The sequence below is a fragment of the Geminicoccaceae bacterium genome, assembly GCA_020638465.1.
Lineage (GTDB): Bacteria > Pseudomonadota > Alphaproteobacteria > Geminicoccales > Geminicoccaceae > JAGREO01.
Map to the genome: position 1 here is coordinate 514,269 of JACKIM010000001.1, position 230,686 is coordinate 744,954.

Below are 230,686 nucleotides of genomic sequence, written 5' to 3' on the forward strand. Positions count from 1 at the left end.
GGGAAGCGCTGGAAACCCCGAGCAGGATCGACGGCCTCTATGTCGATCGTACAATGGTCAAGTACTCCGACACATTCTACGTTCTGAGCGCCGAAGAGAACATCGACGAAACTTGCAATATCGACCCCCATTCGATCGAATTGCTTGTCCAGGAACTGCGCAGCAAGTTCCACTACGTGCTGGTCGACCTCCCACGTCGGGATGCCGGCGTCACTCGCAAGGTACTCGAAGAAGCCTCGAACCTGGTGCTGGTTTCGGATCTTTCTCTGAGTGGAATGCGCGATACCTTGCGCATTCTGCAGCTGATTCCGTCGACCAATGCCAGTTGCAACATCAGTCTGGTGCTCAATCGCGTCGGCGAGCATCGCTCGGGCGAAATCCCGATATCCGAATTCGAGAAGGGTGTCGGCCGAAAAGCGGATATCATCATTCCCTTCGACCCGAAGAATGTCGCATCGGCCACCAATGTGGGCCAACCGGTCGTTGCCCGTCATTCACTCGTGGGGCCGGGTATCGACCAGTTGTCCGAGGTGCTTTGTGGCGGTGGTTCGAAGCGCAAGCGCGGTCTCATCGGCCGCTTGATGGGAAAGAGAGCGAAATAGCATGTTCGGACGCCGGAATCTAAACGATGCCCCTGAAGCAGGCACGCCCAAGTCCAGAGGCACCGAGAACAAGGAACTTGTCCCTGCGTCCGCGAACAAGGTGCCACAAAAGACGGCAGCGGTCCCGCAACCGGCAGCACCGGCAAAGCAGGAGACCGCCTCGGCCGAAAAATCGAGCGTCAATGCCCGCAAGCAGGACGTGAACAAGGAGACCCAGCGCCGCGTCCAGGCGGTCTTGTACGACCGTATCGACGCCGGGAACGCCGCCAAGCTTCCCCGGCAGGAATTGCATCGCCAGCTCGTCGAAGTTATTGCTGAAATCGTTGTCGAGCAGAGACTTTCGCTGACATCGAAGGAACAGGACCAGCTCGCGACTTCGGTGGTCGATGACATGATCGGCCTCGGCCCGCTTGAGCCGCTGCTCAATGACGAGGCAGTGACCGACATCATGGTCAACGGCCCTTTCCAGATCTACGTCGAACGCAAGGGCAAGCTGGAGCTGACGGACATCAAGTTCCGCAATGGTGCTCACGTGATGAATATTGCCCAGCGGATCGTGACGCGGATCGGCAGGCGCGTCGATGAAACGTCACCGATCTGCGACGCACGTCTCGCCGATGGCAGTCGTGTGAATGTCATCGCTCCGCCGCTCGCCATCGATGGATGCTCGATCTCCATCCGCAAGTTTTCGAAGAAGTCGATTACCATCGACAGCATGGCAAAACAGAAGAACATCAGCGACGCCCTGGGCAAGGTCCTCAAGATCGCAGCCGCCTGCCGGCTCAACATCGTGATCTCCGGAGGTACGGGTTCCGGCAAGACGACGATGCTCAACGCCATGTCGCAACTGATTGATCCCGGCGAGCGCGTGGTCACCATCGAAGATGCGGCCGAACTCCAGTTGCAGCAGCCACACGTGGTTCGACTGGAGACCCGCCCCCCCAATCTCGAGGGGCAGGGAGAAATCTCCATGCGGGATCTCGTCAAGAACGCCCTCCGCATGCGTCCCGATCGCATCATCTGCGGCGAGGTACGCGGTCCGGAAGCCATGGATATGCTGCAGGCCATGAATACGGGTCATGATGGCTCGATGTGTACGCTGCACTCGAACAACCCGCGCGAAGCCATCACGAGAATGGAAAACATGATCATGATGGCTTCGGGCAACCTTCCGCCGAAGGCCATTCGAACGCAGATCAGCGGTGCCGTAAACCTGATCATCCAGGTCTCGCGCATGCGCGACGGTGTCCGACGCACGACCTATGTTTCCGAGGTGGTCGGCATGGAAGGCGATGTGATCGTCATCCAGGACCTGTTCAAATACGAATACCAGGGCGAAAGCCGGGACGGCACACTGCTCGGCGATTTCATCGCTGCACCGGTCCGTCCCCACTTCATGAAGCGGGCCGCCTACTTCGGTCTCGACCGCGCACTGGCTGCGGCCATGACTTCAAACTAGGGCGTCGGGAGCTCAGGGCGTTGAATCAGGACCTTGTTTTCTACATAGCAATCAGCATCGGCAGCTTTTCGCTGGCCTGGATCGCTCTTTCGCTTGTCACCGGCGCAGGCGGGAAGAGCAGCGGGCAGTTGAACAAGCGCATCGTCCGGGTCAGCGAGAGATCGACCGCTTCCGATCCGTCATCGCAGAATGTCCAGACTGCCCAAGCCTTCGTGCGCAATCATACGGATGGCATTCTGGCCCTTCGTATCCTGCAGTCGATGATTCCCCGTGCCGATCAGCTGCAAAAGAAGTTCCAGAGAGCCGGCCTGAGCTGGTCGGTTCAGAATGGCATCACGATCTGGGCCATCCTGGCTGTTGTCATCAGCGTCGCATTGTTCGTTTTCCTGAGGCTTGAGCTCATCCTCTGCCTGCTCGGAGGGATGACGGGTGCACTTATCCTGTTGTCGATGTACGTCAAGAGGCGGGCACAAAAGCGGGTGACGGCTTTCGTTTCCCTGTTTCCCAATGCGATCGAACTCATCGTTCGCAGCGTGAAATCCGGGCTGCCCGTCGCCGAAGCCATGGCGGCGATCGGCAAGGAGATCCAGGAGCCGGTTGGCAGTGTTTTCACAGAGATTTCGAGCAATATCCAGATCGGCATGGAATTGTCCGAGGCCCTGTGGACGGCATCGGGGAAACTCGACATCCAGGAATTCAAGTTCTTTGCCATCAGCCTGTCGATCCAGCAGGAAACGGGTGGCAATATATCTGAGATTCTACAAAATCTTTCGACGATGATACGACGTCGAGAACAGGTAAAACTCAAGATAAAAGCAATGTCTTCCGAAGCAAGAGCATCAGCCATGATCATAGGTTCATTACCTTTTGTCATGTCTCTTCTGATCTATGTTGTCAATCGTGACTATATCATGATCCTGTTTACCGATTCCCGCGGCTGGATTGCGCTGGGCATTGCCGGAACCATGATGTCGATGGGCATTCTCATCATCGCAAAAATGATCAGGTTCGAGATATGAACGCCATGAGCCAGCTGTTCAGCGGAAACTTCGGATTCAATGAAATCCTGGTTGCCATCATCGGAATTCTTACCGGCGTCAGCTTTCTGTTCTTGTGGATGGCGCTCGTCGAACGCGATCACAGCAAGAAGCGCTCGAAGATTCTGGAACGCCGCCGGTCCGAGATCCGCAACCAGCGCCAGGAAAACCGGCAGCGTCGTGCGGCGGGATCGTCGATCCGGCTGGTCCACAAGGTTCTCGCATTCGCCAATCTGAAGAACATCAACGAACATACGGCACTTCGCCTGCGCATGCAGCAAAGCGGCATCAAGGGCAACAATGCCGTCGCGATCTACCTTTTCGCAAAACTTACAGCGCCCATGGCGCTGGGTTTCGTCTCATTCATCGTCATCACTGCAAGCCACATGTTCGAACAGCAGATGGTACGCGTCAGCATAACCATGATGATGGTGATCCTGGGGTTCTACGGCCCCGATCTCGTTCTCAACCAGAAGCGCAAGAAGCGCACCCTCGCACTGCAGAAATCGCTGCCTGACGGTCTCGATCTTCTGGTGATCTGCGCCGAATCCGGCCTGAGCCTTGACAGCTCCCTCAACCGCGTCGCGAATGAACTGGGCGATTCGGCACCCGAGCTCAGCGAGGAATTGTCACTGGCCTCGATCGAACTCAACTTTCTCCCCGATCGCAAGCAGGCGTTGACCAACCTGGCGGAACGAGTCAACCTTCCGGCAATACGGGGCGTCGTCAACACATTGATTCAAACGGAAAAATATGGCACACCCCTATCCCAGTCGCTCCGCGTCCTATCCGCCGAGTTCCGCGAAGAACGCATGCTCAAGGCGGAGGAGAAGGCTGCTCGCCTGCCGGCGACGCTGACCGTTCCCATGATCGTCTTCATCCTTCCGACACTGTTCATCGTATTGGCAGGACCGGCAGTGATCGATATCTCCGACACGATCATGAAATAGACCGGGAGTTGCCGGCAAGGTCGATGCGGGACACCCCGCACCGGCCTTGGAGGTCGCAAGCCCACCCGATGCCTTGCCGATCATACCACCTTGTGGGAAATCTCGCCTAGGGCATCAATACCGGCATGCATGGTCTGCCCGCGCTCAACGGCCGACACTCCCGATGGCGTTCCGGTCATGATGAGGTCGCCGGGCATCAGCTCGAACAGTCCGGAAAGGTAGGAAATCATCTCGGGCACCTTCCAGATCATCTGTCCGAGATCGCCGTTTTGCCGGGTTTCGCCATCGACCTTGACCCAGATGGAGCCCTGCTTGAGGTGACCGACAGCGCTTGCAGGCGAAATCGGACCGCAGGGTGCGGAATGGTCGAAGGCCTTGGAAATTTCCCAGGGCTGACGACGGTCCTTGCAGCCGTCCTGCAGGTCACGGCGGGTCATGTCGATGCCAACAGCATAGCCGAACACATGGTCAAGTGCACGGTCAACCGGGATGTCCCTGCCCCCTTCTTGCAATGCGACAACCATCTCCACCTCGTGATGGACATTGGAGGTCCGTGACGGATAGGGGAAATCCGCGTTGTCCAGCAGAAGGTTGTCCGGGTTCTTCTGGAAGAAGAACGGTTCGGAGCGATCCGGATCACCGCCCATCTCGACAACGTGCGCCGCATAGTTGCGCCCCACGCAATAGATCCGATGCACCGGAAAGCGGGCGTCGCTGCCCTTGATGGCGATGGTGATTTGCGGCGCGGCGGCAAAGGCAAGCTGCATCAGTCATACTCCCCACAATGGTTCGCCTCTTGTTATCGAATATCGGCGTCATCACTCAAGCACTCTCCTCCCGCCATCGTTCATCTCCCGGACTGCCTTACCCCTCGGACAGCTCCGAAATTTCATCCGGTGACGGCGAACCGCAAGAAATGCCTTGAGTGACAGGCAGGATGCGTTCAGCTATGGAGCGACTCCGCAATCAAACAAATATTCCAAGGCAGGAAACCATGCGCCGCGAACGGAGTGCGAAAATCGTTGCCACATTGGGCCCGGCCAGTTCCACCAGGGAGCGCATTGCCGAACTCGCCGCGGCCGGCGTCGATGTCTTCCGGCTGAATTTCAGCCATGGCAGCCACGACGACCACAAGGCCCGCTTCGATGCCGTCCGATCCGTGGAGGCAGAGCGCAATCGCCCCATCGGCATTCTGATGGATCTGCAAGGCCCCAAGCTGCGGGTCGGACAGTTCGAGCAGGGCAGGGTCGTCCTCGCCAGGGGAGCTCCCTTCCGTCTCGACCTCGATCCCGCCACAGGCAATCACGAGCGGGCCTGCCTTCCCCATCCGGAGATCTTTGCAGCGATCGAACCCGGAGTGGAACTGCTGCTGGATGACGGCAAGATCCGCCTCAAGATCATGGACTGCGGCGAGGATTTCGCCGAAACCGAAGTTCTGGCCGGTGGCGGACTTTCCAACAACAAGGGCGTGAATGTTCCCAATGTGGTGCTGCCGATCGGAGCCCTGACGGACAAGGACATCCGCGATCTGATGTTCGGCCTTGAGCTCGGAGCTGACTGGGTGGCACTGTCGTTCGTCCAGCGACCGGAGGATATGGCCGACGCACGACGGCTTGTCGCCGGCCGCGCGGCGCTGATGGCCAAGATCGAAAAGCCCGCGGCCATCGACCGGCTCAACGAGATCATCGACCTTTCCGACGGCATCATGGTGGCGCGTGGCGATCTCGGGGTGGAAATGCCCCCCGAAGTCGTACCGGGCCTGCAAAAGCGCATGATCCGTGCCTGCCGCGATGCCGGCAAGCCGGTGATCGTCGCCACCCAGATGCTTGAAAGCATGATCTCCTCACCGGCCCCGACGCGAGCGGAGGCCTCCGATGTCGCCACCGCGATCTACGATGGCGCCGATGCCGTGATGCTTTCGGCGGAAAGCGCCGCCGGCGAGTATCCCGTCGAGGCGGTGTCGATGATGTCGCGCATCATCCAAAGCGTCGAACGGGACAGCCTCTATCGATCTCACCTGGAGGCCTATCATACGGAGGCCGAGCGAACGCCGGCGGATGCCATCACCCTGGCCGCGGGGCAGGTCGCCCATACCATGCAGGCCGGCTGCATCGTCACTTATACGACCTCGGGTGCGACAGCGATCCGCGCTTCGCGCGAGCGGCCCGACCGCCCGATCCTCGGGCTCATCACACGGATGCCGACGGCCCGCAAACTGGCGCTGGCCTGGGGAGTGCATGCGGTTTTCACCGAAGATGCGCACGATCTCGACGAGATGGTCGCCCTGGCGCGCAAGTACGCCCGCGATGAGGGTTTTGCCGCGCCCGGCAATTGCATCGTCATCACTGCCGGCCTGCCCTTCGGGACACCGGGGGCAACGAACCTCTTGCGCATTGCCTGGGTGACCTGATCCGGCCTCCCGCGTGTCATGCGCCGTGAGAATGGAATTTGCTCCCCCTTCGCGATGAAGTCGATGTGGTAACACCACCAGCATCCTCGCAAGGAATCTTCGCGAGGATGCGCAGTCATGTCGCGGTTCATCCACCTGCAGGCGACCAATGTGACAGAATTGGTCGATGTCATTTGCTTGCCATCAACCGTTACGCATCGACACATCCCTTCCGCTCGACAACCTGGCGAACCGATTTTCATATTCCAGAATGGACAATCTCGCGTGGCATGACCGGCGATGACACGGAAATGACACTCGATAGTCACATTTCCACTGTTGAATACAAAAAAATATTTTCAACCTACAGGTAATGAGAGGCGAACGTCCATTCGCGAATTGGCGCTATTCTGGATGCTTTCTCCCACCATACTGCGCGAACAGGAACACCGGCCGAAACTCTTCGGAATAACAAATAAACATACTTTCACTTAAAGTATACATCCCGGCCATTCGACAACGTCAACCACACACAAAATGTCACAGATTGTCATCTTCTGAATAATTAATGTTTGACTTGACGATTTTCGATGATGACGGTTAATAATCGACAAATCACAATTCCAATTCCGAGAAAATCAACCAGTGCGAGTGATCCGTACATGCTGACCATTTACCTGCCCTCGGCTCCTGGGTCGTTTCGCAGTTTCGAAGGCGTTCCGTCCATGAGATGACTTCACTCCGGCTTTCCCGACAATCCGCCCTCCCGACATGCCCATGACGAATGGGGACGGATCTTTCCCTTCAATTGGCGAGGAATTCATCGATGCTACGACCCAGCAAAAAGCTCGCTCTTGTCATTGAGGCTGTTGTCGACATTGCCTTGCGCTCCAGCGATAGACTGGTTCAAAGCCAGCATGTCAGCGAACGGATGGGGTTGCCCAAGCGCTATCTCGAAGACGTGATCCAGCAGCTTGTGCGAGCCGGCATCCTCAAAGGCGTTCGCGGGCCTCACGGTGGGTATCGTCTCGCCGATGACCGCCGCAACATCACGGTCGGCCGGGTCGTGGCGGTGGTCGAGGGTCTGGAAGTCGAGGAACTCGACGTTGCCGTTTCGCAATCTCCACTTGGAGCCAATCTGATCGGCCCGTTCTGGATGGAGATGAAGGCGGAACTCATGGATATCCTTGAATCGATCACCATCGAAGATCTTTGTCGTCGGGCAGAAGCAATGGAATCGAAAGAACACAAGCGCCCCGAACGGGTCATCGAAGCGGTAGCCTGACCTTCAGGCAACAAGTTCCCTGGCCGAACGATCAACGGAATTTGCTGATCGTTCGGCCTTGCCAGCCCGTTGGCTTTATCCGGCAACACCGGCATGTCGACCAGTTTGCCGGTCTTCCGCTGGTGAATCCGGAAGCTCGTTCCATCATATTCAACCGGCCCATGTTTACCGGAGGCGAACCACCGGTTTCGTCATTCTTCGCAACGAGATATCAATCTCGTCATCGCGCCATTCCCTTCCCCGGCTGCAATCCCGCCTTGTGCCAGGCATCGGGCGTTCATGACCGCCCGCCGAAACCGCACGGCTTGTGATGGTCGACGTGATGGTGTCATGTTCGGTGAGCTGAACATCTTCACCCGTGCATGAATCCGGCGACCGGCCCTCGCCGGCGCGGTCGTGTCCAACAGGAGGGATTCCCATGTCAAGAGAAGTGCTGGAGCGGGCGATCGATATCGGGCGCGGGCTCTCGCCGGCCGATATCGTTCTCAAGGGTGGACAATTCCTCGATATGGTAACGGGCGACCTGCTGCATGGCGATATCGCCATCGCCGGGGACCGGATCGCCGGCACCATGGGAGACTATGACGGATACCGGGAAATCGACATTGCCGGGCGTGTCGTCGTGCCCGGCTTCATCGATACCCACCTGCATGTCGAATCCTCGCTGGTCACTCCCCTCGAATTCGACCGATGCGTCGTTCCGCGCGGGGTCACCACCGCCATCTGCGACCCGCACGAGATCGCCAACGTCGCCGGAGCCGAGGGCATCCGGTATTTCCTCGACTGCGCACTGGAAACTGTCCTCGACCTGCGCGTGCAGCTTTCGAGTTGCGTGCCTTCGACCGACATGGAGACCTCAGGCGCACAGCTGGATTTCGCCGATCTGGAGTCCTTCCGCAACCACCCGAAGGTGATCGGACTGGCCGAATTCATGAACTACCCCGGCGTGCTGGCAAAACGGCCGGATGTGATGGACAAGCTTGCCGGCTTCGAAGGTTGGCACATCGACGGGCACGCACCGCTGCTGTCGGGCAAGGACCTCAACGGCTACATCGCCGCCGGCATCCGCACCGAACACGAAGCGACTTCCGCCGACGAGGGACTGGAGAAGCTGCGCAAGGGCATGCACCTGCTCATCCGGGAAGGTTCGGTCTCCAAGGACCTGCACGCGTTGCTGCCCCTGATCACCATCGTCCATTCCCCATTTCTCGCATTCTGCACCGACGACCGAAATCCGCTCGATATCGGCGAGGCGGGACATATCGACTACATGATCCGCGAGGCCCAGGCCCATGGCGCACCTGCCCTCGCGGTCTACCGGGCCGCCAGCATCTCGGCGGCCCGTGCCTTCGGACTGCGTGACCGCGGCATGGTGGCACCGGGCTGGAGAGCGGATCTGGCCGTCATCGACAGCCTCGACGGCTGCCACGCCGAGCTGGTCGTCAGCGCGGGCCGCGTGGTCGACGACGACCTGTTCGCCCGGCGCCGAATCGTGGAACCGGTTGCGCGCAACAGCGTGAGGGCGAAGCCTGTCGAGGCGCATGATCTCGAACATCGCTCGAACGTGCTCGAAACCCACATCATCGACATTCAGCCTGGACGAATCATCACCGGGCATCTGGTCGAGCAGATCAGCTGCGAAAACGGTGTGAAACATCCTGATCCACAGCGCGACATCGCCAAGATCTCGATCATCGAACGTCATGGACGCAATGGCAACGTCGCTTCAGGGTTTGTCCGCGGCTTCGGGATCGGGCGGGGTGCCATAGCATCGACCGTCTGTCACGATCATCACAACATCGCGGTTGTCGGAGTTGACGATGCCGACATGGCCATGGCGGCCAACCGCCTGATGGCCATTGAGGGCGGCTTTGTCGTGGTCGAGGGAGGCAAGGTGATGGCCGAGGTCGCACTGCCTATCGCCGGCCTGATGAGCCTGAAACGCTTCGAGGAGGTCCATGCCGAACTGGTCGAATTGCGCGGTGCGGCGCGGGCCCTGGGCGTGACGCTTGAAGAACCGTTCCTCCAGCTCGCATTCCTCGCACTGCCCGTCATTCCCCACCTCAAGATCACCGACCGCGGCATGGTCGATGTCGACCGGTTCGATTTCATCCTGTCCGACGAGGGCTGATTTGGCGAAACATCGACGCGCGCTTCCGCGTCATGCGCGAGACGTCGCTATCGTTTAGCCCCTTGAGCGAATCGGACATGGATGGCAAGTCTACCCGAAGTTCCGTGTGAAGCGAGGCACGACGGCAATGTCTGGACGACGGATCGGCCATCTCGTGGTGGCGGCTGTCATCGTCGCAAGCTTGAGCGGCAGCGCTCATGCCCTTGAACGTTATCGGGCGATGTGGGCACTGGGTGACGGCCTGAGCGATGATGGCAATCTTTGGAACGACTGCACGGGCCGGACCGAACCGCCGGTTGCGCTCGGCTACGACAGGGGGCGATATTCGGACGGGCCCGTATGGGTCGAACGTCTGGCCGAAATTATCGGGCTGGACCCGGACGACGACAACGACTTCACCGATCTCGCCTTCGGCGGTGCCTACACGAATCTCTACAATCGCAACATTTCCCCTTTCGATCAGGAACCTGCGACCTGTCGTGGCGAAACCGGCATGCTGGCCCAGGCCGCGGAAGCATCGGTGAGCAGTCTCGAAAGCCGCGATCTCGTAACGCTGCTTGCCGGCGCCAACGACTATTTCGCCTGGCTTCAGGCGGACGAACCATCGGTGCAGGCCGACATGAGCTGTGTTGGGCAGGGGCTGGGCCCGCTGGACGGCAATGGCGCCCCATCATCCGCCAACATTGCCCGGTGTGCAGCCCTTGTCGTGGGTGACATCGCCAAAGGTATCGCCGAGCTCCATGATGGCGGCGCACGAAACTTCATCATCGGCAACCTCCCTCATCTCGGGAATACGCCTGAAGGCAGGAAACAAGGCCCCCAAGCCGCGGAACTGCTCAACGAGATTGTGGAGGCCCACAACCGGACCCTTGCGGCCGCGATCGGCATTCTGGGCGAAACCTACAGGGACGCGCGTTTTACCCTCCTCGACCTCTCCGCCTTGTTCGATGCCTTCCTTGCGAAGCCGGGTCGGTTCGGCCTGACCAATATCACGGTCCCGTGCCTCACTCCCGGCATCACCGGGCAACGCATCCCGACGAAGGTCTGCGCCGACGGCCAGTCAGGCAGAACACTGTTCTGGGATCCTATTCATCCGACGCGGCGAATACACGATCTGACCGCGGTATATGCCGCGACGACCATGGCTGCCGACAGGATCCTGCCCAAAGGACTGAATCATCGACAAGCGAGGATCAATGCCAGGGCGCTATGGGTAACGGGAATTTATGCGACCTACGGACGGATCTTCCTGCGCATGGCACCGCACCAGCTGATTTCGCTGCTTGCGATGCGCGGCCGCTGAATCACTTCAAACGCATCGGGTGTCGGCGCCCAAACGCGTGCCTCATGCTCATGCCCCTTCACAACTTCGTTGTCGATTGGTGCGGACCAGGCCATGATCGGTCGGCGTGATCGGGTCCGGTCATGCGTAACCGGAGCCCATCTCGACCATGCCTTCGACCGATACGCTGCTCGCCTTCGCGATGGCTACCCTGACCATGGCCTTTTTCCCGGGTCCGGCCATGCTCTACACGGCCGCGCAGACGGCCGCACATGGACGCCGGGCAGGTCTGCTGGCTGTTCTCGGCATCCATCTGGGGGGATATGCCCATGTGATTGCAGCCGCCCTGGGATTGTCTGTACTGTTCAGGCACGTGCCCATGGCCTTTGTTGCGGTCAAGTTCGCGGGTGCTGCCTATCTCGTCTGGATGGGGGTGGGCATGTTTCGCCAGGGCCGCGACACCGTTGCCGGCGAGAGGCCGCAACGCAACCGCCGTCGCGCCTTTATACAAAGTGTCATCGTGCAATTGCTGAACCCCAAGGTCGCGCTGTTCTATCTGGCGTTCCTGCCCCTGTTCGCCGATCCGGCCGCCGCTCTGCATCTGCCACTGCAACTCCTGATCCTCGGTATCATCGTCAATCTCACTTTCGCAATGGCCGATACGACGGCCGTGTTCCTGACCGACCGCATCCTTCGCATGACCCGCCACCGGGTCGGCGGCATGCAACTCTTGCGGAAGGCCGGCGGCGCCATCCTTGTCGGCCTTGGCATCCGCATTGCATTCATGCGCCCCTGAACGTTCCCTTCCCGGCGATACCGGCTGACTGCCGGCCGCTGTCACATTTGCCCCCTTGGGTTGTCGCTATCATGGGGCTATGAAACGACTATCTTGAATTCTCGGGGTGGGAGGGAACATGGCCTCGGTCACAGTCTTCGACAAATCACGGCTGCCCAGCCGTTACAGTACGGTCGGTCCCGACAGGGCACCGCATCGGTCCTACTACTATGCCATGGGCCTTTCCAAGGACGATATCGACCGGCCGTTCGTCGGTGTGGTGACGACCTGGAACGAAGCCGCCCCCTGCAATATCGCCCTTGCCCGTCAGGCCCAGGTGGTCAAGCACGGTGTCGCGCGCGCTGGAGGCACTCCCCGCGAATTCACGACGATCACCGTGACCGATGGCATTGCCATGGGCCACCAGGGCATGAAGAGCTCGCTCATCAGCCGCGAAATCATTGCAGACTCCACCGAGCTTACCGTCCGCGGCCATGCCTACGATGCGCTCGTCGGTCTCGCCGGCTGCGACAAGTCCCTGCCGGGCCTGATGATGGCGATGGTACGGCTCAACGTACCCGCGGTATTCATGTATGGCGGGTCGATCCTGCCGGGCCGGTTCAAGGGTCGTGACGTCACCGTGCAGGACGTGTTCGAGGCCGTCGGGCAGCATGCCGTCGGCAACATGTCCGATGAGGACCTGGAAGAACTTGAGCGCGTCGCCTGTCCGTCGGCGGGGTCCTGTGGCGGCCAGTTCACCGCCAACACCATGGCCTGCGTTTCCGAAGCCATCGGCCTCGCCCTGCCCTATTCGGCCGGCACGCCGGCACCGCTGGAGGCCCGCGACAAGTGGGCGGAACAATCCGGCGAGGCCGTCATGGAGCTGCTCTCCCGCAATATCCGCCCACGCGACATCGTCACCCGCAAGAGTCTCGAAAATGCTGCGCGCGTCGTCGCCTGTTCCGGCGGTTCGACCAACGGTGCCTTGCATCTGCCGGCCATCGCCCATGAGGCCGGCATCGATTTCGACCTGCACGAGGTCGCGCGGATCTTCCGCGAGACGCCCTATATTGCCGACCTGAAGCCGGCCGGCCAGTACGTGATGAAGGACCTCGCCGAAGCTGGAGGCGTGCCGCTCATCATGAAGGCGCTGTTCGATGGCGGCCTGCTGCATGGCGACTGCATCACCGTCACTGGCAAGACGATCGCTGAAAACCTCGAAAGCGTGAAATGGGATCCCGAACAGAAGGTGGTCCGTCCGGTATCGAATCCGATTACCACTTGGGGCGGCGTCGTGGGCCTCAGGGGCACGCTGGCACCGGAAGGAGCCATGGTGAAGGTCGCGGGCCTCAAGAGTCTCCAGTTCTCCGGTCCCGCTCGCGTGTTCGAATGCGAGGAAGACGCGATGGAGGCCGTGCAGGCTGGCAAGTACGAGGATGGCGAGGTCCTGGTGATCCGCAACGAAGGCCCGAAGGGCGGTCCGGGCATGCGCGAGATGCTGGGCGTGACGTCGGCCATCTATGGCCAGGGCAAGGGCGACAAGGTGGCGTTGATCACAGACGGCCGCTTCTCCGGTGCCACGCGTGGTTTCTGCATCGGCCATGTGGGTCCCGAAGCCGCCGTCGCGGGCCCGATTGGTCTCCTGCGCAACGGTGACATCATCGAGATCGACGCCGCGGCAGGTACGATCGATGTCAAATTGAGCGAAAGCGAGCTTGCCGAACGCGCCAAAGCCTGGAAACCGCGGGAGACCGGGTATCCCTCGGGTACCTTGTGGAAATATGCCCAGACCGTCGGTTCGGCGGAAAAGGGAGCTGTCACCCATCCGGGGGGTGCGGTCGAGACGAGGACCTACGCCGACATCTGACCCTGCCCGGCAGGCAATGGTTAAGGTTCGTTCATAAGGATGTGCGCAGGACGGCCCGGAGCGATTGTTCCGGGCCGTCGCCTTTTGTCTACTGACGATACATTCCTCCTTTCATCCTTCCTTGTGGAGCACATCCCTTGTGGAGCCTGTCCGACTACCTGCCTGAACGCGCGCAGTGGGGCGATGTCATCGACATGATTGCCGCCGGCCTCGCCTTTCCCATTGCCGTCCATGCCCTTGCCGCCATCGGCATCACGGTATCCCCCGATTTCGACTGGGTTGTCGACCGCCTGCCCTATGGCGCAGTTGCCGTCGCTTTGGCCCTCAAGCTTTTCCAGGACATATCGGAGAGCGACATCGACAGTTCGCGCCGGTTGCACCAGGTCTTCTGGAGCTGCTGCGTCCTGCCTCTCGCACTGTTCTGGGTCCTCTTCTTTCAAGGTCATGCGGATGCCATGTCGCCCGTTCTCCTGTTTTCGGGCTGGCTGGTCCTGATGCCATTGACCTTCATCCCGCGCTTTCTCGTCATGGTGTGGATGAATTCGGAAACTCCTGTCGGAGGAAAATGACCGGCCGCAAGGGTTGTACAGACGCGGCTACGAAACTATACCGCTTGGCGCTAACTCAACGGGAGCGTCAGGACCATGGAGTGGTTTACCGAGACCTTGTATCCAAGCTGGCAGCAGCGCCTCGGGATCGAGGCGGTCCTCTATCAGGAGCGCACCGAACATCAGGATCTCGTTGTCTTTCGCAGTTCGGCCTGGGGCACGGTGCTGGCTCTCGACGGAGTGGTGCAGACGACCACCGGCGACGAGTGGGCCTATCACGAGATGCTGGTGCATCCCTCGTTGATCGCCCATGGCCGTGCGCGCAGCGTGTGTATCGTTGGTGGCGGAGATGGCGGAACCCTGCGCGAAGTGGTCAAGCACGAATCGATCAATCGCGTCGTCATGGCGGAACTCGATCCCGGTGTCATCGAGTTCTGCAAGAAGCATCTTCCCGGCCTTTCCAATGGTTCATTCGACGACCCGAGGCTCGAACTGCGTTTCGGCGACGCCGCGGTCTACATGGCGATGGACGACGAGAAGTTCGATACCATCATAGTCGATTCCACCGATCCGCACGGTCCGGGCGCAGCGCTGTTCACCCAGTCATTCTACGAGGATTGCCGACGCAAGCTGAACGATGGCGGCATCCTCATCACGCAATGCGGCGTGCCGTCGGTGCAGCCGGATGAACTCGGCATGACCCAACACCGCCAGCGCGCCGCCGGCTTCGGTGATGTCTCTTTCTATCTGACCTGCGTACCTACCTATGTGGGCGGCATGATGGCTCTGGGGTGGGCCTCGGACGATACGACCCGCCGCAAGGTGCGAGTCGACACGCTGATGGGCCGCCCGATCCCCAAGGGCCTGCGGTATTACAGTCCCGAGGTCCACGTGGCAGCTTTCGCGCATCCACTCTGGATGGAAGCCCTCGCGAACAAGACCTGACCCGACGGCGGCGGCAATGCCCCGCCCGGTAACTAACGGTTCACAGCCGTGCTATCGGCGCTGACTTCCGGCATCCGCGATATCGCTCAGCCTGATTCGGCTTCGCTCCAGTTCAGACTACCCCGTTCCTCAATGAATCGGCGGATCTTCGCCACTCCCTCGCCGGTCCTGATATTGGTGAACACGAACGGACGTTCACCGCGCATCTTCGAGCTGTCCCGCTTCATGACTTCAAGCGAGGCACCGACCATGTGGGCGAGATCTATCTTGTTGATGACGAGCAGGTCGGAGGCGGTGATACCGGGACCACCTTTTCTAGGGATTTTATCTCCCGCCGAGACGTCGATGACATAGATGGTCAGATCGGCGAGTTCGGGTGAAAAGGTCGCCGCAAGATTGTCACCACCGGATTCGACAATGACAAGGTCGAGATTCGGGAAACGTTCGTTGAGTTCATCAATCGCAGCGAGATTCATCGATGCATCCTCGCGGATGGCGGTGTGCGGGCATCCGCCGGTCTCGACGCCGATGATGCGATCCGGGGAAAGTGCGCCGGAGCGGGTGAGGAACTGCGCATCTTCCCGCGTATAGATGTCGTTGGTGACGACGGCGATCTCATAATCCGCGCGCATCGATTTGCAGAGCGCATCCGCGAGTGCCGTCTTGCCGGTGCCGACAGGACCTCCGATGCCGACACGCAACGGGCCGTTGGGGCTCTTCGTCATGATCTGAATAACCTGGTGTGCTGGGTTTCATGGAGCATGGAGGCAAGGTCGCTCATCATCACGCAACTGCCAAGATCGTCGAGGCTGCATGACATGAAGGCTTGGGCAAGTTCCAGAATGCGGCTTTCGAAGGCAGCGCAAACGATCAGACCGTCCGTTTGCCCCAGGGGAATCATGCGCACGCCCGCGGAGACAAGGTTGGCGACAAAGGCATGGAGATAGGCCTGAACGGTATGGAGAAGACCTATGCGGGCCTGGCGGGCGGCAAGGCCGACGGCGACGGGATAAACGAGTTCGGGATGCGGGTCGAACACGGGATCGGGCCAGACCTGCCGGACCGCACGCATGAACGCCTTGCCCTGGCCGAGGCTTTCCGCCCGGAGTTCCGCAGTGGTCTGGAAAGCACGGGCCAGTTCGTCAAGTCCGGCGATGTCATGACCATCGAAGACCGTCTTGATGAAGATGGCGTCATTGCGCGGCGTTCCATGCTCCAGAAGATCGGTCAGCCAGGCATGCAAGCTGACACGGTCACTGACCCAGCCCTGATCGATCGCAGCTTCGAGTCCGTGACTGTAGGTATAGGCGCCCACCGGGAACGCTGGAGAAAGCCACATCATGAGGCGCAAGAGCGCGACGTCAGTCATGCCGATGGTGGTGTGCGTAGGCGCCGCCTTCCGGTTCGAAGGGAGCGGTCACATTTCGGAGCTCGCACCCCAGGCCCCGAAGCATGCGCTCGATGACATGATCCGCGCGAATGCGCATTCTTTCGCCGAGGATCTGGGTAGGCACGTGCCGGTTTCCCAGGTGCCAGGCGATACGCAACGGATCCCCGCTTGCAATCTCCACAAGCTCCTCAGGCACGGCCCTCACCTCGACAAGACGCCCGTCCTCCAGTTGCAGGCCATTGCCGTCCCTGAGGTTCGGTGCCTCGGACAAATCGATGAGGATACACTCGCCCATCACGGTCTCGACAACGTGCCTGCGCTTGCGGCGGGCTTCGAGGTCAAGGATGACCGTGTCCGCGGCACCAATGGCATCAGGAAGAATGACCGCAACACGAATCATGTCGCGGATCTCAGAACCGTCGCCCCGGTTTCTCTGGTTATCCATGTTTTCATGAGCACATGTCCGCAGGCTATATCACGCTATTGTGAAACAGGGATACACTGGGAAAGAAAAAGTGAAGAAGTGACGAGCAGGCTTCGGACCTTCGCATTTCAACTGTTCCGGTCCCGTCAGAACAGGAAGTACCTTTGGGCCATGGGCAGCACATCCGCCGGCTCGCAGGTGAGAAGTTCCCCATCGGCTCGAACTTCGTAGGTTTCGGGATGAACCTCGATTTCCGGTGTCCTGGCATTGTGTACCATCGAAGCCTTGGAGATCCCGCCGCGGGTATTCTCGACCGGCAGGAGCATGCGTTCGAGACCCAGACGCTTTCCGACGCCGTCCTGCAGGCTGGCCATTGAGACGAAGTGGACGGCGCTGGCATTCATGGCCTTGCCGAAAGCACCGAACATCGGCCGGTAGTGAGCCGGTTGAGGGGTGGGAATGGAAGCGTTGGGATCGCCCATGGGCGCCGCAACGATAGTGCCCATCTTGATGACAAGGTCGGGCTTGACGCCGAAGAAGGCAGGCGACCACAGAACGAGGTCGGCGAGCTTGCCCTTTTCAACCGAACCGACGTGGGTGGACATGCCATGTGCAATGGCGGGATTGATGGTATACTTGGCGATATACCTCTTGATACGAACGTTGTCGTTCGCCCCGGTTTCTTCCGGCAGCATGCCACGCTGACGTTTCATCTTGTCGGCAGTCTGCCAGGTGCGGATGAGGACCTCTCCGACACGGCCCATGGCCTGACTATCCGATGCAATGATCGAGAAGGCCCCCATGTCGTGAAGGATGTCTTCGGCCGCAATGGTTTCCTTGCGGATGCGGCTTTCGGCGAAGGCAACGTCTTCGGGAATGTTCGAATCGAGATGATGGCAGACCATGAGCATGTCGAGATGCTCATCAATGGTGTTCTTCGTGTAGGGTCTCGTCGGGTTGGTCGATGAAGGAAGCACATTGGCTTCGCCACAGACCCTGATGATGTCGGGAGCATGGCCGCCGCCGGCGCCTTCGGTATGGAAAGCGTGAATGGTGCGCCCCTTGAAGGCGGCCGTGGTGTTTTCGACGAAGCCCGATTCGTTGAGCGTGTCGGTATGGATCATGACCTGTATGTCGTAGTCGTCGGCAACGGCCAGACAGCAGTCGATGGCAGCGGGAGTGGTCCCCCAGTCCTCGTGCAGCTTGAGCGCACACGCGCCGGCCAGAATTTGCTCTTCGAGCGCCCTCGGCGTCGAGGCGTTGCCCTTTCCCGAAAAGGCCAGATTCATCGGGAAGCTCTCGGCGGCCTGGAGCATGCGACCGATATGCCATGAGCCGGGCGTACAGGTTGTGGCATTGGTACCGGTGGCAGGGCCGGTGCCTCCACCGAGCATGGTGGTGACGCCCGAGTAAAGGGCTTCATCGATCTGTTGCGGACAGATGAAGTGGAGATGGGCATCAAAGCCACCGGCGGTGAGGATCTTGCCTTCGCCGGCGATCACTTCGGTCGAGGGACCGACAATGATATCGACGCCGGGCTGGATATCCGGATTCCCGCCCTTGCCGATCCCGGCGATGCGGCCGTCCCTGATGCCGACATCGGCCTTGACGATGCCCCAATGGTCGATGATGAGCGCATTGGTAATGACAGTGTCGACGGCACCGTCGGCACGGGTGATCTGACTTTGGCCCATGCCATCGCGGATCACCTTGCCGCCACCGAACTTGATTTCCTCGCCATAGATCGTGCGATCCTCTTCGACTTCGGCGAAGAGTTCGGTATCGGCAAGGCGGATCTTGTCGCCGACTGTCGGACCGTACATGTCAGCATAGGCTGCGCGACTGATCGAATAGGCCATCAGTCCAGTTTCCCCATGACTTTCCCGTTGAATCCAAAGACTTTGCGCTCACCGCGAAGAGGTACGAGCGTAACTTCCCGGCTCTGGCCCGGTTCGAAGCGCACCGCCGTGCCGGCGGGAATGTCGAGTCTGCGGCCGCGAGCGGCATCACGATCGAAGGCAAGCGCCGGATTGGCCTCAAAGAAATGGTAGTGCGAGCCAACCTGTATCGGGCGATCGCCGGAATTGGCGACCTTGATGATGATAATGGGCTGTCTCTCGTTGAGAACGATGTTGCCCTTGGCCGTAACGACTTCGCCGGGGATCACGTGGCACCTCCCAGTTGCTTGTAATAGAACGTGGTGTCACCGAGGCCGCCATGCGGCTGGTAGGCATGGCCGGGAACTATGCCGACCAGTTGCCAGCCCATAGTTTCGTAGGGTGCGCAGGCCGCGGAGCCGGTCTCGGTATCGAGCAGCAGCAGCGTCCTGTTCATGTCGAGCACCTTGCACTCCAGCAGGGTCATCAGTGCCCGGGCCATTCCGCGCCTGCGGGCGGACGTCTTCACAAGGAGTTTTTGTACCTCGCCGCGATGAACAGCGTTTGGCTTCCATGAAAATGCAGGGAGGAGTGAAGCATGCTTCTTCATGGCATTGCGGGCTTTCTAGCGGATCGGTTCGTGGACAGTGACAAGCTTGGTGCCATCCGGGAAAGTGGCTTCGACCTGGACGTCATGGATCATCTCCGCCACGCCCTCCATCACCTGCGCGCGGGTAAGGACATGCGCTCCGGTTGCCATGAGCTCGGCAACCGTTCGACCATCGCGCGCACCCTCGACAACGAAATCGGTGATGAGGGCGATGGCCTCAGGGTGGTTAAGTTTGACACCGCGCTCCAGCCGCCGGCGCGCGACCATTGCCGCCATGGCGACCAGAAGCTTGTCTTTCTCACGCGGTGTAAGGTTCAAGGCTGTCCTCCTTCATTCCTTGCGAGATCAGCGAGCAGCGAGGCGGCGATAGCGGGCATGAAAGAACCGCAAAGCCTGTTCCGGCCATGTTCAGCATGCCCATACCCTCGGCACGCGCAGCTCCAGCAACATCATGAATTCCTGCAGTCGCCTGCGCAAATCGGCGATATCCATGGCCAGAAGACGTCCGACCAGCATGTCGCCAAGAACGCTGCACGACGCATGGGGACGAACAACGTCCGACAGTTTTGCAGCGCCGCGACATGCGACCAGAACCGTCGCGAAACAGGTTCGCCCCTGTGCCACCGCCGGCCGCTCCAGCAATGCCTGCAGATTGCCATCCAGCCTGAATGTATCGGCGAAGACCAGCTTGCCTTCCCGTCGGATCCGCCAATGTTCGCGGATGCGGGCGCTCCGTACTGTCTCGCCCATGGCATGACGGCCAATCATCCAGCTCTCGACCGCGACGAGGCGGGCATCGGCGGCAAGATCGGCCTCGAACTGCCGCTCGATCGCCCCGCCATCGAAGAGAATGGTCTCCTGAGGCAACCAGTGCGCGCTGGCAGCCTCTGCAATGGTCAGGCGATTGGCGACATGCGCAGTACCACCCGACGACCTGTAGATGCGCTCGGCCGCCTGCGTGGCGACCGTAGCCGCAGTCCCTTCGCCCCAATGGCAGGAGAATTCGAAGCGATCGCCGCCGGTAAGACCGCCAGCGGTATTGAGCAACACGGCTTCGGGACAGCCCGGATTATGCACGTCCGGCAGGCGGATCCTGGCGCATCCCTGCTGCTGCAGACGGTCGAGAACAGTCGCAGGTCCGCGGCGCTTGAAGGCGAGTTCCGCCCGCCCCTGCGAACGCTGAAGCCTAGACGGTGAGATGCTGGCGGACATCGGCTTCATTCATCTCCGCACGCGTTCCCTTCGCCACCACCTCTCCACGGTCGAGAACAATGAAACGGTCAGCGAGGTCGCGGGCAAATTCGAAATACTGCTCGACCAGCACGATCGTCATGTCACCCCGATCACGCAGGCCCGCGATAACCATGCCGATGTCCTTGATGATCGACGGCTGGATGCCCTCGGTGGGCTCGTCGAGAATCAGGACCCTGGGGCGGGTGATCAGGGCGCGGGCAATGGCGAGCTGCTGTTGCTGGCCACCCGAAAGGTCGCCGCCACGCCGGGCCAGCATGTCCTTGAGCACCGGAAAGAGCCCGAAGATCTCATCGGGAATGGTCTGCTCCGAGCGCGCGAGCGGCGCATAGCCGGTTTCGAGATTTTCCTTGACGGTCAGCAGTGGAAAGATCTCGCGCCCCTGAGGCACGAACCCTATTCCGCGACGCGCCCGTTCGGCCGGGCGCAGCTTCCGGATCGGCTCGTCGGCCAGCATGATCTCGCCGTTGCGGATCGATTCCAGGCCGACGATGGCACGCATCAGGCTGGTCTTGCCGACCCCGTTACGTCCCATCACGCAGGTCACCTGACCGGGATCAGCGGTAAATGACACCTTCCTGAGGACCTGGGCGGCACCGTAAAACAGGTCGACGGCTTCGACTTCCAGCATCTTTCAGCGCCCCAGATAGACTTCTATGACGCGCCGGTTCGCGCTGACGCTGTCGATGGAGCCTTCGGCGATGGCCGCCCCCTCGTGCAGGACGGTCACCCGGCAGTCCAGGGCGCGCACGAAAGCCATGTCGTGCTCGACCACGACCACGGCATGCTTTCCGGCAAGGGATCTCAAAAGCTCGGCCGTGTGCTCCGTCTCCGCATCGGTCATTCCGGCGGCCGGCTCGTCGACCAGCATGAGCTTGGGCGCCTGGCACAGCAGCATGCCGATCTCCAGCCATTGCTTCTGGCCATGGCTGAGGCTGCCGGCCGGGTCGAAAGCGCGGGCTTCAAGACCGATGATCGCCAAGGTTTCCTCCAGCATGTCGCGGTCAGTGCGACTCAGGCGTTGCCAAAGACCGAGGAAAGGCCGCCTGTCGCCAGCCATGGCCAAGTCGAGATTATCCCAGACGGTATGGTTCTCGAACACTGTCGGTTTCTGAAACTTGCGGCCGATGCCGAGTTCGGCAATCTGCGCCTCGTCGTGCCGTGTCAGGTCGACGCGGCCGTCATATTCGACCCGGCCGGTATCAGGGCGGACCTTGCCGGTAATCACATCCATCATCGTGGTCTTGCCGGCTCCATTGGGGCCGATGACCGCGCGCAACTCACCCCGCTCAATGTAGAAGTTGAGGTCGTTCAGGGCTTTGAAGCCATCGAAGCTCTTGGTCACACCCTCGATATAGAGGATATGGAGGGAATTTCTGCCATTGCCGTTCATCGGTTCAGCGCCGCCTCGCGCATGCGGGCCTTCTCCTCTTCCTCGTAACCGGGTCGTGTCTCCCGCATCCACGCGAGCAGGGAAGCAAAACCACCGGCGATACCTCTGGGGAAGAAAAGGGTCACGGCAATGAACAGGAAACCCAGGGCATACAGCCACATTTCGGGATACTGGATGGTGAACCAGCTCTTGGCGGCGTTGACCACCCCCGCACCGATCACCGGGCCGATCAAGGTGCCACGACCGCCGACCGCCGCCCAGATGACAATCTCGATCGAATTGGCGGGCGAGAACTCCCCGGGATTTATGATCCCCACCTGTGGAACGTAAAGGGCGCCGGCAACGCTTGCCATCAGGGCCGAGACCGTGAAGACGAACACCTTGTAACGATCTGCATGATAGCCGAGGAACCGGGTACGACTCTCACCATCGCGGATGGCGATCAGGACCCGGCCCAGCTTGGAGCCGACGATAGCCCGCGCTGCCATGTATCCCAGCGCCAGCGCAATCGCCGAGGCGGCGAAAAGTGCTGCGCGGGTTTGCGGCGCCTGGATCGAATAGCCCAGAATATCCTTGAAATCGGTCAGGCCGTTATTCCCGCCAAAACCCATGTCATTGCGGAAGAAGGCGAGCAGCAGGGCAAAGGTCATGGCTTGGGTGATGATCGAAAAATAGACGCCTGTCACCCGGCTCTTGAAGGCGAAATAGGCGAAGACGTAGGCCAGCAGTCCCGGCACCAGCAACACCATCAGGGCGGCAAAGGCGAACTGGTCGAATCCATGCCAGTACCAGGGCAGTTCCTGCCAGTTGAGGAAAACCATGAAATCCGGGAGATCCGTATTGCCATAGACGCCACGGTCGCCGATCTGGCGCATCAGATACATGCCCATCATGTATCCTCCCAGCGCGAAGAAGGCACCATGGCCCAGCGATAGTATGCCTGCATATCCCCAGATGAGATCGATCGATAATGCGAGAAGGCCATAGGTGAGATATTTCCCCCAAAGTGTGACCTGATAGCTTTCGAGATGCCAGGGGTGCGATGCCGGCAGTTCAAGGCTCGCGTAGGGCACCGCAAGGGCGATCGCGGCAAGCGCGAAAACAAAGATCCAGCCGCCGGTATTGAGATGACGGGTCAGCAGCATGTCATGCCTCCACCGCGCGGCCACGCTGGGCGAACAGACCCCGGGGGCGCTTCTGGATGAACAGGATGATCAGGACCAGCACCAGGATCTTGCCAAGCACGGCGCCGGCATAGGGTTCGAGGAACTTGTTCAGGATACCGATGCTCATCGCACCCGTGAGCGCGCCCCACAGATTGCCGACCCCACCGAACACGACGACGAGAAAGCTGTCGATGATGTAGCCCTGGCCGAGATTGGGACTGACATTGTCGATCTGGGACAGCGCCACCCCGGCAAGACCGGCGATGCCGGAACCCAGACCGAACGTGAGAGCGTCGATCCAGCCGGTGCGGATACCCATAGCCGATGCCATGTCGCGGTTCTGGGTAACGGCGCGCGAGAACAGGCCGAAACGGGTCTTCTTGAGCAGAAACATGAGCCCGGCGAAGACCAGGAGAGCAAATACGAAGATCCAGATGCGATTCCATGTGAGCATGATCTGGCCGAGTTCGATCGAACCGCTCATCCAGGACGGATTGCCGACCTCGCGATTGGTTGGACCGAAGATCGAGCGTACCGCCTGCTGGAGAATGATCGAGATGCCCCAGGTGGCAAGCAATGTCTCCAGCGGTCGGCCGTAGAGCCAGCGGATGATGCAGCGTTCGATGGCGATACCGGTGAGACCGGCGACAAGGAAGGCCAGCGGAATGGCGATGAAGAGCGACCAGTCGAACAGGCCGGGAAACGTACTGCGAATGAATTCCTGAACAACAAAGGTGGTATAGGCACCAAGCATCACCATCTCGCCATGGGCGAGGTTGATGACGCCCATCACGCCGAAGGTAATGGCAAGACCGATGGCGGCAAGCAACAGCACGGAACCGAGCGACAGCCCGAAGGCAATGTTCTGCCCGGCATCCCACAGGGCGATCTCGCGCTGGACTGAGGCCACGGCTTCGGCAGCGGCAGCGGCAACCGGCCCCTCGCCATTGCCGACGCCTGAAAAGAGCGCATTGGCATCCAGTGTGCCCATGCCGGCCACGGTAGCGACCGCTTCCATTCGCGCATCTTCCGGCGCCTGAGGATCGCGCAGCAGGGCTGCAGCACGCGCGGCCTCGAATGCAGTCTTGATGTCAGGATTGCGCTCGGCGGCGATGGCCTGCTCCAGCGCAGGCAATTCCCCGGAGCCGGCGCTGCCAAAGAGGTTCCTCGCGGCCGCCATGCGCACGACCGGGTCGGGGCTTTGCAGGGTCAATGCGCTCATCGCCTCGTCAATGGCGCGACGCAATCGGTTGTTGACCTTGATCTTTTCGAGTTCTCCCGATCCGGTATTGCCCAGATCGGCCCCGCTGATGACATCCTCGATGGCGTAGCCGTCATCCTTTCCCGAAGCGAAGACGATGCGGTCATGAGCCGGCTGCAGATAGAGTTCGCCCGAGCGCATCCGACGAAGGATTTCGGCCACACCCCGATGGCCGGTTGCGGCAAGCGCTTTTACGGCCCCGACCTTGTCGCTGTAGCTGCCTTCTGCAAGGGCCCTGACCTTGACCGTGATATCGGGTTCCTGGGCCATGGCCGGCAACGCCACAAGGGCGAACAGCAGGGATATCATTCGTAAGATCATCGTGTTTCCGTAAAAGGGGGAGCGGCCCGAACGAAGGGGTATCCTGGGAGGGTGGGACGCCGCCTCCCTTCGGGCCGCAAGCCGTTCAACCAGTGGCGATCGTGACCGATCGAGCCTACTGGTAGGTCGGGGTTTCGCAGCCACCGCAGACCCACGGCCATGTCCAGTCCGCAGTGAGCTTTGCACTCTCGGGGATGAAGTCCGACCATGCATCGCCCTTGACGACGCCTTCGGTCTCCCAGACGGTCTCGAACTGACCGTCATCCTGGATCTCTCCGATCAGCACGGGCTTGGAAAGGTGGTGATTGGTGTTCATCACGGCGATGCCACCGGTCAGATTGGGTACCTGCTGGCCATACATGGCCTGGCGTACGGCATCGACATCAACGGTCCCGGCCTGCTCGACTGCATGGACCCACATGTTGAAGCCGATGTAGTGTGCTTCCATCGGATCGTTGGTGACACGATCGTTACTGCCGATGAACTTGTGCCAGTACTCGATGAATTCGGCATTTTCGGGCGTATCGACCGACATGAAGTAGTTCCACGCGGCAAGATGTCCGACCAGTGGGGCAGTATCGATGCCGGCGAGTTCCTCTTCGCCGACCGAAAAGGCGACGACCGGGATATCCTCGGCCCGGATGCCCTGATTGCCCAGTTCCTTGTAGAAGGGAACGTTGGCATCGCCATTGATGGTCGAGACCACAGCCGTCTTCTTGCCGGCCGAGCCGAAGGTCTTGATGTCGGAGACGATGGTCTGCCAGTCGGAATGACCGAAGGGTGTGTAATTGATCATGATGTCGTCTTCGGCCACCCCCTTGTCCTTGAGGTACTGCTCCAGAATCTTGTTGGTGGTGCGCGGATAGACATAGTCGGTACCGGCCAGGATCCAGCGCTCGACCCCTTCCTCATTCATGAGATAGTCGACGGCCGGTATGGCCTGCTGGTTGGGCGCCGCACCCGTGTAGAAGACATTGCGGCTGCTCTCTTCGCCTTCGTACTGGACGGGATAGAACAACATTCCGTCAAGTTCCTCGAAAACCGGCAGGACCGACTTGCGGGATACCGACGTCCAGCAACCGAACACCGCGGCAACCTTCTCCACTTCAAGCAGTTCGCGTGCCTTTTCGGCAAAGAGCGGCCAGTCCGATGCCGGATCGACGACCACGGCTTCGATCTGCTTGCCGAGCAACCCGCCCTTGGCATTCTGCTCCTCGATCAGCATCAGCATCACGTCCTTGAGCGTCGTCTCGCTGATGGCCATGGTGCCGGAAAGTGAATGCAGGATACCGACCTTGATCGTATCCTCCTGCGCCCCAGCGATCGCGGAAGTGCCGAGCAGCATGCCCACACTTGCGGCGAAGATCCTCTTCAGAGCCATGTTTCTTTCCTTCGGTGACCGGAAGTCCTCGATCACCGGGAAGCAATTGCCGTGCCATCCCGCTTCAGTTCGATGTTTTCGGACAGAATGGGAACATGACTGCCTAATTTTTAATCTATCTTGAAACATATGCGCGTAAAGTAGGCATATATTCGAACCATGTTCGACGTCATGCCGCCGCTGATGGAACGTACCGGGCCGATGCGGCCGCCGTTGGATGCGGTCGGGTCTTGCCAATCATCCATTAATTCTATAAATCATGAAATATGGAAAAGAATTGCGCAATCGCCTCTCTGTCCGCCCTCGCCCATGATATCCGGCTGGATGTCTTTCGGCTGTTGATCCGGGCCGGTCCCGAAGGAATGGCCGCCGGTGAAATTGCGGCGACGCTGGATATCAGGGCCAACACGCTGTCGAACAATCTCACCGTTCTCAGCACGGCGGGTCTGCTGCGCGCGGTGCGTGAGGGCCGCTCGATACGCTATTTTGCCGAGATGGAGACGATGCGCGGACTGCTTGCCTTCCTGATGCAGGATTGCTGCGGCGGCCGCCCCGAATTGTGTCAACCGGTTCTCGACCAGATTGCCTGCAATTGCTGAGAACTGCCATGGCACACCCCATCCATGATGTTTCCCATCTGTGCACCGGGAACTCGCCCCGATCGATCCCGGCTGACGCAGTCCCGAATACACGCGTTACGGACCGACACCGCGCTTTTCGGGAACGAACAGTCTTTCAGCCGGAGCGAAGAGAGAGACCATGCTCCCGAACCCCGCTTCAGAGGATCGACGATGACCGATGCAATCGATGTTGAGACGAGTGTCATGGGCATGTTCGAGCGCTGGCTGACTCTGTGGGTCGCGCTGGCGATGGTCGCCGGACTGGCGATCGGCCGGGTTGCGCCGGGTCTGGTCGCAGCGGTGGCAGAGGCCGAGATCGCCTCGATCAACCTTGTCGTGGCGGTCCTGATATGGGCCATGGTCTATCCGATGATGGTCAATGTCGATTTCGGCGCCGTGGCCGGAGTTGCACGCCAGCCGCGGGGTCTGCTGATCACGCTGGCAGTCAACTGGCTGATCAAGCCGTTTACCATGGCACTGCTGGCGGTTCTGTTCTTCGATCATGTCTTTGCCTGGTGGATCGCTCCCGAAGATGCGCAGCAATACATTGCCGGCCTGATTTTGCTGGGAGCCGCCCCCTGCACCGCCATGGTGTTTGTCTGGTCGCAACTGACGCGCGGGGATGCGGTCTACACGCTTGTTCAGGTTTCGGTGAACGACCTGATCATGGTGGGGGCCTTCGCGCCCATCGTTGCGTTGCTGCTGGGCGTGACAGAGATCGAAGTGCCGTGGCAGACGCTGGTCCTCGCGACCGTGCTGTACGTCGTGCTGCCGCTTGCGGCAGGGCTGCTGACACGGCGCCTGTTGGGAACTCAGCCTGCAATCGACATGTTCTCGGCACGTGTCAAGCCATGGTCTGTCATCGGCCTGATCGCCACGGTGGCCATCCTGTTCGCGCTGCAGGGCGATGTGATCCTCGGCCGGCCGTTCGTCATCGCGCTGATCGCCATTCCGATCCTGATCCAGAGCTATGCGATCTTCGCGATCGCCTATGGTGCGGCCTATGCCCTCGGCGTTCCGCACCGTATCGCCGCTCCGTGTGCCATGATCGGCACGTCGAACTTCTTCGAACTGGCCGTGGCGGTGGCAATAAGCCTCTTCGGCCTGAACTCCGGCGCGGCACTGGCAACCGTCGTCGGTGTGCTGGTCGAAGTGCCGGTGATGCTTTCACTGGTGGCCTTTGCCAACCGCACGCGCAGCCGCTTTCCGGAAGTCCAGTCATGATCGTCATTCACCACAACCCCGACTGCGGCACATCACGCAATGTGCTTGCCATCATCCGCGCGTCCGGTGCCGAACCCGTCGTGATCGACTATCTGTCGGAAGGCTGGACCCGACCGCAACTTCTGGCGCTCTTTGCCGCTGCGGGCCTGAGCCCCCGGCAGGCGCTGCGCGAGACGAAATCGCCAGCGGCAGATCTGGGCCTGATGGAACCAGGCGTGAGCGATGACATTCTCCTTGATGCAATGGTCGCTCACCCGGTCCTGGTCAATCGCCCCATTGTCGCCTCGCCCAGGGGCGTACGCCTGTGCCGTCCGTCCGAATCCGTTCTGCCGCTGCTCGATAGCCCGCCCATCGGGCCGCTTTTCAAGGAGGACGGCCAGATGATCCTGAATGAAAAGGGCGAAGTTGTTGCCTGACCCGTAGAATGTCAACGCCGGTCAGTTTTCCCCCTGCCGCTCCTGACGCATCGCTCCCGGAGATGACAGCGATGCCGGTCAGGTCAGCCTTCCACCTGCAACAGGGTCTTGATGGCGCGGCGTTCATCCATGGCCTTGTAGCCCTCGGCGACCTCGGCGATGGGCAGGGTCAGATCGAAGACCTTGCCGGGCTGGATCCTGCCCTGCAACACGCGGTCCATCAGATCGGGCAGGAAGCGTCGGACGGGAGCCGGGCCTCCGAGCATGCGCTGCTGGTTGAAGAACAGTTGCTGGCCGTCGAAACCGACACCATGCGGCACGCCGACAAAGCCGATGCTCCCCCCTGGTCGGCACACGCCCGTCGCCTGTTGCATGGATTGCTCCATGCCGACGGCCTCGATCACCGATTCCGCGCCGACGCCATTCGTCAGTTCCATGATCCTGGCGATACCGTCCTCGCCGCGTTCCTCGACGATATCGGTGGCGCCGAATTCGCGGGCAAGTTTCTGGCGGCTGTCGTGACGGCTCATGGCCATGATGCGACCGGCACCCATTTGACTGGCGGCCAGCACGCCCATGAGGCCCACCGCACCGTCGCCAACGACGACCACCGTGCCGCCCTCACGCACATTGGCAGCGACAGCACCATACCAGCCGGTGCCCAGCACATCCGAGACCGCGAGCATATGCGGGACCATCTCCGGGTCAGGCATCTCTTCGGTGGGCACAAGGGTGCCGTCGGCCAGCGGCACGCGGGCGTAAGGTGCCTGTGCGCCGGTCATGAACTCACGCTGCATGCAGGAGGACTGGAAGCCGAACTCGCAATGCGGACAGGTATTGTCCGACAGGCAGAAGGAGCCGACGACGAACTGGCCCGGCCTGACAGTGCGAACCTCGGATCCCACCTCGACGACAACGCCGCAATATTCGTGCCCCATATGGGCTGGACCGTCCTGCGGCTGCAACCCGCGCCAGGGCCAGAGGTCGGAGCCGCAGATGCAGGTTGCCGACAGCCTGATGACGGCATCGGTGGGCTTGAGGATCTTCGGGTCCGCGACCTCTTCATAACGCACATCGCCGGGGCCGTGCATCACGGTAGCATACATGGCAGGTTTCCTCCTGGTTAGCGATTGACACGCGCCTGGGCGAAAGCGTTGTAGCGAGCGCCGACGATCTCGATCTCATCCAGAGCAGTCCGGATGCGGGCAAGGTCGGCAGGCGACAGCGCAACTTTTGCCGCACCGAGATTTTCTTCCAGCCGGTGCAACCTGGTCGTGCCGGGAATCGGCACGATCCACGGGCGTTGCGCCAATAGCCAGGCCAGCGCGATCTGCGCGCGCGTGACACCCTTCGCCTCGGCGATCCGACCGATCTCATCGACCAGCGCGCGGTTGGCAACGCGGTTTTCCTCCGAGAAGCGGGGAATGGTGGAGCGGTAATCCTTGTCGCCGAAATCCGTCGATGCATCGATGGCGCCGGTCAGGAATCCCTTCCCGAGCGGGCTGAACGGCACGAAGCCGATGCCGAGTTCCTCCAGCAGGGGCAGGATCTCGCCCTCGGGCTCGCGCCACCACAGCGAATATTCGCTTTGCAGCGCGGCAACCGGCTGGACGGCGTGGGCGCGGCGGATCGTATCGGGGCCGGCCTCGGACAGGCCGAAATGCAGCACCTTGCCTTCGGAGATCAGGTCGCGGACGGCGCCGGCGACATCCTCGATCGGAACGTTCGCATCCACCCGGTGCTGATAGAAGAGATCGATGCGGTCCGTGCGCAACCGCCCGAGCGCCGCCTCGCAGACCTCGCGAATGCGTTCGGGTCGCGAATCCTGTCCCTTCATGGCGTCGCCATCCTGGAAGCCGAACTTGGTGGCGATGACGACGCGATCCCGGATCGGTGCCAGCGCCTCGCCGACCAGTTCCTCGTTGACAAAGGGACCATAGGCTTCGGCCGTGTCGAAGAAGGTCACGCCTTGCTCATGGGCGGCACGAATCATGCTGATACCATGAGCGATGTCCACCGCTGGACCGTAGCCGTAGCTCAAGCCCATGCAGCCATAGCCGATGGCTGATACCTCGGGGCCATCCCGGCCCAGTCTGCGGGTTTGCATCTGCGTTCCTCTCTCGGACTCAGGCGCCGTATTCGGCGTCGGTGACGTGCTCCATCCAGGTAACAACCTTGCCCTCCTGGACTTCCTGGACGGCGTAGTGACTCATGCCCGTGTCCGGCGAGGCGCCATGCCAGTGTTTCTCGTCCGGCGCGAACCAGACGACGTCGCCTGGCCGGATCTCCTCGATCGGTCCACCCTCCCGCTGCACACGGCCACGACCGAAGGTGACGATCAGGGTCTGGCCCAGCGGATGCGTGTGCCAGGCGGTGCGCGCACCGGGATCGAAGGTGACATGGGCGCCCTGCACCCGATCGGGCGCGGAGGGATTGAATTGCGGATCGACCCGGACCTTGCCCGTGAACCAGTCGGCTGGTCCTGCTGCCGAGGGCCTGGTTCCTGCACGAAAGATCTCCATCTCCACTCTCCTTCATTCCGCATTGTGCGTGGGTAGAGCCGCAAACCACACCCACACTCCCTTCGACCGCTTCAAGATAGGCCGTGCCGCCCGGCACTCGAAATGCTAGATCAAGAATGAGCCTATCTTCAGGAGATATGAATGCGACGGGAGGAAATGGGCGACCTGATGGCGTTTCTGGCCGTCGCCGAGGAGCGCAACTTCACCCGTGCCGCCGCCCGGCTGCAAACCTCGCAGAGCGCGGTGAGCGCCGTGGTACGCAGGCTGGAGGAACGCTTGGGCGTTCGACTCCTCACCCGCACGACCCGTGCCGTCTCCCCCACCGAAGCCGGTCAACGGCTGGCCGATACCCTGCGCCCCGCCCTCGACGGCATCGAGGCGCAACTTGTCATGCTGGACGAAATGCGCAGTCATCCGGCGGGAACGATCCGGCTGTCGGCGAGTCGTACGGCTGCGAGGCAGATCGTCCTGCCGACGGTCAATCGCCTTCTGGCAGAGTATCCGGACGTGAATATCGAGATCGCCGTCGATTCACGCTTCGTCGATATTGCCAGGGAAGGTTTCGACGCGGGTATCCGACTTGGGGAAAGTCTCGACAGGGACATGATCGGCGTCCGCATCGGGCCTGAACTGAGAATGGTTGTCGCCGCCGCGCCGGATTATTTCCGCGATCGCCCCGCACCGAGGACACCCCATGACCTGACCCGCCACAACTGCATCAACCTGCGCATGCAGTCCGCCGGCGGACTTTATGTCTGGGAGTTCGAAAGGGCCGGTCGGCCGCTGAATGTCCGTGTCGACGGCCAGTTCACCTGCTCGGATTCCGATCTGGTAGTCGAGGCGGCGCTGGCTGGACGCGGGCTGGCCTGCCTGCCTTCCGATCACCTCGGTGCCCTTGTCGATTCCGGCCGGCTCGTGCGCGTGCTTGCCGACTGGTGCCCGCCATTTGCCGGCTACCACCTCTACTACCCGAGCCGGCGCCAGATCACACCGGCCTTCCGCCTGCTGGTCGATGCGCTGCGCTGGAGGGAATAGGCGATCCATCCCACCTCTGTGTAAATCCCGGGGAGAAATTGGCCCACCTCGCTGATCCGAACGACACGGACACGGCCCTCATCACGAGGTCTCGCACCGCATCCATCATCTCCGCCGAGCGAAAACGACCTCATTCGTGCGGTGTTCGACGCTTTCAGGTTCCTGCAGGTCCGTCAGATCAGATCCGGATACGGGCGCTGAGGTCTGCCCCGTGAGCGGAACGCCGACCATCCGCATCTCTCGGCCACCGGATAGCGATCCCGAACCCGATACCCGCTCCATGACGTTACGATATATGGGGCCATAGAGGCTGAGGCTGGCCAGACGGAAATGCACGGCGTCGCCATCGTCGTTTCGTCTTGAGCGCGAGATCTGTTCGAGGTCGGCGATCTCCATGGCCTCGACAGGATCGAGCACCCCCGCACGGTCGGCAAAGATGCTCGCGAGATCGAGGCGGCCCTGCATGGCATAGCCGAGAGCCAGACCATTCAGCGCGTCGAGGGATTCACGATCCCTGCGCAGGACCTGCCTGAGCTGTTCCATGCCGCGATCGACATTGCCGGCATCGAGATCGGCCCGTCCGCTCCGGGCGAGCTCGCTCAAGGTCGTTCGCTCCTGTTCGGACAAGCCATTCCTTTCGCTGAGGAATCCACAGCCGGAAAGGGCCAGAAATGCCCAGACCAGACCGAGCAGGCGCAGGTTCATCGTCTTCCATCCTTTCAGGGCTGGGGGGCAACTCGCCTTCCATGCCGGAAACGCGGCATGGCTTTCTGTTTGCCTGAAAGGTATCGGATCATGACATGGTGCGGACGTTCTCCATCCCGAGGTACGAAACTATCGTCCCGAACCTTAACCAATGCCTATGGAATGCGAGGAAACTGAATGATTTGACCATCGGTACACGATCCCGAACGGTATCATTTCCTCTCGTGGAGCTGATCAAAGGCCATGGCGATCCGGCTTGCCGTCGTTACCCAGCACAACCCGCCGAATGTCCACGCAAGCCATGGGAATGCCCCCGGCCAGAGGCACAGGGCGACGAGGAAACCGATCGTTTCCGTCCCTTCCGTCAACCCTCCCAGATAGTAGATCGACTTGTGGCCGCGCCGGTCGGTCGAAAGCTGCCGCCTGGCCGCCATGATCGCAAAGGCGAGGAACGATGTCCCGGTCCCGATGAATGAAAAGATGAGAAAGCTCGCCGCGAGCCCGTTCGACGATGGATCGTACAGGGCAAAGGCGAACACCAGACCGGAATAGAAGATGAAGTCGAGCGTGATATCGAGATACCCCCCCAGATCCGTGGCGCCCTGGATACGCGCGATAGCCCCATCAAGGCCATCCGCAAGCCTTCCCGCAAGCATCAGTCCCAACGCAATCCCGAATGCGCCGAAAGCCACCGCGATCATGCTACCAAGACCAAGCGCAAAGCCCGCCCAGGTGATCGTATCGGCGGCGATGCGACGCTTGTGGAGCTGCCGGGCCATGCCTTCCAACGGCGCATCAATGAGGCGACGCATCCACGGATCGAGCATGATGAGCCGGCCCGAACGTCAGCTGTTGGAGGATTTGTCGATACGAATCACGCGCGGATCACATGCGGGAGGCTCGCCCGGGTCACCGCCATCCGTGCGGTGATTGTCGGCAGTATCGTCATCGCCGCCGCCATCCTCGCCATCGGCCATGCCGACGGCCGAAGGTGCGGCCGCATAACGACGTGAATGCAGATAGGCCACGGGCAGGAAGAACGCATAGCCGCAGCCGATGAGCAGCAATGTCGCCCACGGCTCCGTGACGAGGAACACGAGCAGCATGCCGGCTGCGAGCAGTGTCGGGATGACGAAGGCCTGCGATACTCGCAGCTTCTTGATCGAGTAGGTAGGAACGCGGCTCACCATCATCACCGCCACGAACGTCAACACAACGGCATTGAGATACCAGTTGCGCGCGATCTCATCGCCATGGACGAACGATCCGACCATGGGAGTCAGGGCAAGGCCGGCAGCAGCCGGAGCCGGTATGCCGGTGAAGAAATGGTGCATCCAGGCAGGCTTGTCGGGGTCGTCGAGTTCGGCGTTGAAACGCGCGAGGCGCAGCGCACAGCAGGTGGCAAACAGCATGCCGAGCGCCCAGCCGATGGCGCGCACGTCATGCAGGACCCAGAGATAGATGACGAAGGCGGGCGCAACACCGAAGCTCAGGAAGTCGGCAAGGCTGTCGAGCTGCTCGCCAAGCTTGCTCTCCAGCTTCAGCAACCGGGCGGAACGGCCATCGAGACCATCGAACACGATTGCCGCGACGATCAGGCCGACAGCCAGCTGCCAGCGGCCGTCAAGCGCATAGCGCATACCGGTAAGACCTGCGCAAAGCCCCAGCACGGTGAACATGTTCGGCACCAGCGTGATCAACGGCTTGGGCCGAAGACGGCGGCGGCGAATACGATTGGCGAGTGACTTGTCCATCAGCTGGTGCGTCCCCGGCGCTGGGTCTGGCTGCCGTCCAGCAATGCAATCACCGTTTCGCCGGCAACCGCACGCTGGCCAGGCAACACGAGCGGAATGGTTCCCTTCGGCATGTAGATATCACATTTGCTGCCAAAGCGTATCAACCCGACACGTTCGCCGGCCCGAACATCGTCGCCCTCTTTGCTGAACGCGATGATGCGGCGGGCGACGAGACCCGCGATCTGCACCAGGCCGACGTCGCGGCCGTCCCGTGTCGCGATGCGGAAGGACTGCCGTTCATTCTCGTCGGAAGCCTTGTCGAGCGACGCATTGAGGAACTTGCCCTTGTGATAGGCAACCTTCGCAATCCGCCCGATGACCGGCGTACGGTTCACATGAACATCGAACACGTTCATGAACACGCCGACGCAGGGCAGCGGAACACTGCCCATTTCGAGCTCGGGCGGGGGTACGCGCGGCTCGACATGCTGGACGACACCGTCCGCCGGACTTGTGACGACAGCCGGATCGTCAACCGTGGTTCGATGAGGATCGCGGAAGAAATAGGCGCACCAGGCGGTGAGCAGCAGGCCGACCCAGAACAGCGGCGTCCACAGGTAGCCAAGGACGACGGTCACCAGAAAGAAGATGGCAATGAACGGCCAACCCGCCGGATGAATGGGCACCAGAAGCGAGCTGGGCGATCCCGGATCTTTCATTGTTCCTCGTTTCTCTTCGGGCTCAGGGACGGACGAAAACGCCATCCACCTGCAATTGCCGGGCGAGCTTGCGCTCGAAATACCCCGGAATGATCATATGGAGTTCGAAACCGAGCGACTCCATGCGGGCAATGGCCGACCGCCACGCCTGTTCGCCTTCATAAACGGGCACAAGGGCCATTTCCAGCTGGACGGACTTCATCCGGTCGATGACACCGCGAGCACCATCGAGCACCTGGGGTTCGAAGCCCTGAACGTCGATCTTGAGGTGGCCACGGGAAAAGGCCGGCAGATCGATGCTGTCGAGTCTGTTCACGACCACGTCGAGACGTTCGAGGACCATGGAGCTCGGTGAAATATCGGCAAGCAGCCGCGATTGCGGGAGAATCGAACTCATGTCGCTCTCGCTCGAATGCTCGATGACGATCATTCCTCCCTCGTCACCCAGTGCCATGGGTGGAGCGACATCCCAGCGATCGTCACCGGAAGCGGCCCGCGACAATTGCGCATGGGCCATGGGCAGCGGCTCGAACGAAAGGATGCGTCCCGGATAGCCGAACCGGCGCAACATCGAGCCATATTGGCCGACATTCGCCCCCACATCGATGACCAGGTCAATGGCATGGAATTTCAGGATGGCGGCAAGCTGGGCCAGAGGGTCCCGGGGCTTGCGCCGGGCAGCCAGATCGAAGCCCCCCACCCCGGCGACCCACTGCAACCAGTTCATGATGCAGCACTGGCCAGTTCCCCCCGCCGCAACGGCATGTCGTCGGGGAGACCGTAGACCTCGACCTCGCGATCGACGCCACGCAGATGATAGGAACCGATGCGCGGCAGGAACATGCGCATACCCTCGCACATGGCGACAAATTCCCCCGATAGCAATAGTTCGCGGCGGAGATCCTTCGTCAGTCCATCGAGTCTCGCAGCGACGTTGACCGCCGGACCGATCACGGTGAAGTCCAGACGGCTGACCGCACCGATATTGCCATACATGACGTCGCCCACATGAAGGACAAGACCGAAGCCGACCTCGTTCCTGCCCTCGTCGCGGCGACGCGCATTGAGTGCCTTCATGCCCTCTATGGCCTTGATCGCCGCCGAAAAGGCGCGCTGGCAGGCTGCCCGGTTCTCCAGCGGAAAAATCGCCAGCATCGCATCGCCCATGAACTTGAGAACCTCGCCGCCTGCTTCGAGGACGGGACTGGCCATCGTATCGAAGTAATCGTTCAGGCACTCGATCAGTTCATCCCGGGCCAGCGATTCGGACAGATGGGTAAAGCCCCGCAGGTCGCAATGCCAGATCGCCGCCGTGATGGTTTCGCCGCTGCCACGCTGGATATCGCCGGCGAGAATGCGTTCTCCCGCTCGCGTCCCGACATAGGTATTGAGCAGGTTCCTGGTGATGCGTCGGTTGAGCCGTACCTCAAGGACCATGCCGAGGACCGGCATCAGATCGTTGATGATCTGCAACTGGTCGGTGGTGAAACCACCGTCTTGCCGGGTTGCCCAGCTGGCCGCATGGATGGTGCCGCTGACGAATTCCATGGGCATGACCACATAGTCGACCATCCCTCGTTCTCGAAGTTCATCATAGATATCGTATCTGGCCGCACCGTCGGGCAGCGGAATATCGAGGCGTTGTCGGATCGCCCCCACTTCGCCTGCGAAAATGGGGCGCAGCGGACTGTTGAGGAACGCATCCGACGACAGACCGCCATGCACATACATGGTCAGTTGCGCCATCTCGAACCCGGGCTCCCACTGCACCGATCCTGCCTGGAACTGCGGATGCAGGGTGCGCATGTGAACGCTCGCCCGGTCGACAGGCACGCCATCCTCGACCATCCTTTCGCACAGCTCGCCAAACAGGTTGTCGAAGAACGGCTGGGTGCGGGTTTCGAAAACGAGCCATTCGAGCGACCGGCTCCGGGATCTCGGCCACAGGTTCCGGGTACCGGTCATCCGTTGCGCTGCTCCAGTTGTTCGATGCGCAACCGGGCATCGGTCAGGTCCTGAGTGGTGTGATGCAATCGCGAAGCAAGCTCATGCATGATTTCCATTCCCACTTGCGGGAACTGTGTCACCAGATTGAAGAACCCGTCCTTGGAAACACGCATGGTGACAAGCCGGCTGCGGGCGATGACCGTCGCCGTTCGCGGAACATCGCACAGGATGGCAATTTCGCCGACGAGTTCGTTCTGCCCGAGGCTGGCCACCTTGATGCGCTGATCCGGTGGCACGTCCACCATGATGTCGGCATCGCCTTCGAGGAGGATGTAGGCGGCATCGCCGACATCTCCCTGATGGAACAGGACGTCGCCGGAGTCGTATTCGAGGTGTTCACTGGTGAATGCCAGAAGCTTCAGTTTGGCCGGATCGATCTTGCTGAACAGGGGAATGTTGCGAAGAATTTCAACCTCACGCTGCAAGCTCACGGTGACACCTCCCTGTTCGCGGACTCACTGGCCGACCAATGCATGATAGGCACTCCCGTCATGATCCAGACTGGCGACCGTTCCCTTTTCGGCGATGGACCCATGATCCATGACGATCACGTTCTTGAAGTTCTTTGCGATCTGCGGTTCCTGTAGTGCCCAGATGACCGTTCGGTTGTCGAATGAAGACAGCACATTTTCAAGGACGACGCGAGCTTCCGACCGGTCGAGCGGACCCGTTGCGTCAACAAGTATGAGGACATCCGGCTCTTTCATCAGGGCTCGCGCAAGCCCGAGCTTCTGCCGCTGCGGTGCCGACAGCAACCCACCACTGACCCCGCATTCGAAACGGATGCCCACCGCGATGATGCGATCGCGCGTATCCGCCTTTTCGAGAATATCCCCGATCAGCGTCAGAATCTTCTCGCGTGCCTGCGCCTGCCCGTAGGCAACACGGCCGAACAGGATATTGTCCTGAATCGTCGTCGCGCGATTGTACTGATCTGGATCGAAAAATTCGATCACACCCTTCAGCTCTTCGGGCAGGTTCTTGCGGAAAGCCGCACGGGCCTTGAGAACTTTGCCCTGCAACTCTTCTCCGATCAGTTCGAGCCGGTGTCTGGCGACGATGAACTTGAACGGCAGGGAAAGGAGCTTCGCACGATCGTCCTCATTCAAATGGTCAAGATGATTGACGTCGGCCCTGCTTACAAGCGCGCGATATTCCGGCAGGTCTTCGGCATTGATGAAGCTGAACTCCCGGTAATATTCATGATCCGGTGACAGGTCAGCGAACAGTTCGACCATTGTCGAGGCCAGATGATAGCCGGCCTCAATCAGGTCATCGGTCAGGTTTTGCCCGTCGAGCACACTTCGCACATACCGGTTCCCCGCAAGGTGCTCGATGTCGAAGGCATCGCTGGTTGTCGTTCCGAAAATGAGATTTTCACCCAGGGTCGCATTGGTGTTGTAGCGTGCGAGATCAAAGGGCTCGACCAGTCGCGACAACCGCGGATCTTTTTCAAGGCGCTGCCGCATCTCCCTGCGCGCGTCCAGCAGCAGGGCTTCCAGATCGTTGTCGTCGGGTTGCCGCAGGCTCGACCTCAGGCCGATCGAGTAGGCATCATGATCGAGCCCGACCAGCTTGAGTATCTCGATGATGCGCGGCAGCTTCTCGTCATCGGACCGGATGCCGATCGAGGCGAAGTCCGTCCAGTCGTCGAATGGAAACAGCGGCGAGTTGCCGGCCCGCGCCGACTCGAGCAAGTAGGCCCCACGTTCCGGATCGTCCGATTTTGCGACCGGCCGATTGCACAGACCATAGAGCATGTTGTCGCGAATCGAACCACGGAAGATCTGGGTTGGATTGCCTACAAACGCGATCTTTCTGCCTGCCTGGAATTCCGGCAGTTCGGTAACATCGACACCGCCATACAGGACCCGGCCGCTCGATGGATCGAGCAACCCGGCCATGCACAGGGCAAGCTCCTCCTTGCCGGATCCCGACGAACCCACGATGGCGATCGTTGTCGGCAGGGTAAAGTTAGCCGAGCAGGAATCGAGGATGACGCCTCCGTCCTCGTCCTGCAACCCCAGGCCGTTGATCCGTACATCCTTCCTGAAATCCGGCCCGGGTGCCGCCGGAACGGCTTCGGCGCTCTCCGGCTCGCGCAAGCCCTGCGGCATGAACTGGGTAACGACCTGATCGTATTTGATCCGGACATCGTAGACCATCTGATAGAAGGACAAGAGCTCTTTCCACGGAGAAGTTATGTCCTTCTGCGCGCCAATGACCGCGACCAGCGCACCAACGGTAAGCTGCCCCTGAATGACAAGGTATCCACCGATAGAATAAAAGAAAAACGGACCAATCTGCGAAAGGAAATTATTGAGAAATTTTATGAGAAATTTCTTCTTGTATATTTCGAAACGAAGATTGAATACTTTCGATAATTCACTTGAAAAGCGCGCGCGTTCGAAATTCGATGCGCTATTGCCACGAATATCCCTGACACCAGCGGCCGACTCGCTGATCTTTTCCGCATTGCGGCGGACCTGGTTGACCCTCTGCTTGCCCAGCTGGTTCACCTTGGCCTGCAACTTGGGAATGATCCAGATCTGCAACGGATAGAGAGCCGTGGCGGCGAGCCCCAGTACCGGATCCTGAACGAACATGAACGTCAGACTGATCAGCAACGTACCGCCCTGCAGGCCCGGTGTCGTCACCGCCTCGCCCACAAAACCACCCAGCGGCTCGACCTCTGCATTGATCATCTGCACCAGCTCGCCCTGGCTGACGCGCTTGAGATGCGGTAGGGGAAACCGCAGGACATGGTCGTACAACTGGTAGCGCAACCGTCGCAGCATCCGCTCGGACACGACGCCGGCATAGACATTGACAACATATTTGAGCCCGCCACTGGCGAGCACGGTCGCAAGGAAAAGCCCGCACAGGGTCCACAGCAGTTCCATCCGATCCCACTGATAACCGAAAAACTCAGGAGACGGATCGGTGCCCAGAGCCCGGTTGATGATGAGCTTGGGCAGCTCCAGAGCGGCATACCCCAGCGGGAGGGTGAATGCGGTCAGCGCCAGGATCACGACCTGCTGCTTCCAGGCATAACGCCGCAGGAATGCGAAAATGGTCGGTTCCATCCTACCTCACCCCTGTGTGCGGGCGATGAACGGCCCGCACGACGATGTCGGGTCGATTGTAGAGGTATCGCCCGGGCTAACCAAGGCGGCGGTACATCACATACGCGTCGACCAGACCAAGCCGGGGATGCCGGAACGCATCGGGAATGGTGCCGATGACGATGAAACCGAGACCGCGCCAGAGCCGCACCGCGACGGCGTTACTGGCAATGACAAAGTTGAACTGCATGGCCGCATATCCCAACGCCGTCGCTTCCTCGATGGCGCGCCCGCCCATCCAGCGACCGATGCCGAGACCACGCGCCCGTGGCGACGTCACGAAACCGGCATTGCAGATATGGTTGCCGCCACCTTGCTGGTTTGGCTTGACATAGAATGTCCCCAATGCGGTTCCTTCGTCATTTGTGGCGATCCATGACACGCGCGGCGATTCGATCCATGCGGCGAGCGCCGCCTCGCGGCTCATATCGCGATCGAGCGCATAGGTCTCACCGTCACGGATCACCGGTTCGAGCATATCCCACAACGCATCGCTGTCGGCCGCCGTCGCGCGCCTGAGATGAAACGACATTATCGAGGTGCCATGCGCAAGGCGCCGTCGAGGCGGATGACCTCCCCGTTGAGCATGACGTTTTCGGCGATATGCTCCACAAGTGCAGCATATTCTCCGGGATCGCCAAACCGACCGGGAAACGGAATCGATGCCGCGAGGCCCTGTTGTACATTCTCGGGCATGCCCAACAGCAGCGGCGTGGCAAAGAGCCCCGGCGCAATGGCCATGACCCGGATGCCGCGACCGGCCAGCTCGCGTGCCGCCGGAAGCGTCAGGCCGACGATGCCGCCTTTCGACGATGCATAGGCAGCCTGCCCGATCTGGCCATCATAGGCCGCTACTGACGCCGTATTGACGATGACACCGCGCTCGCCCGTTGCCAAAGGTTCGAGATCGTTCATGGCGGCTGCCGCAACGCGCAACATGTTGAATGTGCCGATGAGGTTGACCTCGATCACCTGCCGATAGGCGTCAAGCGGCATCGCACCATCACGGCCGACGATACGCCTGGCCGGACCGATACCCGCACAATTGACCAGCAATCGCGGTGCTCCGACGTCGGCGACAATCTCCGCCATCATCGCCTCGGCAGCCAGTCCGTCCGACACATCCAGCTCTTTGGCAATTATCCCCAGACGTGTCGCTTCGACGCCCGACTTCTCGCGGTCACAATCCACCAGAACGACACGAGCCCCTCTGCCGACCAGCATCTCCGTCGTTGCGAGACCGAGACCGGAAGCGCCGCCAGTCACGACTGCAACCACACCATCAAGCTTCATTTCTCCTCCCCGCCAACGTGAAAAGCCGCCCGGCACGCCGGACGGCTTTTCACATTTCACCAAGACGCGGTATCAGGCAAGCTTCTGCTTCACCTCCGAGATCGCGCTTTTCATGACAGCCTGCGCACCGTCACCACCAAGATGCTCCGTGAGGATCTGGCGTGTCGTCTGGACGGCGAGATGCGCCGCACGGGTGCGCACATCACGCAAGGCCCGCGTTTCCTCCTGGGAAATCCGTTCGAGGGCAAGCTCCTCGCGACGCTTGAGTGCATGCTCCATCTCCGCCTTGAGCCGCTCCTCAAGACGCTTGGCCTCGCTCTGCGCATGCGCGACGATCTCCGCCGCGGCATTCTCGCCTTCGACCAGCTTTGCCCTGTGCTTGTCCAGCAGCGCACGGGCTTCCTCATGGAGCCGGTTGGCCTCGTCGAGTTCGGCGCGTATGCGCTCCCCACGCCTGTCCAACCCTCCGATGACCATCGAGCCCAGAGGCTTGCGGATCAGGAAAAGCAGGCAAAGCAATGCGACCATCAGGACAATTATGGGCATCATGCTGCGTTCTCCCGAACGACGGCCAGCGCACGCCTGGCCTCATCCACGCCGACCTTGACGCCGATCAGCCGTTCAGTTGCGGCCTGAGCTGACTCGACGGCGACATTTTCGACCTCGGCCATCGCCCGCGCACGTGCTTCCGCGATGCGTTTTTCCGCATCGGCGACCTTCCTGGCCATGGCTGCATCGACCTCGGCCAGCCTTGCGGCCTGCTCTTCGGCTATGCGATCACGGATTTCCTTGACCTGCTTCTGCGCCGCGGCATGAGCCTTCGCGAGACTGGCTTCATACTGCTCGTAGGCGGCTTCGGCCTCGGCACGCAGTTCCGCCGCTTGGTTAAGATCGCCGGCTATACGTTCCTCGCGCTGACGGATGATGTCCGACAGCTGCGGCACCGCCTTCCTCGAAACGATCCGGTACAGGACCACGAAAAAGACGACCAGCCAGAAGACCTGCGGGAGGTAGGTGCTGACGTCGAGCTGCGGCATGCCACCCGAATGCTCGGCACCGTTATGAGCCTCGGCAGCGGCGGACACTTCCTGGGCCGTTTCGGCAGCAGCGACCAGCCAAGGCACGAGAGCCACGAAGGCTCCCATGACCATGGCACCCGCTGTACGAAGATAGCGAGCCATCATCTTCATCCCTTCGCTTCGATCATCGGGCAACGCCTCCGATCAGACACAGACGCTGCGATGGTGATCGAGCGCCGATCAGCCGAAGAGCAGGATGAAGGCGACGACGAGCGCGAACAGGCCAATGGCCTCGACGAGCGCAAAGCCGAGGAACATGATCGGCTGAAGCTTGTCCTGGGCGGCCGGATTGCGACCGAAAGTGGCAATACTGGTGGCGATAACGTTGCCGATACCGATGCCAACACCCGCAAGGCCGATACAAGCCAGGCCAGCGCCGATCATCTTGGCTGCTTCAATCTCCATCTTGTCACTCCTTTTGCGACGTCGAAGTTGGGATATCCGGTTGGAAGGAACTCTGAAGTCAGAGTACAGCGATGACTCAGTGCAGATGCACCGCGTCGTTCAGGTAAATGCACGACAGGACAGTGAAGACATAGGCCTGCAGGAACGCGATCACGATCTCAAGACCGGTGAGACCGACGGCGACAAGGAACGGCAGGATGCCGAATACGCCCATCGCAAGCACGAATCCGGCGAACGTCTTCATCATGATGTGGCCGGCGGTCATGTTCACCGCAAGACGCATCGAGAGACTGAACGGACGGATCAGATAGGACAGGATCTCGATGGGAATGAGCAGCGGATAGATGAACATCGGCACGCCGGCAGGTGCGAACAGGCTCAGGAAATGCGTTCCGTGCCGTGCAAAGCCTATCACCGTGACACCGCCGACGATGCACACGGCCATGACGAGAGTGACGATGATGTGACTGGTGTAGGTGAACGTACCCGGAATCATGCCGATGAGATTGCCGAGCAGAATGAAAAGGAAAACGGACATGACAATCGGCATGTAGCGCATGCCTTCCTTGCCGACATTGTCCATGATCATGCCCTTGACGAAGTCATATATGACTTCGCACAGCGATTGCATCCGGCCGGGGACGATACTCGCTCCATCGAGACCGCGCTTGAACAACCATGCTGCCACACCGACGGCAATGGCCATGAACAGCGCCGAATTGGTGAATGAGATGTTAAGGCCAAGCGGTTCGAAGACCATCGTCATGATCGGCTTGACTTCGAATTGCTGAAGTGGACCTGCCAACTTACCCTTGCCCCATCATCAGTCCGACATGCCGACACAACTGCATCTCGGACGTTCATCCTTCACCGGAGCAGATTTCGATCCATCGCGATCGGCATCATGCCCTGCCTCTCCGGACCGCCCCCCCTGGTGCACACGGGTAAACCACCCATATGCGCCGGGCTTCAGCGCTCGTTGCCGGCCTCCGCCTGCTCCGCGCGCTCGCGATCCAGCCGCTTCATGTAGCGATACGCATTCAGCGTGCCTGCTGCCGTGCCAAGAACAAGCATGATGATGAGGAACACCGGTCGTGTGTCGAGCCACCCATCAAGGAAGTAGCCCAGGACCACGCCGAACAAGACACCTGCAATCAGCTCGATACCGACATGCAAGCCTGCATGAGCCGACGACGCATTCCTGCGCCTGGATTGGGCGTCCTCATCCCTGCTGCCCGGCTGGCTCGCCTTCAGGCGCTCCAAACGTGCATCGAAGTCGACAAAATCGGGCTTGCGATCATCCTCGCTCATCGAGCCTCACCGCGATACCGGCGCCAGACACATCGCCCGCCCCTCGACCCGGCGCGAAACTAGGTGCGGCTCTTACCCCTGTCAAGAATGCGCGGCACGATCGTGGACGAGTAAAACAGCGGGTTGTTCGGGAATGACAGGTTATGCGGCACTATGCCCTAGATCCGATCTCCACCGCCTCGTCGAGGGCAACGGATACGAGACGCGATACCCCGCGCTCGATCATGGTCACCCCGAACAGCCGGTCCATGCGCGCCATGGTAAACGGATGGTGGGTAACAACAACGAAGCGCGTCCTTGTCTCCCGGGCGATTTCCTCCATCAATAGAACGAAGCGCTCGACATTGGCATCGTCGAGGGCGGCATCGACCTCGTCCAGCACGCAAAGCGGGCTCGGCTCGCTCAGGAAAAACGCGAAGATCAGCGCCAGTGCAGTCAGGCTCTTTTCTCCACCCGACAACAGTGAAATGTTCTGCAGTTTCTTGCCCGGCGGCATGGCTTCGAGTTCGAGGCCGCAATTGAGCGGATCGTCGAGATGGGTAAGGCGCAGATGTGCCTTGCCACCCTGGAACAGCTTGCCGAACAACCGGCGGAAATGATCATCGACCTTGACGAAGACCTCGTTCAGCCGCTCGCGTGCCTCCCGGTTGAGAGTCGAGATGCCACTCTTGAGGCGATCCACCGCATGCCGCAGATCCTCTTCCTCGCGGCGAAGCCCGGCCAGTTCCGCCTCGCGTTCATCGGCCTCGATGGCGGCCCGCAGGTTGACCGGCCCCGCCCGTTCGCGTGAGGTGACGAGTCGTTGCAGCCGCTCCTCCATGGCCGGAACATCGGCATCGGCAAGCATTTCGGAGATGGTTTCCTGTCCGAGAAGATCGTCGACCGGCTTGTTCAACCGGGCACGCGCATGGGCAAGTGCGGCATCGACACCGTCCTGCAGGCGCTGGCGTTCGGCACCTGCCAATGCCATGGCCTCATGGCAGGCTGCCAGCCGCGCCTCCGCCTGCCGGCTGGCTTCGGTACATCGGGCCAGCAGTCCCTCGGCAGCCGCCAGGGCCTCCTGTTCCCCGGCCAGCGCAGCGGTCAATCGCTGAAGTTCGGCCACGATCTCCGCATGACGGGCTGCCGGGCCGCTTTCGGCCCGATGCCGTTCGAGCTTGTCCCGCGCCTGGCTCAGGCGCGCAACGAGCGGCTCACGGGACCGGACCGCATTCTCGCGGGATTCGATCAGCCTTGCGTGCTCCGCCTTCAGGGATGCGATGCGCTGTTCCAGCGCCGACAGGCGGGCGGCATGGCGGGCGGCTTCCTGGCGAACTGTCTCCAGCTCGTTGCGGCGGGCATCAAGCCTCGCGGCATGAGCGTCCCGATCCTCACGGAGCCCGGTCAGTTGCATCTCGATGGCCGAAAGTTCTCCACCGACAGCATCGATCTCCGCATCGAGTTTTTCCGCGTCCCGGGTCAGTGTCGTCGATGCGGTGCTGCGATGCGCCTTTCTCACCTCGGCTTCGCCACGACGGCGTTCGAAGGTGATCTCGGCCCGGGTGACGGCTTCGAGCAGTTCCGTCTCTCGCCCCCCCTCCTTGTCGGCTTCCTTGCGGGCAGTTTCGAGGCGGCCTTCGACCGAGGCCAGCCGATCGCGCTGCGATGCAAAATCCCGCTCGAAATGGCGAACGGTATCCGCAGCCCCCTGATACCGGGCCTCGATGGTCTTCAATAGCTGAGGATCTTCCTCGCCCAGCTTCTGCCGTTCGTCATCGAGCACGGCCTGCTCGCGTTGCAAGGCATCACGTTCCTCCACCAGGCGGGCGCGACTGGCACCCCCAACCTCGATCTCACGGGTGAGCTGGTCGCGCTTCACCGTCTGCGTGCGGAACTCCATCTCCAGCCGGCGGTGCTCGGCACGAACCTCGGCAAGCTCGCCTTCCAGCCGGTGCAGGGTTGCGCGACTTTCGGCACCGTGCGCCTGCGCCTCCATGAGCGCCTGCCGCAACGCCGGCATTCCGGCCGCGAGCACGGCGAGACGACGACGCTGCATCACCCGCAGCTCCCCGGGGTCCTCCTCGCCGGGCAGGCGCACCAGACCATCCCACCGCCACAGCCCCCCGTCCTGCGTGACCAGCCGCTGCCCCTGGGCGAGTCCCGGTTGCAGTCGCGATGCGGTCTCCGAATCGGGACATACGCCCACCGACTGGAGTCGCCGACGGAGGATTTCCGGCACGTCGAGATGACCGGAAAGCGGTTCGACTCCCGCGGGCAGGGCAAGAGTGGGCAGTTCCGGGTCGAGATGCCTCCAGAACCCGCCGGACGAATCGCCATTCTCGACCCGCAGCAGCAGGTCATCGCCCAGCGCTGCCGCAAGAGCTCTGCCCCAGGCTTCGGGCACATCGAAACTGTCGATGACCGGATGGCCATCGTCGTCACTTTGCAGCGACCTGAGGGCGGCGTCCTCGGCCAGCGAGCGTTCGAGTTGCCTTTCGGCCTCGCCGACCCTGGCTACAGCGATCTCCCGCCCCTCCACGGCAGCCTCGCAGGCTGCGGTAAGGCGTCGCTCGGCCTCTTCCCTGTCGTCGAGTTGCGCCTTCAGGGTCGCGCACTGGGCCGACAGCCGCTTGTGGGTCTCGCCCCTCGCCTCCAGCGCCAGCGCCGAGAATTCCCGCTCGATGGCCTCGATCCGCCGGCCAACCCTCTGGCCTTCACGGTCGAGGCGGGCCAGCTGGTCACTGCGCGCCTCGTGCCTCTGACGGGCCTGCCGCAGCTCCACATCGACTTCCTGTCGTGCCGATACGGCAGAGGCAAGCTGCTCGCGCCCGCTCTCCACCCTCGAACCCAGTTCCTTCTGCTGGACAGCCAGCGCCTCGGCCCGTTCCATCGCCTGACGCCGCGTCCGGCTCGCCGCCTCATGCTCCGCTCGCGCCTCGGCAAGCCTGCGGCCGGCAACCTCCACCAGCGCATCATCGTCCACGGCAACCAGCCGTTCGAGCTCCTGAGCGACGTCGGCACGGCGGGCCCTGAGCCCGGCCAACTGGCGCGCGAGGCTTTCATGGCGGGCCTCGGCCGTGGCCAGTTCCCGTTCCATCTCCTGCAAACGAAGACTGTCTTCACCCGATTGCCGTGTCAGTGCGGGTTCGATGTCACGCAGTTCGGCGAGCCGGGCACCAACCTGTGTCATTTCTTCACCGGCCGCCGTGGCTTCGAGGTCACGCTCGGTCAGCATCGTTTCGGCGCGCTCCGCATCCCTCCGGTAGGAATCGAGCCTTTGGCGAAGTTCCTCGACCTGCTCGGCCAGCATGGCAGTTTCGCGTTCATGCTGCTGCCGGCCTGCCTCGACGGACGAGAGGCGCTCCTCGGCCCGCACCGCGAGGGCCGACGCCAGCGATACGGCCTCGCGCCGGGCAGGAAGCGCCTTTTCGGCGACACCCCGGGCCTTCTCCGCCTCACTGGCGGCATGTTGTCCCCGCGCATGCTCGCGGGTCAGTTCCTCGTGGCGCACACGCGTCGTCTCCAGCGCCTCACGGGCCTCCTTCAGCCGCGCCAGCGTAACCATCGCCTCAAGTTCGCGGATCTGTTCCTGCAGCTTGCGATAGCGCTCCGCCTGCTTGGCCTGACGGCGCAGCTCGACCAGCCGCTCATCCTGACCGGCAATGCGGTCCGTCACCCGTTCGAGATTGCGCTCGGTGGCGGCGAGCTTGAGTTCCGCCTCGCGCCTGCGACTGTGCAGACCGCCGATACCGGCCGCATCCTCCAGCAGGCGGCGACGCTCCTCCGGTTTCGCCTCGACGACGAACCCCACCTGCCCCTGACTGATGATCGCCGGGGAACGGGCACCCGCGCCGACATCGGCGAACACCAGATGCACGTCGCGCGCCCGGACCTCACGGCCATTGATCCGGTAGGCGGAACCGGCACTGCGGCTGATCCGCCGGGCGATCTCCAGTTCCTGCAATTCGAAGGGGGCACCGGCCTCCGCCAGCCCCGGCGCTCCTTCGACGGTTGTGTCTTCACCACCCGCAACAGCCTGCTTGCCGGCCGTTGGCGACGGGACGCTCACCGGCTTTTTGACGAGAAGCGAAACCTCGGCAATGTCGTAGGCGCTGCGCAGGGCCGAACCGGCGAAGATGACATCGTTCATCTCCGACCCGCGCAGGCCCCGTGCGGAGCTTTCTCCCATCACCCAGCGCAGTGCCTCGACGATATTCGATTTGCCGCAGCCATTGGGACCGACGATGCCCGTCAGCCCCGAACCGATCTCCAGCTCAACCGGATCGCAAAACGACTTGAAGCCGCTCACACGCAGTCGCGAGAATTCCAACAGGCACCGTCACAAGATCTTGGGAAGATGTCGCGACGCTATCACCATATGCGAGAAAGGCAATGGGCTCTTTCACTTCAACCGAAAGCTTAACAGGACATCGGCCATCCCCGCCGAATTCGCACGGAAATCATGGTTCAGTCGAGGAGGTCGTCGAAAATTTCAGCGAACTCGTCAATCGGCCGGTCGCCGGAATAGGTCTCGCCATTGATGATGAAGGTCGGGGTCGAATTGACATCGAATTCCTTCACGCCGTCGACACGCATCTGCAGGACCGCATCGCCCATGGCCTTGTCGTCGAGGCACGCTCTCGACTGGTCCGGCGAAAGGCCACCCAGTTGCGCCAGCTGGATGAGTGCCGCGATGGGATCGTCAGCCCGCGCCCATTGTTCCTGGCTGGAGAACATCGCATCGATGAAGGAAAAATAGCGCTCGTCGCCCGCGCACTGCGCAATGACCGATGCGGCCAGGGCGATCTGGTCGAGCGGAAACTCGCGTACCACCAGCTTCACCTTGCCGGTGTCGATGTACTGTTCCTTGATGGCCGGCAGGGTTCCGGTGTTGAAGGCCGCGCAGTGGGGACAGGTCAGGGATGCATATTCAATCATGGTGATCGGTGCATTCTCGTCACCCATGACATGCTCCCCAACCTCGGCGGCCGATGTCATGGACCCCGTCGCCAGCACGATGATGGCAGCAAACCAGCTCAGGCCTTTTCGCATATCGTCTCTCCGATCATGAACTATCCCTCGACCTTGTCCTCATATGAGGGCTGGAATCTCATCGTCCAAGGGAAGCGCGCTGCAAATCGCCCTTGAGCGCACGCGCGCGTGCCTGCTCGTTCGCCGACAGGCGTCCCCGGACACGATCGGCACGCTCCTGCCCGCGGTCGTAGCCCCCCTCGGCCGAAAGCTCGTAGAGGGCCAGTGCCAGCGCCGGGTCGGATGACCTCAGCCTTCCGCGCTCATGCAGTTCCGCGAGCCGGAAATATCCCTTGGGATTGCCGGCCAGACCCGACCGGCGATAATACGCGGCAGCGTCGTCGAAGTCCTGCAACTCCGACTTGTCACTGTAGATGTCTCCCAGATAGAGCAGCGCGCGGTCGTCGCCGAGTCGCAGGGCCTGTTCGAAGCGGGTGATGGCCCGACGCATGTCCTTCGGCACGCCTTCGCCGCGATAGTAGATCTTGCCGAGATCGTATGCACTTGCCGCATGTCCCCGGTCGGCAGCCTCCGCGAAATAGCGGGCGGACTTGACCGGATCGGGTTTCAGATTGCCGGCACCGTCGCGATACAGTCGCGCAAGGTCGACAATCGCCATGTCGCGGCCGGCTTCGACCAGCTCGCCATACATGCGTGCTGCCCGTTCGCCATCCTGCGGCACCCCCTTGCCGTCGCGATACATATCGGCGAGACGGTTCCTTGCGCCCTGATCGCCATTCCGGGCTTCCTGTTCGAGCGTGGCAGCAACGATGGAATACCAGCGACGCGCGGCTCCGGGATCGCGGGGCAGCGCATCCCCCTTGTCATAGCGCTCCGCCAGTTCGATCTGGGCCGGCAGGTAACCGCTATTCGCGCTGGCTTCCAGTGCGGCGATCGCCTCCTCCTCGCTGCCGCTGCGTTCGCTAAGAGCGAGTGTCGCCAGTTCGAAGCGGGCCGGTTCGTCCCCCTTTTCGGCGGCACGGCCGAACCATCGTGCCGCGTTGGGAATGTCGCGCGACAGGCCGTCCCCCGACCTGTAGGCCCGCCCGACCTCGCGCATGGCCACGGGCGAGCCAGCATTGGCCGCCGCCAGATACCATGCCACCGCCTCCTCGCGATCCTCGGGACCGCCCCTTCCGTCTTGCAACATCCTGGCCAGCGATATCTGGGCGTCGACAATCCCCGCCTGCGCAAGACGACGGTACTCCGTTCGGGCCGACGCGAAGTCATGGCGGCTTTCCGCATCGCGCGGTACCCGCAACAGGTCACGCTGGATGGCCGTGGGTTCATAGGCGGGCCTGCACGCGACAAGCGACAATGCGAGAGCCAGAACCGTGGCGGCTGCCGAACCCCTCATGCCGTCGCCCCGCCACGCCCCTTCAGGGTCCGCCCCAGGCCGGAGAGGGCACGATGGAGGGCTTCGGACTCGATACCCTTGAGATTGTCGGCAAGTTCGGTTTCCTGCTCAGCGGTGAGGATGGCACGCGGCGCATCGGCTGCCTGCTGCGGCGGGCGCGGCAGGGTGCCCTGGAGGATGCGGATGTGACGTATCGCATCGAAGCCGAAATAGTCGTTCACCCGCTCCACGAGCTGGCGGGCATGGTGCTGCAGTTCGAGCGCGGCCCCTCCGGATGCGCGCAGGAAGAGCACGCCCTGTCGACGGGTTCCCTTGCGGAAGTCGATGGCCAGCGGCTGGCACCGCGTGGCCAGCGCCCGACCGACGATCACCGGCCAGTCGTTGAGAATGGAGGCCTGCGCGAAACCCCGGCGCCGTGCTGCCGGCGACAGGAGGTTGGCGACGAGGTGCGACATCGGGGTGGTGACGTGGGTTCGCGGTCCGCCCGATGGCCGCACGTGCTTCTGGTCGTTTTCATCCATCACAACTATCGTCCCTTTCGTCCGGGAGTCCTTGCATGTCCTGGCCCGCCTTTCACACCACGGACCATGTTCATGCCGGAATTCGTCGCCCTGCCCGCAGCCACGACCACACTGAAGGCTGCCCTGCTCGCCTGGTATGACCGCCACAAACGCGAACTTCCATGGCGTGGATCATCGACAAAGAGAGTTGATCCATACCACGTTATGGTCAGTGAGTTGATGTTGCAACAGACTACCGTCAAGACCGTAAAGACTCGGTTTACGGGATTCATTGAGCGATTTCCGACAGTTGCCATTCTGGCATCGGCGCCTGAAGATGATGTTCTCCATGCGTGGCAGGGGCTGGGCTACTATCGCCGTGCGCGTGCGTTGCGCAACGCCGCCAGGGTGATCGTCGACCGGCACGATGGCGAAGTGCCGGCGTCGGTGGAAGCGCTCCAGGCGCTGCCCGGTATCGGCAACTATACCGCCAGAGCCATCGCCGCGATGGCATTCGACATCCCGGTCATTCCGGTGGACGGAAATGTTCGACGAGTGTTGACCAGACTGGCGGCCGTCGACCTGCCGGCGGCAAGGTTGGCAAGGCCCGTGGAACGACTGGCTGATGCCCTTGCCTCCGACCTGCGCCCGGGCGATTCGGCGCAAGCGCTCATCGAGCTGGGCGCCTTGTGCTGTCGACCGCGAAGCCCCGAATGCGGCACCTGCCCGTGGAAGGACCATTGCATCGCTCATGTCCGGGGCCTGGCCGGCCTGCTGCCCCGGCCTCCGATACGCAAGGACAAGCGTCACCTTTTTGCCACAGCGTGGCTTTTTCGTCGCGACGATGGTGCGATCCTCCTGCGCAGGCGACCGAAGGACGGACTCCTTGGCGGCCTGATCGAACTGCCGACCTCGCCATGGATCGAGGAAAACACCATGGCGGGGCCAGGATGGGGCGGCGATCTCGCCCTTGTCCCCGGAACGGTGACACACGTCTTCACCCACATCCGCCTTGAACTGCACCTGATGCGCGGACATTGCGAGGTGGCGGCAGACGGTTTCTTCCACTCCGCAGACCATCTCGATGAACTGGCCTTACCGACATTGACGAAAAAGCTGCTGCGTCACGGTGGCATCGACTGCTGAGCTGCCCCGCCATCAGGAATCCGGCCGGAAGGCATCCTCGACATGAACGATGCGCCATTCGCCGACCGCAATCAGGTCGAAACGCAGGTCGAGCCGCTCGACGGATGGAAAGCGCTGCATGAACACCTGCGCGGCGCGCATGATCCTGCGGCACTGACGCCGGTCCAGCGCCTCCAGCGCCCGATCCAGATGCCGGCGACGCTTCACCTCGACGAAGGCGACAAGCCGTCCCCGGCGGGCGATGATGTCGATCTCCCCCTGCCCGGTGGCATAGCGCCGGGCGAGAATCCGGTAGCCCTTGAGCCTCAGGAACCAGACTGCAACGGTCTCCGCCCTCCGCCCTGCCCGTTCGCTGCGGTGCCGTTCGAGAGATGTGGGCGCCATCCTGTCCTCACGTCTTGAGCAGAAGGGCACGATCATACAGCAGATCGCGCGAAATGCCGGTGGCCCGCGCCACAATCGCGGCGGCGCGGCCGGGCTTGTTATCGATCAGCGCCCGGCGCAGGGCCTCGTCTATCTCTTCGTCGCCCGGCATCGGCCGCGCCTCGTCGCCGGCAGCGATCAGCAGGACGATTTCGCCGCGAAGCGCCGGTCCCGCGGCGATTTCCGCCGCCAGCGCGTCGAGCCTGCCGGTACGCACCTCCTCGTGAAGCTTGGTCAGTTCTCGCCCGATGGCAGCCTGTCGCGGACCCAGGATCCCGGCACAATCGGCAAGCGAAGCGCTGATCCGCGCCGGCGATTCCAGGAAGACCAGCGTCGCATCGAGGGATCGCAATGCTTGCAGCGCACTCCGGCGCTCGGTCGCACGTGACGGCAGGAAGCCCGAAAAGAGGAAGCGGTCGGTGGGCAGGCCGGCGATGGACAAGGCCGACACGACGGAACAGGCACCGGGAACCGAACGTACTGGAATACCTACTTCGCGTACCGCCCGCACGAGCTTGAACCCCGGATCGGCGATGCATGGCGTTCCGGCGTCGGATACCAGCACCATGCTCTCGCCCGCCAGCAGACGCTCGATGATCTGTGGCCGCATCCGTTCGCCATTGTGGTCGTGATAGGGCAGGAGCGGTCGTTTCAGCCCCAGCAGATGCAGCAATCGTCCGGTCACCCGCGTATCCTCGCACAGGACCAGATCCGCTGCGGCCATGACCTCGCGCGCCCTTGAGCTGATGTCGCCGAGATTGCCGATCGGCGTGGCCGTCACATACAGCCCCGGCGCGAGTTTACTTGTCGAAGTGTCTGCATTAGCTTGATGAACACTCGCAGCGCCGGTTTCGGCGACGTTTGTCGTGTCATCACGCCTCTTGCTCCGGACGAGGTCTCGCGTGTCATTCCGCTTCCCAGCCAATGTTCTGCCCATCCTGCCGCTATTCCTTCTGGTGACGGCTTGTGCCCCATCGCAGAGGACTGCGCCACCCATCCAGCCCCAGTTGACGCCGCCTCCATCGGTCGCCAGCGCCGAACCCGCCAGGCCCGTGCGCACCGGACCGGTCACCGTTGCCCTGCTGCTGCCGCTTTCGGGCCAGACCGCGGCATTGGGACAGGAGATGCTCAACGCTTCGATGATGGCCATCTTCGATGTCGGCGAGACCGACATGCAGGTCCTGCCGTTCGATACCGGGGGAACGCCCGAGGGTGCGACCGAAGCCGCCCACCAGGCAGTCGAGCGTGATGTCGAACTGGTCCTCGGTCCGCTTTTCGGCGCATCGACCGCGGCAGCCGCCCCGATCGTCCGCGAGGCCGGCCTCTCGATGATCTCCTTTTCCAATGATGCGCGGGTCGCCGGGAACGGTGTCTATGTGCTCGGTTTCCGGCCTGAGGAGCAGGTCGAGCGCGTGGTCGCCTATGCCCGCCGGCAGGGCCTGTCGCGGATCGCCGCAATCGCCCCGGATGACGCTTATGGCGCCCGCGCCATTGCCGCCTGGCGCGCGAATGTCGACCCCGCCGAAAGTGGTTCTCTCTATGCGTTCTACCCCCCCGACGAGAATGAGCAGGCGCGGGTGATCCGCGAATTCACCCGCTACGATGCGCGCAAGGCGGCCCTCGAAAGCCAGGTTTCGCGGCTGTCGGGCAGGAGCGACGCCGCCTCGCGCGGCGAACTGGCGCGGCTGCAGCAGCTCGACACGCTGGGCGATCCGCCCTTCGACGCGATCATGATCGCCGATCACGGCAGCCGGCTCAGAAGTGCAGCCGCCCTGCTCGCCTATTACGATGTCACCGCCCGGAACACCCGGTTCCTGGGCACGATGCTATGGCAGGCCGATCCGCGCCTCCTGATGGAACCCGAATTCCAGGGCGGCTGGATCGCCAATGTCGCTCCGCGCGACGACGAGATCTTCTCCGGCCGCTACGAGCGCCTCTACAGCGCGAAGCCCAATGCATTGGCGGGGCTGGCCTACGATGCCACGGCGCTCGCTGCCGTGGTCGCGCGCACCGACCGGACGTTTTCCGCCGACTATCTGACCGATCCGGCAGGCTTCATCGGCCGTGCGGGCATCTTCCGCCTCGATCCGGACGGGCTGGCCGAACATGGGCTGGCCGTGCTTCAGGTCAATCAGGGAACGACCACCGTTCTTGAGGATGCGCCGCGCAGCTTCAATGAGACACAGCTAACGCAATAGGCGACAAATTTATAAAACATCTCATCGCAGGTGTTTATTTTTTCAAGATTTTCCTATATGACATATGGAGAATTCAACCAAAAGTTATCGAGATACGAGTGCAAACCAAAGACGGATCAGGCAGCTCTGCGGACACGACAACGGTTGCGACCCGTGGCTACGGCCTGCAGGAAGGCGAGCAACCCTATCTGCGGCTGGTCGAGGTCGAGCCGGAGCTCGCTGATCCTCTCCTGCTGTTGATGTCGCGCCGGCAGCCGGTGACTGTCCGTATCCTGATCGTCGACCACGACGAGGCCGATTTTTATCTGGTCCGCCAGCTTCTCGAACGGGCCGTCGACACCCGGTTCGAGATCGAATGGGCGCGCAATGGCGATGCGGCCTTGCGCAAGTTCAAGAACACCGTGTTCGACGTCTGCCTCGTCGAATACCGCCTGCCCGGCATCGACGGCCTCATGCTGGCGCGCCAGACCCACGCGCTGGGTCACCGGCTGCCCATCATCCTCATGAGCGGTGAGCCGGACGAGAACACGGGATACGCAGCGCTCGAACTGGGCCTGGCCGACTACCTGGACAAGGAGGAGCTTGAGGTGGACCGGCTGGAGCGGCGCATCCGCTTCGCCCTCGCGCGCGAAAGCGGACTGGGACGGCTCGGCTATCTCTGCCACTTCGACGAGCTCACAGGCCTCGCCAACCGCACGCTGCTCAACGACCGCTTCGCCCGTGCACTGGCCGCATCGCGCCGGCACCACACGCGTACCGCCGTCATCGTCGTCGACCTCAACGGATTCAAGACGATCAACGATACCCACGGGCACGCGGCCGGTGACCGTGTACTCAAGGCCATTGCCGAACGGCTGGGGCGGTGCCTGCGCGAAACCGATACCGTTTCACGCATCGGGGGCGATGAATTCGTGCTCCTCGTCGAGAACCTGCGGCAGACCGATGATGTCGTGGTCGTCGCCGTGAAGGCGCTCGAGATGATCAGGCAGCCCGTCTACTATCGCGGCTGCTCCATCGACGTTTCGGCGGCCCTCGGCGTCTCCATCTATCCCGACGACGCCGGCGATCCGCCAGAGCTCCTGCGACTGGCCGATACGGCGATGTATCGGGCAAAACGGCAGGCGATCCCATGCTGCCGCTTTCACGATCGCGCCCTCGATCGCAAGGCCAATGACGACAGCCTGCTGGAGTGCGACCTGCAGGAAGCCATCCGTTCGGGATCCCTGTCCATCGAATACACTCTTCAACGGCGGCTCGACAATGCCGGTGAAATGGACATGGACGCGGTGATCACATGGCCGCATCCGGAATTCGGGCTCCTGCCCTGCAGCCGTTTCTCCCGGCTTGCCGAACAAGGCGGCCTCGTTGAAATGCTCACCGAGTGGATGATCGACACCGCGATTACCCAGATGGACCAGTGGTGCAGGCAGGGCAACCGCCATCGGCGCATCACCCTGCCCCTGCTGTCGCGCCGGCAGCTGGCATGGAATGCCATCGTCGACCGCATCACGGCCCGTCTGGATGCCCACGGTATCGCCCGCGACCGCATCGAACTCGCCATCGATGAACATCTCCTGCTGGACGAAATGCGGGCCGGCGGTGAGACATTCGGGAAATTCGCCCAATCGGGCCTGCGCATCGCCGTGGCGGAGTTCGGTTCGCATACGGGTTCGCTGACCCTGCTTCGCGACGCGCCGTTGCAGACCATCCGCCTAGCCCGCGAACTTCTCGAACATGCGGCCGGAGACAGACATCGGCGGATGTTCGTCGACGCGACCATCGGCCTGGCCCGCAGGCTCGGCTATGCGATCGTGGCGCCCGATGTCGACGAGCCTGCCGTGCTCGACATGCTCGCCTGCTACACCGGTTGACGGGCACCGCCCTTGCGCTGCGGCCTGTCACGTTCAGGCTGGAAGGCCCGCCATCATGTGCCGGCCACTGTCGATCGCGATGCACTGCCCCGTCATGCTCGGCGTTTCCATGATGAAGCGAACGGCCCTCGCGATCTCGCCGGCATCGCTGCGAATGCGCAACGGCGTGCGTTCCACCCGGTCGTCAAACCCGGGATCGCGACCGTCGTCGGGAGGCATCACCAGACCGGGTGCCACGGCGTTGACGCGAACGGCCGGGGCAAGGTCGCGGGCGAGGATCATGGTCGCCGCATGGAGCCCCGCCTTGCTCAGGTCATAGGAAAGATATTGTCCCGTCGGGGAAAGTACCCGCTGGTCGATGATATTCACGATCTGCCCCGCCCGTCCCGGCGGAAGGGCATCGTGAAACATCGAGCAGAGCAGGAGCGGCGCTTCGAGATTGACCGCCATGTGCTCGCGCAGGTTCGACAGGTCGAAGCCGGCCAGCCGGTCGTTGCGAAAGATCGCGGCATTGTTCACCAGCATGTCGATGCCGCCGGCCTTTTCGCAGGCGCGCCCGAAGGCCGCGCGCAGGGCATCCGGGTCCGCCAGATCGGCGGGCATGGCGATCACCTCGCGCCCGAAACCGGCGACCTCATCCATGACCTGCAACGCCGCCTCGTCGACCTGACGTGAATGGAGAACGATGTCGAGCCCGGCACGCGCCAGTTCGAGCGCAATGGCCCGGCCGATGCGTTTCGAAGCTCCCGTCACCAGCGCTGTCCGCGGATGCGGTGAAATCGTGTCCGGACGTTTCATGTGAACCTTCCTGCCATTGCCGTGTCATCATTCCCCATGTCCCGATCGACTTCATCCGGCTATGGAAAACGGAGCGGAACATTTCCATCGTCGTTTGCAGTGCGTTGACCGGTCGGAGGAAACTCGGGATGAATTTCGTGGTTGGCGCGGCCGCCGTCTGGGCTGCGGCGGCGGGCGGCCTCTATCTGCTTCAGGACCGGCTGATCTTTCCGCGCGATGCGACCCCCGCTCCCGTCCACCCGCTGCCGGACGGTACCCGGAAACTGGAACTGCGCACCACTGACGGTCATGCGATCCACGGTTACCTGCATCGGCGGCCCTCCCGCAATCGCGATCTCCTTCTCGTGTTTTCCGGCAATGCATGGAATGCGGCGGACTGCTTTACCTTCACCACACAACGCCTGAACGATATCGATATCGCGGCTTTCCACTATCGGGGTTATCACCCGAGTGAGGGGAAACCCGGTCAGCAGGCCCTCTTCGACGATGCCCTGCTGATTTACGATACATTGGTGAAAAGTCTTCAGCCGGCCAGGGTCTACACGATCGGGTTCAGTCTCGGCTCCGGCGTCGCCGCCTGGCTGGCCTCGCGCCGCCCGGTTGCCGGCCAGATTCTCGTGACTCCGTTCGACTCCATCGAGGAGATTGCGCGACGGCGATATCGTGTCATTCCGGTGAGCATGTTGTTGCGCCACCCGTTCCGCAGTATCGAACATCTCCGTTCGGTCGATATCCCCACAGCCGTCATCGCTGCCGGAGATGATCGCGTCGTGCCACCGGAACGCACCCGGAGACTGATGACGGCATTGAGAAATATCGTCATGTACGAGACCATATCGGACGCCAGCCACAGCGGTATCTACGATATGGAGATCATCGACAGACTGCTCGCAAACGCGCTCGCTGCAATCTCCGGTCGTCCATTGGGGAATTTCGCCAAACCGTGAATTTCTCAATCATTGGTGGGTGCGACGAGACGATCGAAAACCGGGCGTTGCCACAATCCAGCCAAACTGTAGGATCCAGCCCTCAGGATCGTCGAGGTGTGGGAATTGTCGGCTTCGTTGAAAGTATTCAGTCAGGGAAACGTTCGGGTCATATTGCCTGCGGGTGACTGGAACCTGTCGGCGGTTGCCGCGATCGACCGCGAATTGCGCAATTTGGTCGATCCGCTCGTCAAGGGCGGCAACGGGGCGACCGGCCAGGTCCGCATGGCCATGGAGAGTCTCGGCAGGCTGGACACGGCCGGGGCTTGGCTGATCGCCCGTACCATCAAGGAACTCGAAGCCGCGAACATTCCGGTCGAACTCATTGATGCCGATGACGAGCAGAAGGCGCTCATCGACCTGGTGCGCAATGGCGTCGCCTGCGAGCCGTCACGGGATCGTGAAGTGCACGCGATCAAGCGCGGCATCGAACATCTCGGACAGGCGACCGTCCGCGCCATACAGGAAGGTTACACCCTGATCGCGTTCTTTGGCGCGGTGGTATGGACACTGTTTGTCAATTTTTTCAAACCGTCGACATGGCGCATTACGGCGATATTCCACCACCTCGAACATACCGGCGTGAACGCCATCCCGATCGTCACGCTGATGTCGTTCCTCATCGGCATCGTCCTGGCGTATCAGGGCAGCAGCCAGCTGACCCAGTTCGGGGCCGAGATCTTCACGGTCAACCTGCTGGCCGTTTCGGTATTGCGGGAACTGGGCATCCTGATGACCGCGATTGTCGTCGCCGGCCGCTCGGGCAGTGCCTTCGCCGCGCAGATCGGCATGATGAAGGTCAACCAGGAGATCGACGCGATGCGGGTCATCGGTCTCGACCCCCTCGACGTGCTGGTAATGCCACGTCTCATCGCCCTGATGATCGCCCTGCCGCTGCTATTCTTCCTGGCGATCGTGTCGGCTCTCGTCGGCGGCGCCCTGGTCGTGGTCTTCGGCCTCGACATTCCCATGGTCCAGTTCATCCGGCAATTGCAGAGTGCTGTCGGAGCCGAGGCGCTGTTCGTCGGTCTCGTCAAGGCGCCGGTCTTCGCGTTCCTGATCGCCCTCGTGGGCTGCTTCGAGGGATTGCAGGTCGAGAACAATGCCGACAGCGTCGGCGTGCAGACGACCAAGGCCGTCGTGGTGACGATCTTCCTCGTCATCGTCGTCGATGCCATCTTCTCCATCCTCTTTTCGGTCCTGGGTATCTGAACGCATGTCTTCGCAACCCGTCATCCGGATTCGGGGCCTGCGCACCCGCTTCGGTACCAAGGTCATTCATGACGATCTCGATCTCGATGTCAGGCGCGGCGAGGTTCTGGCCATTGTCGGTGGATCGGGCACGGGCAAGTCGGTCCTGCTGCGTCACATCATCGACCTCACCCGGCCCGATGCCGGCGAAATCACCATCTTCGGCCAGCAGATGATCAAGCTGAACCGTGAGGACCGGCGCCAGTTGAGGGCACGGCTCGGCGTCCTGTTCCAGGATGGCGCGCTGTTCAGTTCGATGACCGTGGCCCAGAACATCCAGATACCGCTGAAGAACCACCTGAAGCTCCCGGAACACCTGCTGCACGAGATCGCCGGCCTCAAGCTCGAACTTTCCGGGCTGCCGGCCGACGCAGGTGGCAAGTATCCGAGCGAACTCTCGGGCGGAATGCGCAAGCGCGCCGGGCTGGCGCGCGCGCTGGCGCTCGACCCCGAACTGCTGTTCCTCGACGAACCCACGGCCGGCCTCGATCCGGTCGGTGCCGCCGAGTTCGACGCGCTCATCCGCTCCCTGCAGGAAAATCTCGGTCTCACGGTCGTGATGATCACCCACGACATGGACAGTCTTGCCGCAATCTCGGACCGGATTGCAGCACTCATCGACAAGAAAGCCACAGTCGGCACGATGGAAGAGCTCCGCGACATGCCCGATCCCTGGTTAAAAGAGTATTTTGGCGGACCCCGCGGACGCGCCGCGGCCATCAGTCACGAAAGGGGGAGTCACTGAACCCATGGAAAACCGTTCGAGTTTCTTCCTTGTCGGTGTCTTCGTGCTGGTCAGCATGATCGGCCTGATCGGTCTCGCCTCATGGCTGGCCAAGCGCAACATCGACAAGTCCTACGATCTGTACGAAGTCGCGTTCTCCGGTTCCGTCAATGGCCTGCAACAGGGCAGCACCGTGTACTACCGGGGCGTTCCGGTCGGGCATGTGCGCGATATCCGCATCGACCCGGAGAATATCACCAAGGTGCTGGCACTGATCGAGGTCGAATCCGAGACGCCGGTCAAGAGCGACACCACCGCCGAGCTGACGATGCAGGGCGTCACCGGTCTTGCCAGCATCGAATTGCGTGGCGGGTCCAACGAGAGCGCCAACCTCGAACCCGGCCCGGATGGCAAACCACCGAGGATGAACGCCGCGCCATCGGCCATCGAGAAGTTCGTCGAATCGACGCCGCAACTCCTCGCACGGGCTTCCGACCTGGCCGAGCGCCTCGGCAGTCTCGCATCCGACGACAATTTGAAGGTGATCTCGGCGATCTTCCGGAACGCGGAGAAGACGATGGCCAATCTGAGCGAGAACAGCGGCAAGTTCGACAAGGTCATCGACAACACCATCACCGCCACCGAAGACCTGTCCGAAGCAGCCGAGAGTGCCCGGCAGCTCATGCCGCAGTTCGCGGCGCTGGCGACGACCCTGAATGCGCAAACCGAGTCCATCGGCACGGATGCCAGCGGAGCGCTCGCCGAATTCAACGAGGCGGCCAAGGCGATGAAGAACCTGGCCTGGAGACTCGACCGGACTGTGGAAGGTATTCAGAGACCACTTGATGACTTTGGTCAGTCAGGTCTCTATGATTTCTCCGAGATGGTGAGAGAAATGCGCCAACTGGTTGCATCCCTGACCCGTATAACAAAGGAATTCGAACGTGATCCTGCCGGCTTCCTGATCGGCGGCAGCCAGAGGGGGTTCGTGCCGAAATGATGATGCAGCGACGACAGGCTCTGGCAGTCTTCGGCACCGCGATGCTCGGCGGCTGCAATGCGCTCCAGTATGTCACCAACCGCGAACCGCCGACACTGTTCGAACTCACGCCGAAGACGACCTTCGACGAATCCCTGCCCAGGACCGGCAGTGCCATCGTGATCGATGCTCCGACGGCAACGGCAGGGCTCAACACCGCGCGCATCGCCCTTCGTCCGGACGCGACCCGGCTCGAATACTATGCCAATGCGATCTGGGTCGATGTCGTTCCGGTCATGGTGCAGAATCTGCTGACCGAATCGCTCGACTCGACCGACCGGGTCGATGCGCTGTCGCCGATGGAAGCGTCGGGCATCCGCGCAAACTACTCGTTGCGCATGTATATTCGCGAATTCCAGGCGGAATACGACGAGGGTACCGACAAGCCGCCGATGGTCCACGTGAACACCGAGGTCCGGCTTCTGGACATGCCGAGACGGGATTCGCTGGCGACCGTATCGTTCGAGCAATTCGAACGCTCGAAGGGCACGAGCATCTCCGAAGTCGTCCTTGCCTATGACGAGGCGCTGGGCAAGGTGCTCAAACGTCTGGTCGACTGGACCATCAAGAGCATCATCACCGCGAACGAGGCCGGCAGTACGGACTGAGCCCGGCGGGCCGACCTGGCGTCATGCCATCGGGGATTTCCCCTGTCCCTTAACAGCGTGTTAACATCGGCCGGGGACAGGGAGAACGGCAGGCATGGAGGCTCACAGGGCCCGGTAGTCCTCCCATGTCGGATCGGGGATCGAACGGTAGGCGTTACGCAGCGCTTCCGACCAAAGCTCGCGGATGTTCTGGAAATACAGGTCATCGAAATCGATCCGCCGGCGTAACGCGACGCGCAGGGTGTCACGGCGGTAGACCAGAAGGTCGATCGGAAGGCCGACGGTCATGTTGCTGCGCAGCGTGCTGTCCATGGAGATCAGTGCCAGCTTGACACCATCGCCCAGCGTGGTCTCGTACTTGGCCGCCCGGTCGAGAATGGGCTTGCCGTATTTGTGTTCGCCGATCTGCAGGAACGGGGTGTCCTCGGTCGTTTCGATGAAATTGCCGGCGGAGTAGACCAGGAACATGCGCATGCGGCGATCGGCAATCTGGCCGCCCAGCAGGATGGAGACGTCGAACGGCACGCCCTGGGCCTTCAGCGCTTCGCCATCGCGCTTGAAGACCTTGCGGATGGCCGCTCCGACGAGTTCCGCCGCCTTGAACATGCTCGGCACGGTGTAGAGAGTCACGTCATCGGGATCTTCGCCTTCCGCCAGAAGGCTCATGACGGACTGCGAAACGGCAAGATTTCCGGCCGTCATGGCAACGATCAGCCGTTCGCCCTCGTTCTCGAAGACATGCAGCTTCGAGACTGTCGACACATTGTCGACGCCGGCGTTCGTACGGGTATCGGCCAGCATCACGAATCCCTCGGCGAGATCCAGCCCGATGCAGTAGGTCATTCGAGTTCTGCTCCGTTATTCGCGTCTTTACCGAAGTCTGGCAACTCGGCTTTTGGACAACATCTTATTGTTGGGACTGTGCCATCTGGACTTGCACCCGCACTTCGAGGCTTTCCTCACCGGCGCCACCCCAGATACCGCGAACGGGCGCCGCCGACCAGTAGTCAAGGCCGACCGCCGTGCGTACGTAGAACTCGCCCGGGCAGACATTGTTGGCGGGGTCGAACCCGACCCACCCCAGTTCGTCGACAAAGGCCTCGGCCCAGGCGTGACTGGCATCCTCGTCGTGGTCCGTGCCGGTATACAGGTAACCGCTCACGTAGCGCGCGGGAATGCCCATGATGCGTGCGCAGGTGATGAAGACATGGGCATGGTCCTGACAGACCCCCGCCCCCAGGGCCAGTGCCTGGTCCGCCGTCGTGCGAACCTGAGTGGCACCGATCCTGTAGTCGATGCGCTCCCGCACGAGGTTCATGAGCTCGTGCAATCGATCCAGCGTGGGCGCCCTCGATACCCTGCCGGCAAGGTCTTCGAGCGCCTCGGTGGGGTGGGTGAGGTCCGTCGAGCGCAGGAAAAAAACCGGCGGCAGCGTGCCATGGCTGACACCGACGATGCCGTGGGTATTGCGCGTCTCGACTTCGCCCTCGACGAAAATCGCCGTGCGCTCGCGGGCCTTGCGCATGGTATGGACATGGATGACGTTGCCGAAGCCGTCGGACGTGACCATGAGCGGACGCCTGTCCTCGCCCTTGATTCGCCAGTTGACGATGTCAAGGCCATCGAAAGGCCGTGGTGTCATGCGCACAAGCTGCATGGCGTGAATTACTACACCCGTATAACTGTAGACTGTCCGGTGGCGAATGTGCAGTTTCATGCCCGTCTCAAGTCAGGTGAGATAAAACGTGGTGATTTCTTCGCCCAATACGGCAATTCGATCAATATGATCGGTCAGAAATTCGTGCAACCCCGTCTTGAGGATATCATCGATCCGGCCATAGCGCAGCCCGGCATGCTGCACGCCCGCCAGCCGGTGACATTCGCCGCTGCGACCGCCATGGGCATTCTGCAGGCGGTCGAGCGTGCTCGTGACCTGTTCGCTGCATGCGCGCATCGACCGGGGCATCTCCGGCCGCAGGATCATCATCTCGGCGATGTTCCAGGGACGGATACGATCCTTGTAGAGGACGTGATAGGCCCGCCGGGCGGAAACGGCGCGCAGCACCGAGACCCACTGGTAGAAATCGACCACACCGCCGACCTTCTCGTAGCTGGGAAGGAGAATATGATATTTCACATCGAGGATGCGAGCAGTGTTGTCGCTGCGTTCGAGGAAGCAGCCCAGCCGCAGGAAATCGTAGGCCTGGCTGCGTAGCATGGTATTGTTATATGCGCCGTTGATGAGTAGCGCGCGCATCTTGATCCAATCCAGCGTCGGCCCGAGACGATCGCTGCCGAAATGCCCGCCTTCGAGACGCCGGGCCTCCAGATAGGTGCTGTTGATGGCATCCCAGGTATCGCTGCTGAGGGCGCTGCGCACGGCGCGGGCATTGGCGCGCGCGGTTGCCAGGCTCGCCAGGATGCTCGACGGGTTGTCGCGGTCGACCGACAGGTAGTCGATCACCGCATGGGCGGTTACCTCGCCATGCTTGGCGAAGAACTCGTCCTCGCAGCCGGCGGCGATGATCGCGGATTTCCACTCGCCCGCCCCCTCGGAGGTCGGCAGCATGCTCATGTGCTGGGCGACTTCGATCAGCCTGGCGACGTAATCCATGCGCTCGATGTAGCGGCCCACCCAGAACAGGCTGCTTGCGGTACGACTAAGCATCAGCGACGAGCCTCTTTGCCGGTATCGGTGAGAACCCAGGTATCCTTGGTGCCGCCACCCTGCGAACTGTTGACCACCAGCGATCCTTCCTTGAGCGCCACCCGCGTCAACCCTCCCGGCACGATACGGATTTCGGAACCCATGACGATGAACGGGCGCAGGTCGACATGACGCGGTGCAATACCGTTCTCGACAAACGATGGACAGGTGGAAAGCGCAAGCGTCGGCTGGGCGATGTAGTTGCCGGGATCGGCCTTCAGCTTGAGCCGGAAATCCTCGATCTCGGCCCTGCTCGCATGAGGGCCCACCAGCATGCCGTATCCTCCCGAACCGTGCACCGCCTTGACCACCAGCTCGTCGAGGTGCTCGTGCACATAGGCCAGACTGTCGGCCTCGCTGCACCGCCAGGTCGGCACATTCTTGAGAATGGGAGCTTCCCCCAGATAAAAACGTACCATTTCGGGAACATAGGTGTAGATGGCCTTGTCATCGGCAATCCCCGCGCCGACGGCATTGGCGAGGGTCACGTTGCCCGCCTTGTAGGCGTGGAACAGCCCCGGAACACCCAGCATCGAATCGGGGCGGAACACCAGCGGGTCGAGGAAGTCGTCGTCGACCCGCTTGTAGATGATGTCGACCCGCTTGCGGCCCTCGGTGGTGCGCATGTAGACGACCAGGTCGTCGACCATCAGGTCGGCTGCCTCGACCAGCTCGATGCCCATCTCGTCGGCCAGGAAGGTATGTTCGAAATAGGCGCTGTTGTAGGGCCCCGGGGTCAGCAGCACGACGGTCGGATCGTTATCGCAGTTGTTCGGCGCCACGGAAGAGAGCATTTCCAGCAATTCTTCCGGATAATGCGACACCGGCGCAATGGCGTGGCGCGAGAACAGTTCCGGGAACAGCCGTATCATCACCTCGCGGTCCTCAAGCATGTAGGACACACCCGACGGCGTACGGCAATTGTCTTCGAGAACGTAGAAATCCTCGGGCCCGACCCGGACCATGTCGATGCCGGCGATATGGGTGTAGACATCGTCCGGGACGGTGACCTGCTCCATCTCCGCGCAGAAACTCGCATTGTGCAGCACGAGGTTCTCGGGCACCACGCCGGCCCGGATGATCTCGCGCCCGTGGTAGATATCCTTGATGAAGGCATTGAGCGCCCGGACGCGCTGCTCGAGCCCGCGTTCGAGGAATCCCCACTCGTTCGCATCGAGCACCCGTGGAATGATGTCGAAAGGAATCAGCCGTTCCGGATCCCCCCCTTCGAAGTAGACCGCGAAGGTGATGCCGATGCGCCGGAACAGGGCTTCCGCATCGAGGCGCTTGCTTTCGAGGATCTCGGGCGAGGTGGTTTGAAGCCAGGTACTCAGGGCCTCGTAGGCAGGACGACATTCCCCGTCACCGGCCATTCCGCGCATTTCATCGAAAACCACAGGACATTTCCTCCCGTTCGGGGCCATTTGCCACCTTGCTGGCAATGATGATCAAGCAAAAGCCATGCCTGTCAACGGACAAACACGGCGCGCGCCCCCACAACCCGCTTGCGGCCCTTGCCGCTCGACTTCAGGAGTGCAAATGTCACAGCATGAACCGTATCGCCGCTGCCGTCGGGTTGATCATGCTGCCGCTTTCACAGGCAATGGCAGCCTCGGTCATGCCGGTGACGGATCTCGCGATCGTGCTGGCCATCGACGGTTCGTACAGCGTCGATGACCGCGAGCATGCCCAGCAGATCATGGGCACCGCGAGCGCGTTCGCGTCGAAGGACGTCCGCGACGCCATCGACGCCCTGCCGCACCGGCGAATCGCCATCACGCTGATCCAGTGGTCGGATCAGGACAGCCAGGTGACGTCGCTGCCATGGTCGGTCATCGAGGGCGGCACGGGCGCGCTGCAGCTTGCCGACCGGATCGCCGGGATCGAGCGCGAGACCCGCGACGGCGGAACCGCCATCTCGGCTGCGGTGAGCTATGCACTGCTGGCGCTGGAACGCTGCCCATGCATCACCGACCGCCGCATCATCGATCTGAGCGGCGACGGCCGGCAGAACGCGGGACCGCCGCTCGACCTGGTACGGCAACGGGCCGCCGGTCTCGGCGTGACCATCAACGGGCTCGCCATCGCCAATGAGGTGAGCACGCTGGACTATTATTTCGAGCGCCGGCTCATCACCGGATCGGGAGCCTTTGTCGAAAAGGCCCGCGACTACGGCGACTATGCCCGCGCCATAAAGCGCAAGCTGTTGCGCGAACTCTCCGCGGGAACCGTCATGAACGCTCCACGGCCCGGCGATCCCGCAACGGCGCCGCGGAGGTCCTGAACGATACGGCCGTCAGCCTTCGCCGCCCGCCTTCTTCTGCAACAGCTCTCGGGTGGCGATCGAAAGCTGGATACCCAGTTCCTTGAGCTGGTGTTCGGTTACCGCCGAGGGGGCGCCCAGCAACAGCTCCTGTGCCTGCTGATTCATGGGGAACGCCGTCACCTCGCGGATGTTCTCCGTGTCCGCCAGCAGCATGACGATGCGGTCGAGCCCCGGGGCGATGCCGCCATGCGGCGGGGCACCGAACTGCAGCGCCCGGTACATGCCGCCGAACTTCTCCTCGACGACCGCGAAATCGTAGCCGGCGATCTCGAAGGCGCGCTTCATGATGTCCGGGCGATGGTTGCGGATGGCTCCTGACGACAGCTCCACGCCGTTGCAGACGATGTCGTACTGATAGGCGAGGATGTCGAGCGGATCCTTCTGCGCGAGCGCCTCCATGCCCCCTTGCGGCATCGAGAAGGGGTTGTGCGAGAAAATGACCGCCTTGGCCTCCTCGTCCCACTCGTACATGGGAAAGTCGACAATCCAGCAAAACCGGAAGATGTCCTTCTCGCACAGGTCGAGTTCGCGCCCGACCCGGTCGCGGGCAGATCCCGCGAACTTGTAGAACTTCCTCGGATCGCCCGCGACGAAGAACGCGGCGTCACCGTCACCCAGGCCGAGTTGTTCCCGGATGGCCGCCGTTCGCTCCTCGCCGATATTCTTGGCAACGGGACCGGCCCCCTCGCCGCCATCGCGCCAGAAGATGTAGCCGAGGCCCGGCTGCCCCTCCCCCTGTGCCCAGCCATTCATGCGGTCGCAGAACGCGCGGCTGCCGCCGGTACGGGCCGGGATCGCCCAGACCCGGTTCTTCGCGTCCCTGTCCAGCAGGCCGGCGAACACCTTGAAGCCCGACCCGCGGAAGGGCTCGGAAACGTCCTGCATCTCGATCGGATTGCGCAGGTCGGGCTTGTCGGTCCCGTACTTGCTGATCGCGTCGCGATAGGCGATCCGCGGAAATGGCCCGGGTACGCTCCAGCTGGAGAATTCCTCGAACAGGCCATGCATCACCGGCTCGACCGCGGCGAACACGTCGTCCTGGGTGACGAACGCCATTTCCAGATCAAGCTGGTAGAATTCGCCGGGACTGCGGTCGGCCCGTGCATCCTCGTCGCGAAAGCACGGAGCGATCTGGAAATAGCGGTCGAAGCCCGACATCATCAGCAGCTGCTTGTACTGCTGCGGTGCCTGCGGCAGGGCGTAGAAGCGACCCGGATGGACACGCGAGGGGACGAGATAGTCGCGCGCGCCCTCGGGGCTGGACGCCGTCAGGATCGGGGTCTGGATCTCGGTGAAGCCGATCTCGACCATGCGACGGCGGATGCTGGAGGTCACCGCCGACCGCAGGCGGATCTGCCGTTGCATCTTGTCGCGGCGCAGGTCGAGGAAACGGTACTTCAACCGCGTCTCCTCGGGGTAATCCTGCTCGGAGTTGACCTGCAACGGCAGCGTTTCGGCCTCGCTCTCGATGATCAGCTCGTCGGCAACCAGCTCGATCTCGCCCGTGGGAAGATCGGCATTGACGGTATCGTCGCTACGCGCCACGACATGCCCCGTGATCGTCAGGACGCTCTCGTTGCGTGCCCGCTCCGCCTGCTCGAAGAACGGCTTTTCGGGCTGGAAGACGATCTGGGTGAGTCCGGTGTGATCCCGCAGGTCGATAAAGAGCAACTGGCCGTGATCGCGTTTTCGGTGTACCCAGCCGCTGAGTCGGGCCGTCGAACCAACGTCGTCCTTACGCAGTTCGCCGCAGCGATGTGTTCGATAGCGGTGCATGGAAGCTTCTCTGCTCGAAGAGGTCCAAGGGAACGGATGAACATCCCGTCGAAATCCGCCGGTAAAGGTCACGAAGCCCCTGCTCGTGTCAAGCATCGCAGCGAGGGGTGGCGCCCATGACCCTCATCCAGGACAGCCCGTCCGTGGCCGATGTCTGCAACCGGCTGCGCAAGGAGCCCTTTGTCACGGTCGACACGGAATTCATGCGCGACCGGACCTATTGGCCGCAACTGTGCCTTGTGCAGCTTGGCGGCGAGAAGGAAGCCGTGGCCATAGACCCGCTCGTGCCGGGAATCGACCTTTCCCCACTGGTCGATTTTCTCCTGGATCGGACGGTCATCAAGGTCCTCCACGCCTGCCGCCAGGACATGGAAATCTTCTATCACCTGTGCGGTCGCGAACTGCCGCGACCGATCTTCGATTCGCAGGTGGCGGCCATGGTCTGCGGTTTCGGCGAGGAAGTGGGTTACGAGACGCTGGTCAACAAGCTCGCCGGCGCCCGCCTCGACAAGACCTCCCGCTTCACCGACTGGTCCAAGCGGCCACTGAGTGCCAGGCAGCTGGCTTATGCGCTGGGCGACGTTACCCATCTGAGACTGATCTTCGAAAAGCTGGCCAAGCGCATCGAGCGGGATGGCCGGGCCGGCTGGGTGGAGGAGGAGCTTGATGCCTTCCTTGACCCGTCGCTCTACGAACTGGCGCCTGCCGACGCATGGAAGCGCTTGAAGTTCCGCTCGCGCGAGCCCCGGTTCATCGGACTGGTGCAGGCGATCGCCGAGTGGCGCGAACGCAAGGCACAGACAAGGAATGTGCCGCGCAATCGCATCCTGCGCGACGATCTCATCATGGAACTGGCTGCCAACCGCCCGAAGAGTGCCGAACAGCTACGTGACCTGCCGCGCATCAATCTCGACCGCGAGAGTGTCGCCGAAATCGTCGCAGCCGTGGAGGAGGTCATGGCCAGGCCGGCGGACCGGCTCCCCTCCCCCCCGGTGTCCGAACCGACGCCGCGCGGCGTGGGGCCATTGACCGACCTGCTCAAGGTGCTGCTCAAGCTGTGCGCCGAGGAGAGCGACGTGGCCCAGCGCCTCATTGCCACCAGCTCCGACCTTGAGGCCCTTGCCCAGGACGACAATGCCGACATCGGTGCCCTGAAAGGCTGGCGGCGCGAGATCTTCGGCAACAAGGCGCTGGCGCTCAAGCATGGCCGATTGGCATTGGCGGCCAATGGCAACCGGATTCGAATCCTTGAACTGGATGATTCGAACGGCTCCTGATCCTTGATGCAGTCCTTCAGGTTGCAATACTTCGGCGATACGCTATCTTGACGCGCATGGTCAGGAATGACGTCACTGCGCTCGTCATCGGCTCGAAGGGGATGATCGGCCAGGCCCTGGTGGCAACCGGACTGGCGGGCTGCAGTCATGCCGCCCTCCGCGACGGGATGGACATTCCCTCTTCACTGCGCACTCTCGTTCACGCCGGGCGCGACCCCAGGCTGGGAACGTCCGACTACGACATCGACAATGATATCGAGAATGTCGCCGCACGGATCGCAGTGGAGCGCGACCTCCACTACATCATGCTTTCCAGCCGCAAGGTCTATGGCGACGCCCGCTCGCCCATCACCGAGGAAACTCCTCTGCGGCCGACAGATCTCTACGGTCGACAGAAACTGGCGATGGAAGAACGCCTGCGGGAGCGCCTCGGCTCGCGCCTGACCATTTTACGCATTTCCAACGTGTTTTCCCTGGAACCCGGCCGCCGCAGCTTCTTCGGCATGATGCTCGACCGGCTGGCGGGCGAGGGGGAAATCCGCTTCGACATGTCGCCCCTCACCGCCCGCGACTTCATCCCCCTTGAACTGGCCGCCGACATCATCGCCGCCATCGCCGTCGCACCACCCGGCGGCGTCGTCAACATCGGCTCCGGCGTACCGCTGCCCACCGGCGATCTCGCCCGCGCGGTCATCGACGGCTTCGGCTCCGGCCGGCTCGTCAGCACCGACCTGACCATCCGCGATGCCTTCGTGCTCGACGTCGCCAGCATGTATGCGCTGACCGGCCTGCGGGTGACCCGCCAGCAGATCCTCAACCATGCCCGCCGTATCGGCGAAAGACTGCGCGCAGACCGCCTGCCGGCGGATTGACCGTCAGTCCGGCCGTCGTGCCGCCAACCGCCCGGACGGCCGTACCAGGAAGTCCTGTGCTTCGACCAGCAGCAGTTCCCCCGACCCCGCCTCGCTGGTGATCCGCACCAGATCGACCATCGCCGACACCGCCAGTTCCAGCGCCTCGCACAGCGAACCGGAGCGCAGGAAATGCCCGAGGAACAACGCCGCGAAACTGTCGCCCGTGCCGCTCAGCGCGACCGGGACCCTGTCCTGCCAGACGATCCGGCACTCGTCCGCCGCCACCACGAGCGTACCCAGCTTGCCCGGCCGTTCCCCGACCTCGACACTGGTGACGACCACGGCCTTCGGCCCCATCCGGCGCACCTCGTGCGCGGCGGCCACCATGTCTTCCAGACCTTCCGGCTCCCGTCCCGTCAGCACGCCGAGCTCGAAACGGTTGGGCGTGACAATGTCGGCCCGCGGCACGACCTCGTCGCGGAAGAACGCGGGAATGGCCGCATCGACGAAGAACCCGCAATCACTGTCGCCCATCACCGGATCGCAAAGATAGAGGGCCTGCGGTACCTGCCCGCGCAGGCGATCCAGCGCATGCAGCACCGAACGCCCCATGCCCGGATCGCCGAGATAGCCGCTCAGCAGCGCGCGGCAATCCGCGAACGCCCCGACATCGGCCATGCCGTCGATGATGCCGCTGACGTCGGCGGGCGACAGTTCGATGCCTCGCCAGCGGCCATATCCCTTGTGGTTGCTGAGCGTGACGGTATGCACCGGCCAGACCTCGAAGCCGAGCCGCTGCAATGCGAACACCGCAGCCGAATTGCCGACATGGCCGAAGGCCACATGCGACTGGATGGAAAGAACAGCTTCGCTCATCGGCACCTCGGGATCCGCGTCACCCGCAGGCAACCGCGATTGGCTCTTGCATGTCGTCCTCATTCGGCGATCGTGGGGCAAGCTGCAACGGAGATCCTGTCATGCTGCTCGACCCCAGCGAAATGCGCCAGAACTACGATCGCGACAAACTGCTCGAAGACATGGTCGATCCCGACCCCATCCGTCAATTCGCGGCATGGTTCGAGGATGCCCGCAAGGGCGAACTGATGGAACCCAATGCCATGAGTCTTTCCACCTGCACCAGCACCGGCAGCCTTTCCTCGCGCATGGTGCTGATGAAGGGCTTCGACGAGCACGGCTTCACCTTCTTCACCAATTACGACAGCCGCAAGGGCCGCGAGCTCGCCGACAATGCCCGCGCCGCCCTGCTGTTCTGGTGGGACCGGCTGCATCGCCAGGTGCGCATCGAGGGCCGGGTCGAGCGGGTCGACACGGACGAATCCGACAGCTATTTCTCCAGCCGTCCGCATGGAAGCCGCATCGGGGCGACGGTCTCGCCGCAGAGCAGGGTGATCGATGGCCGCAAGTGGCTGGAGGATGAATTCGCCCGGACGGAAAAGGAATATCCCGACGATGTTCCCCGACCGGAGCATTGGGGCGGCTACCGGGTCGTTCCCGAAATGATGGAATTCTGGCAGGGGCGAATTTCCCGCTTGCATGACCGCCTCGCCTACAAGCGGGTCGGCGGCGGCTGGACCATCGAGCGCCTCGCACCCTGATCCGCCGCCGCCTTGCTCAGGCCGACCGGCTCGCCTCGATCGCGGCTGCGAACTCGGTCGTGAGCTGGTCGATGTTCTCGACTCCCACCGACACCCGGATGAAGCCCTCGCCGATGCCGAGCGCCTCGCGCCCTTCCGGCGTCAGCACCCGGTGCGACGAACTCGCCGGATGGCTCAGCGTCGTGCCGATGTCGCCCAGCGTCGGCGCGAAGGCGATATGCTCGGCCCGGCGCAGGAAGGCGTTGACCGCCGCCCGGCCACCCGCCAGCGTGAAGCTCACCATGTTGCCGAAATGCCCGGCATTGCCGCCCAGCAACGCCACCGCACGGGCATGGTCGGGATGGCTCTCCAGCCCGGGATAGAGCACGCTTTCCACGCCGTCCTGCGTGGAAAGGAATTCTGCCAGCCGCTTCGCATTGGCCAGTGCCCGCTCGAATCGCAGCTCGAAACTGTACAATCCCCGTTCGGCCAGCCAGCAGTCGAACGGGCTGCCGGTCAGCCCCCAGGTCACCGCCGCGTCGCGAAAGGCGGTGTTCCTCTGCTCGTTGTCCCCGACGATATAGCCCAGCGTGACATCGGCATGCCCGGCCAGCAGCTTGGTCACCGAATGAATGACCACATGGGCACCATGCTCCAGCGGGCGAAAGGCCAATGGCGTGGTGAAGGTGTTGTCCACCGCCAGCACCAGCCCGTATCGCTCGGCGATCCGCGCCAGCCCCTCGATATCGGCGATCCGCAGCGTCGGGTTGGACACCAGTTCCACCAGCAGCAGTCTCGTCTCCGGCCGGATCGCCGCCTCCACCTGCCCGGGCCGCGTCGCATCGGCCAGCGTCGCCGCGAAGCCCATGCGCGGCAGGTCCCGGGTCAGCAGCCGCTGGGAACGACCGTAGAGCTGGTCGCCGGCGACGACATGGTCGCCCGCCTCCAGCAGGCCCAGGAACAGCGCGGATACCGCCGCCATCCCCGATCCGGTGATGACCCCGCCCCTTGCTCCCTCCAGCCAGTCGATCTTCTCCGCCAGCATGGCGGCATTGGGATGCCCCTCGCGGGCATAGGTGAAGCCCTGTTCGCGCCCTTCATATTGCGCGTCCAGTTCGTCGGCATCGGTGGAACGGTAGACCACCGACGGCCAGATCGGCGTGACCACCGGCCGCGACACCGAGACCGGCACCGCCTGCCGCCGCACGAGGGAACGGGGATCATGCGTCACCTGGGTTGTCCTCTCTCACATCGGGATATTTCATCATTCCAGACCTTCTGCCACCGGCGATACGTCCCGCTCCATGGCCATCGCCCGTTCGGCAAGACGCGGGGCTTCCGGCGGACAAATTTCCAGAAGTGGGTCGAAACGTAAATATGCTGACTGCTGAAGGCCAGTTCCGGCATGGCCGGCAAATTCCGGAACTGCAAGCGCGGAGAGGGGTACAAGATTGCGAAAATAAGTTTTTATTCCTTGACTCTTGTGCTGTCTTTCCATCATAACCTCCCCCCATGTCCCACACCCCCACCACACCCCCCATATTGCCGCGCAAACTCGCCGGCCGGGTCTTTCGCTGGGGCGCGCCTCGCTTCCTGAAGGTGTGCTGGCTGGTGGCGACCGGGCGGCGCGGCGTGCTGTCGGGGCCGGCGGTCCGGCTCGATGTGGCGGAGGTCGACGGGCTGGAACATCTGCCGCATGTGGCGGGTGTCCTGTCGGCGATGCGGGCGGGACTATCCCCACATGGCGGACATGGCCTTCGGGCGATCCTCCACCGCCTGCTGCTGTTCCACTCCCGCGACTGGTTCCGCCAGTTGCAGGACAACTCCCTAGCGCAATCCGTCGCATCGGCGGATGGTGCCGAAAGGGCATGGCTGGATCGTGCCGGACGCAGGGGAATGGGGAATGTCATCACCTCGCTGCTGAAGTCGGTGGCCAGAGGGATCGATGTGCCGGATGTCTGCCCGGTGCCATGGTCGCTCACGGAGGACACTCCCGGGGCGGCGAAACCCGCAAGGGCGAGGAAATCCCGCAGCGAGGAGGAAAGGCTCCGCGCAAGGGGACGGTCCCGCCTGTTGAAAAGTCTCCACGAGCATATCCTCGACGCGATGATGACGACCCCGCAGGCGGGAGCGTTCGCCATCTTCGCGCCGGACGAGTTGCGCCTCATCCGTGCGCTTCCGCCCGGCGATTTCCCCGACCTGCCGCCGCCACCCGTGCGGCCCGTGTCGGCGACGCGGCCGCTGCCGGTCTGCAAACCCCATCCGGTATTCGGAAAATCGCTCTCCGGCATCCCCTGACGCCTTCGTGCGAGTCGATTCTACAGTGGAAATGATGGAATTGAGCTGCACGGACCCACTGTTGTTCTGGCCAAATGCCGCGACAAGGGCTAGCAGCATGGGACCTGCGTAACTTCGAAGGGATTTCCTTCGTGATGAAACCGGCAATCGCGGCCCTTGCCGCTTGTGGACTCCTGCTGGCTCCGACCCTGCACGCGGCTCCGTCGCTGCCGGGCATTTTCGGCAAGGATGACCGGCGGGTGGTCAAGGAGGACGAGCAGAAGACATGGAATGCGGTGGGCCGTCTCAACCGCCAGGGTGGCGGCTTCTGCACGGCCGTCCTGATCGCGCCCCGCGAGGTGCTCACCGCGGCGCACTGCCTCTGGGATGCACAGCGCAAGCGGTGGCTGCCGCCGGAGGCCATCCATTTCGTACCCGGATACCGGCGGGGACAGTATCTCGGCCATGCCCAGGGGACGAGCTTCCGCCTGTCGGACACCATCGAGATGACCGATGACGGCAGGCCGGCCGATCCGGTCGATGACTGGGCGGTGGTCAGGCTCGACCTCAACCTCGAAGACGGTGCCGGCATCCATCCGCTCCAGTTGGCCGGCCCCAGCGCCCGCGCGGAGCTTCGCGAAAACACCGACCTGACGCGGATCGGTTACAGCCGCGATCGCCCCTACCTGCCCGCGATCGTCGATCATTGCCGGGCGCTCGGCTCGATGGAACATGGCCGGCTGCTGCTTCATGACTGCGACGCGACCATGGGCGATTCCGGTTCGCCGCTGCTGGCCAGGCGCAACGGCACGATGGTGGTGATGGGCGTGCATTCGGCGGTGGTCCGCTTCGGCAATGACGAGGCGGGCGTGGCGGTCTTCGTCGAGCGGCAACTGCCGGCCGGGGTGCTGATGCCGAAGCCTTGACCCGCTTCGACCGGACATGTTCATATCCGGCGATTGCGCCGGCAACGCTGGCCTCGACCTTGTCGGCGAAGTCATTGATTCTCGACTACAGGCAGGAATATCAACCCGGAAAGGCAGGATGTCATGATTACCCGACGCAAGGTCCTGGCCGGAACGGCTGCAACCGCGGCCACCGCCACCACGTCCGCGGCCCTGTCGGCGCTGCCGTCCGGCGTCGCCCGCGCATCGGCACCGCTCCTCGGTCCGTCACGGCCGACGGTCTACCGCTTCCGGCTCGGCGATTTCGAGGTGACGACGCTTCTCGACGGCGCGATCCGGCTCGGCGGACCGTTCCCGATCTTCGGCGCCGACCAGACGGCCGAGACGGTGGCCTCGTTCGCCGCCGAGAACCACCTGCCCGCGGACCGCATGGAGATCGCCTTCACCCCGGTGATCGTCAATACCGGCAGCCAGATCATCCTGTTCGACACCGGCAATGGTGCCGCCGGCCGGCCCGACGCCGGCAATCTCCACGACGCGATGGCCCTGGCGGGCTACGGCGCGGACCAGGTCGACACGGTGGTCATCACCCACATGCACCCCGACCATATCGGCGGGCTCATGGATGGCGAGCAGCCCGCCTTTGCCAGGGCGCGCTACGTCACTGCCGCCGCCGAGTACGATTTCTGGTCGAACGGTGACCGGCTGGCCGACGAGGCCACCCGGGACAATGCCCAGCTCGTGCGCCGCAATGTCATGCCGCTGGCCGAAAAGACCACCTTCATTGCCGACGGCGACAGCGTCGCTTCGGGGATCACCGCCATCGATGCCGGCGGCCATACGCCCGGGCACATGGCCTACCACCTCGAAAGCGAGGGGCGCCGGCTCCTCCTGTGGGCCGACACGGCCAATCACTATGTCATGTCAGTGCAGCGTCCCGAATGGGAGGTACAGTTCGACATGGACAAGGAGGCCGCGGCAGCGACGCGCAGGACGCTGTTCGAGATGGCCGCATCCGACAACATTCCGGTGACCGGCTATCACATGCCGTTCCCGGCAGTGGGTTATATCGACAAGATGGCCGAAGACTTCCGCTGGGTGCAGGCCAGCTACCAGATGAACCTGTGACAATGACAGTGGAAACACGGGGAATGGGAACGCGCGATGAACGGTCTTCGCGCTGCCTGCCCCGGCCTGCCCGTCCGTGACGTCGGAACATCATTATCCCAACATCGGGAAATTACCTATTTTAGTAATGCCAAGGCATCATCGGAGCATTTCACGCGCAATATGTGGTTTACAAAACGCGCGCTCATGGCCATCCCTCCTCGCAGGTCCCGACAAGCCATCGGGCGATGCGGGTGGCTGGCCCACACGCAACAAGCTGGAACCATCAGGAGAGGAATGGCATGGCCATGAAAACCTTTACATCAGCACTTGCAGGCACGGCGCTGGCCGTCCTGTTCGCCACCGGCGCGCTCGCCGAGACCACGACCCTGCGCATCCAGTCGCATTATGCGCCCGAGACCCCATCGGGCAAGCTGGCGGCCGAATACGTCGACAACGTGCAGACCATGTCGAACGGCGAGATCCAGATCGAGATGTTCTACTCGTCGTCCGTGGTGAAGACGGTGGAGACCTTCGACGCCGCCGCCACCGGCATCCTCGACTGCGACATGACCGGCGGTGCCTACCAGACCGGCAAGGACCCGGCCTTCCAGTTCGTCGGCGATATCATGGGCGGCTACGACACCCCCTACCAGCAGCTGTCGTGGCTGTACTACGGCGGCGGTCTCGAAGCGGCCGAGGAACTGTACAACCGCTTCGGCATGGAACTGGTCGGCTGGTGGATCTATGGCCAGGAAAGCCTCGCCTCGGCCAAGCCGCTGCACACCGTCGAAGACCTGAAGAACTGGAAGTTCCGTTCGCCCCCCGGCATGGAGACCAAGATCTTCGAGAACCTCGGCGCGAAGCCGGTCGTGATGGACTTCACCGAGGTGTTCACGGCACTCGAGTCGGGCATCATCGACGGCGCGGATGCTTCCGGCCTCGCCAACAACATGGGGCTGGGCCTCTACGACCTCGTCAATAATGCCACCTATCCCGGCTTCCACTCGATGCCCGCCGACCACCTTGCCTGCAACAAGGCCAAGTGGGACGCCATGCCCGAGAGCCATCGCCGCATCATGAAGGTGGCCATGGAATCCCTGGCACTTCGCACCGCCCTGACGTTCGACAAGAAGAACGCCGAGGCTGCCGAAAAGCTGACCGCCCAGGGTGTGGCGCTCGACAACTGGTCGACCGAGGAGCGGCAGAAGTTCCGCGAAGCCGCGCAGGCTGCATGGACGGACTTCGCCACCACAGATGCCGCCAAGGCCCTGCTGGCAAGCCACATTGCCTACATGAAGCAGCTTGGTCTCGTGAAGGAATAATCTGACACAAGGAGCGATTCGACAGTTGTCGAATCGCTCCTGCCGTCAAGGGCCACCGATAACAAAGGGGAGGATTGGCGCATGGTCGAACATGAACGTACCGGGTGGGTCGACCTGATCACCTGGAGTTTCAGCCGCATCGCCATGTGGGCGACAGCCTTCATCGTCGCGATCATCTTCTACGAAGTGGTGATGCGCTACATCTTTCAGGCGCCCACCCTCTGGGTGAACGAGATGTCGTTGTGGGTGGCCGGCGGAATCTACCTGACGGCCGGGCTCTATGCCCTGCAGCAGCGCAGTCACATCCGCATCTTCATCCTCTATGACCTGGCACCGCGCTGGATGCGCAAGCTGTTCGACGTGCTCTCGGTGTTCTGCGTCTGCGTCTTCGCCTTCGCGGTCATCTGGGGAGGTTTCGGCGAGGCCCGGGACAAGTTCATGCGCTGGGAGACCTTCGGAACGGCCTTCGATCCGCCGATCCCGGCGACCATCAAGCCGCTGATCCTCATCACCCTGTTCCTGCTCGCCCTCCAGTCGATCTCCAATCTGATCCACGACTGGCACAAGGACCCGGAAAGCCACGATCCAGCAGACGATATCGAACTGAGTGCCGACGAGATCGCCGCCCTTCGACGCGTCGGCGAGGGGAAATAAGCAATGCTCGATATCGGAACCATCTCGGCCATCCTGCTCTGCGGCATGCTGTTCCTGCTGGCGATCGGCATGCCCCTCGGCTTCGCCTCCGGCTTCCTTGCCGTCGTCGTCATGGTCCTCAAGTTCGGACCGGACCTGCTGTTCAGCAATTTCGGCACCGGGCCGCTCAACATCCTGGCCCAGCGGCTCTACGGCATCACCACCGACTACGTGCTGGTGTCGGTTCCGCTGTTCATCTTCATGGCGACGTTGCTGGAGCGCTCGGGAATCGCGCGCGACATGTACACCTCGCTCAACATGTGGATGTCGCGCACCCGTGGCGGCATTGCCGTGGTCACGGCCGTGATGGCCATCGTCATGGCCGCGATGTCGGGCATCATCGGCGGCGAGGTCGTGCTGCTCGGGCTCATCGCCCTGCCCCAGATGCTGCGCCTCGGCTACAACCAGAACCTGGCCATCGGCACGATCTGCGCCTCGGGTTCACTCGGCACCATGATTCCTCCCTCGATCGTGCTGATCTTCTATGGCCTGATCACCGAAACCTCGATCAACGCGTTGTTTCAGGCGGCGTTCCTGCCAGGCTTCATGCTGGCAGCCTGCTACATCATCTACATTCTCATCCGCACCCGGCTGCGGCCGGAAGAAGCCCCGCTGCCCGAGCCCAGCGACTCCGACATGACCGGTGCGCTGAAGGCCCGCTATGGCATCGCACTGATCGCTCTGGTCCTTGGCGGCGGTGCGGCGGTGATCTGCCTTCGCTGGTTCTTCCTGCACAATTTCGGCACCATCACCGACGAGAGCGTGCTGGTCGACCAGCAGACACTCTACCTCTATGGTGGCATCGTCATAGTCTCCGCGCTGGTGATCCTTGCCGGCATCGGCCTTCGCACGACGCTGGACGCATGGGAGATGGGCAAGGGTCTGGTCGCGCCGCTGCTCATCGTGTTCGTCGTCCTGGGCTCGATCTACGGCGGCATCACGGGCATTACCGAGGCGGCCGGCATCGGCTCGATCGCGGTGCTGGCACTGATCGTCCTGCGCGGCGAGTTCAGCTTCAACCTTCTGCGCGAGGCGTCGATGCGGACCTTCAAGTCCGTCGGCACCATCATCTGGGTGACATTCGGTGCCACGGCCCTCGCCGGCGCCTACACCATTGCCGGCGGTCCGACCTACGTGGCCAATCTCATCATCGGCTACGACCTGCCGACGATGGGCGTCCTGCTCGTGATGATGACGGTCTTCCTTTTCCTCGGGGCCTTCATGGACTGGACGGGCATCGTGCTGCTGGTCATGCCGGTGTTCCTGCCGATCGTGCTCAAGCTCCCGATCAACGAGCTCGGACTGACCGGCGGCCTCGCCAGCGAGAGCTTCGTGCGAGTGTGGTTCGGCATCCTCTTCTGCGTCAACATGCAGGTGAGCTTCCTGTCGCCTCCCTTCGGCCCGGCGGCGTTCTATCTCAAGTCGGTGGCGCCGCCGCAGATCACCCTGCCCGACATCTTCAAGGGCTTCCTGCCGTTCATCGGCATGCAGATCCTGATCCTCATGATCATCCTGTGCGTGCCGCAAATCACAACGGTATTCCTGTAGTACAGGCAGCGGAATACGGAGCTGGACGGGCCGGGGCATTTCCCGGCCCGTTTTCTTTTTCAACGTTGAGAATTTTGCCAGTTGGGGTGAATCCACGGTTCGTCATTGGCTGCCGGAAGGGGATCCTTGCCAAGGATATGATCGGCCGCCTTCTCGCCAGTCATGATCGACGGGCCATTGAGATTGCCGTTGGTGATACGCGGGAAGATGGAGCTGTCCGCCAATCGAAGACCTTCCACACCGATCACCCGACATTGCGGGTCGACTACGGCCAGCGCGTCGCCGGCGTCACCCATGCGGCAGGTTCCACAGGGATGGTACGCACTTTCGACATGCTCCCGGATGAACGCGTCGAGTTCATCGTCCGACTGCACCGCCTCGCCGGGCTGGATCTCGTGGCCGCGGAAGGGCTCGAATGACTTCTGGGCGAAAATCTCCCGAGTGAGATGGATACAAGTACGAAAATCCTGCCAATCCTCGACTGTCGACATGTAGTTGAACAGAATCGAAGGTGGATCAGCGGGATCGCCGGATCGCAGCTTCACACGACCGCGACTGTTGCTTCGCATCGGCCCCACATGCGCCTGAAATCCGTGCCCCTCCGCCGGTGCGGTCCCGTCGTAGCGGATCGCCGCCGGCAGGAAATGGTACTGGATATCCGGCCAGGCCACCCCGGCTTTCGAGCGGATGAACGCGCAGCTCTCGAAGTGATTGGTCGCTCCGTGCCCGCTTTTCAGCGCCAGCCAGCGAAGGCCGATGAGCGCTTTCGACAAGGGGTTGAGTTCGCTGTAGAGGGTGATCGGGCGTGTACAGGCCATCTGGATGTAGAGTTCGAGATGGTCCTGCAGATTCTGCCCCACGCCCGGCCGGTCGGCGACCACCTCGATGCCGTGTTCGCGCAGGTGCGCTGCGTCGCCGATGCCGGAGAGCATCAGCAGCTTGGGTGAATTGATCGAGCCTGCCGCCACCACCACCTCGCGGTTCACCCGGACCGTCTTCGGTATCGTTCCCTGCACGAGCTCGACACCGACGGCCCGCCTGCCCTCGAACAGGATGCGACGACACAGGGTGCGGCTCATCAACGCGACGCGGGGACGTTCGAGCGCCGGACGCAGATAGGCGTTGGCCGTGGACCAGCGGCGCCCGCCATGAACCGTCATCTCCATGGCCCCGAAGCCTTCCTGCTTCGAACCGTTGTAGTCGCCGGTCAATTGATAGCCGGCATCGCGACCGGCATCGACGAACGCCTGATAGAGCGGGTTCGCCCGCTGCCCGCGCCGGACGTGCAACGGGCCGTCCGTGCCCCGCCACCCCTCCTCGCCGCCATGACTGGTCTCCATCCGGCGGAAGTAGGGCAGCACATGGCGGAAGCCCCAGCCCTGCGCGCCCATCGCCTCCCAGCCGTCGAAGTCCATGGCATGGCCGCGCACATAGACCATGCCGTTGATCGAGGACGAACCGCCGATGACCTTGCCGCGCGGACACTGCAACCGTCGCCCGCCCAGATGCGGCTCGGGGTCCGACCGATATCCCCAGTCATAGGTGGACATGCCCATGGGATAGGAGAGCGCGGCGGGCATCTGCACGAACGGCCCTGCATCGCTGCCGCCATATTCCACAACGAGAACACTGTTTTTCCCGTCCTCGGACAGCCGGCAGGCCAGGGCGGAGCCGGCACTGCCGGAGCCGATGATGACATAGTCGACACGATCGAGCGCCATGCGGCAATCTCCAGATGGCAAATATCCAGCCCGGGACAGGAGCTTCCGCCCCCGGCCCCCTCCTTCCTGCGGCGCGACCGGGTTCAAGGTCAACCGGCTGCCGGGAACTGCCACGCGACGAGCCTGGAAGTTTATCAAAAATTTACCGTGGATTGCTACCATCGGCCCGATCCAAGATGACCGGAGATCGCCGTGTTGCGCCTGGAACCCGCCTGGAACGATCCCCTGTGGCAAGCGCTCGACGCGATGCCGCTGGAGGTGGACGACCGGCCGCTGAGTTTCATCCGCCGGCTCGCACACGAGAACAACTGGTCGCAGAACCATGCGAAGGCCGTCATCGGCGAGTACAAGAGGTTCATCTATCTGGCCATGCGCGCACCGCATCCGGTCACGCCTTCCCAGGACGTCGATCAGGCATGGCACCTGCATCTCACCTATTCGCGAAACTACTGGGAGGAGATGTGCGCAGCGATCCTCGGGCGGCCGCTGCATCATGAACCGACCCGGGGCGGCGACAACGAGAAACGTCGTTTCGACGAACAGTACAAGCGCACGCTCGCCAGCTACGAGAGGGCTTTCGAGGAAGAACCGCCGCGGGCCCTCTGGCCCCTGCCCGAAGACCGTTTCCGCCATGGTGGCGACCTCGTCCAGGTGCACCGCTCGCGCTACTGGCTGATCCCCCGCCCCGGCCGCGCACTGGCCGCCGGCATCGGACTGGGACTGTTCGGCGTCATGGCGACGATAAGTACCGTCCATGCGGAGAATATCAGCGAGTCGGGAGAAAGCTGGCTGTCGACGAAAACCATGCTCATCATCGCATTGGGCGCTGCCGGACTGCGGCTGCTCTGGCAGGCGGTCGTCGGCCGGAGCGGCGACGGTTCGGGCGGTTGCGGCGCCGGCGCCGGTTTCTTCGGTTCCGATGACGATGGCTGCGGCAGCGGCTGCGGCGGCGAGTGACCGGAGGGCCGCGGTTGCGTCAGGCTGGCTGAGTCGCCATAGAAGCCTCTGACCTGATCAGTGGCGGAAAGGGCCGATCATGACCTCGACTACCGGCGGACCGAATCTCAAGGCAGCGATCATTCCGGTCACGCCCTTGCAGCAGAACTGTTCGCTGCTGTTCGACGAAGCCACGAAAGAAGGCATCATCGTCGATCCCGGTGGCGATGTCGACCGGATCCGGAACGTCCTCGACCGGACCGGCGTGACGGTCTCGACCATCCTCCTGACCCACGGGCACATCGACCATGCGGGCGGAGCCATGGAACTGAAGGAAGCGCTGGGCGGCGAAGCGCCGATCCTCGGTCCCGGCGAGGAGGATCGCTTCCTGCTGGAAGGACTCGCCCTGCAGGGACGGCAATATGGCATTGCCGGAGCACGCGATTGCGAACCCGACCGCTTCCTGAAGGAAGGCGGGGAACTGGTCCTGCTGGGCGAGAGTTTCGAGATCCTCCACTGTCCCGGGCACTCGCCGGGCCACCTGGTCTATGCCAACCGGCGGATGAATTTCGCCTTCATGGGTGACGTGCTGTTCCAGGGATCCATTGGCCGCACCGACTTCCCCTACGGCGATCATCAGGCGCTGCTCGACGCGATCCGCGACAAGATCCTGCCGCTGGGCGACGCCATGGCGTTCATTTGCGGCCATGGACCCGGCTCCACCATCGGAGCCGAGCGCGTCGGCAATCCGTTCCTGCAGGACATGTAAGTCCCGCCGGCTGCTCAGTCGAGGGTGACGCGGCGTCCGTTGAGTGCCTGTGCCGGTCTCGCATTGTGCGGCGGCATCGCTGCCGCGAGGTCGCGCAGATTGTCGAGCGAGGTGGTCATCGGCTGGTCGAGCACATGCCAGGCGACACCTTCCGAGCAGGGCGGTGTGGTCAGCGAGCCCGTGTAGCGGAAATAGTCGTGCCGCGGCGGCAGCAGGTCGGCGGCATTGACGAAGACGCCCGGCACCACCGCCGGCGGCCCCTCCGGCGGCTTGTACGCCTCCATGGCGGCCAGGACCGGATTCATCGGCCCGGCATCGATCATCACGCCGACGACGGCCAGTTGCCCATGGCGGTTCTGGTGAACCAGATGGACTTCCATGGGCGCACTCCTGCCGTCGACGACATGCTCGCTCGGTGCATGGATATGGAACTGGAGGAGCTCGTAGCGCATGCCCTCGATATCGAGCCAGCTTCCGGGCGCATAGTCGATCTGCAGGGTATGGCCATTGTTTCGGATCTGCAGCGGCACCCGGCCGTAGTGGAACTGCAGGTCTTCATGCACACCGCGTCGGGCCGAAGCGAGATCGATCGGCGATTGCGCCTTGCCGGTGGCACATGCCTTGTAGTCCGGGGAAAGGTCGCCCCAGTGTTCGGGTCCGTCCGGCCCGGAGTAGCTCCAGTGGCCGCCGCCGCCCCCTTTCGATGCACCATGCGACGACGGCGCCTCGTGCTTCGGCGGTACGCCATGGCTGTCGAGTCCGGTGAGCTGCATCGGCTCGGAACGTTTCCCCGGCTCCTGGCCACCGGCCGAATAGCGATAGGGATCGGGTCCGACATCGATCCGGTCGGCCGAGGCAAAGATGCGATCCGACTGATAGGACGCCGCGGGCGGCTGCATGACCGGCGCGGGAGGGTCGGCAATCGACATGCGCCGGACGGGTGCCGGCGGCTGCCCATACATGTCATAGGTCATGGGCTGTTGCTGACTGCCCTGGCCAAACATGGGCATCATGTTGGTCGAACAGGCGCTCAGGAGCACGAGTATGGCGCCAACGCCGGACGAACGGCGAACCCACATGACAACCTCACCGACATGATTCAACTAATGGTAGAATAAATTCATTTTTTGTCTTCATCAAGTTAATTTTGATTGTGGTTTCGAGGCCACACAAAATTTTGGAAACCTTGCGATTGAATCGTCCGGTTGCCCATCAACGCGGTGAAATTGGGCGAAACCGATAAAAAAATTGCAGCATATCGCCTAAATTTCGCTTAAAAGATCTGGTCTTGTCGTATTCATCATATTGAACATGTGGGTGCGATGGCCAGTAAACCTACCGTTTTTTCAACCAGAACGTCAGGCGCCGGGCCCATGAACCGTATCTGTGACAACGACGTCATCAATCTCGATGTCTTTGTCGGATTCGCGCCCGAGGAGCGTTCGCTTGCCGATGCGCTGATCGGACGGCTGATCGGATTGTTCGATGGCGCCAGAATCTGCCATTCCGGCGGTCCCGGCAGCCCGAGACTGGAAGAAAGGCTGCAAAAGGGAATTGCCCAGAGCCGCTTCGTCATGCTGCTCTCGTCGAAGTCCTGGTCCATCGAACGGATGATTGCCGGCAGCAATCTCGACAAGGCCGCTGCGGCCGACAAGACGGTGATGGCGTTTCACTTCGATCCGCCGGAAAATATCCCCGAGCGGCAACGGAAGCTGGAATTCGCCCCCCTGAATGGCCACCAGCATGTCATACTGGTGTGTTCGCTGCCACGTCCCGATTTCCATGCGCGGCTCGACGAGGTCATGGACAACGTGCTCATGCACAGCCGTAACCTGCCGCGCAACGGCCTTGCGGAAGCGCCGATGGCGTTCCATGCGCCGGCCACCCCGCACATGCTGGCGACCCTGCCGACCAGAAAGAAACTGCATGGCCGGATGAAGGAACTGGAGCACGCGACGGCCCTGCTCGAAGGTGGCGACTGCAATGGCGTGTTCATCGAAGGAATGGCCGGCGCGGGCCGGTCCGCGATGCTGCAGGCGATCATTCACGACCCCACCATCGCGATCCGCTTTTGCATCCGCCGCTGTTTCCTGCGTGCCACGAGGATCGGCCACATCGTGCGAATCCGGCGGATGCTGGCGACATCCATGGGAATCGATCCGCCGGGAGAAACACCGGAATACATCGAACGCCTGCTCGAAGAACAACCGACACTCATCGTGGTCGACGATCTCGGCCGCGGCATGGAGCCGGGCCGGGCCGCGACCCTGACCGGAGAACTGCTCGATCTGGTCCGGCGAACGGGTGCGAAACTGGTTGCCAGTGCTGTGGACAGCGATCGCTTCGTCGGAGCCGATATCGATCGCGTGGTCCTGGCCCGCCTGGACGAAGTCGCCGTCCGCGACATTCTTTTCGCGATTGCCAGTCATATCGCCGGCAACGATGCCGACCTTCCCCATCTGGTGGAGCAAATCGATGGCAATCCGCTGGCGCTGCGCATGCTCGCCTCGCGCTGCTGTTGCGACGACACGCTCGAATCCACCCGCCGGGAGCTGAGCGATGCCGCCCAAAGTCTCGGGGACAACGCCACCCCCGTCACGACCACCCTTCTGGTGGCATTGCGACGCACCGATCTCCGGCAGGAGGTGCGGGCGGTCATCGACCTGCTTGCCGATGGCCTGAATGCCGGGGAACTGGCGACAACCCTGCCGCCCGGAGGCTTCCTCGCCCTCACGGCCCTGATGCAGGCAGGTATCGCGACATGCGACCGTGGCGAGTATCAGGTGTCGCCCGGCATCATCGAAGCGCTGGAACGGATGGACACGATCGCCGGGCTGCTGAAGGGCCAGGCCGCTCAGGCGTGAAATTGGCTGGAAAATCACCGCACGGATCGCTATACGAGGGCTCCATTTTGGAGCCCTCGACCACGATGTCCCGCCCACCCCGCAAAGGGCCACTTTACCTGGCCAGCGTCTCCCTCGACGAGGCATCGTCGATACCGCTGCACCGGCAACTCTATTTCGCCCTGCGCGAAGCCATCCTCGATGGCCGCCTCCGGCCGGGAGCACGGCTGCCATCGAGTCGCTCCCTGGCCTCCGATCTGCGGGTCTCGCGCAATACCGTGCTGGCCTCGTTCGAACAGCTGCTGGCCGAGGGCTATATCGAGGGGCGGATCGGCGCCGGCTCGTTCGTCAGCGAGCTGTTGCCGGAGCATGCCCTCAATGCACGACCGGGCCATGTGGATTCGCTCCCGCAGGTCGTCCAGCCACCGGGACCGTCAAAGCGCGGCACCTATCTCACTTCGATGGTGACGGGCACTTCCAGACCGCGCGCCTTTGCCCCGGGCCTGCCGGAACTGGCAGCGTTTCCGTTCGAGGACTGGGCGCGGCTGCTGCAGCGACACTGGCGCAATCCGCCCGAGAGCTTCCTCATCGGCAGCGATCCCGCCGGCTACGGTCCGCTGCGCGAAGCCCTCGCGCGCTATCTCGGGGCGAGCCGGGCGGTGCGCTGCAGGGCCGAACAGGTCTTCATCGTCAGCGGGGCGCAGCAGGCGCTCGATCTTGCCGCCCGCGTGCTGCTCGATCCCGGCGACGAGGTATGGGTCGAGGATCCCGGATATCCCGGATTGATCGGCGCCCTGCTTGCCTCCGGTTCACAGCTCGTGCCGCTCACGGTCGACCAGGAGGGACTGTCGGTGACCGAAGGCCGCCACCTGTCGCCACGGGCGCGGATGGCCTGCATTTCCCCCTCGCACCAATACCCGCTCGGGGTGACGATGACGCTGGCACGCCGCCTCGAACTCCTCGAATGGGCGCGAGAGGCGGACGCCTTCGTGCTCGAAGACGATTATGACAGCGAGTACCGCTATACCGGCCGTCCGCTGGCGGCCCTGCAGGGACTGGATACCGATGGCCGCGTGATCTATGTCGGGACCATGAGCAAGGTCATGTTCCCGGGCCTGCGGCTGGGCTACATGGTCGTACCCGAACATCTCGTGGCGAGTTTCAAGGCCGTGCGCCGGCTGACCGACACCCATCCCTCGACACTGGCGCAGCCCGCCCTGGCGGAATTCATCGAGGAGGGTTCGCTCGCCGCCCATGTCCGGCGCACCCGCTCCCTGTACGCCGAACGCCAGCAGATGCTGCTGGATGCGCTGGGACAAATGCCGGATGGCCTGATCGCGGCCCATCCGTCGGAGGCCGGGATGCATCTGGTAGCCTCGCTGGCCGCGGGCATCGACGACCGCAAGCTCGCGGTGGCCGCACGCCGCCATGGAGTCGAGGCACCGCCACTCTCCAGCTACTACCGTGCGCATCATCCGCGCCAGGGCCTGCTGCTGGGTTATGCCGGCGTGCCGGAAAAACTGATCGAGCGAGGAGTGGCCGGTCTCGCACGGGCGCTTTCGAGCTAGCGGGACGGGACATGAGAACTCGTGCCGCATGGCCAACACTCCTGCCTTCGGGCAGTTTCCAGAAAATTCGGAAATTTATTCGGAATTCCGCGAACGCGGGTCCGAAAACGGTCAGCGAGGTTCGGGTCCTTGAGTGAAAGTGACAAGCAGCGTGCACGGGACTGGTTCGAAAGCCTGCGCGACCGGATCTGTGCCGCCTTCGAGACCCTTGAGGACATCTATGAGGGACAGGATGCGACCGGCATGGCGCCTGGCCGTTTCGAGCGCAGAACGTGGCAGCGCGATGGCGGCGGTGGCGGCGTGATGAGCGTCATGCGGGGTCGCGTGTTCGAGAAGGTCGGCGTCAACGTTTCCACCGTGCATGGCGAATTCAGCGAGAAATTCAGGAACCAGATCCCGGGCACGGCGGACGGCGCGCAATTCTGGGCCTCCGGCATTTCGCTGGTCGCCCACCTGCGCAATCCGCACGCCCCGCCCGCCCACATGAACACGCGACACATCCGCACCGGCAAGACCTGGTTCGGCGGCGGTGCGGATCTCAACCCCATCTATCCCGATGACGCCGATACGACCGCATTTCATGCCCGGTTGAAGCAGGCCTGCGACAGCTACTCCGCTGACGCCTACGAGCGCTTCAAGGCGTGGGCGGACGAGTATTTCTTCCTGCCTCACCGGGGAGAGCATCGCGGCGTCGGCGGCATCTTCTACGACTACCTCGAAGGCGAGCACGATCGTCATTTCGCCTTCACCAAGGAGGTCGGCGAGGCTTTCCTCGACATCTATCCGAAGCTGGTCGCCCGACGCATGAACGAGCCCTGGAGCGACGAGCAGCGCGCCTACCAGTGCGAACGGCGGGGCCGCTATGCCGAGTTCAACCTGATCTACGACCGCGGCACACGCTTCGGCCTCGAAACCGGGGGCAATACCGAGGCGATCTTGATGTCGTTGCCACCTGTTGCCACATGGCGCTGAACCCTTTTCGTTGAATTCAACTGAATTCGGACTTCCAAGCCCAAGGGAAAGACATGGATCTTCAAAAACTGCCTATCGGCAAAAATCCACCCGAAGAGATTAATGTCGTGATCGAGGTTCCGCTCCGTTCGGATCCCATCAAGTACGAGTTCGACAAGGATTCGGGATTTATCTTCGTCGACCGTTATCTCTATACGACGATGTTCTACCCCTGCAATTATGGCTTCGTTCCGCACACTCTGGCCGAAGACGGCGATCCCATCGACGTGATGGTCATCGGACGCATGCCGGTTCAGGCCGGCGCAGTCATGCAGGTCAATCCGATCGGCGTCCTCAAGATGCAGGACGAGGCCGGCATGGACGAGAAGATCCTCGCCAAGCCGATCGACCGGATCACGCAGATCAACCGCAAGGTGCGCAGCTTCAAGGACGTCCCCGAAATCGACCTCCAGCGGATCGCCCACTTCTTCGAGCACTACAAGGACCTGGAGCCCAACAAATGGGTGAAGGTTCTGGGCTGGGGCGATACCGACGAGGCCAGGAGCCTGATCGTCGAGGGAATCGAACGGTACAACAACAGCAAGTAATACCATCGTTTGGACTTGACCGACGGCGCGACGCGCGAGACCATGACATGCGGATCACGACAGGTGCAAGCAACCAGGGAGTGACGACATGAAACGACAAATCATGCCCGGTGTCATCGATGGCCAGCAGGCCCTGTGCTGCGTAGGCCCCGACTCATCGGCGCAGGAAGCTGCCGAACTCATGGCCGAGCGTCGCATCGGCGCCGTGCTGGTCATGCACGATGCCAAGCTCGTCGGTATCCTGACCGAACGTGACATGGTCTTTCGGGTCATCGCCAAGGGCAGAAATCCCCAATCGACGAAAGTCTCCGAAGTGATGACAGCTGACCCGATCACGGTGAAGCCCAGTGATAGCGGAACCCTCGCACTCGAAACGATGAGTGAGCGGCACTTCCGCCATTTGCCCGTGCTCGATGGCAGTGACGTGCTCGGCATCGTTTCGATACGCGACCTCTACGAGGCCATCCGGGGCAGCCTCGAAGAAGAATTGCGCGGAGCGGAAACCCTCATCTATGGCGACCAGTACGGCTCAGGCACCGCTGCCTGATCCCCTGCCCCCACCCTTTTCGATCCTGCGGCGAGGCTGGCGGGAAATCATTCCCCGGGTGCCCGGGCAGTGATCGAAAGGGCGTGGATCTCCGAGCGCATGAGGTCGCCGACCGCGTCAAGTACCGCACGCTGGCGGGCGACGCGGCTCATCCCGGCAAAGGCGGGACTCACCACGGTTACCGCGAAATGGCTTTCACCCTGAGGACGTGCACCTGCATGCCCCTCATGGCGCGCCGACTGGTCCTCGATGTCGAGACCGACCGGCTGCAATGCCTGCTCGATCCGCTGACGCAAGCTGGTCTGAACGGGTCCAGTCACGGTTGTATCCTCCTGCATGACAAGTTTTTCCTCAACATGAGGAATGGTCTGGTCGAAGAAAAAAGACAACGCCATAAACTCCAGGCCTGCATGCCGACAACAGGTCAAGGACTTTGCCGCGCGATGCAAGACCGGCCAGGACAATGACATGAACCCGAGGGGAGAGGAACCCATGGACAGCATTCGCGTTGCGACCTTTGACGGACCGGGCGCCCCGCCCGTCATCCGCGAGGTCAAGCGGCCGCCGATCGGGCCGAAGGCCGCCCTGATCCAGATCGGCTGCTGCGGGGTCTGCGGAACGGACCTGCACATCCTCAAGGGACACTGGCCCAAGCCCCTGCCCTGGCCGTTCACGCTCGGTCACGAGCTGGCTGGCGTCATCGTCGAAAAGGGTGACGAACTCACCCACGACTGGTCCGGCAAGCCGATCGGTGTGGGCAGCAAGATCATGCTGCCACCGCTCATGCCCTGCGGCTTCTGCGACTGGTGCAAGCGCTATCCTGAACAGGCCAACAAATGCCTTACGCCCGTCTATTACGGACGCTATCTGGGTTTTGACAAACCGCCGCATCTCTGGGGCGGATGGGCCGAAGCGGTCTATGTCGACCTGGAGATGCTGCCCGGCACCAAGATGTACAAATTGCCGGACGACATGCCCCTCCTGCTCGGCTCGCTGTCCGAGCCCCTCACCTCCTGCATTCGCGGTTTCGAACGGGCGCAGCGGGTCGGCGGCTTTCCATGGGGAGCCACGGCCGTCATCCAGGGTACGGGACCCATCGGCATCCTCGCCATCGCCGCCGCCCAGGAGATGGGGGCCTCACGGGTGATTGCCGTCGGCGCCCCGGAGACCCCCCGCCTCGAACTCGCCCGTGCATTCGGCGCCGAGGCGACGGTCGACATCGAGACCCATACCACGGCGCAATCCCGCATTGATGCCGTCCGCGCCATCGTCGGGGGCTATGGCGCCGATCTGGTGATGGACTGCTCTGGCCACCCGTCCGCCGGTCCCGAAGGAATCGAATACCTGCGCGATGGCGGGACCTATGTCGAAATGGGACAGTTTACCGATGCCGGCCCCATCATGACAAACTGGCACCGGATATGCACCAAGGACATCAATCTGCTGGGGTCCTGGGCCTTTACCGCCAATGACCTGCCCAAGGGAGTCGACATGCTCGACCGCGCCCGCGACCGCTATCCCTGGTCGAGGATGCAGACCCTTTTCGGCTTCGGCGAAAAGGAGATCGGCGATGCGATCAGCGCCGCCATCGAGATGCGCGCGGTCAAGGCCACCATCGTTCCCAACCGGGAGCTATGCGGGATCTGAGCCACGGGTGGGTGGAGCCATCGTCACATCGTCTGCGAGTTGCATAATTCGCGCTTGAGGAGATAACCGTGGGCGTAGCGCATCATGAGCTTCTCCCGCGGTGCCCACAGCAGCGAGGGATCAGGTTCCACCCGGCGCGACAAGGGCCTGCATGCCGCCTGCGCTTCACCCAGTGAAGCGTAGACGCCGGCGGCCATACCACCCAGCATGGCAGCACCCAGGGAGACGGCCTCGGGCATCACGGCAATCTCGATGGGCCGATTGTACAGTGCCGCCTTGATCTCCATCAGCAGGTCGTTGCGTGTACTGCCACCAACGGCGATGATCCGCCCGACGCTGTCCCGCGGATAAAAACGCAGCATCGAGTGCAGGATATGGGCAGTATCGAGTGCCACTCCCTCAAGTACGGCGCGATAGAGCACCGCCCGCCCGATATCCGCACCCAGCCCGTAGAACGCACCGCGGGCGACCGGATCGGGATAGGGCGGCGACCCCAGCCGCAGATGCGGGAAAAAGCCCACCCCCTGACTACCCGGTTGCACGTCGCGCGCTGCAGCGATCAGTTGCGCATGATCCTCGCCACCGGTCATGGACCTCCTGAACCATTCGATCGCACCGGCAGATGTCGGAAGCCCGCCGAACAGGTAATAGCTCCTTTCGCCGCCGACCTCGATGAGTCCCTGGTTGAGGCCCACCTGCCCGACCTCCGGCCGCAGCATCGGTGCCGTATGGGCAAGACTGAGCGCTTCGGCCGTCCCCATGCTGTCCATCAGCGTCCCGGGCCGGTTGGCGGCTATCGCGACCGCCGCGGCCACATGGTCGTGCCCGCCCGTCGCCACCACGCAGGCGGGATCAAGCCCCAGCCGCGATGCGAGTTCCGGGCGCACGGTCGCGAGTTTCATCCCCATCGGCAGCAGTTCGGCGAGGATGCTCCTGCGAATGCCGGCCGCATCGAGAATCTCGTTTGACCAGCAGCCATTGGCCAGATCCAGCGCCATGGTGCGCGATGCAAGGCTCGTATCGGTGCCCATGACACCCGACAGGTAAAAAGCCAGATAGTCGGCAATGTGAAGCCAGCAATGAGCCGCGCCGAACGCCTCGGCACGGTGTTTCTTCAGCCAGAGGAGCTTGAGCAGGGTGAAGGTCGGATCGGGGCAGAGGCCGGTGACCGCATGCAGGCTCCGGGCATCGATCCACTCGTTCAGTTCGGTGAGTTCGCCAGCAGTACGCGTATCGTACCACGCGATCACTTCGCACAGCGGGCGGCCCTTGCCATCGACCAGGGTGCCGGCCTCACCGAAGCTGGCGACCGCCAGCGAGACCACGCGACGGCGATTGTCAAGCTGTGCCAGCGCACCGTTCAGGGCCTCCATGGCCGCGGAGACGATGCTGTCCATATCGTGCTCGGCCGAACCCTCGCCGAGCACGGTGACCGGAGTGGGCCTCTCATCGGTCGCGACGACGCGGCCATCGGGCTCGAAGACGATTGCGCGGATCCGGCTGGTACCGGCATCGATGCCGCCGATCAGAGGCCCGCCTGTCATTTGTGCAGCAGGCCTTCGGCATCGCTCGCGCGGGCGCCGGAATGAATTACCGCATGCAGGGCGCGAACCATGCCGGCCGGATTGGCGTGCTGCCAGATGTTGCGCCCGAAGACGACGCCCCTGCCACCCGCTTCCATCGTGCCGGCAACCATCTCCAGTACGGCAAGATCGCTGTCGAGCTTGGGCCCGCCGGCAATCAACACGGGTGCGGGTGTGGATTCCACGATTTTGCGAAATCCATCGACCGTACCGGGATAGTAGGTCTTGAGGATATCCGCGCCATGCTCGAAGGCAATGCGACAGGCATCGGCCATCATCTGCGCATCGTTGGTGTCCGGAATGCCCGGATGCTTGCAGGGCAGGGCCTCGACCATGAGCGGCATCTCGGCCTCGAAGCTGTCATGGGCACAATCGGCAACGATCTGCATGGTGGCGCTCTCGCAGGGCGCACCCATGAAATACATTACGCAGCCGCCTTCCACACCGAGTTCGCGGGCCAATGAGAAATCATGGAGGAGCTGCCATTCCTCATTTTCCAGCCACTTTTCCCTGATCAGCGAAGGCCCTCCATCGAGACGCATATAGGTGGGGATTCGCCCGATCAGGTTCTCGTGATAGCGCTTGACGATGCCGAAACTGGTCATGATGGCATCCGCGCCTGCGTCGATGACGGTCTCGATCACCGCGCCCGGATCTTCAAGCCCCCTCACCGCGCCCATGGCCCGTCCGTGGTCCATGGCAATCACCAGCATCTTCTGGTCAGGATCCGCGAATTGCATTTCTACTCCTCGTTTTAGTTTCTTCGATGAACACATCTGCAGAACGGAAAATTCCACCGCACAAGAAAATCACACGGCTCGTCAGACCGGCGCATGACGATGTTTCCACGGCCGGGCTTCCTCCAGCCGCGCCGCCAGGCTCACCAGCAAGTCATCTCCGCCAAGACGCGTGCCCAGCATTACGCCAATGGGAAGACCGCCGCCATTCCAATGCAGCGGCAGGCTGATCGACGGCAGGCCGGTCATGTTGGAAATCTGCGTCAATGGCACCTGGGCCATCTGGCGTTCGACATAGACATCGAGATCGTCCATGTCCTGATCGAGCCAGCCCAGCCTTGCCGGCGGCAGACCCAGGGTTGGCGACAGCAGCAGGTCGTAACTCTGGAAAAAGCGGCCAAGCGTGCGGGCGGCACGCTGGATGATCTGCAAGGCACCGACCAGCCGGGCAGCCGGCAGCCCGAACCCCCGCTCCATCATGAGAAGGGTGCAGCGCTCGACATTCTCCTCGTTGACCGGATGGCCGGTCATCTTCGACCAGGTCGGCAGGTCATTGGCGACATTGGCGCAGACCACGACCATCATCGCATCGCGAAGGGCGGCGGCATCGAGCTTCGGACAGGCTTCCTCGACATGATGGCCCATCTCCTCCAGCGCCTTCGCCGCGACCAGCGTCGCCTCGCGGCAATCGTCATGCACCGGCTGCCCCGAAGGCGTGTCGAGCATCAACGCCACGCGCAGCCCCATGGGCTCGATTTCCAGCGCCTCGCTGAAGGTCACCGGCGAAGGAGGGCAGGCATAGATGTCGCCCGGTTCCGGACCGCTCAGCGCGTCCAGCATCAAGGCTGTATCGCGAACCGAGCGACTGATGACATGGCCGCAGGCGAGACCGTTCCAGCCCTCGCCGAGATCGGGGCCCGTGGGATTGCGCTGGCGGCTCGGCTTGAGGCCCACGAGGCCGCAGCACGACGCGGGAATGCGGATCGATCCCCCGCCATCCGTGGCGTGCGCCATGGGGACGATCCCGGCCGCCACTGCCGCTGCCGAACCGCCCGACGAGCCTCCGGCCATGTATTCGCGATTCCAGGGATTGCGGGTGGGACCGTGCAGTTTCGGTTCGGTGGTAACGTTGAGGCCGAATTCGGGCGCATTGGTCTTGCCGAAGATCACGACGCCTGCCTGCCTCATGCGCGCGATCAGCGTACTCTCGTGGGGTGCCACAAAGGATCCGACCAGCCGGCTGCCATTGCTGATGGCCGTCCCCCCCAAAAAGGCATAAAGGTCCTTGAGCAGGAACGGGACGCCGCTGAACCGCCCCACGGGCAACACATCGGCAAGAGTCCGGCGCGCGAAGGGCTCGTCGTCGATCGTGATGGTGTTGAGATCGCCGTCAACCTCATCGCGACGGGCAAGCGCCAGATCCAGCAACTCGACCGGCTTGACGTCCCCGCGGGCCACGAGCGAAGCCAGTCCGACCGCATCCTCCCTGCGGTATTCCTCGAAATTCATGCCCATCCTCCCTCGACAGACCAGCGCACTCCTTACCAGCGCCCGTCAATTTTGGCGACATCCATGTCGCTGCGGGGAAAACGGGTTCCATGTTTCCGGGATCTGCCTGACCAGCGTCAACACGATGTTAACCTTGATGGGCTATTCCTCGGGACGATCAAATCACGCTTTCAGGGGCTTTGGCAGACATGGCACATTTTGCAAGTCTCGTGGGTCGCGGTGTCGGACTGGTCGAGATCTTCCTCAACCCGCACGGTCGCGAGTGGTACGAGTTGCAGCGCTATGCCGACCCGATCGACGGTCTGCGCGGCTATCTCATCGACGGCGATCTCTATCTGTGGGGTTCACTGCCGCTGCATCGTGACGTGCACCCCCTGTTGCGGGAGGTCATTCACCTCCCGGAAGGGACGTGGTTCGGCATACAGGTCAACCGGCGTCTTGCCCGTTGCCTCGTCTCGGAGGTCGTGGACCGCCACGGCCAGCCGGTCGATGTGCCATCCGCCGAAGCCGTCCTGAGACGATCAAAGCCGCTCACCTCGCTCCTCGGCGAGGGTTTCACCATAGCCCGCATGGCCAGCCAGCTTGTTCCCGACTTCGAGGTGGATGGATGCCTTCCAGCCGACGGCTGACCGGGATGTCATTCGCCATTGTCGCAACAGTGCCGGAGTTTTCCTGATGTCAAAACTCTCCTTGAAAAGAAAGTCCAGCGAACGACGGCGCAATCGCGACAAGCAGGTATCCGTGGACTGCCGCCTCCCATCGGACGCCGGGATGACCAGCCAACGCTTCGACCGGGAATCGCGCGAACTTCTGGACCTGTTCGCCCGGCGTCGTTTTGACGATGCCATCGAACATGGGAATCGCTTCATCGAACGCTGGCCCGACCAGGCCTTCGGCTACAAGGTCACCGGAGTTTCATGCCACGAACTCAAACGTCATGCCGAAGCCCGCGACCGGCTCTTGAAAGCGCTTGAGCTCAAGCCCGAGGATGGCGAAACCCTGCTCAATCTCGGCGTCGTTCTTTTCAGCCTCGACGAACTCGCACCCGCCAAGGAGATATTGCTGCGGGCACAAAAGCTGTATCCGGAAGATGGGAATGTCTATTCGCGACTGGGCTTCATCTATTTCAGGGAAGGACAATACCAGATCGCCCGCCATCTCCTTGAAAAGGCGATAGCCTTCGATCCTCAACGCAGCGAGGCCCACAAGACACTGGGGGACACGCTGATGGAACTGGGCGAAACGGATCTCGCCATCTTCCATCTCGAACGCTCGCTCGAACTGAGGCCGAACTTCGTTCTGGCGATGATCAACCTTGCCATCCTGTACGACAACAATGGCTCACCCCATCGCGCGATAGAACTTCTCGAAAAAGTCATCGAGCTCAATCCCGACAACTCCGCAGCCATCTCAAATCTCGGTACTTCCCTGATACGGTCGGGCCGGTTCGAAGAGGCGATGGATTTTTTCCGCCATGTCCAATCCATCGATGCCGACCATCCGGAAGCCTTCCGGCAACTGGCCATCGGGCGCCAGTACGGTGCCGATGACGCGATGGTCAGGCACATGGCGGAAAGGTTCGAAGACGAACGGCTGCCGATCGCGGATCGCGTCCTGATCGGCTTCGGCCTCGGCACCATTTTCGATCGGGCCGCTCGCCACGAGGAAGCGTTCTCGGCCTATTCGCGCGCCAACACGCTGCACCGCTCGACACTCGATTACGATATCGGTCGGGAGATCGCGACGGTAACCCGCATCATGGAAACCTGCGACACCGGATACTTTGCCGGTCTCGGCCATATCGATGTCGACGTGTGTCAGGAATCGCCCATCTTCATCATCGGTTCGCCACGCTCGGGCAGCACGCTGGTCGAACAGATCATTTCCGCGCATCCCGACGTTGCCGGCGCGGGCGAGGTTCCCTTCATGCGCCAGATCTCCGACCGGCTCTGCAACGAAGCGCTCAAGCCGTTCCCCGAACCGTTGCTGATGTTCAAGAGCGACACGGCCGCCATTCTCGGCCGCGACTACATGAAGAAGCTGCGTGACCGGGCAGGCACGGAGGCAAATCGATTCACTGACAAATTGCTGTACAATTTCCTGTTCATCGGCCTGATCCAGCGCATTCTCCCCAGGGCGAAGATCATACATGTGAAGAGAAATCCCCTGGACAGCTGCCTGTCCATGTATTTCCTCAAATTTGCCATCGGGCAAAACTATTCCTACGATCTTACGGAGCTCGGCCAATATTATCGACTCTACCAGAAATTGATGAATCACTGGCACGAAGTCCTGCCGGGCCGGATCCATGAAATCAGCTACGAAAACCTCGTTGCCGATATCGAAGGCACGACACGTTCACTTCTCGATCACTGCGAGATTCCGTTCCATCCTGCCTGTCTCGATTTTCACAAGAACAAGCGACAGGTGATCACGGCCAGCAATGCGCAGGTGCGGGAAAAGCTCTTTACCCGATCGATCTCCCGCTCCGACCCGTACCTTCCATGGCTCGGCCCGCTGATCGACGCCCTCGACCGCTCTCCCCTGCCCGCCTCTTCAAGGACTGGCAGCGCTCCGGCCGACCCGCAGTCATCGCCGCAAGCCGGCGGATCCAACCCGCCAAGCCGGATGGAGCATCACGATCAGACAAGATCCCCGGCAGGATAAATCCTTTATTAAGGATTTGCGGCTATTGATTGGCCGGTTGGCCTCGCACGATGCACGCTTCCTCAGCCCAATACCACGGGAACGAATCGATCATGTTCTTCTCACGCTTCTCGATCGCACAGTCGTTCAATGTCCTGGCGGTTACGGGAACCGCCGTAGTGCTGGCACTGGGGGCCAGCCTGTTCTTCTTCAGCGTCTCGGAAAAGGAAGCCAACCAGGCCGAGCAGAACCGCTATCAATCGATGCTGCTGGCCGACGAACTTCGCCAGAGTTCCGATGACCTGACGAGGCTGGGACGGACCTACGTCGTCACGAAAGATCCGAGCTTCAAGCGGCAATACATGGATGTCCTGGCCATTCGGGATGGCAAGAAGCCGCGTCCGAAGGACTACAACCGGATCTACTGGGACTTCGTTTCGGCCGGCATTGCCCAGCCGAACCCGCCGACCGTGGCCGTTCCGTTGCTCGAACTGATGCGCAAGGCCGGTTTTACCCAGGCTGAATTCGACAAGCTGGAACAGGCCAAGGCCAATTCCGACGGGTTGGTCAACCTCGAGGTCGAGGCCATGAACCTGGTCGAGGGTCGCGACAAGAACGGCAACCCGATCGCCAGCCCGGACCATGACCGTGCGATCCAGCTGCTGCATTCGCCGGAGTACCACAAGTACAAGGCGGATATCATGGTCCATGTCGACGAGTTCCTTGAAATGCTCGACAAGAGGACCGAAGCTGAAGTGCAGGCCTCGGTGACGAGGGCGAATGTCTTCTATTATATGACCCTGGGTTTCAGTGCGGCGCTGGCGCTGGTTCTCCTCTCCATGGCAATGCTGTTCCGCAATCGCGCCATCAAGGGCTGGGCAGAAGTCCAGACCGCCATTGCCGCCATGGCCCAGGGCAACAAGAACATGGCCATTCCCGGTCTCGACCGGATGGACGAAATCGGCGACATGGCCCGCGCCATCGAGCAATCGCGCTCGGAAACCCGGATCATCATCGACAGGGTCGCCAATGACATCCAGAGCCGCCTCGGGGAAGTGGTCGGAATGATTACCGAGGCATCACGCGCCATTCAGACCGACTCCAGCGAGGTGCAGGAGCGCAGCAATGATGCGTCCAACCAGACGCAAAAGGCCCTGGACGTCATGCGCTCAACCGACTCCCAGGTACAGGCGGTAGCCGCCGCTGCCGAAGAAATGCTGGCCTCGGTCAACGAAATCAGTCAGCAGTTGGGCCGTGCCCAGAGCTTCTCGCAGGAGACGGTGTCGCAGACCGAGCACACCGACCACACGGTAGCCGAACTTGCGGACGCCGCCGACCGCATCGGCCAGGTTGTCCAGCTGATTTCCGAAATCGCCGAGCAGACCAACCTGCTGGCCCTCAACGCCACGATCGAAGCTGCCCGGGCAGGAGAAGCCGGCAAGGGCTTTGCCGTGGTCGCGCAGGAGGTCAAGACACTCGCGGCGCAAACGGCCAGTGCTACCGCCGAAATCAGCGGCCAGATCTCCGGCATCCAGAATGTCAGCGGCAAGGCCGTCGACGCGATCAAGGAGATCCGCAGATCAATCGAGCGCATTGACGATGCGACCAACTGCGTTGCCGTCGCCGTGCAGCAACAGAGCTCTGCCACCGAGGAAATTTCGCGCAACTGCCACGCCACCGCAAACGGTACGCGCGACGTGATGAACCACGTCGATGAGGTTGGCCAGGTTCAGCAGAATGTCTATGCAGCGAGCGAGCGGTTGCAGGCACTCAGCGACAATCTTGCCCGTCAGGCAAGCAGCCTCTCGTCAAATGTCCATGAAATCGTCGATGACCTTCGCTCCGCCTGACCGGATGCCCGTCCCGCCACTCCGGAGGTCTGGCCTGCAAGTGCGCAGCAGCACGATCACAGACCTCCGGCAAAGTCACTGAATGCTCAACTTACAGGTTGAAAAACAACGCCTCGCCGGCCAAGGAGTGCATGCCCTCACTTCATCAGGTCTTTCTCCTGGCCCGATATGAGCCGAATGGCTTCTTGTTTGACGTGGAAGATCAACAATCGTGAACAATACCAATCATGAGAATGCCATCCCCTCCTCCAGCCTGCCGGCCGAGAACAGGGGGGAAGAGGTCGAGACCTTTGGCGCCGCGGGCCCCATCCTGGTGTTCATTTTCGTGCTCTGGGGACTGACCATGGCAGCCGCAGCGACAGCCATCCCCTGAGGTCGTCAGCGACACCGGAACGCTGTCGGCGCATGCTTCATCCGATGGCCTGCCCGATCGCGACAAACCGGTACGGTCCGTCATTCATCGCTGGCCAACGACAGGGCCGGATGGCATCATCCTCCTCGCTTGGCGGGGAGAGCCTGAATGCAGGCCGGCTGGTCCGCTTCTCCCGCCCGGACAGATGACTTCAAACGGGGGGGGGATAGTCGAACATGCAGATTTCTGCAGCCATGTCGCGTCTTGGCACGGAGAGCGCCTTTGAGGTTCTCGCTCGGGCCACACGGTTGATGCAACAGGGTAAGGACATCATCAACCTCGGGATAGGCCAGCCGGATTTCCCGACACCGGGCAATATCGTCGAGGCTGCCGTCAAGGCGCTGCGCGACGGGCATCACGGCTACACGCCCGCCAATGGCATTCTCCCTCTGCGCGAAGCGGTATCTGCCGACATGAAGGCCCGACGCGGGGTCGACATCCACCCGGACCGCATCGTCGTCGTTCCCGGTGGGAAGGTCACCATGGCCTTTGCCATGCTGATGTTCGGCGAGCCGGGCGCGGAAATCATGTACCCCGACCCGGGTTTTCCCATCTATCGTTCGATGATCCAGTTCACCGGCGCGAAAGCGGTACCGATCGCGCTGCACGAGACCAAGGGCTATGCCTTTTCCGCAGATGAACTGCTGGCCCAGATCACGGACCGCACCCGTCTCATCATCGTCAACAGCCCGGCCAATCCGACAGGCGGAGTGGTGCCGAAGGAAGAACTCGACAGGCTCGTTGCCGGCCTTGCCGCATTCCCGCAGGTGGCCGTCATGTCCGACGAGATCTACGCCCGCATGTGCTATGATGGCGTTCCGCACGCCTCGCTCACCACCTATCCCGAAATTGCCGACCGGCTCATCCTTCTTGATGGATGGTCCAAGACCTATGCCATGACGGGCTGGCGCATGGGCTGGGGGGTCTGGCCGGAAGAACTCGCCGAACAGGCCACGCGCCTTGCCATCAACTTCAATTCCTGTGTGAATGCCGCGTCGCAATGGGCGGGCATCGAGGCTCTCAACGGCCCCCAGGACATGGTCGAAGAAATGGTCAGGGCATTTGACCAGCGGCGCAAGGTCATCGTCCGCGAACTCAACGCGTTGCCCGGATTCTCATGCCCCAATCCGGGCGGTGCGTTCTACGCCTTCCCCAACATCACCGGGACTGGCCGGTCCTCGAGACAGATGCAGGACGGTCTTTTGAACGATGCCGGTGTGGCCATCATCTCCGGTACGAGTTTCGGTATCCATGGTGAAGGTTATGTACGCTTTTCCTATGCCAATTCCACGGAAGCCATCGAAGAAGCCTGTTCGCGCATCCGTCGCTGGCTCGAATGAAACACGTTCTGCACATGAGAAATCTGCGCAATGACACGGATATCCGTGGTATTCGGGAGATGATCTGTGCCTGCCGGCGCATCGTGACACACAGACAGGACGGAGACTGAACAGAAGGCCGCCCTGATTGTACAGGTTTGGCACGCCCTGGCGGGAAACATCGACGATACCGGACACGATCAGGAAGCCCGGTCGACCATCCGCTGCATGGCTTCCCTCACCGATTCTGCAGGTTCCTTGCGGATGGCTGCCTTCAGGTCGCCTTGTGCTTGCTCCCGCAACAGGCGTTCGAGGCCACGGGCTGCCTGCAGCCGCACGGAAGGCCGGGCATCGTGCAGGGCGTTTCGCATGGCCGACAACGCTTCGCTCCCCCCCATTCTCGAAAGCGCCACCAGTGCAAGCCGCCGCATTTCGGGGCGGGCTTCGGAGCTGGCCGACATTCGCGCAATCTCGCGGGTCGCCTCGGGTCCGCCCTGCCTGACCCGCAATCGCAACCGTTCCTTGAACGCTTCGTCATCCGGACCCGGTACATCGGCAACCAGAGGCGGTGCCACTACCATTGTTCCGGCCGACCGCCCCATAATACCACCTACACCGCTGCCATCTCCCGGACCGGCCTCGCGAACGATGATTTGCCGCGGCAGGCCTGTCGCCCCGTCATAGCGGATGATCAGGCTGTTTGGCCGCACCAGTTCGCGCAGAACAGCTCCAGGCTCACCCGACGGCACCGAGCTGGCAAGCACTTCGCCCGGGTCGCCATGAATGGTCAATCCGGACCCGAGCGTCAGGGCCACTTCGTCAAGAACATCGACCAACGCGCCGCTGGCATCATGTATCGACAGGCGCTTGCCATCCCAGTCGATTGCGGCGGCGTGACCGCATGCCGGCAGCAGACCGAACTGAACGCTCATCGCGAAAGCCAGCACCTTCGCGACCCACCGCCTTTCGGAAAAATCCATCGATTTCCCGTACAAACCAGACATCATGGACACAATCTCGCCCTGCCGTCTCCGGCATATCAAGACCGGCACGTCGATGACATGGTGCCGATCGCGAACTTCCTTGAACGGCAACTATCGCGGAAAGTCGAGCCCCATCTCCCGGTAACGTTCCCGGTCATCGGCCCAGTTTTCACGAACCTTGACGAACAGGAACAGGTGGACGCGTGCTCCAAGGATCGGTTCCAGCTCCTTTCGCGCCGCCTCGCCGATGGCCTTGATCTGACGCCCGCCCTTGCCAAGGATGATGCCCTTTTGCGTGGCCCGCTCGACATAGATCGTCTGGTCGATGCGGATCTGGCTGCCATCATCCGATTCCGCCCAAGCCTCCGTCTCGACAGTGGTGGCATAGGGCAGTTCCTGATGCAATTGCAGATAAAGCTGCTCACGAGTGATTTCGGCAGCCATCGCCCTGCTGGAAAGATCACTGAGCTGATCCTCGGGAAACAGCCAGGGACCCTGCGGCATGCGTTGCGCGATCCTTTCCGCCAGATCCCCGCACCCATCTCCATTCATGGCCGAAACCATGAAGGTTTCGTCGAAATCAAGTCGTTCATTCAGCTCCTTGACCAGCGGGAGCAGAACCGGCGGACGTACGAGATCCGTCTTGTTGATCACCAGCAGCCGCTGTTTGCGGCTGTCGGCGAGCCGCTCGAAAATCATCCCTTCCTCCTGCCGCAGGCCACGCTTGGCATCGACCAGCATGCAGACGAGATCGGCATCGGCCGCACCGCCCCAGGCAGCATCGACCATGGCCCTGTCCAGCCGCTTTTTCGGCAAGAACACCCCCGGCGTGTCGATGAACATGATCTGCGTGGTATCATGGATCGAAATGCCGATGATCCGCCGACGCGTGGTCTGCACCTTCGGTGAAACGATCGAAACCTTGGTCCCGACCAGCTGGTTCAGCAGCGTCGACTTGCCGACATTGGGAGCTCCGAGCAATGCGACAAAACCGGCCCGCGTCACCGCCGCACCGTCGGTGCCCTCACCCTTTTCATCCGAATCCAAAGTCATGAGTCCTCCAGGCGGCTGAGAAACTGCCGAGCCGCCGCCTTTTCGGCCTCGCGTTTGGAACTGCCCTCGCCTTCGACGCGACCGTGATCGCGAATCTCGACAGCGACCGTGAATACCGGTGCATGCGATGGCCCGCTGCTGCTCACCGCGCGATAGACCGGCAGGCCAAGCGCTCGGGCCTGTGCCCACTCCTGAAGGGCCGTCTTCGGGTCACGTGGCGGTTCCTTGAGCGCCTCCGCCCGGTGCCGCCAGTGATTTTCGACCAGTGGCCGCACCGCTTCGAGGCCACCATCGATGAAAACCGCCCCGATGATCGCTTCCATGGCATCGGCGAGAATCCCCGCCTTGTCGCGTCCGCCATTCTGACGCTCGCCCCGTGCCAGCGTCAATGCCACCCCAAGGTCCAGAGACTGGGCAACATCGGCCAGCGTCTGCTTGCGTACCAGCCGATCCTGTCGCTTGGACAAATCTCCCTCGGCGTCGTCGGGATAGGCGGCGATGAGCATCTCGGCAACCAGCAGCCCCAACACGCGATCGCCGAGAAACTCAAGTCTTTCGTTGGAGCGATTGAGACCGCGGCTGCCTGTTGCCGAAGCACTGGAGTGAGTGAGCGCCTCACGCAGCAGGCGACGGTTGGCGAAACGATACCCGATGGCGTTCTGGACCGCGGCAAGCGTATCCCCGTCCTTACCCGGCACGTTCAGTTTATGGGCTGGAAAAGACGATGGTAGCGAATGGCCCAGGGCCACTTCCACGGCTCCCAGAGCTTGGCGCTGCCATTGACCGAGAACAGCAGGAAATCGGCACGGCCGATGAGATTGATCAGGGGAACGAACCCCACATGGTCGACCCTGCTGTCGAGGGAATTGTCGCGGTTGTCACCCATCGCGAACACATGACCTTCCGGAACCTCGTAAACTCTCGTGTTATCCAAAGCCCCCAATGAGGTAAGATCCAGGATTTCATGGGTCTTGCCGTTCGGCAAGGTCTCCTCGTAGAGCGGATCCTCGGTGATGCGGCCCTTTTCATCATCCTTGAAGAGACCCAGGCGACGTACTTCGACGGGCTCGCCATTGATGTGCAGGATGCCGTTGATCATCTGCATCTTGTCACCCGGCAGACCGACGATGCGCTTGATGTAGTCGGTACTGTTGTCGGCCGGCAGCTTGAACACCGCGACGTCGCCGCGCTTGGGAAGGCTCCCGAACAACCGTCCCTTGAACAATGGCAGGCTGAAGGGCAGCGAGTAGCGGCTATAACCATAGGAAAACTTTGACACAAAGAGATAATCGCCAACCAGCAAGGTCGGCTTCATCGAGCCCGATGGAATGTTGAACGGTTCATACGCGAAAGTTCGCACGAAGAGCGCTATCGCAACCGCATAGATCAATGTGCGGGCGGTCTCCTTGAGACTGCTCGATTTACTTTCGGTCATGACTGCCTGCTCGCGCATGGAATCTCTGGTATCTCGCTTCTCGTATAATACCGCTGAACGGCACCGGGCCGGCGCACGAGCACTCAAACAGCACGTATCGCTGCGCACAGACCCTGGATTTCACCCCCCAACAATACCGGCCGCCATCCCCTGCCCGATAAAGCGGTCCATGGCAGGTTCTCGTGAACTTGACGGGCTGAATAGCGCCAGTTGTCACGCATCCCAAGGAAATTCGTTCTCTCACCGCTTGAAAAACGCGTTCCGGGAGTCCCTGAGGCCGCATCCGCCGGGCCTAGCCACCACAGGATCGGGAGCATTGTGACCTTCCCCCGGTGGCCCGGGCGCTCCCATTTCCACAGAATACACCTGAAAAATCGCCAATCGCGAGCCTTCCCGAAAATTACCCCCCTGCTTTGTGACGTTCTCCAGTTTTCCGGAGGTGTCCACCTGTCCTCAAAGTGCTCCGGCCTTGAACGCTACACGGCTGATCATGTTGGCAGCCAGTAGGAACAGCGCGATGATCGCTGTCTGAATAGTTGACATCGCCGCAACCAGCCCGACATCGCCCTGAATCCAAGCTTGCAAGATGGAAATGCTCATGACCTCCGCCCCGGGTGCGACCAAGAACAGTGCCATTGAGTACTCACGGATTATCTGCACGAAGACAAGAACATAGGCCGAGAACAGTGCGGGTATCATCAGCGGGAACAGAATGCACCGTGCAGTCGTCCACCAGTCCGCACCCATTATTCGCGAGCTTCGATCCAAGTCCTTTCCGATCTTGGTAATGTTCGGAAAGATCGTGCCCAGGGCGGTCGGCAGAAACTTGGCCGTGTAGGCGATGATGAAGATCACCAGCGTCGAACGCAGCGCGCCGACTCCGGGCACAAGGAGTATGGTGTACAGAAAAGCGATACCGCCGATCATGCCCGGAACAGCACGCGGAACCATTGCGAGATATTCCAGAAGGCGCCGGTACCGAAATTCTGAGCGGTAGCAGATCAGCGCGGTGACGGCCGCGAATCCAACGACGATCAGCCCGCCACCGCTGGCAAGAACCACGCTGTTGGTGACGGCCCGGCGGAACCGTTCCGACCCGGCGACGAACTCGAAATTCTCCAACGACAGGACTTCCCAAACGGGAATGAGCGGCGTCAGGACCGTCACAAAGGCGCGCACAAAAATGCCGAGCATTGGTACCGCCAAAAAGACCAGGCCGTAGCCGCCGACGACAAGGAAAACGACCCAACGGAACCGGCCGAGATCGAACAGGCCTTGGCGCGATGCCTTGCCCGTGACGCTGGTGTAACGGTTGGTGTCGCCGATCACATAAGTTTGCAGGTACAGCAGAAGTGCGACAATTGTCAGGAACATCAGTGCAGCGGATGCAGCTACACCATAATCCGCCCCGACTTGGCCGTAGACCATCTTGTACAATAGCGGCATGAGCAACTGGATACCTGCCGGTTCACCTAAGATCAGCGGGACCGAAAGCGACTCCAGCGAGTTGGTAAAGTTGATCATGCCGCTGAACGTGATGGCGGGTAGCAGTAGCGGTATCGTGATGCGCCACACGATCCGCATCGGCGAGGCCCCGCAACTGCGCGCAGCCTCTTCCATGCTGGGATCGGCCAGTGCTACAGCACCGCGGCAGAACAGAAATGTAATCGGTGCATGCATCACACCACCGACCAACGCCATACCAAGCATCGATTCCAGTACCCATGGCTCGAAACCCAGGGCGTTCCGGACCAACGCCGTTGCATAGCCGGCCGGGCCGTAGACGACCTCCCATCCGAACACCAAAACCGGCGGCGACAGGAACAGCGGTGTAAGGACCGTGGCTGCGATCAGCCCCTTGAACGGCATGTTGGTGCGCGCAAGGCAGATCGCCTGCAACGCGCCCACAACCTGGCTGACAATGGTGGAAAGAACCGCGAATATCAGGCTGTTCAGCGCCGCTCCCCGAAATTCGTCGCTGGTAAGAACGTTGTAGTAGTTCGCCAACGTGAACTGCTCGCCCACGTCATAAAGCGGCTTGTCGGTAAAGGACTGGTAGATCAGCGGTATGAAAGGGCCACCAATAATGAGAAGCACGATGGCCGCGACAAGCCAATAAATAATCTTGGTGCGTCGTGATCTAAGCGTGCCGTGCCTGCTCAGGCCCGCAGACAAGTCCTCCGTGCTACGGCTGAAGGCGAGGGTATCAGACATTATTAGGTCTACCTGTCTTCGAAGACGCTGGAGGCCGATCTTGGGATCCACAGACGGACCGCACCAAGGTCTATGTCGTCTTGCGTCTCGACCTTGATTTCCGTACCCCTCAAATCGACACCATACTGGATGCAGGAGCCGCAATAGGTCCGGGATACGACCCGTGCATCAATCTCGCTGCCACCCTCGGGCGCCTCTTCACCGGTTTCCAACAGCTTCAGGCGCTCGGGGCGCAGTGCGACCGTGACCGCCGAGCCATTCGTGACGGAGACATGCGGCTTCACTTTTATTGCCACCCCGTCAGCAAGGCGTACTTCCGCGCTGTCATCGCCATTGCCACGGACGAGTGTACCCTTCAGGAAACTGCTGGTACCGATGAAATCAGCCACTTCGGGCGATGCAGGATTATTGTAGATCTCGGGCGGTGTGCCGATCTGCGCGATCCGGCCATGGCTCATGACCGCGATCCGGTCACTCAGGGCCAGAGCCTCGACCTGGTCATGGGTGACATAGATAGTCGAGATCTTCACCAGGTCATGCATCTGGCGCAGCCATAACCGCGCCCGCTCGCGCAGTTTCGCGTCCAAGTTCGAAAGCGGCTCATCCAGCAACAGAAGTGCCGGGCGGTATACGAGCGTCCGTGCCAAAGCGACCCGTTGCTGCTGTCCGCCGGATAGCTGGTGCGGATATCGATCAGCCATTCCGTTGAGTTCGACCAGCGAAAGTACCTCGTCGACGCGGCTGCGGATCTCATTTTTCTTGAGTTTTCGCAGCGCCAAAGGGAAGGCAACGTTCTTCGCCACCGTCATGTGTGGCCACAGCGCGTAGGACTGGAACACCAGGCCGCAGTTGCGATACTCTGGCAATAGGTACTGGCGCTGCGCGCTGTCGAAAAACACGGTCTCGCCCGAAACGATTCGACCCGACGTTGGCTCGGTCAACCCTGCCACGGCGGCAAGCGTCGTGGATTTCCCACAGCCGCTGGGCCCAAGCAGGGTCAGGAATTCCCCGTCTGCCACTTCGAACGAGATGTCATCGATCGCGTTCAAGGCTCCGTATGTCTTGGTCAGATTCTCGACAATCAGTCCTGCCACTGGCGCTCATCCCTTTCGCCGGCCCTTCGGTCGTCCAGACGTTCAACCCATCTCTATGTCCAGGTGACTTATCCGACGCTTTATCTCGTTTACCGATGATTTCATTCCATTCAGCAGGACACGCTCGTCTCCCGTCACCGTCACCATCCTCGCGCCGAGCTCGATGTTCCTCGCCACCATTGCTGGATCGTATTCACCACCAAGACGGATTGCCTTGCCGTGCCTGCGTGCCGCCGCGATGATCCGGGAATAGACGTCGAGAATCCGCGGGTCATCCCCGTTATTCTCGATACCCATGTCCGCCGACAGGTCGTTCGTCCCGACGACAAGAACATCCACACCCTCGACCGCCGCAATCTCGTCTATGTTGGCCAAGGCCTCTGTCGACTCGATCATGACGGCGAGCAATATCAACTCGTTAAGCCGCCGGAACTTCTCGTCCGACGGCAATGCTTCCCATCGTGTCAGCACGCCGCCCCCATCTGAGCGGGCGCCCAAAGGCGGTACCCGATAGCAGCGCACAGCCGTCTCCGCCTGCGCGCGTGTGTGAATGTGCGGCACGATGATGCCCTGCGCTCCCGCGTCCAGAAGGCGGCAGCCAATCTCCGCTGACTGCCCTGGTACCCGTACAACCGAGGAAATCCCCTCGCCCATGCAGGCAACACAGAACTGCGCGGCCACCTGGAGGTCCATGGTGCTGTGTTCGAGATCGATATGCAGGAAGTGATAACCGAATGTCGCCGCCGCCCGCACAATAGCGATATTGCGCGTCTCGCGAATCTGGAATCCGAAGGCAACCTTGTTCGCGGTTAATCTTTCCTTGAGGACATTCTTCATGTCTTGGCTGCTCGTTAAGTCCCATTGGCAATCGTGAGTAACCGAGGGCGCCCGAAGTCACTTCGGCCATACCCGCAGCCCCTGGGCGTTGCCGCCTGAACAAGCGAGCAACACCCATGAAATCGCCCTTGGACGCTACCTGCCGGTCATGCCTGCAGCGCCTTCTTGAATCGCTCCCGGAAAACGGCCATGCCTTCCTCAAGGTCAGCCTTGTAGTCGACGACTACGATATTCTCGGGTCCAACCGCTTGCTCGATGTCGTTGAGAGTGACGGCATCCTCGGCCATCGTTTCTGGTGGCAGGTCAGACCGGACTGACAGCTTGCCAGCGAAGGTATTCGCGGCCTGCCCTTCCTTCGTCATCATGTAGTCCAGCAACAGGCGCGACGTGTTCGGCGTCGTGGTGGCTACGGGAATACCGGCAAATCTTCCACCGACCGCCTGACCGTCATGGTGGAACCCCCAGTCGTAGAGCGAGGCCCGCGCCGGGTCGCGCATGGTCATAAGACAGGTCGACAGCGGCATGGCAAGGCACAGCAGATAGGTGCCGGACATGATTCCTTCGACCATCGCCGAACTCCCCTCAAGGAACTTCATCTTTGGCGCGATCACGTCCATCCAGTCCCAGAACTGCGGTCCATGATGCAGTTCCAGCAGATGGAAGATCAAGTTGCGCGAGGCGACTGTATGCGGCGGATATCCGACGATCTTGCCGTCGAAGACATCTGGATTGGCCGCAACCTTGTTCGCCATATCCTCAAGGCCGGTGGGAACCAGTTCGGGCGGCAGCAGACGCTTGTTCCATCCCATCACCTCGGCATCGAGCGCATTTGCATAGACCCCGGGCCGGGACTTCGCGATGCTGGGTAGCACGTCGTGATCGGTGACCTGGAAGTCGATGAACTGATTGCGGCCATAAAGGTCCTCGACGGTAACCGCAGCCGTTGGCTGAAGGAAGTCGCCCGACTTCGCACCCGCAGAAGTCTCAATCAGGTACCGCTCGAGAATCTCGTTGCCGCCCAGGTCGAGATAATCGAACTCGGTCCAAGGGTACTTTTCTTTAAACGGATCAAGAATATATGGCCAGAATTCCTCGCCCCAGTTCGAATAGATCGTCATGCGGCCTTCGGCCTTCGATGCCTCGACCAGTGCATCGATGTCCTGTGCCAAGGCCGCCCGCGAGAACGCCGTGCCCATGGTCGCCAAACCGGCCATGCCGGCGACCGATGCCATCAACTCTCGTCTGTTCATGTCTTCCTCCCTCTACATTTTGCCATGCGGGATCCGATACGGCAGCCTGACTTCCCTTGGCCAGACTGCTCAATCCAGGACCACCCGCATTCTCAACTGGAAAGCGCCCGATCGAAGCTGGCAAATCCCGCCCGCAACATCGGATCCGCATGCAGGTACAGGAACTGTGCGCCAGCCTTGTTGTAGTGCCGCGCGTTATCTTCGCGCACCAGGGTGCCAGCGATCTTGCCGCGCGCCGCAATTCGGCCGATGGTCTCGGTAATTACCTCCTTGACGCCGCAGTTCCAATCCTCGTTGCCGCGCGGTGGCGGCAGCCCCATGGACTTGGTGAGGTCCGAAGGGCCGAGAAAGAAGACATCTATCCCCTCAACGTCCAACATCGCGTCAAGCTTGTTCCGGGCGGTGTCGACGTTCTCGATCATGCAGATCACGAGGGTTGAATGCTTGTCATGCGAACTCGCATATTGCACCGCGTCGACGATGGCCCGCGCTTCGTCGGCGTCATCGACCATGGGCACCATGACCCCGTCGGCACCGCAGTTGATGTAGCGGATGATCAACGAACGGTCATGACTCCGCGGACGGACGATGACATCGCCACCCGCCGCGCGCACAGCGGCCTGCGTCATACGGACATCCTCGAAGCTCCAGGATCCGTGCTCGCAATCCACGAACACAGCATCAGCGCCATGGCCTATCAAACGGGCGGCGAGACTGTAGGATGAATCGTGGGGGTTTATCATCTTTATCACTTCGCCGGCTTCAAGCCGGGCGCGCAGGCGGGTTCCACTCATGCGTCTAACCTTTTGTCTTGCCCGATCGGATTTGGAACGGAGTCCCGCGCAGCGCAACGCAACTGTGTGCAGGCGGTCTTGCCGCCGTACCCGAGTTCCCAAGAACGGTCACACCCGGCGGCAACGAATTCCCACAAGAATGGCTCGAAGTGCAGAGTCATCGACACCTTCCAAGTCGGCTATCACGGCTCTTCCAACCACAGCCCGATTAATATAACAAATACACAATACTAATCCTTCCCATAAAACCAATTGATAGGCAGGACATGCTGGACCTTCGGCGGCTTCAGTATTTTCTCACAATAGCCAGAGAGCAGTCCCTAACCCGGGCCGCCCGGGAGCTGGGTATCGCGCAACCGGCGCTCAGCTATCATCTGACGCAAATCGAAACAGCGTTTGGAGTGAAATTGGTCGAGCGACATGCTCGCGGGGTCGTCGTGACTGAAGCCGGAGCCATGCTACAGGCAGAGGCGCAACGGATCATTCGTGCTGTGAAGGAGACCGAAGCTAAACTCCTGGAACAAGCCGATGTCCCCACCGGAGAAATTGTCATAGGAATTGCGAGCACACTTACCGGTGTTTTCTTGTCGCCCTTGCTCAAGGTAGCAACAACCGACCTGCCAAGAGTGAAGATCCATCTCCAGGAAGGCACTACCCAATCCCTGGCTCACGGACTGCGCGAAAACAGGATCGACCTGGCTATCAGCATGTCCAGTGTCGGTTCATCATCGGCACAACCGCTTGCCGACGAGGCGCTTTGCTTGATCAGCAATCGCGAGAATGCGCCCGGTTGCGCCGAAATCTCGCTGGCCGACGCGCTGGAACTGCCGCTCATCCTCTCCACACCGCGTCACCACGTCATGCGTTCGATTGTCGATGGCGCAGCTTCGCGGTTGGGAATCGAAGCAAATGTCGTACTCGAGATCGACGGAACATTCATGACTCGTTCAGCCATTTTGGACGGCTACGGGCACACGATCATGGGACGCGCATTCACTGAGAAGGACTTCTCCGAAGGTTTATGTTCAACCCCGATTGTGAACCCAACCTTGTACCGAAGATTAATCCTTCACCGCTCCGACGCCGTCGTCAATCCAATCGCCATGTCTCGTGTAAGCGAAACCATCAAGACAGTTGCCATGCAACTTATAGAGGATGGTGTGTGGGAGAAAATCCATACAACTGGAACTATGCTTGATTCGAGATGACGGCGTATTCCAAGAGGAATCTTGGTTGGCCGCCACGCCTATAGCCATGCCGTCGCTGAACTTAATTCTGGCGTATTACAGCGAGTTGGTCCTGGACATCCCCTCTCGCGAGTTTGCGAAAGGGGACCAATCGACTGAAAGGGGGACTTTCTACGGAAAGATGCAGCCCCGGGCGCGCAGCGTGTTTATTACCCACTCCCGGTTCAGGCGCCCTTCCGCGATCGCCTGGCGTGTAGCGCCTTCCTGTGCGGACTTCGCCTCGGCTTCCTGACAGACGGCCTCCGCCCCATCTAAGGGGATACAAAGAACACCATCGTCGTCGCCGACAATAATGTCTCCCGGCTCGACAACCATGCCGTCTATCGAGATCTTGCAGTTAATCTCACCCGGCCCATCCTTATAGGGGCCACGATGGGTGACGCCCGCTGCGAAAACCGGCAGTCGGCCAGCGCGGATGACCGCCGCGTCCCGGATCGCCCCGTTTAGCACAAATCCGCTGATCCCTCGGGTTTCCGCGTAGGCGGCCATCATCTCTCCGATCAGAGAATTGGTGACATCGCCACCGGCGTCGACCACGATGACGTCACCTGGTCCGGCAATGTCCATGGCGTGATGGATCATCAGGTTGTCGCCCGGTCGGGCCTTGACCGTCACCGCGACACCAGCCAGAGGCGTCCCGTCATGCATGGGGCGCAGCCGGGACCCACCTGCCGTCATACGAGACATGACATCGCTGATGTTCGCCACGGGAATGGCACCGAACCTGTCGATAAGCTCCTGAGGCGCCTGTCTTTGCCGCATGTGAATCTGGAAGCCGTACATCTCACTCTCCTGTCAGGGGATTATGTCGGAAAAACGCTCGAACCTCAGGGAGGCCGGGACAGAACGCCGCGACTTCGGCCGCTGACCCTAGGTCGACCGGCCCCAGCCGTGCGCCGGTTATGATCGTATTTTTGGCTTGCAACGGCACCCCGCGTTCCCGCGCATGGTTCGCCAGCCAACAGAGCGTCTTCAGTGTTTCAGGCAGTCCCGTGTTCCGGGGCGAAAGGTCCAGCGTCTTGTCTGCGATCCTCAATTGGAGCGGGAGGCTCTCGAACACCAACGTCCGCCAGTCCTCGACAGGTGCACCAAGCACCACCGCCGCATTGCCCTGCAGGTCGGCGACCGGGGTCGGAATCGGAAGCAACCTGCGGTCGGCAAATCGTGAAGCGCACAGTTCCAGCGCCAGATGCACGGACCCGATGGCCGCAAGGATATCGGCTTCGCTCACAAGTCCTGGCCGATCAGGAATATTGTGGGCGAGGACAAAGGCTGTCTCCACTTCGATCTCAAACCCCTGACCTGGCATGTCGAACAGGGCGCCCGAGGCATGGAAATCCCCAGCCGGAAGGATAGAACATCTGGGCTCGCCACCGGACTTGCCGGCGACCTTCCAGCCCCCGGCCGGGCCGATCAGCCTCAGCGTCGCGTCCTGAACGGCATAGGCTTCGGCCAGCGTCGTTGGCGCCAACTCGGCAGGCAGCTCGTGAAGGGTCCGGTTCTCCTCGCGCGTGCGCAGGAGCAACTCCGCAGCCTGCTCAGCCCTGCGTTTCGGCGTCATTCGACGGTCTCCAATGCACCACCGCGATGGCGCTCCTCTTTCGGCCGCGAAGCGAGAAGGTTCTGCGTGTAGTGATGCTGCGGCCGCTCGAACACGTCCTGTGTCCGGCCGCTTTCCACCACCCGCCCGTTCTGCATCACGATAGTACGGTCGGCGAAGTCGCGGACCACTGGCAGGTCGTGGGCGATGAACAGATAGGACAGTCCATGCTGTCGCTTGAGGTCTTTCAACAACTCGATGATCTGCGCCTGAATCGATACATCCAGCGCCGAGACAGCCTCATCGCAGATGATGACTTCGGGTTGAAGCGCCAGCGCCCGCGCGATTGCGATGCGCTGCCTCTGCCCGCCCGAGAACTGATGCGGATATCGGGCCGCATGCTCGGAGCTCAGTCCGACCTGCTCCAGCAATTCTGCCACGCGCCCTGGCCACTGGTCGCGCGGCAGGACGCCGTCATGTATCGCCCAAGGTTCGGAAATGATGCGCGCCACTGACATCCGCGGGTTCAGCGATGCGGTTGGGTCCTGAAACACGACCTGGATGCGCCGGCGTAATGCGCGCATGGCGGCCTGATCTTCCAACAGCATCGATTGACCATGAAACAGCACTTCTCCGGTGGTTGGCTTGATCAGACCCAGAAGAGTATTCACCAGCGTGGACTTGCCTGATCCGCTCTCACCCACGATGCCAAGCACCTCTCCCTTGGAAAGGCTTAGGCTGACATCATCCAGCGCCCTGATCGTTCGGCCAGTCGACGCTTTCAGGAGGCCGCCGGTCAGGTCATAGAATTTCGACAGCCCCTTGACCTCCAGCAGAATATCTCCGGTGGTTGCGCTAGTTTGCGGATATCCGCGGCGGCCCGGTACAGCCTCCAGCAGCCGTTGCGTATAGGGGTGCTGCGGTGCGTCCAGCACTGACCGGATATCGCCCTGTTCGACCACTTCGCCCTGGCTCATGACGGCGACCTTGTCGGCGACCTCGCTGGCAACCCCGATATCGTGCGTGATCATCAGGATGCTCATGCCGCTTTCGGTCTGAAGTTTTTTCAGCAGCTTCAGGATACCCGCCTGCACCGTGACATCGAGGGCCGAGGTCGGCTCATCGGCGATCAGCACATCGGGCTCCATAGCGATAGCGGCGGCGATCATGATCCTCTGCCGCTGGCCGCCCGAGAACTGATGCGGATAATCACTGAAACGCCGCTCCGACTCTGCAATCCCGACGCGGCCAATCAGTTCGACCGCGCGCCGCTTTGCTTCCGCCCGCTCCACGCCATGGGCAGTCATGCTTTCCATGATCTGATGCCCCACAGTGTAGACCGGGTTCAGCGCCGCCAACGTATCCTGAAAGATCATCGCGATGCGTTTGCCGTTGATCTTCTCGCGCGCGGCAAGGGGCAGATTTAGGATGTCCTTGCCATCGAAGGTGATCTGGCCGCTGACGATCTCACCCGGCGGAATGTCGATCAGCCCCATCACGGCGGAGGCGGAGACCGATTTGCCAGATCCGGATTCGCCCAGAATCACGAGCGTCTCGCCCCGGTCGAGACCCCAACTTACGCTCTTCACCGCATCCACGATTTTCCCGTGTGAATGGAACCGTACCGTGAGGTCTGAAACCTCCAGCAGACTCTGGGTCATGATTTGCTCCGCGCTTCAAGCCGCCACCGTTGCGCCGGATCAAGCGCTGTCCGCAGCCAGTTCGCCAGCAGATTGGCCGAAATCGCGGTCAGCGAGATCGCCACGCCCGGCCAGAACGACAGCCACCAGGCTGTGGCCAGATACCCACGCCCATCCGATACCATCAGACCCCAGGTGACCGCCGGCGCCTGCACGCCGAGCCCCAGGAAAGACAGCGAGCTTTCCGACAGCATGACGGCTGCGAATTCCAACGTCGCCAGCGTCATCAGCGTCGGAAGCGCATTAGGCAGGATGTGCACGAACACCATGCGGGCGTGCGACGCGCCGAGCGCCCTGGCCGCAACCACGAACTGGCGTTCGCGAATCTCCAGCACCTCCGCCCGGCAGGTTCGCAGGTAGACCGGCACCCGGCTGAGCGCCAGGACCAGCACCACGTTGGACACCTGAGGCGACAGCACGAACAGTACGATCAGCGCCAGAAGCAGCGAGGGAAACGACATCACGATGTCGGCCAGCCGAAGGATGATGGTTCCGATCCAACCCCCGCGATATCCGGCGATCAGCCCAAAAAATGCACCGATCACCAGCGCAATGATCACCGCACTGCCTGCGATCAGCAGGGTGTATCTGGCGCCCACGGCCAGCCGCGCCAGCAGGCTGCGGCCCAGATTGTCTGCCCCGAGGATGTAGACCCATCCGCGCTCAAGATCGAAGGGTGGCGCATTACGGGCGCGCAGGTTCATGGTAAGCGCACCGTCCGGCAGGATAGATGAGCCAAGGATCGTCACATAGATGACGAACAACAGAAAGAGCGCGCTGACGAACGCGAACTTGTCACGCCACAGCATCAAAAACACGTCCGTGATGCGGGACAATGCAGCACGGGCATCGCCAACGCCGGAGTGAGCCACGTCTGTCATGTCATCCGTGCCTCACTCGTGGGTCGAGGATCGCGTAGATAATGTCGATCCCGATATTCAGAATGAAGATGGCGATGGCCGTCACCATCACGGCGGCCTGAATAACCGCGAAATCGCGGAACATGATCGAGTCGATCAGCAGCCGCCCTACACCGGGAAACCCGAAGATCGTCTCGGCGATAACCGCGCCATTGATCATGCCGGCGGCCTGATCGCCCGCGACCGTGACGACCGGCAGCATCGCGTTGCGCAGGGCGTGGCCAAAGATCACCGCACGGGTTCTCACTCCCCGCGCACGCGCGGTCTTGGTGTAAGGGGCGGAGAGGGCGGCGATCATCGAGGACCGCACCACTTGGGTCAGCACTCCACAAGGGCGGATGAACAATACCGTCACGGGAAGAATCCAGTGCAGCGGCGTGCCGGTTCCCGAGGTCGGCAGCACCCGATACCACACCGCGAAGATCAGGACGCCAACGATGGCGATCCAGAAATTGGGGATGGAGGCGCCGGCCAGTGAGATGAGGCTGGCGATGCGGTCGAACAGACCGCCCGGCCGCCACGCGGCGATGGACCCGGTCACGATGGCGATAGTCAGAGAGATCAACATCGCCCAGAACGACAGCAACAGCGTTGTGGGAAAGGCGGCCAGCACATGATCGAGCGCGGGGCGTCCGTCGCGCAACGAATACCCCATGTCGAGTTGCGCCAGCTCGACAAGATACCGACCGAATTGCACAAGCACCGGCTGGTCGAAACCGTGCCTAGCGGAGAATTCATCGCGCACCGATTGCGGAGTGTCCACCGGCAAAAGCAGATCCGCCGGATTCCCGGTCAACCGCGCCAGAAAGAAGACAAGTACAATCAAGCCAAACAGCGAAAGCGCACTCTGTATGGTTCTCTGTCGGAAATAACGGCCCAAAACCCGTCCTCCCTGACAACGGACTTCGACGGTAACGGGTTTCGACCGGGCGGCGCAGGGACCGCCCGATCCGTCTTCTCATCAGTCGTTTACTTGAAACCGATTGTGGACAGTTCCATCATCGTGTTCGTCAGAGCATCGGGGCGATAGTCCAGACGTGGCGAAATCCGCACATAATTGATCATGTGGAACATCATGACGTCCGGCACGATCTCGCTGGCGGAATAGGCGTTGGCTTCCTGATAGAGTTTCACGCGCTCCTCGCCCGAAGCAACATCCGCAGCATCGATCAGTTCATCCAGCTTCGGATCGCCGAACTCGGATTGCTGACCGGTCGAATGATAGCGGAAATGCATGGTGAAGGTCGCATCTCCCGAATTGTTGTCATGCTGTTCCTGGATCAGCATAGCGGGGCGAGGCTCCGCGTAAGGTTTGTTCACCAGTTTCAACCACTGCGCACGCTCCATCGGCTGAAGCTTTATGTTCAGGCCGACCGCTTTCCACATCTCGATCATCGCCTCCATCGCTTCCTGTCCGTTGGGATAGAAGTTGATGCGGGAGATCAGAGGGATTTCCGAGTCCACGTCAACGCCGTCGGCGCGAGCTTCGTCGAGAAGCTTTATTGCCTGCTCCGGATCATACGGCCAAGGCTTCATGTCGGGGTTGTAGCCATTGATGCGAGGCAGGAACATTTGCGTCGCGATCATGTAATTTTCGTTGAACAGCCCGTCGCGGAGCAGTTCGCGATCGATTGCCAGGTTCATCGCCTTGCGCACGCGGATATCGGCGAGCGGCCCCACGAAGCTGAATCTCAGGCGCGTCGTCTCGGCATTCAGATAGGGAAAATCCATCTCGGGGTCGATGGCGTCCTGGATCGCGATGTAAAGGCCGATATCGGCTTCGCCGACCTCCACCATCGCTGCGCGGAGCGCGCTTTCGTCCCGGCGCAGATAGGTCGCCTTGGTGACCGCAGGCGTCTCGCCCCAATAGCCGTCCTGTCGGACCAGAACAATCGGATCGGCTGGTCCACGCTCGGGTACCATGTAGGGGCCGGTGCCGACCGGCGCGCTGGTCATTGCGTCGAAATCGGTCTTCGGAGATTCAATCGTCAGAAAACTCATGAAGATCGGCATGAGCGGCTGCGGCTTTTCTGTTGATATATCAATTGTATGGGAATCGATGATCTCGGACGTCAGCCGGATATTCGCGAACAGCTTGCCCCTGTTCAGGCAGTCGAGTTTCGGATTGAACATGCGCTCTATCGAGCGCGCCACGGCGTTGGCGTCGAAAGTCTCCCCGTCGGTGAATGTGACCTCCTCACGCAGTGTGATGCGCCATTTTGTCGGCCCGGTCTGCTCCCATGAGGTCGCCAGACGCGGCTCAGGCTCGCCGGTGACGGGATTCAGGTGGGTCAGCGCCTCGACGACGTTCTCCCGAACGACCAGTCCGACTTCCGACGAAGAGTTGCAGCTATCTATGTTGTCGAATGCGAACGGCGCGGCGATGGTGATGTCATGGTTGTCATTCTGCGCGAACGCATTGTTCACGGACGCGCCAAGCAGCAAGCAAGCCGCGCTCACGGACAATATGGTTGGCTTGATGGTCATCACTTCTTCCTCCCTGAAGCGTATGCGCTGAAGATCGTCGACGTTACATTATGGATCGCACTGTCGGGTTTTGCGCCGGAAGCGCGTCATCCCGCATTGATCGACTGAATCTCACCAGAAAACAGTAGCAGTGGCCGGACGAAAGCGGCCAATACAGATTTCTTTCAAATTGTATAAAAATTATATATGGATAACTATGACATGGCTTGACCTCAGACGACTTGGATATTTCCGCGCAATCTGTGATGCAGGCTCCATTTCCGAAGCCGCGCGCCGGATTTCCGTCCCGCAACCAGCGCTCTCGTATCACCTGAAGGAACTGGAAGCCGATTTCGGTGGGCCGCTTCTCAATCGATCGCGGCGCGGTGTTGTACTGACTGAGGGCGGACAATTGCTGCTGGACCACGCCACCATCATTCTGGCGCAGGTTTCCCGCGCGGAAAAAGAACTTCGCGCCCTACAGCGGCGCGGACCGGACGACCCTCGCATCATCCGGATATGTTCGATCCCGTCCGTCGCGCCCGAACTCACGCCCCGCCTTCTGCAAAATCTCTCAGACCTGCCGCAGCTCGCCGGTGTCTATGTGATCGAGGCAAACACGAGGGAAAGTCGTGAAATGCTGAGCGAAGGCAAGGCGGATTTCGCCATCATCATTGCGGATGAGAAGACTCCAGAGCAACAATATCTGGCTCCGGAGAATATGGTTTTCTGTATGGGAGCTGACCATCCGGATCGGGAGGTGGGGCCGATCACGCTGGCTGAAGCTCTTGCCGAGCCGCTGATGCTGCCCGCCAAGGGCAAGCCAGTGCGCGATCTTGTGGAAAGGCTGGCGCAACAGATCGGCGCGACGGTTCAGATCACCCATGAGATTGATGGGCCCAACCCGCGCAAGCAGGCCACGATGGTCGGGCTTGGCCGCAGCTTTCTGCCATGGATCGCCATCAAGGATGAAGTCGCCAACGGCCAGATGCGGTATCGGGAGGTCTGTGCCCCGCCGCTGGCGCGATATGTAGGTCTGGAATGGCGCGAGGGGCTGGACGCCGAGATCACCGAACCGATGCTCAAGGTACTGAAGTCATTGCTTGGAACGATGCTGCGGTAGCTATTGCGATCGTCGACGACCTGGGAAGCAACTGTGCCGGTTCACAGTGATGTGGATTTTGGAGTGCCGGTTGCCGCATTCCCCCTCGCAAGGATGGCGCGGTGCCGGGCAACAACCGGCGCGTCGATGAATTCGCCATCCAGCATGAGGGCTCCGCGGCCTTCCGCAGCGGCGGTTTCGGCTGCGGCGACGATGCGGCGCGCGTGTGCAATCTGCTCGGCACTTGGCGTGAAGGCTGTGTTCAAGACATCAACCACCTTCGGATGTATGCAAGTTGCGCCATCGAAGCCGAATTTCGACGCCTCGGCCGCCGCCGCCGCCAGATCGGCCGGGTCGTCGAATTGCGCCACGGAGCGCAGCAGACCAAGCGAAATTTTTCCCTCAGCCTTGGCCGCATAGTGCAGCAACAGCTTTGGCAGGCGCAGCACATCCGGATCCGGAACGGCGCCGGTGTCGGTAGCGAAATCCTCTCCACCAAGGCAAAGCGCGATGACACGGGGATGGGCGGCGACCTCTCGCGCGGCGAGGAGGCCATCCGCGCTTTCGACAACGGCGATCACGGCGAAATCACCGTCCGGAAGGCGATCAATGCTATCGGCACGCACGGCCTTGGGCAGCATGACCCCGTCCGTGCCTGCGGCCATCGCCGCGCGTACATCCGCCTCCAGCCTGTCCGTCGCATTGACCCGGACAAACACCGTCACCCCCGACTGCGCGACATGCGGCGCGGCCGTGGCCAAAGATGCGCGCGCCGCATCCTTTTCCGCCTCAGGCACGGAATCCTCCAGATCGAGGATCACCGCATCCGCGCCGCGCTCATGCGCCCTGGCCACAAAACGGTCCACATGCGCGGGAACATAGAGCAGCGAGCGCAGTCTCATGCGGCACCCTCTGCGCTGTCGTGCACGGTTCCGCTGGCGATCAGCGCCCGCGACCGCTCCGGCACGATGCCGTAATCGTCCAACACCTCGCGCCCGTGCTGGCCCAACCGTGGCGCGGGTCGCCACAGATTGCCGGGCGTTTGGGACAGGCGAGGCAGCGGGGCGTGAGTGGGAACGCTGTCCAACTCGTCATCAGGCACCTCCACAAAGATGCCGCGCTCGATGAAATGCGGATCGCTGACGATATCCTCGACCGAGTAAAGCGGCGCAGCAGTGATGCCCTCGGCGGTGAAGATACGCATCAACTCGTCGCGGTCCCGCGCGCCGATCCACTCTCCGACGATCGTATCGACTTCCGCGCGGCGGGCGACCCGCGCCTCGTTGGTCGCATAACGCGGATCGCTGTTCATGTCCTCGCGGCCGATGGTTTTGAACAGACGCTCAGCCATGCGCTGGATCGAAGCGGAGATGGCGATGAAATGCCCGTCCCGGCTCCGATAAACATTGCGTGGGCTGGAAGTGTTCGACCCGTTTCCGACACGCTGCTTGGGCGCTCCAGCCAGACGATAGTCGAGCGGTTCCGGCCCTAGGACGGAGACCATTGCCTCAAGCAGAGCGAGATCGACAACCTGCCCGCGCCCACTGACATCCCGTGCTTTCAGCGCCATCATGACGGCGTTCGATCCATAGAGACCAGAGATCATGTCAGCCAGCGCCAGCGGCGGCAGCAGCGGACCGCCGCCCATCTCTCCATTGCGATGCGCGAAGCCCGACATGCCCTCGACCAGCGTACCGAAACCGGGGCGTGGGCTGTAGGGGCCGGTCTGTCCGAAGCCTGAGACGCGCAACAGGATCAAACGGGGAAAGTCCCGTGCGATGACATCCGGGCCAAGCCCCATCCCTTCCAGCGTGCCGGGCCGGAAGCTTTCAATCATCACATCCGCGCCCGCCATCAGGTCGCGCAGCAGATCGAGTGCGCCATCACCGCGAAAATCCAGGCCCAGCGAGCGCTTGTTGCGCGCATAGGTCTTCCAGAAGGTCGACTCGCCCTTCTGGCGCCAGGCCCGCAGCGGGTCACCGTCGGGCAGGGGCTCCACCTTCACCACATCGGCACCGAAATCGGCCAGTTGCAGCGAGGTCATGTTGCCCGCGACCAGACGCGACAGGTCCAGCACGCGCAGGCCAACGAGCGGGCCGGTTGGCGCATCTGCAAAACCCACCCGGGTCCAATTCTGCGGCGTGGTCATTCTTCCGTCTCCTCATCCATGGAATGCGGCGAGGCCAGAACCGCCTGACGCCGGCGCATCATCATCTTCAGCACAAGGGCCAGACAGATGGCCACGCCCATGGCAATGATGATTCCCAGCGAGATCGGACGCTCCCAAAAGATCGACAGACTTCCCTGACCCAGCATCACCGATTGCCGGAAGTAGTTTTCGGCCAATGGCGCCAGAACGACCGCCAGAATGAACGGTCCGGTCGGGTAGTCATGCCGCCGCATCAGATAGCCGATGATGCCGAAGATCAACGCGATCCAGATGTTGAAGTAGGAATAGGACAGCGAATAGGCGCCGACGACGCAAAGCGCGATGACTACCGAGGACAGCACTCCTTGAATGCCACGCAGCAGGTTCACGAAAAGCGGGATCAACAGGATGTTCGACAGCAGCAAAAAGACATTCGCCAGAACCAGGCCGGCAATCATCGCCCAGACCACGTCGCCGGATTTGACCATCAGGAACGGGCCGGGCTGAAGTCCGTACATGATCAGCGCACCCAGCATGATCGCAGTGCCGCCCGAGCCGGGAATGCCAAGCGTGATCAGCGGGATCAACGAGCCGGGGACGGCGGCGTTGTTCGACGCCTCGGGCGAAGCGAGGCCCGCGATCGCGCCCTTGCCAAACTTCTCGGGCGTGCGGCTCAGCTTCTTCTCCAGCGCATAGGCGAGAAACGTGGCGATGGTGGCCCCCGCGCCGGGCAGGATACCGATAGCGGTACCGAGGACCGACCCGCGCAGCGTTGGCCACCTGGATTCATCGAGCATGGCCCGCGATGGTACATAGTCGGCCATCTTCAGGCTGGGTTTGCCGAGGTTGAGGACGATGCGATTCTCCAGATTGTGGAATACTTCGGCCAGACCATAGAGGCCGATGATGATGGCGACAAAATCGATGCCCTCGATCAGTTCCGGGGTTACGGCGAAGCGGACATGGCCCGAGATCACATCGGCGCCGATGGTCGCGACCAGAACGCCGAAACACGCCATCAGCAGCGCTTTCAGAATATCCTCGCCCGCCAGCAGGATGATCGTCGACAGGCCCAGAAGCATCAGCAGGAAGTATTCAGACGGGCCGAGGAAAATTGCGTTCCGCGCGACGATAGGGGCAAAAAAGATCAGCACCAGCATGCCGCACATTCCGCCGAAAAAGGAGGATACCGCCGAAATGCCCAGGGCGATGCCGCCTTCACCCCGCAGCATCATCGGATAGCCTTCCAGCGCCGTTATGATGGCTGGCGCATCGCCCGGCGTGTTGATCAGGATCGAGGTGATCCGGCCGCCATACATCGTGCCCATATAGACACCGGTCAGCAGGCATAGCGCGGAGACGTGATCCATCCCGAAGGTCAGCGGCAGCATCAGCGCGATCCCGGCCGAGGGGCCAAGGCCAGGCAAAGCGCCGACCGCGGTGCCGATCATCCCGGCGATGAAGATCAGCACGATGTTGTAGGGCGTCAGGACATCGGCGAAGCCGTTCGCCAAATGACTGAGAGCATCGAGCATCGAACTATGCCTTCGTCAGCTAAGAGGAATTTTGAGCCAGAGATCGAAAATACCGTAGATCACGATCAGCGCCACGGCCGTCGAGATCAGGCCGATACGCCAGCCCCGCTCCAGAAACAGTGCGGTGATGACCACCATGGACAGACCGAGCGGCAGCATCAGAGAGCCGAAATGCGCTGCGGCGATGGTGGCTGCGATCAGGGCAACCGTCGCAATGACAATGCCCACACCTTTCAGCGGTGACGTGGCCTGATCCCCTTTCGGCGTTCCAGACGCCTCGGCAGGATCGGGGATGTCCGCCCTCCCCGCCCGGACGCCCCTGAAAACGATCAGGGCGCCCAGCACAAGAACGGCGACAGACATGTTCAAAGGCACGAAACCCGCCCCGAAGGTCTGCTCCGAGCCATAGGGCATGTCCAGGCTGCCATAGAGGGTGGCCCCCGCAAAGACGGCCAACAGGCCGAGAAACAGGAATTCCGACAGTTTCATGCAGGGACCTCCATGCTTACTTGATCAGACCAAGCTTGGTCAGCGCGTCGCGATAGGTGGTCTGCGTGTCGCCGAGATACGCAGAGAACTCATCGCCAGGCAGGAAGCCCTGAACAACACCGTTCGGGTCGAGATAGTCTTCTTTCCATTTCGGGTTCTCGCTCAGTTCCTTCATCTTCGCGATGAGCCAGTCGCGCTCCGCCGGGTCGATATCCGGCGCGGCGGTGACGCCACGGAAAAGAACCATGCTGATGTCGAGGCCCTGCTCCTTGAAGGTCGGGATGTCGGGCATCACCTCGACGCGCTCGTCGGTCGAGATGGCCAGCGCCTTGAAGTTGCCCGCCTCGATGAAGTCGCGAGAAGTGCCCGGATTGCTGACGATGAAGTCGATCTGGCCCGACAGCAGCGCGGCCACCACTTCGGCATCACCCTGGAAAGGTATGTAGTTCACATCGACGCCCGCCTGCTCGCCGAACTCGATGGCCACGATATGCTCGAGCGAGCCGGTCGCCGTCCCACCGACATTCAGCTTCTTGCCCGCGTTCTCCAGGTCTTCGATGCTGGTATAGGGGCCGTTCGCACTGACGATCAGCAGTTCGGGATCGATGCCGAGACGGGCGATCGGCGTGAAGTCGGAATAATCCAGCCCCACATTCGACGTCAGCGGTGTCGTGATGTGCGATGAGGTCACGGACATCAGGTAATGCCCGTCGCCCGCATGGCTGTTCAGGTAGCCCATGGCCACGGCGGAGCCGCCGCCCGGCTTGTTCACCACCACCAGAGGCTCGGTAATGATGCTCTCTTCCTGCAACACCTTGGCCATCGTGCGCAGCAGGGTGTCATGGCCGCCGCCGGGGCCGTAACCGGCGACAAGTTCAAGGCCGCGCTCGCCCGGGAAAGACTGGGCTGAAGCCGGCAGCGCGACGCACGCGGCCGTAGTTGTGGCGATCAGGCCCAGCGCAAGGCGTCGGGTGATTGGATTGGTCATGAACGGTTCCTCCGTCAGATTTTCGTTCAGCGTGAATGGACGGCTTTTTCAGCTTCTTCTGTTGCACCGGCGGCGGGGAGGCCGTCCCAGCCGAGTGATTTCGAAATTTCGGCGGCGCAGGCGAGCAGAACCGGCTGAATCTTGCCAAGCTGGGATTCGACGCGCCCCGCGGGGCCTGAGATATTGGCGGCGGCGACAATCCGCCCGTCGCGACCGAAGATCGGTGAGGCCATTCCGCTGGCGCCTTCGACAATGCCAGTCAGGTTGACATGGACGCCCTCGACGCGGGCGCGAGCCACGCGGGCCATCAGGTCGCCCGTGGGTTCGGTCAGGCGCCCGGCCGCGCGTTCGGCTTCAGCATAGGCACGCAACTCAGCCTCGGTGAACCGGCCCAGCAGGATGACGCCGGAGGATACCTGATGCGGCCTGCGAGCAATGGTGATGTCGCGGTCATACAGGATTTCACGGTCGGGCAGGATCTTGGCGATGTATTTGATGCCGAGATCGGCTTCCAGCACGGCGATGAAGCCGCTCTCCCTGCTGGCCTCCACCGCCCGGCGAAGCGGGTCGTCGGCGTGGCGCAGCAGAGTGCCCCACCGCCGTTGCTCAGGTGTCGGCTCGCCCGGCAGCCTTACCAACCGATAACTGCCATCGGCGAGGCGCTCGATATAACCGGTAGCGACGAGAAGCCTGAGCAGATCGAGCGTGCTGCTTTTCGGCAGATCGAGCGTGCGGACCGTCTCGCTGAAGCTGACGGGTGCCGGCTTTTCAGCCATCCACTCGATGATTTGCAGTACGCGCTCTGCACCGCGGCCGCTCACATTGTCCTCCCAATAGTTCATTATTATGAACTTAGATCGTTATTTAGAACTTGATGGGTGTCTGCGCCATTTGATACGTGATGTCAATTAATTTTTTGATGATGCGCCAGACATCGTGAGACGAATATCGTTAATCATACCGTCGATCCCGTAGACAATTGACCCATGGTGCTTTCCAAGGCCATGTCTGCATATCATGTTGTTTGTTCTTGCTTTGTTCTCAATTCTTTGATATACCTCGCGGATTACCGGAATTGGCGAGGTTGGCAGATGCAGCATAGGGCTTTCGAGAGATGGTGCGGGGGCATACAGGCGCTGAATGCGGTGCAGGTGGGCAAGCTGCGGGCGCTTTTGGAAGCTCTCGATGATCGACTTCGCACGCTGGCGATGATCGAGGCGCGGTCAGGCGACAGCCCGGGTTGCCGGCATTGCGGATGTGAGCGTTTGCGCCGCTGGGGGCGGACGGGATGCGGGGTTCAGCGCTGGCATTGTTCGGACTGCCGGCGGACAATGTCGAGCACGACGGCGATGCCCCTGGCACAGATGCGCAAGCGCGACCGGTTCATGCTGGTTCTGGAGGACATGCTCGGACCTCATCCGTCCTCCTGCCGGCAGCTCGCCGAGCGGCTTGGCGTGGACAAGATGACGGTATGGCGCTGGCGTCACAGGATCATGGACCTGATGGGTGTCGATCCTGCAAACGCCGGGCACGAACACGGTCCGCTTGCCGGCATCGTCGAGGCCGACGAGACATTCTGCCGGGAATCCCGCAAAGGCAGCCGGCAATGGGTGCGGCACGAACGCGATCCAGCAGCCCATTCCAAGCCTGATCGTCTGCGTTGGAAGGATTACAAGCGGCTAAAGCTGAAGCTGCCTACGGGCGTCTCACGTTACCAGATGCCGATCCTGACCGTGACCGACAGGGCCGGCCGGATCGGCGCCGAGCGGGTCGCCGGCAGGCGTGGCGGCGACCTTCTCGAGGCGCTCAATCATCAACTCACAGCGAATGTGGTGCTCTGTTCGGACGGCGACCCGGTCTATCGCCAATTCGCAAACCGGCACCACCTGCCACATCACGTCCTGCGCGACAAACCTGGCCATCGGATCATCCAGAACGTCTTCCATATCCAGACCGTCAACAGCCTGCACCAGCGCTTTCACGCATTCATCGGCCTGTTTCGCGGACCCGCCACCCGATATCTCGACCGCTACATCCACTGGTTCCTCGCCCGCGCCAGAAAAAACGACAACCCCTCCGACCGGGTCTGGACCAGACTGTCTCAGCTCAAAACAACAGGATAAGCGGACATGGCCCTTTCCAACGGCGCAACCTCATGGATCCGAACCCGGAAAATCCGCAAGGTGACGCTTGCATTATCTGCTAGCAGCTTGTCGGGTTTAGCTCTGAGGCAAGGAGCCTCAGAAGGCTTTCTCGGCACAGGTTATGTTCCGTGTTGACCCCAAAGTGCACCGCAAGGCAGCGCTCGCTGCCGAGCTGTCTGGCAAGAGCCTGAACCAGTGGGCCGAAGAGGTTCTGGATCACGCCGCACGGTAAGAGAATTTGGTCGGAATGACCTCCGTGCGGCGAGCAGATCTTCGACGTCCCGCAAGAACCGGTGATAGAACCAGACCGTGCAAGCAATCACGGACCGGGGAAAACGAAAGCCCTTCAGGCGCGAGACATCGGCAAGATTCAGCATGTGGCCGAGGCAACCCCACCGGTGGGTGTGATCAACCTGATAATGCCGGTAAGATTACCGGGCGGGCACACCGATGTGCACCCTTCCTTCCGTTCACCATGCAGATTAACGGTCGTGGCGACAGGTCCGACTATGTTGCGCCGGCACTTCGGTTGGAGGAACAGCCCATGCCCGTCGCCGGTGACCGCTTCAGCATCAATGTGAGCCCGCGAGCGCACAGTTATTACCCGCCGGCGCGGCCACGGTCCGAGTGGAAACGTGCCCTGATGCTGTTCGCCGCCGCATTGCCCGTGATGTTCCTCGGCCTCTCGATCGAAAGCGGGAAAGGATACGATGCGATGTTCGACGCCATCGCACCCGCAGCGGGAAATGCCGACGACATCGACAATGCCGGCGGCAATCCCGTACCGGAGTTCATCGAAGAGGGAGCCTGGCAGTTTCCCGCCGGCGGTGCCATCGCGCCGGACGCGACAGGCGACAATGTCGCCCATGTCCGGCTGCGGCTCGGCGATACCGTCATTGATGCCCGTGTCGACCCGACACTCGAACACAGCGTGCTCAACCCGGTTGATATGCTCAACAGTGGCATTCCCTCCGTCGGCGATGGCGCTGCATTGTGGATCGATCATGTCGAGATCGGAGGGCACGTACTCAATGACGTCGCCATCACCGTTGCAGCGGACCTAGCCGTCGACACGACCATCGGTCGCGACCTCCTCGCACCGACAGAAAGCGCCGACCACCCCGGATCGCCATTGGAACTGGCCGCCCGTTGAACAATCCGAATCCTCGCGCCTTTCTGTTGCAAAGTCAGAAATCTCGAATTTGATAAATTATTCATGAGAATAATTTTCATATTATGGAATAAAATCGAAAAATTGATCGCCGATTTGACGTTCGAAGCGGTTTGGCCGTATCAACTGCATTATGGATTCTCATTCTCCTTCACGCAGGGTCGACCTTCGAGGCTTGGCGAAGGTTCTGGGACTATCGATGACGACTGTCTCCCGTGCCCTCAACGGCTATTCCGAAGTCAGTCCGAAAACCCGCAAACGGGTCGTGCGGGTTGCGCGCGAACTCGGATATACACCCAATGCCCAGGCGCGCCGGCTTTCCTCCGGCTCGACCGAATCCATCGGATTCGTGCTGAGCGACATCAGCGCCTATTATGACGATCCCTATTTCGCCCAGTTGCTGGCCGGTCTCAACGACGTCTTGATCCGGGCCCGCTACGATCTCGTGATTTCCACCCAGGAGCCCGACGGCGATCCCCTGAGCGGCTATCGCCGCCTGGTTGAAGAACAACGGGTGGATGGCATCATTTTCGACCAGACCCGGCGAACGGACGAACGGATCGACTACCTGCTTGAAATGCGCATGCCCTTCGTCAGTCTCGGTCGTAGCGACCAGCCCGAGCGCCATGCACATCTCGACATCGACAACGAAGCCGCCTTCGTCATGGCCACGCAACGATTGTTGCAGCTGGGACACCGGCGTATCGGCATGATCGGTGCCCGGAGCGACCTGATGTGCGCCCATCTGCGGCGAAAGGGCTTCGAGCGGGCGATGAAGGAAGCCGGCATCGACATCGCCCCCGAGCTCGTTTCCGATGCCGGGTTTCAAGAGGCGGGAGGATATCGCGTCGCGACCGAATTCCTTCGTCTCGACGCTCCTCCGTCGGCCATTGTCTGCGTTGACGACCTCGTTGCGATCGGTGCGATACGCGCCGCCCGCGACAAGGGACTGGTGGTGGGATCGGATATCTCGATCATCGGCTACAATGACATTCCCCTGGCGGCCATGCTGGACCCACCCCTGACAACGATACGCGTTGACAGCCGTGCTGCCGGGCGACGGCTGGCGGAGATGCTGCTGGCCATCATCGCCGGTCGTCCGGCGGAGCTGTTCCGGGAAATCTGGCCGCCTGCCCTGGTGCCACGCGATTCCGATGGTCCGCCGGGCACCGGCCGGACCGATATGAAAAGGGGATCGCCCCGGCACAGGGTCTGCAGCATCGACACGGGTACCGGTCAGCGCACCCTGCGCTCGAAACCGTTGACGGATCGTTCGGTCCAGGCGGATCAAGATATGCCTTTGAGCCATTAAGCGCACACAGCCGGAATTCCCCGTGGCAATTTCAGGCCCGTGAACAATCCCCGAAGTCGAGGAAACGCGTGGCGATGATGACGATGATCGAACGGTGGTCCGGCAGCTTCGGCGGCTCCTGGGCCGGCCTCTATCTCACGGTCACGGCGGTCTTTGTCGCCGGCTTGTACGCTCCTCTGTTTGTCGATCCCGATGGCAAGATGACGTTCGTGCCCGAAGCCATCTATGTGTGGACTGTCGCCTTTTTCGTTCCCTACCTTGTCGTCGAACGTCTTCATGCCGGTTACCTCGCGTTGCGCCGGTAGGCGTCATATCGCATTCTTCCTGCCGTATGCTAAAGGTCTCAACGCTTGGAACTTTGCCATCGGCCTGCCATGATCGCCGCAGGCAGATCGCCAGGTGAGTGACTAGGGAGAACCAGAATGACCAATTGGGCCCGCATGGGCGTAGGAGCCGTTGCTGCCATCGCGCTTTCCTCCGGATATGCCGCCGCCGAGACGTGGGACATGCCGGTTGCCTACGCCGATGGGAACTTCCACACGGAAAATGCCAAGGCATTCGCCCAGTGCGTCGATACGGGTACCGGCGGGGCGCTGGATATCGTCGTCCATGCCTCCGGATCGCTGTTCAAGGGCAATGAAATCAAGCGCGCCGTGCAGACCGGGCAGGCCCCGGTCGGAGAGCGCCTGCTGTCGGCACATGAAAACGAGAATCCGCTGTTCGGTATCGACTCCATCCCCTTCCTCGCCACCAGCTACGAGGATTCCGAAAAACTGTGGAAGGCGGCGCGCCCGACACTGGAGAAGGTTCTGGACGAACAGAATCTCGTGCTGCTCTACTCGGTGCCATGGCCGCCGCAGGGAATCTACACGAAAAACCCCGTCAATTCGGCCAAGGACATGGAGGGCGTGAAATTCCGCTCCTACAATTCGGCCACGGCACGCATGGCCGAGCTCCTGGGTGCCGTTCCGGTCCAGGTCGAGGCGGCCGAGCTGTCACAGGCCCTTGCGACCGGCGTTGCCGAGAGCTTCATCTCGTCGGGCTCGACAGGCTATGACCGCAAGGTCTGGGAACAGCTGAACTACTGGTACGAGGTCAATGCATGGTTGCCGCGCAACTATGTGTTTGCCAACAAGGATGCCTGGGAAGCCCTTGGCGAGCCTACCCGCAACGTCGTGACCGCCTGTGCCGACTTTGCCGGCCATGCCGGAACCGTCGACTCCCAGCGCCTCAATGACTGGTACAAGGCGGAGCTCCAGGCCAACGGGATGACCGTGGAGCCGGCCAGCGACCAGCTTCGCTCCGACCTCGAGGCCATCGGAAAGACCATGACCGAGGAGTGGTTCGAAGCTGCCGGCGATGAGGGCCGCGCGGTCGTCGACGCCTACGAGAACCAGTAAGCGAGTGTGGAATTCCTGCCGTTCGGGTGGAGTTTGCACCGGAACGGCAGGAAAACGCGACAGCTGCAACCATCCGCCATCCCGGTTTCATCCTTTCGGGATACAATTTGCGGAACAGGCAACACCTTGACGGATCGTGGGAGGACAGCGATGGCCCGGGTTCTGCGTACCGCGCTCGATGCGCTCTATCGCCTCTGCGGTGCCATCTCCGCATTCTTCCTTCTGGCGCTACTCGTCATTATCCTGTTGCAGATATTCGCCCGCTGGACAGGCCAGCAGTTTCCGGGCTCCGCCGATTATGCGGGCTACTGCATGGCGGCTGCCTCGTTCTTCGCCCTGGCCTATTCGCTCAATGACGGCGCCCATATCCGCGTTTCGCTGCTCCTGAGCAGGTTCTCCGGCCAGCGCCGGCGCATGGCCGAGATCTGGTGCGTGGGAGTATCCACATTCCTGTCGTGCTATTTCGCGTGGTATGCCGTGAAGGCGGTGCAGGTATCGCGCAAGATCCATGACATCAGTCAGGGACAGGATGCGACGCCGATGTGGATACCGCAGATGGCGATGGCGATCGGCACCGTGGTGCTGGCGATAGCCTTCATTGACAACCTCGTGAAACTGCTCATGGGACGGGAAACCGTTATCGAGGACAAGGCAATCGAATAGGCTGTATACAGCCAGTCTGGCCTGTATGCAGGGGTATCGGGGATTCCCCTCCCCAATTTCCGTTGAATGACGGTACGGCGCTGTCTATGACAGCAGGCGCTGGGGAACATTCGGGGAGGAATTGACCCATGGCCACTCTTGAGCGCATGGAAGCCGGTTGCTATCGTATCGAGTTGCCGGTCAAGCTGTCTGATAGCACACATGGCGACATCACCCATTTCGAGATTGTCACCGTCCGCCTGGTGGATACCGACGGGGTCGAAGGGATGGGATACAGCTACACGGTCGGCGTGGCCGGCCTTGCCGCCCACGTTCTTGTCGACCGCTACGCCCGCGACCACCTGATCGGCGCCGATCCCGACCGCATCGAGTGGATCTGGAACCGCCTGTGGTGGGCACTGCATTACGGCGGCCGCGGAGGCACCGTGTCGCTCGCCATTTCCGCCATCGACATAGCGCTGTGGGACATGAAGGCGCGCCGTCACGGCCTGCCGCTCTGGCGCCTCCTCGGTGGTCACGACCGCCATGTCCCCTGCTACGCCGGTGGCATCGACCTGCAATTCACCCTCGACCAGTTGCTTGCGCAGACCGACAGCAACGTTCACGAGCGCGGATTCCGCGCCATCAAGATGAAGGTCGGGCGCGATCGCCAGAGCGAGGATATCGAGCGCGTCGCCGCGATGCGCGCGCATCTCGGCCCCGATTTCCCATTGATGGTCGATGCCAACATGCGCTGGAGCGTCGATGAGGCGATACGGGCGGCCCGCAGTCTTCAGCCCTTCAATCTCACATGGCTGGAGGAGCCCACCATTCCCGACGATGTTGCCGGCCATGCACGGATCGTACGCGAGGGCGGGTTGCCGGTGGCCGCCGGTGAAAACCTGCATACGCTCCACGAGTTCCAGCAATATCTGGTGGCGGGCGGACTCACCTTCGCGGAGCCCGATGTCACCAATTGCGGCGGCATCACCACCTTCATGAAGGTCGGCCATCTGGCGGAGGCGTTCAACCTGCCCGTGACGAGCCACGGCGCACACGATCTCACCGTTCACCTGCTTGCCGCCCTTCCCAACTGCTCCTATCTCGAAGTTCACGGATTCGGCCTCGAACGCTACATCGCCCACCCGCTCGTCATCGAAAACGGCATGGCCGTCGCTCCCGACGACCGTGCCGGCCACGGTATCGAATTCGACTGGAAGTCACTGGAGCCGCTCTCGCTCACATGACCTTCGACCTGCATACCGTTTTCCTCATTGCCGGCACCTTTCTCATTGCCGGGACGGTCAAGGGCCTCATCGGTGTCGGGTTGCCGACCATAGCGCTTGGGCTGATGACGACATCCATCGGTATTACCCAGGCGATTGCCATCATGCTCATCCCGGGAATCATGACCAATGTCGCCCAGGCCTTCGGCGGCAAGGACACCGGGATCATCGCCCGCCGGTTCTGGCCGCTGCTGCTTCCGGCATGTGTCGGTGTCTGGTTCGGCGCCGGCGTGCTTGCGCGGGCTGAATCGAATTTGCCGGCAGCGATGCTGGGATTTCTCATAGCCCTTCACGCCGCCATCTCGATCGCGGCACCGCGCATCCCCTCCCCCGAGCAGCACGAACGCTGGCTTTCACCGCTGGTGGGGCTGGTCAACGGCACGATCACCGGCCTCACGGGCTCATCGGTCGTGCCGGGACTGATGTACCTGCAATCGTTGCACCTGCACAAGGAAGCGCTGGTTCAGGCCATGGGCATGCTGTTCGGCCTCTCCTCGCTGATGCTGTTCATAGCCTTCGCCCGCTACGATCTCGTCAATGGCCCGCTCGCTCTCGTCTCGATCGCCTCGCTCGTTCCAGCACTTGCCGGACTGAGCCTGGGGCGCATGGTGAGGTTGCGCATCTCGGAAGAGCGCTTTCGCCAGTGGCTGCTGGCAGCCCTGCTGCTGCTGGGCCTTTACGTGATGTGGCGCGCACTCGGTTGAGCCTGGAAGACGGGCGCCCTGTTGATTGGCGGTGCGACCGGGATTACCAATGGATACAGAACCCTCGGGGAGGAACTGTCTCTTGAACACACGGGTCACTGCCCGTCCACCTGTCGAGGATCTGACCGCAAGGCTCGTGAGCTTCGATACGGTCAGCGACCGGTCCAACCTGCCCATGCTGGCGCATGTCCGCGACTATCTGGCGGGACATGGTGTCGAATGCACCACTGCCCCCGATCCACGCGCCGAAAAGGCGGGGCTGCTTGCCACCATGGGTCCGCAGGATCAACCGGGGATCGTGCTTTCCGGCCATATGGATGTGGTTCCGGTGGCAGGCCAACCCTGGTCGGGCGACCCCTTCCGGCCACGTTTCGAAAATGGCCGGATCTATGGCCGCGGAACCTGTGACATGAAGGGATTCCTTGCGGCAGCCCTGGCGGCGGTTCCCCGAATCCGCGCCATGAAGCTGACGCGCCCCGTCCATCTGGCCTTTTCCCACGACGAGGAAGTGGGCTGCAAGGGCGTGCCGTACCTCATCGACCACATGAAGGACGAGTTGTCGCACATGCCCATGGGCTGCCTCGTCGGTGAACCGACGATGATGAAGCCTGTCGACGGCCACAAGGGCAAGATCGCGGCACGGGTCACCATTAGCGGCCGCGAAGGGCATTCCGCACTGACCCATGAAAACGTCAACGCTGTGCTGTATGCAGGTCGGCTGATCGCCCATCTCGCCGAAATGGCCGACGAATTCGCCATGACACCGACACCGCATGGCGACGGCTTCGTGCCTCCGCATACGACCATGAGCGTCGGGCGGATCGAGGGTGGATCGCAGATCAACATCATACCGCGCACATGCCGTTTCGAGATGGAGTTCCGCTCCCTGCCGGAAGAATCGCCGGAAAGCCATCTGGAGCGGGTGCAGCGTTGGGCGACCGGGATCCTGCTCCCCGAAATGCGAAAGGTCTCCCCCGAAACCGATATCACTTTCGAGACCTTCCTCGCTTACCCAGGATTCCGCGCCCCACCGGGGGACGGCTTCGTCGCCGGCTGTGTCGACCTCGCGGGCGGCCATGCGCCCGGCAAGGTCTCCTATGGCACGGAAGCCGGCTGGTTCCAGGAAAACGGTATACCGACCATCGTCTGCGGTCCCGGCGACATGTCGGTGGCTCACAAGCCCGACGAATATGTCGAGACCAGCCAGCTTGCCGCTGCCGAACGCTTCATTCTCGAACTCGTGGAAAGGCTGGGCACATGACCACTCCTGTCGAATTCGACAAGCCCGATATCTCAAGCCTGCGCCGAAGCCATGACGGTATCGACTGGATCACGGTCATCGACAGTGGAAAGGCCGGCCCGCATCTCGTCATCAACGCGCTCATCCATGGCAACGAGATTTCCGGCCCCTGGTCGATCCTTCGCCTGATCGACAGCGGCCTCCGGCCCCGCATCGGGAAACTCAGCCTGTCCCTCGCCAATGTCGCCGCCTTCGAGGCGTTCGATGCGGGCGATCCCACCGCCACCCGCTTCCTTGACGAGGACATGAACCGCCTGTGGATGGCCGAAAAGCTCGAAGGCGACGGCGACAGCGTCGAACTGCGTCGTGCCCGGGAGTTGCTGCCGTTCTACCGGACGGCCGATTTCCTGCTCGACCTGCATTCGATGCAGACGCCATCGCCCGCCCTGACCCTGTCGACCATGCGCCGCAAGGGCAGGCAGTTCGCCACGAGAATGGGTTGCCCGAAGTGGATCGTCGCCGACAAGGGCCATGCCAATGGCACGCGGCTGATCGATTTCGACCGCTTCGGAGACCCGCATGATTCCTCCGTCGCCGTGCTCGTGGAGGCCGGGCAGCACTGGGCACGATCGACACTGGACGAGTCCTTTGCCTGCTGTCTGGATGCCATGCGGGTTGCCGGGCTTGCCAGCGAGGACGATGTCGCCCCACTGCGGCCATCCATCGATCGCTCCGGCCAAAAGCTCGTGGAAGTGACACATGCCGTGACCATCAAGACGGATCGCTTCGCGTTTCATCGCGAATTCACGGGTCTCGAAGTCGTGGAAACGGCCGGCACGCCCATCGCCAGCGACGGTGATGAACCGGTGCTGACACCGTATGACAACTGCGTGCTGGTGATGCCGTCGAAACGATTGCAGCCGGGGCTGACGGCGGTCCGCCTCGGTCGACTGCAGAACCGCCAGACCTTCGAGACGGTCGACTGAATACGATAGAGGAAACACGTCGCCGGGCTGCATGCAGCGCAGTCCGGTATCGAGGAGACAGCATGGCTCTTGATCTGGCCGATCCATCCGCGTCCCTTTTCGGGATCTTGGCTCCCCTTGTCACACCATTCAACGTCGATGGCACGATCGATGTCGACGCCCTCACGATCCAGATCGAATGGCTTGTGAACGCCGGAGTAGCTGGCCTCGTCGTCGGCCATCCCATGAGCCAGACCGCGACGCTCGATGACGATAGCTGGATAGCGGTGGCCCGGTCCACCCATGACAGCCTTGCGGGCCGGCGTACGTTCGTCGTTGCTCTCGCGACCGACAACATGCCGGACGCGATCCGTCGGGCACGTGCTCTGAGGGAACTGAATGTCGACGCGATGCTGGCGCCACCGTTCGAAACTGCGGGCGCCGCGGATCGCGAAGCGGCCGCCCGGCCCTTCCGTGATCTTTTCGGGCATGCGGGACACCCCATCATCATCGACAACGGCAGCATGAATTGCGACGTTCCGGATACTGCCGTTTCGGCAAAACAGCTCCATGCCGTGATGGGCAGTGTGGCGGAAGTCGTCGGTGTCTGCCATCGTTCAACCGATTTCAAGGCCTTTGCGGACATGATGCTCGATCTGCCTGACGACAAGGTCATACTGGGTGGCTTCGATCCCTTCCTGTATTCCGGCCTGTCGCTCGGCGCCCATGGCGCGGTGACGGCTCTCGGGGCCGCCCTGCCACAGGTCGGCGTGGCATTGCACAGAGCCGTCCGTCGCGGCGATCATGAAACGGCCCGCGGCGTGCATGAATGTCTGCTGCGCCTGTGGAATTCTCTGCCGGTGGGCAGGCTTGCCGCCTGCATCGGCTACATGCAAAGCTGCCAGGGACTGCCGGCATCAGGATCGGACAACGCATCTGGCGCGCTGAGCGATCGACTGAAATCCGGGATTGACCGCGAGCTCGACCCGATGCTGGCGATGCTCGGCCACGTGAGGACTGCTGCCTGATGAGTACAGCCACTGCATCCGTCATTGCCGGTCTGCAACAGCAGTTCGGCGAACGTTGCACAACGTCGCAAGCCGTACGCGAACAGCATGGTCACGGCGAAAGCTATCATCCGACCAGGCTGCCGGATGCCGTGATCATGCCACATTCGACCGACGAGGTCGCCGCGATCGTCCGCTTGTGCAACGAGCACGGCGTGCCGATCATCGCATTCGGCGCTGGCACATCGCTGGAAGGGCATGTCACTCCGCTGCAAGGCGGCATCAGCGTCGACATGCGCGAGATGAACGCTATCGTCGAGGTTCACGCCGACGACATGGATGCCACTGTCCAGGCGGGCGTCACCCGCAAGCAGTTGAACACCCATTTGCGCGACACCGGGCTGTTCTTCCCGGTCGATCCGGGTGCAGATGCCACGCTCGGCGGCATGGCTGCGACCCGCGCATCGGGTACCAATGCCGTACGTTATGGCACGATGCGCGAGAATGTCGTCAGCCTGAAAGTGGTGATGGCCGATGGTTCCGTCGTGAAAACGGCCAACCGGGCGAAAAAGTCCTCTGCCGGATACGATCTCACGCGGATCTTTGTCGGCTCGGAAGGAACGCTTGGCATCATCACCGAAGTCACCGTTCGCCTGTACGGCATTCCGGAAGCGATATCGTCGGCGTCTTGCGTGTTCGAGTCTGTCGACGCTGCGGTTCGGACAGCCGTCGAGACAATCCAGTGCGGCATTCCGGTGGCGCGCGTCGAACTTCTCGACACGAATGCCATCCGCGCCGCGAATCACTTCTCGAAACTGTCATTGCCCGAAAAGCCCACTCTCTTCTTCGAGTTTCACGGCAGTTCGCGCGGGGTCGAGGAACAATCGGAACTGGTACAGGCCCTCGCACAGGACAATGGGAGCGAGAACTGGCAGTCGACAACAGATCCCGATGAACGCAACCGCATCTGGCAGGCCCGCCACGACATGCACTTTGCCGGGCTGTCGATGCGTCCGGGCGCAAAGGTCTGGGGCACGGATGTCTGCGTTCCGATCTCGAAACTACCCGAGTGCATCAAGGCCGTGAACGATGACATCGTGAATGCCCCCTTCTTTACCAACATGCTGGGCCATGTCGGCGATGGGAACTTCCATCTGGGCCTGCTGATCGACATGGACAACCCCGAGGAACTCGATCTGGCACGCCATTACAATGACCGTCTTGTCCATCACGCCCTTCGACTGGGTGGCACATGCACGGGCGAGCATGGCGTGGGCTATGGCAAGACACGTTTTCTGAGGGATGAGCATGGCGAGGAAGCGGTGCATGCCATGCGCCTGCTCAAACATGCCTACGATCCCAAGAACATCCTCAATCCTGGAAAGGTGCTGCCCGGAAACTGACCCATGGATCAAATTCCGGTACGCGGTGCTTGCCAGCGAAGCTTCCACCCGTTAGGTAATCGCCACCGTTCGGAGAGGTGCCGGAGTGGTTGAACGGGGCGGTCTCGAAAACCGTTGTACGGGTAACCGTACCGAGGGTTCGAATCCCTCTCTCTCCGCCAGTTTCTTCAAGCCATTGAAAAACCTGGGTTTCCCTGCGGTCCCCACGAGGCCGATGTGTGCCACAATGGCACACGTTTTACAGAGCAACCCACGGTGCCCCACAACCAGTACATCCACCAGCGAAGACAGGGCTGGTACGTCCGCGTCACCGTCCCGCCAACACTCCGGCCCGTCCTCGGGAAAACCCATGTCGTGAAGTCGCTCAAGACACGTGATGTCGAGACGGCGCGGATGGCCTCAGTTTAGCCCAGAAGTCTGAGAATGTCGGGCTCGATAACCTCGTCCAGCAAGGCGATGGCCCGTCGAAGATGTTCCACTTTCAAACCTCCCGAGTACAGGTTGAGCGCCAAACTTTGCTTTGAATGGCCCATCAACTCGGCGATCACGCTGGCATTGACCGCTGGATCGATGGTGGAAGCGTGTTCAAGATAGGTGGCGAATGTCCGCCGGTAACTGTGGAAATCCACGGTGCGGTCATCACCAAGGGTGGCTCGGCGAAAGGCCGTGTAGCGTTTCGAGGCGTACCATGACCGTTTCCCGTCTGGACCGCCCGGGGTCAATTCTGGAAATAGGAATTCATCACTTCCCGAGCAAAGTCGTCGCTCCAGCAGGCCGCATAGTCTCGGATGCACAGGTATGATCCGTTCGGCATTGCTAGTCTTGCCTTCCCTGATCGTGATGGATCTGTCAGCAAGGTCGATATCCGCTTTGTGCAGTTCACACAGCTCGTTGATGCGTGCGCCGGTCAGCAATCCCAAACGGATCAGATCGCGCAGGGCACCTCCATATCGACCACCGACGACAGGGCGGGGATTGGAAAACAGCAGCTTTTTCAACTCGCTGGCCTGATAGGGCCTCTTCTTTTCACTGCGAGATTGCCGAGCGGGCACAACACTCTGGTTTGTCCAGGGATTGTCAGCGGCGAGCCCCCGGCGAACGGCCCAGCGCCACATGGATGACAAGGACGAAATGATACGGTTGATCGTCGCTGCCTTCCGACCCGATGCCAGCAAGACCGTTGAGACGAATTCGCCCGCGACCCGGCGTGACACTGCATCAATCTGAAGTTGCCTGTCGTGTGACGACATAAACAGCTCAATGGCGGTTCGGTGTTGAAAACTGGTCTGCTTGGTGAAAGTTCCGCCAGCCTCGTTCAACCAAAGCTCGATCAGCTCCGAGATCTTCGAAGCTTGGGCCGGGTCCGTTGCAGGCGATTGTGAAATCACCTCCCGAGCCGGTTCAGTAGGACCGACAACGCGCCACGAGGGCTCTGGCTGCAACTCCGATTTCCGGGTCGCTATGGCGCAAGGTCCGCTTGCACCCGGCTCACATCCGGGAAGTTCAGGGCTGAGCGGATGGTATCCATCAGTTCGCACTTCGGAAAACCACTCGTTCACCTGAGCCAACACGCCCCATCGCCGTAGCCGCGCCGTCTCGACATCACGTGTCTTGAGCGACTTCACGACATGGGTTTTCCCGAGGACGGGCCTGAGTGTCGGCGGGACGGTGACACGGACGTACCAGCCTTGTCGGCGCTGGTGGATGTACTGGTTGTGGGGCACCGTGGGTTGCTCTGTAAAACGTGTGCCATTGTGGCACACATCGGCCTCGTGGGGACCGCAGGGAAACCCAGGTTTTTCAATGGCTTGAAGAAACTGGCGGGCCAAAGCCGATGAAACCGAGAACTACATCTACGCTATTGCCCTCCATGGCCCCCAAAAATTGAGTTAGGCAGGGCAGTCGAGCAACGGAAAGACTCAAAGCGGATCACGTCGCTTTCTCTTATCGTCCAGATAGTAGAGCGGCATCGAAGCAACGAAGCGGTTAGGATTCGCATGCTGTTTCTTGCGCTCTTCGAGACCGATTGCGAACGAAACATAAAAGAGCGCAGAGCGCGCCATCTGCATTACGCGGATCGCTTTGGCCTCAAGCTCGTCGCTACCAATTGCGACCCCGAAGCCACTATTATCTGAGCCAGGGATTGTGAAAGGTTTGGCCCAACCCTCGCTCACACGCAGATAGGTATGTTCCAAAGCGTTCCGAATGCTGTGCAATTCACGCGAATCTGCGGCGGTGGTCTGCTTGAGTTGGTCGTCAAACAGCTCCTTCGATAGCCAGAACAGGCCGCGTAATGGCAGATTGTCACACTTCTCGAACTGAGGCAGCAAGCGTGACTTGTTCTCGACCATCCATACATTCTTGAAGCTGATTCGAGCTGGCTCCTTACCCAAAGCCCAGTAGCGATCAACGAGAAAAGCAACCTTGTCGAGCAGCGAGTAGGCAACTCGAAAAGCCATTCGAACCCGCTCACTGGCCAAAGAATAGAGCGGATAGACGGTCTTCAGCTCGGCGGCGACGGCCCGGCGGTCCTTGTAGCTGACGAAATCCAATGAGTTGCGGATCAGATGAACGATGCAGGTCTGGACCTGGGTCTGCGGGAACACGGCCGTGATCGCCTCCGGAAACCCCTTCAGGCCATCGACGATCGCGATCAGGATATCCTCGATGCCCCGGTTTTTCAGCTCGTTCATCACCCGCAGCCAGAATTTCGCGCCCTCTGTCTGTTCGATCCAGAGCCCGAGGATCTCCTTCTGGCCGTCGAGCCGAACGCCGAGCGCGACATAGACCGCCTTGTCGCGGACCATCCCCTCGTCGCGGATCTTGACCCTCAAGGCATCGAAAAAGACCAGCGGATAAAGGCTTTCCAGCGGCCGGTTCTGCCATTCGGCAACCTCGTCCAGGATGTCGTCGGTCAGCTTCGGGCGATCGCCACCGGTCTTGGGGCCCTTTTCGCGGCGCTTTTCAATGAGCCGTTTGGCATCCGTGATCTGGTGCCCCTTCAGCTGACCGGCCTTGTAGGCCTCTTCCAACATGTCGCCGAGGTTTTCATCGTCATGCTTTGCCCGGGCGATTTCGAGGGCGGTGGTGAGCGGGATGGTGCTGTTTTGCACCGCTTCGATCAGGCGCTCTTCGCCCTTTTCCAGCAGAAAGACGATGTCCCGCACATATTTTTCCGACAAGCCCGTGCGGGAGATGATGTCGTCGATTGTGTAATCCCGCGCCAGCAAAAGCTCGATGTCGGCCAGGATCTCCAGCGGGCGGTGACCTCGGCGGGCGATGTTTTCGGCCAGCGACATGATGAAGGCGTCTTCATCGGTCACGTTGACCACCAGCGCCGGGATGTGGCTTTCGCCGAGCAGGCGGAAGGCGTTCAATCGGCCTTCGCCGCAGACCAGCAAATAGGCGGGCGCCCCATCGGCGCCTTCGCGCTCTGTCACTGTAATCGGCTTTTTCAGGCCAATGGAGCGGATGTTTTCGACGATCTCCTCGAAGATCTTCATGTTGCGGTCCCGCGAATTCAGGACCTCAATCCGGTCGATGGGGACGAGCGTGACGCTCTCCGGTGTGTCAGTCATCATGGGTGTGGTTTCCTTCTTTGATGCGATTGTTCATGTTTTGTACTGGCGTTGATTTCCATAAACCCGCTCCTCATCCCCATTTCCGGCGAATGCCGACCCGCTCAGCCATGCCGTAGAAGAACCCGAGGTCCTCGAACCGGAAAGCCTCGAAGGCGATGCTGGTGCGGCTGCAGAGGCGGATTTCCTGCCGGGGCAGGTCGAGCCAAGGCAGGAGATAGTAATCAAGCTCCTCGCGGTTGTCGGGATCGAGCCGCACGGCCAGCGTGACGTCGGCCTGGTAGCGCATCGGGTCAAACCGGATCCGCCAACGCAGCCGCCCGTCGTTCTGTGGTTGGCAACGGGCTAGGACGAGGCTGACGACCATCTCGTCGTTGATGGTCAGCAGATCGGTCTTGGGATCGCGCGCCACCGTGCCGCCCACCTCTGCGATCGCGGCCTCGGTGCGCGCTATGATCTCCGGGTGCATCCCGCGCAGGCGTTTGTTCAGCGCAATGCGCTCTTGGTCCCGATCCGAGCGATAGCCAATCATTTCATAAGCCCGCGCCAGCGAGCCGAACCGGTTGCGATATGCCGATGACGAGGGCATATCCGGCGTCTGGTCGATCAGCACACCCGAAAGCTGGCCTGCGTCCGCATAAAGCCGTTTCAGGTGATCCAATAACTCCTCATCTGACAGGCGTGCCCGACCGCGCGGTGATGACCTCCTGCGCGGTCAGAAAAAACTCGAGTGGCACGATCCCCTCGAACGCGCCTTCCTTGCGCACCCACATGTCGGGTGGGTTTTCCACATGCAGTTTCTTCAGCTTGAAGGAGGAGCGGTTGTAGACGTTGTTGCCGATGTATTTCTCATTGGTGAGGACCGTGCGCACTGTGCCGGAATTCCATGGGCGGTCCAGATCTGTGGTCACGCCTTCCTCATTCAGGCGGTCGGCGATCTCGCGAAAGGACAGGTCCTCCTCGATCAGCCAGCGATACATTTTGTTAACCCAGGCCACTTCTTCGTCGGGACCTGGCATCAGTATGAAGCGGTCGGTCTGTAGCGATTTATGCTCGCAGCGTTTCAACTCGCCCTTGATCTCGCCGCGCTCATTCACAAGCACTCGGCGCAGACCGAACCCGGCTGCGCCGCCTTGGCGGAACCCCAGCTCGATCAGGCGGCACTGCCCCGTGAAGACCTTGACCGAAAGCTCGCGGCTGTATTCCCCGGCCATAGCGCGTTTGACGCCTTTGACGATGGTCGAGACTGGCGAGCCATCGTTCTCGAACTGCTCGGCGCAATAGGCGACGTTGATGCCGGCGCGCTTACAGATGTATTCGTAATAGGCGCTCTCGTCTGCGTCCTGGAACCGGCCCCAGCGGCTGACGTCATAGACCAGAATCACGTTGAAGTCGGCTGCGCCGGATTCCACATCCGCGATCAGCTGCTGCAGCGCCGCGCGCCCGCCGATGGAAAGGCCGCTCTTGCCGTCATCGGCATAGGTCTTGATGATCTCGATGCCGCGCTTTTCGGCATATTCGCGGATCTTGTCGGACTGGTTGTGCGTTGAATACTGCTGGTGCTCCGTCGACATGCGCACATATTGCGCCGCCCGAAACTCGGTAATCTCGCCACTCCCGTCCAACTCAGCCTCCGATCCGTCTCCACGTTGGTCGGACGTTTGCGTGGGTGGCAAAACGTATCAAGCTGATAGTGCTGGATTATCCCATTATATCAATGCTCTGAGGGTCAGGTGCGCCATGACCTTCATTAAAATATCACACACCTTCCGGAAAAGCTGACTTGCATCTGTTCAAGTTCGAGCGATATGTGGGCGGTAGAGTTTTAATAAGGTTGCAAGATGACATTCCACGATCGCGGCACAAGCTGGTTTTTGGCGCAGCTGAAGCCGAACTGTGTCAACATCGCGGACAAGAACCTCAAGCGCCAAGGCTTCAGAACTTTCCTGCCCTTGGAGGAGGAGACGCGCCAGCGTAACGGCAAATTCGTCACTGCCATGCGACCACTGTTTCCCGGCTACATCTTTGTGGCCTTCGATGTGGCGCGCGGGTTCTGGCGCACCGTAAACTCGACCTATGGCATCACACGGCTGATGAGCTTCGGCAAGGAGCCGACGGCCGTGCCGCTGGATCTGGTCTCCCAGCTGATGCTGCGCTGCGACGCGAAGGGCAAATTGCTGCCGCCAAAGCTTTTGAAGCCCGGCGATCAGGTGACCCTGACCAAGGGACCGTTTGCCAATTTCGTGGCGGAGGTCGAAAAGATCGCGCCGGATCGGCGCGTCTGGGTCCTGATGGAAATTATGGGCGGTCAGACCCGTGTGGCCGTCGGTGCCGATCAGTTGCGGTCGGTTTGAAACCGGATATTTCTCAAGCGCGTATTTGAGGGGACAAATTACATGAAACATGCCTTGGTCACGGGCGGCGCGGGCTACATTGGCTCTCATGCCTGCAAACTGCTGGCGCGCCAGGGTTATATTCCGGTGACGTTCGACAGCCTTGTCACAGGCTGGGCCAGTGCGGTGAAGTTTGGCCCCTTCGTACAGGGCGATCTGCTTGATCGTGACGCGCTGGGTGCGGTGTTTGCCAAATACCAGCCCGTCGCGGTGATGCATTTCGCGACTCTGAGCCAGGTAGGTGAGGCAACACGCGAACCGGGGCGCTATTGGCGCAATAATGTGCTGGGCTCTCTCAACCTGGTCGAGGCCATGGTGGCGGCGGGCTGCAAGCACATGGTGTTTTCTTCGACCTGTGCCACCTACGGCGACCAAGATGGCGTTGTACTCGATGAACAGAGCGCCCAGATGCCGCTCAACGCCTATGGCGCCTCAAAACGCGCAGTCGAGGAAATACTGCGAGATTTTGGCGTGAGCCACGGTTTTTGAGGCGGTGGTGTTTCGATATTTCAACGTTGCAGGCGCCGACGTTGAAGCAGAAGTCGGCGAGTGGCACCAACCCGAAACGCACCTGATCCCAGTGATGATCGAGGCTGCCGCTGGTAAGCGGGACGTCCTGACCATTTATGGCACGGACTATCCAACGCCGGACGGCACATGCGTGCGTGATTACGTCCATGTGATGGATTTGGTCGATGCCCACATCAAAGGCGTCGAATGGCTGCTCGAAGGCAAAGGCAGCCGGGTGTTTAACTTGGGAACAGGCACCGGCTTCTCCGTCAAAGAAGTGATTTCCGAATGTAAGGCAGCGACTGGCCACGACGTCCCACACAGCTTTGGCCCGCGCAGAGCGGGCGATGCTGCGGCGCTGGTATCTGGTAGCAGGCGCGCGGCCGTGGAATTGGGCTGGTCGCCCGACCGCTCGACGCTGCAGCACATGATCGCCGATGCCTGGCGCTGGTATCAAACCGGCGGTTATTCTGGGTAGCGCTCAGGTTCCCGGCGTAATTCACCGAAATCACCATCCCGCATTTTCAACACAAGACGACGTTCAGAAAGTCTCCCCCAATATGAAACCCGTTCGCAAAGCTGTATTTCCCGTTGCCGGTTTCGGCACCCGGTTCTTGCCGGCAACCAAAGCCATGCCGAAAGAGCTTTTGCCGATCGTCGACAAGCCGCTCATCCAATATGCGGCCGAGGAAGCAATCGCGGCGGGGATAGATACGCTGATCTTTGTGACGGGGCGCAACAAGCGGGCGATCGAAGATCATTTCGACAGCAACCAGGAACTGGAAGCCACACTGCGGTCCAAGGGCAAGACGGACCAAGCCGACATGGTACGCAACATCCTTCCACAGGGCGTCGAATGCATCTTTGTGCGCCAGCCAGAGCAGCTGGGTTTGGGCCATGCCGTTCTCTGCGCCGAGCGCGCGGTGGGCAATGACCCATTCGCGGTTCTCCTAGCCGACGACTTCCTGACCTATGATGGGGCGGGCGTGACCGCCGATCTGGTCAAAGGATACGAGGCCTCGGGATTTGCTAACCAAATAGCTTTTTATTATGCGCCTGCATGAAGAGCAGCGCGGAGAGGTAGGCCATGCGCAGGCATTTGGTGGTACATCGTGTTTTGCGGCGGAATCGGGCGAGATGATGACGGACGTTGGCGTTGAGGCTTTCGAGCCGTTGCGTGTGCATCTTGCCGGTGAAATGGGCGCCTTTCGGCAGCACGGCCGCGTAGGCGGCGAGATCGTCGGTGAAGGTGATCCGACCTTGAGCCTGGGGAAACGATTTGAGAAAGCCCTTCAGGTCGTCGGCGCTTCGTCCGCCCACATGAACGCCGAGGATGCATCTTGTGAGATAACACATCGATATCCACAGCCAGCATTCGTTTTTTTTGCATGAACGAAGTGCCACATCTCGTCGATCATCGCGATCTTCGGCGGCGGACCGGGCCTGCGCATCCGCTCGACCTCCTCGCCAAAAGCCCGGATCCACTTGAGAACGGCGACATTCGAAACACCCAGAACCCGCCCGATCGCGCGAAAGCCCATGCCCTCGAGATAGAGCTGCAACGCCCGACGTCTGATCCCGTCTCCCATCCCGTGCCTCGTACTGCGCGTATATTTGCAGCCGCACGACTTGCACAACCAACGCTGAACCTCACCGATAAACCCCGCCTTCGTCCGGACCTCCGAACCGCATTTCGGACAATGCATCATATTCTCCCGCTCAGCCACTCTACGCGAGATGTAGCAAAAAATCAGCCGAAAGGCTATAATGTTAGCAAATCCTGATCGAGCGCTCGGGCATCGGGATTGCTGGAAAGTTCCTTGAAGGCTGTCGCCATGCCGGCGAAGCCGAGAATATCGAGCTGGGTCAGGGTGGCCCTCCGCAGCCTCCTGGCTGCGTTCCTTTCAGGAATCGGATCGATCGTCTCCTGACGATCGATGATTGAGCATGGTTCTCCTCTCTTGGTGATAGCTCAGTGGAAATATCCGGGGCCACGGATGTTGGCGTGCTGCAGCAAGGGCAGCTCCGGCTCGGGTTCGGGGGCTTGCCGATCGAGGTGATTTTTGAGGATTGAGGCGACCGAGGTGTAGGATAGCCCGCCGATGATGAGAGCTCGTCCGCAAGCTGCCTCGAGCCGGTTCTCGCCATGCGCCTTGGCCAGCCTGAGAATGCCGATGCAGGCGCGGAAGCCCTGTTCTGGGTGCGGTTTGCGCTCGAGAATCAGCTCGACCAGCGTACCGGTGTCATGGCCGACGCGGTGGGCATCGCTACATAACTTCTCGTGCGTCCAGCCGGCATAGCGTCGGTGTGAACTTGGCATGTGCTCGGCGATTGTCGTGTGCCGGCGTTCCTGGCGGGAGCGCATATGGCAGGCGACGCGCTTGCCGCGATGGAAAATTTCGACCGTCCGCGCGGTGATCCGCGCACTGACCTCCTGCTTGAGAAGCTGGTGCGGGACCGAATAGTAATGCTTGCCGATCTCGACGTGATAATCGAGGGCGACCCGGCATTCCTTCCATTCGGCGTATTCGCAAGGCTCGGTCGGCAGCAGCTGCAGGGCCGGCTTGTCGAGTTCCTCGAACAGCTCCTGGCGGCTCTTGCCCAGATGCCTGGAGTGCCGCCGGTTCAGCTCATCGACCAGTTCACGGATGGCGACATTGAGAGCCGCCAGGCTATGGAACAGGCGGTTCCGGAGTTTGGCTAAAACCCAGCGTTCGACCAGCTGGACAGCCACCTCGACCTTGGCTTTGTCCTTCGGCTTCCTCGGACGAGCCGGGAGGATGGCGGTGCCGTAATGGCTTGCCAGATCGGCATAGGAGCGGTTGATCTGCGGCTCGAACCGGCTGGCCTTGCCGATGGCACTCTTGAGATTGTCCGGCACCACCAGCTTGGGCACGCCGCCGAAAAATTCGAAGGCCCGCCGGTGACTGCCGAGCCAGTTCAGGCCCGAAATGCCCGCACAAGCCCTGGGGCAACGGCGCTGTCACCGTTCGCCCGTCCGGCGTCATCCAGCGCTCCTGGCGATAGCGGATCACCCGGCTCTCCAGCCGCAGATCCTGCACGACAAAATCCTCATACCCCTTGAACCGCGAGCCGGGCGGCGCCTCAACCCCGAGCTTCTGCTCCTCGCTCACCACAGGAACCCGCCGGCTGGCCTTCGACGAACCACCCCGCTTGCCCTTGCCGCCTCGCTTGCCTGTGGCCGTCGATGTTCCGGCCTTCGCTGCCATCCCCGACGGTTTGATCTTCGGCCGCCCTTTCAGCCCCTTGAGCCGGGCAATCTCATCCCGCAATGCTGCATTCTCCGCCTCCAGCAAAGCGACGCGCTCCAGCAGCGCCGCAACCAAATCGCGGAGATCATCAAGGCCGAGTGTGGCGAGGTTGGTGGCATTGGGCTTGGACATAACAAACTTGAATCACGTCCCATCGCTCTTGGGAATCGAGAACATATTCTTATTCCATGCGCGCAGATCAAGCCTCAAAAATCCAGTCCGCCCGGACTTTTGCACCGGTTACGATCTTCGTCAGCAAGCTGTTGAAAATGTTGAATTTGGTTTTCGCCGGTGGTGGATTTTCGTCGAAAAACATGTGGGCACACGAATTGACGTTTTCTGGCTTTTCGAGGCGGTCAAACATGCTATTGTCGTGGGCATGTACTTGCGAACGACCAGGCGGCGGAACAGGGATGGCAGCGAGGTGTGCTACTACGCGCTCGCCGAGAACCACCGCCATCCGGAAAAGGGCCATGTCGAAGCCCGGGTGGTGCATAGCTTCGGCCGGGCCGACAAGCTGGACCGGGCGGTGCTCGAGCGGCTGGTGGCCAGCATCCGCCGGGTTCTGGTGGAGGAGAGCGGCGGGCCGGCGGTCGAGGGCCGCCGCGCTGTGAGCCCTTGAGAATCATGGCCGGTCATCGACCGTCCGGCCGAGCGCGTGCAGCAGCGTCCTCCGCAATCCCACGATATAGGCGTAGGCCTCCTCGATCTGCCGGTGCACGGCCTCGTCGACGGCAAGTGTGCCGGTGTTGGCCTGATAGGCAAGCTGGTTGAGGTTGTTGGCGATCCGCGACTGGCCGAGCATGGCCAGCGCCTGAGCGAGCTCTGTCTCGCCTGCCACCGGCCGCCGGTCGCGCGGCCTGCGCCGCATACTCCCGCCACCGAACACACATTCGCGGACAAACGCGCTGACGGTCATCCCGGCGCTCATCCGTTCCAGCCTTGCAGCCTCCTCGTCGGTCAGCCGCAGCGTGATCCGCACCGAACCACGTCCCCGGCCGGACCGGTAATTGTGTGCAGCCGTGGCGAACGGGTGAGCGGCCCCAGACAAATATTCTGCCGGGCCACTCATAGCGACGGCCCTCGCGGTACGAGGGTGGAAACAGTCGCAGGAGGCCGGTCAGAACCGGTCTGGATGTCTTGGGATGTTGGCTCGTCGGTGGAATCTTGTACAAGGGTGTCGAAGTCGATGTTTTCGGACTTGAGGTAGGCTTCCCACTCGGTCAATGTGTCAAAAAGGGAGTTCGAGGTTGGTCCCCAAACGTCCACCATCATTGGATTTTGCTCCATACCCCCCCCCCTAACACTTTGAAAGACAAGATGGTTTTTGGGGGTTCCAAGCCCATGTTCGCGACTGTAGGCGATGCCATATCCATGCGAATAGGTCGATGTTCGAGCAGGTATTGCGCTTGCATATCCGCGATAGTACATAAACCTCTTGGTTGATAATACTGTCAGCGACCATCCAGTCGAGAGCAAAGCTTGAGCGATCCTCACGCGCCCATCCGCCCCTTCTACATGACCCTGCCGTCGCCCTGCCCCTACCTGCCGGGCCAGACCGAGCAACGCGTCGTGGCGGAAATGCGCCGCCGGGGTGACGACGAGGTCTTCAACCACCTGAGCGAGGCAGGTTTCCGGCGCAGCATGGGATGGCTCTACCGCCCGGCATGCCCGACATGCCAGGCATGTGTCCCGGTACGCATACCGGCAGCATCCTTCAACTGGACAAGAAATTTCCGCAAGATCGTCAACCGCAACAACGATGTGACATGGAGCGAAGGGCCCGCCACCTACGATGCGGAACATTTCGCCCTGTTCAGACGTTATATAGCCAGTCGTCATGGCGATGGCGGCATGGCTTCCATGGGTGAAGCCGAATATCGCGAAATGTTGGAAAACGCACCATCCAATACCGTACTGGTCAGTTTTCGCGACAGCGAGAACCGTCTGGTTGCGGCAAGTATCACCGATCGCATGCGCAATGGACTTTCCGGCGTGTACAAATATTTCGATCCTGACGAAGAACGTCGCTCTTTAGGTACATATGCGATTTTGTGGCATGTTCGGCGTTGCATCGAGCTTGAGGTCGACCATGTATATCTTGGTTATTGGATCGCCAATTGCCGCAAGATGTCCTACAAGACCCGGTTTCGACCACTGGAGAGGATGAGTCGCGAGGGATGGGTGTCATTCGAGTCTGAAGACGAGGCAGGCTCATAGTCAATTCCCGCAAATAATATCCGAATACGCCGCTGCACAGTTGAATCATTAGCCATGCCGTGACGGCCAAGCTAATGAGATCACGCGTTTTTCGATCCACAGGAGAGGAGACACGGACCATGCATTTCGAACGAAAGCAGATTCTCGGCCCAGCCGTGGCCATCATGATGACAGCGAGCCCCATGGCTCTTTTGGCACAGACCGCAACCGACACGTCGGCCGCCGGGACTGATGCCAGCACGCTGGTCAAGAAGCCAGGCATTGCCGAATCTGCTGCCGGGGCTGCTGACAGCGCCACGAATGCCGTCAATGATGCCGTGAACTCGACGACCGAGGCGGCAGGCAGTGCTGCCGACGCGGCCCAGAATGCGGCTTCGGACGCCGTCGATGCCACCAAGGATGCCGTCAGTGACGCGGCTGATGCAGCTTCCGATACGGCCGACAGCGCAACCGGTGTCGCTTCCGATGCCGCAACGGCGGCAAGCGACACTGCCTCCGATGCCGTCGACGCCACCAAGGATGCTGCCAGCGACGCGGCTGATGCAGCTTCCGATGCGGTGGACAGCGCAACCGACGCCGCTTCCGATGCCGCAACGGCGGCAAGCGACACTGCCTCCGATGCCGTCGACGCCACCAAGGATGCTGCCAGCGACGCGGCTGATGCAGCTTCCGACGCGGTGGACAGCGCGACCGGTGCCGCTTCCGATGCCGCAACGGCGGCAAGTGATACTGCCTCCGATGCCGTCGACGCCACCAAGGATGCTGCCAGCGATACCGCGGATGCAGCTTCCGATACGGCCGACAGCGCTGCCGACACGGCATCCGATGCCGTTGACACAGCGACCGAAGCCGCGACCGATGCGGCGGAAGCGACCAAGGAAGCAGCAAGCGACGCCGCTGCTGCCGTCAGCGATACGGCCAGTGATGCCGCCGAGGCGACCGGAAACTTCTTCGAACGCTGGTGGAGCTGGATCAAGCAGACGGTCGGCTTCTGATGACACGGAGCGTCGTCCCGGTCTTGCCTGACGGGAAGATGCCCTAATCCCCTTCGAGGACCGGCCAATCGACCAGCCGGTCCTCGAATTCCTCTTCGCCGATTGCATTTTCCGCAAACGATCTGCCGCGAATGCTTTTTCCGGCTTTCAGGACCAGGCTGGCATCTTTCGATATGAGGTGGTGCCAGGCCGGCAGCTCCCGGCCTTCATGGAGCCGCCTGTAGGCGCAGCTGGTTGGCATCATCCATAGATCATCGATGCTTTCAGGACCAAGAATTACACAAGACGGGACTTCCTTCGCACGTCGATCATAAGCCGTGCAACGGCAAGTATTCTCATTGAGCATCCTGCAATGAAGATCGGTGTAGAAGACTTCTGCGGTATCCTCATCCTCGAGCTTGACGAGACAGCATTTGGCACACCCGTCGCAGACCCGTTCCCACTCGTCATGGGTCATCTCTTCAAGACGTTTGTCTTCCCAGAAACATCCTGCCATAAAGTTGATCTCCATCTGAACAAGACGAGCCCGGAAAGCTGTTCGTCGGACGACCGGTCGCACCTGTAGGCTTGACCCGTTCCTGCATTACAAGCATGATTCCCGGGATTCCTGCTGTGGTTCTCGACAGAAAACCGGTCGGGTGAACTCTTCCCTATCCCGTCTGCCCCTTTCATAGAGATCACCGCGACAGTATCCAACATGCCCAACGATGTCATATGGAGCTCCACATGAGCGAGCAATTTTTGGCGGTCGTGCTTCATGAGATCGAAGGAAAGACCGTCGCATCGATCGAATCCCCGACGGTTGATGACCTGCCCGATGGCGATGTTCTCGTTGCAGTTGAATGGTCGACACTCAACTACAAGGACGGATTGGCCATTACCGGTGCCGGAAAGATCGTCCGTCACTTCCCCTTCGTGCCGGGCATCGATTTCGCCGGCCGGGTTCTCCGGTCCTCTTCGCCCGATTTCGAAGAGGGCGATGGGGTATTGCTCACCGGCTATGGCGTCGGTGAACGACATTGGGGCGGGCTGGCACAGATGGCACGCGTGAAAGGTGAATGGCTGGTCAAGCTGCCCGGAGACATGACCGGACGCCAGGCCATGGCCATCGGTACGGCCGGTTTTACTGCCATGCTCGCTGTCCGCGCACTGGAACATCAGGGCGTCACCCCGGATCGTGGCGAAGTCGTGGTGACCGGTGCTGCCGGCGGTGTGGGCAGCATATCACTGCCGCTGCTCGCCAGAAAGGGGTATCGCGCCGTTGCCTCCACCGGCCGCACGAGCCTCGAAGACTATCTCCGGAAGCTCGGCGCTACCCGCGTCGTCGATCGCAGCGAGTTCACCTCGCAGACGAAAGCGCCACTGGCTTCCGCACATTGGGCCGGAGCGATCGACACGGTCGGTGCGGAAACGCTCGCAGGCCTGCTCAAGAGCATGCAATATCACGGTGCCGTTGCCGCCTGTGGCCTTGCAGGAGGCGCGTCACTGCCTGCCACCGTGTTTCCGTTCCTCCTGCGTGGCGTGAGACTGATCGGTATCGACTCTGTCTATTGTCCCATGGAAGAGCGACAGGCGGCATGGCAGGAATTGCACAAGGACCTCGACCCCGACCTTCTTGAGACCATGGTCACCGAGATTGCCCTTGATGACGTCCCCCGATGGGCGCCCAGGTTCCTCAAGGGTGAGGTCCGTGGACGCCTGCTGGTGAGGACCGGAGCGGCCTGATCCCCGCGTTGACGCCAAAATGCGACAATCACCCGGGAAAAACCGGGTAAAATGTTGCATTGCCGAAGCGATGCCTTGCCGCTCCTTCGTACGTGATATAGAAGCGCCGGGAGTCAACTCCACGGGAACATGAGTGTCCCTGCCATCCGCTGTAGCGGTGATTTTCCTCGCTGCGGGGAAGGGCACTGTATCGTGAGCGGACGCGGATTTCGCCAGACGGTCACTGTTCCTCAAGCCAGGGCAAAGCATGGCCAAGCTCGATATCGACGCCGAATATGTTGCGAAGCTCGCGGAGCTTCTCCAGCGTACAGGCCTGACGGAAATTGAAATCACCGAGGGCGATGCTCGCATACGCGTGGCCAAGAAGATCAAGCAGACGGTCGAATATGCGAGCCCTCCCCAGACCGGTGCCGTCGCCATGCCTGTCGCCGCGCCTGCGACCCCATCGGCTGCTTCCGACGAGTCGGCGCGCAATGCCGACCATCCCGGCATGATCAAGTCCCCGATGGTCGGTACGGTCTATCTGGCTCCCGATCCGTCGTCGCCATCCTTCGTCTCGATCGGGGAAGATGTGCGCGAGGGCCAGACTCTGCTCATCATCGAAGCCATGAAGGTGATGAATTCGATCCGCGCCCCGCGCAGCGGCAAGGTCATCAAGGTTTTCGTCGAGAATGCGACACCTGTCGAATTCGGCGAACCGCTCCTTATCATTGAGTAGAGACCTTGTTTAAGAAGGTTCTGATCGCCAATCGCGGAGAGATTGCCCTTCGGGTCCTTCGGGCCTGCAGGGAAATGGGCATCTCGACGGTCGCCGTTCATTCGACGGCCGATCACAGCGCCATGCATGTGCGGCTTGCGGACGAAAGCGTCTGCATCGGCCCGCCATCGGCTCGCGAATCCTATCTCAACATTCAGTCGATCCTGGCGGCGGCGGAAATCACGGGCGCCGATGCCATTCATCCCGGCTATGGCTTTCTCGCGGAAAACGCCGACTTCGCCCAGATGGTCGTCGAGCACGGATTTACATTCATCGGCCCGGATCCGCGCCATATCCGCATGATGGGTGACAAGATCGAGGCGAAAAGCACGGTCAAATCGCTCAACCTGCCAGCCGTGCCCGGTTCGGACGGGCCGATTTCCAGCGAGGCCGAAGCCATCGAAGCCGTCCGCAACATCGGCTATCCGCTGCTGATCAAGGCGGTGGCAGGCGGTGGCGGACGCGGCATGACCATCGTGCGTCAGGAAAGCGATTTTCGCGACGCGCTACGCATGGCCCGCCACGAGGCTGGAAACGCGTTTGGCGATGATCGCGTCTACATGGAGCGTTTCCTCGATCAGCCCCGCCACATCGAGTTTCAGGTGATGGGGGACCGACATGGCAACGTCGTACATCTGGGCGAACGCGATTGTTCGCTCCAGCGTCGTCACCAGAAGCTTGTCGAGGAAGCCGGCTCACCGGTGATCGATGTCGCGACCCGCGAGCGCATGGGTGCTCAGGTGGTCGAGGCCATGAAGAAGCTTGGCTATGTCGGCGCGGGAACCATCGAGTTTCTTTACCAGAATGGTGAATTCTTCTTCATCGAGATGAATACACGTATCCAGGTGGAACACCCCGTCACCGAACTGGTTACGGGAGTCGACCTGATCCGGGAACAGATCCGGGTGGCCGCCGGCGAGGAACTGAGCCTTCGCCAGGATCGGCTGCGGTTTCGCGGCCACGCCATCGAATGCCGGATCAACGCCGAGGATGTGCGTACGCTCATGCCCACTCCGGGCCAGGTGACAACCTTCCATCCTCCGGGCGGTCCCGGTGTACGGGTCGATTCCGCAATTTACAGTGGCTACACTGTGCCTCCATATTATGACAGCCTGATTGCCAAGCTCATCGTTCACGATCTCGATCGCGAGCGCTGCCTTGCCCGTCTTGAGCGCAGCCTTGCCGAATTTGTCATTGATGGCATACCATCCAGCATTCCTTTGCAGCGGGCAATTTTGCGCACTGGCGATATGCATGAAGGGCGCTACGATACCGGTTGGTTGGGGCGCTTTCTGGAAAGCTGGGACGGAAACTGAACGTTTCCACCAGAAGCTCAACTGACCCCAACGGTTGAGCACGGGAAGACTTTTCAATGAAGGTAATGACACCGGAGCTGGTGCTGAGTGCCTATTCGATCGGGCTTTTCCCGATGGCCAACGACCGTGACGATCCCACGATCCACTGGATTGATCCCATTCGCCGTGGCATCATTCCGCTCAATCGCTTCCATGTTTCCCGCAGCCTTACAAAGACAATCCGCCGGCAGCGTTTTGAAACACGGGTCAATTCGGCCTTTACCGACGTCATTCGCGCATGTGCCGAGACGACCCGGGAGCGGCCGCGTACCTGGCTCAACGACGAAATGATCGGCATATACGAGGAACTTGCCGAACGTGGCAGCGCCCATTCCGTCGAAAGCTGGCAGAATGACCGACTTGTTGGCGGGCTTTACGGCCTTGCGATTGGAGGAGTGTTCTTCGGCGAGAGCATGTTCAGCCGCGAACGCGATGCCAGCAAGGTGGCTCTGGTCGAACTTGTGGCGAGACTGCGGGCAGCCGGTTTTGTCCTTCTCGATACGCAGTTCGTGACATCCCACCTCAAGACCTTCGGTGCCATCGAAATCAGCAGGCAGGCCTATCGCATGCGGCTGCAGCGCGCGATGGGCGTGCGGGCACGCTTCCCGCGAGCCCCCTATTCCTTTGCCTTGGGTCCGACAGGTGTCGGCTCCGGCGTATCCGGACGGTTTGGAACCTCGGGCTCGGAGGAACCTGCAACCGGCTCGGCGGCACAACCGATCACCCAGACGTCATAGACCGGATGTTCAAGAGCCGAGATGGCGGGGTTGGAAGCAAACATCCACCCCGAAAAGGCCATATCATCCTGCGCCTCTTCACGATCCGTAGCCCTGATCTCGAGGAATGCCGCAGCTTCGGGCGGCTCCGTTGGCGGAGTTTCGAGGCAGGCGCGAGGCCGGATGGCCAGCGTGCCGAAGGTGGCCTCCTGACCGATATTGATGGCAATGACCGAAACTCGGGCCGTCACCTTGTCGAGCGCCTGCAGACGAACCGCAGGCCGTTCAATCGAAGGGGCAGCGGAAGCCGTCGCGGTCACACCTGCCAGCACGAACGCAGATGCGAGCCCAATCGAGAATTTGGACAATAAGCGAAAAAAAACCCTCATCGACTGCCATTGGCCTGGGAGAAGATCATTTGACCGATAAGGTCTTCGAGATTGACGGAGTTCTGCGTCAAGGTGACTTCTTCCCCATCCTTCAGCATGATGTCTTCAGCGCCGGGTACCAGTGCGAGATATTTGCCACCGAGAAGCCCCGAACTCGTGATCGCGGCTGAACTGTCGATCGGCAGTTCGATGGAACTTTCCACACTGAATGAAACGACCGCGCGATAGGATGCAGGATCGAGTGTCTGGGACAGAATCTTGCCGACCTTGATACCACTCACGCGCACATCGCTGCCGATATCCAGACCGTCGATCCGGTCGAATTTCGCAACCAGTGAATATCCACCGGGATCACCGACATTGCTGCGCGAATAGGCCCAGGTCAAAAAGCCGCCCGCAACGATGATGACGACAGCTCCAAGGATGGTCTCGACAATATTGCGCGACATTCCATTCTCCATAGTGACCACTGTAATACGGTCGGCGAAGACACCGATACCGGTCAGACTGTTTCCAGGCCAAGCAGGCTACGGGCAAAAGCCCTCGCCTCGAACGGACGGAGGTCGTCAATGGTCTCTCCCACACCCACGGCATGAACGGGAAGACCGAAGCGTTCGGCCAAGGCCACGACCACACCGCCACGCGCCGTACCGTCAAGCTTGGTGACGACCAGACCCGAAACATCGACCATCTGCCTGAACACCTCCACCTGATTGTGAGTGTTCTGACCGGTGGTTGCATCGAGTACCAGCACGACATCATGCGGCGCTGTCGGGTCCTGCTTTTTCAACACTCGGACGATCTTGGCAAGCTCATCCATCAACCCCTGCTTGTTTTGCAGCCGCCCTGCGGTATCGACGAGCAGCACGTCATAACCTTCGGCCCGTGCCCGTTGCAGCGCATCGAACGCAAGGCCCGCCGCGTCGGCGCCGGTCGCAGCCTTCATCACCGGGCATCCGTTGCGTTCACCCCAGATCTCAAGCTGTTCCACCGCCGCGGCACGAAAGGTGTCACAGGCGGCCATCATCACCTTGCGATCCATGAGCATCTGCTGCTTGGCAAGCTTGCCTATCGTCGTCGTCTTGCCGACACCGTTGACTCCGGCCACCAGCACGACCTGGGGCTTGCACCCAGCGCGTTCCGGCAAGGGCCGGGCGACCGGCTCAAGCACCTTGCTGATCTCGGTGGCCAGCGCTTCGCGGATCTCGACATCACTGACCTCCCTGCCAAAACGTCCTTCGGCGATACGCGCGGTCATGCGCGCCGACGTCGTCACACCGAGATCGGCCATGATCAGCGCTTCCTCGAGCTCCTCCAGGGTTTCATCGTCGAGCTTGCGCTTTGTGAAGATGCCCGTGATGCTGCCGGTCAGCGCGCCTGACGATCGCGAGAGCCCGGCACGCAAACGTTGCATCCATCCCATTCTGGGAGGGTCATCGGGCGTGGGCGCGGCCTGGACAGGTGTGCCGGTCGCCTCGACAGGGGGAAATACCGGGTCGGGAGATGCAGTTTCGGCAGTCGTTGCAGTCTCCTTGCCCCTGCCGCGGAAGCGAGAGAACCACCCCCCCTTGTCCTTCTCACTCATTCGATGACGCTTCCCACAAGCATATGTTGGTCGACGGCTTCAATGGCCACATCACGCAGCGTTCCACCATCGGCAGGTGTCGTCAGGCGCACAGGAGCGAAATGTTGGGTATGCCCGCGATTGCCGCGCTCGACGAGCACCTGTCGCTTCGTCCCTACCTGCCCGGCGAGGAACCGGGCCAGGCATTCTTCCCCCACCGAGCGTAACCGGGCTGCCCGTTCCTTGACAACTTGTCTTGCAACCTGAGGCATACGCGCTGCGGGTGTCGACGGGCGTGGCGAGTAGGGGAAGACGTGGAGGAAGGTCAGTCCGGCCTCGTCCACGATGGCCAGCGACTGCTCGAACATGGCATCTGTCTCGGTGGGAAAGCCCGCGATCATGTCCGCACCGAAGGCCAGTTCCGGCCGACGTTCCCTCAAGCGCCCGCAGAGCTCGATAACGTCGCCGCGCAGATGCCGCCGTTTCATCCGCTTGAGGATCATGTCATCCCCGGCCTGCAGGCTCAGATGGACATGCGGCATCACCCGGTCATGGCCGGCCAGAAGCTCGAACAACAGCGGGTCGATTGCGGCAGGGTCGAGCGATGTCAGCCGCAGGCGGGCAAGTCCGGGCAGCTCTGCGAGCAGCCGTTCGACCAGATCGCCCAGCCGGGACTGTTCGCCCATGTCGCGCCCCCAGGATGCGATATCGACACCCGTGAGGACAATCTCCTGATAGCCATTGTCGAGCAGACGTCGGGATTGCTCGATCACCTGGTCAACCGCAATGCTGCGATTGTTGCCGCGTCCCAGCGGGATGACACAGAACGTGCAGCGATGGTCGCAGCCCTGCTGAACCTGAACGAAGGCACGACTGCGGCCGTCGAAGCCATCGACCAGATGGCTCGCCGTCTCGCGCACCTGCATGATGTCCTGCACGACCAGTTCACTGCCACCGGCCAGCGCGCGCCAGGCCGAAGGCAGCAGCTTGTCGTGATTCCCCAACAGATGATCGACTTCCTTCATGGCACGATAGCCATCGGGGTCGATCTGCACGCTGCAACCCGTGACGATGATACGCTTTTCCGGGTTTTCGCGACGGGCCCGGCGGATGGCCTGCCTGGCCTGGCGCTCGGCTTCGGCCGTTACGGCACATGTGTGGATGATTACCGCATCATCGAGGCCAGCCGCATGGGCATGACGGACGATGATCTCCGATTCGAAACTGTTGAGCCTGCAACCGAACGTCACAACTTCGGGACCACGTCCCTCGCAGTCGGCCCTACCAGTTGGCCGCGGGTCGCTCATGCCACCATGTCCATCAGTTCGATGACCCCGGCAAAAACCCGGGCAACCGGCCCCGTCATGACCACCGGCCCGTCGCCATCCCATGCAATGTCCAGTTCGCCACCATCGAGTTCGAGCGTCGCTCGTCCACCGACCAGACCGCGACGGACAGCCGCGACCAGAGCCGCACAGGCACCGCTGCCGCAGGCTTGCGTCAGACCCGCCCCCCTCTCGTGCACGCGCAACCGGATGCGATCATCGCCTTTTACATGGGCAAAACCGATATTGGCTGCCTCGGGAAACATCGCATGATGTTCCAGTTCGGGGCCGAAACGCTCGACGAGTTCGACGTCCTCGACGAAGAAGACGGCATGCGGATTGCCCATCGACACCGCGACCGGGTCCGGCAGAAAAGGGTGATGGATCGGAACACGCAATGTGTCGCAAGCGGCCGCAAGCGGAATGGCCTGCCAGTCCAGCGCCGGCACCGTCATGCGTACCGCGATCCGGCCGTCGGCGAGACGATCCGCCTCCAGGCGACCAGCGATGGTACGGATCGTCACCCTGTCCTGGCCCAGTTCGTCGGCCAACAGCGATGCCACGCACCGTGTCGCATTGCCACATGCCCCTGCGCGCGATCCATCCGCATTGAAGAAGGACAACCGGATGTCGGCATCGGCCGGATCATCGGCGCGCTCAAGCAAGGCGAGCTGGTCGAAGCCGATACCCCGGTGGCGGTCGCCGATCCAGCGGATACGCTCTTCGCTCAATGAGACATGTTCCCCGCGACCGTCAACGATCACGAAGTCATTTCCCAGCCCGTGCATCTTCAGGAACTTCAAGCTCTTCATGGCGCCGCAATAGAAGGGAGTTCGGCGATAAATGCAACGGCTGTGCCAGACATGGCAACAGCTTGCAGCCTGACCATGATATGGTGTCGGCGATGCCGCATGTCACGCCGTGACATTCGCGCATCAAAACCCGTCAATGACGAAATCATCGCCATATGGATATCCGCCGATGGAGCAGTTTCTCCCGGTCGGGAAAAATCCGACCTGAGATCAGTCCCCTGAACCGGAAGACATGTTGCCCGCAACGCCGGAAACGTGAAGTCTCTGCATCGACGCCACCGCTTCCTCGGTCATGCCCAGAATACGGCGATAATCCATCTTCATGTTCTGGTCGAGCTGTTCGATCGAACAAGGTCGACCAAGGTAGAATCCCTGGACGAGATCGCAGCCCATCGACCGCACCTCGGCCATTTGCTCGGCGGTCTCCACGCCCTCCACGCAAACCTGCAACCCGAGACCATGCCCAAGATTGATCGTCGCTTCGAGGACGGTACGCGAGCGCGGGTCACGACCGAGGTGTTTCACGAAGTCACGATCGATCTTGAGCTGATCGATGGGCAGATTGCGCAGGTAGGAGAAATTCGAAAATCCCGTGCCGAAATCGTCGATGGCGGTCCGGACCCCCAGAGACCGCACTTCATTGAGCGTGGCGCTGGTCGCACGAATGTCCTCCAGCATCAGGCCCTCGGTGATCTCGATTGTCATCTGCTCGGGGCGAATGCCGGAACTTTCGAGCACATCCTCGACCTCGAAGACGAAACTGCGTTCGGTCAGCTGGCGTGGCGAGACATTGACCGCCATTTCCAGTCCGGTTTCGGCAATACCGTGCTCGCTGAATTGCCTGGCAGCTTCCTCAAGCACCCAACCTCCCAGGCGCGGGATGAAGCCGGAGCGTTCGGCTATCGGAATGAAATCCGAAGGCGCAACCGCACCGATGCGCACGTCCTCCCAGCGTACCAGGGCCTCGACACCGGAAAAGCGCCCGATATTCAGATCGAACTGTGGCTGGAAAACCAGCGAAAGTGCCTGATTGGCCATGGCCTCGCGCAAGGCATTCTCGATGGCCGAAGCGCGATAGATCCCTTCGGCCATCGGGCCTGCGAAGAGCTGGGTCCTGCACGACGAATGAAGCGCATTGTCGGACGCGATCTGCGCCTTGGACAGCAGTTCGCGAAGCCGCGTCCCATCCTCGGGTGACAGCGAAATACCGATGGCCGGCCTGACATGCAGGGGAACCCCCAGACAGCTCAAGGGTTCGTCGAAAGCAGCCTCCACCTTCATGGCAAGCTGGGAAACGGCGCCCAGGGCATGAGCATCGCGAACAACGGCGAATATCTCGTCACCCCAGCTGCGGCAGATCATCTTCCCACCCAGCCTGTCATCCAGCCGGCCGTGGATCGCTTCGATGACGGCAATGCCAAAATCGGCACCGCTCGCAATCATGGAATTCCTGAAATTGGGCAGCCGAATGGCCAGCACGGCCGCTTCGGAAGCGCATTTCAGATCGGCTTCGAGATCTTCGAACCAGTTCATTCGGCCAAGGCCTTGCTCGCCTATTCTTCAAAAAATCAACCATGCCGAGAATAGCGGGATGAAGTTAAGAAATGCTGTATGGCTAAAAATTTAACGATATTTCCGTGACCGGCTCCGCATGCCGACGATCGCGTTGATCGTCAGGACCATCAACAGAAGCGCTCCGCCGATCAGGGTCCGCAGTGGCGGCTGTTCGCCCAGTGCCAGCCAGACCCACAACGGACCCAATGCCGTTTCCACGAGCATCAGGAGGCTGACCTCCGGCGCCGGAAGATAGCGGGGTCCTGTGCTGATGAGCGCAAACGATACGGGCGAAACGAAAAACGCCAGCAAACCCAGCCACAACCAGTCCTGAGATGTCACCGTCACGGTATCGGCCATGAACAGTGCGATTGTCATCGTTCCCAGGCCGCTCATCGCCACGGCGGGCAGCATGTCGCGATTCCTTGCCCTTCGCAGCAGGGTGAACAACGTCGCCAGCAGGATCATCGTGACGAGGCCCGCCATGTCTCCCGCGACGTGGCCCGTGCCCAGGCTGGATGAAAGCGTCAGGACCACCGCCGCAACCGAAACGATGCCAGCCACCAGCGTCCTGCGCTCGACACGTTCCTTCAGCCAGAAACGGGCCAGAATGGCGGCCATCAGCGGCGATGTCGCGATGATCACGAGTGTGTTGGCCACCGAGGTGTGCGTGATGGACAACACGAAGCAGCACTGACTCACCGCAAACAGTCCGATGATGATCACACCGTCAGTGCCGGTCGCGCGCAATGCGCCCGGCGTGTGACGGCCATGGGTCCAGATGACGATGAGAGCCTGCACGAGGAAAAAGCCGAAGCCGCGATAGACCAGGACTGTCCAGGGGTCGGCATTCACCAGACGCAACAGGAGCGCATCCGGAGTAATGATGAGCACTCCCAGCGTGGTGATCATCAGTCCCTTCGCATAATCGCTCATCGCGCTGCCTCTTGCATTTGCGGCACTGCACCGACATGGTTAGGAAATGGTTGCGCCATGATGTGATTGATCTCTCGTCGGTATGGCATGGACATCGGAGCGTCGGTTAGGGTTCCGGCCAGTCAGTGAAAGTGAGTGAGAGGCGACATGGACATCCTCGCGATTGCACTGGTGACGAGCATCGTCCTGAGCACCCTGCTCATGACTTCCGTACTGGCACGGACCGGTTTGCGCGGACGTGTCCGCCTGGTTCCCATTGGACTCATACTTGGCGTACTGAGCGGATTGCTCGAATTCTACTGGGCCATCGAAGACAATCCACTCATCGTCCGGATCGGCTATCTCCCGGCACAGATCCTCGTCATCGCCTGTGCCCGGGCCATGCTTTATGGGTTGCTGACAGGCTCTGCAATCGTGCTCACGCTTGGTCGCGTCGAGAAAACCAATCGCCGGGCCGATGTCATGACCATCGGCATCGCCGTGGGCTTCGGTTTCGGCATGGCCACGACCTTCGTCGGTCTTACCGAGGGGCTGGGCTGGCCACCGGGACAGCTTATCATCGCCACCGTCAACCTGCCGATGCAGATCTGTTTCGGCATATTGTTGGCATCGACCGTTCTGGTATCACGTTTCGACACCCCCTCGTCGCACCGTATCGCCTTGTCATATCTGCTGGCACTCGTCATCCAGGCTGCCTATCAGGCCGTTCTCATCACCAATGACACGATCGGATACTGGCTGGCCTGGCTGCAGCCCGTGACACTCGGCTTCGTCTGGATCGGCCTCATCATGTTGATATGGCTCGTGGGCATCGCCGTAATGAACGCCCAACAGCGCGCCGACCTTCCCGGAGAGCAAATGCTGGAGCTGCGCAGGCAGCAGTCGCGCATGATCCTGAATCCGGTGACATGGTTCATGATTGGTCTGCTTGTGGTCCTATCGACTTTCTGGCTGGTCTACATGGCCGTCCAGGCCAATCTCGATACGGCACTCGGCCGGGTCATGATCTACACGGTACTCGCGACACCACTGCTTTGTGCCGCCGTGATCCTCCGGACCGCACACCAGTTGCGCCGTAAACCGGTCGTCGCCCGCTGACCTGCTCTCCGGGACTTCGCCTGACGGTTCATCACCTCACGCCATCGCGACTGGATATCGTCCCGGCGGCACGTTAGCGTGCGAGGCGATGAACATCAGGGAGAATGTCCATGCGTCTTCCAGCCCTAGTTCTCGTCCTGTCGACCTTCATCCCCAACGGGGGCAAGACAGCGGAATCGGTCCATCTCGAAGGAGAAATCATCGATACCTGGTGTTATTTCTCAGGTGTCATGGGTGGAACGGATGCCGTGGTCGGAAGCGCCCATCACACCTGCGCGCTGTGGTGTGCCGCAGGCGGAATTCCGGTAGGTCTGCTGACCGATGACGGGTCGGTCTACCTCATCCTCGGTTTCAATGGAGAGGACCCTGTCAACAACGACAGGCTCATGGATGTGCAAAGCCAGAGACTGACAGTCGAGGGCACGGCCTATGAACGTGACGGCCTGCGCTATCTCTCGGTCGAGCAGGTCGTATCGACGGCGGGTATCGTCAATCGCAACCATGAGGATTTCGGCCCGGTACCACCTTTCGCCATCCCGGAACTGAACTGACGGAGACTGTCCGATGATGCCCGTTTCCGGACATCCCCCATCCATGCGACTGTTTTGTGGCAGCGCCCTTTTGCTGACCATTCTGGCTGCCACGACCCCTGTTTCGTCCATCGCGACAGCAGGGGAAAGCAAGGCGAAGAGCTGGGGCCTCAATGACGAGGAGGCCGCCGTTGTCGAAGGCAAGGTCGTGGATCTTCTCTGCGAGTTGTCCGGTGACTGCCCGACTGATTGTGGCAATGGCGATAGACAGCTTGGTGCGCTCACGAATGATGACCGCCTCATCGCCATTTCCAAGAACGGCCAGCCTGCATTCAACGGTGCCGTCTCCGACCTCCTGCCCTATTGCGGCAAGGTGGTCGAGATGGACGGCCTCTTTACCGGCCAGGGGTCGGCCCGCGTCTACCAGGTTCAGTTGATTCGCGAAAAGGGAGCCGCCGACTGGTCGAAAGCCAATCTCTGGACCGAAATCCGCGCTCATTCGCAACCACCCCTGCTGCCGGGCGACGGCCCATGGTTTCGCCGCGATCCGCGCGTCCTGGAGAGAATCGAACGCGATGGCTATCTGGGACTTGGCAAGGAAACCGATGCGGAATTCATAGCAGAATGGTGAAAATTGCCCTTTTCGGCATCGCCGCCGCATCTCTGTTCATGCTGAGCTCGTCCGGCTTGCGCGCGCATGACCGAATGCACATGCCAACGGCAGAAACAACCCGGCCCGGGACCATCCCGATCGGAGTATCCGCTGCGACAGGGAAGGATGATCTGCCTGTCACACTTGATCAAGATGTGGGGCTCCATCTGCGCGACCAGTTCGGGCACCCCTTCACCGACAATGACCTCAGAGGAAGACGCAGTCTCGTCTTCTTCGGTTATGCCCGATGCGAGGGCATCTGCCCTCAGGCTTTGCCGCTGATGGCCGAAGCAGCCCGCCTGCTGGAGGAAGACGGAAAATCCGTGCAACTGGTGTTGATCACGATCGACGACGAGCATGACGACCCGCAAACGCTGCGAACCTGGCTCGCCGAGCTGCATCCGGCGTTTCGGGGCCTGACGGGAGGGGCGAGTGCACTGGCCGACGCCCGGCAGAAATTTCACGTAAGGCGATCACTCGCCATGGAGAATGATGACGGTCCGATATATCGGCATGGCACATTTATCTACCATGTCGGTCCGAATCTGGAACTTTCCGGATTGCTTCCACCGATGCTTTCTCCAGAAAAATTGGCAGGTATTCTCGATGGTTACCTCTGATTGCGGTAACCGGTGCAAAAGTCCGGGCGATCAGACCTTGGCGGCGGTGACGAGCTGGGCGAGTGGTGGGATTTCTGTCGTGTATGGTACGGCGAGTCGGTGGCCGAGGAGCTGGAAGAAGGAGACGTCGAGTTTCTGGCAGGTTTTCATGCAGCCGAGCAGGGTATCGCGTGCCTGACGGCCGGCATCGGACCAGGTGCCGCCGGAGATCTTGCGTTTGGTGACGTGGCAGCGGATGTCGTTTTCCGAGCCGTTGGTGTGCAGGGGGATTTCGGGTCGGTCGAGGACCAGGAGGAGTTCCGGTTTGCGGGCATGCAGGCGTGCGAGCAGGCGATCGAGGGTGGCGAAACCGGTCTTGCGCTTGAAGATGCGGTCGAAGCGGGCACGGAGCTGGGCAGCTCGCGACCTTTGCGGGGCTTGTTTGTAAGCCTTGAGATCGGCGTAGAACCACCAGACGAGCTGGCGGAGGAGATCGATGGCACGTCTTTGGCTTTCATTGAAGCCGACGAGCTTGTGGATCAGGCGCTCGGCATGAACCCAACAGAGTGCATGTTGGCCGACGCGGAACTGTCCGGCGCCATCGGAGACGATGACGGTATCGTTCAGCAGACCGTGGTGGTGGATGCTGCCCCACAGTGCGGCCTCGGTGGCGATTTTGACCGGGTCGGGGTGAACATCGAGTTGATCGATACCGAGTTCGCCCAGATGGGCCGAGAAGGCGCCGCGATCGGCGAATGTCCTGGTGTCATGCGCCTCCAGCCGGGCGATCACGGAGCCTGCCAGCGCATGTTTGCGCATGTAGCTGAAGGCGTCGTCATTGAGGACATAACCGCCATGACCGGCGCGCAGCAGTTCGAGAAAATTCACCCGGCTCTTGGAAAACGTCGTCGCGAAGTGGGTGAAGCGGTCATCGCCGATCTGGGTGGTGAAGCCGTTTTTGGCGCCATGCCGGGCGCCGGTGTCATCGACGGTGATCCATTTCGCGCTCTCGAGACCGGCGCGGAACAGCTCCGTGGCCTCGTCATGCAAATCGCCTGGATCATTGTTCAACAGCCGGATGACCTGGCACTTGGAAATGACGATGCCGATCTCGTTCAGCATCGCCGTCAAGCGTTCCGTCGTGACCTGGCCCTGGACGTGCTGCAGAATGATGAACCGCACCAGTTCAGGCCCGAAATGCCCGCACAAGCCCTGGGGCAACGGCGCTGTCACCGTTCGCCCGTCCGGCGTCATCCAGCGCTCCCGGCGATAGCGGATCACCCGGCTCTCCAGCCGCAGATCCTGCACGACAAAATCCTCATACCCCTTGAACCGCGAGCCGGGCGGCGCCTCAACCCCGAGCTTCTGCTCCTCGCTCACCACAGGAACCCGCCGGCTGGCCTTCGACGAACCACCCCGCTTGCCCTTGCCGCCTCGCTTGCCTGTGGCCGTCGATGTTCCGGCCTTCGCTGCCATCCCCGACGGTTTGATCTTCGGCCGCCCTTTCAGCCCCTTGAGCCGGGCAATCTCATCCCGCAATGCTGCATTCTCCGCCTCCAGCAAAGCGACGCGCTCCAGCAGCGCCGCAACCAAATCGCGGAGATCATCAAGGCCGAGTGTGGCGAGGTTGGTGGCATTGGGCTTGGACATAACAAACTTGAATCACGTCCCATCGCTCTTGGGAATCGAGAACATATTCTTATTCCATGCGCGCAGATCAAGCCTCAAAAATCCAGTCCGCCCGGACTTTTGCACCGGTTACTGATTGCGGTAGCGCAACGAGCGATTTGAGATAAAGTTATCTAAATTTTTACACGATAATTCTTTGAGATATTCAACCATACGGTTATATTAACTCTCGTGTTCATGGGTATTCCCCGTGACACCCGACTTGAGGCGTTTCCTCCCTATTCGACTTGGACCGCGAGCTTGCTTGCGGTCCATTTTTTTTCTTGCGCAGCAATACGCCGTCGACGACGCCTCATGTCCGTCCGATCAACCTGTCAAGCCGATGCCCGTCCGGATGTGAAGCCGCTTTCGGTTACCCTTCCCCGGCCGAAGAATTTCCCGATTGATCGGCCAGGCTTATGCCCTCGCGCGAAAGCAGCCACAGTAGGAACAGCGCCGGCAACGCGAAAAGAGTCGAGGAAATGAAGAACCAGCTCCAGCCCACTGCATCGGCATAGAACCCCGATACGGGAATGACGATGAATTTTGCAAACATCTGCATGAAGGAACTCAGCATAGCGTACTGTGTGGCTGAATAATTCACGTTGCACAATGACGACAGGAAGGCGACGAAGATCGTCGTTCCGAGCCCGCCCGAGATATTCTCGATGATGATAAGCAAGGTAAACAACGGCATCAGATCGGTACCGATCTCGCCGCGCGCGGCCATCTCGGCCTCTGTCAATTCCCGCCCTGTCGACAATGCCTGATTGGTGATGACAAGCGCATCGGCTCCAAAATGCGCGACCACGGCAAACATCAGATTGGACAGGGACATGACGATGGTCGCGATAACCATGGCTCGCATCATGCCAACCCTGAAGAGCAGAACGCCTGCGGCCGCACTGCCCAGAAGAGTCATCCACAGGCCGAAGGTCTTCGAGATGGCGGCAATCTGATCCTTGCCGAACCCGACATCGATGTAAAATGGATTGGCAAGAAGTTGCAGGATGGCATCGCTGGATTTGAACACCGATATCAGCAGCAGGATGATAATTGCGATCTTGATGCCATGGGCACGGAAGAAATCGTAGTAGGGCCCGACGACAGCCCGGCGGGTCCAGAGATGCAGCTTCGTCTCCTCGTCGATGGACGTGATGCCGAAATTCGCCAGCGCATACCGGCTGAAATAGAAGAACCCGTAGAAGAAGACGAAGAACAGGAACTTGATCCAAAGCCCGGCAATCATCACCGTTGTCGGAGTGACGACATCGCCATAGGCCCACGCGATACCGAAGAGGGCCACGACCTTGCTCGAAAACAGCCAGCAGGCTGCCACGAACAGCCAGGCATAGACCTCTCCAACGAAGCCACCGGACGCGGGAATCGCATACAGGGCGAGTTCGACGAGCAGCCACAGGAGACTGGCCATCGCGAAGTTCTTGGCCAGATAGGAAGCCGACCCCCGCCGCTCAAAGAGCAGCCAGCCATTCCATATCCCGATGGCGGTCAAGACAACGGCTCCCAGCGTGGCCGCAACTTGCTGGACCGATATGTCGCCACTTTCCAGCGTCCAGGGTCCGTGGAAAGGCGACAGAAGCCCGAAAACCAGGGAAACGGGTTCGAGCAGCAGCAACCAGAACAGGACAAAGGCAAAAGTTCCAGCAATGCGACGATATGACGCGATAACATCGGCAGGCATGCTGCGAACGAGATTGTCCTCCTCGAGGACAGTGTCGTCGACCAGTTCGGTGTTTGATCCCTCGGGTTCACGAACGAAGAAGGTCGTCCCGATGCCCACAAGCATGAGCAGAGCCATCGCCAGATAGGCGGACGACCAGCCATACCATTCGGCGATGAACAGGGCACCGGCGGTGGCGATCCACATTGCTACCCGGTATCCGAGAACGGCGTTGGCGGCTCCCGCACCGAGTTCCTTTTGTGGCAGGCTGTCGATGCGAAAGGCATCGATGACCACGTCCTGACTGGCAGAGAAGAACGCGACGACCACCGCCATGAAGGCGGTCCACCAGAGATCCACACCCGGTTCAGTCTGCCCAAGCCCCCAGATGGCGCCAACGAGACAGATCTGGGTGACGAGCATCCAGCCCCGCCTTCTGCCGAGGAGCGTGGTGAAGGGAGGCAATGGCATCCGGTCGATCAGCGGCGCCCAGATGAACTTGAGCGTATAAGGAACGAAAATGAATCCGAACAGCCCGATCTCGCCGCGTGAAAGCCCCTCTTCGCGCAGCCAGGTCGACAGTGTTGTCGCGACCAGCATGATGGGCAGGCCGCTCGAAAACCCGAGCAGCAGGATCGCAATCACCCGGCGGTCCGAATAGACCCTGTGTGCGTCCTTGAGCCAATCCCGCAACTTCACGACAACATCACCGGACATGCATCATTCCTCGCGTTAGACGCGCATGATGCTATCGTCAATGAACGTCACGTGGAAAGTAAAAGTGCCGCCGGGTGAAAGCCTTCAAAGCGTGACGATGCCCGCCTATCGCCACCGATCAGAAAAAGCGTTCGCCGATCTCGACAATATCGCCAGGCGCTATTTTCGTCGTAACCGGAACGCTCACCTTCGGTGCGTTCGATCCGCCGCGCTGCACGGTGATGTCTTCCTGATTGGCCCTGTACGTAAAGCCGCCGGCAAGCGCCACGCCATTCAGGACGGTCATGCCGTTACTGTATTCATAGGAACCCGGCGAATTGACTTCGCCGAGGATGTAGAACGGACGATAGGTCAGCACCTCGATGCTGACCTGGGGATCGACCAGATAGCCATCCTTGAGCTTGTCCGCGATACGCTGCTCCAGTTCGGTCGAGGTCAGCCCGTTGGCGGCGACCTGGCCGATCAGCGGCATGGAAAAATTGCCACGCCCGTCAAGTTCGAACTCGCCCGACAGGTCCTCATGACGGAAGACATTGATCCTCAGCTTGTCACCGGCCGCGAGGACATAGTCACCGGGTTCGAGGGTCGCCGCCCCCTGTTGCCCCTCGGTGGTGGAGACGGGAGGTGGCAAGGTGCCGGTCGATGTCGAACTGCTGCCGGTGCAGGCACTGAGCCCCAGCGTCAGAAAAAGCAGGAACACGAAGGTGGCTGTACGGCTGAGCCGGCTCATCATTAACTCTCCAGGCAACGATATGGCGAGAGGACGACTGCAAGATGGGCGAACCTGAACGATCCGCCCTCAATCTAGCCCTCTCACGATACGGAAACAAGAAACCACCGCGCGTTAAAAATCACTTAATGCACGATCTCGATCAGAACTGGGCAACCAGCCCGATGCGGAAGATGCTCCTTGTATACTCGTTGTTGCTGGAGTCGGAATTCCTGTGGGAGAAATCATACGTCGCATCGACGCCGAGATTCCGGTTGAGCAGGTAGCGCACCCCCGCTCCGGCCTTCACCGACTTGTCGGTCCGGCTGGTGCCCTTGAAGTCATCGTGGATATAACCGATGTTCCCCGTGAGGATAATGTTGCGCCGCAGTTCGTGCGTGACGTCGATCTGGGCGATCGCCTCCGCGATACCCGATGCAGGATCGCCATCGACGACCTCGGTCGTCTCCCGGATCTCGCCCGAAAGGGTACCGACCACGGTTGTGAGCTGTGTCGGCAGCCATGTCAGCGAGACGTTCGCCGCCGGCGAGTCGATATTATCCAGATCGTCGTCATCATAGGTCTGCTTGGTGTAACCGATCGATGCCTCGCCGGTGAGCAATCCCGTCAGTTCGACCTCGACACCGACATTGCCTCCATAGTTCTCGGAATTGCGGTCAAGGCCGGAATCGTTCGGAGTCTCGTCATACTCCACATAGCCCATGTAACCTTCGCCAAAAACCGAAAGTCTCGGAGAAATGGCATACCCAACGCGTCCGCGCATCCGGTATCGGTTGCTGTCGCGGTCGTCATTGTTGACATTCCGTGTGTCTTCAAAATCTACACGATTAAACGTGAACGTCGGCTCAATATAGACACGATTGAAGTTATGCCGATAGCCGAGATCCATTCCTGTCCGGTAATACTTGGTGACTTCCTTGTCACCGGACTCGTTCGGATCGTCGCGCTCTTCATGAGCCCGCCGCCCGAACAAACGGACCTTGAACGCGCTGTTGCGCATGACGTCAATGCGGCCGTTGAGACCAATCCCTGCATCGTAGAAGTTGCTGTCGTGATTGTCGCTGTAGAGACCGGCATCGCCATCCAGGCTCACATCGAGCTGGTGGCGGGACCACTGCGATTCCGCCGTGATGCTGGGACGAATGCCGAAGATGATGTCGTCCGTCTCGTCGTTGTTGGTAGCGAAGATATTGTCGTCATACGAGGCATCGGTCTCGACCTGCGGGTGGATCAGGAAGGATCCGGCGCGAATGCCGAGGGGGTCGAAGTCGCCCACCTGTTGTGCCGCCGCATCATGGCTCAGGACCAGTGCGAGCGCCACCGGCAGTACCACGGAGCCCGTTGCCAAGAACGACCGCGTCAACCTGCTTTTCGACAACACTTTACTCCTTTCACTACCAGCCATTCCCGTCGAAGAAATCGACAACAGCCAGATTCCCATCCATGGTTGAGCAGGGTCGATGTTACGACATGACGACGCAAACCCGGCATCTTTTCCTGACGTCGGACAAATATCTCAACCCGTGGTATAGATATCGCTGCGCGAAAAACGACGCAACCGAACATGCAGGAATTCACCAGTTCAGTCTCACGATATGGTAAGAATGCTCCTGTATGTTTCCGTTATGCCACAAGGAGCCTTGTTTCTACCCATGAGGGAATGTACGAGATGAATTATCTACCATGGAGATTCTGTCCTGCTTAGGCGATTGTTTCAAAAACCCAGAACTGCCGAACCTGAGGAGCCACTGATCAACGGCCGCCCTCCCCGATTGCCGGCCGCCGTTCGGATCTATGCCATTGGCGACATTCATGGCCGGCTCGACCTGCTCCTCGACATGGAACAGAAAATTCGCGACGATATCGCCCGAAGTCCGGCCAACCTGCGTCGGATCGTCATTTATCTGGGCGATTATGTCGATCGCGGGTTTGACAGTGCTGCGGTGCTTGATCACCTGAGCGGTCCACCGCTCGAAGGCTTCGAGCGCGTCCTGCTGTTGGGCAATCATGACGCCTGGCTTCGGGACTTTGTTGATGGCCAGCCGGCGGTCGGGCCGAGCTGGATGCGATTCGGTGGCGATGCGACCTTGCTGAGCTACGGCATCAAGATTGATTTCACGCTGCCCGAAGAAAAACGTATCATCCAAGCCCATCAACGACTTACTTCGAAGTTTCCAGTACAACACCGGCAGTTCCTCCAGGACCTCGAGCTGGCCTACGGACTGGGAGACTATTTTTTCTGCCATGCGGGGATACGTCCCGATGTTGCTCTTGAAGAACAGGGCGAACAGGACCTGATCTGGATTCGCGAACCGTTCCTCAGCTGGCAGGGTGAATGCGGCAAGATCATCGTCCACGGACATACGATCGAAGAACAACCGGTGCTGCGCCATAACCGGATTGGAATCGATACCGGCGCGTGCTTCACCGCGAACCTGACCTGCCTTGTCCTCGAAGAGGATACCATCCGCTTCCTGTCGACCGGTGCCACACCGCCAGACACCTGAACTGCGCCCCGGACGAGAGCAGCCCCGCTTTCGGGACGATCGGCGTGGCGGGAAAACACGCTGCCGGCATCCAGTTCCGAACATGTGCACTTCAGGTGGCGACGATGGTCCGTGAACAGTTCGACCGTCGCCAGCCTCTCAATATCCCGTTAACAATGCTCATGTACGATTTGCCATGAAAGGAATATGGACCGCTTGTATTCGTCTACCGTTTTGGTTGTACCAACCATGCGTGAAATTGCCGTCGACGCAACATACCAAACACATCCACGGGAAACGGCGCATACGCGTTTCCGTAGCACCAAGCGTGGTACGGTTGATCATAACCAGCCCCAGTTCAAGCCCCTAACGGAGCCCGCCCATGCCCCTTCGTATCCTCGTCACAGGCGGTGCCGGCTACATCGGCAGCCACATCGTCCGGGATCTCACGGACGCAGGACATGATGTCGTCGTATTCGACAACCTCTATTCCGGACACCGTTGGGCTGTTGGCGAAGCCGAACTGCTGATCGGCGATCTCGGCGATGTCCGCCGGCTCGAAACATTGCTCAGCGAACATTCATTTGACGCCCTCGTCCACTGCGCCGCTCACATCTGGGTGGGGGAGTCGGTGGATCATCCCGGCAAGTACTATGCAAACAATACGTGCAATGCACTGCGCCTGTTCGATCTTTGCGCAAAATACGGCATCCGTTCCGTTGTCTTCTCCTCCACCGCAGCTGTTTACGGCGAACCCGATACCGACCTGATTTCCGAAGATACCCCCCTTGCACCCATCAACCCCTACGGTGCTTCGAAAATGATGGCTGAACGCGGCCTTCAGGACATCGCCGCGGCATCGGGCATGGGCTTTGCCATCCTGCGTTATTTCAACGTCGCCGGCGCCGATGGACAGGCCCGGATCGGCGAGGCCACCCCCAACAACTCGCACCTCATCAAGATCGCTTGCGAGACGGCATATGGATTGCGCCCGTCCATGCGCATCAACGGCACCGATTATCCGACACCCGATGGAACGTGCATACGCGATTATGTACATGTTGATGATCTCGCCGCAGCCCATGTCGCGGCCCTCGACTATCTCGAGGCGCAAGGTTCCTCCTTCATTGCCAATTGCGGTTACGGCCACGGCTTCAGCGTCCGCGAGGTACTCGAAACCGTCCAACAAATCACCGGGAACCCCTTCCCGATCAATGAAGGTCCAAGGCGCCAGGGGGATCCGCCGGTTCTGATTGCCTCCAACACCCGGATCCGCGAGGTGCTGGGCTTCCAGCCCCGGCATGACGACCTCGACGACATCGTACGGACAGCATGGAAATGGGAAAACCGCCTGCAGGAGATGCACAGGGCATCGGCGTCCGGTGGACAGGTCACCTCCGGTTGACAAGAACAACCCTATCACACCAATTTGCGATGTTTGCCACCTGCAGCTATCAATGAGCGGCCAAACCGATGGTGAATCGACCCGGCTGCATTTCCTGATCAAAAGTGAGAGCGTACATCGACATGGTGCGAGTCTGTCTGACTTTCGTTCTGATTGTCCTTGTCCTGTTCAACACTCACTCGTCGCTTCATGCGCAGTCTGCCCTGATTGCAACTGAAACCAAGGTCATCAAAAGCGCGAGCGGCGACACGGCAGCCGACAATGCCAAACCGGGCGACAATGCCGACCTGTTGCGGGTTCTTGAGGATCCGGTAGCACGCAACACCCTGATCGCGCGCATCAAGGCGCTGCAAAAACAGACCAGCGAGTCGCCGACTGCCGTCAAGGATGCGGCGATCATGGACGACCTGATGGGCGAGGTCCAGGAGCGTCAGGAAGCTGTCCAGAACGTGCTGGTCGACGTCGGCGAGTCATGGCGCCAGTTACCCTTTCTGCTCGTATGGCTGAAGCAGCAACTGAGCGATCCGACCCGCCGCGCCATGTGGAGAGATGCGGCGCTGCGCCTGTCGATCATCTTCGCCATTGGCATCGTTGGACGGACATTCGTTCGCGAGCGACTGTTTGCCAAAGTCGGGCAATGGACTTCCCGCCACCCTCTCCAGATGCTGATTGTCGGAATCTGTTCGGGAGCCACGTTTCTGGCGCTGACCGTCCCGCCACTGCATTTCTTCGGCAGTACCTACATGGTCAGGGCCACCGGTATACAGCTGATGATCGGCCTGGTCGGGTTCTGGTTCTGGGGCACGCTCATAACGGGCTGCCTCGGCAAGGGAGGGTTCATTTCGCATCAGCAGCGGGAAGCCGGCATTCTCGAGCGCACCCTCAAGCGCAGCGGCCAGGTCGGAATCTTCGGTTATTTTGCCGTTGCCGCCGCCCGTGTTCTCGGTCTCCCGAACACGATCGGCGGATTCATCGAACATATCGTGTTCTTCGGTGTGATGCTCTCGCTTTGCATCATGGTCCTGCGCATCCGCGAATGGGTTGCCGCCGGCCTGCGCAAGAGGGCCGCAACCAGCCAGACGGCCTTGAGCCGTTTCATGCCGATGAGCTTTCTCGCCAGCACATGGCACATCTTCGCGATCATCTGGATCGTGGTGCATTACCTGGTCTGGGCCCTGAACATTCCAGGTGGATTTTTCTATCTCGCGCGGGCGACGCTGCTGACCACGCTGATCCTCGCCTTTGCTCGCACGCTCGTCTTGTGGATCGACCGCAGCTTCGCATCCGGCGTTCCGATTGCAGCGGATGCCGACGAATTGTTGCCCGGTGTTCAGGAGCGCGCAACACGGTACGCGAATCCCCTCCGCCTCCTGCTCCGCGGCTTCGTGATCGGTGCCATGGTTCTACTCTTGCTGGAGGCATGGGAAACCCGGGTCGTCGAGTGGTTGGGCACCGATACGGGCAAATTCATCAGCCTGAAGATCTTCTCACTTGTTGCGATCTGCACCTCCGCGGTTCTTGCCTCCGAAGGGCTGGCCCTGCTGATCGAGCGCTTCGTCGGCGCCAAGGACGAACAGGGCAAGCCGCTGCACAGCAATCGCGCCCGTACCCTCGCCAGCATTCTCAAGAATGTCCTGATCCTGTTCATTGTCACCACTGCGATGATGCTGGCATTGAGCGAAATCGGTGTCGACGCCGCAGCACTGCTGGCTGGTGCCGGTGTCGTCGGTCTGGCCATCGGTTTCGGTTCGCAGCGCCTGGTTCAGGACCTGATCAATGGCCTCTTCATCCTGCTTGGAGATACACTGCGGGTCGGTGATGTCGTCGAGGTCGGCGGCAAGTCCGGCGTGGTCGAAAGCATCACCATGCGCACGATCGCCCTTCGCAGCTATGACGGGTCCGTGCATACCATTCCCTACAGTTCCATCGACATCATCACCAACATGACCAAGGATTTCTCCTATGCCGTGCTGGACATCGGGGTGGCGTACCGAGAAGATGTCGACCAGGTGATGAAGGTCATGGGCGAAGTCGATGCAGGATTGCGACGCGAGTGGCCCTACAGGCGAATCATCCTTGAACCCCTTGATATTGCCGGCGTCGATGCGCTCGGCGAATCATCGGTGATGATCAAGGCCCGTTCGAAGGTCCATCCAGGTGAACAATGGGGCGTGCGGCGCGAACTGGTCCGTCGTCTCAAGCGCCGGTTCGATGAACTCGGTATCGAAATTCCGTTCCCGCACCAGACCGTGTACTTTGGCGCGGACCGCGATGGCAAGGCTCCGCCGCTCTTCATCGAAAAGGTAAGCCGTGACATGAGGGAAGAACGGGAAAAGAGCGACATCGCGGAAGAAAAGACTTGAAAGCAGCCCTGGCTCTCATCCCGATCCTCCTTCTCACCGGCTGTCTCGGGTTCGGTGAATCCCAGGACGATGACGTCGAGGGCCTTCCCCCGGCACCTCCCGGCATCCCGTATGCCGTCAGCGTCGAGCCCCAGACCGGGGAAACGCTGGATGGCGACGTCGAGCCCTATCTGCTATCCGCCTCGCAGGCTGCCCAGCAGACTGATCAGGAACCCGCGAGCCTGCTCGTACTGCGTCATCGTGCGGAAAACGATCTTCCCAGACTGCTGACCGCACTCAAGGCGCAGGGTTATTATCAGGGCAAGGTCGATTACCGGATCGATATCGACGACAAGGAAGCCAGGGACGCAGCGGACGAGGACGCCGCCAGGGATGACAGCACGACCGAAGAAATCACCACACTCCTGACCGGCCCATCCACGCAACTGGTTTACGAGGTCACGCCGGGACCAAGATTCGTTTTCGGCAAGCGAACCATCAAGGTCGACGGGAATCCCGGACGTTACGATGTGCCTCACGCGGGTAAAATCGGCCTCAAGCAGGGTGAGCCTGCAGTGGCGCAGAAGGTCCTCGACGCGGAAAAGCTGCTGATCCGCAGCGCGGAGGAAAATGGTTTCGCCTTTGCGAAGATCTCCGATCGCGAAGTCACCGTCGATTTCGACACCCATACCATGGATGTCAAACTGGACCTCCAGCTTGGCAAGGTGATCGAATTCGCAGAACCGACCTTCACGGGAACGGAAGGTATCGACGAGCACTTCCTTCGTGACAAGATACCCTATCAGACCGGAGCCGATTTCGATCCGAGAAAGCTCGATAGGGCACGAGAAAACCTGGTTGACACCAATCTGTTCTCGACGGTGAAGGTCGTGCGCGGCACCGAGGTCGATGCAACCGACCGCCTGCCGGTGGAGGTGGAACTGACGCAGCGCAAGCATCGCACGATCGGTGCCGGCCTCGGTTACCTTTCAGGTGACGGACCCAATGCGCGGGTCTACTGGGAGCATCGCAACAGTTTCGGAGCCGGTGAACTCCTGCATTTCGAAGCCTATGGATCGCGAAGCACTCAGGAAGTCAGCGGACGCTTTCGCAAGCCCGACATCTTCATTCCCGACCTGGCACTCATTGGCGATGTCAATATCCATACCGAAGATACAGACGCCTATTCCAGCCAGTCGATCGGTGCGGGAATCGGTGTGGAACGCATATTCAACAAGCATATCACAGGCACGACCGGCGTCAGCTACAGATATGCAAAGATCAAGGAAAATCATAAAGATGACAATACCGTCGGCCTGATTTCGATTCCAACAAGTCTGGCATTCGACTACAGTGACAACCTGCTGGACCCCAGCGATGGCTGGCGTCTCGATGTTTCAGGAACACCTTTCTGGGATACGATTGGCGGAACGACAAAATTCTTCAAAACAAGAGCAACCCATACCCGGTATTTCAAGATCCGCAAGAACCCGCGCCTGATATTTGCGACACGTGGCAGCATCGGCTCGATCGTCGGAGCCGATCGTGACGAAATTCCTGCCGACGAGCGCTTCTATGCAGGCGGCGGAGGCTCGATACGCGGTATCCCCTATCAGCTTGCCGGCGATCTCCAGGACGGCGAACCGGTGGGTGGGCGCTCCGTGCTGGAAGGTAGCGGCGAAATCCGCTGGAGCGCGTTCCAGTCGGTTGAGTTGGTAACATTTTTCGATGCCGGAAGCGTATTCGACTCAGTAACACCCACTTTTGACAATAACCTTCAAATGGGGACGGGTATGGGGATCCGCTATCTGACCCCTGTCGGCCCACTTCGCCTGGATGTCGGAGTGCCCGTCGATCGACGCCATGGCATCGACGATGCCTTCCAGTTCTACCTGAGCATCGGTCAGGCCTACTGACCGGCCACGGTAGCCGATCAGGCTCCGGTTCTTAAAGAATCATAATGTCAGAGCAAATGGAACATTCAGAACTTTGCGCTATCCTGTAATCGGTTAGCCCATCTGGACCGTGGAATCGGATGATCAGAAAACTTGGTCGGATCGCGCTGTATAGCGTCTTGCTGATGATCGTGCTCATTGGCATCGCCTTTGGTGCATTGCAGACCCGTTTTGCAAGGGACAAGATCGCAACGCTCATCCAGCAGGCGTTGACCGACGAGAACCAGACTGCCGAGGTCGACGGACTTGGCGGGCTGCTGCCGTTCGACATCCGTCTTGCGTCGTTCCGCCTTGCCGACAGTCATGGAATCTGGCTTGAGGTCGACGGTGCCAGACTTGAAACCTCACCATGGCGGCTCATTTCACGCCAGGTCGTCATCGATAGGCTCGGCGCAACCCGGATAGCCGTTCTTCGGTCGCCCGATCTTCCACCATCCGAGCCTCAACCGGATCAGCCCTTCAGCCTGCCCCAGCCCCCCGATCTCCCGGAAAGCCTGCCCGTCGCACTCGATGCCGGGGAAATTCGCGTCGACCGGATCGAGTTGGGAGAACCATTGCTCGGTGAGGCGATGACCCTCACACTCGATGGCGGGGTTCGCACGACAGACAATCGCGACCGACTCGATGCACGGGTGGATATCCATCGTACCGACAAGGACACGCTGGGAGCTGTCTTGGGCGTCAATATCGACCTCGCGAAAGGCGATATCGGCGTCCAGGCCGACATCAGGGAAAATGGCGGTCTCGTCGCGCGCCTCTCGAAGATCGAAGAAGCCGGTCCGCTCAATGTCACCTTGCGCGGCAACGGGCCGCTCTCCTCATGGCGTGCGAAACTGGACATGGCGGCCGAGGGACTGGTCAAGGGTGGAATCCAGCTTGGTCTGCAATATACAGATACACCGGACATCGATCTTGCCGCCGAGATCATCCCGTCATCGGATCTCGTTCCCCGGAAATTCGCCGATCTGGTTGGTGACAGCCTCAATCTCGACCTGAAAGCGGGCATTCCCGCACCGGGTCAGGTCAAGCTGGAGCGACTCAAGGTTCGCGCCGCCCTGCTCACGGTGGATGGCAAGGCCAGCGCGTCGCTGGATGACAATACTTTCGATGGTTCGATCACTGCCAATGTCGAAAATCTCGACCGGTTGAGTCAACTGGCCGGCACGCCTCTGGGTGGCACCGCCAGTCTCGTCCTGAATGCCGTGGGCACGTTCGACAACCCGGCGATCGAGGTCAATCTGGACGGATCGGACCTTAGCGGTGCGGATTTTCTCGCCCAAACGATCGAGGGACGCTTTGACCTCGCCCTTCTCTCCCCCCTCAATGAGGGCTTCAAGGGCATGGATGCCAAGGGTGGCATGACCATCCAGGGCCTCGAACAGGGGGGCCAGCCGCTTCGCCCGGAAGATTCGCTCACCCTGGCTCTCGACGCCCATCTGCCACTCGAAGGCCAGGCTGTCGTCCGGCAACTCGAAGTGGTCGGCCAGCATGTCGACCTGAATGCCACGGCACAGCTCGACATGCCCAGCCTCGCAGGACCGGCGGCAATCAGGCTTGGTGTCAACGATCTGGCAGGCCTCATCCACGGCCTGGGCCCGATGGCCCCACAGGGGCTGAAAATTTCCGGTTCTGCAAATCTTCTCATCGATGCGAAGATCGGCGAGCAAGCAAAAGAGATCGACGCGGACATTACACTGAATACCAAGGGAATTGCCGGCATTCCCGGCGGTGCCGATGGTGTTGTCGGCAGCACGCCCGGCCTGGCCGCAAAGGCACGGTTCGTCCAGGGGCAAAGAGTCGAAGTCAAGGGTCTTGACGTTCATGCGGCCTCGGCATCGCTCAAGGGCGACCTTGCACTTGGTCTCGACAAGGCGAAAGCTCTCGGTGGCCGGATCGTCCTCGATGTTCCGGCCCTGTCAGCATTCAACGATCTGGCAAAGCAGCAACTTGGAGGCAAGGTAGCGGCCGACATCAAGCTCGCGGGCAGTCTGTCGGCACCGCAGGTCAATGCGCATGCCGAGATTTCCAAACTGATCGCAGCCGACCAGAGCTTCGATCGCATCACCCTCGATGCCACATCATCCGGTCCTGCCGATAAACTCGGCGGCAAGGTCGCTCTTGAAGCCGAACAATTCTCGCATGTGCTTTCATTATCCAGCGAATACATACTTACCCCACAGTCGGTTAACCTTTCGGGACTGAAGCTTTCCGGACCCGCGACGGATATTGCCGGCGATCTGGCCGTCGATCTCAAATCCAGGTTGGCCAGCGGAAATCTCAAGGGCGGGATCAGCGACCTCTCCGCTCTCGAACCGTGGCTCAGGCAGGGCCTCACGGGGGCACTGGACGTCGATGTCGCCCTGTCGGGCAATCAGGGACAGCAGGATGCCGCGGCGAAAATCAGGATACCTGCGCTGTCGGGCAGCTTTGGCGACGTCACGGGCCTCGACGTCGACGCCACGGTGAAGGATGCACTGGGCAAACTCGGTGTCGACGGCAGGATCGGCCTCGCGCATTTCAGCCAGCCCGGCCTCGACATCACCTCGGCGACAGTCAATGTCGGCGGCGATCTCGACATGCTGACACTGAAGGCCAATGCCGAAGGTCAACAGCAAAAGGATAAGTTCAACATCGATACCGAAGCGAGACTGTCGATCAAGGGGGAGAAAAGGGAGATCTATCTCGACAGGCTCACCGGGCGTGCAGCAGGCCAGGACATTTCACTGCGTTCCCCCGCCAAAGTCATCCTCGACAATGGCGACGTGAACGTTGACAAGCTCGACCTCGTCGTTGGCGATGCCCGGATCGAAGGCAACGCGACGATGGGAAAGGGTCGGATCGACGGTCATATCCAATTGGGAACGCTCCCGCTTTCGATGCTTGCATCGTTCGGCGCACCTCAACTGACAGGCACGGCCAAGGGGGACCTGAAACTGACGGGTACGACCTCGAAACCCGCCATCTCGCTCGCCCTCAATCTCGATGGCGTGAAGCCCGGGGACCCATTTTACACAAATAAACCGGGTTTTGGTGCCGACATCAACGCGAAAATAGACAGCGGACGCATGGCGCTGGACGTGTCGGTGGATGGCATGTCACCGGAGCCCGGCAAGATCACGCTGACCATCCCGCTCAAGCTGACGCTCGAACCATTCGCCTTCGATCTCGCGAGCAACGCTCCACTGGACGGGAAGGTCAACGCCAAGCTCGATATGGGACAGCTGTCGCTGCTCGCATCGCTCGATGGCCAGCGTGTCAGCGGCATCATTGATGTTGATCTCGCGATAGGTGGTCGCCTCAACCGCCCCCTGCTCGATGGCAGCATGATCCTCGACAACGGCCAGTTCCTGGACGCTGCAAGCGGCTTCGCGCTGGTCAACACACGGATGCGCCTCGAAGCCAAGGGTCAGAGCATCAACATCGCCAAGCTCGAAGCGACGGACGGCGCGACGGGCCGCATCGGCCTTTCCGGCTCGGCCAATATCGACATGAGTGGACGTCTCCCCTTCGATATCAAATTGACAAGCAAGGGAATGCGCGTGCTGGAGAGCGATCTGGGCACCGCCTTCGTGACATCCGACCTGTCGATCAAGGGCAACAAGCAGAGTGCGGCCATCAAGGGAAAAGTCAATCTCGATTCGGCGAATCTCCAGATCCCCGGCGGAGGTGCCATTGACCCTGTCAAGCTGGACGTGATCGAAATCGGCAAGGGCACGGATGCTGCCGCGAACCGGAACAGGAAACCCCAACGGCCCGCTCCCGCCTACAAGCTCTCGCTGGACATCGATTTTCAGGCGCCATCGAAACTGTTTGTCCGTGGACGGGGTGTCGAGTCGGAATGGGGCGGATCACTGGATATCACTGGCACTGCGACCAATCCGAGTATTGCCGGCTCGATCGATTTCCGGCGTGGCTATGTGGATTTTCTCGACCGTCGGTTCGATATTCGCAAGGGGCAGATCAGCTTCAGTGGCGACATCATTCCGAACATCGAAATCACTGCCGCGGCACAGGGTGAACAACTGGTGGGTGTCATCACTATCACCGGCCCGGCGACCAAGCCCGACCTGGAACTGTCAAGCGAACCCGATCGCCCCCAGGACGAGATTCTCGCCGATCTGCTGTTCAAGCGTGACATATCCTCGATCACGCCGGCCCAGGGCCTGCGCCTCGCCGCAGCGGTGCGCACACTCGAAGGCGGCGGTCCGGGCACGATCGGAAGGCTCCGCGACGCCGTCGGCCTCGACACGCTCGACGTCGGTAGCGACGACACCGGCGGTGCAACAGCCAAGGCCGGGAAGTATATTGCCGATGGAGTGTTTCTTGAAGTCGAACGCGGCATCGCCTCCGGCAGCGGCAAGGCAACGGTCGAAATCGAACTCACCGACAACATCACCGTCAACACCGAGGTCAACGAGAACGCGCAGACCGGTGTTGGCATCGAATGGAGCTTGGATTACTAGAGCCCCCTTCAAAGGAGCCTTCCAGCGTGCCGCGAGTGTTCTCCGCCAGAGATTCAGGCCGGAGATCCTCCACGCGGGGCAAGGCCAGCAACGGAGGCAGGATTGAGCCAGACAAGACAGGTCGCACCGGACATCGATCTGCCCGATGACGGCAGCACCTTCGGCACGGTCGGCGACATCAACTTCATCGGTCTCTGGACACTCTACTGCAAGGAGGTCTGGCGCTTTCTCAAGGTCGTGACCCAGACGGTCATGGCACCGGTGGTGACCACGCTCATCTTCCTTGCCATCTTCACGCTCGCACTGGGCCGATCCGGACGAATGGTCGGCGACCTGCACTTCCTTGAATTCCTCGCGCCCGGGCTGATCATGATGGCAGTGGTTCAAAACGCCTTTGCCAATACCTCATCCTCGATCATGATCGCCAAAGTCCAGGGGAACATCGTCGATTACCTGATGCCGCCACTCTCATCCGGCGAGTTGCTTTTCGGCGTGATCGCCGGCGGTGTGACACGCGGCTTTCTGGTGGGCATCGCGGTGTGGCTGGCCATGCTGTCGTTCGTCAACGTGATGCCGTACAGCTGGACCCTGGTGATTGTGTTCACCCTGCTAGCGTCAGTGATGCTCGCCCTTCTGGGCTTCATGGCTGCCCTATGGGCGGAGAAATTCGACCAGATGGCTGCCGTGACCAATTTTGTCATCACACCGCTATCCTTCCTGTCGGGAACCTTTTATTCCGTGCAGCAACTCCCGGGAGTATTCCACGCCATAGCGCTGGCCAATCCGTTCTTCTACATGATCGACGGCGTCCGCTATGGCTTCACCGCACATGCGGACGGCTCCATCTGGGTCGGCATCATCTTTCTGGCCCTCTTGAATTGCGGGCTTTGGTTCTTTGCTTTGCACCTGCTTCGCATAGGCTACAAACTCAAGGCCTGAGGGCCGGTGTGGCCGCCAGGGGTGGGCGACCGCACCGGCAACGGCTGAATCCGTTCATATCCCATGCGCAAAGAAACGTCCGACATGACCAAGAACGAAGCCATTCCCAGTCTGCTGCCCGTCTACAAGCGTATCGATCTGGTGTTCGACCATGGCGAGGGTGCCTGGCTGTTCACCAGGGACGGGCGGAAGTTTCTCGACTTCGCCAGCGGCATTGCCGTTACCGGTCTTGGCCACGCCCATCCACATCTGGTGAAGGTCCTCCACGAACAGATCGACCGTGTGTGGCATGTCTCCAACCTGTTCCGCATCGACCATCTCGAACGGCTGGCGGATCGACTCGTTGCAAACAGCTTTGCCGAAACCGTGTTCGTATGCAATTCGGGTGCGGAGGCGATGGAGGCCTGCATCAAGATGGCCCGGCGGTTTCACTGGGCCCGCGGGCAGGCCGGGCGCCATCGCATCATCACCTTCCAGGGCAGCTTCCACGGGCGCACCATGGCGACCATTTCGGCTGCGGGAGAAAATCGCCTGACCGAGGGCTTCGCCCCCCTGCTCGACGGCTTCGACCAGGTCCCCTTTGCCGATCACCAGATGGTACGCGATGCCATCACGGATCAGACGGCGGCCATCATGATCGAACCGGTACAGGGAGAAGGTGGCATCCGTCCCGTTCCGCAAGAGTGCCTCAAGGGCCTGCGACAGCTGTGTGACGAACATGACATCCTGCTGATCTTCGACGAAGTGCAGTGCGGCATGGGCCGGACGGGCAAGCTGTTCGCCCATCAGGTGGCCGGTGTCAGTCCCGACATCATGGGCTCGGCCAAGGGGCTTGGCGGAGGTTTCCCGATCGGTGCGTGTCTCGCGACAGCGCGCGCTGCGTCCGGCATGACAACCTCGACACACGGTTCCACCTTCGGCGGCAATCCACTGGCGACAGCGGCTGCCAACGCCGTACTGGACATCATGCTGGCCGACGGCTTCCTCGATGGCGTGGTCGAACGCGGACGCTATCTGCGCGAGCGACTGGAAAGCGTGGTTTCAGCTCATCCCGATGTGCTCGAAGGCATTCGCGGCGAAGGGCTGATGCTCGGCATGAAATGCGTTGTCCCGCATCTGGAATTTAACGCCCGATTGCGTGAAAATGGCCTGTTGAGCGTGCCCGCCGCGGACAATATCGTGCGCCTGCTGCCACCGCTCATCATCACTGACGAAGAGACCGACATTGCCGTCGGCATCATCGAGGAGACCTGCCGGTCCATGAAGTCATGAGACATTTTCTCGATCTTTGCGATCATTCGGGGGACGTGCTTGCGGCCATTCTCGACCGCGCGGAAGAAATGAAGAGCGGGCGGGATTGCAGCAAGCCACTGGCGGGCAAGACCCTGGCGATGATCTTTGAAAAATCGTCGACACGTACCCGCGTCTCGTTCGAAGTGGCGGCCTATCAGCTCGGCGGCCAGGCCATCATGCTGTCGAGCCGGGAGATGCAGATGGGGCGCGGGGAAACGGTCGCGGACACCGCCCGCGTCCTGTCGCGCTACGTCGATCTCATCATGATCCGCACGGATGCCCATCACAAGCTGACCGAACTTGCCGAATTTGCCACGGTGCCGGTGATCAATGGCCTGACTGACGACAGCCACCCGTGCCAGTTGATGGCCGATGTGCTGACGATTCGCGAGAAGCTGGGATCCGTGCGCGGCAGGCGGATCGCCTATGTCGGCGATATCGCCAACAATATGGGACGTTCATTCATTCATGCCGCCGTGCGTTTCGGTTTTGACCTGCGACTTGCAGGCCCCGCCGAACTCGCTCCGGCAACGGCCGATATCGACTGGGCCCGCGATCATCAATGCCACATCGCGGTGACGACCGATCCCGTCGAGGCCGTAGCCGGTGCGGATGCCGTCATCACGGATACCTGGGTGTCGATGGGCGACGACGATACGGACCGCCGGCACGAGATCCTCAAGCCCTATCAGGTGAATGATGCGCTCATGCGTCACGCCGCACGTGATGCCATCTTCATGCACTGCCTGCCGGCTCATCGCGGTGAGGAGATGTCGGCTTCCGTCATTGACGGTCCGCAATCGGTCGTATTCGACGAGGCGGAAAATCGACTGCATGCGCAGAAGGCCATCATGGCCTGGTGCCTCGAAGAACATTGAACTGATCTGGCATGTGCAAGACCGTCGCCTCCCGGACGCCGAACTGCTAAGTAACGTTCATGTCCGACCTGCGCCCCATCTCCGATGTTCTCCGCCCGTTCCAGATTGAGCGGACGCAGCTGCGTGGCCGTGCTGTGCGCCTCGGCGCTGTCGTCGACCACGTCCTCGGTTCACACGGCTATCCGGAGCCCGTCTCGCTCCTGCTGGGCGAATTGATGGTGCTGGCAGCGGGTTTTGCCGGTGGGCTCAAGTTCGAAGGCATGTTCAGCCTTCAGCTTCGCGGCGACGGTCCGGTCGGCATGATGGTTGCCGATGTTACCAATTCGGGAGCGATGCGCGGCCATGCGAGTTTCGATGCCGCTGCGGTCGCGGCCGCAGGCGGTGAGGCCATGCCCGGACTCGAATGCCTTCTCGGCAAGGGACTGATGGCACTGACCGTCGATCAGACGGCACATGGCGGGCAGGTCTACCAAGGTATCGTGGAACTTGGCCGCCGCTCGCTTCAGGATGCGATGCTCGCCTATTTTCAGCAATCCGAGCAGGTTCCCACAGGTATCCGTTCTGCGATCCATCATGATCCGGTCCATGAGACTTGGTGCGCAGGAGCAGTGATCGTCCAGGCAATGCCCGGCGAGGGTCCTGCGGATATTGCCTCGGCGCGCCGGGATGACGATTGGCGGCGGACCATGCTGCTGCTGCAGACATTGACCGATCACGAACTGGTAAATAAATCGTTACCACTCGACGACCTGCTGATAAGACTTTTTCATGAGGACGGCGTACGCGCATTTCCGCCGTTGACACTCGCTTTTGAGTGCTCGTGCAACGTCGATCGCGTGAAGAACATGCTGCGTCAGTTCGGCGCCACCGAGATCGAGGACATGCGAGACAATGACGGCAGGATCACGGTGACCTGTGAATTCTGCAGCAAGATCTACCGCTTCGATGATCAGAATCTGAGTGACATCATGAGAGGGCTACCGAATTGATGGCGAGATATGTGGCGTTTGCCCTGCTTGTCGTGCTCACAGCCTGCCGCTCGTCCGCGGATATCGAGCCTGCCGTGACAACCAGCAGCCGGGCGCCGATCACCCTTACGGTCAACGAAATTCACGAGTCGATCGAAGCGTCGCCTCCGGCCAGCGGTACATTCAAGGACCGCCGTCGCAGCGCAAGACTGGGTGAAGCCGCCAAATCCTTCCTGCAGACCCGGTTGCTGGCAGGCGGTGGCAGTGGAACCCTCAATGCCGTCGTCACTGAGGCCACCGTGATCGAACATTCCCGGGCGAAGACAAGTGGCTTCATGGACTTTTTTGTCAGCGAGCCCGATGCCGATTTCGAGGCTGAACTGGCCGTAAGACTTTCGATCACGGACGGACTGGGCGTGGAGACGGCCTTTGCCGAGGTGAAGGTCGCCCGAACGAGGGCCGTACCCGAGGGACTCGATGTGATCGAACAGGACGCGATTTCAGAGGCGCTCATCAACGACCTGCTGCGGCAACTCGACGAACAGCTCACCAATACAGCCAACGACGATCTCGCCGCCTACAAGGCATTCTGAACAGCTTTCGCGCCGATGGTCCACTTCTTCGGGAGAAAACCATGAGCCATGTATTCTATCGCCACCTGAAGCAGGCCTACCCGCGTGCCGCTCGCGGTGACGGTGCCTATATCGAGGATAAGGACGGCAAGCGGTATCTCGACGCCTCGGGCGGTGCTGCCGTTTCGTGCCTGGGGCACAGCGAGACACGGGTCATCGAGGCGATCAAGCAGCAGCTGGATCATATCCCCTTCGCGCACACGGGATTCTTCACCACGGATCCCGCCGAGGCACTTGCCGACCATCTGGTGGCAAGGGCGCCCGAAGGCATTGACCTCGTCTACTTCGTGTCAGGCGGCTCGGAAGCCGTCGAAGCGGCACTCAAGATGGCCCGGCAATATTATATCGAGACAGGACAACCGCAACGTCGCCGGTTCATTGCACGAAGGCAGAGTTATCATGGGAACACACTGGGTGCCCTGGCCGTTGGAGGCAATCAGTGGCGGCGCGCCCAGTTCGAGCCGATCCTCATGGACGCGGACCACCTCACACCCTGCTATGCGTATCGGGAACAGCGTGAGAACGAGCACGACGATGCCTTTGTCGACCGGCTGGTGGCCGAGCTCGAGGCCCATCTGGAGAAGGTCGGTCCGGAAACCGTGCTGGCGTTCATCGCCGAGCCCGTTGTGGGTGCCACCCTCGGTGCCGTTCCCGCGATATCGGGCTATTTTCGCAAGATCAAGGAAGTCCTCGATCGTCACGGAATTTTGATGATTCTCGACGAGGTCATGTGCGGCATGGGCCGCACGGGCCATCTGTTTGCATGTGAAGTCGATGGCGTCGCTCCCGACATCATCACCATCGCCAAGGGACTGGGTGCCGGCTACCAGCCGATCGGTGCCACGCTGGTGCATCGGCGCATCAGTGATGCGATCCGTGATGGCTCGGGCTTCTTCCAGCATGGCCATACCTACATGGCCCACCCCACGGCCTGCGCTGCCGCCCTTGCGGTGCAGACTGTCATCGACGAGGACAATCTGCTGGAGCGGGTCCGCTACCTGGGTGACAAGGTCGACGAAGCCCTGCATGATCGTTTCGGTAACCATCCGTTTGTTGGCGATATTCGCGGTCGCGGGCTCTTTCGTGGAGTCGAGATTGTCGCCGACAGGTCGACCAAGGCGCCGTTCGATCCGTCGCATTCAATCCACGCCCGCATCAAGAAGGCGGCCATGGCCGAGGGGCTGATCTGTTACCCGATGGGCGGCACGATCGACGGCCGTCGCGGTGACCATATCCTTCTTGCGCCACCGTTCATTCTCACAGAACCACAGATCGACGAACTGGTCGAAAAGCTCGGGCGAGCGGTCGACTCCGTCCTCGACAAGGTCGACTGACATGCGACCGGATCTGGATCGTCCGTGTCGGATCATGGTTGCACCGAATGGGGCAAGGCTGACAAAACGCGATCATCCCGCCCTGCCGATGACACCCGTGGAGATGGCTTCCACGGCAGCCGCCTGCCTTGAGGCCGGTGCCGATTCGATCCATCTGCACGCTCGCGATGGCAGGGGCGAACACACGCTCGCCAGGCACATCTACGAGACCTACATCCTCCATGTCCGGCGCGCGGTCGGTGATGCCATGCGCATTCAGATCACCACCGAAGCTGCCGGCAAATATACGCCAGAACAGCAAATGGACGCGGTTCGCACGTTATGCCCCGACGAAGTTTCCCTGGCCCTGCGCGAAATCATCCCGAACGATGCCGCCACGAGTACGGTGGCATCATTCCTGTTGTGGATGAAGCAACGCGGAATCGAGCCGCAGTTCATCCTCTACGATCCCGATGACATCAGGCGATTCAACGTGCTGCGGGCACGTGGCATTATTCCCTTCGATGATCCTTCGGTAATCTTCGTTCTCGGCCGGTATCTCGAAGCAGGTCAGGTGGTCGAGCCGAGGGCGCTGCTCGAATACCTCGCGGCACATGACGGCCGGGGCCGATGGATGGTTTGCGCTTTCGGCAAGGAAGAGACGGCCTGCCTTACCGCCGCGGCCTGTCTCGGTGGTGACATTCGTGTCGGATTTGAAAATTCTCTTTGGCTGGGAAATGGCGAACTGGCGGCGGATAATCAAACCAAGGTTGACGAGATATGCCGGTTAGTGGATTCTGTCGGTCGAATTCGACATCGTCGTACTGGGTGACAGCAGAAGAGTCACACCTCTTTACGTTTACGGAACTAGGCATCACTCGTGAGACAATGGCACCCCGTCAGCAAGACCGTGGTTGTGGTCGGTGTCCTGGCGCTCGGTCTGGTAGCGCTCGACAGTGAACAACAACCATCGCAAGTCGCGATTGCTGCATCACCGTCACGGGAGCTCCCGGCGGTACCGGCCCGGCTTCTGGACATTCCCGACTTGCCGAGCATCAAGGACAACAAGCATGCCTTGCCACCTGCCACGTCATTCTCGGCCATAGTTCAACGCCCTCTGTTTTCGCCGCTGCGCAAGCCATCCGAACCTGTGATCGTTGCGGTTGAATATGTGCCCGAGGAGGATATCGAGCCGGCTGCCGGTTCAGAAATCCCTGAAGAACCGACTGAGCCGGCCATTTCCCTCGTTGGCTCACTGAGGCGCCATGGCGAGACGCTGGCCCTGATCATGCGCGACGACGGCGAGTTTGTCGAAGCGATCCGGAGTGGCGATGAAATCAATGGGTGGCGTGTCGTGGGTATCAGCGATACATCGCTTGATCTCGAAGCAGGGGGCGAACATCGGCGACTTGAAATCTTCAATTGAGTTCGCGACTCCCCCCAATCCGGAACAGAATTTCCGTCTTCAGCAGCATGAGGTCATGGTGAGAAAGCAACAGCACTCCACCCAAGAGTGTCACCGGCGCATTCGCGGTGAAGCTGGCTTCACTCTTGTCGAAATCCTCGTCGTGCTCGTCATACTCGGCCTGCTTGGCGCACTCGTCGGTCCGCGGGTATTGGGCTATCTGTCGAGCGCGAAGAGCGATACGGCGCGGTTGCAGGTCGACGGCATCAGCCAGGCGCTCGATCTTTATCGACTCGACAGCGGTTCGTACCCCAAGACCGCCGATGGGTTGGAGGCCTTGATTGCAGCGCCTGCGGACGTCAAGGGCTGGAATGGTCCCTATCTCGACTCCAAGGGCGTACCGCTGGACCCGTGGGGCAACGCCTATGTCTATAAATCGCCCGGCGACCACGGCGACTATGACCTCTCCACGCTGGGCGCCGACGGTGTTCCAGGTGGCGACGGCGAAGCCAGTGATGTCACCAGCTGGAAAGAATGACGCGGGTTTCACGCTCATCGAGTTGATGGTGGCCATGCTGCTGCTTGGCATGGTAACCGCTGTCGTTTTCCCCAGCATCGCCGCATTGGGGCGGCGCAACATCGATGATGTCGCCATCTCCGTGGTGAACAGGCTGCGGGAAGCCCGTATCGACGCCATGCGCAGCGGCGTCCCTCGCGAGATCGATGACGCCGATCTGGCGATGCTGGTGCCAGCCGACATGGAGCTCGAAGGAATGGAAGAGGGCGGTATCGTGCTGTTGCCCAATGGCGCCAGTTCCGGAGCGGAACTCGTCATCCGGTCGAAAAACGAACAACGGCACGTTCTTGTCGATTGGCTCACCGGTCGCATCGGCTTCGGCAATGGTTGAAGCGGTCCGGCATCGCAGCCATTCCAACGCCGGCTTCAGCCTGCTCGAACTGCTGGTGGCGCTCACGATCCTGAGCCTGTCGCTTGCGACAGCCTATCGTATCGTCGGCGGTGCGGTGGCGACCACCAGCTCTCGGGAACGGTTGGTCAGGCTCACCACGCTGGCCGAGGCCGCCATGAATGATCTGCGTCTGACCGGGCAGACGAGTGCCCATGCCCTCACCTTCGACTGGCCCGACGACATCGCGATCGATATCGAGGAGGAGAATGCCGACGATCTGGAAGTGACGCAGCCCACGCCTTTGCGCCGCATTCGCCTGAAATTGCGAGACGAAGATAATACCAATCTGGAGATTGCCGGCATCATTCGCCTGCATCTGCCGCCCGGTGACAAACAATGACGCATCGCCATCGGTCACCACCACGCCAATCCGTATCCGTGCCACGACGACAGGCCGGTTTCACACTGATCGAAGTCTTGATATCACTGGCACTGCTCGCTGTCGTGGTCGCACTTGTAGGTTCGAGCAGCCAGATATTCACCCGTGCCAGCGACCGGATAAGCGAGCATGCGGAAGCGGTCTTCGAGGAAACGCTCGCACGTTCCTTCGTGACCGACCGACTGGAAGCTGCGCTCTACCTCAATATCGGCAACACAGGTGAATACCGCGTCGGCTTCGAGGGCGATCAGCACTCGCTGCGGTTCCTGTCTCTGCGACCAGGCTACGAACACGGGAGAGCATTGATCACGACACAATTCGAGATCGACGGTCAAACGGGTTCGCTCATCGTGCGCATTGCCGGTGCGGCACCGGATTATCCCGATCTCGAACTCGATGGAAATATCACCGAGCGTACATTGCTGGACCATGTGGGAAAGGCGCATTTCGGCTATCTGCGTCGACCTGAGGATTCCGATGACGCTCCTGCCTGGGAGGATCACTGGAAGGATGAACGGCGGTTGCCGCTCGCTGTACGCCTGGTCTTTGACGATCCGGCTCGCGCACCCATCATTGCTGCATTGAAGCTGACAGCACCTCCGGGTTGTGCCAGCTCGAATGCGGATCTTGCCCAGGAAGGGTGCGGCGAGCTGTGAGTTCGGCACCACCCCTGAATGAAGTGATGCGGGTCGGGGAGAGAGGCGCTGCGCTGATCTTCGTTCTCTGGTTGATCACGGCGATCACTCTTCTCGTTACCGGCATGTCCGCCAGCCGCAATGCGATCGTGCTCGATACCCACGTGGCGATAGCCCGCCTGCGGGCGAAGGTGGCCATTGACAGCGCTCTCGAAGTGGCAGTCGAACAGCTTCGTGGACAGACGGTTCATCCGGATGGAAAGCTCGAGCTGAAGTTCGATGACGTCGCGGTGAGCGTGCTCACGACCGCCGAATCCGGACGGATCGACCTCAATGGCGCATCGGACGAACTGATTGGCGGACTCGTGAGCACGGCCGTTGAAGATCGTGACGAGGCCGCGAAACTGACCGATGCGATCCTCGACTGGCGTGACGAGAATGATCTCCGTCATCCGCAGGGTGCCGAGGAAAGCGACTACAGACGAGCCGAACTCGGCTATGCCCCGGCCAACGGGCCATTTCGCTATGCTGGCCAGTTGCGCCTCGTGCTCGGCATGACCCCTGACATAGCGAAACGGCTGGAGCCAATGGTGACAACAGAAACCGGAAGTGACGAAATCGATCTTTCCGGCGCCAGCGCATCGGTATTCCGCGCCCACGATCTCGCCCAGGGGCTGGATGTCGGCACCGGCCCGCTCACGGAGGAAGACAATCAGCCTCCCCCCTTCACAACCGACAGCAGCGGACTTTACAGGATCGACCTTCAGGCGGTAGTCGATGGCGGTTTCACAAGCAGGGCCGTGGCCATCGCATGGGTATACCCGACGACATCCGGACGCGACTATGAAATCATGGACTATCAGGGCTGGTTATTGCCGCGCGATAGCGGGTCAAACAAAGGTTGAACATGGCCTCTGAAACATCACGCCGATGGATCGACATGGATGGTGTTGTACCGCGCGCACGAGTCGAGCAGCCTATTCGCTCCTGCGTGCTGGCCCTATATGATGGCCGCCTGGTCAATCTCGTCCGGCGCACTCCCCGCAAGTCTCAGGAACTGGGTTCGGTTGAGATCGAGCACGAACGCGGCGAACACCTCGATACCCGTTCCGAAATGCTGCTGCGCGAGATAGGCGAGAGCGATCTGCCCATAGTACTCCGACTTGCGGCTGACAAGGGGCTGCGCTGCACCGATACCCTACCCCATGTGGGCAACGCCGAGTTGCGCGCGGTCATGGCCCATCGCCTCGACATGCTGACCCCGTGGAGCGAGCAACAGGTCTATTTTGATGCGTATCCCGGCGCCCGACTTGATGGCGGGCAGATGGAAATCGAGCTGACGGTCGTTCCGCGCCGCATCGTCGACGAAGCCGTGGAGGCTCTCGCCGCACTTGGCCTGACTGCACATTCCGTGGACCTCGCCGACAGCGACCCCTTTAGCGAGCCGCGTTACGACCTGCGCCAGCGGGCCAGCTTCGATCGCCCGTCGCGCCTGGTTCCGGCCGCCCTTGTCGTGCTGGGCCTGATCCTGGCCGTCGTTGCCGGTATTGGCGGCTATCAGTACTGGATCCAGTCCCAGAAGATCGACGAAAGGCAGCGGTTGGCCGATGCGTTGCAGCAGCGGTTGGCTGATGTGCCCGAATTGCATGCACGCATCGACCAGTTACGTGGCGAAGCCGATTATATCTACCAACGGAAGGCCTCGACGCCTTCGACGCTTGCGCTCATCGATGAACTCAGCGCCACCATCCCTGACGATGTATGGTTGACGCGGTTGTCGATTGATGGCGACGAGCTGACCGCGACAGGATACTCGCCCGATGCGTCGTCGCTGCTGGGAATCATAGAGGCCTCGACATATCTCTCGGCGGCCGAGTTCCGCTCTCCCAGCACCCGGCAGAAGATGCTGGTCGGGGACCGAGAGGTCGAGGTCGATGCCTTTTCCATCGGAGCGCGGGTCGATCGGATCGACACCGGTGCGGAGACTGATCCTTGAATCTCATGACCCGACGGATCCTGGCGGCGCTGGCCGCAGCCGTCGTTCTGACGGCCATGGTCTGGTTCCCATACGATCGATTTTCCCGTGAAAGCGAAGAACTGAGGCAGGTCGAATTGCGGGTGAGCGAACTGGAGAAACGGATCTCGACACGCGAGGAGTTGCTGGCGGAAGCCCGCTTGCTCGAACGGACAAGCCCAATCGAAGCCCTGCTCCTGCATGGCGACACCGCAGCACTGGCCGGTGCCGAACTGCAGGGCCTAGTCACCGTCATGGTCGAGTCGGCGGGAGGCGTCATCAGCCAGACGCAGGTCGTGCAACCACGCGATGCCGAGCCATTCGTGCAGATTGCGGTTCGCATCGATTTCGTGGTGTCCATGTCCGGGCTTCGGGACATACTTCATTCCGTGGAAACCAGCGAACCGGTGATGCTCGCCGATCGTATCACGTTGACCACCGAACGATCATCCGGGGCTGAAGTCGGGGAACACGTTCAGGTCAGCCTGGAAGTGGATGCATTTTCGCAGAAGGCGGCGCCCCAGTGAGGCCGTTCAAAATCTTCCCTTCCGGATAAAGGTGGCAACCGGTAACCGTCGCTTGGGATAGATTGAAGCGGTCCAGCCTGAATGCACGGTTGAAGAATGCATTCAGGTACGTTCCAACACGATACGGCAGTACGCTGAGTGGATGACGCCAGCGTTCATTGCCGGTAGTTTCAGCGGCAATTGCCATTTGGGAGAGATTGGATGGCCGACGTTCGATATGCTCGCGGTGAAGCTGACAATCGTCCGTGGGGACGCTGGGAAGTTCTCGAAACCGGTGATGGCTTCATCGTGAAACGTATCACCGTGAAGCCCGGTGGCGTGTTGTCGTTGCAGCTGCACCATCACCGCAGCGAGCACTGGGTCATCGTCGCCGGGAAGGCGCGAGTGACCAACGGCGACGAAACTTCCGACCATGATGTCGGCGCACATGTGCACATCCCCGTCGAGACCTGGCATCGTGCAGCCAACCCATTCGACGAGGTCATGGAGTTCATCGAGGTGCAGCAGGGCGAAATTCTCGATGAGAATGACATCGTTCGTCGAGAGGATTCCTACGGTCGGTCCTGATCGGCCCCCTGAAACGCGGATGAAAAGAGGACTGTCGACAGATGCGTAAAACCTTGCTCGTGACCGGCGGAAGCCGCGGGATCGGCGCTGCCATCTGTCGGCTGGGAGCGAAAGGCGATTATGACGTCGCCATCGTCTACCGCAAGGAGAAAGCCAGCGCCGAAGCTGTCCTGGCCGATGTCAGGCAATCGGGTGCCCGCGGCGTTATCATTCAGGCAAATACCGCCGATCCTGCACAGATCATCGCCATGTTTGATGAAACCGAGCGAATGCTGGGTCCTGTGGATGCGTTTGTTTCCAACAGCGGCATTATCCATGAGGGGCAGCCGCTGAGCGAGATCACAGTCGAGACTATTCGCCGCATCATTGACGTCGATCTCACCGCTCACCTGGTTGCGAACGCCGAAGCTGTTCGACGCATGGGACGTTCCCATGGCGGCAGGGGCGGCGCAATCGTCAACATTTCCTCGCGCGCGGCTCCGTTGTTTGGCGTCGGAGGATTTATTCCCTATGCAGCCGCCAAGGGAGGAATCGATGTCCTTACCGAAGGTCTGGGCCGCGAGGCCGCCGGCGATGGCGTCCGAGTGAACGGCATTCGCCCCGGCCTGATCGATACCGACATGCAACGGGAGACAGGCGTGGAGGATCGCATCGGCCGGTTCGGACCAGGCGTGCCCATCGGTCGTGGCGGGACGGCCGAGGAAGTGGCTGAAGCCGCTATCTGGTTCTTGTCGGAAAGAGCGTCCTACGTCACTGGTACAATCATCGATGTATCTGGCGGACGTTGATTCAATAATCACAGCAACCCTATAGCATACCAAACCTGAAATCCTTGTATTTTGGGATATTATTGCTTGAAATAATACAATATATTTTTATCAAAATAAATACTTAAAGTTTAATAGTTGACTTTATTTTTATCTATTAAAAATAATTGATAAAATTTTAATAAAATTTCATATTATTTTTACACAACTAGGATGACATCATGTCAAAGATCCTCAGGTCTTCATTTTGCGTTCTCCTGTCTGCCGGAATGGCAGCCTGCAGCGGCGGTGGAGGGGGAGGTCACGACAACGGCCCCGCTTCGCCGACCGTCAATGGAGGAGGTAACGACGTCGGCTCGCTCATCGGCGAGGCACGGCCATCGATCGAGTTTGCCGCCGCTCCCAACACTGCCAACGGCTCGCTGTCGCTCAACGGCGCCACGACCGATATCCTGTTCGACGGCTCGTTTCGCCCTACGATCAAGGTTACCGGCCGCGGCAGCATCGCCACCATGAACGACGCCCCGGTGAGCAGCTATGACGGCTTCAATGTCTATGTGAAATACGGCGGCACGGGCGATACGGTGATGATCGCCAACAGCGCCGACAAGTCACTGAACTACACGGCATTCGGCGTCTGGGCGCAAGGCGACATCGATACGCTCCTGGCCAATGAGCGGGGCCTCGTCACGGATGCTGCAAGCTTCTTCGGCGGTGCCCAGACATCCGTTCCGGCAACGGGAACGGCCACATACAGGGGAAGTGCGACAGCCATCGAGGTTGCCGCGAACGACAGCACGACCATGGGCCTGTACACAGGAGCCATGTCCGCTTCGGTCGATTTCGGCGCCAGGACGATGAGCGGGTCGATGGCATTGCGCAATGCGGCAACCAATGCCAATCTGACTGTCAATACCGGTGACATGAGCATTACCACGGCCAGCGGCCGCTTTGGCGGTTCGGATTTCACTTCGAGCGCCGGTCATGTCGGCAGCGGCAACGGCCGCTTCTTTGGGCCCGACCAGAACGAGATCGGCGGCGCCTTCCGGATTGCCAACGATACCTCGACGGTCATCGGCGCCTTCGGCGGAGCCAAGGACACCCCGTAGGCCAGAAATCGTCCGGCCGTCCTCGCGGTCAGCGACGGCCGGACCATGGAGGACATGGACCTCGACAGAATTCCATGAACCAGCGTTGCAGGAATCTGGTGCCGGCGGCAGGACTTGAACCCGCAACCCCCCGCTTACAAGGCGGATGCTCTACCAATTGAGCCACGCCGGCGACCGGGCGGGAAAATAGTGCATTTGCACGGGCTGTGAAAACAATAAATCCGGCGATGGCCCAACGAAATGTCACCGCACCTCGAAGATCGGCCGCGGGCTTACGACCCTCGGTAGGTCGTGTAGCCATAAGGAGATACGAGCAAAGGTACATGATAGTGACGATCCGGATCGGCGATGCCGAAGCGCAGGGGAACGTCATCCAGAAACGGCGGATCCGTCAGATCGACATCGCAGATCTTGAGGTAATGGCCGACATGAAACACCAGTTCGTAGGTGCCACGCGCCATGCTCGCGCCGTCCAGCAGCGGCTTGTCGAGGCGGCCGTCATGGTTGGTGACCACGCTGGTGATATGACCGCGCTCCGCCCCTTCGATCCGAAAGAGATCGACATGCATTCCGCTCGCCGGACATCCACGTGCCGTGTCGAGAATATGTGTGGTAAGTTTGCCGCTGGCCACTTCCCGTCCCTCCCTGGACATTCGCAATCCTGTCTAGCAGCTTGGCAGGAACAAGGCGACAACCTAGCCGAGACTTCCCAAGACCGGCACCTCACGTTGGCGGAAGCGGAGCAATATCCGTCAACGGGCGAAAGAGGCAGGTGGTCACACTGCCGAAATAGTCATCAATCATGGGCGCGCCGTCATGGCCATGTTCGATCAGGATCTGCCCAAGGCGACGGGCACTGCTCCTGTCACCGAACCGCGCGGCATAGGCTTCGAACCAGGCCATGTAGTGTCGCCCGTGCCCACGCCTTTCGAGAAATCCCAGATTCTGTTCCCGGGGAGCATAACCATCCAGCAGGCCTGGAGTGTCGATGGCATTCGCGAGGAAGGTGACGAGATCATGAATGGTCAGACCGCGTTCGCTCTTCGCCGAATAAAGGTCTACCCCCTGCAACCTTGCCATTTCGGCGATGTTGATCAACGAGCCGACAGCATGACGCTGATAATGAAGGGCCAGCTTTCCCCGTGCGGTCTCGAGCGGCAGACTGCCATCGTCGCGAGCCTGCCCGAGAGCGATGTGGAACCGCTCGATACCCTTGTCGAACATCGCACGATCACCCGTCAATGCGCCCCAGGCCATGGTCACGCTATCGGCAAGATAACGGTGATTGTTCCGGCTGCTGGTCCGTGCCGGCCGCGAGAATCGATTGGGACCGCGTCGCATGTCGACCAGTTCGCCCAGCCACGCCTCGATGTTCGCCGACTGTTCCGGGTCGACATCCCCAGCACCACGAACCATGGAAAAGGCGACAATCATCGGCATCAGGGTGCGATCCAGATTGTAGAACACACGTGCGCGATGTTCCGTCTCGCGCTCAAGCAACGCGTCGTTGCGCGCCCACAGATCGAGATGATCGACAATGGCACGCCGCGCAGCCTCATCATCGAAGGCGAGCACCAAAGCTGACGCACGCATCAGGCTCATCGCAAGATCCTGCCCCGGCTGCCGCTCGCTCCCTACGGTTTGCACCACAGGCTCCGGTGTCCACTCGACCGGTCCGGCTCCACAATAGGCAGAACGCTGCTTGACACCGAGCCGCCGAAGCTCATCCCGGCGCTGCTCGATGGACACCAGTATCTCACCTGCCTTGTGCAACACGTGAGGTATGACAGCCCGACCTGCGGTAGGGCACCAGACAAGAGTGACGCAGATCAGAACCGGGAAAACTCGCCGCATTGCCGCCTCGAACACAAAGGCCTGACATTCGGCAGCACAATATCAAACTTATCAAAATCAATCTATAGTTGAATTTGTTGCAAAAAAGCAACTTGTCATCCCGCCTGAATAATCGTCGAGACGCTCTCCCTGTCGCGCTCCAAGGCGCTTCATGGCATCGCGTAGCAGACGGACATTATCGTCATCGGGGAAGCGGGCGGCATAAGCCTCAAGCCAGCTCATATAGTGTCGATCATGCCCACGCTCGACAAGAAAACTCAGATCCTGCGGTTCAAGGGTATATCGCTCCAGGACGGACGGGTCGGTGACGCCACGCGCGAGAAAGCCGATCATGTCGTCCAGCCGCCCGCCCCGGCTGTTCGTCTTTGTGTAGAGATCATATCCCTGGGTTGCTGCCATCTCGGCAATGGCTACCAGTGAGGCAATGGCATGACGCTGATAGAACAACGCCAGTTGGCCACGATCGGTTTCCAGCGGAAGACTACCATCGTCACGCATCTGCCCAAGCGCAATCGTAAACCGTCGGATACCTTCGCGGAAAAGCGTATCGTCACCGATGAGAGCTCCCCACGCCATCGTAACACTGTCACGCAGGTAGCGATGGTTGTTGCGACTGCTTATTCGCATCGGATCGACGACACGATTCGGTCCCCGCATCCTGACCAGACCATCGAGCCACGCTTCGATGCGCTCCCGATCCTTCGACTTCAGTGTCGGGTCATCCCGAACAAAACTATAGCTGACGATAATCGGCAACAGGGTACGGTCGAGATTGTAGTAGGTGTTGGCGTCGATCTCGCCGCGCAGGCGTGACAGGCCGCCCTTGCGGGCGAAGCGAATCAGATGCTTGACGATGACACGTTTGGCCGCCGCATTGTCCCATGCAAGAACGGCCGCCGCCGCCTTCATGAAAGTCAGCGCCATACCATCGGCGGGCTGATGCCCGCCGGTGACATTGCGTACCGTGCCATGCGACGGCCAGCCACTGTCCCGATCGGGGCCGCATAACTGCCGGACCCGCTTCACGGGCATTTGCTTCAGCTCGAGTCGCCTCTTCTCGGTCACGATCATGACCTGTCCCGGTCGAGTAATATGATAGCTTGGTGGCTTTTGAAGGGAATCGGCCCGGGCGCCCCCTACGGTCAGGACAAGACCAAATGCGGATACAAGACGAACGAACAAGTGCAGTCTCGCTTCAGGCCGCGACAACGGCGCGACGATGGCCGGTGATCCACGCGCCCGCACGGCCAACGAATTCCTGCATTGCCAGTGTTATCCTGCGTGAACCTTCATGCAGCTGTCGACTGCTCTCATCCATGAACAGATTGCGCTGGAACTCGAACTGGATGGCGGAACGCCCGAACCGTGGCCGGCCATGCCGCCGGGTAATGTATCCGCCAGCATAGGGCTGGTTCAATCGCACAAGAAAGCCCGCAGATCCAAAGGTCTCGAATGCGAGGTCGACCAACGCCGGTTCCGCCGAGCGACCGTGGGCATCGCCGATCACAACGTCGACCGCCCTGCCCTGGACAACGGCAATGCCCGACGGCATGGAATGACAATCGACCAGCAACGCATGACCGAACCTTTCCGACAAATCGCTCATGGTCGCATCAATCGCTTCATGATAGGGTTCATGGAGTCCGTCGATACGCCCACGCAGTTCCTCATCGCTCATGCTCCGGGCATGGAGGGCAATGCTGTTGATGCGCGTGGGAATGACACCAAGACCAACCCTCACCTTGTCGGTCACACGCAGCCTGTGGTGTCCAGGTGTCGCCAGCAGTTCGGGGGCAATCTCATCGGCTTTTCGGTTGAGATCGACCACTGCACGACTGTAGCGCGCACGGATCATCGAAACGCCAGCGTCATCGCACACCGGCTCGAACATCCGATCAACCGGCCCATCCCCCAGAGGCCGCAGCACCTCCTCCTTCACGGCGAGACCTTCCCGATATTCATCAGGAAATGCCGTGCCGCTGTGAGGCGACGAGAGAAGGACGGGCAACCGGGCCGGCGTAGCCTCGATGAAATCATAAGATCCGTCGGTGATCCCGCTCATCTTGGATGATTTCTCCAACGTCCGGCCTTGCATCAAACAGACGCTTACGGATTGCAGGTCCATTTTGCAACCTGCTCAGGGTCGCAACACTTTCATGGTGCCCGCTGCCGGACTCGAACCGGCACGGCCGAAGCCTCGGGATTTTAAGTCCCGTGCGTCTACCTGTTCCGCCAAGCGGGCTACGCGCTTCCATCTAGCAGTCGGGCCCGACCATTACCAAGAACCTTGTCCGGCAGACGATCATTGACACGATTCTCCACATATATTCGCATATATACACTGACCGAAGGATTCAACACTGAATATCAGTGGATATAAATTTATTATCCTTAAAGGATAATAAATCAAAAGATTTTTAACTTTAAATTCTATAAGCCGTCGGTCGAGCCTATTTTTTTTGACAATTGTTAGCAGGTTTTAACGTTATCAATTGCGGGTTTGGGTGCATGTGGTAAAGATTCGCGTCGACATTCATGGGTTTTGAGTGATGGCATTCTTGCGCCTTCAGCATGAAGCGCACAAAACCGGTACTTGGAGGAAATATTTGAGTGCGCAGGTCGACAGACTAGCCAGCGACGACCTGGCGGCTCTCCTCAATTCCGCAGCCACTGGCTTTGCCTTGCTCGACAGCAGTGGAAGAATTCTCTTTTTCAATCGTGCACTGGCCGACTGGATGGGTGGTGACGGACAGCGGTCGATCGATGATCTCGACATCGATGAACGGGCAAAACCCGAAATTACCGCTGCCGCACGCCATAGCCGTCCCATGCACTTCGAAACCCGCATCCGCACTCCCAGCGGATACCTGCATGTGCTGGGTTCCGGTCGACCGGTAACGCTCGGCACCACTGGCGAGGCCTACCTGCTGGAAATCGTCAATATCTCCACCATCAGCCGCCGTGAGCGCGACCTTCGACGGCTCGTCCTGCGCGACACGCTCACGGGCGTTGCCAGCCGACGTCATTTCCTCGATCTGGGAGAACAGGCTTTCGCCGACAGGAAGAGGTCGGGGAGTGCCCTTTCGGTCGGCATGCTTGACATCGATCATTTCAAGCATGTCAATGACCTGTACGGCCATACCATGGGCGACATGGTGCTGTCGGTTGTTGCGGCCTGCTGTACCGAAGAGCTGCGCCGCCATGACGTCATTGGACGATTGGGCGGTGACGAATTCGGCCTCATCATGCCGTCCACCCCGCTCGACATCGCGGTCGGCGTTGCAGACCGGCTGCGTGCACAGGTTATCGAAGCCATACGCGAGGAACCCGTGCACAAGGTGAATGTGACGGTCAGTATCGGCCTCACCCAGGCGAACACGAACGACGACAGCTTCGAGCAGTTGCTCAATCGTGCCGATCAAGCGCTCTACACTGCCAAGCGGAGTGGTCGCAATCGTACGGCTGCCATCGGCGAGTGAAAGTCATGCCTTAGGAATCTCCTGCAACCGGGCCGTATCCGCCTTTGCCCGGCGCTTGACAGGAAAACTGCCTTTGTTACCAAACGCGAAGAATGCAGCCAGGCTCCGAATTGTGGGACTGGTGTCACTACCGGTTCACCGGATCTGGAATGGATATGGTCAAGGTTGCAGTATTTCCCGGACAGGGTTCGCAGACCGTCGGCATGGGCAAGGCCCTGTATGACGAGGTTCCCGAAGCCCGGATGGTCTTCGAAACGGTTGATGAGGCTCTGGGTCAGAAACTCTCCCGGTTGATCTTCGAGGGACCAGTCGACGAGTTGACGTTGACTGCCAACACCCAGCCGGCGCTGATGGCCATGTCCATGGCGACAGTGCGGGCGCTCGAAGCGCGTTCCGGATGCCCGATCAGTGACATGGTCTCTCATGTGGCCGGTCATTCTCTCGGCGAGTATTCGGCGCTGGCCGCGGTCGGAGCGCTCGACCTGAGCGATGCGGCACGGCTGTTGCGCATACGCGGTTCCGCCATGCAGGATGCCGTCCCGGTCGGCCAAGGTGCGATGGCCGCCATCCTCGGCCTCGCCATCGCCGATGTCGAAGCGGTGGCCCTGGAGGCTTCCACCGGAAGCGATGTGTGCGATGTCGCCAATGACAACAGCGACGGGCAGGTCGTGCTCAGCGGCAGCGCCGGCGCCGTGGAAAGGGCCTGCGCGCTGGCCAAGGAGCGCGGGGCCAGGAGAGCCATGATGCTGCAGGTGTCGGCACCCTTTCACAGCCGCCTGATGCAGCCTGCCGCAGACAGGTTGGCCGGTGCACTGGCCGAGGTCCCGTTCCGCAAGCCCGCGCGGCCGGTCATCGCCAATGTGCTTGCCACACCCAATGATGATGCAGGCGCGATCGCCGATCTGCTGGAGCGCCAGGTGACCGCAAGGGTCAGGTGGCGTGAATCGATGGCATGGATGGCGGCCAACAATACCGGCTCACTGATCGAGATCGGTGCCGGCAAGGTTCTGACGGGTCTTGCGAAACGAGCTGTTCCCGGCGCTACCCTTGTCAATCTGTCGACACCCGCCGACATCGACTCCTATCTTGAAACGCTTGAGGGGAACGCCTGATGTTCGATCTTTCGGGAAAGGTGGCGCTTGTCACCGGTGCCACAGGAGGTATCGGTGGGGCGATCGCCCGTTCCCTGCATGAACAGGGAGCTCATGTCGTCCTCGCCGGCCGGCGGGCCGAGGTGCTGGCGGAGATTGCCGGCGAACTCGGCGATCGCTGTTCCTTCATCTCCGGCGACATTACCGACGATGGTTTCATGAACGAGGCCGTGGCGGCTGCCGATGACGCTGGCGGGCTGGGTATCCTCGTCAACAATGCCGGCATCACCCGCGACCAACTCGCCATGAGGATGAAGGACGAGGACTGGCAGACCATCATCGACACCAATCTCTTCGCCGCGTTCCGCCTCAGCCGTGCGGCACTCAGAGGCATGATGAAGCGGCGCTTCGGCCGTATCGTCAACATTACCTCGATCGTTGGCATCACGGGGAACCCGGGTCAGGCCAACTATGCCGCTGCCAAGGCCGGCCTCATCGGCATGAGCAAGTCCCTGGCCCAGGAAGTCGCTTCGCGAGGCATCACCGTCAACTGCGTGGCCCCGGGCTTCATCGAAACACCGATGACCGAGACCCTTGATGACAGGCAGAAGGAAAGCCTGACGGGCCGTATACCCGCCGGCAGGCTCGGCAAGGGTAGCGACATAGCAGCCGCAGTGGTGTACCTCGCCAGTGATGAAAGTGCTTATGTCACAGGCCAGACACTGCACGTCAATGGCGGCATGGCCATGATATGATTGACAGTTGACCAGAGGGTAGTACAGCGCCTAGTCAAGCGCGCCGGCATTGTGTAGAAGCCACCCGTCTGCGGGCTATCGCCACAACCGGTCGCAAGTCCGTTGGCTTGGGCCAGACTCAGTCAAGAAAAGAGCTCGAGACGGTTCGGGTCTCGACATCGGAGAAAGTGTGAAATGAGTGACATCGCCGATCGTGTAAAGAAGATCGTCGTCGAGCATCTCGGTGTGGACGAGGCCAAGGTCAAGGAGGACTCGAGCTTCGTTGATGACCTCGGTGCGGACAGCCTCGACACCGTCGAGCTGGTGATGGCGTTCGAAGAGGAGTTCGGTGTAGAAATTCCCGATGACGCGGCCGAAAAGATCGCCACGGTCAATGATGCGATCAACTACATTCAGGCCAACGCCGGTTAATTGAAGGTCAGCCAGGAACCTGCCCATCACGACCCGCGTTCGCCTTCGACAAGTGTCGTGTCCTACAGGCGGATCGAAATGACGGATCTGACGGGCGGGAGACCCGTGTAGTTCGTTTGAGTGCGAGGGGGGATTGCAAGGTATGTCTGGATCGCGTCGCGTCGTGGTGACCGGGATCGGTCTTGTCACCCCCCTTGGTGCCAATGTGGATGACACCTGGTCACGCCTGATCGAAGGCCGGTCGGGCATAGGGTCGATCGAACGGTTTGACGTTTCGGACCTTCCCGCCCGCATCGGGGGTATGCTGCCCGAGGGAGAAGGGGGCTTTGTTGCCACCGACTACGTCGAGGCCAAAGATATCAAGAAGAACGACCTGTTCATCATCTATGGCATCGCGGCGGCAACCCAGGCCATTCGCGACTCGGGTATCAGCCTGGAGACCGAAGAGCAGAAGCAGCGTGCCGGGGTGATGATCGGTGCGGGAATTGGCGGCTTGCAAACAATCGCTGAAACGACACTCGTTCTCGAATCGAAAGGCCCGCGCCGAGTCAGCCCGTTCTTCATCCCTGCCGCCCTCATCAATCTTTGTTCCGGTCAGGTATCAATCCGTCACGGCCTCAAGGGGCCCAACCACAGCGCAGTCACGGCCTGTTCGACCGGTGCCCATGCGATCGGAGACGCGGCCCGCCTGATAGCGCTCGATGATGCCGACATCATGGTGGCCGGCGGCACGGAAGCGGCCATCTGCCGATTGGGTCTCGCCGGTTTCGCCGCAGCTCGTGCCCTGTCCACCAGCTATAACGATACCCCTGAAAGAGCTTCGCGACCATGGGACAAGGGGCGAGACGGCTTCGTCATGGGCGAAGGCGCAGGCGTCGTCGTACTCGAGGAGCTTGAGCATGCACGGCGCCGTGGTGCGACAATCTACGCCGAGGTGAAGGGTTATGGACTGTCGGGCGATGCCTATCACATAACGTCGCCTGCCCCCGAACATGACGGCGCTTTCCGTTCCATGAAGGCCGCGATCAAGCGTTCGGGCCTCGGCACGGCGGACATTGATTACGTCAATGCCCATGGCACCAGCACACCGGCAGGCGATGAGCTGGAATTTGGAGCCGTTGCCCGGCTGTTTGGCGATGACAAGGGCGGATTGTCGATGTCATCCACCAAATCGGCCATCGGCCACCTTCTCGGTGCCGCCGGCAGTGTCGAGTCGATCTTCTGCATCCTCGCCATGCGCGATCAGGTCGTACCGCCAACGCTCAACCTCGACAATCCCGCTGACGATTGCACAGGTATCGATCTCGTCCCGCACGAGGCACGTCGCCGGGAGGTCAAGGCCTGCCTGACGAATTCCTTCGGCTTTGGTGGCACCAATGCCTCACTGGTCCTCACCCATCCCGATCTGATCTGATCCGGTGGGCCGCTTCCTCGTCAAGACTGTCTCAATTCTCCTCGTCATCGGAGCAGCGGCGGCAGCAGGAGGCTGGTGGTATCTCGACCGCTTTCTCCACACGCCGTCCTCGCAGTCGGAGGAGCGCGTCGTGTTGCTGGAACCTGGAAGCAGCGTCGCACAGATTGCCCGCCAGCTTGCCGATGCCGGCGTCGTCGGAGATCCATTGCTGTTCCGCATTGGCGCACGACTGTCCGGACGGGATCGCGCGCTCAAGGCGGGCGAGCTTGTCTTTCCACCGGGGCTGACACCCATGCAGGTTCTCGATGTACTTGAGGAAGGCAAGTCGGTTCAGTACCGCATCGTCGTGCCGGAGGGATTGACCAGCTTCGAAGTCATGGAAATTGTCCGCAATGACGAGACATTGGTGGGCGACATGCCGGCGGAAATACCAGCAGAAGGGGCATTGCTGCCGGAAACCTACTTCTTCAATCGCGGCGAGACCCGTGAGTCGGCGATCAATCGCATGAAGGAAGCCATGACGGAGGCAATGGACAAGGCCTGGGCGAATCGTGCCGCGGACCTGCCGGTATCGACACCTCAAGAGGCTCTCATTCTGGCATCGATCATCGAAAAGGAAACGTCAGTTCCCGAAGAATACGGTCAGGTTTCAAGCGTCTTCGTCAACCGTCTCAGAAAGGGCATGATGCTGCAGACCGATCCGACCGTCATCTACGCACTGACGAACGGCAAGGGACCGCTCGGGCGTGCCCTGCTGCGCAAGGATCTCGATGTTGACAGCCCATACAATACCTACCGTGTCACAGGTCTCCCACCGGGTCCCATCGCCAATCCCGGCCGTCGGGCCATTGAGGCCGCAGTGAACCCCGCCGACACACCGTATTTTTACTTCGTGGCCGATGGTTCCGGCGGACATGCCTTCGCGCGAACGCTTGACGAACATAACCGCAACGTCGCCAATTGGCGAAAGCTCAACAGCGAAAAGAAGAAGAACTGAACTGACCGGTCTTTAAGCGGGTCCGCTTCTCATTCCTTATAAGATCGCTTGCCAGCGGAGCGGGCGAGGATACTGGCTGACCACCCGGCGGGCAGAAATTCCAGCAATCGCACGGTCGCGTAGACCGGCCACGGGAAGGCAATCCTCGACTTGCGCTTCCTGATGCCCGCGAGAAGCCGGCGCGCGCCTTCCTCCGCCGAGACCATGAATGGCATGGGAAAATCGTTCGCATCGGTGAGCGGTGTCTTCATGAAACCGGGACAGAGGACGCTCACGGCAACACCCCTTGCGCGCAGACGCGCATCCAGCGCCTCGCCATAGCTGCGCACCGCGGCCTTGCTGGCGCAATAGAGAGGCGCATTGGGGAATGACTTGAAGCCGGCAAGCGAACTCATCATTGCGATCTGTCCCTCTCCGCGCGCAATCATTGGCTCGATCAACGGCTCCACTGTATTCAACATGCCTGAAATGTTGATTCCGATGATCGCGCGCGCATCTCCGTCGGTCCCGCCCGAGACCCCCGCATTGGCAATGAGCAGGTCGACCGGCTGGCGCCCATGGGCTTCAAGCATCGCCTTGCCCATTCCTGCACGATCCCGCACATCGACAGCGATCAGATCGACTTTGGCCCCCCTTCCCCGGCATGCGAAGGCAACTTCGCCCAGTCGTCCTTCGTCCCGCCCTGCCAGCGAGAGACGGACATCGCGAGCAGAAAGCTGAATGGCCATGGCCCGGCCGACTCCGCTGCTTGCACCGGTGATGACGGCATGTCGCGGAGGCCACATCGAAGGTGCTCCATCGGTCAGATCCATGCGGGTTATTGTTTTCAACTTAACCCCTCCTGCTTTATAGAACCAGTCGGATAAACAAGAGGTTGGTAGACGTATGAGCCTCGTGGCGCTGGACAAGCTGATCCCCGGTCGCCGACGCGGCCTCATGCTGGTGATGTCGTCGCCCTCGGGTGCGGGCAAGACCTCGATCAGCCGTGCGCTGCTGGACCAGGAGCCTGAACTGGCGCTGTCCATCTCGGTGACGACGCGGGCCCAACGGCCAGGTGAGGTGGACGGCCGGGATTACCATTTCATCGGTCATGATGCCTTCGACCAGATGGTGGCCGAGGACAGGCTTCTCGAACACGCGCGGGTCTACAACAACGCCTATGGTACACCACGCGAACCGGTATTCGATGCCATGCACAGTGGCAAGGATGTCCTGTTCGACATCGACTGGCAGGGCGCGCAGCAGATGCGCGAAGCCGCCGGCGTCGACATGGTGGGAATCTTCATTCTTCCGCCGTCCACCGAAGAACTGGCAAGACGCCTGCACAGTCGTGCACAGGACAGCGAGGACGTCGTACGCTACAGGCTGGCCCAGATCGCCAATGACGTCACACACTGGCCGGAATATGACTATGTCCTGATCAACAATGATCTGGAAGAAAGTGTGCGTACGGTACGCGCCATCCTCACGGCAGAACGGGTGCGACGCAAGCGCCAGCCCGCCCTGACGGAATTCGTCGCCCAGTTCAGGGTGCCGCCCGTCGAAGGGTGACGAGCTGTCTGGCGAGGTCACCGAACGTATCGACATCCAGTTCCTCAGCTCGAGAGGTGGCATCGACGCCGCTTCCTTCCAGCAAGGCATCCACCTTGACCCCAAGCGGCTTGAGGCTTGACCGCAGCATCTTGCGCCGCTGCTGGAAGGCCGCTCCCGTCAGCTGTTCGAGCGCCGACATGAGTTTTTCCGACGGTCGGGGGTCGCGCGGCCGCAGGGCGACAAGGGCCGAGCGCACCTTGGGCGGCGGGTGGAAGGCACCGGCCGGAAGATCCATCACCCGTTCGACCCCACATACGGTCTGCGCCAGGATCGACAGCCTGCCATAGGCGGAACTGCGCGGCGCGGCACACAGGCGATCAACGACCTCGCGCTGGAACATCAGTCGCATGTCAATGATCCCGCGAGCACGCCGCAACCAGCGAACGAGCAGTTCATTGCCAACATTGTAGGGCAGGTTGGCCACGATGAGATACGATTTGCCGTCCATGATGACATCGGCATCAATGTCCAGCGCATCCGCTTCAAGCAACTTCAGACGACTATTTGCCGCGTCAACCAGCTGTTGCAGGGCCTGCACACAACGTCCATCGCGCTCGACTGCCGTCACTCGCGCGCCTTCGGCCAGGAGCGCGCGTGTCAGCCCTCCCGGCCCCGGCCCGATCTCCAGAACGTTGCAGTCACGCAAATTTCCTGCACTGCGGGCAATGGCCCGCAGAATGGCCGGATCAAGCAGGAAATGCTGGCCAAGACGCTTGTCGGCATCAAGGCCATGCGCACGGATCGTATCCTTGAGCCGTGGCAGCCCCGAAAGATCGGGCGGATCAGAATCCGACACGGATGTCGATGAACGCGTCCTTGCGAAGGTCGCGAAGATAACGATTGGCCAGCCGCTGCACCTGGGCATTTTCGAGCTTGCTGCGCATCTGACCCCGGCGGGTCGCGTCGTCCTTCCTGTCACCGCCGACAGCACAGACCATCAACAGGTGAAGACCTGCACCCGAGCGGACAGGCTGACTGATCTGCTCCACCGGCAATCCCTCGATGATTCCCGCCAGATCGGGCGGCAGGTCACGCGGATTCATCCATCCCAGATCGCCTGACCCCGGCGTCCCCATCTGCTCCGCGATCCTGATCACATCGTCACAGGTGTTGAGCCTCGACCGAAGAGCCTGCGCCTGATTGCGAGCAACCTCGATCGCATCCTCGCCGACATTGTCATCCAGCGGAAAGAAAATCTGTGCAATCTTGCGGGACTGCGGATCACCCGATTGCGATGTACCGGCGCGGCGATCGCGCATGAGGAAAAGATGGACACCGGTTGGAGAAACCACCGGCTCGGAGAGCTGTCCCGGCTGGAGCCGGGCCACTGCCGGGCGAAGGCCGCCAGGTAGCGAGGACAATCGCACCCATCCGAGATCACCACCCTTGTCAGCCGTTTCGCCAACGGACACGGTCCTGGCGAGCGACGTGAAGTCAGCTCCCTCGCGGATGGCCTTGCGCAGATCGGTCGCATCGACCATCGCCTGATCGAGCGCACTCGGCTCGTAAACGGGCAACACGATTTCCGACAGCAGAAGTTCCGGCTCGCCGTCGGCCTTTTCGGCATCGAGAGCAAGATCGACCTGCCGGTCGCTCACCACGGCACGCGAGGCAATCCGCTGACGGATGATCTTCACCCAGGAGAGTTCCGCCTTGACCTGATTGCGCAGGGCTTCTGGCTCAATTCCCTGACCGGACAAATTATCTGTCAACTGGACCGCCGTCAGCCCATTGGATTGGGCAAGGCGATCGATAGCGGCCGAAACCTCTCCTTCACCGGCAACGGCATTCAACCGTGCCGCTTCCTGCATCTCGATACGGTCATCGACCATGCGACGAAGCACCTGCGGTGCAATACGCCGACGCACATCGGCCGTATCGGGCAGACCGCTGAAAAGAATGGCGAGCTTGACCCGGGAGGTAAGATCCTGAATCGAGATGATGTCATTGTTGACCACTGCCGCAATTCGCTGGCCCGTCTGGGCATATGCGGCCGGAATCAGCATCAACGGCAACATCAATGCCGCAATGAATGTCACGAGCCGAGAGGATAAACGCAGGTTCATCATCAGATCCTAGAATAGAGTACTGTCCGCCCCGAGGTCGCCCAGGCTCCGTAGAGTGACCCGTACACTGATCCGGGTCTCGTTCTCAAGCTCTCCATTGCGGGTGTAGTTTTTCTCGAACCCCGCCAGAACGGACATGCAGGGGTTCGAAAACAGCAGGCCGAAGGTGTTCGTGACCGGCCGTTCAAGCGTCAGGTCACGACGAAACTGGGCTCCGACAGCCAGACTGTCGACCACCTGCAGACGTAACCCCGCCACCAGCTCCTTGCGCTCGTTGATCGCAGTATCCGCCAGATCCTCACTCAACTGCAAATACTGCAGATTGAACCTCAGACGCGGCGGACCGAAGCGCACCGAAAGATCGTTGCGACGGAAGGTGAGCTCGTCCTTTGCCAGCCGGAAGCGATAGGTCAGATCCAGATTGGGGCCCGGACGGAAATCGAACCGTCCGACATAGTCGGACAACTTCTGATCGAGTCCCGATCCATCGGGAAACAACTTGTCTGCACCCTCGCGAAGACTCTGGCCAACCACACCACTTATGCGCAGCGCACTCGGTCCGATGGCATCGAAACGCAGGCCATAACTGATCTTTGCACCGCTCTCGACCTTGTCGAGTCCGGTGAACCGGTCCGGCTCGAACAGGTTCGTTTCATCGAATTCGAAAACGCGACTGTCCTCGTTGGGGATGTCACGCTTGTTGACGTTGTTGCCAGTCCATGTCGCCGAGACAATCGGCTCAACCACCTGGCTCCAACCATGGGAGGTTCCGACGAGAGGCCAGCTCCACTCGATCGTCGCGCTCGGCACGATACGCCCCACCGTGTCATGCCCCGACTCACTGGCCCGGTTCTGCGGGTCGCCATCAGTGGAATAGATGTCCCCGCGAAGGCTGGTCGTGATGTTCACCAGATCACCATAGGCACCGACATACGGCAATTTCCAGCCGACCTCGCCCGAGACCCTTCGCGTATCGAGCCCCTCGGTTCGGGTCAGGGCCAGCGCACTGGCATCGCCGAAGAAGAACGAGCCGCCCGGTCCGCGATCGCCGACAACGTGATATCGGATCCACGGTGCTGCGACCGGTATCAGCCCCTGATCATCATCGTCACGCAGTCCCTGGAAGGCATAGGCATCCATGGAGAACATGCCCGGACCATCGAATGATTCGTAGTAGGCCCTGTTCTGAAGCACATCCTCGCTACTGAAATTGTAGCGCTGCAGGTAGGTATCGTCGCTCGCCACTGCCAGATCGAAGCCGTAGAGACGGTCCTGGTCGATGGCATAGCGCCCTGAACCCTCGGCATGACCGCGCCATGCCTGCTGGGTATGACCGTCGGGATCGGGCTTGGAATCGGTCGTGCGGGTAAAGCTGCCACCGAGTTCCGTGAGCCCGGTTTCACTCAGGTTGCGAAACTCCGCACCCAGCAATACCCCCTCTTTGGAAGTGAACAGCGGAGTGACTGTCAGGTCGCGATTGGGGGCCATGTTGATGAAGAACGGTGTCTCCATCGTGAAACCCAGCTTCGTGTCGGTGCCGATCCTGGGTGTGAGGAAACCCGTCTTGCGATCGACGGTCGGGTCCGAGTGGAAGAAATAGGGCAGGTAGGCAATCGGTACGCCGAACAGCTCGAACACGGCATTGCGATAGGCGACCGTCTGATCCTTCTGGTCATGCACCACGCGATCGGCCTTGATCTGCCACAGGGGTGCGCTGCCATCCTCGCAAATCTCGCAAGGGCTGTAGACGACCTTGTCGAGAACTGTGCGATTGCCATCGATACGCCGTCCCGAGGCAGCGGCAATCCGCGATCTGTCAGCAAGCAGCAAGCCCACCTGGTCCATGAAGCCATCGCGCAGATCGTCCTGCAAATCCATCGTCTCGGCGAACACCGCGTTTCCCTCGGCATCCACCAGCACGATATTACCACTCGCGACCACCCGTTTCGCGGGAATGTCATATTCGATGCGGTCCGCCAGCAGCCGTCGCCCGGACTGGCTGAGCTCGACATCTCCCTCAGCTACCAGCCGGTCGGCGTCGGCGTTGTAGACAACCGTGTCAGCAGCCAGGACAGCCGGCTGGTCGCTGGAAAGCGACTGGCCGCCGAAATTCTGGGCACGGGCACCGCTGCTCATGACGGCCAGAACTATCAGCGAACAACTGATCGTTTTCAATGAACTCTCTTGCTTTGAAGCGCCAATAAGGTCATCTCACATGATAAGCGGGGCTGGGGAGGTTGATGGCGGCGCAACGCTAGCGATCTCGCGCCGGCGGTTCAAGCGACCGTGACGTCAAAGCGCCATGTCCCGGAATAAAGGGTCTGCGTTGCAACGGGATGGGTTCGCTTCCGAGCCTTTGGAATGAACGGCATTGTCCCGATGAGACGAGATGGAGCATGATCTTGATTGATATCAGTCTGCAGGATGGCGTACTCGAAGATTCATCGACCGTCGTCGTGCTGATCGGTGACGATGGCAGCCTTTCCACTGCAGCCAGAACGCTCGATGCAAACCTGGGAGGCTTTATCTCCCGCCTCATTGAAAGCAGTGGTGAGCTCAAACACGGCAAGCTGTTCGATTCGATCACGCCAGCGGGAGCGAAACCCGATCGTGTCGTGGTGCTGTGCATCGCGTACAAGGATGCGAAACCGCGCACGGAACTGGAAGATGCCGGGGCTGGCCTTTTCCTCAAGCTCAGCCAGCTTGGCGTCGACAGTGCATGCGTCGGATCTTCCGAGGGCCTTGATGGGGCCGGTCCGGCAGTCGATGTTGCCACGGCTCTGGCGACCGGTGCCAGACTGCGAAGTTACCGGTTCGACCGTTATCGACATGAAACCGAGGATGAAAAATCGAAGCTGAAGGCTGTCCGGTTCGCAGGACTGGGTGGGGATGCGGCCGATGCGTTTGAACGGACCGGGCTTGCCGTCGAGGCTGTTGCCCTGACCCGCGATCTCGTCAGCGAGCCTGCCAATGTTCTCTATCCGCAGAGCTTTGCCGAGCGGTGCATGGAACTGGAACGTTTCGGCATCGAGGTGGAAATACTGACACCCGACAAGCTTGCCGACCTGAAGATGGGCGCCATTCTCGCCGTCGGACAGGGCAGTTCGCGCCCGCCTTATGCTGTTGCGATGCGCTGGAACGGGGGTGGGAAAGACGAAGCGCCACTGGCTCTTGTCGGCAAGGGTGTCTGCTTTGACACCGGTGGGATTTCGCTCAAACCTCCCGCCGGCATGGAAGACATGAAGTGGGACATGGGCGGTGCCGGCGCTGTCGTCGGAGCCATGCAGGCCGTCGCCTCGCGCAAGGCGAAGGCCAATGTCGTCGGTGTGATCGGACTCGCGGAGAACATGCCATCCGGCACCGCGCAGCGTCCGGGCGATGTGGTCACCGCCATGTCGGGCACCACGATCGAAGTCATCAACACCGACGCCGAAGGTCGCCTCGTGCTGGCCGACATGCTCTGGTACACAAAGGAGCGGTTCAAGCCGAAGGCCATCATCGACTTCGCCACGCTCACCGGTGCGATCATCGTGGCACTGGGTCACGAACATGCCGGTCTCTTTGCCAATGACGATGCTCTCGCGAAGGCTATCGCCGAGGCGGGAGAAGCCGTCGGTGACACAGTCTGGCGGATGCCACTGGGTGCTGCCTACGACAAGCATATCAAGTCCGATATCGCCGACATCAAGAATGTCGGCCGAGCCCGGGAAGCCGGTGCCACTGCGGGTGCCGTATTCCTGCAACGGTTTGTCGGCGATGTGCCGTGGGCCCATCTCGACATCGCCGCCATGGCCTGGTCCAGTCGCGACAAGGGGATCATCCCCAAGGGCGGAACAGGTTATGGCGTCAGGTTGATCGACCGGCTTGTGGCTGATTGTTACGAAAGCAGGTCTTGACGGAGCTCGGCTTTTATCACCTGACACGAACCACTCTCGAACAGGCCCTGCCGCGCCTTTTGACCAAAGTGTTGCAATCCGGCCAACGGGCTCTGGTTCGTGTCAGCGATACAGAAAGGCTCAACCGGCTTGATGCCGTTCTTTGGACCTTTGGCGATGGGTCATTTCTGCCTCATGGCACCATTCGCGACGGAAGGACTGAACAGCAACCCGTTCTGCTCACTACCCGGGGCGATGACAATCCCAATGGCGCCAGATACCTGTTCCTGATCGATCAGGCAGTAGCCGAGGACGCCACCAGCTTCGATCGCTGCTTCGAGCTGTTCGACGGTCGCGATCACGAAGCGGTGGCTGCGGCCCGCAACCGTTGGCGTTGGGCCATGACACAGGGCATCGACTGCATCTACTGGCAGCAGGACGAGCGTGGCCACTGGATCCGCGGCGGGGCTTCCAGAGGCGACGATGCGGAGCTATAACGCGCTGCAACAATAAACTGGGACCCATAGAGGAGTTTTCACACCATGGCCGTCGAGCGCACGCTGTCGATCATCAAGCCGGACGCCACCCGCCGTAATCTCACCGGTGCCATCAACCAGCGCTTTGAGGTCGCCGGCCTGCGCATCATTGCACAAAAGCGTATCCAGCTCACCATTGCCCAGGCGGAAGCCTTCTATGCCGTCCACGCAGAGCGCCCGTTCTTCAAAGGGCTCTGCGAGTTCATGACGTCCGGACCGATCGTCGTGCAGGTCCTTGAGGGAGAGGGTGCCATCGCCAGAAACCGGGAAGTGATGGGCGCCACCAATCCGGTTCAGGCCGCCGAGGGTACCATCCGCAAGGATTTTGCCGAGAACATTGAAGCCAATTCCGTGCATGGTTCAGATGCCCCTGAGACTGCCGCAGTCGAAATCGCCTATTTCTTTTCCGGCATCGAGATCGTCGGCTAGAGTTTTTCCCGTTCAGGTAGAATTACCTGATTGAAAAACGCTTCATTCTCGCTTTCAAGGCGGAAACAACAGGGCTGCCAGAATGATGGCAGCCCTTTTCATGACTGAAACTGCTTGATTATCTGCCGTCACGCACACATTGACGGTGGAAGTTTGAGCCAAGTCTCAAACGTGTCCGATTATTCACCCTGCCCGGTGTGCAAATCCGGATGCAGCACGAGCCGCGGTGCGATCGACCGGCCCGTCAAGTGCGCCAGCGCGAGTGGATAACACTGATGCTCGACCTCGAGCACACGTGCCGCGAGACTGGCGACATCATCATTGTCGAGCACCGGTACCGCGCCCTGGACGAGGATTGGCCCATCATCCAGTTCCGCCGTTACCTGATGGACCGTGCAACCGTGAATTCGCACGCCCGCCGCCAGCGCCCGCTCATGGGTATTCATCCCCTTGAATGACGGCAATAGCGACGGGTGGACATTGACCATCCGCCCTTGCCAGCGGTCCGTGACAGCATCCCCGAGAATGCGCATGAAACCGGCAAGGCAGACCAACTCGATGTCAAACTCCTGCAACATCGCGTCAATCGCCTGATCGAACTGCGCGCGATGCGCATACCGCTTGTGGTCGATTACCTTTGTCGGAATTCCCGCACGGCTGGCACGCACAAGCCCGAACGCATCGGTCTTGTTGGCGATCACCAGCGAAAGATCCGCACCCGTTTCTCCTCTAGTCGTGGCATCAATCAACGCTTGAAGATTGCTGCCATTTCCGGAGATCAGGACTGCTGTTCGGCGCATGGCCACTCCGTTCCCGTATGGTCGATCTGTACCAGAGGTACTGCATGCGGGTCGTCAGCCAAAACGATTTCGCCCAAGTCGAACACCGTCTCTCCGGCTTCCTCGAATACGTTTCGCAACAGACCCGCATCCCCTGCCCGCGCGGCCGCTACCATGCCGATTCCGCAATTGAAGGTGCGGGCGAGTTCAACGTCCGACAACCTCCCCATGCGTGCCAACCAGCTAAATATCGGCGGCAATGTCCATCTGCGCGCGTCGATGCGGGCTACCAGCCCCCTGCCCATGAAACGCGGGATGTTTTCCAGCAGTCCACCACCGGTGATATGTGCCAGTGCCTGAAGCTTGCCGGTACGCGCGGCAGCCAGACAGGACTGCACATAAATCCGCGTCGGCGCCAGAAAGTCGAGCGTCTCGTCGACAATGCCTCCGTGCTCGGCGATCAGCTTGCGCACCAGCGAATAGCCATTCGAATGGACACCCGAAGACGCCAGGCCAAGCAACCGGTCTCCGGGTTGCACCGGACGGGGCAGTATCGCATCACGTTCGACAGCACCTACTGCGAAACCGGCGAGATCGAAATCGCCCGGCTTGTAGACATCCGGCATTTCCGCCGTTTCGCCACCAATGAGCGCGCATCCGGCCTGCCTGCAACCATCGGCGATTCCTGCTATCAGTCGCCTTGCGCGCTCGACATCGAGCCGGGAAGTCGCCAGATAGTCGAGAAAGAAGAGCGGCGTTGCCCCTTGAACGACGAGGTCATTGACGCTCATGGCGACCAGATCAATACCGAGACCATCGATTCGGTCTACGGCGATGGCAAGCAGGAGCTTGGTACCGACACCATCCGTGGCCGAGACCAGTACCGGATCGCGAAAACCGCAGGCAGCGATGTCAAACAGACCACCGAAACCACCGAGATCGGGATTGCTGCCGGGCCGGGCCGTCGACTGCACAACCGGCCTGATCGCTTCGACCAGTGCATTGCCGGCGGCGATGTCGACGCCGGCGGCGGCGTAAGCATCGCGGTGCGGTTTGCCAGTTTCTTGTTCCAACAGCTTCTCACAGGGTAGTAAATGGGGCGGAGCAGATGAGGAAAAAGCCAATGCTGAAGCAGGCCGCTCGCTGGAGTCGGTATGTAGGGGAAATGGCCGGAATTGCAACGCTTCGAGAACGTGCAGTCACCGCCACGATCGTGATCGGCTTGTGGATGGCCGCCATGTCCCCGGCACATGCGGTGAATATCTACACGGTGAGCGGAATCGACGTCGATGTCAGTGCCCAATCGGCGGTCGATGCCCAGGCCATGGCCATAACCGAAGCTCAACGCATCGGCCTCACGAGACTGATGCAACGGCTCACCACTCCACAATATTTCGACCGTCTGCCGGACCTCGCCGGTATCGATGCCGGTACCTATGCCCGCAGTCACGAAGTCGAGCACGAGGAATTGTCGGCTACCCGCTACATGGCATCCATTCTCGTCACTTATGATGGTGAAAAGGTCAGGCAGCTCATGAAACCCGCCGGCATTCCCATGGTGCTGGCCGCATCGGACCCGCTACTCGTCGTTCCCGCAATCGAACGCAATGGACAGCTCGAGTTCTGGACCGACGATAATCCGTGGCGCGAGGCATGGTCGATCGAGGCGGAACGCGGGACGCTGATCGATATCCGCCTGCCACTCGGCGACCTGAATGATGTCGCCACCCTTTCCACAACGCTGCGCCCCGACGAGATCCCGCAAGCGTTGGCTGATCTGGCCAGCCGATACAACGCCGATGCCGCCATCGTCGTCGTTGCCAGCCCTGTCGGGCTCACGGATGAGAATCTGCAAGCCGCGAACGATCTCGAACTCAGTCAGGGAACGACCATTGTCTGGCCCTACAGGATAACCCCGATGCGTGTCGCCAGTGCACCCGGATCGACCGGTTCCGTCTGGCAGCAGGGAGCGCGGCGGATCCTGGGTTCACTCGAGGAAGCCTGGAAACCCGACCATCTGGTTCAGGTTGGTCGCGCAGAGTCGCTTTCGGTCACGGTTCCGCTTGCCGATTTGGCAGGATGGACACAAATTAAGAAGGCACTGGAAGATGTGCCCGAAATACAGTCAGTGGCAGTGGACGCGTTTTCTCAAAGGGAAGCATCGCTGAGGCTGGCCTACGTCGGTGGTCTTTCGCAACTGGACCGGGCGTTGGGGGCCCGTGGGCTGCGACTTCAGGAGGGGACAAATCAATGGCTGCTGCAACGAGCCGAAGGACCAGTCGGTGGCCAGCTGCAGTAGAAAAAACGGCCGGCTATTACCTCACTCGGGCAATCCCGCAACTTGCCAATGCGATCACCATGTTGCGGCTGCTGAGCGTCGTACCGCTTGTCGTGGTGATCATGGCGGGACATCACATCGCGGCTTTCGCCCTGTTCTCCGTGATGGCGCTGAGCGACGCGGTCGACGGTGCGGTGGCACGCATGGTCTCTCGTCAATCATCCTTCGGGGCAGCCCTCGATCCTGTGGCCGACAAGGTCTTGCTCACCGGTGCATTCATTGCGCTATGGTGGGTGGGATTGGTGCCCGGATGGTTCATCATGCTTCTGGGCGTGCGAGATGCGACCATCGTCGCCTCGACGATAGCGCTTTTCCTCATGACCCGCGAATTGCGCATCGCCCCTTTGGCCATCGGCAAGATCTCCACAGCGATGCAACTTTTCCTTGTCGGAGTGATCCTCTCGGACAAGGCTTTCGAATGGCCCATGTCTTCACTGGTCGACATCGGTTTTCCAATCGTTTCGACCGTCGCCGTGTTGTCGCTGCTGCTTTATGCAATCGCAGCATGGCGCGGAGTGGTGCCGGCAAAGATTCGGCGACCAGCCTGATCGGGAACGGCACCGAGGCCCGTGCAGCTCCGGTGTGGCATGCCGATGCGACTTGAACCGTCAATGCGGCAGCTGGTGCTGGACCTGCCCGTCGACGAGGGGGCAGGTATCGATGACTTTCTTCGGGACACCTCCAACGAGACTGCGTTCGATGCGGTGATGGCATGGCCCCGATGGCCGTCGACGGCGTTGATCATCGATGGTCCGGCCGGATGCGGCAAGAGCCACCTCGCCCGGATATGGGCAGGACAAAGCGATGCATTGCTGCTGAATGCAGCCGAAGTGTTCGACGGCGGTGCGCCTGTGGAACGACTGGGCCACAGTCGTTGCTGCGCCGTGGACGACGCCGATCGGGTCGAAGACGAGGTGCTGCTGCTGCAACTCTATAATGTCTGCCGCGAACGCAGTGGCAGTCTCCTGCTCACCGCATCGACTCCTCTCGGCGCCTGGTTGCCGATGTTGCCCGACCTGGCTTCGCGATTGCGAACGTCGCTGACATCCCATATCGCGGCACCACGCGACGAGTTGCTGGCTGCCGTTCTGGTGAAACAGTTTCGCGACCGCCAATTGCAGGTGCCGAGCGAAGTCGTGTACTATCTCCTGCGCCATATGGAGCGTTCGTTCGAGGCGGCAAGGGCCATGGTTCGTGCCCTGGACCGGGCTTCGCTGCATGCCAAGTGGCCCATAACCCTTCCGCTGGCCCGACGCGTACTGGCGCTCGTGCAGGATATGAACCAGCGACCATCACCATCTTCGACCATCTGGAGAGACTGAATCGTGGATCTCGGCATCAAGGGACGCAAAGCGATCGTTTGCGCCGGCAGCAAGGGCCTCGGTCGTGCCTGCGCCATGTCGCTCGCCGACAACGGCGTCGACCTGGTCATCAATGCCCGCGGTGCCGAGGCGTTGGAAGCGACCGCGAACCACATCCGCAACAGGACCGGCGTCCATGTGACGACCGTGGCCTGCGACATTACCACGGCCGACGGTCGTCAACAGGTGTTGGATGCCGCTGGTGATGTCGATATCCTTGTCAACAATGCCGGAGGGCCGCCTCCGGGCGATTTCCGCGAATGGGGCGAGGCCGAATGGATCAAGGCGGTCAACGCGAACATGATTACCCCCATAGAACTCATCCGTGCCGTGGTTGACGACATGGGCCGCCGCGGTTTCGGCCGCATCGTCAATATCACATCCTCGGCCGTCAAGGCACCGATCGCCGAACTGGGATTGTCGAACGGCGCCCGCTCCGGGTTGACCGGTTTTGTCGCCGGCACCGCGAGGGCGATTGCCAGGACAGGGGTGACCATCAACAATATCCTGCCCGGCCGTTTCGATACCGACCGCCTGCGCGGCAATTTCGAATTCAACGCCAGGAAAAGTGGCCGGGACGTCGCGGAAATCGCCAAAGCCGCTGCCGCTTCAATTCCCGCAGGGCGTTTCGGTGATCCGCATGAATTTGGTGAACTGTGCGCTTTCCTCTGTTCGGTCCAGGGAGGCTACATTACCGGCCAGAACCTGCTGATCGACGGTGGTAATTTCCCCGGCACGATGTAGACTCGAATTGCCGGTATCACCGCTTGACCGACTGCAGGCCCTTGCGGCGAAACCCGATCCCGTCATCGCCGGATTGATGACGGGCACCTCCATGGATGGGCTGGATATCGCGTTCTGCCGGATTGGTCCGCAAGCGGAAATGCGATTGATCGAAACCCTGGCTACCGAAACTGTACCCATGCCCTCCGACCTGCGCCGGCAGATCGAGGCGTCCATGGGTGGAGACCTGTATACAGCAGCACGCGTCGACATGGATCTTGGACGCTGGTTTGCCGATGCGACATTCAATCTGGCCCAACGACACGGCATCCGGATCGATCTGGTCGGCAGCCACGGCCAGACGGTTTACCATGAACATGGCCGTACAACCCTCCAGATCGGCGAACCGGGCTATCTGGCCCGGAGGCTGGGTTGTGTCGTCGCCCATGATTTCCGCAGAGCGGATGTGGTTCTGGGCGGCTGCGGCGCCCCACTCGTGCCCGTATTCGACCAATTGATGCTGGGCCGCAGGGATGAAACCGTTCTTTCGATCAACATCGGCGGCATCGCCAATCTGACCATCATCCCGCCGCTGCGCCACAGCAACGAGGAGCCTCTCGCCTTCGACTGCGGGCCCGGCAACATGGTCATCGACCGCATCATGGAGCGACGTACCGGAGGCCGGATGATGTTCGATGCCGGTGGTGCCGAGGCAGCCCGGGGCGCTGTCGACGAGCTCCTGATGACGGACCTCATGGCTCACCCCTTCCTGACCGCTCCTCCGCCCAAATCCGCCGGACGAGAGCAATTCGGCCACGCCTTCACCGACGCGCTCGTCGATCGCATCAACCCGCAATGCGATGATGACTGGCGCGACCTGCTGGCCACCGTCACCAGTTGGACAGCTGCCGCGATCCTCTCATCCATCAGGGGTCACAAAATCGAATACGTATTCGTTGGCGGCGGCGGTGCACGCAATACAACACTGATGACACAGATCGAGGCAGGACTGGGCCCGGGCAAGCTTCATGATCTGCGCGATGCCGGTATCGACCCCGATTTCAAGGAAGCCCTGGCCTTTGCCCTGTTGGCCCGATTGCTGATCGACGGTGAACCCGGCAACGTCCCCCGCGTCACCGGAGCTTCCCTCCCCGGCCTGATGGGCCGCCTGACCTTTCCACCCTGACCCACCACCGTGGCGGGCTGTCCGGACCAGCGGGGAAAGGTCAGAGGGGTCCGTTTGAACGCCGGTTGGCATGCCCGCGCAAACGCGGCTCGCAAAGCAGATGATGCCCGAGTGATGGGGGATCATATCGGTGTTTCATCGCCCGCCAGAACATCCTACAGGGGAAGGTTGCCGTGTTTCTTCCAAGGTATTTCGGCCTTCTTGTTCCGCAGCCAGCGCAGGGAACTGGCCACGCGACGGCGGGTACCATGAGGCATGATGACATCGTCAATGAACCCGCGCGCGGCCGCGACAAACGGATTGGCAAAACGCTCCTTGTACTCCTCGGTACGCGTCTCGATCTTTGCCGTATCACCGATATCCGAACGAAAGATGATCTCCACCGCACCCTTGGAGCCCATGACCGCGATTTCAGCCGTGGGCCATGCATAATTGACATCGCCACGGAGATGCTTGGATGACATGACATCATAGGCACCGCCATAGGCCTTGCGGGTAATGACCGTGACCTTCGGCACCGTGGCCTCGGCATAGGCGTAGAGCAGCTTTGCGCCATGCTTGATGATACCACCATATTCCTGAGCAGTGCCCGGCAGAAAGCCCGGGACATCGACAAGCGTCAGCAGTGGAATGTTGAAGGCATCGCAAAAACGCACGAAACGGGCAGCCTTGCGCGAACTGTCAATGTCAAGACAGCCCGCCAGCACCATCGGTTGATTGGCGACGATACCCACCGGATGCCCTTCGATGCGGGCAAGCCCGATGATGATGTTGCGGGCATAATCCGTCTGGATCTCGAAGAAATCCCGTTCATCGACAAGCTTGAGAATCAGCTCCTTCATATCGTAGGGCTGGTTGGGATTGGCGGGTACAAGCGTATCGAGCGAGGCATCGTCACGGTCGACAGGATCACCCGTCGGCCAGACCGGCGGCTGCTCACGGTTGGACAGCGGCAGGAAATCGAAGAACCGGCGGACCTCGCTCAGCGCCTCGACATCGTTGAGGAAAGCCAGATCCGCCACTCCGGACTTGCGGGTATGCGTCGATGCACCCCCCAGCTGCTCCTGGGTCACCACTTCGTTGGTGACGGTCTTCACCACCTCGGGACCGGTGACAAACATGTACGAACTGTCGCGCACCATGAAGATGAAATCGGTCATTGCCGGGCTGTACACGGCCCCACCGGCACATGGTCCGCAGATCACCGAAATCTGTGGGACGACACCCGACGCCAGGACATTGCGCTGAAACACCTCGGCATAACCCGCGAGCGATGCGACCCCTTCCTGGATGCGCGCTCCACCGGAGTCGTTCAGACCGATCACCGGAGCACCGACCCTGATCGCCCGATCCATCACCTTGCAGATCTTCTCCGCATGGCTCTCCGACAGCGAGCCGCCAAAAACGGTAAAATCCTGTGAAAATACGAACACCAGACGACCGTTGATGGTGCCCTGCCCGGTCACCACGCCATCGCCGGGCACATGCTGTTCCGGCATGCCGAAATCGATGCAGCGATGCTCGACGAACATGTCGGTCTCCTCGAAGGAGCCGGGATCGACCAGAAGCTCGATCCGTTCGCGGGCCGTCAGCTTTCCCCGGTCATGTTGCGCCTTGATGCGCCGCTCACCGCCGCCGATCCGCGCTCCCTGCCGCTTGGCATCGAGCTTTTCGATAATTTCCTGCATGGCGTTGTTTTCCGACACTCTTTCGCGTTGCAACAAGCGGCTAGCATGGTCTGAAGACAATGACCATGGGGACGCGGCGAAACGGCCGCCCGGCAGACCCGATATGGAGGTCTCAGTCGCTGACCAGACGGCAGAAGGCGGCGACAGCCTCCAATTCGAGACGAAGGCAGGCATGCCGACCGGCCTGTTCCTTCTCAAGCCCCCACCGCTCGATTTCGAACAACTCATCCAGCAAGGTGGCGGCAAAGGCGGCTTGTGGATCGAGTTCGCCACGCTGCAATGCCAGCCCGAGAACCATCGAGCCCGTGAGCTTGACAGCCGCATGCAGCCCCATGAGCGACCATGAATCGACCCCGCGCACCAGATTTTCGAATCTGGTCAGCGTCGATTCCGGCTGATCGACCGGCGAGATTCCAGTCGTCACCGTCAGAGGCGCGCGCAGGACGTCGGCCGACCAATCGACCCAAGGTTGCCAGCATCGGTCCTGACGCATGCGCAGTTCCGAAGGCTCCTCCGCGCGGTAACAGAGCAGATCGTGGGCACCGAACTCGACGATCTCGCCACGGGCATCGTCCATGCGTCCGGGGAACAGGTCGATAACGGACGTACACAGACGCATGAGCGGCATCCCCTGTGGCCTCACCACTTCGGTCTGCCCTGCCCACTCCGCCGCTACGGCTTCTGCCAGCGGACGCCATGGGATCAGCAGTTCGGCCTTTCCCGGGGTCCTTACCGCGCGTCCATCGAGGAGAACGCGAAACCCGTCCCCCACCTGTACATTCTTGTAGAATCGCTTCATGTAACAACCCGCCTGCCGGTTGCAGTCCCGACGCAACAACCTGTGTGGCAAGGAGTCCCCCAGTCGGGATACCATCCCTCGTTGACGACCGGATCATCACAGATATTGTGTCAGATCCGTGATTTTCGCCAATACCGCCTCGGCCCCCGCCTGTTCGAGTTCCTCCGGCGGGTGATTGCCGTAGGCGACGCCTATGGCCCGGCAGCCGGCCGCCAACCCCATGTCGATATCATAGGTCGTGTCGCCAATGATGACGGTTCGTTCTGGCACCGCGCCGGTCTCACGCATGGCTGCCTGCATCATCGAAGGGTGCGGTTTGGACGGGTGAAGGTCGGCCGTCTGCAGGGTGATGAAGTACCGCTCAAGGCCATTGTGGGCGATGACCCTTTCCAACCCCGGCATCGACTTGCCAGTGGCGACACCCATGAGCAGCCCGCGAGAGAGCAGGTCATCGAGCAGGTCGCGCACGCCATCGAACAGTGGCTCGCTGAAATCCGGTCGTGATCGGTACGCAACGAATTCATCGCGATAGGCCTGTGCAATGCACTGGCTCCGCGAAGGGTCGTCATTGTCGCCAAGCAGCGCTGTCATCGCCTCCAGCAACGACAAGCCAACGATACGACGCACCTGATCGGCACCGGGTACCGGCAAACCGCAACGGTCGAACGCCGTACGGGCGCAATGGACAATCGTCGCCTCGCTGTCGACCAGCGTACCGTCGCAGTCGAATACCACGAGTTGCACGGGCAAACGGCCCGCAGCCGAAGAAATGGCCATGACCCATCAGACCATGCTGGGAAGAACACGGTCAGGCGGACGGTGCCCATCGACGAATGTCTTGATGTTGATAATGACCTTCTCGCCCATGTCGATACGACCTTCGATAGTTGAAGATCCCATGTGCGGAAGCAGGACCACATTGTCGAGTTCCCGCAGTTTCGGGTTGATCGCGGGCTCATGCTCGAACACATCCAGACCGGCACCCGCAATCTCGTTGTTGCGCAACATGCGCGTGAGCGCGGCCTCGTCGATCACCTCGCCCCGGCTCGCATTGACGATGGTCGCGTGCGGGCGCAACAGCTTCAGCCGACGTGCATTGAGCAGATGGAAGGTTGCCGGCGTGTGCGGGCAGTTGATCGAGACGATGTCGACCCGGGCCAGCATCTGGTCGAGACTGTCCCAATAGGTGGCTTCGAGTTCGTTCTCGACGCTCTCCGGCACACGTCGCCGATTGTGGTAATGGACCGAAAGTCCGAAACCACGGGCGCGACGGGCAACCGCCGTACCGATCCGCCCCATGCCGAGAATGCCGATGCGCTTGCCGTGAATGCGATGCCCGAGCATCGACGTCGGACTCCAGCCGGTCCATTCGCCCGAGCGCGCCAGCTTTTCGCCTTCCACCACCCTTCGCGACACGGCGAGGATCAGCGCCATGGTCATGTCGGCCGTGTCCTCGGTCAGCACACCGGGGGTGTTCGTGACCGTAATGCCACGCTTGTAGGCCGCCTCGACGTCGATACGATCCACACCCGTGCCATAGTTTGCGATCAGGCGCAGTTCGGGATTGGCGTGCGCCAACACCGAGGCGTCGATCCGGTCGGTGACCGTCGGCACGAGAATCTGGCACGTCTTCACCGCCTCGATGAGATCGGCCTTGGACATCGGTGCATCGGTCTCGTTCAGCCGCGCGTTGAACAACTCCATCATCCGCGTTTCGATAACATCGGGAAGACGTCGGGTGACGATGACCAGAGGTCGGTTGCGCCCCATGCCTGGCGTTCTCCACTGAAATGAGCGTTGGCCGCAGTCCTTGACAGCTTTATTGCTCGCTTAGCAGAAAGGGGCAATTCTCACAAACTCCGGATGAATGAATGTCGTCGCAGCGCGGGATGTCACAGGTTTTCGCATTGCTCGTTCTGGCCACACTGATATCGGGTCCCGCCCTGTCACAGGACAGTCCGGTGAATATTGGCCGCGACAGTGGCCTGCCGGTGCCCCGCTTTGTCAGCCTGGGCGCCGACAAGATCTACATGCGCACAGGACCCGGCAAGGAATTCCCGATCAAATGGGTGTATTCCAAGCGCGGACTGCCAATGGAGGTGATCGAGGAAAGCGACGACTGGCGCGAGGTCAAAGATCCCGACAACGAGACCGGCTGGATCCACAAGAGCCTGCTTTCAGGCAAGCGTTACCTGATGATCGCCAACAATATCGCCGATCTGCGGCGAACGCCGAGCGACGAGGCGATGGTCGTCGCCCGCATCGAACCGCGAGTGGTCGTCGAAATGCTGAATTGCCAGCCGGTCTGGTGCCTGGTCGATGTCGGCGACCGCAGAGGCTGGCTCTCCCGCCGGGATGTATTCGGTCTCCTGAAGGACGAATTACCGTAACGCGCCCTTCTGCCGGGCCGTGGTACGTGTCGGAAAGGGATGCTGTCGGGTGGCTGACCGGATCGGTCAGGTCAGGCTTCCGATGTGATCCGCTGGGCTTCCAGTTCTTCCTTCGTCGCATTGCGGATGCGGATGACGACATCCACCCGTTCGATCACCTTTCCCCGCGGAGGCGGCGGCAGTTCTCCAAAATCCACAGCATCATCGGGAAAATCGAAGATCTCCCCGGTATTCTTGTCAAAGAAATGATGGTGTGCATGCGCCGTCGTATCGAAATAGGACTGCCCGGAACCAACCACGACCTCACCCATCAACCCAGCCTGCGTAAACTGGTGAAGCGTGTTGTAGACCGTGGCCAATGACACATGGATGCCGTTCTGGCACGCTTCATGATAGAGTTCCTCGGCCGTGACATGACGAGGCGCGGTCTCGATCAGAAGCCTGGCAAGTGCGATTCGCTGGCGGGTCGGGCGCAAGCCGGCAGCCGTGAGGCGTGAGACAGCCTGGCCGTAGGCGGTTGACATGGTTCGGGCTCGTCCGTGATGACATCAATACAGGACCCATTTGGTCCTCTTTTTGCCCCACGTCAAGAGAACGTCAAAATCCCCGCCGCCCGCACGGGTCCGGGTGGCGGGACATGATGTTCACCGTCCGGTGAGAATCCGCTGCACCAGTTGGCGAACGGTCGGCACGAAACCGTTGGCATAGAACGGATCCTGCCTGAATTTATATGCGTTGTGACCGGAAAACATCAGTTGATGATCATGCCCGTCGCCCGTGCCATGGGCGACGTCCTGCAACGTCTTCTGGATACAGAACGAGCGGGGATCGGTGAGTTTGCCGGTAGTGTAGTCGCCGTGATCCTTCCAGTTGCTGAAGCGGCAGTGGCTGAGGCAGCCCATGCAATCAGCCTGGTCGCGTCGTATCTGCCGCCCCTGCTCCGGAGTCACGAAGATCATGGTGTCATCCGGAGTCCGCATGGCCATCGTATAGCCCTCGGCTTCCCATGTGCGGATATGTGCCAGATCCTCCTGCGTGACATAAACGCCACGCCCGGCTCGACCATGCTGGAAGAAGGCCGTGCGCCCCGTTTCCGCATCCTCCTCCTCGCTGAACGTGACCTGGCGCTCGGAACGTCCCACCAACTCGTCAAGGAAACTGTTCTTCACTGCTGAAGAATAGAAACCCGTCGGACTGAAACGATGCAGCAGAACATCGCCAGGCAGAAGCTCGAGGAGCTTGCGCTTCCAGCTCTCGGGAATGGGGCTTTCCCGAGTGAGTAATGGTCTCGTCCCGAACTGGAAGGCGATCGGGCCCAACTCTTCGTTTCCGATCCAATCCTTCCAGTCATCGAGATGCCACACACCGCCAGCCATGACGATGGGCACATCGTCGAGCCCCGCCTTGCGCATGGTCCTGCGCAATTCGAGCACCCGGGGATAGGGATCCTCGGGCTTGCGCGGATCCTCGCTGTTGGAAAGACCGTTATGGCCGCCTGCGAGCCACGGATCCTCGTAGACGACCGCCCCCAGCCACTCGGCGAACTTGTGGTAGGAGCGCTTCCACAAGGCACTGAAGGCCCGCCCGGACGATACGATCGGGTAGTAGAAGACACCATATTCGGAACAGATCTGGGCGAGCCTGTAGGGCATGCCTGCTCCGCAGGTCACACCCTGAATCAGCCCCCTGGCGCCATCCAGCACGCCCCGGAGGACACGCTCACACCCCCCCATCTCCCACAGGACATTGAGGTGCAGACGCCCCTCACCGCCCCGCAGTTCGTGGGCGATCTTCGCCTGGCTGATAGCACCCTTGATCGAATAACTGATCAGTTCGTCATGACGCTCCTGCCGGTCCCGTCCTTCATAGAGGAGGGGGATGTATCCCCCCTCCTCGTCAATCCAGTCGGCATTGACACCCGATATCGTTCCCACGCCGCCCGCTGCGGCCCAGGCTCCGGCAGAGCGGCCGTTGGAGACGGCAACACCCTTGCCACCCTCTACCAGCGGCCAGACTTCCGCACCCGAGATGTTCATCGGCTGGACGATGCTCATGGGCGCGCTCCCTTGCTGGACGACATTCAGTTCGGTGCCCGGTGGCGGCGGCGGCCATCGCCACCGCGCCGCTCGCCACGTTCCCCACGCGGTTCGCGATCGCCCCGCGGTTCACGTGGCCTGCGTTCGATTTCGGAAACCTCACCGGTCTCCTGATCGACCGCGCGCATGCTCAGCTTGACCTTGCCGCGATCGTCGACCGCCAGAACCACGACCTTGACCTCATCACCCTCGTTGATGACGTCGGTCACCTTCTCGACGCGCTCATTGGCAAGTTCGGAGATGTGACAAAGGCCATCCTGCTGCCCCAGGAAGGTAATGAATGCGCCGAAATCGACGACCCGGGCCACCTTCCCATTGTACACCTTGCCGATCTCGGGTTTGGCGGTGAGACCGTATATCCAGTCGACCGCGCGCTGGGCGGCAACCGCATCGGTGGAAGCGACCTTGACCATGCCGGTATCGTCGATATCGACCTTGGTCCCGGTA

Annotated in this window: 219 protein-coding genes, 3 tRNA genes and 7 pseudogenes (2 of these 229 only partly in view); 116 read left to right on the plus strand and 113 right to left on the minus strand. The window is 61.0% G+C overall.

Translation table 11 applies throughout. The annotated features are described in order from the left end of the window. The 4 genes from H6851_02465 to H6851_02480 form a co-directional block, all read left to right on the plus strand. Positions 1 to 602, plus strand: the final stretch of a protein-coding gene (locus tag H6851_02465) for a pilus assembly protein CpaE (GenBank protein MCB9942475.1). 613 nt of this gene lie to the left of the window's left edge; only the last 602 of its 1,215 coding nucleotides appear in the window; the start codon falls outside the window, past its left edge; the stop codon is at positions 600 to 602. 1 nt (position 603) lies between these two features. After that, a complete protein-coding gene (locus tag H6851_02470) occupies positions 604 to 2,061 on the plus strand; it encodes a CpaF family protein (protein MCB9942476.1) in 1,458 nt (485 codons plus the stop codon). A 260-nt stretch (positions 2,062 to 2,321) separates the two neighbouring features. Then, positions 2,322 to 3,080, plus strand: a complete 759-nt coding sequence (locus tag H6851_02475; protein MCB9942477.1) for a type II secretion system F family protein — start codon at positions 2,322 to 2,324, stop codon at positions 3,078 to 3,080. Beyond that, positions 3,077 to 4,048, plus strand: a complete 972-nt coding sequence (locus tag H6851_02480; protein ID MCB9942478.1) for a type II secretion system F family protein — start codon at positions 3,077 to 3,079, stop codon at positions 4,046 to 4,048. The genes H6851_02475 and H6851_02480 overlap by 4 nt, the downstream gene beginning before the upstream one ends. A gap of 80 nt (positions 4,049 to 4,128) precedes the next feature. On the opposite strand, the gene H6851_02485 is transcribed toward H6851_02480, so the two are convergent. Beyond that, positions 4,129 to 4,815 (minus strand): fumarylacetoacetate hydrolase family protein, encoded by a 687-nt coding sequence (locus tag H6851_02485; protein ID MCB9942479.1) that lies wholly within the window; start codon positions 4,813 to 4,815, stop codon positions 4,129 to 4,131. Between the two features lie 227 nt (positions 4,816 to 5,042). Between H6851_02485 and pyk the strand changes: the two genes are divergently transcribed. The 8 genes from pyk (at position 5,043) to speE (ending at position 15,270) form a co-directional block, all read left to right on the plus strand. Next, positions 5,043 to 6,458 (plus strand): pyruvate kinase, encoded by a 1,416-nt coding sequence (pyk, locus tag H6851_02490; protein ID MCB9942480.1) that lies wholly within the window; start codon positions 5,043 to 5,045, stop codon positions 6,456 to 6,458. An 805-nt stretch (positions 6,459 to 7,263) separates the two neighbouring features. Continuing rightward, positions 7,264 to 7,722 (plus strand): Rrf2 family transcriptional regulator, encoded by a 459-nt coding sequence (locus tag H6851_02495; GenBank protein MCB9942481.1) that lies wholly within the window; start codon positions 7,264 to 7,266, stop codon positions 7,720 to 7,722. 418 nt (positions 7,723 to 8,140) lie between these two features. After that, a complete protein-coding gene (ade, locus tag H6851_02500) occupies positions 8,141 to 9,853 on the plus strand; it encodes an adenine deaminase (GenBank protein MCB9942482.1) in 1,713 nt (570 codons plus the stop codon). 127 nt (positions 9,854 to 9,980) lie between these two features. Continuing rightward, entirely contained in the window at positions 9,981 to 11,156 is a 1,176-nt protein-coding gene (locus H6851_02505; GenBank protein MCB9942483.1) for an SGNH/GDSL hydrolase family protein, read from the plus strand. Positions 11,157 to 11,304: 148 nt separating this feature from the next. Next, the gene (locus H6851_02510) at positions 11,305 to 11,931 is read left to right on the plus strand and encodes a LysE family translocator (protein ID MCB9942484.1); all 627 of its coding nucleotides are present in this window, start codon (positions 11,305 to 11,307) and stop codon (positions 11,929 to 11,931) included. A gap of 118 nt (positions 11,932 to 12,049) precedes the next feature. Further along, positions 12,050 to 13,777 carry a dihydroxy-acid dehydratase gene (gene ilvD, locus H6851_02515; protein MCB9942485.1) on the plus strand — a complete coding sequence of 576 codons (1,728 nt, stop codon included), beginning with the start codon at positions 12,050 to 12,052 and terminating at the stop codon, positions 13,775 to 13,777. A gap of 137 nt (positions 13,778 to 13,914) precedes the next feature. Beyond that, positions 13,915 to 14,346: a hypothetical protein gene (locus tag H6851_02520; GenBank protein MCB9942486.1), complete on the plus strand. Its 432-nt coding sequence runs from the start codon at positions 13,915 to 13,917 to the stop codon at positions 14,344 to 14,346. A 75-nt stretch (positions 14,347 to 14,421) separates the two neighbouring features. Continuing rightward, complete coding sequence (gene speE / locus H6851_02525) at positions 14,422 to 15,270, plus strand: polyamine aminopropyltransferase (GenBank protein MCB9942487.1); 849 nt, start codon at positions 14,422 to 14,424, stop codon at positions 15,268 to 15,270. Positions 15,271 to 15,356: 86 nt separating this feature from the next. On the opposite strand, the gene ureG is transcribed toward speE, so the two are convergent. From ureG to urtA, 13 genes are all read right to left on the minus strand, one after another. Then, the gene (gene ureG / locus H6851_02530) at positions 15,357 to 15,995 is read right to left on the minus strand and encodes an urease accessory protein UreG (GenBank protein ID MCB9942488.1); all 639 of its coding nucleotides are present in this window, start codon (positions 15,993 to 15,995) and stop codon (positions 15,357 to 15,359) included. Then, the gene (locus H6851_02535) at positions 15,992 to 16,639 is read right to left on the minus strand and encodes an urease accessory protein UreF (GenBank protein MCB9942489.1); all 648 of its coding nucleotides are present in this window, start codon (positions 16,637 to 16,639) and stop codon (positions 15,992 to 15,994) included. The genes ureG and H6851_02535 overlap by 4 nt, the downstream gene beginning before the upstream one ends. Further along, positions 16,632 to 17,060, minus strand: a complete 429-nt coding sequence (locus tag H6851_02540) for an urease accessory protein UreE (protein ID MCB9942490.1) — start codon at positions 17,058 to 17,060, stop codon at positions 16,632 to 16,634. The genes H6851_02535 and H6851_02540 overlap by 8 nt, the downstream gene beginning before the upstream one ends. Positions 17,061 to 17,230: 170 nt before the next feature. Further along, positions 17,231 to 18,943, minus strand: coding sequence for an urease subunit alpha (gene ureC, locus H6851_02545; GenBank protein MCB9942491.1), 1,713 nt, complete (start codon positions 18,941 to 18,943; stop codon positions 17,231 to 17,233). After that, positions 18,943 to 19,251, minus strand: a complete 309-nt coding sequence (locus H6851_02550; protein MCB9942492.1) for an urease subunit beta — start codon at positions 19,249 to 19,251, stop codon at positions 18,943 to 18,945. The genes ureC and H6851_02550 overlap by 1 nt, the downstream gene beginning before the upstream one ends. After that, positions 19,248 to 19,490 (minus strand): hypothetical protein, encoded by a 243-nt coding sequence (locus H6851_02555; protein MCB9942493.1) that lies wholly within the window; start codon positions 19,488 to 19,490, stop codon positions 19,248 to 19,250. Before H6851_02555 ends, H6851_02550 begins: the two co-directional genes overlap by 4 nt. Before the next feature lie 96 nt (positions 19,491 to 19,586). Next, entirely contained in the window at positions 19,587 to 19,889 is a 303-nt protein-coding gene (locus H6851_02560) for an urease subunit gamma (protein ID MCB9942494.1), read from the minus strand. Positions 19,890 to 19,979: 90 nt separating this feature from the next. Beyond that, the gene (locus tag H6851_02565) at positions 19,980 to 20,792 is read right to left on the minus strand and encodes an urease accessory protein UreD (protein MCB9942495.1); all 813 of its coding nucleotides are present in this window, start codon (positions 20,790 to 20,792) and stop codon (positions 19,980 to 19,982) included. Then, positions 20,758 to 21,453 (minus strand): urea ABC transporter ATP-binding subunit UrtE, encoded by a 696-nt coding sequence (urtE, locus tag H6851_02570; GenBank protein ID MCB9942496.1) that lies wholly within the window; start codon positions 21,451 to 21,453, stop codon positions 20,758 to 20,760. The genes H6851_02565 and urtE overlap by 35 nt, the downstream gene beginning before the upstream one ends. Positions 21,454 to 21,456: 3 nt before the next feature. Then, positions 21,457 to 22,215, minus strand: a complete 759-nt coding sequence (gene urtD / locus H6851_02575; protein ID MCB9942497.1) for an urea ABC transporter ATP-binding protein UrtD — start codon at positions 22,213 to 22,215, stop codon at positions 21,457 to 21,459. Beyond that, positions 22,212 to 23,360 carry an urea ABC transporter permease subunit UrtC gene (gene urtC, locus H6851_02580; protein ID MCB9942498.1) on the minus strand — a complete coding sequence of 383 codons (1,149 nt, stop codon included), beginning with the start codon at positions 23,358 to 23,360 and terminating at the stop codon, positions 22,212 to 22,214. The genes urtD and urtC overlap by 4 nt, the downstream gene beginning before the upstream one ends. A 1-nt stretch (position 23,361) precedes the next feature. Beyond that, positions 23,362 to 24,963 carry an urea ABC transporter permease subunit UrtB gene (gene urtB, locus H6851_02585; protein ID MCB9942499.1) on the minus strand — a complete coding sequence of 534 codons (1,602 nt, stop codon included), beginning with the start codon at positions 24,961 to 24,963 and terminating at the stop codon, positions 23,362 to 23,364. A gap of 115 nt (positions 24,964 to 25,078) precedes the next feature. Next, positions 25,079 to 26,344 carry an urea ABC transporter substrate-binding protein gene (urtA, locus tag H6851_02590; GenBank protein ID MCB9942500.1) on the minus strand — a complete coding sequence of 422 codons (1,266 nt, stop codon included), beginning with the start codon at positions 26,342 to 26,344 and terminating at the stop codon, positions 25,079 to 25,081. 266 nt (positions 26,345 to 26,610) lie between these two features. On the opposite strand from urtA, the gene H6851_02595 reads away from it, so the two are divergent. The 3 genes from H6851_02595 (at position 26,611) to arsC (ending at position 28,604) form a co-directional block, all read left to right on the plus strand. After that, positions 26,611 to 26,943: a helix-turn-helix transcriptional regulator gene (locus H6851_02595; protein ID MCB9942501.1), complete on the plus strand. Its 333-nt coding sequence runs from the start codon at positions 26,611 to 26,613 to the stop codon at positions 26,941 to 26,943. Between the two features lie 225 nt (positions 26,944 to 27,168). Continuing rightward, on the plus strand, positions 27,169 to 28,188 hold the full coding sequence (gene arsB / locus H6851_02600; GenBank protein MCB9942502.1) for an ACR3 family arsenite efflux transporter: 1,020 nt from the start codon (positions 27,169 to 27,171) through the stop codon (positions 28,186 to 28,188). Further along, the gene (gene arsC, locus H6851_02605) at positions 28,185 to 28,604 is read left to right on the plus strand and encodes an arsenate reductase (glutaredoxin) (GenBank protein MCB9942503.1); all 420 of its coding nucleotides are present in this window, start codon (positions 28,185 to 28,187) and stop codon (positions 28,602 to 28,604) included. Before arsB ends, arsC begins: the two co-directional genes overlap by 4 nt. Positions 28,605 to 28,687: 83 nt before the next feature. Here arsC and H6851_02610 read toward each other — a convergent pair whose 3' ends face one another. From H6851_02610 to H6851_02620, 3 genes are read right to left on the minus strand one after another with little or no spacing between them, the layout of a single operon-like run. After that, complete coding sequence (locus H6851_02610; protein ID MCB9942504.1) at positions 28,688 to 29,710, minus strand: zinc-dependent alcohol dehydrogenase family protein; 1,023 nt, start codon at positions 29,708 to 29,710, stop codon at positions 28,688 to 28,690. A gap of 17 nt (positions 29,711 to 29,727) precedes the next feature. After that, complete coding sequence (locus H6851_02615) at positions 29,728 to 30,711, minus strand: aldo/keto reductase (protein ID MCB9942505.1); 984 nt, start codon at positions 30,709 to 30,711, stop codon at positions 29,728 to 29,730. Between the two features lie 19 nt (positions 30,712 to 30,730). After that, positions 30,731 to 31,126: a cupin domain-containing protein gene (locus H6851_02620; GenBank protein MCB9942506.1), complete on the minus strand. Its 396-nt coding sequence runs from the start codon at positions 31,124 to 31,126 to the stop codon at positions 30,731 to 30,733. Between the two features lie 141 nt (positions 31,127 to 31,267). Here H6851_02620 and H6851_02625 point away from each other — a divergent pair, with 141 nt between their 5' ends. After that, complete coding sequence (locus H6851_02625; protein ID MCB9942507.1) at positions 31,268 to 32,161, plus strand: LysR family transcriptional regulator; 894 nt, start codon at positions 31,268 to 31,270, stop codon at positions 32,159 to 32,161. Between the two features lie 105 nt (positions 32,162 to 32,266). Here H6851_02625 and H6851_02630 read toward each other — a convergent pair whose 3' ends face one another. The 19 genes from H6851_02630 to H6851_02720 all read right to left on the minus strand — a co-directional run bounded on the left by H6851_02630 (position 32,267) and on the right by H6851_02720 (position 51,429). Next, a complete protein-coding gene (locus H6851_02630) occupies positions 32,267 to 32,866 on the minus strand; it encodes a hypothetical protein (GenBank protein ID MCB9942508.1) in 600 nt (199 codons plus the stop codon). A 212-nt stretch (positions 32,867 to 33,078) separates the two neighbouring features. Further along, positions 33,079 to 33,693: a CDP-alcohol phosphatidyltransferase family protein gene (locus H6851_02635; protein ID MCB9942509.1), complete on the minus strand. Its 615-nt coding sequence runs from the start codon at positions 33,691 to 33,693 to the stop codon at positions 33,079 to 33,081. 18 nt (positions 33,694 to 33,711) lie between these two features. Further along, positions 33,712 to 34,620, minus strand: a complete 909-nt coding sequence (pssA, locus tag H6851_02640) for a CDP-diacylglycerol--serine O-phosphatidyltransferase (GenBank protein ID MCB9942510.1) — start codon at positions 34,618 to 34,620, stop codon at positions 33,712 to 33,714. After that, positions 34,620 to 35,321, minus strand: a complete 702-nt coding sequence (locus tag H6851_02645) for a phosphatidylserine decarboxylase (GenBank protein ID MCB9942511.1) — start codon at positions 35,319 to 35,321, stop codon at positions 34,620 to 34,622. Before H6851_02645 ends, pssA begins: the two co-directional genes overlap by 1 nt. Positions 35,322 to 35,343: 22 nt before the next feature. Continuing rightward, positions 35,344 to 36,048, minus strand: coding sequence for an FkbM family methyltransferase (locus tag H6851_02650; protein ID MCB9942512.1), 705 nt, complete (start codon positions 36,046 to 36,048; stop codon positions 35,344 to 35,346). Beyond that, the gene (locus tag H6851_02655; protein MCB9942513.1) at positions 36,045 to 37,286 is read right to left on the minus strand and encodes an adenylate/guanylate cyclase domain-containing protein; all 1,242 of its coding nucleotides are present in this window, start codon (positions 37,284 to 37,286) and stop codon (positions 36,045 to 36,047) included. The genes H6851_02650 and H6851_02655 overlap by 4 nt, the downstream gene beginning before the upstream one ends. Next, entirely contained in the window at positions 37,283 to 37,759 is a 477-nt protein-coding gene (locus H6851_02660; GenBank protein ID MCB9942514.1) for a cyclic nucleotide-binding domain-containing protein, read from the minus strand. The genes H6851_02655 and H6851_02660 overlap by 4 nt, the downstream gene beginning before the upstream one ends. A gap of 24 nt (positions 37,760 to 37,783) precedes the next feature. After that, positions 37,784 to 40,414: an ATP-binding cassette domain-containing protein gene (locus H6851_02665; protein MCB9942515.1), complete on the minus strand. Its 2,631-nt coding sequence runs from the start codon at positions 40,412 to 40,414 to the stop codon at positions 37,784 to 37,786. Between the two features lie 76 nt (positions 40,415 to 40,490). After that, positions 40,491 to 40,985, minus strand: coding sequence for a GNAT family N-acetyltransferase (locus tag H6851_02670; GenBank protein ID MCB9942516.1), 495 nt, complete (start codon positions 40,983 to 40,985; stop codon positions 40,491 to 40,493). After that, the gene (locus H6851_02675; protein MCB9942517.1) at positions 40,985 to 41,746 is read right to left on the minus strand and encodes an SDR family NAD(P)-dependent oxidoreductase; all 762 of its coding nucleotides are present in this window, start codon (positions 41,744 to 41,746) and stop codon (positions 40,985 to 40,987) included. The genes H6851_02670 and H6851_02675 overlap by 1 nt, the downstream gene beginning before the upstream one ends. A 72-nt stretch (positions 41,747 to 41,818) precedes the next feature. Then, positions 41,819 to 42,295: a F0F1 ATP synthase subunit B gene (locus H6851_02680; GenBank protein ID MCB9942518.1), complete on the minus strand. Its 477-nt coding sequence runs from the start codon at positions 42,293 to 42,295 to the stop codon at positions 41,819 to 41,821. After that, the gene (locus H6851_02685; protein ID MCB9942519.1) at positions 42,292 to 42,930 is read right to left on the minus strand and encodes a F0F1 ATP synthase subunit B'; all 639 of its coding nucleotides are present in this window, start codon (positions 42,928 to 42,930) and stop codon (positions 42,292 to 42,294) included. Before H6851_02685 ends, H6851_02680 begins: the two co-directional genes overlap by 4 nt. Before the next feature lie 75 nt (positions 42,931 to 43,005). After that, positions 43,006 to 43,230 carry a F0F1 ATP synthase subunit C gene (locus H6851_02690; GenBank protein MCB9942520.1) on the minus strand — a complete coding sequence of 75 codons (225 nt, stop codon included), beginning with the start codon at positions 43,228 to 43,230 and terminating at the stop codon, positions 43,006 to 43,008. Between the two features lie 76 nt (positions 43,231 to 43,306). Beyond that, positions 43,307 to 44,035 carry a F0F1 ATP synthase subunit A gene (locus H6851_02695; protein MCB9942521.1) on the minus strand — a complete coding sequence of 243 codons (729 nt, stop codon included), beginning with the start codon at positions 44,033 to 44,035 and terminating at the stop codon, positions 43,307 to 43,309. A gap of 164 nt (positions 44,036 to 44,199) precedes the next feature. Then, positions 44,200 to 44,541 carry an AtpZ/AtpI family protein gene (locus H6851_02700; protein MCB9942522.1) on the minus strand — a complete coding sequence of 114 codons (342 nt, stop codon included), beginning with the start codon at positions 44,539 to 44,541 and terminating at the stop codon, positions 44,200 to 44,202. A 151-nt stretch (positions 44,542 to 44,692) separates the two neighbouring features. Further along, entirely contained in the window at positions 44,693 to 48,850 is a 4,158-nt protein-coding gene (locus H6851_02705; protein MCB9942523.1) for an AAA family ATPase, read from the minus strand. A 137-nt stretch (positions 48,851 to 48,987) separates the two neighbouring features. Then, complete coding sequence (locus tag H6851_02710) at positions 48,988 to 49,572, minus strand: DsbA family protein (GenBank protein MCB9942524.1); 585 nt, start codon at positions 49,570 to 49,572, stop codon at positions 48,988 to 48,990. Positions 49,573 to 49,630: 58 nt separating this feature from the next. Then, positions 49,631 to 50,908, minus strand: a complete 1,278-nt coding sequence (locus H6851_02715; GenBank protein MCB9942525.1) for an SEL1-like repeat protein — start codon at positions 50,906 to 50,908, stop codon at positions 49,631 to 49,633. Further along, on the minus strand, positions 50,905 to 51,429 hold the full coding sequence (locus H6851_02720) for a DUF721 domain-containing protein (protein MCB9942526.1): 525 nt from the start codon (positions 51,427 to 51,429) through the stop codon (positions 50,905 to 50,907). The genes H6851_02715 and H6851_02720 overlap by 4 nt, the downstream gene beginning before the upstream one ends. A gap of 72 nt (positions 51,430 to 51,501) precedes the next feature. Here H6851_02720 and H6851_02725 point away from each other — a divergent pair, with 72 nt between their 5' ends. After that, entirely contained in the window at positions 51,502 to 52,554 is a 1,053-nt protein-coding gene (locus H6851_02725) for an A/G-specific adenine glycosylase (GenBank protein ID MCB9942527.1), read from the plus strand. A 12-nt stretch (positions 52,555 to 52,566) separates the two neighbouring features. Here H6851_02725 and H6851_02730 read toward each other — a convergent pair whose 3' ends face one another. Together H6851_02730 and rsmI are read right to left on the minus strand one after the other, a co-directional pair. Continuing rightward, positions 52,567 to 52,938 carry a YraN family protein gene (locus H6851_02730; protein ID MCB9942528.1) on the minus strand — a complete coding sequence of 124 codons (372 nt, stop codon included), beginning with the start codon at positions 52,936 to 52,938 and terminating at the stop codon, positions 52,567 to 52,569. 7 nt (positions 52,939 to 52,945) lie between these two features. Beyond that, the gene (gene rsmI, locus H6851_02735) at positions 52,946 to 53,914 is read right to left on the minus strand and encodes a 16S rRNA (cytidine(1402)-2'-O)-methyltransferase (protein ID MCB9942529.1); all 969 of its coding nucleotides are present in this window, start codon (positions 53,912 to 53,914) and stop codon (positions 52,946 to 52,948) included. On the opposite strand from rsmI, the gene H6851_02740 reads away from it, so the two are divergent. Together H6851_02740 and H6851_02745 are read left to right on the plus strand one after the other, a co-directional pair. Beyond that, positions 53,880 to 55,175: a penicillin-binding protein activator gene (locus tag H6851_02740; GenBank protein ID MCB9942530.1), complete on the plus strand. Its 1,296-nt coding sequence runs from the start codon at positions 53,880 to 53,882 to the stop codon at positions 55,173 to 55,175. The genes rsmI and H6851_02740 overlap by 35 nt on opposite strands. Before the next feature lie 98 nt (positions 55,176 to 55,273). Continuing rightward, positions 55,274 to 57,046 carry a diguanylate cyclase gene (locus H6851_02745; GenBank protein ID MCB9942531.1) on the plus strand — a complete coding sequence of 591 codons (1,773 nt, stop codon included), beginning with the start codon at positions 55,274 to 55,276 and terminating at the stop codon, positions 57,044 to 57,046. A gap of 33 nt (positions 57,047 to 57,079) precedes the next feature. Here H6851_02745 and H6851_02750 read toward each other — a convergent pair whose 3' ends face one another. Continuing rightward, on the minus strand, positions 57,080 to 57,844 hold the full coding sequence (locus H6851_02750) for an SDR family oxidoreductase (protein MCB9942532.1): 765 nt from the start codon (positions 57,842 to 57,844) through the stop codon (positions 57,080 to 57,082). Positions 57,845 to 57,972: 128 nt separating this feature from the next. On the opposite strand from H6851_02750, the gene H6851_02755 reads away from it, so the two are divergent. The 5 genes from H6851_02755 to H6851_02775 all read left to right on the plus strand — a co-directional run bounded on the left by H6851_02755 (position 57,973) and on the right by H6851_02775 (position 62,452). Next, the gene (locus H6851_02755) at positions 57,973 to 58,791 is read left to right on the plus strand and encodes a hypothetical protein (protein ID MCB9942533.1); all 819 of its coding nucleotides are present in this window, start codon (positions 57,973 to 57,975) and stop codon (positions 58,789 to 58,791) included. A gap of 117 nt (positions 58,792 to 58,908) precedes the next feature. Next, entirely contained in the window at positions 58,909 to 60,042 is a 1,134-nt protein-coding gene (locus tag H6851_02760; protein MCB9942534.1) for an ABC transporter permease, read from the plus strand. Between the two features lie 4 nt (positions 60,043 to 60,046). Further along, positions 60,047 to 60,826 (plus strand): ABC transporter ATP-binding protein, encoded by a 780-nt coding sequence (locus H6851_02765; GenBank protein ID MCB9942535.1) that lies wholly within the window; start codon positions 60,047 to 60,049, stop codon positions 60,824 to 60,826. A gap of 4 nt (positions 60,827 to 60,830) precedes the next feature. Beyond that, complete coding sequence (locus H6851_02770) at positions 60,831 to 61,805, plus strand: MCE family protein (protein ID MCB9942536.1); 975 nt, start codon at positions 60,831 to 60,833, stop codon at positions 61,803 to 61,805. After that, positions 61,802 to 62,452, plus strand: a complete 651-nt coding sequence (locus H6851_02775) for a membrane integrity-associated transporter subunit PqiC (GenBank protein ID MCB9942537.1) — start codon at positions 61,802 to 61,804, stop codon at positions 62,450 to 62,452. The genes H6851_02770 and H6851_02775 overlap by 4 nt, the downstream gene beginning before the upstream one ends. Positions 62,453 to 62,554: 102 nt before the next feature. Here H6851_02775 and H6851_02780 read toward each other — a convergent pair whose 3' ends face one another. The 4 genes from H6851_02780 to H6851_02795 form a co-directional block, all read right to left on the minus strand. Continuing rightward, positions 62,555 to 63,295 carry a peptidase gene (locus H6851_02780; GenBank protein ID MCB9942538.1) on the minus strand — a complete coding sequence of 247 codons (741 nt, stop codon included), beginning with the start codon at positions 63,293 to 63,295 and terminating at the stop codon, positions 62,555 to 62,557. Between the two features lie 64 nt (positions 63,296 to 63,359). Beyond that, positions 63,360 to 64,169, minus strand: coding sequence for a transglutaminase family protein (locus H6851_02785; GenBank protein MCB9942539.1), 810 nt, complete (start codon positions 64,167 to 64,169; stop codon positions 63,360 to 63,362). A 12-nt stretch (positions 64,170 to 64,181) separates the two neighbouring features. Beyond that, the gene (locus tag H6851_02790) at positions 64,182 to 65,120 is read right to left on the minus strand and encodes an alpha-E domain-containing protein (protein MCB9942540.1); all 939 of its coding nucleotides are present in this window, start codon (positions 65,118 to 65,120) and stop codon (positions 64,182 to 64,184) included. Then, positions 65,120 to 66,541: a circularly permuted type 2 ATP-grasp protein gene (locus H6851_02795; protein ID MCB9942541.1), complete on the minus strand. Its 1,422-nt coding sequence runs from the start codon at positions 66,539 to 66,541 to the stop codon at positions 65,120 to 65,122. The genes H6851_02790 and H6851_02795 overlap by 1 nt, the downstream gene beginning before the upstream one ends. A gap of 167 nt (positions 66,542 to 66,708) precedes the next feature. Between H6851_02795 and H6851_02800 the strand changes: the two genes are divergently transcribed. After that, positions 66,709 to 67,443 carry a DUF1194 domain-containing protein gene (locus H6851_02800; GenBank protein MCB9942542.1) on the plus strand — a complete coding sequence of 245 codons (735 nt, stop codon included), beginning with the start codon at positions 66,709 to 66,711 and terminating at the stop codon, positions 67,441 to 67,443. 12 nt (positions 67,444 to 67,455) lie between these two features. Here the strand turns inward: H6851_02800 and aspS are convergent, their stop codons facing one another. After that, the gene (gene aspS, locus H6851_02805) at positions 67,456 to 69,261 is read right to left on the minus strand and encodes an aspartate--tRNA ligase (GenBank protein MCB9942543.1); all 1,806 of its coding nucleotides are present in this window, start codon (positions 69,259 to 69,261) and stop codon (positions 67,456 to 67,458) included. Positions 69,262 to 69,377: 116 nt separating this feature from the next. Between aspS and rnd the strand changes: the two genes are divergently transcribed. Together rnd and H6851_02815 are read left to right on the plus strand one after the other, a co-directional pair. Further along, positions 69,378 to 70,538 (plus strand): ribonuclease D, encoded by a 1,161-nt coding sequence (rnd, locus tag H6851_02810; protein ID MCB9942544.1) that lies wholly within the window; start codon positions 69,378 to 69,380, stop codon positions 70,536 to 70,538. A gap of 47 nt (positions 70,539 to 70,585) precedes the next feature. Then, a complete protein-coding gene (locus H6851_02815) occupies positions 70,586 to 71,410 on the plus strand; it encodes a sugar nucleotide-binding protein (protein MCB9942545.1) in 825 nt (274 codons plus the stop codon). A 3-nt stretch (positions 71,411 to 71,413) separates the two neighbouring features. Here the strand turns inward: H6851_02815 and pdxY are convergent, their stop codons facing one another. Then, positions 71,414 to 72,268, minus strand: a complete 855-nt coding sequence (gene pdxY, locus H6851_02820; GenBank protein ID MCB9942546.1) for a pyridoxal kinase PdxY — start codon at positions 72,266 to 72,268, stop codon at positions 71,414 to 71,416. 101 nt (positions 72,269 to 72,369) lie between these two features. On the opposite strand from pdxY, the gene pdxH reads away from it, so the two are divergent. Beyond that, complete coding sequence (pdxH, locus tag H6851_02825) at positions 72,370 to 73,008, plus strand: pyridoxamine 5'-phosphate oxidase (protein MCB9942547.1); 639 nt, start codon at positions 72,370 to 72,372, stop codon at positions 73,006 to 73,008. A gap of 16 nt (positions 73,009 to 73,024) precedes the next feature. Here pdxH and H6851_02830 read toward each other — a convergent pair whose 3' ends face one another. Continuing rightward, entirely contained in the window at positions 73,025 to 74,179 is a 1,155-nt protein-coding gene (locus tag H6851_02830; protein ID MCB9942548.1) for an aminotransferase class I/II-fold pyridoxal phosphate-dependent enzyme, read from the minus strand. A gap of 72 nt (positions 74,180 to 74,251) precedes the next feature. Then, the gene (locus H6851_02835) at positions 74,252 to 74,488 is read right to left on the minus strand and encodes a hypothetical protein (GenBank protein MCB9942549.1); all 237 of its coding nucleotides are present in this window, start codon (positions 74,486 to 74,488) and stop codon (positions 74,252 to 74,254) included. 11 nt (positions 74,489 to 74,499) lie between these two features. Between H6851_02835 and H6851_02840 the strand changes: the two genes are divergently transcribed. The 6 genes from H6851_02840 to H6851_02865 all read left to right on the plus strand — a co-directional run bounded on the left by H6851_02840 (position 74,500) and on the right by H6851_02865 (position 80,842). Further along, positions 74,500 to 75,285, plus strand: a complete 786-nt coding sequence (locus H6851_02840; GenBank protein ID MCB9942550.1) for a hypothetical protein — start codon at positions 74,500 to 74,502, stop codon at positions 75,283 to 75,285. Positions 75,286 to 75,419: 134 nt separating this feature from the next. Then, positions 75,420 to 76,190 (plus strand): trypsin-like serine protease, encoded by a 771-nt coding sequence (locus tag H6851_02845; protein ID MCB9942551.1) that lies wholly within the window; start codon positions 75,420 to 75,422, stop codon positions 76,188 to 76,190. A 123-nt stretch (positions 76,191 to 76,313) separates the two neighbouring features. Further along, the gene (locus H6851_02850) at positions 76,314 to 77,297 is read left to right on the plus strand and encodes an MBL fold metallo-hydrolase (GenBank protein MCB9942552.1); all 984 of its coding nucleotides are present in this window, start codon (positions 76,314 to 76,316) and stop codon (positions 77,295 to 77,297) included. Between the two features lie 287 nt (positions 77,298 to 77,584). Next, entirely contained in the window at positions 77,585 to 78,601 is a 1,017-nt protein-coding gene (locus H6851_02855; GenBank protein MCB9942553.1) for a TRAP transporter substrate-binding protein, read from the plus strand. A gap of 81 nt (positions 78,602 to 78,682) precedes the next feature. Beyond that, the gene (locus H6851_02860; protein ID MCB9942554.1) at positions 78,683 to 79,255 is read left to right on the plus strand and encodes a TRAP transporter small permease; all 573 of its coding nucleotides are present in this window, start codon (positions 78,683 to 78,685) and stop codon (positions 79,253 to 79,255) included. Positions 79,256 to 79,258: 3 nt separating this feature from the next. Beyond that, positions 79,259 to 80,842 (plus strand): TRAP transporter large permease subunit, encoded by a 1,584-nt coding sequence (locus H6851_02865; GenBank protein ID MCB9942555.1) that lies wholly within the window; start codon positions 79,259 to 79,261, stop codon positions 80,840 to 80,842. A gap of 59 nt (positions 80,843 to 80,901) precedes the next feature. Here the strand turns inward: H6851_02865 and betA are convergent, their stop codons facing one another. Beyond that, positions 80,902 to 82,563: a choline dehydrogenase gene (betA, locus tag H6851_02870; GenBank protein MCB9942556.1), complete on the minus strand. Its 1,662-nt coding sequence runs from the start codon at positions 82,561 to 82,563 to the stop codon at positions 80,902 to 80,904. A gap of 192 nt (positions 82,564 to 82,755) precedes the next feature. Here betA and H6851_02875 point away from each other — a divergent pair, with 192 nt between their 5' ends. Next, complete coding sequence (locus H6851_02875) at positions 82,756 to 83,520, plus strand: hypothetical protein (GenBank protein ID MCB9942557.1); 765 nt, start codon at positions 82,756 to 82,758, stop codon at positions 83,518 to 83,520. A 79-nt stretch (positions 83,521 to 83,599) separates the two neighbouring features. Continuing rightward, entirely contained in the window at positions 83,600 to 84,268 is a 669-nt protein-coding gene (locus H6851_02880; protein ID MCB9942558.1) for an MBL fold metallo-hydrolase, read from the plus strand. A 14-nt stretch (positions 84,269 to 84,282) separates the two neighbouring features. Here the strand turns inward: H6851_02880 and H6851_02885 are convergent, their stop codons facing one another. Next, complete coding sequence (locus H6851_02885; protein ID MCB9942559.1) at positions 84,283 to 85,347, minus strand: carbonic anhydrase family protein; 1,065 nt, start codon at positions 85,345 to 85,347, stop codon at positions 84,283 to 84,285. Between the two features lie 294 nt (positions 85,348 to 85,641). Between H6851_02885 and H6851_02890 the strand changes: the two genes are divergently transcribed. The 5 genes from H6851_02890 to H6851_02910 all read left to right on the plus strand — a co-directional run bounded on the left by H6851_02890 (position 85,642) and on the right by H6851_02910 (position 90,785). After that, entirely contained in the window at positions 85,642 to 87,132 is a 1,491-nt protein-coding gene (locus H6851_02890; protein ID MCB9942560.1) for a hypothetical protein, read from the plus strand. Between the two features lie 65 nt (positions 87,133 to 87,197). Beyond that, the gene (locus H6851_02895; GenBank protein MCB9942561.1) at positions 87,198 to 88,679 is read left to right on the plus strand and encodes a PLP-dependent aminotransferase family protein; all 1,482 of its coding nucleotides are present in this window, start codon (positions 87,198 to 87,200) and stop codon (positions 88,677 to 88,679) included. Positions 88,680 to 88,763: 84 nt separating this feature from the next. Continuing rightward, complete coding sequence (hemF, locus tag H6851_02900) at positions 88,764 to 89,651, plus strand: oxygen-dependent coproporphyrinogen oxidase (GenBank protein ID MCB9942562.1); 888 nt, start codon at positions 88,764 to 88,766, stop codon at positions 89,649 to 89,651. Positions 89,652 to 89,704: 53 nt separating this feature from the next. Beyond that, on the plus strand, positions 89,705 to 90,238 hold the full coding sequence (gene ppa / locus H6851_02905) for an inorganic diphosphatase (protein MCB9942563.1): 534 nt from the start codon (positions 89,705 to 89,707) through the stop codon (positions 90,236 to 90,238). 88 nt (positions 90,239 to 90,326) lie between these two features. Continuing rightward, positions 90,327 to 90,785 carry a CBS domain-containing protein gene (locus H6851_02910; GenBank protein MCB9942564.1) on the plus strand — a complete coding sequence of 153 codons (459 nt, stop codon included), beginning with the start codon at positions 90,327 to 90,329 and terminating at the stop codon, positions 90,783 to 90,785. 47 nt (positions 90,786 to 90,832) lie between these two features. Here H6851_02910 and H6851_02915 read toward each other — a convergent pair whose 3' ends face one another. Continuing rightward, the gene (locus H6851_02915) at positions 90,833 to 91,123 is read right to left on the minus strand and encodes a BolA family transcriptional regulator (GenBank protein ID MCB9942565.1); all 291 of its coding nucleotides are present in this window, start codon (positions 91,121 to 91,123) and stop codon (positions 90,833 to 90,835) included. A gap of 154 nt (positions 91,124 to 91,277) precedes the next feature. Here H6851_02915 and H6851_02920 point away from each other — a divergent pair, with 154 nt between their 5' ends. Beyond that, positions 91,278 to 92,432 carry an alcohol dehydrogenase catalytic domain-containing protein gene (locus tag H6851_02920; protein ID MCB9942566.1) on the plus strand — a complete coding sequence of 385 codons (1,155 nt, stop codon included), beginning with the start codon at positions 91,278 to 91,280 and terminating at the stop codon, positions 92,430 to 92,432. A gap of 23 nt (positions 92,433 to 92,455) precedes the next feature. On the opposite strand, the gene H6851_02925 is transcribed toward H6851_02920, so the two are convergent. The 3 genes from H6851_02925 to H6851_02935 form a co-directional block, all read right to left on the minus strand. Further along, entirely contained in the window at positions 92,456 to 93,976 is a 1,521-nt protein-coding gene (locus tag H6851_02925) for a carbohydrate kinase (GenBank protein ID MCB9942567.1), read from the minus strand. After that, positions 93,973 to 94,755, minus strand: coding sequence for a fructose-bisphosphate aldolase (locus tag H6851_02930; GenBank protein MCB9942568.1), 783 nt, complete (start codon positions 94,753 to 94,755; stop codon positions 93,973 to 93,975). The genes H6851_02925 and H6851_02930 overlap by 4 nt, the downstream gene beginning before the upstream one ends. Positions 94,756 to 94,836: 81 nt before the next feature. Next, complete coding sequence (locus H6851_02935; protein ID MCB9942569.1) at positions 94,837 to 96,261, minus strand: amidase; 1,425 nt, start codon at positions 96,259 to 96,261, stop codon at positions 94,837 to 94,839. 188 nt (positions 96,262 to 96,449) lie between these two features. Between H6851_02935 and H6851_02940 the strand changes: the two genes are divergently transcribed. From H6851_02940 to H6851_02960, 5 genes are all read left to right on the plus strand, one after another. After that, positions 96,450 to 96,890 (plus strand): hypothetical protein, encoded by a 441-nt coding sequence (locus H6851_02940; protein ID MCB9942570.1) that lies wholly within the window; start codon positions 96,450 to 96,452, stop codon positions 96,888 to 96,890. Positions 96,891 to 97,032: 142 nt separating this feature from the next. Further along, positions 97,033 to 98,928, plus strand: coding sequence for a sulfotransferase (locus H6851_02945; protein MCB9942571.1), 1,896 nt, complete (start codon positions 97,033 to 97,035; stop codon positions 98,926 to 98,928). Positions 98,929 to 99,020: 92 nt separating this feature from the next. After that, the gene (locus tag H6851_02950; GenBank protein MCB9942572.1) at positions 99,021 to 100,757 is read left to right on the plus strand and encodes a methyl-accepting chemotaxis protein; all 1,737 of its coding nucleotides are present in this window, start codon (positions 99,021 to 99,023) and stop codon (positions 100,755 to 100,757) included. Between the two features lie 211 nt (positions 100,758 to 100,968). Next, positions 100,969 to 101,130: a hypothetical protein gene (locus H6851_02955; GenBank protein MCB9942573.1), complete on the plus strand. Its 162-nt coding sequence runs from the start codon at positions 100,969 to 100,971 to the stop codon at positions 101,128 to 101,130. Between the two features lie 215 nt (positions 101,131 to 101,345). Further along, positions 101,346 to 102,509: a pyridoxal phosphate-dependent aminotransferase gene (locus tag H6851_02960; GenBank protein ID MCB9942574.1), complete on the plus strand. Its 1,164-nt coding sequence runs from the start codon at positions 101,346 to 101,348 to the stop codon at positions 102,507 to 102,509. Positions 102,510 to 102,688: 179 nt separating this feature from the next. On the opposite strand, the gene H6851_02965 is transcribed toward H6851_02960, so the two are convergent. The 9 genes from H6851_02965 to H6851_03005 all read right to left on the minus strand — a co-directional run bounded on the left by H6851_02965 (position 102,689) and on the right by H6851_03005 (position 112,148). Continuing rightward, complete coding sequence (locus H6851_02965) at positions 102,689 to 103,495, minus strand: HEAT repeat domain-containing protein (protein MCB9942575.1); 807 nt, start codon at positions 103,493 to 103,495, stop codon at positions 102,689 to 102,691. A gap of 87 nt (positions 103,496 to 103,582) precedes the next feature. After that, on the minus strand, positions 103,583 to 104,524 hold the full coding sequence (era, locus tag H6851_02970) for a GTPase Era (protein MCB9942576.1): 942 nt from the start codon (positions 104,522 to 104,524) through the stop codon (positions 103,583 to 103,585). Then, complete coding sequence (gene rnc, locus H6851_02975; GenBank protein ID MCB9942577.1) at positions 104,521 to 105,222, minus strand: ribonuclease III; 702 nt, start codon at positions 105,220 to 105,222, stop codon at positions 104,521 to 104,523. The genes era and rnc overlap by 4 nt, the downstream gene beginning before the upstream one ends. Before the next feature lie 2 nt (positions 105,223 to 105,224). Then, entirely contained in the window at positions 105,225 to 105,959 is a 735-nt protein-coding gene (gene lepB / locus H6851_02980; protein ID MCB9942578.1) for a signal peptidase I, read from the minus strand. Between the two features lie 453 nt (positions 105,960 to 106,412). Continuing rightward, positions 106,413 to 108,173 (minus strand): iron ABC transporter permease, encoded by a 1,761-nt coding sequence (locus H6851_02985; protein MCB9942579.1) that lies wholly within the window; start codon positions 108,171 to 108,173, stop codon positions 106,413 to 106,415. 8 nt (positions 108,174 to 108,181) lie between these two features. Further along, positions 108,182 to 109,267: an ABC transporter ATP-binding protein gene (locus tag H6851_02990; GenBank protein ID MCB9942580.1), complete on the minus strand. Its 1,086-nt coding sequence runs from the start codon at positions 109,265 to 109,267 to the stop codon at positions 108,182 to 108,184. 42 nt (positions 109,268 to 109,309) lie between these two features. Beyond that, entirely contained in the window at positions 109,310 to 110,104 is a 795-nt protein-coding gene (locus H6851_02995; protein MCB9942581.1) for an aldolase, read from the minus strand. Positions 110,105 to 110,250: 146 nt separating this feature from the next. After that, entirely contained in the window at positions 110,251 to 111,354 is a 1,104-nt protein-coding gene (locus tag H6851_03000; protein ID MCB9942582.1) for a hypothetical protein, read from the minus strand. Positions 111,355 to 111,446: 92 nt separating this feature from the next. After that, positions 111,447 to 112,148, minus strand: a complete 702-nt coding sequence (locus H6851_03005) for a 2,4-dihydroxyhept-2-ene-1,7-dioic acid aldolase (GenBank protein MCB9942583.1) — start codon at positions 112,146 to 112,148, stop codon at positions 111,447 to 111,449. A gap of 266 nt (positions 112,149 to 112,414) precedes the next feature. Between H6851_03005 and H6851_03010 the strand changes: the two genes are divergently transcribed. Then, positions 112,415 to 113,356 (plus strand): LysR family transcriptional regulator, encoded by a 942-nt coding sequence (locus tag H6851_03010; GenBank protein ID MCB9942584.1) that lies wholly within the window; start codon positions 112,415 to 112,417, stop codon positions 113,354 to 113,356. A gap of 150 nt (positions 113,357 to 113,506) precedes the next feature. Here H6851_03010 and H6851_03015 read toward each other — a convergent pair whose 3' ends face one another. The 6 genes from H6851_03015 to H6851_03040 form a co-directional block, all read right to left on the minus strand. Next, entirely contained in the window at positions 113,507 to 114,178 is a 672-nt protein-coding gene (locus H6851_03015) for an RraA family protein (protein ID MCB9942585.1), read from the minus strand. A gap of 1 nt (position 114,179) precedes the next feature. Next, complete coding sequence (locus H6851_03020) at positions 114,180 to 114,956, minus strand: hypothetical protein (protein MCB9942586.1); 777 nt, start codon at positions 114,954 to 114,956, stop codon at positions 114,180 to 114,182. Next, on the minus strand, positions 114,953 to 116,596 hold the full coding sequence (locus H6851_03025) for an ABC transporter ATP-binding protein (protein MCB9942587.1): 1,644 nt from the start codon (positions 116,594 to 116,596) through the stop codon (positions 114,953 to 114,955). The genes H6851_03020 and H6851_03025 overlap by 4 nt, the downstream gene beginning before the upstream one ends. Next, the gene (locus tag H6851_03030) at positions 116,593 to 117,516 is read right to left on the minus strand and encodes an ABC transporter permease (GenBank protein ID MCB9942588.1); all 924 of its coding nucleotides are present in this window, start codon (positions 117,514 to 117,516) and stop codon (positions 116,593 to 116,595) included. Before H6851_03030 ends, H6851_03025 begins: the two co-directional genes overlap by 4 nt. A gap of 1 nt (position 117,517) precedes the next feature. Next, complete coding sequence (locus tag H6851_03035) at positions 117,518 to 118,435, minus strand: ABC transporter permease (protein ID MCB9942589.1); 918 nt, start codon at positions 118,433 to 118,435, stop codon at positions 117,518 to 117,520. An 89-nt stretch (positions 118,436 to 118,524) separates the two neighbouring features. After that, positions 118,525 to 120,042: a peptide ABC transporter substrate-binding protein gene (locus H6851_03040; protein MCB9942590.1), complete on the minus strand. Its 1,518-nt coding sequence runs from the start codon at positions 120,040 to 120,042 to the stop codon at positions 118,525 to 118,527. Positions 120,043 to 120,238: 196 nt separating this feature from the next. Here H6851_03040 and H6851_03045 point away from each other — a divergent pair, with 196 nt between their 5' ends. Further along, the gene (locus tag H6851_03045; protein MCB9942591.1) at positions 120,239 to 121,144 is read left to right on the plus strand and encodes a LysR family transcriptional regulator; all 906 of its coding nucleotides are present in this window, start codon (positions 120,239 to 120,241) and stop codon (positions 121,142 to 121,144) included. Positions 121,145 to 121,185: 41 nt separating this feature from the next. Here the strand turns inward: H6851_03045 and H6851_03050 are convergent, their stop codons facing one another. The 6 genes from H6851_03050 to H6851_03075 are packed head-to-tail and all read right to left on the minus strand — an operon-like array spanning position 121,186 to position 127,105. Further along, entirely contained in the window at positions 121,186 to 122,025 is an 840-nt protein-coding gene (locus H6851_03050) for a CoA ester lyase (protein MCB9942592.1), read from the minus strand. After that, positions 122,022 to 123,272, minus strand: a complete 1,251-nt coding sequence (locus H6851_03055; protein MCB9942593.1) for a CoA transferase — start codon at positions 123,270 to 123,272, stop codon at positions 122,022 to 122,024. Before H6851_03055 ends, H6851_03050 begins: the two co-directional genes overlap by 4 nt. Continuing rightward, positions 123,269 to 124,807 (minus strand): tripartite tricarboxylate transporter permease, encoded by a 1,539-nt coding sequence (locus tag H6851_03060; protein MCB9942594.1) that lies wholly within the window; start codon positions 124,805 to 124,807, stop codon positions 123,269 to 123,271. Before H6851_03060 ends, H6851_03055 begins: the two co-directional genes overlap by 4 nt. A 15-nt stretch (positions 124,808 to 124,822) precedes the next feature. After that, positions 124,823 to 125,296: a tripartite tricarboxylate transporter TctB family protein gene (locus H6851_03065; protein ID MCB9942595.1), complete on the minus strand. Its 474-nt coding sequence runs from the start codon at positions 125,294 to 125,296 to the stop codon at positions 124,823 to 124,825. Positions 125,297 to 125,312: 16 nt separating this feature from the next. Beyond that, positions 125,313 to 126,284, minus strand: coding sequence for a tripartite tricarboxylate transporter substrate binding protein (locus H6851_03070; protein MCB9942596.1), 972 nt, complete (start codon positions 126,282 to 126,284; stop codon positions 125,313 to 125,315). Positions 126,285 to 126,310: 26 nt separating this feature from the next. After that, complete coding sequence (locus H6851_03075; GenBank protein ID MCB9942597.1) at positions 126,311 to 127,105, minus strand: helix-turn-helix domain-containing protein; 795 nt, start codon at positions 127,103 to 127,105, stop codon at positions 126,311 to 126,313. Between the two features lie 270 nt (positions 127,106 to 127,375). Between H6851_03075 and H6851_03080 the strand changes: the two genes are divergently transcribed. From H6851_03080 to H6851_03145, 14 genes and pseudogenes are all read left to right on the plus strand, one after another. Next, positions 127,376 to 128,407 carry an IS1595 family transposase gene (locus H6851_03080; GenBank protein ID MCB9942598.1) on the plus strand — a complete coding sequence of 344 codons (1,032 nt, stop codon included), beginning with the start codon at positions 127,376 to 127,378 and terminating at the stop codon, positions 128,405 to 128,407. Positions 128,408 to 128,513: 106 nt separating this feature from the next. Next, positions 128,514 to 128,660, plus strand: a pseudogene (locus tag H6851_03085) (toxin-antitoxin system HicB family antitoxin). A gap of 312 nt (positions 128,661 to 128,972) precedes the next feature. Next, complete coding sequence (locus H6851_03090) at positions 128,973 to 129,581, plus strand: hypothetical protein (protein ID MCB9942599.1); 609 nt, start codon at positions 128,973 to 128,975, stop codon at positions 129,579 to 129,581. Between the two features lie 217 nt (positions 129,582 to 129,798). Next, positions 129,799 to 130,911 carry a LacI family DNA-binding transcriptional regulator gene (locus H6851_03095; protein MCB9942600.1) on the plus strand — a complete coding sequence of 371 codons (1,113 nt, stop codon included), beginning with the start codon at positions 129,799 to 129,801 and terminating at the stop codon, positions 130,909 to 130,911. A gap of 74 nt (positions 130,912 to 130,985) precedes the next feature. Continuing rightward, entirely contained in the window at positions 130,986 to 131,216 is a 231-nt protein-coding gene (locus H6851_03100; GenBank protein ID MCB9942601.1) for a hypothetical protein, read from the plus strand. A gap of 117 nt (positions 131,217 to 131,333) precedes the next feature. Next, positions 131,334 to 132,311, plus strand: a complete 978-nt coding sequence (locus H6851_03105) for a TRAP transporter substrate-binding protein (GenBank protein ID MCB9942602.1) — start codon at positions 131,334 to 131,336, stop codon at positions 132,309 to 132,311. 150 nt (positions 132,312 to 132,461) lie between these two features. Beyond that, positions 132,462 to 132,974, plus strand: coding sequence for a TRAP transporter small permease (locus H6851_03110; GenBank protein MCB9942603.1), 513 nt, complete (start codon positions 132,462 to 132,464; stop codon positions 132,972 to 132,974). Between the two features lie 128 nt (positions 132,975 to 133,102). Then, positions 133,103 to 134,200, plus strand: a complete 1,098-nt coding sequence (locus H6851_03115; GenBank protein ID MCB9942604.1) for a mandelate racemase/muconate lactonizing enzyme family protein — start codon at positions 133,103 to 133,105, stop codon at positions 134,198 to 134,200. Continuing rightward, positions 134,197 to 134,943, plus strand: coding sequence for a sulfite exporter TauE/SafE family protein (locus H6851_03120; GenBank protein ID MCB9942605.1), 747 nt, complete (start codon positions 134,197 to 134,199; stop codon positions 134,941 to 134,943). Before H6851_03115 ends, H6851_03120 begins: the two co-directional genes overlap by 4 nt. An 82-nt stretch (positions 134,944 to 135,025) precedes the next feature. After that, the gene (gene argE / locus H6851_03125; protein MCB9942606.1) at positions 135,026 to 136,204 is read left to right on the plus strand and encodes an acetylornithine deacetylase; all 1,179 of its coding nucleotides are present in this window, start codon (positions 135,026 to 135,028) and stop codon (positions 136,202 to 136,204) included. After that, positions 136,201 to 137,169 carry a succinylglutamate desuccinylase/aspartoacylase family protein gene (locus H6851_03130; protein ID MCB9942607.1) on the plus strand — a complete coding sequence of 323 codons (969 nt, stop codon included), beginning with the start codon at positions 136,201 to 136,203 and terminating at the stop codon, positions 137,167 to 137,169. The genes argE and H6851_03130 overlap by 4 nt, the downstream gene beginning before the upstream one ends. A gap of 62 nt (positions 137,170 to 137,231) precedes the next feature. Further along, on the plus strand, positions 137,232 to 138,176 hold the full coding sequence (locus tag H6851_03135; GenBank protein ID MCB9942608.1) for a dihydrodipicolinate synthase family protein: 945 nt from the start codon (positions 137,232 to 137,234) through the stop codon (positions 138,174 to 138,176). Then, positions 138,176 to 139,558 carry an FAD-binding protein gene (locus H6851_03140; GenBank protein ID MCB9942609.1) on the plus strand — a complete coding sequence of 461 codons (1,383 nt, stop codon included), beginning with the start codon at positions 138,176 to 138,178 and terminating at the stop codon, positions 139,556 to 139,558. The genes H6851_03135 and H6851_03140 overlap by 1 nt, the downstream gene beginning before the upstream one ends. A 71-nt stretch (positions 139,559 to 139,629) precedes the next feature. Next, positions 139,630 to 139,719, plus strand: a tRNA-Ser gene (locus H6851_03145). A gap of 243 nt (positions 139,720 to 139,962) precedes the next feature. Here H6851_03145 and H6851_03150 read toward each other — a convergent pair. The 5 genes and pseudogenes from H6851_03150 to H6851_03170 form a co-directional block, all read right to left on the minus strand. Next, positions 139,963 to 141,183: a tyrosine-type recombinase/integrase gene (locus tag H6851_03150; protein ID MCB9942610.1), complete on the minus strand. Its 1,221-nt coding sequence runs from the start codon at positions 141,181 to 141,183 to the stop codon at positions 139,963 to 139,965. Positions 141,184 to 141,477: 294 nt separating this feature from the next. Next, positions 141,478 to 142,053 (minus strand): annotated as a pseudogene (locus tag H6851_03155) (hypothetical protein). Between the two features lie 27 nt (positions 142,054 to 142,080). After that, positions 142,081 to 142,476: pseudogene (locus H6851_03160) on the minus strand (transposase). 360 nt (positions 142,477 to 142,836) lie between these two features. Further along, positions 142,837 to 143,139: pseudogene (locus tag H6851_03165) on the minus strand (ParB N-terminal domain-containing protein). A 70-nt stretch (positions 143,140 to 143,209) separates the two neighbouring features. After that, positions 143,210 to 144,710, minus strand: a pseudogene (locus H6851_03170) (recombinase family protein). Between the two features lie 267 nt (positions 144,711 to 144,977). Between H6851_03170 and H6851_03175 the strand changes: the two are divergent. From H6851_03175 to H6851_03185, 3 genes and pseudogenes are all read left to right on the plus strand, one after another. After that, positions 144,978 to 145,490, plus strand: a complete 513-nt coding sequence (locus H6851_03175; GenBank protein MCB9942611.1) for a transcriptional activator RfaH — start codon at positions 144,978 to 144,980, stop codon at positions 145,488 to 145,490. A 42-nt stretch (positions 145,491 to 145,532) separates the two neighbouring features. Then, positions 145,533 to 146,517: pseudogene (galE, locus tag H6851_03180) on the plus strand (UDP-glucose 4-epimerase GalE). Positions 146,518 to 146,599: 82 nt separating this feature from the next. Then, positions 146,600 to 147,055, plus strand: a pseudogene (locus H6851_03185) (NTP transferase domain-containing protein). A 13-nt stretch (positions 147,056 to 147,068) separates the two neighbouring features. Here the strand turns inward: H6851_03185 and H6851_03190 are convergent. From H6851_03190 to H6851_03200, 3 genes are all read right to left on the minus strand, one after another. After that, the gene (locus H6851_03190) at positions 147,069 to 147,395 is read right to left on the minus strand and encodes an IS1 family transposase (GenBank protein ID MCB9942612.1); all 327 of its coding nucleotides are present in this window, start codon (positions 147,393 to 147,395) and stop codon (positions 147,069 to 147,071) included. Beyond that, the gene (locus H6851_03195) at positions 147,332 to 147,628 is read right to left on the minus strand and encodes an IS1 family transposase (protein ID MCB9942613.1); all 297 of its coding nucleotides are present in this window, start codon (positions 147,626 to 147,628) and stop codon (positions 147,332 to 147,334) included. The genes H6851_03190 and H6851_03195 overlap by 64 nt, the downstream gene beginning before the upstream one ends. A gap of 383 nt (positions 147,629 to 148,011) precedes the next feature. Continuing rightward, entirely contained in the window at positions 148,012 to 148,992 is a 981-nt protein-coding gene (locus tag H6851_03200; protein ID MCB9942614.1) for an IS21 family transposase, read from the minus strand. A gap of 635 nt (positions 148,993 to 149,627) precedes the next feature. Here H6851_03200 and H6851_03205 point away from each other — a divergent pair. Beyond that, complete coding sequence (locus H6851_03205) at positions 149,628 to 149,933, plus strand: hypothetical protein (protein MCB9942615.1); 306 nt, start codon at positions 149,628 to 149,630, stop codon at positions 149,931 to 149,933. 3 nt (positions 149,934 to 149,936) lie between these two features. Here the strand turns inward: H6851_03205 and mobC are convergent, their stop codons facing one another. Beyond that, entirely contained in the window at positions 149,937 to 150,230 is a 294-nt protein-coding gene (gene mobC, locus H6851_03210) for a plasmid mobilization relaxosome protein MobC (protein MCB9942616.1), read from the minus strand. Positions 150,231 to 150,829: 599 nt separating this feature from the next. Between mobC and H6851_03215 the strand changes: the two genes are divergently transcribed. Both H6851_03215 and H6851_03220 read left to right on the plus strand, forming a co-directional pair. Further along, entirely contained in the window at positions 150,830 to 151,531 is a 702-nt protein-coding gene (locus H6851_03215) for an arginyltransferase (protein ID MCB9942617.1), read from the plus strand. Positions 151,532 to 151,650: 119 nt separating this feature from the next. Then, on the plus strand, positions 151,651 to 152,526 hold the full coding sequence (locus H6851_03220) for a hypothetical protein (GenBank protein MCB9942618.1): 876 nt from the start codon (positions 151,651 to 151,653) through the stop codon (positions 152,524 to 152,526). Positions 152,527 to 152,569: 43 nt separating this feature from the next. Here the strand turns inward: H6851_03220 and H6851_03225 are convergent, their stop codons facing one another. Then, complete coding sequence (locus H6851_03225) at positions 152,570 to 153,022, minus strand: YcgN family cysteine cluster protein (protein MCB9942619.1); 453 nt, start codon at positions 153,020 to 153,022, stop codon at positions 152,570 to 152,572. A 230-nt stretch (positions 153,023 to 153,252) separates the two neighbouring features. Between H6851_03225 and H6851_03230 the strand changes: the two genes are divergently transcribed. The 4 genes from H6851_03230 (at position 153,253) to H6851_03245 (ending at position 157,100) form a co-directional block, all read left to right on the plus strand. Continuing rightward, positions 153,253 to 154,251, plus strand: coding sequence for an oxidoreductase (locus tag H6851_03230; protein ID MCB9942620.1), 999 nt, complete (start codon positions 153,253 to 153,255; stop codon positions 154,249 to 154,251). 247 nt (positions 154,252 to 154,498) lie between these two features. Beyond that, complete coding sequence (gene accB, locus H6851_03235; GenBank protein MCB9942621.1) at positions 154,499 to 154,969, plus strand: acetyl-CoA carboxylase biotin carboxyl carrier protein; 471 nt, start codon at positions 154,499 to 154,501, stop codon at positions 154,967 to 154,969. Positions 154,970 to 154,974: 5 nt separating this feature from the next. Further along, on the plus strand, positions 154,975 to 156,324 hold the full coding sequence (gene accC, locus H6851_03240; protein MCB9942622.1) for an acetyl-CoA carboxylase biotin carboxylase subunit: 1,350 nt from the start codon (positions 154,975 to 154,977) through the stop codon (positions 156,322 to 156,324). Between the two features lie 56 nt (positions 156,325 to 156,380). After that, positions 156,381 to 157,100, plus strand: a complete 720-nt coding sequence (locus H6851_03245) for a leucyl/phenylalanyl-tRNA--protein transferase (GenBank protein ID MCB9942623.1) — start codon at positions 156,381 to 156,383, stop codon at positions 157,098 to 157,100. A gap of 364 nt (positions 157,101 to 157,464) precedes the next feature. Here the strand turns inward: H6851_03245 and mlaD are convergent, their stop codons facing one another. The 6 genes from mlaD to H6851_03275 form a co-directional block, all read right to left on the minus strand. After that, complete coding sequence (gene mlaD, locus H6851_03250) at positions 157,465 to 157,917, minus strand: outer membrane lipid asymmetry maintenance protein MlaD (GenBank protein MCB9942624.1); 453 nt, start codon at positions 157,915 to 157,917, stop codon at positions 157,465 to 157,467. Positions 157,918 to 157,970: 53 nt separating this feature from the next. Next, on the minus strand, positions 157,971 to 159,053 hold the full coding sequence (ftsY, locus tag H6851_03255; GenBank protein ID MCB9942625.1) for a signal recognition particle-docking protein FtsY: 1,083 nt from the start codon (positions 159,051 to 159,053) through the stop codon (positions 157,971 to 157,973). Further along, on the minus strand, positions 159,050 to 160,339 hold the full coding sequence (gene mtaB / locus H6851_03260; GenBank protein ID MCB9942626.1) for a tRNA (N(6)-L-threonylcarbamoyladenosine(37)-C(2))-methylthiotransferase MtaB: 1,290 nt from the start codon (positions 160,337 to 160,339) through the stop codon (positions 159,050 to 159,052). The genes ftsY and mtaB overlap by 4 nt, the downstream gene beginning before the upstream one ends. After that, the gene (locus H6851_03265) at positions 160,336 to 161,169 is read right to left on the minus strand and encodes a diaminopimelate epimerase (GenBank protein MCB9942627.1); all 834 of its coding nucleotides are present in this window, start codon (positions 161,167 to 161,169) and stop codon (positions 160,336 to 160,338) included. The genes mtaB and H6851_03265 overlap by 4 nt, the downstream gene beginning before the upstream one ends. Before the next feature lie 210 nt (positions 161,170 to 161,379). Then, a complete protein-coding gene (locus tag H6851_03270; protein ID MCB9942628.1) occupies positions 161,380 to 162,702 on the minus strand; it encodes an EAL domain-containing protein in 1,323 nt (440 codons plus the stop codon). Positions 162,703 to 162,792: 90 nt separating this feature from the next. Beyond that, positions 162,793 to 163,659 carry an EamA family transporter gene (locus tag H6851_03275; GenBank protein MCB9942629.1) on the minus strand — a complete coding sequence of 289 codons (867 nt, stop codon included), beginning with the start codon at positions 163,657 to 163,659 and terminating at the stop codon, positions 162,793 to 162,795. Positions 163,660 to 163,806: 147 nt separating this feature from the next. Between H6851_03275 and H6851_03280 the strand changes: the two genes are divergently transcribed. From H6851_03280 to H6851_03295, 4 genes are all read left to right on the plus strand, one after another. Then, the gene (locus H6851_03280) at positions 163,807 to 164,757 is read left to right on the plus strand and encodes a hypothetical protein (GenBank protein MCB9942630.1); all 951 of its coding nucleotides are present in this window, start codon (positions 163,807 to 163,809) and stop codon (positions 164,755 to 164,757) included. Positions 164,758 to 164,867: 110 nt separating this feature from the next. Further along, positions 164,868 to 165,308, plus strand: a complete 441-nt coding sequence (locus H6851_03285) for a hypothetical protein (protein ID MCB9942631.1) — start codon at positions 164,868 to 164,870, stop codon at positions 165,306 to 165,308. Between the two features lie 43 nt (positions 165,309 to 165,351). Further along, complete coding sequence (locus H6851_03290) at positions 165,352 to 165,918, plus strand: hypothetical protein (protein ID MCB9942632.1); 567 nt, start codon at positions 165,352 to 165,354, stop codon at positions 165,916 to 165,918. Positions 165,919 to 166,094: 176 nt separating this feature from the next. Continuing rightward, a complete protein-coding gene (locus tag H6851_03295) occupies positions 166,095 to 166,559 on the plus strand; it encodes an SCO family protein (GenBank protein ID MCB9942633.1) in 465 nt (154 codons plus the stop codon). Positions 166,560 to 166,589: 30 nt separating this feature from the next. Here H6851_03295 and H6851_03300 read toward each other — a convergent pair whose 3' ends face one another. The 4 genes from H6851_03300 to H6851_03315 all read right to left on the minus strand — a co-directional run bounded on the left by H6851_03300 (position 166,590) and on the right by H6851_03315 (position 172,697). Continuing rightward, positions 166,590 to 168,188 carry a transposase gene (locus H6851_03300; protein ID MCB9942634.1) on the minus strand — a complete coding sequence of 533 codons (1,599 nt, stop codon included), beginning with the start codon at positions 168,186 to 168,188 and terminating at the stop codon, positions 166,590 to 166,592. A gap of 391 nt (positions 168,189 to 168,579) precedes the next feature. Beyond that, positions 168,580 to 170,604 (minus strand): MFS transporter, encoded by a 2,025-nt coding sequence (locus H6851_03305; protein ID MCB9942635.1) that lies wholly within the window; start codon positions 170,602 to 170,604, stop codon positions 168,580 to 168,582. Positions 170,605 to 170,722: 118 nt separating this feature from the next. Next, the gene (locus H6851_03310) at positions 170,723 to 171,334 is read right to left on the minus strand and encodes a polysaccharide export protein (protein MCB9942636.1); all 612 of its coding nucleotides are present in this window, start codon (positions 171,332 to 171,334) and stop codon (positions 170,723 to 170,725) included. A gap of 142 nt (positions 171,335 to 171,476) precedes the next feature. Next, on the minus strand, positions 171,477 to 172,697 hold the full coding sequence (locus tag H6851_03315; GenBank protein MCB9942637.1) for an outer membrane beta-barrel protein: 1,221 nt from the start codon (positions 172,695 to 172,697) through the stop codon (positions 171,477 to 171,479). A gap of 385 nt (positions 172,698 to 173,082) precedes the next feature. Between H6851_03315 and H6851_03320 the strand changes: the two genes are divergently transcribed. The 23 genes from H6851_03320 to H6851_03430 all read left to right on the plus strand — a co-directional run bounded on the left by H6851_03320 (position 173,083) and on the right by H6851_03430 (position 198,379). Next, complete coding sequence (locus H6851_03320) at positions 173,083 to 173,841, plus strand: serine/threonine protein phosphatase (GenBank protein ID MCB9942638.1); 759 nt, start codon at positions 173,083 to 173,085, stop codon at positions 173,839 to 173,841. A 361-nt stretch (positions 173,842 to 174,202) separates the two neighbouring features. Next, positions 174,203 to 175,225, plus strand: coding sequence for a UDP-glucose 4-epimerase GalE (gene galE, locus H6851_03325; protein ID MCB9942639.1), 1,023 nt, complete (start codon positions 174,203 to 174,205; stop codon positions 175,223 to 175,225). Between the two features lie 122 nt (positions 175,226 to 175,347). Beyond that, positions 175,348 to 177,588 carry a mechanosensitive ion channel gene (locus tag H6851_03330; protein ID MCB9942640.1) on the plus strand — a complete coding sequence of 747 codons (2,241 nt, stop codon included), beginning with the start codon at positions 175,348 to 175,350 and terminating at the stop codon, positions 177,586 to 177,588. Next, positions 177,585 to 179,483 (plus strand): outer membrane protein assembly factor, encoded by a 1,899-nt coding sequence (locus H6851_03335; GenBank protein MCB9942641.1) that lies wholly within the window; start codon positions 177,585 to 177,587, stop codon positions 179,481 to 179,483. The genes H6851_03330 and H6851_03335 overlap by 4 nt, the downstream gene beginning before the upstream one ends. Positions 179,484 to 179,602: 119 nt before the next feature. Continuing rightward, positions 179,603 to 183,985, plus strand: a complete 4,383-nt coding sequence (locus H6851_03340) for a translocation/assembly module TamB domain-containing protein (protein MCB9942642.1) — start codon at positions 179,603 to 179,605, stop codon at positions 183,983 to 183,985. Positions 183,986 to 184,123: 138 nt separating this feature from the next. Next, entirely contained in the window at positions 184,124 to 184,924 is an 801-nt protein-coding gene (locus H6851_03345; GenBank protein ID MCB9942643.1) for an ABC transporter permease, read from the plus strand. An 84-nt stretch (positions 184,925 to 185,008) separates the two neighbouring features. Then, the gene (locus tag H6851_03350; protein MCB9942644.1) at positions 185,009 to 186,196 is read left to right on the plus strand and encodes an aspartate aminotransferase family protein; all 1,188 of its coding nucleotides are present in this window, start codon (positions 185,009 to 185,011) and stop codon (positions 186,194 to 186,196) included. Further along, entirely contained in the window at positions 186,193 to 187,095 is a 903-nt protein-coding gene (gene argF / locus H6851_03355; GenBank protein MCB9942645.1) for an ornithine carbamoyltransferase, read from the plus strand. Before H6851_03350 ends, argF begins: the two co-directional genes overlap by 4 nt. Positions 187,096 to 187,154: 59 nt before the next feature. Next, the gene (locus tag H6851_03360) at positions 187,155 to 188,084 is read left to right on the plus strand and encodes an Hsp33 family molecular chaperone HslO (protein ID MCB9942646.1); all 930 of its coding nucleotides are present in this window, start codon (positions 187,155 to 187,157) and stop codon (positions 188,082 to 188,084) included. After that, a complete protein-coding gene (locus H6851_03365; GenBank protein MCB9942647.1) occupies positions 188,084 to 188,656 on the plus strand; it encodes a hypothetical protein in 573 nt (190 codons plus the stop codon). The genes H6851_03360 and H6851_03365 overlap by 1 nt, the downstream gene beginning before the upstream one ends. A 41-nt stretch (positions 188,657 to 188,697) precedes the next feature. Continuing rightward, the gene (locus H6851_03370; GenBank protein MCB9942648.1) at positions 188,698 to 190,029 is read left to right on the plus strand and encodes an aspartate aminotransferase family protein; all 1,332 of its coding nucleotides are present in this window, start codon (positions 188,698 to 188,700) and stop codon (positions 190,027 to 190,029) included. A 34-nt stretch (positions 190,030 to 190,063) separates the two neighbouring features. Further along, on the plus strand, positions 190,064 to 190,840 hold the full coding sequence (locus H6851_03375) for a 3-keto-5-aminohexanoate cleavage protein (protein ID MCB9942649.1): 777 nt from the start codon (positions 190,064 to 190,066) through the stop codon (positions 190,838 to 190,840). 84 nt (positions 190,841 to 190,924) lie between these two features. Beyond that, positions 190,925 to 191,434, plus strand: coding sequence for a hypothetical protein (locus H6851_03380; protein ID MCB9942650.1), 510 nt, complete (start codon positions 190,925 to 190,927; stop codon positions 191,432 to 191,434). Positions 191,435 to 191,489: 55 nt separating this feature from the next. Continuing rightward, complete coding sequence (gene gspG / locus H6851_03385) at positions 191,490 to 191,951, plus strand: type II secretion system major pseudopilin GspG (GenBank protein ID MCB9942651.1); 462 nt, start codon at positions 191,490 to 191,492, stop codon at positions 191,949 to 191,951. Then, positions 191,929 to 192,321, plus strand: coding sequence for a type II secretion system protein (locus H6851_03390; GenBank protein MCB9942652.1), 393 nt, complete (start codon positions 191,929 to 191,931; stop codon positions 192,319 to 192,321). Before gspG ends, H6851_03390 begins: the two co-directional genes overlap by 23 nt. After that, positions 192,314 to 192,721: a type II secretion system protein gene (locus tag H6851_03395; GenBank protein MCB9942653.1), complete on the plus strand. Its 408-nt coding sequence runs from the start codon at positions 192,314 to 192,316 to the stop codon at positions 192,719 to 192,721. Before H6851_03390 ends, H6851_03395 begins: the two co-directional genes overlap by 8 nt. A gap of 38 nt (positions 192,722 to 192,759) precedes the next feature. Continuing rightward, the gene (locus tag H6851_03400) at positions 192,760 to 193,416 is read left to right on the plus strand and encodes a prepilin-type N-terminal cleavage/methylation domain-containing protein (GenBank protein MCB9942654.1); all 657 of its coding nucleotides are present in this window, start codon (positions 192,760 to 192,762) and stop codon (positions 193,414 to 193,416) included. After that, entirely contained in the window at positions 193,413 to 194,300 is an 888-nt protein-coding gene (locus H6851_03405; protein MCB9942655.1) for a general secretion pathway protein GspK, read from the plus strand. The genes H6851_03400 and H6851_03405 overlap by 4 nt, the downstream gene beginning before the upstream one ends. Positions 194,301 to 194,302: 2 nt before the next feature. Then, complete coding sequence (locus tag H6851_03410; protein MCB9942656.1) at positions 194,303 to 195,391, plus strand: PilN domain-containing protein; 1,089 nt, start codon at positions 194,303 to 194,305, stop codon at positions 195,389 to 195,391. Further along, positions 195,388 to 195,936, plus strand: a complete 549-nt coding sequence (locus tag H6851_03415) for a hypothetical protein (protein ID MCB9942657.1) — start codon at positions 195,388 to 195,390, stop codon at positions 195,934 to 195,936. Before H6851_03410 ends, H6851_03415 begins: the two co-directional genes overlap by 4 nt. Before the next feature lie 201 nt (positions 195,937 to 196,137). Beyond that, the gene (locus tag H6851_03420; protein ID MCB9942658.1) at positions 196,138 to 196,503 is read left to right on the plus strand and encodes a phosphomannose isomerase type II C-terminal cupin domain; all 366 of its coding nucleotides are present in this window, start codon (positions 196,138 to 196,140) and stop codon (positions 196,501 to 196,503) included. A gap of 41 nt (positions 196,504 to 196,544) precedes the next feature. After that, the gene (locus tag H6851_03425) at positions 196,545 to 197,291 is read left to right on the plus strand and encodes an SDR family oxidoreductase (GenBank protein MCB9942659.1); all 747 of its coding nucleotides are present in this window, start codon (positions 196,545 to 196,547) and stop codon (positions 197,289 to 197,291) included. A gap of 200 nt (positions 197,292 to 197,491) precedes the next feature. Further along, the gene (locus tag H6851_03430; GenBank protein MCB9942660.1) at positions 197,492 to 198,379 is read left to right on the plus strand and encodes a transferrin-binding protein-like solute binding protein; all 888 of its coding nucleotides are present in this window, start codon (positions 197,492 to 197,494) and stop codon (positions 198,377 to 198,379) included. A gap of 96 nt (positions 198,380 to 198,475) precedes the next feature. Here H6851_03430 and H6851_03435 read toward each other — a convergent pair. The 6 genes from H6851_03435 to H6851_03460 form a co-directional block, all read right to left on the minus strand. Beyond that, positions 198,476 to 198,551: transfer RNA gene (locus H6851_03435), tRNA-Thr, on the minus strand. Between the two features lie 100 nt (positions 198,552 to 198,651). Further along, positions 198,652 to 199,032 carry a hydroxyisourate hydrolase gene (gene uraH / locus H6851_03440; protein ID MCB9942661.1) on the minus strand — a complete coding sequence of 127 codons (381 nt, stop codon included), beginning with the start codon at positions 199,030 to 199,032 and terminating at the stop codon, positions 198,652 to 198,654. A gap of 70 nt (positions 199,033 to 199,102) precedes the next feature. Then, entirely contained in the window at positions 199,103 to 200,128 is a 1,026-nt protein-coding gene (locus H6851_03445; protein ID MCB9942662.1) for an alginate lyase family protein, read from the minus strand. A gap of 162 nt (positions 200,129 to 200,290) precedes the next feature. After that, positions 200,291 to 201,304 carry an alginate lyase family protein gene (locus H6851_03450; protein ID MCB9942663.1) on the minus strand — a complete coding sequence of 338 codons (1,014 nt, stop codon included), beginning with the start codon at positions 201,302 to 201,304 and terminating at the stop codon, positions 200,291 to 200,293. Positions 201,305 to 201,428: 124 nt separating this feature from the next. Next, positions 201,429 to 202,295, minus strand: a complete 867-nt coding sequence (locus H6851_03455) for an N-formylglutamate amidohydrolase (GenBank protein ID MCB9942664.1) — start codon at positions 202,293 to 202,295, stop codon at positions 201,429 to 201,431. A gap of 95 nt (positions 202,296 to 202,390) precedes the next feature. Next, positions 202,391 to 202,475: transfer RNA gene (locus tag H6851_03460), tRNA-Leu, on the minus strand. A gap of 364 nt (positions 202,476 to 202,839) precedes the next feature. On the opposite strand from H6851_03460, the gene H6851_03465 reads away from it, so the two are divergent. From H6851_03465 to mltG, 6 genes are all read left to right on the plus strand, one after another. Further along, on the plus strand, positions 202,840 to 203,712 hold the full coding sequence (locus tag H6851_03465) for a sensor domain-containing diguanylate cyclase (protein MCB9942665.1): 873 nt from the start codon (positions 202,840 to 202,842) through the stop codon (positions 203,710 to 203,712). A 155-nt stretch (positions 203,713 to 203,867) separates the two neighbouring features. Next, complete coding sequence (fabD, locus tag H6851_03470) at positions 203,868 to 204,824, plus strand: ACP S-malonyltransferase (GenBank protein MCB9942666.1); 957 nt, start codon at positions 203,868 to 203,870, stop codon at positions 204,822 to 204,824. After that, the gene (gene fabG / locus H6851_03475) at positions 204,824 to 205,558 is read left to right on the plus strand and encodes a 3-oxoacyl-[acyl-carrier-protein] reductase (protein MCB9942667.1); all 735 of its coding nucleotides are present in this window, start codon (positions 204,824 to 204,826) and stop codon (positions 205,556 to 205,558) included. The genes fabD and fabG overlap by 1 nt, the downstream gene beginning before the upstream one ends. A gap of 174 nt (positions 205,559 to 205,732) precedes the next feature. Next, positions 205,733 to 205,969, plus strand: coding sequence for an acyl carrier protein (locus tag H6851_03480; protein ID MCB9942668.1), 237 nt, complete (start codon positions 205,733 to 205,735; stop codon positions 205,967 to 205,969). Positions 205,970 to 206,111: 142 nt separating this feature from the next. Then, entirely contained in the window at positions 206,112 to 207,383 is a 1,272-nt protein-coding gene (gene fabF, locus H6851_03485; GenBank protein ID MCB9942669.1) for a beta-ketoacyl-ACP synthase II, read from the plus strand. A gap of 4 nt (positions 207,384 to 207,387) precedes the next feature. Continuing rightward, positions 207,388 to 208,380 carry an endolytic transglycosylase MltG gene (gene mltG / locus H6851_03490; protein ID MCB9942670.1) on the plus strand — a complete coding sequence of 331 codons (993 nt, stop codon included), beginning with the start codon at positions 207,388 to 207,390 and terminating at the stop codon, positions 208,378 to 208,380. A gap of 29 nt (positions 208,381 to 208,409) precedes the next feature. Here the strand turns inward: mltG and H6851_03495 are convergent, their stop codons facing one another. Then, on the minus strand, positions 208,410 to 209,165 hold the full coding sequence (locus tag H6851_03495; GenBank protein MCB9942671.1) for an SDR family NAD(P)-dependent oxidoreductase: 756 nt from the start codon (positions 209,163 to 209,165) through the stop codon (positions 208,410 to 208,412). Between the two features lie 100 nt (positions 209,166 to 209,265). On the opposite strand from H6851_03495, the gene gmk reads away from it, so the two are divergent. Beyond that, positions 209,266 to 209,931 carry a guanylate kinase gene (gmk, locus tag H6851_03500; GenBank protein MCB9942672.1) on the plus strand — a complete coding sequence of 222 codons (666 nt, stop codon included), beginning with the start codon at positions 209,266 to 209,268 and terminating at the stop codon, positions 209,929 to 209,931. On the opposite strand, the gene rsmA is transcribed toward gmk, so the two are convergent. The 3 genes from rsmA to H6851_03515 form a co-directional block, all read right to left on the minus strand. Then, entirely contained in the window at positions 209,906 to 210,838 is a 933-nt protein-coding gene (rsmA, locus tag H6851_03505; protein ID MCB9942673.1) for a 16S rRNA (adenine(1518)-N(6)/adenine(1519)-N(6))-dimethyltransferase RsmA, read from the minus strand. The genes gmk and rsmA overlap by 26 nt on opposite strands. Next, positions 210,756 to 211,979 carry a peptidylprolyl isomerase gene (locus tag H6851_03510; protein MCB9942674.1) on the minus strand — a complete coding sequence of 408 codons (1,224 nt, stop codon included), beginning with the start codon at positions 211,977 to 211,979 and terminating at the stop codon, positions 210,756 to 210,758. Before H6851_03510 ends, rsmA begins: the two co-directional genes overlap by 83 nt. A 69-nt stretch (positions 211,980 to 212,048) precedes the next feature. Beyond that, positions 212,049 to 214,214, minus strand: coding sequence for an LPS-assembly protein LptD (locus tag H6851_03515; GenBank protein ID MCB9942675.1), 2,166 nt, complete (start codon positions 214,212 to 214,214; stop codon positions 212,049 to 212,051). A 221-nt stretch (positions 214,215 to 214,435) separates the two neighbouring features. Here H6851_03515 and H6851_03520 point away from each other — a divergent pair, with 221 nt between their 5' ends. From H6851_03520 to ndk, 3 genes are read left to right on the plus strand one after another with little or no spacing between them, the layout of a single operon-like run. After that, positions 214,436 to 215,935 (plus strand): leucyl aminopeptidase, encoded by a 1,500-nt coding sequence (locus H6851_03520; protein MCB9942676.1) that lies wholly within the window; start codon positions 214,436 to 214,438, stop codon positions 215,933 to 215,935. Further along, positions 215,932 to 216,411 (plus strand): DNA polymerase III subunit chi, encoded by a 480-nt coding sequence (locus H6851_03525; protein MCB9942677.1) that lies wholly within the window; start codon positions 215,932 to 215,934, stop codon positions 216,409 to 216,411. Before H6851_03520 ends, H6851_03525 begins: the two co-directional genes overlap by 4 nt. Positions 216,412 to 216,456: 45 nt before the next feature. Then, the gene (gene ndk, locus H6851_03530) at positions 216,457 to 216,879 is read left to right on the plus strand and encodes a nucleoside-diphosphate kinase (GenBank protein MCB9942678.1); all 423 of its coding nucleotides are present in this window, start codon (positions 216,457 to 216,459) and stop codon (positions 216,877 to 216,879) included. Positions 216,880 to 217,058: 179 nt separating this feature from the next. Here the strand turns inward: ndk and H6851_03535 are convergent, their stop codons facing one another. Next, positions 217,059 to 217,685, minus strand: a complete 627-nt coding sequence (locus H6851_03535) for a phosphoribosylglycinamide formyltransferase (protein MCB9942679.1) — start codon at positions 217,683 to 217,685, stop codon at positions 217,059 to 217,061. Further along, on the minus strand, positions 217,658 to 218,731 hold the full coding sequence (locus tag H6851_03540) for a phosphoribosylformylglycinamidine cyclo-ligase (GenBank protein MCB9942680.1): 1,074 nt from the start codon (positions 218,729 to 218,731) through the stop codon (positions 217,658 to 217,660). The genes H6851_03535 and H6851_03540 overlap by 28 nt, the downstream gene beginning before the upstream one ends. Positions 218,732 to 218,781: 50 nt before the next feature. Between H6851_03540 and H6851_03545 the strand changes: the two genes are divergently transcribed. The 5 genes from H6851_03545 to H6851_03565 are packed head-to-tail and all read left to right on the plus strand — an operon-like array spanning position 218,782 to position 223,266. Further along, positions 218,782 to 219,957, plus strand: a complete 1,176-nt coding sequence (locus H6851_03545; GenBank protein ID MCB9942681.1) for a DUF2066 domain-containing protein — start codon at positions 218,782 to 218,784, stop codon at positions 219,955 to 219,957. A gap of 59 nt (positions 219,958 to 220,016) precedes the next feature. Next, positions 220,017 to 220,544 (plus strand): CDP-alcohol phosphatidyltransferase family protein, encoded by a 528-nt coding sequence (locus H6851_03550; protein MCB9942682.1) that lies wholly within the window; start codon positions 220,017 to 220,019, stop codon positions 220,542 to 220,544. Between the two features lie 39 nt (positions 220,545 to 220,583). Then, complete coding sequence (locus H6851_03555; protein ID MCB9942683.1) at positions 220,584 to 221,318, plus strand: hypothetical protein; 735 nt, start codon at positions 220,584 to 220,586, stop codon at positions 221,316 to 221,318. A 3-nt stretch (positions 221,319 to 221,321) separates the two neighbouring features. Then, the gene (locus tag H6851_03560) at positions 221,322 to 222,101 is read left to right on the plus strand and encodes an SDR family oxidoreductase (protein ID MCB9942684.1); all 780 of its coding nucleotides are present in this window, start codon (positions 221,322 to 221,324) and stop codon (positions 222,099 to 222,101) included. A gap of 7 nt (positions 222,102 to 222,108) precedes the next feature. Continuing rightward, complete coding sequence (locus H6851_03565; GenBank protein ID MCB9942685.1) at positions 222,109 to 223,266, plus strand: anhydro-N-acetylmuramic acid kinase; 1,158 nt, start codon at positions 222,109 to 222,111, stop codon at positions 223,264 to 223,266. A gap of 155 nt (positions 223,267 to 223,421) precedes the next feature. On the opposite strand, the gene H6851_03570 is transcribed toward H6851_03565, so the two are convergent. The 4 genes from H6851_03570 to H6851_03585 all read right to left on the minus strand — a co-directional run bounded on the left by H6851_03570 (position 223,422) and on the right by H6851_03585 (position 227,523). Then, complete coding sequence (locus H6851_03570) at positions 223,422 to 224,954, minus strand: acyl-CoA carboxylase subunit beta (protein ID MCB9942686.1); 1,533 nt, start codon at positions 224,952 to 224,954, stop codon at positions 223,422 to 223,424. 112 nt (positions 224,955 to 225,066) lie between these two features. Beyond that, entirely contained in the window at positions 225,067 to 225,753 is a 687-nt protein-coding gene (locus tag H6851_03575; protein ID MCB9942687.1) for an ATPase, read from the minus strand. Positions 225,754 to 225,849: 96 nt separating this feature from the next. After that, a complete protein-coding gene (locus H6851_03580; GenBank protein ID MCB9942688.1) occupies positions 225,850 to 226,503 on the minus strand; it encodes an HAD-IA family hydrolase in 654 nt (217 codons plus the stop codon). Positions 226,504 to 226,536: 33 nt separating this feature from the next. Continuing rightward, positions 226,537 to 227,523 carry a D-glycerate dehydrogenase gene (locus tag H6851_03585; GenBank protein MCB9942689.1) on the minus strand — a complete coding sequence of 329 codons (987 nt, stop codon included), beginning with the start codon at positions 227,521 to 227,523 and terminating at the stop codon, positions 226,537 to 226,539. Positions 227,524 to 227,624: 101 nt separating this feature from the next. Between H6851_03585 and H6851_03590 the strand changes: the two genes are divergently transcribed. Beyond that, the gene (locus H6851_03590) at positions 227,625 to 228,143 is read left to right on the plus strand and encodes a hypothetical protein (GenBank protein ID MCB9942690.1); all 519 of its coding nucleotides are present in this window, start codon (positions 227,625 to 227,627) and stop codon (positions 228,141 to 228,143) included. Positions 228,144 to 228,214: 71 nt separating this feature from the next. Here the strand turns inward: H6851_03590 and H6851_03595 are convergent, their stop codons facing one another. The 3 genes from H6851_03595 to pnp all read right to left on the minus strand — a co-directional run. After that, a complete protein-coding gene (locus H6851_03595; protein ID MCB9942691.1) occupies positions 228,215 to 228,667 on the minus strand; it encodes a transcriptional repressor in 453 nt (150 codons plus the stop codon). Between the two features lie 120 nt (positions 228,668 to 228,787). Then, complete coding sequence (locus tag H6851_03600) at positions 228,788 to 230,197, minus strand: nitronate monooxygenase (protein ID MCB9942692.1); 1,410 nt, start codon at positions 230,195 to 230,197, stop codon at positions 228,788 to 228,790. 26 nt (positions 230,198 to 230,223) lie between these two features. Next, positions 230,224 to 230,686, minus strand: the end of a protein-coding gene (gene pnp, locus H6851_03605) for a polyribonucleotide nucleotidyltransferase (GenBank protein ID MCB9942693.1). The gene runs 1,745 nt beyond the window's last position; the window shows 463 of its 2,208 coding nt (coding positions 1,746-2,208); its start codon lies off the right edge, out of view — the gene reads right to left on this strand; it ends in the stop codon at positions 230,224 to 230,226.

Coding starts and splice junctions, on each gene's coding strand:
- H6851_02565 (MCB9942495.1), bottom strand. CDS start 20,792: ATGAAGCCGATGTCCGCCAGCATCTCACCGTCTAGGCTTCAGCGTTCG.
- H6851_02845 (MCB9942551.1), top strand. CDS start 75,420: ATGAAACCGGCAATCGCGGCCCTTGCCGCTTGTGGACTCCTGCTGGCT.
- H6851_03050 (MCB9942592.1), bottom strand. CDS start 122,025: ATGAGACTGCGCTCGCTGCTCTATGTTCCCGCGCATGTGGACCGTTTT.
- H6851_03120 (MCB9942605.1), top strand. CDS start 134,197: ATGACCTTCGACCTGCATACCGTTTTCCTCATTGCCGGCACCTTTCTC.
- betA (MCB9942556.1), bottom strand. CDS start 82,563: ATGGCGCTCGATCGTGTCGACTATGTCATCATCGGCTCCGGCAGTGCC.
- H6851_03425 (MCB9942659.1), top strand. CDS start 196,545: ATGCGTAAAACCTTGCTCGTGACCGGCGGAAGCCGCGGGATCGGCGCT.
- H6851_03285 (MCB9942631.1), top strand. CDS start 164,868: ATGCGTCTTCCAGCCCTAGTTCTCGTCCTGTCGACCTTCATCCCCAAC.
- H6851_03030 (MCB9942588.1), bottom strand. CDS start 117,516: ATGACAGACGTGGCTCACTCCGGCGTTGGCGATGCCCGTGCTGCATTG.
- H6851_03430 (MCB9942660.1), top strand. CDS start 197,492: ATGTCAAAGATCCTCAGGTCTTCATTTTGCGTTCTCCTGTCTGCCGGA.
- H6851_02675 (MCB9942517.1), bottom strand. CDS start 41,746: ATGAAGCTTGATGGTGTGGTTGCAGTCGTGACTGGCGGCGCTTCCGGT.
- H6851_02885 (MCB9942559.1), bottom strand. CDS start 85,347: ATGTGGGTTCGCCGTTCGTCCGGCGTTGGCGCCATACTCGTGCTCCTG.
- rsmI (MCB9942529.1), bottom strand. CDS start 53,914: ATGGGCAGAACATTGGCTGGGAAGCGGAATGACACGCGAGACCTCGTC.
- H6851_03215 (MCB9942617.1), top strand. CDS start 150,830: ATGACCCTGCCGTCGCCCTGCCCCTACCTGCCGGGCCAGACCGAGCAA.
- H6851_02540 (MCB9942490.1), bottom strand. CDS start 17,060: ATGATTCGTGTTGCGGTCATTCTTCCTGATGCCATTGGTGCCGCGGAC.
- H6851_03450 (MCB9942663.1), bottom strand. CDS start 201,304: ATGATCGTGACCGAGAAGAGGCGACTCGAGCTGAAGCAAATGCCCGTG.
- ppa (MCB9942563.1), top strand. CDS start 89,705: ATGGATCTTCAAAAACTGCCTATCGGCAAAAATCCACCCGAAGAGATT.
- gmk (MCB9942672.1), top strand. CDS start 209,266: ATGAGCCTCGTGGCGCTGGACAAGCTGATCCCCGGTCGCCGACGCGGC.
- ade (MCB9942482.1), top strand. CDS start 8,141: ATGTCAAGAGAAGTGCTGGAGCGGGCGATCGATATCGGGCGCGGGCTC.
- H6851_03360 (MCB9942646.1), top strand. CDS start 187,155: ATGTCCGACCTGCGCCCCATCTCCGATGTTCTCCGCCCGTTCCAGATT.
- H6851_03480 (MCB9942668.1), top strand. CDS start 205,733: ATGAGTGACATCGCCGATCGTGTAAAGAAGATCGTCGTCGAGCATCTC.
- H6851_02940 (MCB9942570.1), top strand. CDS start 96,450: ATGGCACATTTTGCAAGTCTCGTGGGTCGCGGTGTCGGACTGGTCGAG.
- H6851_03100 (MCB9942601.1), top strand. CDS start 130,986: ATGATGACGATGATCGAACGGTGGTCCGGCAGCTTCGGCGGCTCCTGG.
- ureC (MCB9942491.1), bottom strand. CDS start 18,943: ATGGCCTATTCGATCAGTCGCGCAGCCTATGCTGACATGTACGGTCCG.
- H6851_03060 (MCB9942594.1), bottom strand. CDS start 124,807: ATGCTCGATGCTCTCAGTCATTTGGCGAACGGCTTCGCCGATGTCCTG.
- pyk (MCB9942480.1), top strand. CDS start 5,043: ATGCGCCGCGAACGGAGTGCGAAAATCGTTGCCACATTGGGCCCGGCC.
- ndk (MCB9942678.1), top strand. CDS start 216,457: ATGGCCGTCGAGCGCACGCTGTCGATCATCAAGCCGGACGCCACCCGC.
- H6851_02780 (MCB9942538.1), bottom strand. CDS start 63,295: ATGACCTACTGCATCGGGCTGGATCTCGCCGAGGGATTCGTGATGCTG.
- H6851_03105 (MCB9942602.1), top strand. CDS start 131,334: ATGACCAATTGGGCCCGCATGGGCGTAGGAGCCGTTGCTGCCATCGCG.
- H6851_02985 (MCB9942579.1), bottom strand. CDS start 108,173: ATGTCTGATACCCTCGCCTTCAGCCGTAGCACGGAGGACTTGTCTGCG.
- H6851_02920 (MCB9942566.1), top strand. CDS start 91,278: ATGGACAGCATTCGCGTTGCGACCTTTGACGGACCGGGCGCCCCGCCC.
- H6851_02860 (MCB9942554.1), top strand. CDS start 78,683: ATGGTCGAACATGAACGTACCGGGTGGGTCGACCTGATCACCTGGAGT.
- H6851_02995 (MCB9942581.1), bottom strand. CDS start 110,104: ATGAAGAATGTCCTCAAGGAAAGATTAACCGCGAACAAGGTTGCCTTC.
- H6851_02935 (MCB9942569.1), bottom strand. CDS start 96,261: ATGAATTTCGAGGAATACCGCAGGGAGGATGCGGTCGGACTGGCTTCG.
- H6851_02665 (MCB9942515.1), bottom strand. CDS start 40,414: ATGGAACCGACCATTTTCGCATTCCTGCGGCGTTATGCCTGGAAGCAG.
- lepB (MCB9942578.1), bottom strand. CDS start 105,959: ATGACCGAAAGTAAATCGAGCAGTCTCAAGGAGACCGCCCGCACATTG.
- H6851_03600 (MCB9942692.1), bottom strand. CDS start 230,197: ATGAGCATCGTCCAGCCGATGAACATCTCGGGTGCGGAAGTCTGGCCG.
- H6851_03055 (MCB9942593.1), bottom strand. CDS start 123,272: ATGACCACGCCGCAGAATTGGACCCGGGTGGGTTTTGCAGATGCGCCA.
- H6851_02650 (MCB9942512.1), bottom strand. CDS start 36,048: ATGAACTGGTTGCAGTGGGTCGCCGGGGTGGGGGGCTTCGATCTGGCT.
- H6851_02795 (MCB9942541.1), bottom strand. CDS start 66,541: ATGCGCGGAATGGCCGGTGACGGGGAATGTCGTCCTGCCTACGAGGCC.
- H6851_02775 (MCB9942537.1), top strand. CDS start 61,802: ATGATGATGCAGCGACGACAGGCTCTGGCAGTCTTCGGCACCGCGATG.
- pdxY (MCB9942546.1), bottom strand. CDS start 72,268: ATGAGCGAAGCTGTTCTTTCCATCCAGTCGCATGTGGCCTTCGGCCAT.
- galE (MCB9942639.1), top strand. CDS start 174,203: ATGCCCCTTCGTATCCTCGTCACAGGCGGTGCCGGCTACATCGGCAGC.
- H6851_02625 (MCB9942507.1), top strand. CDS start 31,268: ATGCGACGGGAGGAAATGGGCGACCTGATGGCGTTTCTGGCCGTCGCC.
- speE (MCB9942487.1), top strand. CDS start 14,422: ATGGAGTGGTTTACCGAGACCTTGTATCCAAGCTGGCAGCAGCGCCTC.
- H6851_03340 (MCB9942642.1), top strand. CDS start 179,603: ATGATCAGAAAACTTGGTCGGATCGCGCTGTATAGCGTCTTGCTGATG.
- H6851_03550 (MCB9942682.1), top strand. CDS start 220,017: ATGTTGCGGCTGCTGAGCGTCGTACCGCTTGTCGTGGTGATCATGGCG.
- fabG (MCB9942667.1), top strand. CDS start 204,824: ATGTTCGATCTTTCGGGAAAGGTGGCGCTTGTCACCGGTGCCACAGGA.
- H6851_03520 (MCB9942676.1), top strand. CDS start 214,436: ATGATCTTGATTGATATCAGTCTGCAGGATGGCGTACTCGAAGATTCA.
- H6851_02495 (MCB9942481.1), top strand. CDS start 7,264: ATGCTACGACCCAGCAAAAAGCTCGCTCTTGTCATTGAGGCTGTTGTC.
- aspS (MCB9942543.1), bottom strand. CDS start 69,261: ATGCACCGCTATCGAACACATCGCTGCGGCGAACTGCGTAAGGACGAC.
- H6851_03495 (MCB9942671.1), bottom strand. CDS start 209,165: ATGTGGCCTCCGCGACATGCCGTCATCACCGGTGCAAGCAGCGGAGTC.
- H6851_02930 (MCB9942568.1), bottom strand. CDS start 94,755: ATGCAATTCGCGGATCCTGACCAGAAGATGCTGGTGATTGCCATGGAC.
- H6851_03135 (MCB9942608.1), top strand. CDS start 137,232: ATGGCTCTTGATCTGGCCGATCCATCCGCGTCCCTTTTCGGGATCTTG.
- H6851_02945 (MCB9942571.1), top strand. CDS start 97,033: ATGACCAGCCAACGCTTCGACCGGGAATCGCGCGAACTTCTGGACCTG.
- H6851_02680 (MCB9942518.1), bottom strand. CDS start 42,295: ATGATGCCCATAATTGTCCTGATGGTCGCATTGCTTTGCCTGCTTTTC.
- H6851_03365 (MCB9942647.1), top strand. CDS start 188,084: ATGGCGAGATATGTGGCGTTTGCCCTGCTTGTCGTGCTCACAGCCTGC.
- H6851_03290 (MCB9942632.1), top strand. CDS start 165,352: ATGCGACTGTTTTGTGGCAGCGCCCTTTTGCTGACCATTCTGGCTGCC.
- H6851_02720 (MCB9942526.1), bottom strand. CDS start 51,429: ATGGATGAAAACGACCAGAAGCACGTGCGGCCATCGGGCGGACCGCGA.
- H6851_03330 (MCB9942640.1), top strand. CDS start 175,348: ATGGTGCGAGTCTGTCTGACTTTCGTTCTGATTGTCCTTGTCCTGTTC.
- H6851_03410 (MCB9942656.1), top strand. CDS start 194,303: ATGGCCTCTGAAACATCACGCCGATGGATCGACATGGATGGTGTTGTA.
- H6851_03115 (MCB9942604.1), top strand. CDS start 133,103: ATGGCCACTCTTGAGCGCATGGAAGCCGGTTGCTATCGTATCGAGTTG.
- H6851_03245 (MCB9942623.1), top strand. CDS start 156,381: ATGAAGGTAATGACACCGGAGCTGGTGCTGAGTGCCTATTCGATCGGG.
- H6851_02915 (MCB9942565.1), bottom strand. CDS start 91,123: ATGCAGGAGGATACAACCGTGACTGGACCCGTTCAGACCAGCTTGCGT.
- H6851_03585 (MCB9942689.1), bottom strand. CDS start 227,523: ATGGGGCGCAACCGACCTCTGGTCATCGTCACCCGACGTCTTCCCGAT.
- H6851_02750 (MCB9942532.1), bottom strand. CDS start 57,844: ATGAAACGTCCGGACACGATTTCACCGCATCCGCGGACAGCGCTGGTG.
- H6851_03140 (MCB9942609.1), top strand. CDS start 138,176: ATGAGTACAGCCACTGCATCCGTCATTGCCGGTCTGCAACAGCAGTTC.
- uraH (MCB9942661.1), bottom strand. CDS start 199,032: ATGTCCAGGGAGGGACGGGAAGTGGCCAGCGGCAAACTTACCACACAT.
- H6851_02790 (MCB9942540.1), bottom strand. CDS start 65,120: ATGCTTAGTCGTACCGCAAGCAGCCTGTTCTGGGTGGGCCGCTACATC.
- H6851_02855 (MCB9942553.1), top strand. CDS start 77,585: ATGAAAACCTTTACATCAGCACTTGCAGGCACGGCGCTGGCCGTCCTG.
- H6851_03020 (MCB9942586.1), bottom strand. CDS start 114,956: ATGACGCCGAAACGCAGGGCTGAGCAGGCTGCGGAGTTGCTCCTGCGC.
- H6851_03005 (MCB9942583.1), bottom strand. CDS start 112,148: ATGAGTGGAACCCGCCTGCGCGCCCGGCTTGAAGCCGGCGAAGTGATA.
- H6851_03455 (MCB9942664.1), bottom strand. CDS start 202,295: ATGAGCGGGATCACCGACGGATCTTATGATTTCATCGAGGCTACGCCG.
- H6851_02710 (MCB9942524.1), bottom strand. CDS start 49,572: ATGCGAAAAGGCCTGAGCTGGTTTGCTGCCATCATCGTGCTGGCGACG.
- H6851_02685 (MCB9942519.1), bottom strand. CDS start 42,930: ATGATGGCTCGCTATCTTCGTACAGCGGGTGCCATGGTCATGGGAGCC.
- ftsY (MCB9942625.1), bottom strand. CDS start 159,053: ATGAGTGAGAAGGACAAGGGGGGGTGGTTCTCTCGCTTCCGCGGCAGG.
- H6851_03000 (MCB9942582.1), bottom strand. CDS start 111,354: ATGAACAGACGAGAGTTGATGGCATCGGTCGCCGGCATGGCCGGTTTG.
- H6851_02635 (MCB9942509.1), bottom strand. CDS start 33,693: ATGCTCGATCCGTGGATGCGTCGCCTCATTGATGCGCCGTTGGAAGGC.
- H6851_03010 (MCB9942584.1), top strand. CDS start 112,415: ATGCTGGACCTTCGGCGGCTTCAGTATTTTCTCACAATAGCCAGAGAG.
- arsC (MCB9942503.1), top strand. CDS start 28,185: ATGATCGTCATTCACCACAACCCCGACTGCGGCACATCACGCAATGTG.
- H6851_03175 (MCB9942611.1), top strand. CDS start 144,978: ATGACATTCCACGATCGCGGCACAAGCTGGTTTTTGGCGCAGCTGAAG.
- H6851_03555 (MCB9942683.1), top strand. CDS start 220,584: ATGCCGATGCGACTTGAACCGTCAATGCGGCAGCTGGTGCTGGACCTG.
- urtA (MCB9942500.1), bottom strand. CDS start 26,344: ATGGCTCTGAAGAGGATCTTCGCCGCAAGTGTGGGCATGCTGCTCGGC.
- H6851_03375 (MCB9942649.1), top strand. CDS start 190,064: ATGGTTGCACCGAATGGGGCAAGGCTGACAAAACGCGATCATCCCGCC.
- H6851_02610 (MCB9942504.1), bottom strand. CDS start 29,710: ATGTATGCTACCGTGATGCACGGCCCCGGCGATGTGCGTTATGAAGAG.
- pdxH (MCB9942547.1), top strand. CDS start 72,370: ATGCTGCTCGACCCCAGCGAAATGCGCCAGAACTACGATCGCGACAAA.
- H6851_02690 (MCB9942520.1), bottom strand. CDS start 43,230: ATGGAGATTGAAGCAGCCAAGATGATCGGCGCTGGCCTGGCTTGTATC.
- H6851_03045 (MCB9942591.1), top strand. CDS start 120,239: ATGACATGGCTTGACCTCAGACGACTTGGATATTTCCGCGCAATCTGT.
- H6851_02925 (MCB9942567.1), bottom strand. CDS start 93,976: ATGACAGGCGGGCCTCTGATCGGCGGCATCGATGCCGGTACCAGCCGG.
- H6851_02960 (MCB9942574.1), top strand. CDS start 101,346: ATGCAGATTTCTGCAGCCATGTCGCGTCTTGGCACGGAGAGCGCCTTT.
- H6851_03070 (MCB9942596.1), bottom strand. CDS start 126,284: ATGACCAATCCAATCACCCGACGCCTTGCGCTGGGCCTGATCGCCACA.
- mobC (MCB9942616.1), bottom strand. CDS start 150,230: ATGACCGTCAGCGCGTTTGTCCGCGAATGTGTGTTCGGTGGCGGGAGT.
- urtE (MCB9942496.1), bottom strand. CDS start 21,453: ATGCTGGAAGTCGAAGCCGTCGACCTGTTTTACGGTGCCGCCCAGGTC.
- H6851_02865 (MCB9942555.1), top strand. CDS start 79,259: ATGCTCGATATCGGAACCATCTCGGCCATCCTGCTCTGCGGCATGCTG.
- rsmA (MCB9942673.1), bottom strand. CDS start 210,838: ATGCCCAGGTGCAGCGGCTGGCCAATCGTTATCTTCGCGACCTTCGCA.
- fabF (MCB9942669.1), top strand. CDS start 206,112: ATGTCTGGATCGCGTCGCGTCGTGGTGACCGGGATCGGTCTTGTCACC.
- argF (MCB9942645.1), top strand. CDS start 186,193: ATGAGACATTTTCTCGATCTTTGCGATCATTCGGGGGACGTGCTTGCG.
- H6851_02485 (MCB9942479.1), bottom strand. CDS start 4,815: ATGCAGCTTGCCTTTGCCGCCGCGCCGCAAATCACCATCGCCATCAAG.
- H6851_02755 (MCB9942533.1), top strand. CDS start 57,973: ATGAATTTCGTGGTTGGCGCGGCCGCCGTCTGGGCTGCGGCGGCGGGC.
- H6851_03310 (MCB9942636.1), bottom strand. CDS start 171,334: ATGAGCCGGCTCAGCCGTACAGCCACCTTCGTGTTCCTGCTTTTTCTG.
- H6851_03305 (MCB9942635.1), bottom strand. CDS start 170,604: ATGTCCGGTGATGTTGTCGTGAAGTTGCGGGATTGGCTCAAGGACGCA.
- H6851_03110 (MCB9942603.1), top strand. CDS start 132,462: ATGGCCCGGGTTCTGCGTACCGCGCTCGATGCGCTCTATCGCCTCTGC.
- H6851_03590 (MCB9942690.1), top strand. CDS start 227,625: ATGTCGTCGCAGCGCGGGATGTCACAGGTTTTCGCATTGCTCGTTCTG.
- H6851_03015 (MCB9942585.1), bottom strand. CDS start 114,178: ATGTACGGCTTCCAGATTCACATGCGGCAAAGACAGGCGCCTCAGGAG.
- urtC (MCB9942498.1), bottom strand. CDS start 23,360: ATGCTGCTGACCCGTCATCTCAATACCGGCGGCTGGATCTTTGTTTTC.
- H6851_02505 (MCB9942483.1), top strand. CDS start 9,981: ATGTCTGGACGACGGATCGGCCATCTCGTGGTGGCGGCTGTCATCGTC.
- fabD (MCB9942666.1), top strand. CDS start 203,868: ATGGTCAAGGTTGCAGTATTTCCCGGACAGGGTTCGCAGACCGTCGGC.
- H6851_03510 (MCB9942674.1), bottom strand. CDS start 211,979: ATGCTGATTCCGGCCGCATATGCCCAGACGGGCCAGCGAATTGCGGCA.
- H6851_03595 (MCB9942691.1), bottom strand. CDS start 228,667: ATGTCAACCGCCTACGGCCAGGCTGTCTCACGCCTCACGGCTGCCGGC.
- H6851_03570 (MCB9942686.1), bottom strand. CDS start 224,954: ATGCAGGAAATTATCGAAAAGCTCGATGCCAAGCGGCAGGGAGCGCGG.
- accB (MCB9942621.1), top strand. CDS start 154,499: ATGGCCAAGCTCGATATCGACGCCGAATATGTTGCGAAGCTCGCGGAG.
- era (MCB9942576.1), bottom strand. CDS start 104,524: ATGACTTTGGATTCGGATGAAAAGGGTGAGGGCACCGACGGTGCGGCG.
- H6851_02630 (MCB9942508.1), bottom strand. CDS start 32,866: ATGAACCTGCGCCTGCTCGGTCTGGTCTGGGCATTTCTGGCCCTTTCC.
- urtB (MCB9942499.1), bottom strand. CDS start 24,963: ATGATCTTACGAATGATATCCCTGCTGTTCGCCCTTGTGGCGTTGCCG.
- H6851_02840 (MCB9942550.1), top strand. CDS start 74,500: ATGTCCCACACCCCCACCACACCCCCCATATTGCCGCGCAAACTCGCC.
- H6851_03230 (MCB9942620.1), top strand. CDS start 153,253: ATGAGCGAGCAATTTTTGGCGGTCGTGCTTCATGAGATCGAAGGAAAG.
- H6851_02950 (MCB9942572.1), top strand. CDS start 99,021: ATGTTCTTCTCACGCTTCTCGATCGCACAGTCGTTCAATGTCCTGGCG.
- H6851_03370 (MCB9942648.1), top strand. CDS start 188,698: ATGAGCCATGTATTCTATCGCCACCTGAAGCAGGCCTACCCGCGTGCC.
- gspG (MCB9942651.1), top strand. CDS start 191,490: ATGGTGAGAAAGCAACAGCACTCCACCCAAGAGTGTCACCGGCGCATT.
- H6851_02670 (MCB9942516.1), bottom strand. CDS start 40,985: ATGTCGTTTCATCTCAGGCGCGCGACGGCGGCCGACAGCGATGCGTTG.
- H6851_03195 (MCB9942613.1), bottom strand. CDS start 147,628: ATGGGAGACGGGATCAGACGTCGGGCGTTGCAGCTCTATCTCGAGGGC.
- H6851_03090 (MCB9942599.1), top strand. CDS start 128,973: ATGCCCGTCGCCGGTGACCGCTTCAGCATCAATGTGAGCCCGCGAGCG.
- H6851_02835 (MCB9942549.1), bottom strand. CDS start 74,488: ATGATGGAAAGACAGCACAAGAGTCAAGGAATAAAAACTTATTTTCGC.
- H6851_02475 (MCB9942477.1), top strand. CDS start 2,322: ATGATTCCCCGTGCCGATCAGCTGCAAAAGAAGTTCCAGAGAGCCGGC.
- H6851_02725 (MCB9942527.1), top strand. CDS start 51,502: ATGCCGGAATTCGTCGCCCTGCCCGCAGCCACGACCACACTGAAGGCT.
- H6851_02765 (MCB9942535.1), top strand. CDS start 60,047: ATGTCTTCGCAACCCGTCATCCGGATTCGGGGCCTGCGCACCCGCTTC.
- H6851_03040 (MCB9942590.1), bottom strand. CDS start 120,042: ATGACCATCAAGCCAACCATATTGTCCGTGAGCGCGGCTTGCTTGCTG.
- H6851_02880 (MCB9942558.1), top strand. CDS start 83,600: ATGACCTCGACTACCGGCGGACCGAATCTCAAGGCAGCGATCATTCCG.
- ilvD (MCB9942485.1), top strand. CDS start 12,050: ATGGCCTCGGTCACAGTCTTCGACAAATCACGGCTGCCCAGCCGTTAC.
- H6851_03280 (MCB9942630.1), top strand. CDS start 163,807: ATGGACATCCTCGCGATTGCACTGGTGACGAGCATCGTCCTGAGCACC.
- mtaB (MCB9942626.1), bottom strand. CDS start 160,339: ATGAGCGACCCGCGGCCAACTGGTAGGGCCGACTGCGAGGGACGTGGT.
- H6851_02910 (MCB9942564.1), top strand. CDS start 90,327: ATGAAACGACAAATCATGCCCGGTGTCATCGATGGCCAGCAGGCCCTG.
- H6851_03025 (MCB9942587.1), bottom strand. CDS start 116,596: ATGACCCAGAGTCTGCTGGAGGTTTCAGACCTCACGGTACGGTTCCAT.
- H6851_03350 (MCB9942644.1), top strand. CDS start 185,009: ATGACCAAGAACGAAGCCATTCCCAGTCTGCTGCCCGTCTACAAGCGT.
- H6851_03575 (MCB9942687.1), bottom strand. CDS start 225,753: ATGAAGCGATTCTACAAGAATGTACAGGTGGGGGACGGGTTTCGCGTT.
- H6851_03265 (MCB9942627.1), bottom strand. CDS start 161,169: ATGAAGAGCTTGAAGTTCCTGAAGATGCACGGGCTGGGAAATGACTTC.
- H6851_03300 (MCB9942634.1), bottom strand. CDS start 168,188: ATGTCCAAGCCCAATGCCACCAACCTCGCCACACTCGGCCTTGATGAT.
- H6851_02700 (MCB9942522.1), bottom strand. CDS start 44,541: ATGAGCGAGGATGATCGCAAGCCCGATTTTGTCGACTTCGATGCACGT.
- H6851_02730 (MCB9942528.1), bottom strand. CDS start 52,938: ATGGCGCCCACATCTCTCGAACGGCACCGCAGCGAACGGGCAGGGCGG.
- H6851_03095 (MCB9942600.1), top strand. CDS start 129,799: ATGACGACTGTCTCCCGTGCCCTCAACGGCTATTCCGAAGTCAGTCCG.
- H6851_02510 (MCB9942484.1), top strand. CDS start 11,305: ATGCCTTCGACCGATACGCTGCTCGCCTTCGCGATGGCTACCCTGACC.
- H6851_03390 (MCB9942652.1), top strand. CDS start 191,929: ATGTCACCAGCTGGAAAGAATGACGCGGGTTTCACGCTCATCGAGTTG.
- H6851_03545 (MCB9942681.1), top strand. CDS start 218,782: ATGCTGAAGCAGGCCGCTCGCTGGAGTCGGTATGTAGGGGAAATGGCC.
- H6851_02800 (MCB9942542.1), top strand. CDS start 66,709: ATGAACCGTATCGCCGCTGCCGTCGGGTTGATCATGCTGCCGCTTTCA.
- H6851_02615 (MCB9942505.1), bottom strand. CDS start 30,711: ATGCAAACCCGCAGACTGGGCCGGGATGGCCCCGAGGTATCAGCCATC.
- urtD (MCB9942497.1), bottom strand. CDS start 22,215: ATGAACGGCAATGGCAGAAATTCCCTCCATATCCTCTATATCGAGGGT.
- H6851_03065 (MCB9942595.1), bottom strand. CDS start 125,296: ATGAAACTGTCGGAATTCCTGTTTCTCGGCCTGTTGGCCGTCTTTGCG.
- H6851_02595 (MCB9942501.1), top strand. CDS start 26,611: ATGGAAAAGAATTGCGCAATCGCCTCTCTGTCCGCCCTCGCCCATGAT.
- rnd (MCB9942544.1), top strand. CDS start 69,378: ATGACCCTCATCCAGGACAGCCCGTCCGTGGCCGATGTCTGCAACCGG.
- H6851_02535 (MCB9942489.1), bottom strand. CDS start 16,639: ATGACTGACGTCGCGCTCTTGCGCCTCATGATGTGGCTTTCTCCAGCG.
- H6851_02470 (MCB9942476.1), top strand. CDS start 604: ATGTTCGGACGCCGGAATCTAAACGATGCCCCTGAAGCAGGCACGCCC.
- H6851_03420 (MCB9942658.1), top strand. CDS start 196,138: ATGGCCGACGTTCGATATGCTCGCGGTGAAGCTGACAATCGTCCGTGG.
- H6851_02645 (MCB9942511.1), bottom strand. CDS start 35,321: ATGAAAGATCCGGGATCGCCCAGCTCGCTTCTGGTGCCCATTCATCCG.
- ureG (MCB9942488.1), bottom strand. CDS start 15,995: ATGACGAAGAGCCCCAACGGCCCGTTGCGTGTCGGCATCGGAGGTCCT.
- H6851_03080 (MCB9942598.1), top strand. CDS start 127,376: ATGCAGCATAGGGCTTTCGAGAGATGGTGCGGGGGCATACAGGCGCTG.
- H6851_02785 (MCB9942539.1), bottom strand. CDS start 64,169: ATGAAACTGCACATTCGCCACCGGACAGTCTACAGTTATACGGGTGTA.
- mlaD (MCB9942624.1), bottom strand. CDS start 157,917: ATGTCGCGCAATATTGTCGAGACCATCCTTGGAGCTGTCGTCATCATC.
- H6851_03130 (MCB9942607.1), top strand. CDS start 136,201: ATGACCACTCCTGTCGAATTCGACAAGCCCGATATCTCAAGCCTGCGC.
- H6851_02480 (MCB9942478.1), top strand. CDS start 3,077: ATGAACGCCATGAGCCAGCTGTTCAGCGGAAACTTCGGATTCAATGAA.
- H6851_02715 (MCB9942525.1), bottom strand. CDS start 50,908: ATGAGGGGTTCGGCAGCCGCCACGGTTCTGGCTCTCGCATTGTCGCTT.
- H6851_03190 (MCB9942612.1), bottom strand. CDS start 147,395: ATGTGTTATCTCACAAGATGCATCCTCGGCGTTCATGTGGGCGGACGA.
- H6851_03275 (MCB9942629.1), bottom strand. CDS start 163,659: ATGAGCGATTATGCGAAGGGACTGATGATCACCACGCTGGGAGTGCTC.
- H6851_03395 (MCB9942653.1), top strand. CDS start 192,314: ATGGTTGAAGCGGTCCGGCATCGCAGCCATTCCAACGCCGGCTTCAGC.
- H6851_02890 (MCB9942560.1), top strand. CDS start 85,642: ATGAACCGTATCTGTGACAACGACGTCATCAATCTCGATGTCTTTGTC.
- H6851_02620 (MCB9942506.1), bottom strand. CDS start 31,126: ATGGAGATCTTTCGTGCAGGAACCAGGCCCTCGGCAGCAGGACCAGCC.
- H6851_02965 (MCB9942575.1), bottom strand. CDS start 103,495: ATGATGTCTGGTTTGTACGGGAAATCGATGGATTTTTCCGAAAGGCGG.
- H6851_02850 (MCB9942552.1), top strand. CDS start 76,314: ATGATTACCCGACGCAAGGTCCTGGCCGGAACGGCTGCAACCGCGGCC.
- H6851_02655 (MCB9942513.1), bottom strand. CDS start 37,286: ATGACCGGTACCCGGAACCTGTGGCCGAGATCCCGGAGCCGGTCGCTC.
- H6851_02895 (MCB9942561.1), top strand. CDS start 87,198: ATGTCCCGCCCACCCCGCAAAGGGCCACTTTACCTGGCCAGCGTCTCC.
- pssA (MCB9942510.1), bottom strand. CDS start 34,620: ATGGACAAGTCACTCGCCAATCGTATTCGCCGCCGCCGTCTTCGGCCC.
- arsB (MCB9942502.1), top strand. CDS start 27,169: ATGGGCATGTTCGAGCGCTGGCTGACTCTGTGGGTCGCGCTGGCGATG.
- H6851_03270 (MCB9942628.1), bottom strand. CDS start 162,702: ATGAACTGGTTCGAAGATCTCGAAGCCGATCTGAAATGCGCTTCCGAA.
- H6851_03220 (MCB9942618.1), top strand. CDS start 151,651: ATGCATTTCGAACGAAAGCAGATTCTCGGCCCAGCCGTGGCCATCATG.
- H6851_02770 (MCB9942536.1), top strand. CDS start 60,831: ATGGAAAACCGTTCGAGTTTCTTCCTTGTCGGTGTCTTCGTGCTGGTC.
- H6851_03225 (MCB9942619.1), bottom strand. CDS start 153,022: ATGGCAGGATGTTTCTGGGAAGACAAACGTCTTGAAGAGATGACCCAT.